186 protein-coding genes and 3 pseudogenes are annotated in these 191,600 nt (G+C 73.0%); 93 read left to right on the top strand and 96 right to left on the bottom strand.

All coding sequences use genetic code 11. From position 1 onward, the window contains the following. The coding region (locus L2C96_RS06280; RefSeq protein WP_504903304.1) for a ferritin family protein at nt 1-688 on the bottom strand (688 nt) is incomplete at its 3' end. Nucleotides 689-873: 185 nt separating this feature from the next. On the opposite strand from L2C96_RS06280, the gene L2C96_RS06275 reads away from it, so the two are divergent. Next, nucleotides 874-2,655: a sigma-54-dependent Fis family transcriptional regulator gene (locus tag L2C96_RS06275; protein ID WP_020419344.1), complete on the top strand. Its 1,782-nt coding sequence runs from the start codon at nt 874-876 to the stop codon at nt 2,653-2,655. On the opposite strand, the gene L2C96_RS06270 is transcribed toward L2C96_RS06275, so the two are convergent. From L2C96_RS06270 to L2C96_RS06250, 5 genes are all read right to left on the bottom strand, one after another. Further along, nucleotides 2,616-3,173 carry a hypothetical protein gene (locus L2C96_RS06270; RefSeq protein ID WP_237335519.1) on the bottom strand — a complete coding sequence of 186 codons (558 nt, stop codon included), beginning with the start codon at nt 3,171-3,173 and terminating at the stop codon, nt 2,616-2,618. The genes L2C96_RS06275 and L2C96_RS06270 overlap by 40 nt on opposite strands. Then, nucleotides 3,161-6,613, bottom strand: a complete 3,453-nt coding sequence (locus L2C96_RS06265) for an indolepyruvate ferredoxin oxidoreductase family protein (protein WP_237335518.1) — start codon at nt 6,611-6,613, stop codon at nt 3,161-3,163. Before L2C96_RS06265 ends, L2C96_RS06270 begins: the two co-directional genes overlap by 13 nt. 106 nt (nt 6,614-6,719) lie before the next feature. Further along, entirely contained in the window at nt 6,720-8,087 is a 1,368-nt protein-coding gene (locus tag L2C96_RS06260; protein WP_237335517.1) for an MFS transporter, read from the bottom strand. 23 nt (nt 8,088-8,110) lie between these two features. Further along, nucleotides 8,111-8,887: an SDR family NAD(P)-dependent oxidoreductase gene (locus L2C96_RS06255; RefSeq protein WP_237335516.1), complete on the bottom strand. Its 777-nt coding sequence runs from the start codon at nt 8,885-8,887 to the stop codon at nt 8,111-8,113. Further along, complete coding sequence (locus tag L2C96_RS06250) at nt 8,884-10,347, bottom strand: aldehyde dehydrogenase family protein (protein WP_237335515.1); 1,464 nt, start codon at nt 10,345-10,347, stop codon at nt 8,884-8,886. The genes L2C96_RS06255 and L2C96_RS06250 overlap by 4 nt, the downstream gene beginning before the upstream one ends. Before the next feature lie 318 nt (nt 10,348-10,665). Between L2C96_RS06250 and L2C96_RS06245 the strand changes: the two genes are divergently transcribed. The 6 genes from L2C96_RS06245 to L2C96_RS06220 all read left to right on the top strand — a co-directional run bounded on the left by L2C96_RS06245 (nt 10,666) and on the right by L2C96_RS06220 (nt 18,599). Beyond that, complete coding sequence (locus L2C96_RS06245) at nt 10,666-11,310, top strand: GntR family transcriptional regulator (protein WP_020419338.1); 645 nt, start codon at nt 10,666-10,668, stop codon at nt 11,308-11,310. A 43-nt stretch (nt 11,311-11,353) separates the two neighbouring features. Then, a complete protein-coding gene (locus L2C96_RS06240; protein WP_237335514.1) occupies nt 11,354-13,456 on the top strand; it encodes a hydantoinase/oxoprolinase family protein in 2,103 nt (700 codons plus the stop codon). 19 nt (nt 13,457-13,475) lie between these two features. Further along, nucleotides 13,476-15,626: a hydantoinase B/oxoprolinase family protein gene (locus tag L2C96_RS06235; RefSeq protein WP_237335513.1), complete on the top strand. Its 2,151-nt coding sequence runs from the start codon at nt 13,476-13,478 to the stop codon at nt 15,624-15,626. Between the two features lie 29 nt (nt 15,627-15,655). Further along, nucleotides 15,656-16,783 (top strand): 3-isopropylmalate dehydrogenase, encoded by a 1,128-nt coding sequence (locus L2C96_RS06230; RefSeq protein ID WP_237335512.1) that lies wholly within the window; start codon nt 15,656-15,658, stop codon nt 16,781-16,783. A gap of 93 nt (nt 16,784-16,876) precedes the next feature. Further along, complete coding sequence (locus tag L2C96_RS45005; protein WP_237335511.1) at nt 16,877-17,647, top strand: FadR/GntR family transcriptional regulator; 771 nt, start codon at nt 16,877-16,879, stop codon at nt 17,645-17,647. A 91-nt stretch (nt 17,648-17,738) separates the two neighbouring features. Next, complete coding sequence (locus L2C96_RS06220) at nt 17,739-18,599, top strand: polysaccharide deacetylase family protein (protein WP_237335510.1); 861 nt, start codon at nt 17,739-17,741, stop codon at nt 18,597-18,599. Nucleotides 18,600-18,647: 48 nt separating this feature from the next. Here L2C96_RS06220 and L2C96_RS06215 read toward each other — a convergent pair whose 3' ends face one another. Continuing rightward, nucleotides 18,648-20,084 (bottom strand): MFS transporter, encoded by a 1,437-nt coding sequence (locus L2C96_RS06215; RefSeq protein WP_237335509.1) that lies wholly within the window; start codon nt 20,082-20,084, stop codon nt 18,648-18,650. Between the two features lie 105 nt (nt 20,085-20,189). Between L2C96_RS06215 and L2C96_RS06210 the strand changes: the two genes are divergently transcribed. Next, complete coding sequence (locus tag L2C96_RS06210; RefSeq protein WP_020419331.1) at nt 20,190-20,516, top strand: ArsR/SmtB family transcription factor; 327 nt, start codon at nt 20,190-20,192, stop codon at nt 20,514-20,516. After that, complete coding sequence (locus L2C96_RS06205) at nt 20,516-20,920, top strand: GNAT family N-acetyltransferase (protein WP_237335508.1); 405 nt, start codon at nt 20,516-20,518, stop codon at nt 20,918-20,920. The genes L2C96_RS06210 and L2C96_RS06205 overlap by 1 nt, the downstream gene beginning before the upstream one ends. Before the next feature lie 112 nt (nt 20,921-21,032). Here L2C96_RS06205 and L2C96_RS06200 read toward each other — a convergent pair whose 3' ends face one another. The 3 genes from L2C96_RS06200 to L2C96_RS06190 form a co-directional block, all read right to left on the bottom strand. After that, entirely contained in the window at nt 21,033-22,379 is a 1,347-nt protein-coding gene (locus L2C96_RS06200; RefSeq protein ID WP_237335507.1) for an MFS transporter, read from the bottom strand. Nucleotides 22,380-22,419: 40 nt separating this feature from the next. Next, on the bottom strand, nt 22,420-23,886 hold the full coding sequence (locus L2C96_RS06195) for an NAD-dependent succinate-semialdehyde dehydrogenase (protein WP_237335506.1): 1,467 nt from the start codon (nt 23,884-23,886) through the stop codon (nt 22,420-22,422). 110 nt (nt 23,887-23,996) lie between these two features. Continuing rightward, nucleotides 23,997-24,833 (bottom strand): IclR family transcriptional regulator, encoded by an 837-nt coding sequence (locus L2C96_RS06190; RefSeq protein WP_237335505.1) that lies wholly within the window; start codon nt 24,831-24,833, stop codon nt 23,997-23,999. A gap of 155 nt (nt 24,834-24,988) precedes the next feature. Here L2C96_RS06190 and fae point away from each other — a divergent pair, with 155 nt between their 5' ends. The 5 genes from fae to L2C96_RS06165 are packed head-to-tail and all read left to right on the top strand — an operon-like array spanning nt 24,989 to nt 30,249. After that, nucleotides 24,989-25,549 (top strand): formaldehyde-activating enzyme, encoded by a 561-nt coding sequence (fae, locus tag L2C96_RS06185; RefSeq protein ID WP_020419326.1) that lies wholly within the window; start codon nt 24,989-24,991, stop codon nt 25,547-25,549. Continuing rightward, complete coding sequence (locus tag L2C96_RS06180; protein ID WP_237335504.1) at nt 25,546-26,658, top strand: mandelate racemase/muconate lactonizing enzyme family protein; 1,113 nt, start codon at nt 25,546-25,548, stop codon at nt 26,656-26,658. The genes fae and L2C96_RS06180 overlap by 4 nt, the downstream gene beginning before the upstream one ends. After that, the gene (locus L2C96_RS06175; protein ID WP_237335503.1) at nt 26,655-28,157 is read left to right on the top strand and encodes an aldehyde dehydrogenase; all 1,503 of its coding nucleotides are present in this window, start codon (nt 26,655-26,657) and stop codon (nt 28,155-28,157) included. The genes L2C96_RS06180 and L2C96_RS06175 overlap by 4 nt, the downstream gene beginning before the upstream one ends. 41 nt (nt 28,158-28,198) lie before the next feature. Then, nucleotides 28,199-29,110 (top strand): NAD(P)-dependent oxidoreductase, encoded by a 912-nt coding sequence (locus L2C96_RS06170; RefSeq protein ID WP_237335502.1) that lies wholly within the window; start codon nt 28,199-28,201, stop codon nt 29,108-29,110. Then, on the top strand, nt 29,107-30,249 hold the full coding sequence (locus L2C96_RS06165; protein ID WP_237335501.1) for an iron-containing alcohol dehydrogenase family protein: 1,143 nt from the start codon (nt 29,107-29,109) through the stop codon (nt 30,247-30,249). The genes L2C96_RS06170 and L2C96_RS06165 overlap by 4 nt, the downstream gene beginning before the upstream one ends. Before the next feature lie 17 nt (nt 30,250-30,266). Here the strand turns inward: L2C96_RS06165 and L2C96_RS06160 are convergent, their stop codons facing one another. From L2C96_RS06160 to L2C96_RS06150, 3 genes are all read right to left on the bottom strand, one after another. Continuing rightward, complete coding sequence (locus L2C96_RS06160; RefSeq protein ID WP_237335500.1) at nt 30,267-30,536, bottom strand: hypothetical protein; 270 nt, start codon at nt 30,534-30,536, stop codon at nt 30,267-30,269. Further along, complete coding sequence (locus L2C96_RS06155; protein WP_237335499.1) at nt 30,537-31,064, bottom strand: hypothetical protein; 528 nt, start codon at nt 31,062-31,064, stop codon at nt 30,537-30,539. It lies immediately after the preceding gene. Between the two features lie 87 nt (nt 31,065-31,151). Then, nucleotides 31,152-31,727, bottom strand: coding sequence for a YceI family protein (locus L2C96_RS06150; RefSeq protein WP_237335498.1), 576 nt, complete (start codon nt 31,725-31,727; stop codon nt 31,152-31,154). A gap of 59 nt (nt 31,728-31,786) precedes the next feature. On the opposite strand from L2C96_RS06150, the gene L2C96_RS06145 reads away from it, so the two are divergent. Further along, on the top strand, nt 31,787-32,248 hold the full coding sequence (locus L2C96_RS06145) for a MarR family winged helix-turn-helix transcriptional regulator (RefSeq protein WP_237335497.1): 462 nt from the start codon (nt 31,787-31,789) through the stop codon (nt 32,246-32,248). Nucleotides 32,249-32,254: 6 nt separating this feature from the next. Here the strand turns inward: L2C96_RS06145 and L2C96_RS06140 are convergent, their stop codons facing one another. After that, nucleotides 32,255-33,166 (bottom strand): alpha/beta hydrolase, encoded by a 912-nt coding sequence (locus L2C96_RS06140; RefSeq protein WP_237335496.1) that lies wholly within the window; start codon nt 33,164-33,166, stop codon nt 32,255-32,257. A 101-nt stretch (nt 33,167-33,267) separates the two neighbouring features. Between L2C96_RS06140 and L2C96_RS06135 the strand changes: the two genes are divergently transcribed. Further along, nucleotides 33,268-34,122: a helix-turn-helix transcriptional regulator gene (locus L2C96_RS06135; RefSeq protein WP_237335495.1), complete on the top strand. Its 855-nt coding sequence runs from the start codon at nt 33,268-33,270 to the stop codon at nt 34,120-34,122. 59 nt (nt 34,123-34,181) lie between these two features. Continuing rightward, nucleotides 34,182-34,472 carry a hypothetical protein gene (locus L2C96_RS06130; RefSeq protein ID WP_237335494.1) on the top strand — a complete coding sequence of 97 codons (291 nt, stop codon included), beginning with the start codon at nt 34,182-34,184 and terminating at the stop codon, nt 34,470-34,472. Here L2C96_RS06130 and L2C96_RS06125 read toward each other — a convergent pair whose 3' ends face one another. Then, nucleotides 34,473-35,426 carry an alpha/beta hydrolase fold domain-containing protein gene (locus L2C96_RS06125; RefSeq protein WP_237335493.1) on the bottom strand — a complete coding sequence of 318 codons (954 nt, stop codon included), beginning with the start codon at nt 35,424-35,426 and terminating at the stop codon, nt 34,473-34,475. Between the two features lie 261 nt (nt 35,427-35,687). On the opposite strand from L2C96_RS06125, the gene L2C96_RS06120 reads away from it, so the two are divergent. Continuing rightward, a complete protein-coding gene (locus L2C96_RS06120) occupies nt 35,688-36,920 on the top strand; it encodes an MFS transporter (protein ID WP_237335492.1) in 1,233 nt (410 codons plus the stop codon). On the opposite strand, the gene L2C96_RS06115 is transcribed toward L2C96_RS06120, so the two are convergent. Continuing rightward, nucleotides 36,893-37,750 (bottom strand): SDR family NAD(P)-dependent oxidoreductase, encoded by an 858-nt coding sequence (locus L2C96_RS06115; RefSeq protein WP_237335491.1) that lies wholly within the window; start codon nt 37,748-37,750, stop codon nt 36,893-36,895. The two genes, L2C96_RS06120 and L2C96_RS06115, sit on opposite strands and share 28 nt — an antisense overlap. Nucleotides 37,751-37,810: 60 nt before the next feature. Here L2C96_RS06115 and L2C96_RS06110 point away from each other — a divergent pair, with 60 nt between their 5' ends. The 4 genes from L2C96_RS06110 to L2C96_RS06095 all read left to right on the top strand — a co-directional run bounded on the left by L2C96_RS06110 (nt 37,811) and on the right by L2C96_RS06095 (nt 42,444). Then, nucleotides 37,811-38,461, top strand: coding sequence for a TetR/AcrR family transcriptional regulator (locus tag L2C96_RS06110; RefSeq protein ID WP_237335490.1), 651 nt, complete (start codon nt 37,811-37,813; stop codon nt 38,459-38,461). A 416-nt stretch (nt 38,462-38,877) separates the two neighbouring features. After that, entirely contained in the window at nt 38,878-39,621 is a 744-nt protein-coding gene (locus L2C96_RS06105) for a hypothetical protein (protein WP_237335489.1), read from the top strand. A 25-nt stretch (nt 39,622-39,646) separates the two neighbouring features. Next, nucleotides 39,647-41,773 (top strand): non-ribosomal peptide synthetase, encoded by a 2,127-nt coding sequence (locus tag L2C96_RS06100; protein WP_237335488.1) that lies wholly within the window; start codon nt 39,647-39,649, stop codon nt 41,771-41,773. Between the two features lie 209 nt (nt 41,774-41,982). Further along, nucleotides 41,983-42,444, top strand: coding sequence for a DUF6130 family protein (locus tag L2C96_RS06095; protein WP_237335487.1), 462 nt, complete (start codon nt 41,983-41,985; stop codon nt 42,442-42,444). Between the two features lie 9 nt (nt 42,445-42,453). Here L2C96_RS06095 and L2C96_RS06090 read toward each other — a convergent pair whose 3' ends face one another. Continuing rightward, complete coding sequence (locus L2C96_RS06090; RefSeq protein WP_237335486.1) at nt 42,454-42,996, bottom strand: TetR/AcrR family transcriptional regulator; 543 nt, start codon at nt 42,994-42,996, stop codon at nt 42,454-42,456. Nucleotides 42,997-43,163: 167 nt separating this feature from the next. On the opposite strand from L2C96_RS06090, the gene L2C96_RS45000 reads away from it, so the two are divergent. After that, entirely contained in the window at nt 43,164-43,904 is a 741-nt protein-coding gene (locus L2C96_RS45000) for a response regulator transcription factor (RefSeq protein WP_237335485.1), read from the top strand. Between the two features lie 17 nt (nt 43,905-43,921). Here the strand turns inward: L2C96_RS45000 and L2C96_RS06080 are convergent, their stop codons facing one another. From L2C96_RS06080 to L2C96_RS06070, 3 genes are read right to left on the bottom strand one after another with little or no spacing between them, the layout of a single operon-like run. After that, nucleotides 43,922-44,683, bottom strand: coding sequence for an alpha/beta fold hydrolase (locus tag L2C96_RS06080; protein WP_237335484.1), 762 nt, complete (start codon nt 44,681-44,683; stop codon nt 43,922-43,924). Beyond that, nucleotides 44,670-44,897 carry a hypothetical protein gene (locus L2C96_RS06075; protein ID WP_237335483.1) on the bottom strand — a complete coding sequence of 76 codons (228 nt, stop codon included), beginning with the start codon at nt 44,895-44,897 and terminating at the stop codon, nt 44,670-44,672. The genes L2C96_RS06080 and L2C96_RS06075 overlap by 14 nt, the downstream gene beginning before the upstream one ends. Before the next feature lie 10 nt (nt 44,898-44,907). Continuing rightward, entirely contained in the window at nt 44,908-45,072 is a 165-nt protein-coding gene (locus L2C96_RS06070; protein WP_237335482.1) for a hypothetical protein, read from the bottom strand. 350 nt (nt 45,073-45,422) lie between these two features. Between L2C96_RS06070 and L2C96_RS06065 the strand changes: the two are divergent. Together L2C96_RS06065 and L2C96_RS06060 are read left to right on the top strand one after the other, a co-directional pair. Beyond that, nucleotides 45,423-45,962, top strand: a pseudogene (locus L2C96_RS06065) (ATP-binding cassette domain-containing protein); the annotation flags it as partial. Continuing rightward, nucleotides 45,962-47,557: an ABC-F family ATP-binding cassette domain-containing protein gene (locus L2C96_RS06060; protein WP_237335481.1), complete on the top strand. Its 1,596-nt coding sequence runs from the start codon at nt 45,962-45,964 to the stop codon at nt 47,555-47,557. The pseudogene L2C96_RS06065 and the gene L2C96_RS06060, both read left to right, overlap by 1 nt. Before the next feature lie 19 nt (nt 47,558-47,576). Here the strand turns inward: L2C96_RS06060 and L2C96_RS06055 are convergent, their stop codons facing one another. The 3 genes from L2C96_RS06055 to L2C96_RS06045 form a co-directional block, all read right to left on the bottom strand. Next, a complete protein-coding gene (locus L2C96_RS06055) occupies nt 47,577-50,108 on the bottom strand; it encodes an AfsR/SARP family transcriptional regulator (RefSeq protein ID WP_237335480.1) in 2,532 nt (843 codons plus the stop codon). A 72-nt stretch (nt 50,109-50,180) separates the two neighbouring features. Next, entirely contained in the window at nt 50,181-50,789 is a 609-nt protein-coding gene (locus L2C96_RS44995) for a hypothetical protein (RefSeq protein WP_308191135.1), read from the bottom strand. After that, complete coding sequence (locus tag L2C96_RS06045; protein ID WP_237335479.1) at nt 50,786-51,163, bottom strand: hypothetical protein; 378 nt, start codon at nt 51,161-51,163, stop codon at nt 50,786-50,788. Before L2C96_RS06045 ends, L2C96_RS44995 begins: the two co-directional genes overlap by 4 nt. A gap of 215 nt (nt 51,164-51,378) precedes the next feature. Here L2C96_RS06045 and L2C96_RS06040 point away from each other — a divergent pair, with 215 nt between their 5' ends. The 5 genes from L2C96_RS06040 (at nt 51,379) to L2C96_RS06020 (ending at nt 56,563) form a co-directional block, all read left to right on the top strand. Beyond that, nucleotides 51,379-52,137, top strand: a complete 759-nt coding sequence (locus L2C96_RS06040) for an AfsR/SARP family transcriptional regulator (protein WP_237335478.1) — start codon at nt 51,379-51,381, stop codon at nt 52,135-52,137. 102 nt (nt 52,138-52,239) lie between these two features. Then, nucleotides 52,240-52,671, top strand: coding sequence for an organic hydroperoxide resistance protein (locus L2C96_RS06035; RefSeq protein ID WP_020419298.1), 432 nt, complete (start codon nt 52,240-52,242; stop codon nt 52,669-52,671). An 84-nt stretch (nt 52,672-52,755) separates the two neighbouring features. Continuing rightward, entirely contained in the window at nt 52,756-53,529 is a 774-nt protein-coding gene (locus L2C96_RS06030) for an alpha/beta hydrolase (RefSeq protein ID WP_237335477.1), read from the top strand. 221 nt (nt 53,530-53,750) lie between these two features. Next, complete coding sequence (locus L2C96_RS06025) at nt 53,751-55,211, top strand: aldehyde dehydrogenase (RefSeq protein ID WP_237335476.1); 1,461 nt, start codon at nt 53,751-53,753, stop codon at nt 55,209-55,211. Continuing rightward, nucleotides 55,208-56,563, top strand: coding sequence for an MDR family MFS transporter (locus L2C96_RS06020; RefSeq protein ID WP_237335475.1), 1,356 nt, complete (start codon nt 55,208-55,210; stop codon nt 56,561-56,563). Before L2C96_RS06025 ends, L2C96_RS06020 begins: the two co-directional genes overlap by 4 nt. Before the next feature lie 322 nt (nt 56,564-56,885). Here L2C96_RS06020 and L2C96_RS06015 read toward each other — a convergent pair whose 3' ends face one another. The 3 genes from L2C96_RS06015 to L2C96_RS06005 form a co-directional block, all read right to left on the bottom strand. Then, on the bottom strand, nt 56,886-57,923 hold the full coding sequence (locus tag L2C96_RS06015; protein WP_237335474.1) for an alpha/beta fold hydrolase: 1,038 nt from the start codon (nt 57,921-57,923) through the stop codon (nt 56,886-56,888). 96 nt (nt 57,924-58,019) lie between these two features. Continuing rightward, on the bottom strand, nt 58,020-60,731 hold the full coding sequence (locus tag L2C96_RS06010) for an ATP-binding protein (RefSeq protein WP_237335473.1): 2,712 nt from the start codon (nt 60,729-60,731) through the stop codon (nt 58,020-58,022). 140 nt (nt 60,732-60,871) lie between these two features. Next, nucleotides 60,872-62,035, bottom strand: a complete 1,164-nt coding sequence (locus L2C96_RS06005; protein ID WP_237335472.1) for an acyl-CoA dehydrogenase family protein — start codon at nt 62,033-62,035, stop codon at nt 60,872-60,874. Between the two features lie 95 nt (nt 62,036-62,130). Between L2C96_RS06005 and L2C96_RS06000 the strand changes: the two genes are divergently transcribed. Continuing rightward, nucleotides 62,131-62,562 (top strand): cupin domain-containing protein, encoded by a 432-nt coding sequence (locus L2C96_RS06000; RefSeq protein WP_237335471.1) that lies wholly within the window; start codon nt 62,131-62,133, stop codon nt 62,560-62,562. A gap of 74 nt (nt 62,563-62,636) precedes the next feature. After that, nucleotides 62,637-64,259 (top strand): tannase/feruloyl esterase family alpha/beta hydrolase, encoded by a 1,623-nt coding sequence (locus tag L2C96_RS05995; protein WP_237335470.1) that lies wholly within the window; start codon nt 62,637-62,639, stop codon nt 64,257-64,259. A gap of 108 nt (nt 64,260-64,367) precedes the next feature. On the opposite strand, the gene L2C96_RS05990 is transcribed toward L2C96_RS05995, so the two are convergent. The 3 genes from L2C96_RS05990 to L2C96_RS05980 are packed head-to-tail and all read right to left on the bottom strand — an operon-like array spanning nt 64,368 to nt 66,829. After that, on the bottom strand, nt 64,368-65,258 hold the full coding sequence (locus L2C96_RS05990) for a ketopantoate reductase family protein (protein WP_237335469.1): 891 nt from the start codon (nt 65,256-65,258) through the stop codon (nt 64,368-64,370). Nucleotides 65,259-65,265: 7 nt separating this feature from the next. Beyond that, complete coding sequence (locus tag L2C96_RS05985; RefSeq protein WP_237335468.1) at nt 65,266-65,856, bottom strand: flavoprotein; 591 nt, start codon at nt 65,854-65,856, stop codon at nt 65,266-65,268. A gap of 40 nt (nt 65,857-65,896) precedes the next feature. Next, the gene (locus L2C96_RS05980) at nt 65,897-66,829 is read right to left on the bottom strand and encodes an AraC family transcriptional regulator (RefSeq protein ID WP_237335467.1); all 933 of its coding nucleotides are present in this window, start codon (nt 66,827-66,829) and stop codon (nt 65,897-65,899) included. 51 nt (nt 66,830-66,880) lie between these two features. On the opposite strand from L2C96_RS05980, the gene L2C96_RS05975 reads away from it, so the two are divergent. From L2C96_RS05975 to L2C96_RS05940, 8 genes and pseudogenes are all read left to right on the top strand, one after another. Continuing rightward, entirely contained in the window at nt 66,881-67,912 is a 1,032-nt protein-coding gene (locus L2C96_RS05975) for a M28 family peptidase (protein ID WP_237335522.1), read from the top strand. After that, the gene (locus tag L2C96_RS05970; protein ID WP_237335466.1) at nt 67,909-68,598 is read left to right on the top strand and encodes an alpha/beta hydrolase; all 690 of its coding nucleotides are present in this window, start codon (nt 67,909-67,911) and stop codon (nt 68,596-68,598) included. Before L2C96_RS05975 ends, L2C96_RS05970 begins: the two co-directional genes overlap by 4 nt. Before the next feature lie 10 nt (nt 68,599-68,608). Continuing rightward, the gene (gene cseB, locus L2C96_RS05965; RefSeq protein ID WP_237335465.1) at nt 68,609-69,283 is read left to right on the top strand and encodes a two-component system response regulator CseB; all 675 of its coding nucleotides are present in this window, start codon (nt 68,609-68,611) and stop codon (nt 69,281-69,283) included. Next, nucleotides 69,280-70,509 carry an ATP-binding protein gene (locus tag L2C96_RS05960; protein ID WP_237335464.1) on the top strand — a complete coding sequence of 410 codons (1,230 nt, stop codon included), beginning with the start codon at nt 69,280-69,282 and terminating at the stop codon, nt 70,507-70,509. The genes cseB and L2C96_RS05960 overlap by 4 nt, the downstream gene beginning before the upstream one ends. A 69-nt stretch (nt 70,510-70,578) precedes the next feature. Continuing rightward, nucleotides 70,579-71,487, top strand: coding sequence for a D-alanyl-D-alanine carboxypeptidase family protein (locus L2C96_RS05955; protein ID WP_237335463.1), 909 nt, complete (start codon nt 70,579-70,581; stop codon nt 71,485-71,487). A 119-nt stretch (nt 71,488-71,606) separates the two neighbouring features. Further along, the gene (locus L2C96_RS05950; RefSeq protein WP_237335462.1) at nt 71,607-72,257 is read left to right on the top strand and encodes a hypothetical protein; all 651 of its coding nucleotides are present in this window, start codon (nt 71,607-71,609) and stop codon (nt 72,255-72,257) included. 247 nt (nt 72,258-72,504) lie between these two features. Next, a pseudogene (locus tag L2C96_RS05945) lies at nt 72,505-72,774 on the top strand (cytochrome P450); the annotation flags it as partial. Between the two features lie 51 nt (nt 72,775-72,825). Further along, the gene (locus L2C96_RS05940; RefSeq protein ID WP_237335461.1) at nt 72,826-73,929 is read left to right on the top strand and encodes an aldo/keto reductase; all 1,104 of its coding nucleotides are present in this window, start codon (nt 72,826-72,828) and stop codon (nt 73,927-73,929) included. 10 nt (nt 73,930-73,939) lie between these two features. Here L2C96_RS05940 and L2C96_RS05935 read toward each other — a convergent pair whose 3' ends face one another. After that, on the bottom strand, nt 73,940-74,533 hold the full coding sequence (locus tag L2C96_RS05935; RefSeq protein WP_237335460.1) for a TetR/AcrR family transcriptional regulator: 594 nt from the start codon (nt 74,531-74,533) through the stop codon (nt 73,940-73,942). Between the two features lie 209 nt (nt 74,534-74,742). On the opposite strand from L2C96_RS05935, the gene L2C96_RS05930 reads away from it, so the two are divergent. The 3 genes from L2C96_RS05930 to L2C96_RS05920 all read left to right on the top strand — a co-directional run bounded on the left by L2C96_RS05930 (nt 74,743) and on the right by L2C96_RS05920 (nt 79,638). After that, nucleotides 74,743-76,260 (top strand): M1 family metallopeptidase, encoded by a 1,518-nt coding sequence (locus tag L2C96_RS05930; RefSeq protein ID WP_237335459.1) that lies wholly within the window; start codon nt 74,743-74,745, stop codon nt 76,258-76,260. Nucleotides 76,261-76,262: 2 nt separating this feature from the next. Continuing rightward, on the top strand, nt 76,263-77,723 hold the full coding sequence (locus L2C96_RS05925; protein WP_237335521.1) for an alpha/beta fold hydrolase: 1,461 nt from the start codon (nt 76,263-76,265) through the stop codon (nt 77,721-77,723). Nucleotides 77,724-78,264: 541 nt separating this feature from the next. Next, on the top strand, nt 78,265-79,638 hold the full coding sequence (locus L2C96_RS05920) for an FAD-binding oxidoreductase (RefSeq protein WP_237335458.1): 1,374 nt from the start codon (nt 78,265-78,267) through the stop codon (nt 79,636-79,638). 95 nt (nt 79,639-79,733) lie between these two features. Here the strand turns inward: L2C96_RS05920 and L2C96_RS05915 are convergent, their stop codons facing one another. Next, nucleotides 79,734-80,681, bottom strand: a complete 948-nt coding sequence (locus tag L2C96_RS05915) for an AraC family transcriptional regulator (protein ID WP_237335457.1) — start codon at nt 80,679-80,681, stop codon at nt 79,734-79,736. Between the two features lie 81 nt (nt 80,682-80,762). On the opposite strand from L2C96_RS05915, the gene L2C96_RS05910 reads away from it, so the two are divergent. Further along, complete coding sequence (locus L2C96_RS05910) at nt 80,763-81,194, top strand: nitroreductase family deazaflavin-dependent oxidoreductase (protein WP_237335456.1); 432 nt, start codon at nt 80,763-80,765, stop codon at nt 81,192-81,194. A 330-nt stretch (nt 81,195-81,524) separates the two neighbouring features. Here L2C96_RS05910 and L2C96_RS05905 read toward each other — a convergent pair whose 3' ends face one another. The 3 genes from L2C96_RS05905 to L2C96_RS05895 are packed head-to-tail and all read right to left on the bottom strand — an operon-like array spanning nt 81,525 to nt 83,932. Further along, nucleotides 81,525-82,163 (bottom strand): IMPACT family protein, encoded by a 639-nt coding sequence (locus tag L2C96_RS05905; RefSeq protein WP_237335455.1) that lies wholly within the window; start codon nt 82,161-82,163, stop codon nt 81,525-81,527. 9 nt (nt 82,164-82,172) lie between these two features. After that, on the bottom strand, nt 82,173-83,279 hold the full coding sequence (locus L2C96_RS05900) for a sensor histidine kinase (protein WP_237335454.1): 1,107 nt from the start codon (nt 83,277-83,279) through the stop codon (nt 82,173-82,175). Further along, a complete protein-coding gene (locus tag L2C96_RS05895; protein WP_237335453.1) occupies nt 83,276-83,932 on the bottom strand; it encodes a response regulator transcription factor in 657 nt (218 codons plus the stop codon). Before L2C96_RS05895 ends, L2C96_RS05900 begins: the two co-directional genes overlap by 4 nt. A gap of 121 nt (nt 83,933-84,053) precedes the next feature. Here L2C96_RS05895 and L2C96_RS05890 point away from each other — a divergent pair, with 121 nt between their 5' ends. From L2C96_RS05890 to L2C96_RS05870, 5 genes are all read left to right on the top strand, one after another. Next, on the top strand, nt 84,054-84,830 hold the full coding sequence (locus tag L2C96_RS05890; RefSeq protein ID WP_020419269.1) for a cyclase family protein: 777 nt from the start codon (nt 84,054-84,056) through the stop codon (nt 84,828-84,830). Further along, the gene (locus L2C96_RS05885; RefSeq protein WP_237335452.1) at nt 84,827-86,455 is read left to right on the top strand and encodes a thiamine pyrophosphate-binding protein; all 1,629 of its coding nucleotides are present in this window, start codon (nt 84,827-84,829) and stop codon (nt 86,453-86,455) included. The genes L2C96_RS05890 and L2C96_RS05885 overlap by 4 nt, the downstream gene beginning before the upstream one ends. 96 nt (nt 86,456-86,551) lie before the next feature. Then, nucleotides 86,552-87,217, top strand: coding sequence for a DUF4097 family beta strand repeat-containing protein (locus L2C96_RS05880; RefSeq protein WP_237335451.1), 666 nt, complete (start codon nt 86,552-86,554; stop codon nt 87,215-87,217). A 242-nt stretch (nt 87,218-87,459) separates the two neighbouring features. Next, nucleotides 87,460-88,464: a TerC/Alx family metal homeostasis membrane protein gene (locus L2C96_RS05875; protein ID WP_237335450.1), complete on the top strand. Its 1,005-nt coding sequence runs from the start codon at nt 87,460-87,462 to the stop codon at nt 88,462-88,464. Between the two features lie 122 nt (nt 88,465-88,586). After that, nucleotides 88,587-88,967: a nuclear transport factor 2 family protein gene (locus L2C96_RS05870; RefSeq protein WP_237335449.1), complete on the top strand. Its 381-nt coding sequence runs from the start codon at nt 88,587-88,589 to the stop codon at nt 88,965-88,967. On the opposite strand, the gene L2C96_RS05865 is transcribed toward L2C96_RS05870, so the two are convergent. Genes L2C96_RS05865 through L2C96_RS05845 form a run of 5 tightly spaced genes read right to left on the bottom strand, consistent with a single transcriptional unit; the run spans nt 88,952 to nt 93,573 of the window. Next, nucleotides 88,952-89,698 (bottom strand): HpcH/HpaI aldolase family protein, encoded by a 747-nt coding sequence (locus L2C96_RS05865; protein ID WP_237335448.1) that lies wholly within the window; start codon nt 89,696-89,698, stop codon nt 88,952-88,954. The two genes, L2C96_RS05870 and L2C96_RS05865, sit on opposite strands and share 16 nt — an antisense overlap. Beyond that, nucleotides 89,695-90,459 (bottom strand): SDR family NAD(P)-dependent oxidoreductase, encoded by a 765-nt coding sequence (locus L2C96_RS05860; protein WP_237335447.1) that lies wholly within the window; start codon nt 90,457-90,459, stop codon nt 89,695-89,697. The genes L2C96_RS05865 and L2C96_RS05860 overlap by 4 nt, the downstream gene beginning before the upstream one ends. Further along, nucleotides 90,444-91,745, bottom strand: a complete 1,302-nt coding sequence (hisD, locus tag L2C96_RS05855) for a histidinol dehydrogenase (RefSeq protein ID WP_237335446.1) — start codon at nt 91,743-91,745, stop codon at nt 90,444-90,446. The genes L2C96_RS05860 and hisD (L2C96_RS05855) overlap by 16 nt, the downstream gene beginning before the upstream one ends. Then, nucleotides 91,730-92,434 carry an alpha/beta fold hydrolase gene (locus tag L2C96_RS05850; RefSeq protein ID WP_157358611.1) on the bottom strand — a complete coding sequence of 235 codons (705 nt, stop codon included), beginning with the start codon at nt 92,432-92,434 and terminating at the stop codon, nt 91,730-91,732. Before L2C96_RS05850 ends, hisD (L2C96_RS05855) begins: the two co-directional genes overlap by 16 nt. After that, nucleotides 92,431-93,573: a cupin domain-containing protein gene (locus tag L2C96_RS05845; protein ID WP_020419259.1), complete on the bottom strand. Its 1,143-nt coding sequence runs from the start codon at nt 93,571-93,573 to the stop codon at nt 92,431-92,433. The genes L2C96_RS05850 and L2C96_RS05845 overlap by 4 nt, the downstream gene beginning before the upstream one ends. A gap of 118 nt (nt 93,574-93,691) precedes the next feature. On the opposite strand from L2C96_RS05845, the gene L2C96_RS05840 reads away from it, so the two are divergent. Next, entirely contained in the window at nt 93,692-94,687 is a 996-nt protein-coding gene (locus tag L2C96_RS05840) for a LacI family DNA-binding transcriptional regulator (protein ID WP_020419258.1), read from the top strand. Nucleotides 94,688-94,690: 3 nt separating this feature from the next. Here L2C96_RS05840 and L2C96_RS05835 read toward each other — a convergent pair whose 3' ends face one another. Together L2C96_RS05835 and hisD (L2C96_RS05830) are read right to left on the bottom strand one after the other, a co-directional pair. Then, nucleotides 94,691-95,554, bottom strand: coding sequence for a carbon-nitrogen hydrolase family protein (locus L2C96_RS05835; RefSeq protein WP_237335445.1), 864 nt, complete (start codon nt 95,552-95,554; stop codon nt 94,691-94,693). Further along, nucleotides 95,554-96,882: a histidinol dehydrogenase gene (hisD, locus tag L2C96_RS05830; RefSeq protein WP_237335444.1), complete on the bottom strand. Its 1,329-nt coding sequence runs from the start codon at nt 96,880-96,882 to the stop codon at nt 95,554-95,556. The genes L2C96_RS05835 and hisD (L2C96_RS05830) overlap by 1 nt, the downstream gene beginning before the upstream one ends. Nucleotides 96,883-96,954: 72 nt before the next feature. Between hisD (L2C96_RS05830) and L2C96_RS05825 the strand changes: the two genes are divergently transcribed. Beyond that, complete coding sequence (locus L2C96_RS05825; RefSeq protein ID WP_237335443.1) at nt 96,955-97,908, top strand: LysR family transcriptional regulator; 954 nt, start codon at nt 96,955-96,957, stop codon at nt 97,906-97,908. Between the two features lie 6 nt (nt 97,909-97,914). Here L2C96_RS05825 and L2C96_RS05820 read toward each other — a convergent pair whose 3' ends face one another. Continuing rightward, nucleotides 97,915-99,252 (bottom strand): MFS transporter, encoded by a 1,338-nt coding sequence (locus tag L2C96_RS05820; protein WP_020419254.1) that lies wholly within the window; start codon nt 99,250-99,252, stop codon nt 97,915-97,917. A gap of 175 nt (nt 99,253-99,427) precedes the next feature. Here L2C96_RS05820 and L2C96_RS05815 point away from each other — a divergent pair, with 175 nt between their 5' ends. The 3 genes from L2C96_RS05815 (at nt 99,428) to L2C96_RS05805 (ending at nt 102,274) form a co-directional block, all read left to right on the top strand. Further along, a complete protein-coding gene (locus L2C96_RS05815) occupies nt 99,428-100,420 on the top strand; it encodes a nuclear transport factor 2 family protein (protein WP_237335442.1) in 993 nt (330 codons plus the stop codon). 86 nt (nt 100,421-100,506) lie between these two features. Further along, nucleotides 100,507-100,944, top strand: coding sequence for a DUF4383 domain-containing protein (locus L2C96_RS05810; protein ID WP_027936054.1), 438 nt, complete (start codon nt 100,507-100,509; stop codon nt 100,942-100,944). A 178-nt stretch (nt 100,945-101,122) separates the two neighbouring features. Beyond that, nucleotides 101,123-102,274, top strand: a complete 1,152-nt coding sequence (locus L2C96_RS05805; protein WP_237335441.1) for a metallophosphoesterase — start codon at nt 101,123-101,125, stop codon at nt 102,272-102,274. Between the two features lie 7 nt (nt 102,275-102,281). Here L2C96_RS05805 and L2C96_RS44350 read toward each other — a convergent pair whose 3' ends face one another. From L2C96_RS44350 to L2C96_RS05790, 4 genes and pseudogenes are all read right to left on the bottom strand, one after another. Next, entirely contained in the window at nt 102,282-102,404 is a 123-nt protein-coding gene (locus tag L2C96_RS44350; protein WP_272882067.1) for a hypothetical protein, read from the bottom strand. 127 nt (nt 102,405-102,531) lie between these two features. Then, a pseudogene (locus tag L2C96_RS45300) lies at nt 102,532-102,849 on the bottom strand (DUF1963 domain-containing protein); the annotation flags it as partial. A 33-nt stretch (nt 102,850-102,882) separates the two neighbouring features. After that, complete coding sequence (locus tag L2C96_RS05795) at nt 102,883-103,563, bottom strand: NADPH-dependent F420 reductase (protein ID WP_237335439.1); 681 nt, start codon at nt 103,561-103,563, stop codon at nt 102,883-102,885. Then, nucleotides 103,560-104,597, bottom strand: a complete 1,038-nt coding sequence (locus tag L2C96_RS05790; protein WP_237335438.1) for an LLM class flavin-dependent oxidoreductase — start codon at nt 104,595-104,597, stop codon at nt 103,560-103,562. The genes L2C96_RS05795 and L2C96_RS05790 overlap by 4 nt, the downstream gene beginning before the upstream one ends. A 96-nt stretch (nt 104,598-104,693) precedes the next feature. Here L2C96_RS05790 and L2C96_RS05785 point away from each other — a divergent pair, with 96 nt between their 5' ends. Together L2C96_RS05785 and L2C96_RS05780 are read left to right on the top strand one after the other, a co-directional pair. Next, entirely contained in the window at nt 104,694-105,179 is a 486-nt protein-coding gene (locus L2C96_RS05785; protein WP_237335437.1) for a MarR family winged helix-turn-helix transcriptional regulator, read from the top strand. 71 nt (nt 105,180-105,250) lie between these two features. Continuing rightward, on the top strand, nt 105,251-106,348 hold the full coding sequence (locus tag L2C96_RS05780; RefSeq protein ID WP_237335436.1) for an FAD-dependent monooxygenase: 1,098 nt from the start codon (nt 105,251-105,253) through the stop codon (nt 106,346-106,348). Nucleotides 106,349-106,376: 28 nt separating this feature from the next. Here the strand turns inward: L2C96_RS05780 and L2C96_RS05775 are convergent, their stop codons facing one another. Then, nucleotides 106,377-107,201 carry a thioesterase family protein gene (locus tag L2C96_RS05775; RefSeq protein WP_237335435.1) on the bottom strand — a complete coding sequence of 275 codons (825 nt, stop codon included), beginning with the start codon at nt 107,199-107,201 and terminating at the stop codon, nt 106,377-106,379. A gap of 79 nt (nt 107,202-107,280) precedes the next feature. Next, nucleotides 107,281-107,493, bottom strand: a complete 213-nt coding sequence (locus L2C96_RS05770; RefSeq protein WP_020419244.1) for a hypothetical protein — start codon at nt 107,491-107,493, stop codon at nt 107,281-107,283. A gap of 179 nt (nt 107,494-107,672) precedes the next feature. Here L2C96_RS05770 and cmtR point away from each other — a divergent pair, with 179 nt between their 5' ends. Together cmtR and L2C96_RS05760 are read left to right on the top strand one after the other, a co-directional pair. Further along, nucleotides 107,673-108,005, top strand: a complete 333-nt coding sequence (gene cmtR / locus L2C96_RS05765; protein WP_020419243.1) for a Cd(II)/Pb(II)-sensing metalloregulatory transcriptional regulator CmtR — start codon at nt 107,673-107,675, stop codon at nt 108,003-108,005. After that, nucleotides 108,002-108,634: a cation efflux transmembrane domain-containing protein gene (locus tag L2C96_RS05760; protein WP_237335434.1), complete on the top strand. Its 633-nt coding sequence runs from the start codon at nt 108,002-108,004 to the stop codon at nt 108,632-108,634. Before cmtR ends, L2C96_RS05760 begins: the two co-directional genes overlap by 4 nt. A gap of 1 nt (nt 108,635) precedes the next feature. Here L2C96_RS05760 and L2C96_RS05755 read toward each other — a convergent pair whose 3' ends face one another. Beyond that, nucleotides 108,636-110,147 carry a PucR family transcriptional regulator gene (locus L2C96_RS05755; protein WP_237335433.1) on the bottom strand — a complete coding sequence of 504 codons (1,512 nt, stop codon included), beginning with the start codon at nt 110,145-110,147 and terminating at the stop codon, nt 108,636-108,638. A gap of 106 nt (nt 110,148-110,253) precedes the next feature. Here L2C96_RS05755 and L2C96_RS05750 point away from each other — a divergent pair, with 106 nt between their 5' ends. Together L2C96_RS05750 and L2C96_RS05745 are read left to right on the top strand one after the other, a co-directional pair. Next, nucleotides 110,254-111,507, top strand: a complete 1,254-nt coding sequence (locus tag L2C96_RS05750) for an NAD(P)/FAD-dependent oxidoreductase (protein WP_237335432.1) — start codon at nt 110,254-110,256, stop codon at nt 111,505-111,507. A gap of 3 nt (nt 111,508-111,510) precedes the next feature. Further along, a complete protein-coding gene (locus tag L2C96_RS05745) occupies nt 111,511-112,104 on the top strand; it encodes a GreA/GreB family elongation factor (protein ID WP_308191134.1) in 594 nt (197 codons plus the stop codon). Between the two features lie 46 nt (nt 112,105-112,150). Here L2C96_RS05745 and L2C96_RS05740 read toward each other — a convergent pair whose 3' ends face one another. The 4 genes from L2C96_RS05740 to L2C96_RS05725 all read right to left on the bottom strand — a co-directional run bounded on the left by L2C96_RS05740 (nt 112,151) and on the right by L2C96_RS05725 (nt 115,297). Further along, on the bottom strand, nt 112,151-112,852 hold the full coding sequence (locus L2C96_RS05740) for an SRPBCC family protein (RefSeq protein ID WP_237335431.1): 702 nt from the start codon (nt 112,850-112,852) through the stop codon (nt 112,151-112,153). After that, nucleotides 112,842-113,447 (bottom strand): ArsR/SmtB family transcription factor, encoded by a 606-nt coding sequence (locus L2C96_RS05735; RefSeq protein WP_027936051.1) that lies wholly within the window; start codon nt 113,445-113,447, stop codon nt 112,842-112,844. Before L2C96_RS05735 ends, L2C96_RS05740 begins: the two co-directional genes overlap by 11 nt. Nucleotides 113,448-113,519: 72 nt before the next feature. Then, a complete protein-coding gene (locus L2C96_RS05730) occupies nt 113,520-114,725 on the bottom strand; it encodes an MFS transporter (protein ID WP_237335430.1) in 1,206 nt (401 codons plus the stop codon). Then, complete coding sequence (locus tag L2C96_RS05725; RefSeq protein ID WP_237335429.1) at nt 114,722-115,297, bottom strand: NADPH-dependent FMN reductase; 576 nt, start codon at nt 115,295-115,297, stop codon at nt 114,722-114,724. The genes L2C96_RS05730 and L2C96_RS05725 overlap by 4 nt, the downstream gene beginning before the upstream one ends. A 106-nt stretch (nt 115,298-115,403) precedes the next feature. Between L2C96_RS05725 and L2C96_RS05720 the strand changes: the two genes are divergently transcribed. Continuing rightward, nucleotides 115,404-118,622: an AfsR/SARP family transcriptional regulator gene (locus L2C96_RS05720; protein WP_237335428.1), complete on the top strand. Its 3,219-nt coding sequence runs from the start codon at nt 115,404-115,406 to the stop codon at nt 118,620-118,622. Here L2C96_RS05720 and L2C96_RS05715 read toward each other — a convergent pair. The 3 genes from L2C96_RS05715 to L2C96_RS05705 all read right to left on the bottom strand — a co-directional run bounded on the left by L2C96_RS05715 (nt 118,604) and on the right by L2C96_RS05705 (nt 121,050). Beyond that, entirely contained in the window at nt 118,604-119,179 is a 576-nt protein-coding gene (locus tag L2C96_RS05715; RefSeq protein ID WP_020420913.1) for a dihydrofolate reductase family protein, read from the bottom strand. The genes L2C96_RS05720 and L2C96_RS05715 overlap by 19 nt on opposite strands. Nucleotides 119,180-119,317: 138 nt before the next feature. Continuing rightward, on the bottom strand, nt 119,318-120,178 hold the full coding sequence (locus tag L2C96_RS05710) for an NAD(P)-dependent oxidoreductase (protein WP_237335427.1): 861 nt from the start codon (nt 120,176-120,178) through the stop codon (nt 119,318-119,320). Further along, the gene (locus L2C96_RS05705) at nt 120,175-121,050 is read right to left on the bottom strand and encodes an NAD(P)-dependent oxidoreductase (protein ID WP_237335426.1); all 876 of its coding nucleotides are present in this window, start codon (nt 121,048-121,050) and stop codon (nt 120,175-120,177) included. The genes L2C96_RS05710 and L2C96_RS05705 overlap by 4 nt, the downstream gene beginning before the upstream one ends. A gap of 74 nt (nt 121,051-121,124) precedes the next feature. On the opposite strand from L2C96_RS05705, the gene L2C96_RS05700 reads away from it, so the two are divergent. After that, nucleotides 121,125-124,316: an AfsR/SARP family transcriptional regulator gene (locus L2C96_RS05700; protein WP_237335425.1), complete on the top strand. Its 3,192-nt coding sequence runs from the start codon at nt 121,125-121,127 to the stop codon at nt 124,314-124,316. Between the two features lie 542 nt (nt 124,317-124,858). Here L2C96_RS05700 and L2C96_RS05695 read toward each other — a convergent pair. Genes L2C96_RS05695 through L2C96_RS05685 form a run of 3 tightly spaced genes read right to left on the bottom strand, consistent with a single transcriptional unit; the run spans nt 124,859 to nt 126,436 of the window. Then, the gene (locus tag L2C96_RS05695) at nt 124,859-125,392 is read right to left on the bottom strand and encodes a class IV adenylate cyclase (protein WP_237335424.1); all 534 of its coding nucleotides are present in this window, start codon (nt 125,390-125,392) and stop codon (nt 124,859-124,861) included. 43 nt (nt 125,393-125,435) lie between these two features. Continuing rightward, nucleotides 125,436-125,819 (bottom strand): PPOX class F420-dependent oxidoreductase, encoded by a 384-nt coding sequence (locus L2C96_RS05690; protein ID WP_237335423.1) that lies wholly within the window; start codon nt 125,817-125,819, stop codon nt 125,436-125,438. Nucleotides 125,820-125,848: 29 nt separating this feature from the next. Further along, entirely contained in the window at nt 125,849-126,436 is a 588-nt protein-coding gene (locus tag L2C96_RS05685; protein WP_235716236.1) for a TetR/AcrR family transcriptional regulator, read from the bottom strand. An 87-nt stretch (nt 126,437-126,523) separates the two neighbouring features. Between L2C96_RS05685 and L2C96_RS05680 the strand changes: the two genes are divergently transcribed. From L2C96_RS05680 to L2C96_RS44340, 6 genes are all read left to right on the top strand, one after another. Next, nucleotides 126,524-127,906 (top strand): MFS transporter, encoded by a 1,383-nt coding sequence (locus L2C96_RS05680; RefSeq protein WP_237335422.1) that lies wholly within the window; start codon nt 126,524-126,526, stop codon nt 127,904-127,906. Nucleotides 127,907-127,951: 45 nt separating this feature from the next. Further along, nucleotides 127,952-129,016 carry a pentapeptide repeat-containing protein gene (locus tag L2C96_RS44990; protein WP_237335421.1) on the top strand — a complete coding sequence of 355 codons (1,065 nt, stop codon included), beginning with the start codon at nt 127,952-127,954 and terminating at the stop codon, nt 129,014-129,016. A gap of 71 nt (nt 129,017-129,087) precedes the next feature. After that, nucleotides 129,088-129,945, top strand: a complete 858-nt coding sequence (locus L2C96_RS05670; protein ID WP_020420905.1) for an SMP-30/gluconolactonase/LRE family protein — start codon at nt 129,088-129,090, stop codon at nt 129,943-129,945. 59 nt (nt 129,946-130,004) lie between these two features. Continuing rightward, on the top strand, nt 130,005-130,439 hold the full coding sequence (locus L2C96_RS05665) for an OsmC family peroxiredoxin (protein WP_237335420.1): 435 nt from the start codon (nt 130,005-130,007) through the stop codon (nt 130,437-130,439). Nucleotides 130,440-130,535: 96 nt separating this feature from the next. Further along, nucleotides 130,536-131,516: a zinc-binding dehydrogenase gene (locus L2C96_RS05660; protein WP_237335419.1), complete on the top strand. Its 981-nt coding sequence runs from the start codon at nt 130,536-130,538 to the stop codon at nt 131,514-131,516. A gap of 144 nt (nt 131,517-131,660) precedes the next feature. Beyond that, on the top strand, nt 131,661-131,945 hold the full coding sequence (locus L2C96_RS44340) for a zinc-binding dehydrogenase (protein WP_308191133.1): 285 nt from the start codon (nt 131,661-131,663) through the stop codon (nt 131,943-131,945). Here the strand turns inward: L2C96_RS44340 and L2C96_RS05655 are convergent. From L2C96_RS05655 to L2C96_RS05620, 8 genes are all read right to left on the bottom strand, one after another. Beyond that, nucleotides 131,926-132,270: a cupin domain-containing protein gene (locus L2C96_RS05655; RefSeq protein ID WP_237335418.1), complete on the bottom strand. Its 345-nt coding sequence runs from the start codon at nt 132,268-132,270 to the stop codon at nt 131,926-131,928. The genes L2C96_RS44340 and L2C96_RS05655 overlap by 20 nt on opposite strands. 54 nt (nt 132,271-132,324) lie before the next feature. After that, on the bottom strand, nt 132,325-132,711 hold the full coding sequence (locus tag L2C96_RS05650; RefSeq protein ID WP_237335417.1) for a DoxX family protein: 387 nt from the start codon (nt 132,709-132,711) through the stop codon (nt 132,325-132,327). Between the two features lie 76 nt (nt 132,712-132,787). Then, nucleotides 132,788-133,753, bottom strand: coding sequence for a hypothetical protein (locus L2C96_RS05645; protein ID WP_237335416.1), 966 nt, complete (start codon nt 133,751-133,753; stop codon nt 132,788-132,790). A gap of 25 nt (nt 133,754-133,778) precedes the next feature. Next, nucleotides 133,779-135,947 carry a xanthine dehydrogenase family protein molybdopterin-binding subunit gene (locus L2C96_RS05640; protein ID WP_237335415.1) on the bottom strand — a complete coding sequence of 723 codons (2,169 nt, stop codon included), beginning with the start codon at nt 135,945-135,947 and terminating at the stop codon, nt 133,779-133,781. After that, nucleotides 135,944-136,942, bottom strand: a complete 999-nt coding sequence (locus L2C96_RS44985) for an FAD binding domain-containing protein (RefSeq protein ID WP_237335414.1) — start codon at nt 136,940-136,942, stop codon at nt 135,944-135,946. Before L2C96_RS44985 ends, L2C96_RS05640 begins: the two co-directional genes overlap by 4 nt. 4 nt (nt 136,943-136,946) lie before the next feature. Beyond that, nucleotides 136,947-137,435: a (2Fe-2S)-binding protein gene (locus L2C96_RS05630; RefSeq protein ID WP_020420896.1), complete on the bottom strand. Its 489-nt coding sequence runs from the start codon at nt 137,433-137,435 to the stop codon at nt 136,947-136,949. A 63-nt stretch (nt 137,436-137,498) separates the two neighbouring features. Then, complete coding sequence (locus L2C96_RS05625) at nt 137,499-138,371, bottom strand: helix-turn-helix domain-containing protein (RefSeq protein ID WP_237335413.1); 873 nt, start codon at nt 138,369-138,371, stop codon at nt 137,499-137,501. Between the two features lies 1 nt (nt 138,372). After that, a complete protein-coding gene (locus L2C96_RS05620; RefSeq protein WP_237335412.1) occupies nt 138,373-138,972 on the bottom strand; it encodes a DUF1345 domain-containing protein in 600 nt (199 codons plus the stop codon). A gap of 80 nt (nt 138,973-139,052) precedes the next feature. Between L2C96_RS05620 and L2C96_RS05615 the strand changes: the two genes are divergently transcribed. The 4 genes from L2C96_RS05615 to L2C96_RS05600 all read left to right on the top strand — a co-directional run bounded on the left by L2C96_RS05615 (nt 139,053) and on the right by L2C96_RS05600 (nt 141,841). Continuing rightward, nucleotides 139,053-139,907 (top strand): helix-turn-helix domain-containing protein, encoded by an 855-nt coding sequence (locus L2C96_RS05615; protein WP_020420893.1) that lies wholly within the window; start codon nt 139,053-139,055, stop codon nt 139,905-139,907. Continuing rightward, entirely contained in the window at nt 139,894-140,943 is a 1,050-nt protein-coding gene (locus L2C96_RS05610; protein ID WP_237335411.1) for a PAS domain-containing sensor histidine kinase, read from the top strand. Before L2C96_RS05615 ends, L2C96_RS05610 begins: the two co-directional genes overlap by 14 nt. A gap of 67 nt (nt 140,944-141,010) precedes the next feature. Then, nucleotides 141,011-141,334, top strand: coding sequence for a histidine kinase (locus L2C96_RS05605; RefSeq protein ID WP_237335410.1), 324 nt, complete (start codon nt 141,011-141,013; stop codon nt 141,332-141,334). 141 nt (nt 141,335-141,475) lie between these two features. Next, nucleotides 141,476-141,841, top strand: a complete 366-nt coding sequence (locus tag L2C96_RS05600; RefSeq protein WP_237335409.1) for a response regulator transcription factor — start codon at nt 141,476-141,478, stop codon at nt 141,839-141,841. On the opposite strand, the gene L2C96_RS05595 is transcribed toward L2C96_RS05600, so the two are convergent. Both L2C96_RS05595 and L2C96_RS05590 read right to left on the bottom strand, forming a co-directional pair. Continuing rightward, the gene (locus L2C96_RS05595; protein WP_020420889.1) at nt 141,822-142,478 is read right to left on the bottom strand and encodes a response regulator transcription factor; all 657 of its coding nucleotides are present in this window, start codon (nt 142,476-142,478) and stop codon (nt 141,822-141,824) included. The genes L2C96_RS05600 and L2C96_RS05595 overlap by 20 nt on opposite strands. Nucleotides 142,479-142,503: 25 nt before the next feature. Further along, nucleotides 142,504-143,013 carry a Dps family protein gene (locus L2C96_RS05590; protein ID WP_020420888.1) on the bottom strand — a complete coding sequence of 170 codons (510 nt, stop codon included), beginning with the start codon at nt 143,011-143,013 and terminating at the stop codon, nt 142,504-142,506. A 225-nt stretch (nt 143,014-143,238) separates the two neighbouring features. On the opposite strand from L2C96_RS05590, the gene nicT reads away from it, so the two are divergent. From nicT to L2C96_RS05550, 8 genes are all read left to right on the top strand, one after another. After that, the gene (gene nicT / locus L2C96_RS05585; RefSeq protein ID WP_237335408.1) at nt 143,239-144,315 is read left to right on the top strand and encodes a Nickel transporter NicT; all 1,077 of its coding nucleotides are present in this window, start codon (nt 143,239-143,241) and stop codon (nt 144,313-144,315) included. 40 nt (nt 144,316-144,355) lie between these two features. Then, a complete protein-coding gene (locus L2C96_RS05580; RefSeq protein WP_237335407.1) occupies nt 144,356-145,375 on the top strand; it encodes a DUF4331 family protein in 1,020 nt (339 codons plus the stop codon). A 27-nt stretch (nt 145,376-145,402) separates the two neighbouring features. Next, nucleotides 145,403-146,236: an alpha/beta fold hydrolase gene (locus L2C96_RS05575; protein WP_237335406.1), complete on the top strand. Its 834-nt coding sequence runs from the start codon at nt 145,403-145,405 to the stop codon at nt 146,234-146,236. Nucleotides 146,237-146,296: 60 nt separating this feature from the next. After that, on the top strand, nt 146,297-146,785 hold the full coding sequence (locus L2C96_RS05570; protein WP_237335405.1) for a flavin reductase family protein: 489 nt from the start codon (nt 146,297-146,299) through the stop codon (nt 146,783-146,785). Nucleotides 146,786-146,852: 67 nt separating this feature from the next. After that, nucleotides 146,853-147,431 (top strand): dihydrofolate reductase family protein, encoded by a 579-nt coding sequence (locus tag L2C96_RS05565; protein WP_237335404.1) that lies wholly within the window; start codon nt 146,853-146,855, stop codon nt 147,429-147,431. A gap of 25 nt (nt 147,432-147,456) precedes the next feature. Next, nucleotides 147,457-148,023 (top strand): dihydrofolate reductase family protein, encoded by a 567-nt coding sequence (locus L2C96_RS05560; protein ID WP_237335403.1) that lies wholly within the window; start codon nt 147,457-147,459, stop codon nt 148,021-148,023. A gap of 204 nt (nt 148,024-148,227) precedes the next feature. Beyond that, a complete protein-coding gene (locus tag L2C96_RS05555) occupies nt 148,228-148,506 on the top strand; it encodes a hypothetical protein (protein WP_237335402.1) in 279 nt (92 codons plus the stop codon). Between the two features lie 109 nt (nt 148,507-148,615). Further along, nucleotides 148,616-148,804 carry a hypothetical protein gene (locus L2C96_RS05550; protein ID WP_157358708.1) on the top strand — a complete coding sequence of 63 codons (189 nt, stop codon included), beginning with the start codon at nt 148,616-148,618 and terminating at the stop codon, nt 148,802-148,804. Here L2C96_RS05550 and L2C96_RS05545 read toward each other — a convergent pair. Further along, nucleotides 148,801-149,280, bottom strand: coding sequence for an Lrp/AsnC family transcriptional regulator (locus L2C96_RS05545; RefSeq protein WP_237335401.1), 480 nt, complete (start codon nt 149,278-149,280; stop codon nt 148,801-148,803). The two genes, L2C96_RS05550 and L2C96_RS05545, sit on opposite strands and share 4 nt — an antisense overlap. Before the next feature lie 131 nt (nt 149,281-149,411). Here L2C96_RS05545 and L2C96_RS05540 point away from each other — a divergent pair, with 131 nt between their 5' ends. Beyond that, nucleotides 149,412-151,715: a thiamine pyrophosphate-binding protein gene (locus tag L2C96_RS05540; RefSeq protein WP_237335400.1), complete on the top strand. Its 2,304-nt coding sequence runs from the start codon at nt 149,412-149,414 to the stop codon at nt 151,713-151,715. On the opposite strand, the gene L2C96_RS05535 is transcribed toward L2C96_RS05540, so the two are convergent. Both L2C96_RS05535 and L2C96_RS05530 read right to left on the bottom strand, forming a co-directional pair. Continuing rightward, on the bottom strand, nt 151,716-152,318 hold the full coding sequence (locus L2C96_RS05535; RefSeq protein ID WP_020420877.1) for a maleylpyruvate isomerase family mycothiol-dependent enzyme: 603 nt from the start codon (nt 152,316-152,318) through the stop codon (nt 151,716-151,718). Nucleotides 152,319-152,482: 164 nt separating this feature from the next. Beyond that, a complete protein-coding gene (locus L2C96_RS05530) occupies nt 152,483-152,851 on the bottom strand; it encodes an SRPBCC family protein (RefSeq protein WP_308191136.1) in 369 nt (122 codons plus the stop codon). Between the two features lie 210 nt (nt 152,852-153,061). On the opposite strand from L2C96_RS05530, the gene L2C96_RS05525 reads away from it, so the two are divergent. Together L2C96_RS05525 and L2C96_RS05520 are read left to right on the top strand one after the other, a co-directional pair. Further along, nucleotides 153,062-153,244, top strand: coding sequence for a hypothetical protein (locus L2C96_RS05525; RefSeq protein WP_237335398.1), 183 nt, complete (start codon nt 153,062-153,064; stop codon nt 153,242-153,244). A 55-nt stretch (nt 153,245-153,299) separates the two neighbouring features. Beyond that, nucleotides 153,300-154,160 carry an RNA polymerase sigma-70 factor gene (locus L2C96_RS05520; RefSeq protein WP_020420875.1) on the top strand — a complete coding sequence of 287 codons (861 nt, stop codon included), beginning with the start codon at nt 153,300-153,302 and terminating at the stop codon, nt 154,158-154,160. 2 nt (nt 154,161-154,162) lie between these two features. Here the strand turns inward: L2C96_RS05520 and L2C96_RS05515 are convergent, their stop codons facing one another. Beyond that, nucleotides 154,163-154,816: a type 1 periplasmic-binding domain-containing protein gene (locus L2C96_RS05515; RefSeq protein WP_027936268.1), complete on the bottom strand. Its 654-nt coding sequence runs from the start codon at nt 154,814-154,816 to the stop codon at nt 154,163-154,165. 140 nt (nt 154,817-154,956) lie between these two features. Here L2C96_RS05515 and L2C96_RS05510 point away from each other — a divergent pair, with 140 nt between their 5' ends. The 3 genes from L2C96_RS05510 (at nt 154,957) to L2C96_RS05500 (ending at nt 158,856) form a co-directional block, all read left to right on the top strand. Then, nucleotides 154,957-156,156: a HupE/UreJ family protein gene (locus L2C96_RS05510; RefSeq protein WP_020420873.1), complete on the top strand. Its 1,200-nt coding sequence runs from the start codon at nt 154,957-154,959 to the stop codon at nt 156,154-156,156. A gap of 121 nt (nt 156,157-156,277) precedes the next feature. Further along, complete coding sequence (locus L2C96_RS05505; RefSeq protein ID WP_237335397.1) at nt 156,278-157,834, top strand: purple acid phosphatase family protein; 1,557 nt, start codon at nt 156,278-156,280, stop codon at nt 157,832-157,834. Nucleotides 157,835-157,893: 59 nt separating this feature from the next. Further along, nucleotides 157,894-158,856, top strand: a complete 963-nt coding sequence (locus tag L2C96_RS05500) for a WxL protein peptidoglycan domain-containing protein (protein WP_237335396.1) — start codon at nt 157,894-157,896, stop codon at nt 158,854-158,856. A gap of 7 nt (nt 158,857-158,863) precedes the next feature. On the opposite strand, the gene L2C96_RS05495 is transcribed toward L2C96_RS05500, so the two are convergent. Next, entirely contained in the window at nt 158,864-159,775 is a 912-nt protein-coding gene (locus tag L2C96_RS05495) for an NADP-dependent oxidoreductase (RefSeq protein WP_237335395.1), read from the bottom strand. Nucleotides 159,776-159,864: 89 nt separating this feature from the next. Here L2C96_RS05495 and L2C96_RS05490 point away from each other — a divergent pair, with 89 nt between their 5' ends. Beyond that, nucleotides 159,865-160,356 (top strand): MarR family winged helix-turn-helix transcriptional regulator, encoded by a 492-nt coding sequence (locus tag L2C96_RS05490; RefSeq protein ID WP_020420869.1) that lies wholly within the window; start codon nt 159,865-159,867, stop codon nt 160,354-160,356. Nucleotides 160,357-160,360: 4 nt separating this feature from the next. On the opposite strand, the gene L2C96_RS05485 is transcribed toward L2C96_RS05490, so the two are convergent. Then, nucleotides 160,361-161,569 carry a YncE family protein gene (locus tag L2C96_RS05485; RefSeq protein WP_237335394.1) on the bottom strand — a complete coding sequence of 403 codons (1,209 nt, stop codon included), beginning with the start codon at nt 161,567-161,569 and terminating at the stop codon, nt 160,361-160,363. A 143-nt stretch (nt 161,570-161,712) separates the two neighbouring features. Here L2C96_RS05485 and L2C96_RS05480 point away from each other — a divergent pair, with 143 nt between their 5' ends. Further along, nucleotides 161,713-162,465: an NPP1 family protein gene (locus L2C96_RS05480; RefSeq protein ID WP_237335393.1), complete on the top strand. Its 753-nt coding sequence runs from the start codon at nt 161,713-161,715 to the stop codon at nt 162,463-162,465. Nucleotides 162,466-163,121: 656 nt separating this feature from the next. Here L2C96_RS05480 and L2C96_RS05475 read toward each other — a convergent pair. The 19 genes from L2C96_RS05475 to L2C96_RS05375 form a co-directional block, all read right to left on the bottom strand. Next, entirely contained in the window at nt 163,122-163,964 is an 843-nt protein-coding gene (locus L2C96_RS05475) for a phosphatidylinositol-specific phospholipase C/glycerophosphodiester phosphodiesterase family protein (RefSeq protein ID WP_237335392.1), read from the bottom strand. Between the two features lie 105 nt (nt 163,965-164,069). Further along, nucleotides 164,070-165,626 (bottom strand): penicillin-binding transpeptidase domain-containing protein, encoded by a 1,557-nt coding sequence (locus L2C96_RS05470; protein ID WP_237335391.1) that lies wholly within the window; start codon nt 165,624-165,626, stop codon nt 164,070-164,072. Nucleotides 165,627-165,764: 138 nt separating this feature from the next. Next, complete coding sequence (locus L2C96_RS05465; RefSeq protein ID WP_020420864.1) at nt 165,765-167,402, bottom strand: ABC-F family ATP-binding cassette domain-containing protein; 1,638 nt, start codon at nt 167,400-167,402, stop codon at nt 165,765-165,767. Nucleotides 167,403-167,864: 462 nt separating this feature from the next. Further along, entirely contained in the window at nt 167,865-168,785 is a 921-nt protein-coding gene (locus L2C96_RS05450) for an alpha/beta hydrolase (protein ID WP_308191132.1), read from the bottom strand. 358 nt (nt 168,786-169,143) lie between these two features. Next, entirely contained in the window at nt 169,144-170,040 is an 897-nt protein-coding gene (locus tag L2C96_RS05445) for a short-chain dehydrogenase/reductase (RefSeq protein ID WP_237335390.1), read from the bottom strand. Next, the gene (locus L2C96_RS05440; RefSeq protein ID WP_237335389.1) at nt 170,037-171,434 is read right to left on the bottom strand and encodes an aldehyde dehydrogenase family protein; all 1,398 of its coding nucleotides are present in this window, start codon (nt 171,432-171,434) and stop codon (nt 170,037-170,039) included. The genes L2C96_RS05445 and L2C96_RS05440 overlap by 4 nt, the downstream gene beginning before the upstream one ends. Nucleotides 171,435-171,442: 8 nt before the next feature. Beyond that, on the bottom strand, nt 171,443-172,432 hold the full coding sequence (locus L2C96_RS05435; RefSeq protein ID WP_237335388.1) for a PDR/VanB family oxidoreductase: 990 nt from the start codon (nt 172,430-172,432) through the stop codon (nt 171,443-171,445). Beyond that, nucleotides 172,429-173,331 carry a metal-dependent hydrolase gene (locus tag L2C96_RS05430; RefSeq protein WP_237335387.1) on the bottom strand — a complete coding sequence of 301 codons (903 nt, stop codon included), beginning with the start codon at nt 173,329-173,331 and terminating at the stop codon, nt 172,429-172,431. The genes L2C96_RS05435 and L2C96_RS05430 overlap by 4 nt, the downstream gene beginning before the upstream one ends. Next, nucleotides 173,331-174,785, bottom strand: a complete 1,455-nt coding sequence (locus L2C96_RS05425; RefSeq protein WP_237335386.1) for a flavin-containing monooxygenase — start codon at nt 174,783-174,785, stop codon at nt 173,331-173,333. Before L2C96_RS05425 ends, L2C96_RS05430 begins: the two co-directional genes overlap by 1 nt. 717 nt (nt 174,786-175,502) lie before the next feature. After that, nucleotides 175,503-176,138 (bottom strand): TetR/AcrR family transcriptional regulator, encoded by a 636-nt coding sequence (locus L2C96_RS05420; protein ID WP_020420854.1) that lies wholly within the window; start codon nt 176,136-176,138, stop codon nt 175,503-175,505. Nucleotides 176,139-176,321: 183 nt separating this feature from the next. After that, the gene (locus tag L2C96_RS05415) at nt 176,322-177,200 is read right to left on the bottom strand and encodes an SMP-30/gluconolactonase/LRE family protein (RefSeq protein ID WP_237335385.1); all 879 of its coding nucleotides are present in this window, start codon (nt 177,198-177,200) and stop codon (nt 176,322-176,324) included. Then, nucleotides 177,200-178,345 carry a galactonate dehydratase gene (gene dgoD, locus L2C96_RS05410; protein WP_020420852.1) on the bottom strand — a complete coding sequence of 382 codons (1,146 nt, stop codon included), beginning with the start codon at nt 178,343-178,345 and terminating at the stop codon, nt 177,200-177,202. Before dgoD ends, L2C96_RS05415 begins: the two co-directional genes overlap by 1 nt. Next, nucleotides 178,342-179,043, bottom strand: a complete 702-nt coding sequence (locus L2C96_RS05405; RefSeq protein WP_020420851.1) for a FadR/GntR family transcriptional regulator — start codon at nt 179,041-179,043, stop codon at nt 178,342-178,344. The genes dgoD and L2C96_RS05405 overlap by 4 nt, the downstream gene beginning before the upstream one ends. Nucleotides 179,044-179,056: 13 nt before the next feature. Continuing rightward, nucleotides 179,057-179,797 (bottom strand): SDR family NAD(P)-dependent oxidoreductase, encoded by a 741-nt coding sequence (locus L2C96_RS05400; protein WP_237335384.1) that lies wholly within the window; start codon nt 179,795-179,797, stop codon nt 179,057-179,059. Then, nucleotides 179,797-180,690 carry a DUF4380 domain-containing protein gene (locus L2C96_RS05395; protein WP_237335383.1) on the bottom strand — a complete coding sequence of 298 codons (894 nt, stop codon included), beginning with the start codon at nt 180,688-180,690 and terminating at the stop codon, nt 179,797-179,799. The genes L2C96_RS05400 and L2C96_RS05395 overlap by 1 nt, the downstream gene beginning before the upstream one ends. Further along, nucleotides 180,687-181,715 carry a zinc-dependent alcohol dehydrogenase family protein gene (locus L2C96_RS05390; protein ID WP_237335382.1) on the bottom strand — a complete coding sequence of 343 codons (1,029 nt, stop codon included), beginning with the start codon at nt 181,713-181,715 and terminating at the stop codon, nt 180,687-180,689. Before L2C96_RS05390 ends, L2C96_RS05395 begins: the two co-directional genes overlap by 4 nt. After that, nucleotides 181,715-182,719, bottom strand: a complete 1,005-nt coding sequence (locus L2C96_RS05385) for an ABC transporter permease (RefSeq protein WP_237335381.1) — start codon at nt 182,717-182,719, stop codon at nt 181,715-181,717. The genes L2C96_RS05390 and L2C96_RS05385 overlap by 1 nt, the downstream gene beginning before the upstream one ends. 16 nt (nt 182,720-182,735) lie before the next feature. Next, nucleotides 182,736-184,229 (bottom strand): sugar ABC transporter ATP-binding protein, encoded by a 1,494-nt coding sequence (locus L2C96_RS05380; RefSeq protein WP_237335380.1) that lies wholly within the window; start codon nt 184,227-184,229, stop codon nt 182,736-182,738. Nucleotides 184,230-184,264: 35 nt separating this feature from the next. Next, on the bottom strand, nt 184,265-185,257 hold the full coding sequence (locus L2C96_RS05375; protein WP_020420845.1) for a substrate-binding domain-containing protein: 993 nt from the start codon (nt 185,255-185,257) through the stop codon (nt 184,265-184,267). A gap of 197 nt (nt 185,258-185,454) precedes the next feature. Between L2C96_RS05375 and L2C96_RS05370 the strand changes: the two genes are divergently transcribed. From L2C96_RS05370 to L2C96_RS05355, 4 genes are all read left to right on the top strand, one after another. Then, the gene (locus tag L2C96_RS05370; protein WP_237335520.1) at nt 185,455-186,426 is read left to right on the top strand and encodes a helix-turn-helix transcriptional regulator; all 972 of its coding nucleotides are present in this window, start codon (nt 185,455-185,457) and stop codon (nt 186,424-186,426) included. 94 nt (nt 186,427-186,520) lie between these two features. Beyond that, nucleotides 186,521-186,847 carry a hypothetical protein gene (locus L2C96_RS05365; RefSeq protein WP_020420843.1) on the top strand — a complete coding sequence of 109 codons (327 nt, stop codon included), beginning with the start codon at nt 186,521-186,523 and terminating at the stop codon, nt 186,845-186,847. A gap of 5 nt (nt 186,848-186,852) precedes the next feature. Beyond that, complete coding sequence (locus L2C96_RS05360; RefSeq protein WP_237335379.1) at nt 186,853-187,857, top strand: hypothetical protein; 1,005 nt, start codon at nt 186,853-186,855, stop codon at nt 187,855-187,857. Between the two features lie 148 nt (nt 187,858-188,005). Then, complete coding sequence (locus tag L2C96_RS05355; RefSeq protein WP_237335378.1) at nt 188,006-188,320, top strand: hypothetical protein; 315 nt, start codon at nt 188,006-188,008, stop codon at nt 188,318-188,320. 317 nt (nt 188,321-188,637) lie between these two features. On the opposite strand, the gene L2C96_RS05350 is transcribed toward L2C96_RS05355, so the two are convergent. Further along, nucleotides 188,638-189,222: a TetR/AcrR family transcriptional regulator gene (locus tag L2C96_RS05350; RefSeq protein ID WP_237335377.1), complete on the bottom strand. Its 585-nt coding sequence runs from the start codon at nt 189,220-189,222 to the stop codon at nt 188,638-188,640. Nucleotides 189,223-189,311: 89 nt separating this feature from the next. On the opposite strand from L2C96_RS05350, the gene L2C96_RS05345 reads away from it, so the two are divergent. Continuing rightward, nucleotides 189,312-190,514, top strand: coding sequence for a cytochrome P450 (locus L2C96_RS05345; protein ID WP_237335376.1), 1,203 nt, complete (start codon nt 189,312-189,314; stop codon nt 190,512-190,514). Between the two features lie 99 nt (nt 190,515-190,613). On the opposite strand, the gene L2C96_RS05340 is transcribed toward L2C96_RS05345, so the two are convergent. Beyond that, a complete protein-coding gene (locus L2C96_RS05340) occupies nt 190,614-191,408 on the bottom strand; it encodes an alpha/beta hydrolase family protein (RefSeq protein WP_237335375.1) in 795 nt (264 codons plus the stop codon). Nucleotides 191,409-191,600: the final 192 nt, after the last annotated feature.

Genomic DNA, 191,600 nt, shown 5'->3' with positions numbered 1-191,600 from the left:
TGTGCCGGGACTCGTCGGACTGCACCGAGTGGAAGACGGTCGGCAGCAGGTAGTCCCCGTTGGCGGCGGCCTCGTCGGGCATCGCGACGAACAGCGTGTTGGTGAACGCGGTCTCGGCCACCACGGTCAGGTAGATGTTGGCCGCGGTGATCGCGTCACCGGTGATGAACCCCTCGCCGAACTGGCGGCCGATGGTGCCCGCGTAGTTGTTCGCGAACGCCTTTTCGGTGATGTCGAACCCCGCCGGGTCGATGTAGTTGTTCATGTACAGCTTCTTGAGGTTCATCTGGATCGTGGAGTGGCGAACCTCGTCGATCATCTGCACCGCGAGTCCGTTGTGGATCTCCGGGTTCGGCACCGCGTCGATGGCCATCGGCATCGCCCGCGCCGCGGAGATCTCCGGGAACGGGATGATGGACAGGAACAGCTTCTGCCACTCCAGCCAGCGCTGCTGCACCTGCCGGAACATGTTGCCGCGGATCGCGCCGTCCATCGCGCCGAAGACGCGGTTGTCCTTCTCCTCCTCCATCGGGAAGTAGGACCGCATGATCTGCTTGAGCGGGTCCTTCTTGGGGGCCTTCTCGAACGTGTAGTCCGTGCCGAACCGGGTCGCCGGTGTGGCGAAGGTGGGCTCCCAGGACAGCTCGGTGATCTTGTTGTGCGCCTTGGTGAGACTCTGCCTGCTCAATTCAGCCTCCTCGGGCCGGGTCTCGCGGCCCGGCAGTCGTCACTGACGGGGGAGAGTGTGTTGCGCTTCGCAGGTGAGTTCTGTCTCAATGTGAGACCGAGACACTGCACGATCTCCGCCACGATGAGTTGTCGTGGGTGGAGTCAGCCCGGTGACCACAGCATTCGACGTCAAAGGAGACGGTGGTGACGAGGCCAGGACACCAGTCGGAATCGCAGGTCAGCGCGGCCCGGGAGAAGTTCCTGTCCCGGCCGGTGCCCGAACTGGCGGGCGTGCGGGAGATCATTTCGGCGTCGTGGCGGCGCGCGCTGGAGCACCGGATCGACGCCGACGAGCCCGATCCGATCTTCGTCGCCGACCGTGACGAGGACAGCCTCCTGCTGCGCAGCGCCAAACCGATCCTGGACAACCTGACGTCCGAACTGTCCGATCACCCGGTCGCCATCCTGCTCACCGACGCCGACGGACTCGTGGTGAGCCGCTCCAGCCCGGACCGCGCGCTGCACTCCGGTTTGGACCGGATCTGCCTCGCCCCCGGTTTCAGTTACGCGGAGGAGTCGATCGGGACGAACGGGATCGGCACGACACTCGAATGCCAGCAACCCGTGCTCGTGTCCGGCTTCGAACACTTCAACAGCCGCCTGGCGACCTTCGAATGCGCCGGCGCGCCGATCCACCACCCGATCCGCGGTCACCTGGTCGGAGTACTCGATCTCACGTCGTGGACCGGCACGCCCGGCCCGCTGCTGCTGACCCTCGCCCGCACGACCGCGAAGCGGATCGAGGAAGCGATGCTCGCCGGTGCGGGGGCCCGTGAGCTGGCGCTGTTCCGCGAGTACCTGGCTTCCTGCCGGCGTGGCTCGGGCGCCATCCTGGCCGTCAACGAGGACGTGGTGATGGTGAACAACCACGCCCAGGACCTGTACGACGCGGCGGACCGGGCGGCGCTGATCACCCACACGGCCGATGTCGCCGGATCGCCCACCCCGGCCACGGTCCTGGCCGACCTGCCCTCCGGTGTGGTCGCCCGCCTGGAGTACCGCCCGGTGCACCACGGTTCGACGCTGGTCGGCGGGTTGTTCCGGGTGAAGAACCAGGCCGTGCCCCGGCGCGCCTCCGGTCCCGCCGACGTGCGGCTGCCCGGGCTGGCCGGGTGCAGCCCGGTGTGGCGGCAGGCGTGTTCCGCGGCGGAGGCGAGCATCACCGGCGGGAACTGGCTGGTGCTGACCGGCGAGGGCGGGACGGGCAAGACGGCCCTCGCGCAGGCCGTGGCCCGCCGTCACGCGCCGGGCCGCCAGGTCGTGCTGGACTGCGCTCCGGTGGGCAACTACGAGGCGTGGGCGCACGCCCTCGCCGACGAGGCCGGCTGCGGCAACTCACCGGCGGTGATCCTGCGCCACGCCGACACGCTGACCGAGGAGGGGATGCGGCGGCTCACCGAGTTGTTCACCACCTGGCAGGCCGCTCCGCCGGACGAGGCGCCGGCCTGGGTGGCGGTCACGGTGGGTGAGGATCCGCGCGGAACGGAGATCCACAACTGGCTGATGCCGTTCTTCGCGCACACCGTCGAGGTGCCGCCGCTGCGGCACCGGATCGAGGACGTGCGCCACCTCGTGCCCGCCCTGCTGGCCCGCCACGCCGGCAACCGCGATCTGGAGGTGTCGGACGCGTGCCTGCGGCAGCTGATGCGGCTGCCGTGGACCGGCAACGTCCGGCAACTCGACGATGTCCTGGCCCAGGTCTCCCGGCGGCGCCGCGCCGGCGTGATCGAGGTGGACGACCTGCCCGCGGAGTGCCGGACCGTCACCCGGCGCCAGCTGACCCGCCTGGAGGTCTTGGAGCGCGACGCGATCGTGCGCAGCCTCGCGGCGAACAACGGGAACAAGGAACGCGCGGCCGCCGACCTGGGCATGTCCCGGGCGACGATCTACCGCAAGATCCGGGCGTTCAGCATCGTGCCCGGCTGACCGGCGCGCCCGTGCTCCCCGGGGCGCCGCAGCGTCCGGGTGCGCACGGGTGCGGAGAGCACGACGTCGCGGACGGGGAAGTCGCCTAGGGCGGTCACGAGTTCGGCCACCCGGTCCGGCTCGGCGGCCAGGAACAGCGTGCAGCGGCCGTGGCCTGCCTCGACGATCTCGGCCGACATCGCCTGCGCGACGGTGACGACCTCCGGCAGCCGGTGAGCAGGCGCGTCGATCACCACGAACGCGGCGCGCCGGGCGTGCGACTCCTCGTCGGGCAGGTGGACGACCTTGAGCACGTCCGGCGAGCGGTGCAGGTACTTCACCGCCCGGCGCACCTCCGCATCGTCCCCGGCCGCCAGCTCGACCGTCATGCGGCGGCGGCCGCCCGCCGGGGCGCCGACGTCCAGGGTGAGCACGTCGAACCGCCGGGCGGTCAGGATCGAGGTGACCCGGGCGATCGCGTAGGGCGTCTCGATGACGTCCAGCCGCAGCACCGCCGAGCACGGGGCTACCGGTCGCACACCGCTCCCTCCGGCAGGCGGGCCAGGAGGTCACGCGCGCGGGCCCGGAACTTCGCCACGTTGGCGAGCTTGATGTCCTCGTAGCCGCGCACCAGGTCGGGCAGCGCGACGATCTCGCACACCGCGTCCAGCGTCGCCGGGGTCAGGCGGGTCAGCGCGTCCCGCACCAGGGCCTGGTACTCGCCGGCGAGCTGCCGCTCGGTCCTGCGCACCGCGGCGTAGCCGAACACGTCGAACGGCGTGTGCCGCAGCTTCCGCGCCGCGCGGAGGCCGCGGAAGGCCACCTCGGCGGTGCGCCCGCGCAGGCGGATCTTCCGCTTCATCCCCAGTGCGCGCAGCACCGGCGGGTGCAGCATCACCGACACCTTGGCGTCCGGGCCGAACTCGGCCTCCCGCCGCGCCTTCTCCGCCGGGTCGAGGTGGAGGCGGGCGACCTCGTACTCGTCCTTGTACGCCAGGAGCTTGTGCAGACCACGCGCGTAGGCGAGCCCGACTCGCTCAGCGGCGGTGTCGCCGGCGCGGGCCTGCGCGATGTCCATGACGCGGTGCACCTCCTCGGCGTACGCGCGGGCGAAAGCCTCGTTCTGGTAGCCGGTGAGATCGGCGATCCGGGTGGCGAGCGCCGCTTCGAACCCGGCATCCGCCGGCTCCGCACTGGCGCCCGCCGCGGCGAACACCGCCTCCGGGTCGACGACCGCCGCGCGTCCCCAGCGGAACGCGGCGAGGGTCTTGTCCACGGCCGCGCCGTTGAGCCGGATGGCCTGCTCGATCGCGGCCGCGGCGACGGGGATGCAGCCGTGCTGGTAGGCGGCGCCGACGAGCAGCATGTTCGCGGGCATGTGGTCGGCGAACAGCGATTCGGACAGGCGTTGCGCGTCCAGGTGCAGGTTCGCCTCCGGCGTGGTGGCCTCGGCGACGCGCGCGAGCAGGTCGTCGACGCTGCCCGGCACGGCGACGCGGTTGGTCACCATCGCCGCGGTCGGCACCACGGAGGTGTTCAGGACCGCGATGGTGCGGCCGCCGCGCGCCGTCGCCAACGTGGACTCCTCTGCGGCACCGAGCAGGTCGAAGCCGATCAGGACGTCCACTGTGGAGCGTGACGCGCGCAGCGAGCCGCGCACCGGTTGCTTGCCGATCCGGACGTCCGAGGTGACCGGCCCGCCCTTCTGCGCGAGACCGGTCTGCTCCAGCCCGGCGGCGAACTTGCCGTCCAGGTGCGCGGCCATCTGCAGGATCTGCGACACGGTCACCACGCCGGTGCCGCCGATTCCGGGCATCCGCAGCAGCGTCTCGGTGCCGGTGACCTTCGGCTCCGGCTCGGCGAGCGCCACGGGCGGTTCCCCGGGCAGCGCGCGGCGTTGCGCGCTCGGCTCGACGAGCAGGAAGGACGGGCAGTCGCCCTTCAGGCAGGAGAAGTCGGAGTTGCAGGAGGCCTGGTGGATGCGGGTCTTGCGGCCGAACTCGGTGTCCACGGGTTGCACCGACAGGCAGGTGGAGACGTCGCCGCAGTCACCACAGCCCTCGCAGACCCGCTCGTTGATCACGACCTTTTCCGCGGGTGTGGGCAGCTTGCCGCGCTTGCGCAGCCGTCGTTCCTCCGCCGCGCACTGGTCGTCGTGGATGAGCACGGTGACGCCGTCGACGGCGGCCAGTTCGGCTTCGGCTTCGGCGAAGTCGTCGCGGTGGCGGACGGACGCGATCGGGTCCAGCGCCACGCCGCGGTACTTGCCGGGGTCGTCGGTGGTGACCACGATGCGCCGCACGCCCTCGGTGGCCAGCAGCCGGGTGAGCTCGGGAACGGACAGCCGCCCGATGACCTGCTGGCCGCCGGTCATCGCGACGGCGTCGTTGTAGAGCAGCTTGTAGGTCATGGTGACACCACCGGCGACCGCGGCGCGGATTGCCAGCGAGCCCGAGTGGTGGAAGGTGCCGTCGCCGAGGTTCTGCACGAAGTGCCGGTCGCCGGTGAACGGCGCCAGCCCGATCCACTGGGCGCCCTCCCCGCCCATCTGGGTCAGCCCGATCTGCCTGCCGCGGCCCGCGCCGTCGAGGGTGATCATGACGTGGCACCCGATGCCGGCGCCGACGAGCGTGTCGTCGGCGGCGCGGGTGGAAGTGTTGTGCGGGCAGCCCGAGCAGAAGTACGGCGTGCGCTTTCCGGCGGCCAGGGGCACGCCGATGCGCGCGGGCCGCCGGGGCCGGATCGCGGCGAGGTGGGTGACCGCGGCGCGCGGCAGCCGGTCCGGGCCGATCACCGCCGTGATGCGGGCGGCCACGGCCTGGGCGACCTCTTCCGCGCCGAGCTGTCCCCGCGCGGTCAGCAACGGCCGCCCGGTCTCGTCCCGCCGTCCCACGACGTTCGGCGCGCCCGGCCGCCGGTACAGCGCCTCCTTCAGGTGGCCTTCCAGGAAGGGCACCTTGTCCTCCACGACGAGCACCTCGTCCAGGCCTTCGGTCAGCCGGGCCAGCTCCTGGTCGTCGAGGGGGAACGGCATGGCGAGCCGGATCAGCCGGAGCCCGAGCGCGTCCAGCGCCGCTTCGTCCAGCCCGAGGTCGTCGAGCGCGCGCTGCAGGACGGCGAACCCGGTGCCGGAGGCGAGAATCCCCAGGCGGGCGGAAGCGGCGGTGAACACCACCCGGTTGAGCCGGGCGTCGCGGGCGTAGGCGCGGGCGAGGTCCAGGCGTCGGGTGAGCATGTCGAATTCGGCGTCCAGCGCCGCCGGGCCGAGGAGGGTCGGCAGCGGGCCGCGCTCGCGGCGGGCCGGCTCGGGGATGCCGGCCCGCAGGTCGGCCACGTCCACGGTCGCCGAGGCGTCGGCGATGTCGGCCACGATCTTCAGCCCGGTCCACAACCCGCTGGCGCGGGACAGCGCGACCGCGTGCAGCCCGAACTCGACGATCTCGGCCACCGAGCCGGGTGCGAGCAGCGGCATGGACAGGCTCTGCATCATCGGCTCGCACGAACTCGGCACCGTCGAGGACTTGCTCGCCGGGTCGTCGCCGATCCAGGCGACCGCCCCGCCGAGCGGCGCGGTGCCCGAGATGTTGCCGTGCCGGATCGCGTCGGCGGCCCGGTCCAGGCCGGGGTTCTTGCCGTACCAGAACCCGGTGACCCCCTCGTGCTGCCGCCCGGGCAGCTGGTCGAGCAGCTGCGTGCCGGCGACGGCGGTCGCGGCGAGCTCTTCGTTGACGCCCGGCCGGAACACCACGCCAGCCGGGTCGAGGAACCGCGCGGCCCTGCCCATCTCCAGGTCCACCCCGCCCAGCGGCGAACCCTGGTAGCCGGAGACGAACACGCGGGTGGACAGCCCGCGGGCGGTGTCCAGGCGGCGCTGTTCGAGCGTCAGGCGCACCAGGGCCTGGATCCCGGACAGCAGGACCCGCCCGCGCTCGGCGGTGTACTTGTCGTCGAGGGACACGGTGGTGGTCTGGGTGGTCACTGGGCTCTCCGTCAACCGGTCGGGGTGGCGAGGGGTCAGGCCGGTCGGCGCGGCCCGCGACCGCTCGTGGCAGTCGCGGGCCGCGCCGACCGGTGGTAGGGGTTGGTCAGGTGTTCGCGGACGGTTGCGTGGCGGGGGCGCCCGCGGCCACACCGGAACGCCTGCGGATCCGGCGCCCGACTCCGGCCATCGCGACCGCGGCGCCAGTCAGGAAGACCGCGGTCACCAGCACCGCGGCGCTGCTGTGGCCCTGTCCCGGGCCGTCGCCCTTGATCAGCGCCACCATGTAGGGCGAGACGAATCCGGCGAGGTTGCCGACCGCGGTGATGAACGCGATGCCGGTGGCCGTCGCCGGGCCGCTGAGCAGGTACGGCGCGTGCGCCCAGAACACCGGCAGCGTGGAGATGCAGCCGATCGCGGCGAGCGTGAACCCGGTCAGCGCCAGCAGCGGGGATCCGGTGAGGCTCAGCGCGCCGAGCACGAGCCCGGCGACCCCGGCCAGCGCGGGCACCACGTAGTGGCGGGTGCGTTCCCCGGTGCGGTCGGAATTGCGCGCCAGCAACCACATCGCGAGCGCGGCGAACACGTACGGGATCGCGGTGAGCCACCCGATCTGCCCGGTGCTGAACGACCCCATCTGCCGGACGATGGTCGGCAGGAAGAACGCCATCGCGTACAGCGGGATGATCATCGCGAAGAACGCGAACGACATGCCGAGCACACCCCGGTCGCGCACCGCCGCACGCAGCGAGCCGGCGCGGTGCCCACCCGCCGAGTTGGCCTTGTCCTCCCGCTCCAGCTCCGCGACCAGCCACGCGCGCTGCCGCACGCTGAGCCACGTCGCCTGCGCGGGCTTGTCCGTCAGGTACCGCACCACGACGAACGCCATGACCAGGCACGGGAAACCCTCGGCCAGGAACATGAACTGCCAGCCGGTCAGGCCCCACGGCGTGAACCCCATGAGCCAGGTCGACAGCGGCGCGCCGATGACCGTCGACACCGGCACGGCGATGTAGAAGACGCTGATCAGCCGCGCCCGCCGCACCGCGGGCACCCACTGGCTGAGGTAGAGGATCACGCCGGGCACCAGGCCGGCCTCGGCGACGCCGAGGAGGAACCGCAGCGCGTAGAAGCTCCACTCGTCGCGGACCAGGAACATCGCCATCGACACCAGGCCCCAGGTGAACATGATGCGGGCGATCCAGTACCGGGCGCCGACGCGGTAGAGGATCATGTTGCTGGGCACTTCGAAGAGCACGTAGCCGACGAAGAACAAGCCAGCGCCGAGGCCGAAAGCCGTTTCGCTCAAGGCGATGTCCGGCTGCATCTTCAGCTTCGCGATGGAGATGTTGGTGCGGTCGAGGTAGTTGAGGACGTAGACGAAGAACAGCAGAACGCCGAGCCGCCACGTGACCTTGCGCAGGGTGGTCCGCGCGAGCTCGTCGTGGTCGGCAACGCCGGTGTTGCCGGACATGGGTTCTCCCGGGGGGTCAGGGGTCAGGCCGGTGGGGTGAAACGTCCGTCCACGGCCGTCCAGCCACCGTCGACCATGACGGTCGATCCGGTGACGTAGGCGGCCGCGTCGGAGGCCAGGAACACGACGGCTCCGGCCAGTTCGCCGGGCTGGGACCAGCGGCCGAGCGCACTTTTGGTGGCGTAGGCCCGGTACCAGCCGGGGTCGTTCTTGATCTGGTCGGTCAGCGGCGTTTCCACCACGCCGGGGGCGATCGCGTTGACGCGGACGCCGGCTTCGCCGAATTCGGCGGCCGCGGTCTTGACCAGCTGGATCGCGCCGGCCTTGGTGGCCGCGTACACCGACTGGCCGGGTTCGACGACGAACCCGCGCACCGAGGAGAAGACCACGATGCTGCCGCGGCCGCGCTCCACCATCCCCCGGCCGAACGCCTGCAGCACGGTGAAGGTCGCTTTCAGGTTGAGCGCGACGACGCGGTCGAACTCCTCGGGCGCGTAGTCGAGAATGCGCTTGCGCACGTTGGTCGCCGCGGTGAGGACCACGACGTCGAGGTCCCCGAGTTCGGCGGCGGCCCGGTGCACGGCCGCCGCGTCGGTGATGTCGAGTTCGAGCGCTTCGCCGCCGGTGTCGGCCGCGGTCGCCTTCGCGGTGAGCGGGTCCTTGTCGGCGCAGATCACCTCGGCGCCGTGGGCCGCGAGCGCGAGCGCGGCCTCGCGGCCGATCCCGCCGGCCCCGACCAGCAGCGCGCGCTTGCCGTCGAGCCGGAACAGCGTGGTGTAGTCGGTCATGGTCTCGCTCATTCCGGCCTGATCACGGCCATGCGGGTGACGGTCAGTTCTTCGATCGCGAAGCGCGGTCCCTCCCGGCCGATGCCGGAGTCCTTCACGCCGCCGTAGGGCATGATGTCGGACCGGAAGCCGGGCACCTCGTTGATCACCACTCCCCCGACCTCGAGTTCCTCGATGGCGGCGAACGCGGTGGCGAGCGAGCGGGTGAACACGCTGGCGTGCAGGCCGTAGCGCGACCGGTTGACCAGGTCCAGCGCCGCCGGGAGGCCGGGCACGGACCGGATCGCCACGACGGGGGCGAAGATCTCCTCGCACCACGCGTCGGCGGTTTCCGGCACGTCGAGCAGGAGGGTCGGCTCGACGGTGCGGTCGATCACCCGGCCGCCGTGCAGGACCTTCGCCCCGGCCTGCTCGGCCTGCTCGATCCAGTCGAGGGTGCGCCGCGTCGCCGCCTCGTTGATCAGCGGCGCCACCCGGGTCCGCGGGTCGCGCGGATCGCCGACCGTCAGCTCGCCCATGCGGGGGGTGAGCTTGCCGACGAACTCCTCGCGCACCGGCTCGCACACGATCACGCGTTGCACGGCGATGCAGGCCTGGCCGTTGAAGTAGTAGCCGCCGCGCAGCACGGCGTCGGCGGCCTTGTCGAGGTCGGCGTCGGTGTCGACCACCAGCGCCGCGTTGGAGCCCAGTTCCAGCAGGACCTTCCGCGGCGCGGCGTCGCGTGCGATCCGGTGCCCGACGGCGGCGGAACCGGTGAACGACACCGCCGCCACGCGCGGATCGGTCACCAGCGTGTGCCCGACCTCGGCGTCGCCGGTGATGACCTGCACGATCTCCGGCGGCGCCCCGTGCCGGGCGGCCGCCTGCCGGACCTGGTCCGCCAGCCACAGCGCGGTCAGCGGCGTGGCGGGGGCGGGCTTGCAGATCACCGGGCAGCCCGCGGCGATGGACGGCGCGATCTTGTGACTGGCGAGCAGGAGCGGGCCGTTGAACCCGGCGATGCCGACGACCAGGCCGATCGGGCGGCGGGTCCAGAACCCGATCATCCCCGCGCCGGAGGGCTGCAGGTCCAGCGGCACGGTTTCGCCGTGGATGCGGGCGACCTCCTCGGCGGCGGCCGACCAGGTGAAGACCGTGCGGGCGAACTCCACCTCGCAGTCGCCGCGGGTCTTGCCGGTCTCGGCGATGAGCAGGTCGACCAGCTCCGCCTCGTGCGCCCGGAGCGCGGCCTCCACGTCGAGCAGGATCGCGCGGCGGACCGCCGAGGTGAGCTTGCCGGCCGGTTTCACGGCGGCCGCACCCGCGTCGAGGGCGGCGCGGGCGTCGCCGACCGATCCGACCGGCGCGTGCGCGACCACCGATCCGTCGTAGGGGAACACCACCGGCGCGGTTCCGGCGCCGGTGACCCACCCGGGGCCGACCGGCAGTCCGGACGGGAACTCGGGCAGCGCGAAGCCCGCATGCGAACTCATCGGAAATTCTCCTCTGGACGTCGTCGTCCCAGGTCTTGCCAGCCAGGTCGGCAACACCGGCGATCGACTGCTGGTCGGACCAGCTCGTGATGCCACGAGCATGAACCAGCGCCGGTCGGCGAGTCAAGTTGTCACGAAAAAAGGCGCTCTGAGCTGCGGTTACTCACACGAACCGGGTGAATGTCGATGCCCCGGGGTTGACGAGGCTGCGTGCGTGGGCCAGTCTGACGGCGCTGTATCCAGCCGTCGAGCAAGGAAGGTCGGCGAGCGTTGGCCAGACGAGAGGACCGGGCGGGAGCGCCATCGCGCATCCCGCTCGTGGACGAAACGGCCGCGATCATCCGGGAGCGGATCTACACCCACCGCTACCCGACCGGGTCGTGGCTGAGGCAGGAACACCTGTCCGCCGAACTGGGTGTCAGCCGCACCCCGCTGCGCGAGGCGCTGCGCGTCCTGGAGCAGGAGGGCCTGGTCAAGGTCACCGCCGGGCAGGGCGCCCAGGTCATCACCGGTGACCTGGACACGCTGCTGGACGCCTACCAGCTGCGCGCGGTGGTGGACGGTCTCGCCGCCCGGCTGGCCGCGGAGAACAACCGGGGCGGTGGCCTGATCCGCCAGCTCCGCCGGGCCATCGAGGTGCAGCGCGCGGCGGTGGACCCGTGGGCGCCGCGCGACTACACCGACTCCAATGTGGACTTCCACGAGCACGTCATCCACCTGTCCGGCAACGACTTCGTGATCGGCCAGCTGCCGATCCTGCGGATGACCGCGCAGGTGTTCGCGCCGGTCGCGCTGGTGCGGCCGGAGAGCGCGATCCGCGCGATCGCCGAGCACACCGCCATCGCCGACGCCATCGAGGCCGGCGACGGCCAGGCGGCCGAGCGGCTCGCGCGTGCCCACATCGAAGCCACGATCACCGAACTCGAGCAGAAGAAGACATCGGCGGCCGAGGACGCGTCCTGACCCCGACGGTCCCCGTCAGCGCACAAAGGAGTGAAACGCCGGGATGCCCAGCTACTACGTGGCCTCCGACATCGGAGGCACCTTCACCGACACCGTCGTGATCGACTCGGACGGCGCCGTCGGCCGCTACAAGTCCTCGACGGTGCCCGACAACCCGGCGCAGGGCGTGCTCGACACCCTCGTGCTCGCGGCCGACGAACGCGGTGTCCCGCTGGAACAGCTGCTGGCCGACGTCGAGGTGTTCGCCCACGGCACCACCGTCGCCACCAACGCGATGCTGGAGGGCCGCAGCCGCAGGGTCGGGCTCATCCAGACCCGCGGGTTCGGCGACACGCTCACGATCATGCGCGGCTTCAAGGCCACCGGCCTGGAGGAAGACGACATCAAGCGCTTCCGCACGCTGGTCAAGCAGCCTGCCGCGGTGCCGCGCCGCCTCATCGCCGAGGTCACCGAGCGCATCGACTACGCCGGCCGCGTCGTCTGCCCGCTCGACGAGGACGACGTGCGCCGCGCGGCGCGCCGCCTCCAGGAGGCGGGCGCCGAGGTGTTCGCGGTGTCCCTGCTGTGGTCGTTCGCCAACGACGTGCACGAGAAGCGCGTCGCGGAGATCATCGCCGAGGAGGCGCCCGGCGCGTCGGTCACCCTGTCCTCGGAGTTCCTGCCCCGCATCGGCGAGTACGAGCGCACGCTGACCACCGCCGTCAACGCGAGCCTGCGCCCGGTGCTGAAGACCTCGCTGGACTCGTTCGAGAACACCCTGGCCAAGGCGGGCCTGAAGACGGGTCCGCTGCTCATGCAGTCCAACGGCGGGCTGGCGACCTTCGCCGAAGTCGAGAAGCGGGCCGCGGCCACCGTCATGTCCGGCCCGGTCGGCGGGGTGGTCGCCTCGCAGTTCGCGGGCGCGCGCAACGGGTACCGCAACATCGTCACCACCGACATGGGCGGCACGAGCTTCGACGTCGGGCTGGTCCTCGACGGGCGGCCGGTCATGTCGAACACGACGCTCATCGGCCGCGACGAACTCGCCCTGCCGTCGGTGGCGGTGCGCGCGATCGGCGCGGGGGCGGGCTCGATCGCCTCGGTCCGCAACGGCGTCCTGCAGGTCGGCCCGGAGTCGGCAGGCGCGCGCCCAGGCCCGGCGTGCTACGGCCGGGGCGGCACCCGTCCCACGGTGGCCGACGCCGACCTGGTGCTGGGCTACCTGAACCCGGACAACTTCCTCGGCGGCAGGCTCACCCTGGACGTGGACAAGGCCCGCGCCGCGATCGACGAGCACGTGGCCAAGCCCGCGGGTCTGACGATCGAGCAGGCCGCGGAGGGCATCAAGACCATTGTGGACGCCCGGATGGCCGACCTGGTCCGCCAGGTCACCGTCGAGCAGGGCTACGACCCGGCCGACTTCGCCGTGTTCGCCTACGGCGGCGCCGGTCCCCTGCACGCCTTCTCCTACGGCGCCGAGCTCGGCTGCCCGCAGATCGTCGTGCCGCTCACCGCGTCGGTGCACTCCGCCTTCGGCATCGGCTGCTCCGACCTGACCATGGTCGAGGAGCTGTCCAAGCCGCTGCAGACACCGCCGGGCACCACCGACCACGCCACCGCGCTGGCGCCGGACGAGCTCAACGCCACGTTCGACGAGCTGGCCGCCCGCGCCCGGCGCGACCTGATCGCCGCGGGCGCGGCCGAGGACTCGATCACGTTCGCGAAGTTCGTGGAGATCCGGTTCCGCGCCCAGATCCACGTGCTCACCGTGCCGGTCGAGGCGGACCGGATCACCCCGGCCGACGTGAACGCCATGGTGGAGCGGTTCGTCGAGATCTACGAGGGCCGCTTCGGCAAAGGTGCTGCGTTCCTCGAAGGCGGGGTGGAGATCACCACGTTCCGGGTGGTCGCCACCAGTCCCGTCCCGCGCGCCGAGTTCGACACCGGCGCACTCGGCAAGGCGGGCGGCGCCGAACCAGGCACGCGCCGCGTGTTCTCCGGCGGCCAGTGGCGCGACGCCGCGGTCTACCGCGCCGAGCACCTGCACGACGGGCTGCGCATCGAGGGCCTCGCCATCGTCGAACTCCGCGACACCACCGTGGTGATCGGGCCAGGGCAGGACGCCGAGGTCGACCGCTTCGGCGACATCATCATCCAGAACCGCTGACCGGGAAGGAGAACAACGCATGACCACCACCGTCGACCCGGTCACCTACGAGGTCATCCGGCACAAGCTCTGGTCCATCAACTCCGAGGGCGGCACCACCGTCGAGCACGTGTCGGGCTCCCCCGTCGTGCACGCCACCGACTACAACTTCGGCATCTACACCGCCGCCGGTGAGATGGCGATCATCGGCACCTACCTGCTCACCCCCATCTACACCGGGGCGATGGCGATCGAGGTGTTCCTGGACCGCTACGACGACATCGAGCCCGGGGACGTCTTCATCATCAACGACCCGTACCTGGCCGCGATGCACCAGAACGACGTGCAGTTCTGCAAGCCGGTGTTCCGCGACGGCGAGATCGTGGCGTGGCTGGGCTGCATGGCCCACCAGGTCGACCTCGGCGGCATGGACCCGGGCAGCTGGTGCACCACCGCCACCGACGTGTTCCAGGAGGGCATCCGCATCCCGCCGGGCCGGATCGTGCGCAAGGACGTGCTGAACCAGGAGCTGTGGGACACCATCGTCCTCAACTCCCGCATGCACGACACCGTCGCCAACGACTTCCGCGCGTTCCTGGCCGGGTTGCGCGTGGCCGAGCAGCGGTTCCACGAGCTGTGTGACCGCTACGGAGCCGACGCCGTGCGCGCCACGATGGAGAAGACGCTCGACAACTCCGAGGCCGACCTGCGGGCCCTGCTCCGGGAGCTGCCGGACGGCGTGTACGAGCACACGTCCTATTTGGACCGTCCGGACGGCGAGGGCATCGAGCTGCTGCAGGTGCCGTGCCGCCTGGAGAAGACCGGTGACCGGCTGGTGTTCGACTTCTCCGCCGCGAGCCCGCAGTCGCCGGCCTACGGTATGACCACGCGCGGCGGCCTGCTCGGCGCGGTCGCGACCCTGATGCTGATCACCTTCGGGTCCGACATCCCGTGGAACCACGGCCTGATGCGGCCGGTCGAGGTGACCGCGCCGGACGGGTTGTGCGTCACGGCGGTCGAACCGATGCCGGTCTCCGGCGGCGCGGCGGGCGCGAACTGGACCGCGACCTGCTCCGCCGGTGGCGCGATCGCGAAGATGCTGTCGTTCTCGGAGAAGTACGAGGGTTACGCGTTCGGCCCGTCCGACGGGTCCTGGCAGCTCAACCAGTTCGGCGGCGTCGACCAGCACGGCGAGCCGTTCGCCTCGATGTACATGGACTCGCTGCTGTGGGGCGGCCCGGCGTTCTCCTTCCGCGACGGCGTGGACGCCGGTGGCGCGATGGTCATCCTCTCCGGCGGCGCGACCGACGTGGAGCAGCAGGAGATGCGCCACCCGCTGCTGTACCTGTGGCGTCGCATGGTGCCGGACTCGGGTGGCGCCGGGACTTTCCGCGGTGGCAACGGGATCCAGTTCGCGCTGACCCCGATCGACACGCACGAGGTCACCGGGGTGCTCGGCACGCACGGTGTCGCGCTGCCGAACCGGACCGGCCTGTTCGGCGGGCTGCCCGGGTCCTGCGCGCGCTTCGAGCGGGTGACCGGCGCGGGCGCGCTGGACCGCCTCGGCAGCGGCGCCCCCGTCGTCGCGCTGACCGACCTCGACGGCGACCACCAGGTGCTGCCCGGTGTCGCGCCGGCCGCCCGGATCGCGTTCGGCGACGTCTTCGAGTGCACTGTGCAGAACGGCGGCGGCTACGGCGATCCGCTGCTGCGTGACCCGGCGAAGGTCGCCGCCGACGTGGAATCCGGCGCGGTGACCGTCGAATCCGCCGCCCGCCTCTACGGGGTGGAACTGCGGGACGGCGAGGTCGACCAGGCGGCCACCGACGCGCGGCGGGCCGAAATCCGGGAGTCCCGTCGCAGCCGGATGGCCGCACCGCGCACCGAACCGGTGGCCGCGCCGGGCGAGCCCACCGGCATCTGGGGCGCGGCGCTCGTGACGCACCGGACCGCCGACGGGCTGATCGGGTCGTGCCGCCACTGCGGACAGGTGCTCGGCGACCTGACCGGCGGGTGGGAGTCGATCGCGGGCCGGGTCGTGCTCGGCGCCGACGACCTCGGCGCCCGCGTCGAGGTCCACGACGACCTCGCGGCCGTCGCCTACGTCTGCCCGCACTGCGTCACGGCGCTGTGGGTGGACGTCGAGCCGGCCGGCGGCAAGACCTGGCGCGACTTCGCCCTGCACGACTGATCCCCCACGTCAAGGAGAAACCGCTGCACATGCGCACCCACCACCTGGCCGTCATCGGCGGCGACGGCATCGGGCCCGACGTCACCGCGGCCGCGCTCGCCGGTGTCCGGGCCGCCGCCGACCGGTACGGCTTCGCGATCGAGACCACCGAGTTCGACCTCGGCGCCGAGGCCTACCTGCGCTCCGGCGTCGCGCTTGGCGAGGAGTCGATCGAGGCGCTCCGCGGGCACGACGCCGTCCTGCTCGGCGCGGTCGGCGACCCCCGCGTCACACCGGGCGTCCTCGAACGCGGACTGATCGTCGGGTTGCGGGTCGCGTTCGCCCAGTCGGTCAACATCCGGCCGGTGCGCCTCTACCCGGGTGTCGACAGCCCGGTCGCCGGTGTCTCGCCGGACAACTGCGACCTGGTGATCATCCGGGAGAACACCGAGGGCCTCTACACCGGCGGCGGCTCGATCTCGCACGCGGGCACGCCGAACGCGGTGGCGATCCAGAACTCGATCACCACGGTCCCGGCCACGACCGAGACGGTGGAGTTCGCGTTCCGGCTCGCCTCCGCGCGGCGCAAGCGGCTGACGTTGTGCCACAAGAAGAACATCCTGGTGCACGCCGGGCAGCTGTGGCAGGACGTGGTGGACGAGGTCGCCACCCGGTACCCGGACGTCGAGCACGACTACGTCCATGCCGACGCGATGTGCCTGCACCTGCCGATGGATCCGGGCCGGTTCGACGTGGTGGTCACCGACAACCTGTTCGGCGACATCCTCAGCGACCTCGGCGCCACCATCCAGGGCGGGCTCGGGCTCGCCGCCAGCGCCAACCACAACCCGCGTGGCACCGCGCCGAGCATGTACGAGCCGGTGCACGGCTCGGCGCCGGACATCGCGGGCAAGGGCTGGGCCAACCCGGCCGCGGCGGCGTTGTCGGCGGCGCTGTGCCTGGCCGGTCTCGGCGAGCGGGACGGCGCGCTGGCGCTGGAGGCCGCCGCGGCGTCCGTGCTGGCGGAGTTGCCCGCGCTGGCCGGGCCCGGCATGGGCGGGGACACCGCCGAGATCGGGCGCCGCATCGCCGACCGGGTCACCGACGTGGACCCGGCGAAGATCGGCGACCCGGAGCGCTCCCTGATGACCGGCCTGGCCCGGCTCGCTCCCCGGTGACGGCCGGCGTGCTGCCCCGCTGACCGGGCACGCTCCCACCTCCCGGCCGGTATCCTCGGGGAATCCGCAGCGCACCGGCCGGGAGGGGTGAGGGTGGCCAGCCAGACCAGCGCGACCAACGGGCGGCTCTTCCAGCGCGTCGTCGACTACGTGCAGAACGCGATCGCCTCCGGGGAGCTCAAGCCGGGTGATCGCCTGCCGAGCGAGCGGGAACTGGTCGAGCAGTTCGGGATCGGCCGCGCCTCGGTGCGGGAGGCGCTGCGGGTGCTGGAGAACATGGACCTGGTCAAGTCCCAGCCGCGGGACCCGCGCGGGCCGTTGATCCTGCCGTTGTCGGTCGAACCGGTGCGGCGTTCGATCGCGATGCTCACCTCGGGCGGCGCGCTGGGGCTCGCCGAGCTCGTCCAGTTCCGGATGATCGCCGACGCCTCCGCGAACCTGCTCGCGGCCGCCCGCCGCACCGACGAGCAACTGCTCGCGCTGGAGCGGAACATGGCGCGGATGCGGGCGTGCATGAGCCGCGGCTACGCCGAGTTCAGCCAGGCCGACCTGGAGTTCCACGAGCTCATCGCCGAGGCCGGCGGCAACCGGCTGGTGCAGGTCTACGGCGACGTGACCCGCGAGGCGATCCTCAAGCTGATCCAGCAGACGATCCTCGACGCCGACGACCAGACGGCGCTCATGCTGCAGTCCATCCGCCACCACCGGGCGGTGTTCGCGGCCATCTCCGACCGCGACGGACTGCTGGCGTCCCGGCTGGCGCGCGAGACCCTGTACGCCTACTACGCCGACCACGTCTCCCCCGCGGACCGCGAGATCATGGCGACGCTGGTCCGCGAATGCGGCGGCCGTCTGCCCTCCTGATCCCGGCCGGCAGCGCCCGATGCCGGAAGCGAGCACGATCACATCCCGCGGCTTGACCCTTCCACTAGTGGCAACGTTGCACCCTGGCCGCATGAGCCTGGAACTCTTCGACTACCAGCCGATCACCGAGCGGGAGCCGATCGCCTGGCCGGACGGGGCCCGCCTCGCGATCTACGTCGGTCTCAACATCGAGCACTTCCACGTCGACAAGCCGTCCACCAGCATCTGGGCGTCCACGAACACGCTGGTGCCCGACGCGCTCAACTACGGGTGGCGCGACTACGGCCTGCGCGTCGGCATCTGGCGGGTCATCGACATCCTGGACCGGCACGGGATCCGCGCGTCGGCGCTGCTCAACTCCGAGGTCGCGCAGCACTACCCCCAGGTGATCGAGGCAGGCCGGGCCCGCGACTGGGCGTGGCTCGTGCACGGTCAGACCAACTCGCGCCTGCACGCGAACCTCGGCGCGGACGAGGAACGCGAGATCCTCACCGACGCGGTCACCACCATCGAAAAGGCGACCGGGCAGCGGCCGAAGGGCTGGATGGGCCCCGGCCTCACCGAAACCTTCGACACGCCACGGCTGCTCGCCGAACTCGGCCTGAGCTACGTGCTCGACTGGACCAACGACGACCAGCCGTACCGGCTGAACGTGCCCGGCATGCTGAGCGTGCCCTACACCGTCGAGGTCAACGACCTGCTGATGTTCATCACCCGGGGGTTCACCGGCCCCGAGGTGCTGCAGATCGTCAAGGACCAGTTCGACCAGCTCTACGCCGACTCCGCGAGCGGCGGCCGCGTCATGGCGCTCCCGCTGCACCCGTTCGTCATCGGCCAACCGTTCCGCGCCCGCTACCTCGACGAGGCGCTGGCCTACATCGCGAGCCACGACGACGTCTGGCTCACCACCAGCGACGAGATCGCCGAGCACTACGCCCGCACGACCGCCTGAGTCGCCGGGAACCCGGGCAGGGCGGCGGCCCCGCCCTGCCCAGGTCGCTCACGGCGCGGCGACCGGTTCGGCCAGGGGCGCGGCGGGTTTGCGCGCCAGCGCGAGGCTGACCAGCAGCCCGAGCACCATCCCCGCGGCGGTCAGCAGCACGACCAGGAACTCGCCGTCCGCGGTGGCGGCACGCAGGGCCTCGCCGGTCTTGCCGTCGGTGCCGATGTCCGCGAGCGCGGTGAACACCGCGAGGCCGATCGCGTTGCCGATGTTCAGCGCCGTGGACGCGATGCCGTTCGCGACGCCCTGTTCGGCCGCCGCGGTGCCGGTGGCGGCGGCGATCCACATCGCCGTCCACACGACGCCCTGGCCGACGCCGGACACCACCAGCCCGGGCACCAGCAGCCCGTACCCGGCGCCGGCGTCGAACCCGATCGCCATCACCGCCGTGCCCACCACGCCGACCGCGAAGCCACCGACGAGCGTGGTGCGCAGGCCGATCCGCGTGGTCAGCCGCTCGCCGAGCTGGGTGCCGGTCGCGATCGCCAGCGACGGGACCAGGAACGCGAGCCCGGTCTGCAGCGCGCTGTAGCCGTGCACGCTCTGCATCAGGACGGTCAGGAAGTACGGCAGCACCCCGAACGTGGCCATGTAGATGAACGTGACGCTCATGCCGATGGTCAGGCTGCGGTTGCCGAACAACCGGAACGGCATGAGCGGGTCCGCGCTGCGCCGTTCGATCACCGCGAACGCCACCAGCAGCACCGCGGACAGCGCGAACGCGCCGAGCACCAGCCCGCTGCCCCAGCCCTGCTCGGGGCCCTGCACCAGCGCGAACACGAGCAGCGTCGCGCCCCCGGTGACGGTCAGCGAACCGGGCAGGTCGAAGCGCCCGCTCGGCCCGCCGGCCGGGTCGCGCGGGATCACCGCGAGCGCGGCCAGCGCCACGAGACCGGCCAGCGGCACGTTGACGTAGAAGACGGCGGGCCAGCCGAAGTTCTCGGTCAGCACGCCCCCGAGCAGCGCGCCGATGGTCAGCCCGCTGGCACCCGCGCCACCCCACACGGCCAGTGCGCGGTTGCGTTGCGACCCCTCGCGGAACAACGTGTTGATCAGCGACAGGGTGGACGGCAGCAGCAGCGCGCCGCCGATCCCCTGCACCGCGCGGGCGACGATGATCGTGGCTGGGGTCGGCGCCAGCCCGCCGGCCAGCGACGAGACCGCGTAGAGGGCCAGTGCCAGCACGAAGACGCGGCGGCGCCCGAGCAGGTCGGCGGCCCGGCCGCCGAACAGCAGGAACCCGCCGGCGAACACGACGTAGGCGCTCACCACCAGCTGCTGAGTCTGACCGGGAAAGCCCAGCTCGGCGCCGATTTCGGGCAGGGCGACGAACACGATGTTGAGGTCCAGCGAGTAGATCAGCTGCGCGAGCGCGAGCAGGGCCAGCACCCAGCCCAGCCGCGGCCCGGCGGCCGGTCTCGGAAGAGCGGACATGCGGAAGCACACCTTCCAGATTCGAAAGTACGATCGTACGCATAATTACGTACAGTCGGGCCCGCGAGCAAGAGGATTGTTCGACTTTTGCGGTACGGTAGTACGGTGAAGTACCGTCATCCGGAGCGCGACCAGATCCGCGTCGACGAGGTGCTGTCCGCGCTGGGCCACCCGGTGCGGCTGGCCGCCGTGCGCGTGCTGGCCGGCGGCGGCGAGCACAACTGCACCAGTGTCCTGACCGAAATCGGCGTCCCGGCCAAGTCGACGATGACCCACCACTGGCGGGTGCTGCGGGACAGCGGCGTGATCATCCAGGAGCCGTCCGGGCGGGAGAACCTGCTGACCCTGCGCCGCGACGACCTGGACGCGCGCTACCCGGGCCTGCTGGACGCCGTCCTCGCCGGAGCCCGCACCGACGAGGCGGGGTCCTGATGGACTACGCGGTGCGGGCCGAGACGCCCGCGGTCGAGCTGTACCAGCGCCTGCGCGTCGGCGCCGGGCTGAGTCCGAAGTCGACGGTGGCGGCGACGGCGGGCCTGGCCGGATCGTGGTTCGCGGTCGTCGCCTACCACGGTGACCGTCCGATCGGGATGGGCCGCGTCATCGGCGACGGTGGCACCGCATTCCAGATCGTCGACATGTGCGTACTGCCCGAGCACCAGGGGCGGGGCGTCGGCAAGAAGATCATGGCGGCGCTGGTGGACCACCTGCGCGAGCGGGCGCCGCGCACGGCCTACGTCTCGCTCATCGCCGACGGCGACGCTCGGCACCTCTACGCCAAGTACGGCTTCGAGGAGACGGCGCCGGCATCGGTCGGGATGGCGCTGCGGCTCTGACCGCGCCGGCGCCGCCCCTGGCGAGCGGCATGTTCTCGCGCGGCAGGGGCGCCGCCGAGGTGATCGGCGGCGCCCCGCGCCGGGCACTGCAACCCGAGAGGCGTGAGCGCGCCTACCGGTTGCTCGCCTCGGTCGCCGCGCGTGCGGCGTGGCTCAGTTCGAGCCCGGCGGTCTCCGGGGCGAGGAAGTGCGACAGCAGGCCGCCCGCGGCGAGCACTCCCGCGCCGATCAGCATCGTGGGGCCCACGCCGAGGTGGGTGAGCGTCACCGGGAGCAGGAAGGTGCCGATCGCGGCTCCGACCCGGCTCATCGCGGTCGCGAACCCGACCCCGGTCGTGCGGATCGCGGTCGGGAACACCTCCAGCGGGTACACCGCCGTCAGCGCGCTGGACGCCGCGTTCAGGAACGCGAACACGAGGAAGCACACGACGACCACGGCGATCGGCGCGGTGGGCCAGAACCCGATCAGCGCCAGCGCCGCCGCCGTGATCCAGAACGGCGGGATCAGCAGCTTGCGGCGGCCGATGCGCTCGACCAGCAGGCACCCCGCGGTCACACCCAGGACCGCGAGCGCGTTGCTGGCCAGCGAACCGGCGAGCGCGTCGCCGAGGCCGAGTGCCTCCAGCACCTGCGGGGAGAACGTGCCGATGGCGAAGTACGGCAGCACCAGCGCCGCCCAGAACGTGCTCGCGAACACGGTGCTGCGCAGGTGCCGCCGGGTGAACAGCAGGCGCAGGCTGTTGCGCCGCTCGCCGTCGGCCAGTTCGGTGTCCACGTCGACGTCCATGCCGTAACGGCGGATCAGCTCCTCGGCCTCGGCGCGCCTGCCCTTGCTCAGCAGCCACCGCGCGGATTCCGGGATGCCGCCGCGCAGCGCCACGCACACCAGCGCGATCAGCGTGCTGCTGCCCAGCGTCCAGCGCCAGCCGTCGTCCACATCGGACAGGGCGTAGCCGACCGCGAAGGCCAGCATGAACCCGACGTACCAGCTGACCTCGAGACTGGCCAGCAGCCGCCCGCGGTTGTGCCGTGGCGCGTACTCCGACAGCAGGGGCGCGCCGATCGCGTACTCGCCGCCGATCGCGATGCCCATCACCAGCCGGATGACGAACAGCTGCCACGCGTTGTCCACGAAGAACTGCGCGATCGAGCCGATCAGGAAGATCATCATGTCGGTGAGGAACACGATCCGCCTGCCGAAGCGGTCGGCGAACCAGCCGAACAGCGGCCCGCCGACGAAGATGCCGACCAGCGCCGACGCGCCGATCAGCCCGGCGGTCCAGTCCGACATGTGCATCTCGGCGACGATCGCGGGCATCGCGGCCCCGATCCCGCCGAGGATGTAGCCGTCGATGCCCTGGCCCACCTGCGTGGCGAGCATCAGTTTCGTGCGCAGTCGCCGCCGGCCGCGCTCGTCGGTGACGGAGCCGCCGGTGTCGGTATCGGGCAACGCTGCCATGATCCGTCCTGTTCTCGTGGGGGATGGGGGAAATGCGGGGCTAGGCCGGCCAGTCCACGGCCAGGTACCTGGTCTCCAGGAAGGCGTCGATCCCCTCGCGGCCGCCCTCGCGGCCGAGCCCGGACTGCTTCACGCCACCGAACGGCGCGGCCGGGTCGGAGATCAGGCCCCGGTTGACGCCGACCATCCCGGTCTCCAGTCGGTCGGCGATCCGCAGGGCACGGCCCAGGTCAGCCGAGTAGACGTAGGCGGCGAGACCGTGCACGGTGTCGTTGGCGCGGGCGAGCAGGCCGGCCTCGCCGGTGAAAGTGGTGATCGGGGCGACCGGGCCGAACACCTCGGTGCGCATGATCTCCGCGTCGTCCGGCACGCCGGCCAGCACGGTCGCGGGGTGGTACCACCCGGGCCCGTCCGGCCGCGGGCCCTGCGCCGCGATCGTGGCGCCACGGGCGACGGCGTCGGCGACCAGACCGGCGATCTTGTCCACCGCGGCCTGGTTGATCATCGGCCCGAGGCCGACCCCGTCGTCGAGCCCGGGTCCGATCGGCACCGCCGCCATCGCCTCGCCGAGCTTGGCGGTGAACTCCTCGGCGACATCGGCGTGCACGTAGAACCGGTTGGCGGCGATGCACACCTCGCCGCCGCCGCGCATCTTGGCGTCCATCGCGCCGCGCACGGCGGCGTCCACGTCGGCGTCGGCGCACACGATGAACGGGGCGTTCCCGCCGAGCTCCATCGTGACGTTGACGACGTTGTCGGCGGCCTGCCGGAGCAGGACCCGGCCGGTGGCGGTGGATCCGGTGAACGAGAACTTCCGCACCCGCTCGTCGCGCAGCCACACGCCGGCGACGTCGGCGGCCCGGTCGGTGGGCAGCACGTTGCAAACCCCGGCGGGCAGTCCGGCTTCGGCGAGCAACCCGGCGATCGCCAGCGCGGTGAGCGGCGTTTCCGGCGCGGGTTTGAGCACGACCGAGCAGCCCGCGGCCAGCGCGGGCGCGATCTTGCGCGTGGCCATCGCGGCCGGGAAGTTCCACGGGGTCACGAACGCCGCGACCCCGGCCGCCTGCTTGCGCACAACGTGCCGGAATCCGCCGCCGGGCGCGTCGGCGAACCCGGACCCGATCCGGACCGCCTCCTCGGCGAACCAGCGGAAGAACTCCGCGGCGTAGGAGACCTCGGCGAGCGCGTCCCGGTAGGCCTTGCCGTTCTCCAGGGTGATCAACCGGGCGAGCGCCGGGGCGTGCTCGTGCATCGCGGCGAAGGCGGCGTGCAGCACCTCGGACCGCCGCCGCGGCGCGACCTCCCGCCACCGCTCGAACCCGTCCTGCGCCACGCCCAGCGCGGCCCGGGCGTCCTCGGCGGAGGCCGCCGACACCTCGCGCACCGGCTCGGTGGTGGCCGGGTCGAAGACCGGGAAGGTGCGGCCGCCGGCCGCGGACCGCCAGTGCCCGCCGACGAACAGGTCGCCCTCCCCCGCCGCGGTCTTGGCGATCGCGTCGATGTCCATTCTGTTCTCCTCACACCCTGACCTGGCGCGAGGCAACGTATGAGCCGGACGTGTTGCGGGGCAAGAGATCCCGGTGTTTCGCAACCTGAGTTGCGGTGAGGACAACCGCCTCAGGTGAAGCGCCGGGACGCGGGCGGGACGGGGCGCATCCGCCAGCCCAGTTGCTCCGAGACCGCCCCGGCCGCCCGTGCCGTGATCCGGCCGGCCTCGTCCAGCCGCGCGCCGAACCGGTCCTTGGGCGCGGAGACGTTGAGCGCCGCGACCACACGGCCGCGGAAGTCCCGCACCGGCGCGGAAACCCCGACGAGGTCCTCTTCGAACTCCTCGCGGACGGCGGCGTAGCCGTCGCGCTTGCCCCGCTGGATCCGCGACCACAGGTCGGGCAGCGTGCGCACCTCGGACCGCGGGCACCCGTCGCCGAGGTCGGCCCGCAGTCCGAACCGGACATACAGATCGTCCGGTGTGGCGTCCTGCAACAGGACCCGGCCCGCGGACGTGCACGGCGCGGGCACGCCCCGGCCTTCCCAGCCCTGCACGCGGAAGGAGTGCCCGGACACCGACAGCAGGGTGAGCACCTGGTTGTCGCGGAGCACGCACAGGTGGACGGTCTCCTCCAGCTCGCCGGACAGCGAGCGCATGGCCGGTTCCGCGGCGCGCAGCAGCCGGTCTTCGACCGTGCGCGCGACCAGGGAGAACAGCCGCCAGCCCAGCCGGTACTCCAGGGTGTCCGGGTCGCGCTCGACGATGCCCTCCTCGGCGAGCGCCTTCAGCGCACGGGACACCTGGCTCTTCTCGCGGCCGACCAGGTGCGCCAGGCGGACCACGCCCAGACCGCCGGCGTGCTGGGCCTCCTCCGACGCCAGCGCCTCCAGCAGATCGATGTCCCGGCGCAGGCCGTGGCCCTGGTTGCGCGCACCCGCGGCGGCGCGCCGACCGTCCGAACTCACGGCCGTAGCGTAAACCAGGGGTAACGGCGCTGCTCAGGACCGCGGTTGCCGCCATCGCAACCGACGTTGCGATCGGCCGGAACTCCTTGCCGCGCCCTCCCCCGGCTCCTTACCGTTCGGCTGCGTCAACACCATCCGCCACTTCTGGAGATTCCATGACTTTCGCGCCTGCAGCGCTGGTCGGCGAGTCGTTCGTCGGCACGGGGGTCAACGCCGCGCACACCAACATCGTGGTGGGGCGCAAGGGCGGCCCCGTGGAGACCGCCTGGGCGACCGCGCTGGCCACCCCGAGCGCCGGGCACGTGCCGTTCGTGACCGTCGTGCGGCCCGGTGTGCCGGTCAAGCCGCTGACGTTGTTCGTCACCAAGGCGGCCGCGTCCGGCGACCTGCACGAACGGGCCACCTGGGGCTCGGCCCAGGCCGGGCTGGCGCAGGGCGTCGCGGACGCGGTCGAGCACGGGCTGATCCCCGCCGCCGAGGCGGACGACCTGCTGATCATCGCCGCGATCTGGGTCAACCCCGGCGTGGCCGACCTCGACGAGTCCTTCCGCAACCAGCGGGCGGCCGCGTTCGGCGCGATCCGCGCCGCGGTGGCAGGCACGCCGACCGTCGATGAGGTCCGGGCGGCGGCGCGGGCCGGCGCGGCCAACCCGTTCTACGAGCCGGGTGCCACCGTGCTCGCCGAGTCCGCGCCCGCCCCGGAGGCCGCCCGATGAAGATCACCGACATCACCCTCGACCGGCTGCGGCTCGAGCTCGACCCGCCGCTGCGCGCCGCGTGGGATCCCGAGCCGCGGCGGCACTTCGACGCCACGATCGTCCGGGTCCACACCGACGAGGGGATCACCGGCATCGGCTCGGGCGACACCATGGACGGGTTCGAGGCGTTCCAGGACCTGTTCCTGGGTGCCGACCCGCTCGACATCGTCCGGCACGTGAAGGCCATCGAGACCGCCAACTTCCACGGCGGCCACTACTGGCCGCTGGAGGTCGCGCTCTGGGACATCATCGGCAAGACCGCGGGCCTGCCGGTGGCCGCGCTGTTCGGCAACGCGGCCCGGTCCCTGCCCGCCTACGCCTCCAGTGCCGAACTCAAATCGCCGGAGGAGCGGGTGGAGACCGCGCTGCGGGCTCGCGCGGCCGGGTTCCGGGCGCTCAAGATCCGCATCGATCGCGACCGGGTGGCCGAGGGCATCGCCGCGGTGGAGGCGGTGCGCACCGAGCTCGGCCCGGACTTCGAGATCATGGTCGACCTCAACCAGTCCTGGCGCATGGCCGGGGACACCGCGGACGCCTCGGACCTGGTCAAGACGCGGCGGATCGTGCGCAGGCTGGCGGAGCTGGACGTGTTCTGGGTGGAGGAACCGCTGCCCTACGCCGATCTGGAGGGCTTCCGGGTGCTGCGGGCGGACAACCCGGGGGTGCGGATCGCCGCGGGTGAGATGCACCATTCGGTGCCGGAGTTGTTGCGGTACCTGGAACACGACGTGCTGGACGTCTACCAGATGGACGTCGTGCTGGCGGTGGGCATGCACCGCGCCCGCACCCTCGCCGAGCTGGCGCGGCTCAAGCACCGGCAGTTCACGCCGCACAGCTGGACCAACGGCATCGGCGTGCTGGCGAACCTGCACGTCGCCGCCGGGGTCGGGGGCGGCCCGTACTTCGAGTTCCCGTTCGACCCGCCGGGCTGGACGCCGGAGCGGCGCGACTTCATGCTCGCCGAACCGGTGATGATCAACGCGGCGGGTGAGCTGGAAGTCCCGCAGGCGCCGGGGCTCGGCGCCGACCTCGACGAGGACGCCGTGCGGCGGTGGAGGATCCGATGACCGTGCAGCGGGACCACGCGGCGTGGCTGGCCGCCGCCGAGCGGATCACCTTCGAGACCCGGCCGTTCATCGACGGCGCCTTCACCGACGCCCTGTCCGGCGAGGTGTTCACCTCGACCTCGCCGCGCGACGGCAGGGTCCTCACCGAGGTCCAGGCCGGCGGCGCGGAGGACGTCGACCGTGCGGTGCGCGCGGCGCGGGCCGCCTTCGACGACGGCCGGTGGCGCGACCTGCCGCCCAAGGACCGCAAGCGGATCATGCTGCGGTGGGCGGAGTCCATCACCGCGCACGCCGAGGAGCTCGCCCTGCTCGACACGCTCGAGATGGGCAAACCGGTGACCGAGGCCCTGCGGGTCGACGTGGCCAAGACCGCGGAGACCATCGCCTGGTACGCCGAGACGATCGACAAGACCTACGGCGAGGTCGCGCCGGCGCCCGGCGACGCGCTGGCGTTCATCACCCGCGAGCCGCTGGGCGTGATCGGCGCGGTCGTGCCGTGGAACTACGCCCTGCTGATCGCCTCCTGGAAGCTCGGGCCGGCGCTGGCGACCGGGAACTCGGTGGTGCTCAAACCGGCCGAGCAGACGTCGCTGGCCGCCCTGCTGCTGGCGCGGCTCGGGCACGAGGCCGGCCTGCCCGCCGGGGTGCTCAACGTCGTGCCGGGACGGGGTGAGGTCGCCGGACAGGCGCTCGGCAGGCACCCGGACGTGGACAAGATCGCCTTCACCGGTTCGGCCGAGGTCGCGCGGCGCTTCCAGGTGTACGCCGGGGAGTCCAACGGCAAGCAGGTCGCCGTCGAAGCGGGTGGCAAGTCGCCGCAGCTGGTGCTGCCGGACGCCGACATCCCGGCCGCCGCGTCCGCCGTGGCGTGGGGCATCTTCTACAACGCGGGCCAGACCTGCAACGCCGGGTCCCGCCTCATCGTGCACAGCGCGGTGAAGGACCGGCTGCTGGCGGAGATCGTCAAGATCACGCGGGAGACCTTCCGGGTGGGCGACCCGCTGGACCCGGCCACCGTGATGGGACCGATCGTGGACGAGACGCAGCTGCGGCGCGTCCTCGGCCACCTGGACACCGCCAGGGCCGAAGGTGCCGCGACGGTGCTCGGCGGGCAGCGGATCCTCGACGGGACCGGCGGCACCTTCCTCGAACCGACCATTGTGGACGGTGTGTCGAACGACATGACCATCGCCCGCGAGGAGGTGTTCGGCCCGGTGCTGTCGGTGATCACCTTCGACGGCGACGCCGAAGAGGGTGCCCGGCTGGCGAACGACACCGACTTCGGCCTGGTCGCCTCGGTGTGGACCCGGGACGTGACCACCGCGCACCGCGTGGCGCGGCGCCTGCGGGCAGGCACGGTCTGGATCAACACCTTCGACGCCAGCGACGTGATCACCCCCTTCGGCGGTTTCAAGGCGACCGGGGCGGGCCGGGACAAGTCCCTGCACGCGCTCGACGCCTACTCCGCGCTCAAGACCACCTGGGTCGACCTGTCCTGACGGTCGGCTCTTCGGACAGCTTCCGGATTGCGAGAACAACCATGCGAGTCGGTTTCATCGGACTGGGCAACATGGGCAGGCACATGGCCCGCCACCTGATCAACGCCGGTCACCAGGTCACCGTGCACGACGCCCGCCCCGAAGCGGCGGCCGAGCACCTGGCACTGGGCGCGACCTGGGCCGGCAGCCCCGCCGAGTGCGCGGCGGGCGTCGAGGTCCTGATCACCATGCTGCCCACCCCGCGCATCGTCGAGGACGTCCTGTTGCGGGGCGGCGCGGCCGCCGCGCTCGACCCGGGCGCGCTGTGGGTCGACATGTCCACCTCCACCCCGGCGGCCGCCGAGCGCGTCGCCCAGGAGGTGCTCGACTCCCGCGGCGTGCACCGGCTGGACGCGCCGGTCAGCGGGATGGCGCGCGGCGCGGAAGCGGGAACCCTGCAGATCTTCGCCGGCGGGGACGCCACCCAGTTCCAGCGTGCCATGCCGCTGTTCACCGCGATGGGCGACCCCGCCCGGATCCTGCACATCGGCGCCGCCGGATCCGGCTACACCGCCAAGCTCATGATCAACCTGCTGTGGTTCTGCCACGTCGTGGCCACCTCGGAGGTGCTGGCGATGGGCGTGAAGGCCGGTGTGGACCTCGGCGTGCTGCGTGCGTCGCTGCTGGCGAGCCCGGCCGCGTCGAACTTCCTGGAACGCGACATCGAGTCGGTGCTGGCCGACGGCGACTACGACGACTCGTTCGCGATGGCGCTGGCCTGCAAGGACCTCGGCCTGGCCGTCGACCTCGGCCGCGAGCTGGGCGTGTCCACCGAGGTGTCCGCGCTCGTCGAGCAGATCTACCGGCGGGCCAAGGCGCAGTTCGGCGACCTGGCAGGCGAGATGAGCCCGGTGCGGCTGTACGAGGGGCTGGCCGGCCGTCCGTTCCGCCTGACTCCGGCGGGTGCGCTGTGACCGCGGGGCGCCTGACGATCGAACCCGCCTGCCGCGTCGAGTTCGGCGCCGGCGCGGTGGACGACCTGCCGCGGTTCGTGACCGAGCTGGGGCACCAGCGCGCCCTGGTGGTCACCGACCGCGGGCTGCAGGCCGCGGGCATCGCGCCGCGGGTCGGCAAGATCCTGCACGCCGCCGGGATCGAGCACGAGATCCACGACGACATCAGCGCCAACCCGTCGACGGCGGAGATCGATCGCGGGGCCGCCCGTGCCCGGGCGTTCGGCCGGGCGGTGCTGATCGCGCTGGGCGGCGGTTCGCCGCTGGACGCGGCCAAGGGCATCGCGCTGCTGGCCGGCAACCCGGACGCCGCCGCGGCCGACGCCGACCGGCTGTGGGACGCCGCGGACGGGCTGCCGGTGATCGCGGTGCCCACCACCTCGGGCACCGGTGCGGAGACCAACGGGTTCGGCGTCATCGAGGACACCTGCGCCAAACGCAAGGTCTACATCGGACACCCGTCGGTGCGGCCGCGGATCGCGGTCCTGGACCCGGAGCTGACCCTCGGGCTGCCGTCCCTGGTCACCGCCGCGACCGGGGTCGACGCGCTCGTCCACGGCATCGAGTCGCTGGCCTCCCGCGGGGCGAACCCGATGTCGGCCGCGTTCGCCCGGCACGCGGTGACGTTGATCGGGCAGTGGCTGCCGGTGGCCCACCGGGACGGCTCCGATCTGGAGGCCAGGGCCCAGCTGATGTTCGGCGCCCACCTGGCCGGGCAGGCGCTGACGTTGTCCGGGCTGGGCCTGGTGCACGGGATCGGACACGCGATCACCGCCCGCACCGGCACCCCGCATGGGGTCGCGCTGGCCGCCGTGCTGGAAGAGGTGATCGCGTTCAACGCCCCGGCCGCGGCCGCGGCGCACGAACAGGCGGCGCGGGCGCTGGGCGCGTTCGAGGGCGACGGGACGGCCGCGACCATCGCCGCGGTGCGTGAGCTCTCCGGCCCGCTCGACGTGAAGAAGCCCTTGCGGCAGCTCGGCGTCGAGCGGAACCTGCTGCCGGAGCTGGCCCGCGCCGCGGTGGCGGACCCGGTCACCCGGAACAACCCGCGCACCCCGTCCGAAACCGAAGTGCGCGAGCTGCTCGCCGAGGTGTACTGAGGATCCGGGCCGGGCGGTCAACCGTCCGGCCCGGACCGCCGACGGGTCACGATCTTCCCCAGGGGCACCACGACCGACAGGATGGCACCCGCGCCGAGAGCGATCAGGAACACCGACTCGACGACGGTGTTCCCGCGTCGCACGCCCTGCGCGTCTTCGCCGTGCAGCGCGGCCAGGAGATCGACCCCGGCGAGGGTCAGCCAGATGACGGCCACTCCCGCCGCGACGGCTCCCAGCCCCACGACCGCCGCGGCCGCGAGCACCGCCTTGTCCCGCCGGTGCATCACTCAGCGCAGGCGTGGCGCCACGGCGCGGGCGATCCGGTCGGCGAGTTCTCGCGCTCCGGGGAAGAAGGCGTTCACGACCACCTTCCGCCCGTCGTTGCGCTTGACGACGCAGCGCCAGTCGATGCCGATGCGGTGGCCGAGCTTGCCGGGCTGCCAGTTCCCCCGCGCGTCGACCACCGCGACGTCGCTCCACGGGAACTCCGTCCGGTCCCCGGCGTTGCGGTGGTGGACGAAACCGCCGGCGTGCAGGTTGATCCGTTCGCCGCGGTGCCGCAGCCCCTGGACGAGCCGTCGCAGCCCGTAGGGCAGGAACAGCACGCTGAGCCCGAAACACGCGCTGCCGATCCAGACCGGCGCCGTCATCGATGTCTCGGCCGGCGTGTTGCCGTAGAGGTATTCGTCGAGCTTCACCATGAGCAGGCCGAGCGGGACGAGGCCGGCGGTCGCGACCAGGCACAGCACCGCCTGCCGCAGCCGGCGGGCGTTGTCGCTGGGGTAGGACTGCACGAGTGGGCCGAGATCTGCCATGCCGTCCACGCTAAGGACTCCGGACCGCCCTTCGGCCCGGGTGGCCGGAAGCTGCCGGGGCGCCGCGCCCGCCCCGGCGGTCCGTGGTCAGCCGGCGTGGATCAGTTCGATCTCCAGCTCCAGGTCGATCTCCTTGGACACCAGCAGTCCGCCCTTGGCCAGCGGCATGTTCCAGGTCAGCCCCCAGTCTTCCCGGTCGATGCGGCCCCGGGCGGAGAACACCGCGCGGTGGTTGTCCCACGGGTCCTGGGCGTAGCCGAGGTAGTCCACGGTCAGGGTGACCGGCCTGGTCACGCCCTTGATCGTCAGCTCGCCGGTCATCGAGCCACCGGTACCCGCCCACCGCACCTCGGCGGAGGTGAAGGTGGCCGTGGGGTGCGCGGCCACGTCGAAGAAGTCGGCCGATCTGAGGTGGTCGTCGCGGGCCTGGTCCCCGCTGTGCACCGAGGCCATGTCGATGGTCACCGAAACCTTGCTGTCCGCCGGGTTCTCGGCGATCTCCACCACGCCGTCCACGCCGGTGAACCGTCCGCGCACCTTCGTCAGCATGAAGTGCCGTCCGACGAAGGCGACCTCGGCGTGCCCCGGGTCGATCCGCCACGTGCCGGCGGCAGGCAGCTCCACCTCGCCCAGCCTGCGGGTGGGCGTCGTTGATCCGGTCATCGCGAGTTCCTCCTTGGTAGTAGATGCGTGCGCACGCACACATTTACTATCCTTACCCCATGAGCGCGTCCGACGACAAGGGCCTGGTTGCCTGGCGAGCGATGCTGCTGGCGTACAACGCCGCGCTGCGGGCCATCGACTCCGACCTGACCAGGTCCGGCACCATTCCCCTCACCTGGTACGACGTCCTGCTGGAACTGAACGCGGGCCCGGGGCGGCGGCTGCGCATGAACGACCTGGCCGAACGGGTCGTGCTCAGCCGGACCCGCGTCAGCCGCCTGGTGGACGAGATGGTGGGCGCCGGGCTGGTCGAGAAGATCCGCGACGAAGAGGACCGGCGGGTGGTGTGGGCCGCCATGACCCGGTCCGGCGAACGCGCCTTCCGCACCACCGCGCCGCAGTACCTGCGCGGCATCGAGGAGCACTTCTCCCGGCACCTGACGGCCGAGGAGAAGCGGGTCATGGCGGCCGCGCTGACGAAGGTCCGCGACGCCCACGCCGGGGTGCGGGCGTCGCGGTGACCGCCGTCAGGCCAGGTGCGTCCGGTAGAAGCTGGTCAGCTTCTCGACCGCCGCGGTGACGTGCGGCTCCCGGTCGTACAGGTCGACGTGCGTGGCGCCCTCGATCCAGTGCAGTTCCTTCGGCCCGCGCGCCTCCTGGAAGGCCTCCACCGCCATCCACGACGTCACCGCCTCGCGGCCGGCGATCAGCAGCAGCGGGCGCGGCGCGATGAGGCTCACGAAGCGGAACGCGTCGAACAGGGCCAGCCGGTCCACGCTGATCCACGGCAGCAGCTTCGCCGAGCGCGGGTGCTGCGCGCGGTCCGTGCAGTAGTACTCGAACCCCTCCACCCCGTGCTTGCCGCCCAGCTCGCGGGCCTGCTCGACGGTGTCCGGGAAGAGCTGGAAGGTCTGCACGCCCTCGCCGCGCGCCTCGGCGGTGCGGGCGGCGGCCGCCGCGTCGAGCATGCCCTGGAACACGGCCGGGTCCTGGGTGCCGTCGGCGCCGAGGCGGAACTGGCGGGCGACGTCGACGGGGCTGACGGTGCCGACGGCCTTGACGCGGTGGTCCCCCGCGGCCGCGGCCATCGAGTAGCCACCCGAGGCGCAGATGCCCAGCGTTCCGATCCGCTCGGGGTCGACCTCGGGCCGGGTGGTGAGGTAGGAGACCGCGGCCTTGAAGTCCTCGACGCGCTGCGCCGGGTCCTCCAGGCCACGCGGCTCGCCCTCGCTCGCGCCCTGGTAGGCGGCGTCGTAGGCGAGGGCGACGAAGCCCTGCTCGGCCATTCGCCGCGCGTACAGGCCGGAGGTCTGCTCCTTGACGCTGGTGCCGGGGTGGCCGACCACGAGCGCGGGCCACGGGCCGGTTCCGGTGTCCGGGGTGTACAGGTCGGCGGCGAGCTGGAGTCCGTTGCTGGGGAAGGTGACGTTCGTTCTCATGCATCCCAGATTCGCCCGCGCCGAAGGCCCGTACCAGGGAAGGAACTGCCTATGCAACCCAGTACCAGGCACGTCGTCCCCGCGATGTGGACACTGGAGTCATGGAGACCAACGAGCTGGGCGAGTTCCTGCGCGCCCGCCGCGCCGCACTCGACCCGGCCCGCGCGGGCTTCCCCGACGACGGCAGGCTGCGCCGCGTGCCGGGCCTGCGCCGTGAGGAGCTGGCGCAGCTCGCGCACATCAGCGTCGACTACATCGTCCGGCTCGAACAGGGCCGCACGCGGCGGGTGTCCCGCCCGGTCCTCGACGCCATCGCCGACGCGCTGCAGCTCGCCCCGGACGAGCGGGACTACCTGTTCACCGTCGCCGAGGTCGCGCCGGCCACGCCCGCCCGGCAACCGGGCAGGCCCAAGGTCGACCGGCAGCTGCGGCAGCTGCTCGACGGCATGCGCGACGTCCCGGCCATGATCCTCAACCGGCGCATGGACGTGCTGGCCTGGAACCGCGGCGCGGCCGCGCTCCTGACCGACTTCGGCGCGCTGCCCGCCGCCGAGCGAAACCTGATCCGGCTCACCTTCCTCGACGACGCCTACCGCGCCCTGTACGCGGACTGGCCGCGCGCGGCCCGCGAATGCGTCGCCGTCCTGCGCATGGAAGCCGGCCGCAACCCCGGTGACAAGGCACTGGCCGCGCTGATCGGCGAGCTCAGCGTCCGCGACCCGGACTTCCGCACCTGGTGGGCCAGCCACCAGGTGCGCGGGCCGCGGCAGCTGGTGAAGACCTACCTGCACCCGGTCGCCGGCCCGATCACGCTCGACGTGCAGCAGTTCTCCGTCGACACCCAGCCGGACCAGCAACTCGTCGCCTACACCGCCGAGCCCGGCTCGCCGTCGCAGGAGGCGCTGGACTTCCTGCTCGCCATGAGCCCGGCCGTGGCCGAGACGGCGGGCTCGTAGCACCGCCGTGCTCGGTGCCCTTCCCGGCCCGCCGCCGGTCCGCGATCCAGGCTCGGGCCATGCGGATCGGTATCGCCCTGCCCAACCAGGTCCGCGACGTCGACGTGTCCGGCGGGCGGCTCACCGTCGGCGTCGGCGGGTTCAGCCCGGTCCCGATGAAGCGGATGGCCCACTGGGGCGCCGCGGGCGCGGACTACGCGCAGCTCACATCGTCCACTGTGGCCACTTCGCCCGGCGCGATCACCGACGCCGTCACAGCGTTCGGCGACCTGGGCGCCACCGACCTCGTCCTCATCCCGGCCACCGACAACCTGGACGAAGTCAAGCGCGCCGTCGACGCCGCGTTGTGATCAGCGGCTGAGCAACCGCTCCAGCCACGACTCCCGCGCGGCCACGCACGCCCTGGCCACCGCCGAGCCGGGGGCGATGTCGTAGAAGCCGTGGAAGGCCCCGCCCCACACGTGCAGCTCGGCTTCGCCCCCGGCGGCCCAGATGGCGCTCGCGAACGCCACCGCCTCGTCGCGGAAGACCTCGACCGCACCGGCGTCGACGAACGTCGGCGGCAGCCCGCTGAGGTCCGTGGCGCGCGCCGGGGCCGCGTAGGGCGACACGTCGGCGGTGCCACGCCGCTCGCCCAGGACCATCGTCCACGCGGTCAGGTTGCTGGTCCGGTCCCACACCCCGACGCCGTCGTACTCGCGCGCGGACACGGTCTCGCCGCGGTCGTCGATCATGGGGCACTGCAGCAGCTGACCGGACAACGCCGGGCCGCCCCGGTCGCGCGCCAGCAGGGTCGTCCCCGCGGCCAGCCCACCCCCGCCGCTGCCGCCGAAAATGACCAGCCGCGCCGGGTCGAACCCGAGCTCGTCCGCGTGCCCGGCCATCCAGCGCAGAGCGGCGTAGCAGTCCTCGACCGGCACCGGGTGCGGGTGCTCCGGCGCGCGCCGGTACTCGACGGTGACGGACACCGCGTCGTACTTCATCGCCCAGTCGATCAACGGGTGCACGGACGCGAACCGGTCCCCCATGACCATCCCGCCGCCGTGGATGTGGAAGATCCCCGGCCCCCGCTCGCGGTGGTCCTCGCGCGCGATGACCGAGACCGTGATCTCCGCGCCGCGGTACCCGGGGATCGTGTGGTCGGTCCAGGTGACCGGGCGGCCGCCGATCTGCTCCTCGATCGCCGGGAACGGCAGGGCGCGGAAGTGGTCCAGACGATCCGCCGTCATGCCGACCGGCACCCGGCCCGCCAGAGCGGGCAGCAGCGCGGCGAGTTCGGGGTCCAACGGGAGTTTCTTCGTCATCCGGCGCATTCCACCACAAGGTGATCGACATCCGCGGCCGGCGGTGCCTGATCAGGCACGGCGTCGCTCCTCTTGATGCCCGTCGCCGCCGCGCCGGGCCCGGAAATCCTTAGCCTGACAGGGTTCCTCGTCACCGACGGCGAAGGGAGGGACGATGATCGGCAGCTGGCCCCCCGACTACTGATCCCGATGATCGGCCGGCGCCCCGGGCCCGTGCGGCCCGGGGCGCGTTCTTCCCGAAACGAGGAGTGCCGCCAGCCGATGCCCCTGGCCAATCGCGAGTTCCGTCTGTTGTGGACCGGCCAGACCACCAGCATGGTCGGCAGCGCGATCACCACGACCGCCTTGCCGCTGGCCGCGGTGGTCACCCTCGGTGCGACGACCTTCGAGACCGGTCTGCTGACGGCGGCCGCGTGGCTGCCCTGGATGCTGATCGGCCTGCCCGCGGGCGCGTGGATCGACCGGCTGCCCAAGCGGCCGGTGATGCTGGCCTGCGACGTGGTCGCCTTCGTCGTGTTCGGCACCGTTCCGCTCCTGGCCGCGCTCGGTGCGCTGACCGTGCCGTACCTGATCGCGGCCGCGCTGGTCGGCGGGTTCACCAAGGTGTTCTTCTCTGTCGCCTACCGCGCGTTCCTGCCTGCCGTGGCGAGCCGGGAAGACCTGATCGGCGCCAACGCGAAGCTGCAGGCCGGATCCGCCGCGGCCGACACCAGCGGCCCGGGGCTGGCCGGCCTGCTCGCCCAGATCTCCGGGCCGGTGAGCGGAATCCTCGTCGACGCCGCCACGTTCGCAGTCTCCGCGCTGTGCCTGCGGGCGATCCGGGTGCGGGAAACCGCCGCGCCCGCCGCGCGACCGTCCCTGCGGGCTCAGATCGGCGAAGGGCTGCGCTTCGTCGCGCGCGACCGCTACCTGCGCACCCTGATGCTCTTCGGGGCCGCCTCGAACGTCGCGCTCACCGTCTACGCCTCGCTGGAGATCGTGTTCCTCTCCCGCACGCTGGGCACCGCGCCGGGCCTGGTGGGCCTGGTCCTCGCGCTCGCGGCGGCGGGTGGCCTGGCCGGCGCCGCCGCGGCCGGACGGCTGAGCACCCGCTTCGGCACGGCGCGCACTTTCCTGCTCGGCCAAGGGTTCGCGGCGGCGATGATGCTGGTCGGCACGTTCAGCCTGCCGGGGTGGGGGCTGGTGCTGTTCGTGCTCGGGCAGTCCGGGCTGGCCGCCGGTCTCGCGGCGTCGCAGGTGCTGGCCACGGCGTTCCGGCAGTCATACTGCCCACCGGAGCTGCTCGGGCGGGTCGCCTCCAGCGCGATGGTGGTCAACTACGGCACCATCCCGCTGGCCGCCCTCCTCGGCGGAGCACTGGGCGAGGCGATCGGCGTCCGCGAAGCGCTGTGGGCCGCCGCCGGGCTGCTGATCGCCGCGCTCCCGGTCCTCGCGCCGCTGCGCCGTCTGCGGGACCTCCCCGCACGTCAGTCGACCGGCAGCTCGACGGGGTAGGCGCGGCCGAAGTCGGCGGAGGCGCTGACTTCCTGCCAGGTCGCGGCCTCCTCCAGCTGGGCGCGCGAGTAGTTCTGCGCCATCTCGACCGCGAGCGCGCCGAGGAGCAGGTGGGACGGGAGGTTTTCGCGCTTGACGACGCGGACCAGGATCTCCGCGGCGCGTTGCGGATCGCCCGCGGCGGAACCCATCTGTTCGAAGTTGCGCACCAGTTCGCCGACCGTCGCGCTGTACTCCGCCGGGATGTCGGCGATCTCCATCGACGAACCCGCCCAGTCGGTGGCGAAACCGGCCGGTTCGACCACCAGGTAACGGATTCCCAGCGGCGCCGTCTCGGCCTCCAGAACGCGGGTGAAGCCGTCGACCGCGAACTTCGCCGCCTGGTAGGAACCCAGGCCCGGCGTACCGCCGACCCGGCCGCCGATCGAGGAGAACTGCACCATCGTGCCCGCCCCTTGCGCCTTGAGCACGGGCAGCGCGGCAGTCGACACGTTGTAGACGCCCCAGAAGTTCGTCTCGAACTGCCGACGGAAGTCCTCTTCGTCCGCGGTCTCCACGGGCGCGACGTTCGCGTACCCGGCGTTGTTGACCACCACGTCGAGCCGCCCGAACCGCGCGACCGCGGCCTCCACAGCGGCGACCGCGGCGGCGCGGTCGGTGACGTCGAGGGCGACCGGCAACACCGCGTCGCCGTACCTCCGCACGAGGGCGTCGAGCTGTTCCGGCTTGCGCGCCGTCGCGACGACCTGATCGCCGGCCTCCAGTGCCGCTTCGGTGAGGGCTCGCCCGAAGCCGCGGGACGAGCCGGTGATGAACCACGTTTGAGTCATACCCCTAGTAAAACCCTGTTGCGTTAATTGCGCAACCCGGTTGTGCTAAAGTTTCGAGTCATGGGTCACACTCCGCAACGGGCCCGCAGCGCGGAGGCGAAGCACCAGCGGGAGCGGGACATCCTCGACGCGGCCCGTGCGCTGGGCAGCGAGCGCACCGTCCGCGCGGTCACGCTCACCGACATCGCCGCCGAGGTGGGCATGCACAAGTCCGCGATGCTGCGTTACTTCGAGACGCGGGAGCAGATCTTCCTGACCCTCACCGCCGAAAGCTGGCAGGAGTGGACGGCCGCCGTGTGCGCGGAGCTGCGGCCGCTCGAATCCGCGACGCCGGCGGAGCTCGCATCCGCTCTCGCCCGGTCGCTCGTGGCGCGGCCGCTGTTCTGCGACCTGCTCGCCCACGCCCCGATGAACCTGGAACGCAACGTCTCCCTCGACACGGTCGTCGCGTTCAAGAGAAGCGTCCTGCGCGACGTGGCCTCGGTGGCCGGCGAACTGCGGCGCCTGCTCGCCCTCCCCGAACCGGCCGCCGCCGACGCCGTCGCGACCGCGACAGCCATGGCGGGTGCGCTGTGGCAGATGGCCGCGCCCGGCACCGCGCTGCGCACGCTGTACGAAACGCACCCCGAACTGACCCACGCCCTGGTCGACGTGGAACCCCGCCTGACCGCGATCCTCACCGCCCTGCTGACCGGCATGTCCGGCGAGTAGGCGCCGAGGGGCGAAGGCACGCATCTCCCCTTGCGGACCGGCGCGGCTCGACACATGATCCCCCGAGGCGGCCTGCTGTCACGCGCCCTCGCAACTTCCTCGGCGGCGGAACCGGCAGCCCGCTCCACCCGACGTAACCAACCTGAAGGGACACTCCCCACTCGATTTCGACAGTGCGGACCTCGGCACGGTGGCAGCCGTTCCAAGCTAGTGCCAGCCTCCTCAGCGCTGAGGCCGGTCCCGGTGGCGGCCACCTCGACCGCGATCCCGCCGCCGCCGCGCCGGGCGGTCATCGGCTCCAGCCACTCCGGCACGGACACGCTCACCCGCGGCACATCCGCGGCCAGTTCCTCACCGCAGCCGTGGTCCTGTCCGCCGTCCATGGCGTGTATACCGCCCTGTGGTGGCATCGGCGCATGAGTGCAGCGCGCTACAGCCGCCGGGTCGTCGCCGATGACTGGTTGCGGCTGGCCAGCGATCCGGCGTGGCCGATCTACATCCAGATCGTCGTCGAGGGCACGGCTCTGCCGGACCGGACGGCGCTCGCCGCGGCGGTCGGCGTCGCGGCGGAGGCGTGCCCGGGGGCGCGGCTGACGCGCCGCGGGCACCGCTGGACCGACACCGGTCGCGCGCCCGAGGTCCGCGAGCTCGACGGGGACACCTTCGACCGGGAGACGCTGACCGGGCTGCCCGCGCTGTACCGGCCGCTCGCCGGCGACCGCGGCGGCCCCACCTGCGAGGTCGTGGTGCTGACCGGCACGCGGCCGGCCCTGGTCTTCCGCGCCCACCACGCCGTGATGGACGCGCAGGGCCTGCTGACGTTCGCCCGCGCGGTCTTCCGGGCCCTGCGCGGCGAAACCCCGGAGACGGCCGCGGACGAACTGGACGCCGTCGAGCTGCTGCGCCGCGCCGGAACCGGGCCACGCAAGACGATCCCGCAGAACTCCCAGCCACCGTTGCGTGCGGCCGGACCGCCCGAACAACGCCGTCCCGCGTTCCTGCGGCGCACCGTCGACGGGCGCCCGTCGGCCGTGACTGCGAAGATCGCGCACGCGCTCGCCCCCGGTGCACCGGGGGCGACCTCGACGTCTCGGTCACCGTCGACCTGCGCCGCCACGTGCCGGAGGCCTGGACCACGGCGAGCCTGGCCTACGCGCTGAGCCTGCCGGTCCGCGCGGACGACACATGGCGCGACGTGCAACAGCGGATGCTGGAAGCCTGGCCGCGCGCGACGAGCTGCGGGAAACCCCGCCGCTGCCGGTGATCCGGATGCTCGGCGCGCTGCCCGCGCCGGTGACCCGGGCGCTGTACCGCGGCATCGACGCCCGGTTCGGCCAGGGCAAGGCGTACGCCGGGTTCCAGATGTCGCACCTGGGGCGGCTCGACCTCGCGGACTTCGGCGGCGCCGGGTTCACCGCGCGCACGATCTACTCGCTGCCGACCTGGGGCATCTGCATGATCCCGATGGTCACGGTCGTGGAAACCGGTGCGCGCACGGAGGTCGTGCTGTGCGGCGACGACGCCCACACCGCGCCGGCCCGTCGTTTCCTCGACGCGATCGGCGACGCGCTGGTGCCACCCGAGGCGGTCCTGCGTGGTCGCGACACCTCACCGGAGGTGTACCTGGTTCCCCGGTTCGCCGAGGTGGCCACGGCCTCGCCGGACCGCGTGGCGCTGAGCGAGCCCGGGCGTGAGGTCACCTATGCCGAGCTGTTCGGGCTCGCCGGGGGCGTCGCGCGGCAGCTCACGGATCGGCGCATCGGACGCGGCGACCTGGTGGGAGTGGTGGCGGAACGGTCGGTCGCGGGCGTCGCCGCGCTCCTGGGCGTGCTCATGGCCGGGGCGGCCTACCTGCCGCTCGACCCCGGCGATCCGGACGAGCGGCTGCGCGGGATCCTCGGCGACGCGGGCGTGCGGGTGCTGCTGGCGCCGCGGCCCCACGACCAGCGGCCTCTCGGCTGTGCCACCGTGGTTCTCGACGACGTGCGGCCGGCCCCGGCGACGCCCGCCGCGGTCACGGGCGAGGACCTCGCCTACGTGATCTACACCTCCGGGACGTCCGGCGAGCCGAAGGGCGTCGAGGTCACGCACCGCAACCTGGCGGCCTACCTGGGTTTCGCGCTCCAGGAGTACGAAGTGGACAGCGCGACCTGTTTCCCGCTGTTCACCTCGCTCGCGTTCGACCTCGCCGTGACCACGCTGCTGCCGCTGCTCGCGGGTGGCCGGGTCGTGCTGGTTCCGGAGGCGCCCAACCACGTCAACCTGGAGCGCGTGCTGACCGGGAGCGGGGTCACCGCGCTCAAGATCACGCCCTCGCACCTCGATCTGTTCCACCGCCTCGGGATCCGCCCGTCGGGCATCCGGCTCGCGGTCGTCGGTGGCGAGGCGCTGACCGGGTCGCTGGCTGCGATCGCGCGGGAGCTGTTCGGACCGGACTGCCGGATCGTCAACGAGTACGGGCCCACCGAGGCGACCGTCGGGTGTGTCGTGCACACCTACGACCCGGCGGCCGACACCGGCGCTACCGTCCCGATCGGACGGCCCGCGGGCACCACGTCGGTGCACCTGCTGGACGACCAGGGCGCCCACGTGGCCGCGGGTGAGACGGGTGAGATCCACCTGGCGGGCGCGCAGGTGGCCCGCGGCTACCGGGGGCGTCCCGGCTGGTCCTTCACCCGGCTCGCGGACGGCACCCGTGTCTACCGCACCGGCGACCTGGCGCGGCGGCTGCCCAATGGTGAGCTGGAGTGCCTGGGCCGGGCGGACGCGCAGCTGAAGATCCTCGGTCACCGCGTGGAGCCGGCGGAGATCGAGCACGCGCTGGCACCGCATCCGGCGGTCGAGCGCGCGGTGGTGGTCGCGCGCGGTCAGGTTCTGCACGCCTACCTGAGCGCTTCGGCCGAGGTGTCCGAAAAGGACCTTGCGGCGCACGCCGCGGAGGTGCTGCCGCCCTACGCGGTGCCGGTGTCGTTCGTGGTGCTGGAGGAGTTCCCGCGCACCGCGAACGGCAAGGTGGACCTGCGTGCGCTGCCCGGGCCCTCCCCCGTCGCGGCGGCCGTCGGCGAGCCCGTCGACGAGGTTCTGGCGGCCGTGCTGGACATCTGGGCGCGGACGCTCGGCCTGCCCGCGGGCACGATCGCCGCGGACAGCGACTTCCACCGGCTGGGTGGCACGTCGGTCGACCTGCTGGCGATGATCGCGGCGGTGGACCGGGAGCTGCCCGGCGTGGCGCTGGCGGACCACCTGGCGGCGATCGTCGCAGCTCCGACACCGGCGACGGTGGCCGATCTGGTGCGTGACGCACAAGGGTGACCCCTGCGGCGGCGGCCCCGGTGGCTGCTTCCGGTGCGCGCACCCCGCGGCGCAGATGCCGCTGCCCCGGTGCGTGACGCACAGCGGTGACCTCGCGCGGCGGCGGCCCGTTGCTTCCGATGCAGGCCATGCCGGTCCGGCGCGTGACGTACAGCGGTGACGTCGCGCGACGGGCGCGACGGCGGTGGCCGGTTGCTTACGTTCGGTGCATGATCCGTGCAGTTCTCGTCACCACCGTCGCCGCCGTCGCCGCCGTTCTCCTGACCGCCTGTTCGGCGGGCACCCCGCCGCCCTCGCCGGTGGCGGCCGTGGATCCGAGCTGGTCGCCCGCGCCGGTCGTGCCGCTCGCGTCGCAGCCGCCGCCCGCGCTCGTCGTGGACCAGCCGTTGCCGGACCAGCTCGCGAAGGGGCTGGTGGTCATCCGCTACCGCGCGGAGAACCTGCGGATCGTGCCGGTGTACGGGCCGAACGCGCTCGACGTTTCGCCGCGGATCGGGCACATCCACGTCACGGTCGACGACGCGCCGTGGCACTGGGCCGACGCGAGCGGCGAGCCGCTGATCATCCAGGGCCTGCCGGCCGGTCCGCACCGCGTGTGGATCGGCCTGGCCGACCCGACGCACATGATCCTGGACAGCAAGACCCTGGACTTCGTCATCCCCGCGCGGTGAGCGCCGGCGTCAGCTCGCCCCGAAACCCCGCAGGAACGTCTCGACGAGAACGTCGGCAGCCTGGGCGTCGCTGAGGCCGGGCAGTTCCCGGGTGGCGAGGTGCAACAGCTGCCCGAGCACGCGGCCCGCCCAGGCGGCGGGCAGGCCGGGCCGCAAGAAGCCTTCGTCGGTGGCCCGCTGGAGGAACAGCTCGATCTCGTCGACCGAACGCTGGCGCCGCGCCCAGATCTCCGGGTCCGAGCGCATCCGGCTGACTTCGGTCGGCCACTTGCGGTTCACGCCGACGATCAGCTCGACGTAGCGGTGCAGGGCCACCGGCACCGGCGCCTCCCGCAGCCGGGCGGCCTCGGTCGCCTGCTCGATCGCGTCGAGGCGGGCCTCGTACACCGCCGTCAGCAGTTCTTCCCGGCCGGCGAAACGCCGGTAGACGGTGCGGCGGTCGACGCCGGCCTCCGCCGCGATCGCGGCGATGCTGGTGCCGGGGTCGTCGGCGAGCATGCGGGCACCCGTGGTCAGCACGAGCTCGAGGTTGCGCGCGGCGTCGGCTCTCACGTCCCCAACATACTCTCGGTGTCGCACTCGGGACGGGGTACCGCTACAGCGCTGAGGCGTTCCAGGTGGGTTTCGGCCCTTCGACCGGTCGTCGTCGTTCTGTCGGCGAGTTGTAGGCGTCGCGGTGGTCGACTGGAGTGGAAGGGCCAGGACGAGGAGGGGCACCTGTGAGCGTCGACGTGCGCACCGAACCGGAGGGATCGGAGCTGGTTGTCGGGCTGTTGCCGCGCGAGGACCCGGCCACCGGCCGGGACGCCTCCCGTGACGCGCGGCGCACCGAGGCAGTGACCGCCTGCGTGTTCGCCGACGACCTGCTGGACGGCGAGTCGATGCTGATGCCGCTCAACGCCGCGCCCGACGTGCGGGTGCTCCCCGCGGGCAGGCACACCGAGGCCGACGTCGTGGTGGTGGTCGCGGCCTCGGTCACCGGGACGCTGCTGGACTCGATGGAGGAGATCTCCGCGCGGGCGGAGAACCCGCGCCAGCGGATGGTGCTGGTGTCGGGCCCCCTGCGCGGGCCGCAACTGGCACGGGTCGTGGGGTGCGGCGTGGTGAGCATCCTGCCGCGGGCCGGCATCACCCCGCGAGTGATGCTTCGGGCCGTGCTCGCGAGCGGCACCGGCGGGGCGGTCGTCCCCGAGGCCGTGACGCGCTGGTTGCTCGACGAGGCACGCGCCTTCCAGCAGACGATCCTCGCCGGGCAGGGGCTGAACACGGGCGGCCTGACCGACCGGGAGGTCGACGTGCTCCGGCTGCTCGCCGAGGGGCACGACACCGGTCACGTGGCCGCTGAGCTGAACTTCTCGGAGCGCACGATCAAGAAGATCATCCAGAACCTGACCGGACGGTTCGGCCTGCGCAACCGCACCCACGCGGTGACCTACGCGTTGCGCGCCGGCGCCATCTGACCCGGCACAACAGTGTCCTATTCGGACAGTGTCGCCACGATTCTCGCCACCGCGACGGGCTGTCCTATGTGGGGGAAGTGCCCGCTTCCCGGCAGAACGGTGAACCGCGCGTCCGGTAGGACGGACGTCAGCCACGTGGCATAACCGGGGTTCACCGGCGAGCGGCTGACGTGGTGGAATGCGCTTTCCCCGGCGCCCAGGGCAAGCAGCTGCCGGATCCGGTTCTCCCGCAGCTCGTCCGCCGGGACCTCCAGGATCTCGCGCCAGTAACCGAGGAGCAGGTCCTGCAGTGGCGTGGACCGCAGCAGGTCGCGCCGCTGCGGGGCGAGCTCGTCGACGCCCATCCCGGCGAGCAGTTTGTTCCACACGCTCAGGTACTCCGGCCCGCGCAGCACGGGCTCGGCCGAGCGCAGCATCTCGCCGAAGGGGCCGGCCAGGAGCGGCTGGTCGATGTCCAGCACGGCCCGCGCCGGGTACTTCGCCGCGTACACCGCGGCGACGACGGCCCCGACGGAATGGCCCACCAGCACCGGCCTGCGCAGGCCGGCGGCGGTGACCGCGCCGTGCAGGACGTCGGCGACCTCGGCCGGGTCGTAGGACTCCCGCCGGGGCGACGCGCCGTGCCCGGGCAGGTCGAGCGCCACCACCCGGCGGCCGCGCAGCGCGCGGACCAACGGCCCCCACATGGCGCGGTCGAAGGTCAGGCCGTGCAGCAGGACGACGGGCGGGCGGCCGTCGTCCGTGCCGGTGACGTCCCCGTCCAGTTCACCGAGTCGCATGGGTTTCCTTCCACAGTCCCTCGTCGAGGAGGTCCGCCAGCGCCTGGGCGCAGCCGTCGAGCAGCTTGGTCCCCTTGTCCGCGGACGCCGAGCGCGCGTCACCGGCGACGCCCGAGGTGGTGATCTCGTCGAAGGGCACGGCGTCCTGCGCGGCCAGGCCACGCAGGTCCGCCGCCGTCAGGTGGTTCCAGCGAACCTCGGTGTCAGGAAGCATGCACCGGACGCTAGGCCGCGCCGGCCCGCCCCGCGCCCGTCATCCGACGCCGACCCTGTACGTCACCACGCTCGAACAGCGGCGTCAGCACCGCGGCGATTGCGAGGTTCAGCACGAACGCGGTCAGTGCGATGTAGACCGCTGTCTGGCAGGCGGTGGTCGTGCCGTAGGCCATGCCGTCGGCCCGGGTGCGGGCCTACGACTTCACCTTCGGCTAGCGCCGGGCACGGTCACCCGACCGGTGATCGCCGAGGCTGGTATGGTGGATGGGCAAGGGAACCGTTCTGAGGAGACTCGACGTGGCAGGTGAAGACGACATCTCCGGGTGATCCCCCGGAGTGAGCAAGGCCCCCCACGCTTCAGTTCGAAGCAGTGCCGTGGTGGCCATGTCGTCGTCCACCCGTATCCGCGGTCCGCTGGTCCGCGCCACTCCCTTTTCGAGGTCTCGTTCCCATGTCCGAATCCCGTATCGTCGTGTCCGGTCTGTCCTTTTCCTGGCCGGATGACACCCCCGTCTTCGACCAGCTGTCGTTCAGCGTTCCCGACGGGCGCACCGGTCTCGTCGCCCCGAACGGGGCAGGCAAGTCCACCCTGCTGCGCATGATCACCGGTGATCTCGACCCGGACGGCGGCGAGATCAAGCGCGCCGACGGCCGGATCGCCTACCTGTCCCAGCGCCTGGACCTGCTCGACGACACGCGCACGGTCGCGGAGAACCTGGCGGCGTTCGCGCCCGCGATGCTGCCCGCGCAGCGGATGAACCTGCTGGCGCGCTTCCTGTTCCGCGGCGACCGGGCGCACCTGCCCGTTTCCGTCCTGTCCGGCGGGGAACGGTTGCGCGCGACGCTGGCGTGCATCCTGTTCGCCGAACCCGCGCCACAACTGCTCTTGCTGGACGAGCCGACGAACAACCTGGACCTGGTCAGCGCGGGGCAGCTGGAGAGCGCGCTCAATGCCTACCAGGGCGCGTTCGTGGTGGTGAGCCACGACGAGCGGTTCCTGGGTGAGATCCGCATCGACCGACGGCTGCGGCTCGACGGCGGCAAGCTGGCCGAGTCCCGCTGATGTCGGCGGCTCTCGTCGCGCACGACCTCGTGCGCGTCCTCGGTGACCGCCGGGTGCTGGACGGGGTGTCGCTCACCGCGGCGCCCGGGCACCGGATCGGGTTGATCGGGGAGAACGGTGCGGGCAAGTCGACGTTGCTGCGCGTGCTGGCCGGGGTGGACCGGCCGGACCGCGGCAGCGTCGAGCACCCGGCGGATCTCGGTTACCTGCACCAGGAAATGCCGTTCGACCCGGCGGCGACGGTGGCGGACGTGGTCGACGACGCGCTCGCGGGCGCGCGCGAGGACCTGGCGGAACTGGAGCGGCTCGGCGCGCTGCTCGCCGAGGACGAGGGACTGTTCGACTCCTACTCCGAGCGGCTGGCGCTCGCCGAGCTGCACGACGCGTGGGACGCCGACCGGCGCGCGAAGATGGTCCTCGACGGGCTGGGGTTGGGCGGAGTCGCGCCGGAGAGGCGGCTCGGTGAGCTGTCCGGCGGGCAGCGGGGACGGCTCGCGCTGGCCGCGCTGCTGGTGCGGCGGCCGTCGGCGGTGCTGCTGGACGAGCCGACGAACCACCTCGACGACGGCGCGGCGGCGTTCCTCGAAGAGCAGGTGCGCGGCCTGCCCGGCACGGTCGTGGTGGCCAGCCACGACCGTGCGCTCCTGGACGCGGTGTGCACGGACATCGTCGACCTCGACCCGGCAGTCGGCGGGCCGGTGCGGTTCGGCGGGAACTACACCGGTTACCTGGCGCAGAAGCGGGCGGACCGGGAGCGGTGGGAGCGGCGTCACGCCGAGGAGCAGGAGGAGATCGCGGCGCTGCGGGATTCGCCGGGCGTGACCACGCACCGGGTCGCGCCGAACCGGGCGCCGCGGGACAGCGAGAAGATGGGCTACGGGCACCGGGCGGGACGGGTGCAGAACTCGATCTCGCGCCGGGTCCGCAACGCCGCGCGACGACTGGCGGAGCTGGAACGCACGCAGGTACACGCTCCCCCGCCGCCGCTGCGGTTCCGCCCGGACGCGCTGGCCGGGGAGGCGCCGGAAGAGGTCCTGGTGTCGCTGCGGGACGTGCACGTGCCCGGGCGGCTCACGGTGGAGCACCTGGACATCGGTGCCACCGCACGGCTCCTGGTGACCGGCCCGAACGGGGCGGGCAAGTCGACGCTGCTGCACGTGCTGGCCGGGCGGCTGGAAGTGCCCGGCGTGCGGCGGCTGCCGGAGCTGCGGGTCGGGTTGCTGAGCCAGGACACCGAGTTCGCCGTGCCTTCGCGAACGGCACGCGAGACCTATGCAGCGGCAGTGGGCACCGAGGCAGTGCCGCTGGAATCGCTGGGGCTGCTGGGGAAGTGGGACGTCGACAAGCCGGTCGGCGAGCTGTCGGTGGGCCAGCGGCGACGGCTGGCGCTGGCGATCCTGGTCGCGAACCCGCCGCAGCTGCTCCTGCTGGACGAGCCGACGAACCACCTCTCCCCCGCCCTGTGCGACGAACTGGAGGACGCACTGGGCCCCGGCCCGGGCGCGATCGTGGTGGCCGCGCACGACCGCCGCCTGCGCGAACACTGGCAGGGCGTCGAGGTGCGGGTCCACAACGGACGGATCGATCCGGGTTAGGCGCGTCGTGCGCGGCGCCTCAGCGTCCTTCCCGGCGGAAGAGGTCCGGGCGCCGCGGCGCCCAGAGTTCGTCCTCCAGGTGGCGGTCCTGCCAGGACGACGGCGGGTCGGCGATCCAGTCGTGGCCGAAGATCGCGTACGGGTAGCTCGACCCGGCGCAGTTCACCTCGTAGTGGTCCAGGTAGTCCATCAACGGCGCCCACAACTGCCGGTTCGCGATGACCAGGTAGGAGGCCGCCAGGCCCGCCTCGTGCACCCAGCCCCGCATCATCCTGGCCAGGAACACGTCGGTGATCGGGTTCGGCTTGGACTCGAACGCCGGGCAGATCAGGTGCCGGGCGATGCCGAAGTGCGCCCCGGGCGGCAGGTTCCGCCGCGCGACGTCGTGCCAGACGTCCGCGATCACCGGGTCGGCGTCCAGCTCCTCGGGCGCCGGCTCGCGCACGGTCAGCCAGCTCATGAAGGCACGCAACCGGCCGCTGTGGACGCAGCGCAGGACATGGAAGCCGCCGGGCTGGCGGTTCAGCCAGAACCGGACCGACGACGCGGTGAACTCGCCGTAGGTTTCGTGCGCGAGCGCGACCAGCTCGTCGTGGTCGGCCGGGGTGACCCCGGTGGCCCGCACGTCCGGCTCCCCCGTCGCCGACACGTACCGGTTCGTCACGCCGCCGCGGCGCCGGAGGTGGCTGATGGTCCGCAGGACCGCCGCGCTCGCCCGCGGATCGGTGGAGTCCCGGAGCAGCGTGTTCATCGTGTAGTCGCGGATCCGCCGGTGCATCCGCTCGTAGCCCACCGGGTCCCGCCACCGCAGGTGGGCCTCCAGCGCTTCGCGGAGCACCCCGTTGATGTCCAGGCCGTGCCCGGGCGTCTCGACGTAGGGCTGCACGCGCAGCCAGTCGAACAGCTCCGCGGCGTCCCCGCCGGGCACGGCGACGCGCAGGAGGTCCTCGGTGGTGTACCGGGCGTGCGCGCACACGTGCAGCGCCCACCGGTGCTGCGGCGACGGCACCGCACCGATCAGGGTGTCGAGCACGGTGTCGACCACGAACCGCACGGCCTCGCGGCGCGACGGCTGCCCGGTCGCCGACATGCTGCGGCCGACCTCGGCGGCCAGCGACAGCACGAACGGGTTGCCTGCCGCGAAGTCCACGATGGACGGCACGAACCCGGGATCGACGCCGCGTGCCTCGACCAGCGCCGCCGACTCCGCGGCGCTGAGGGCTTCCAGCTGCCGGGCCACGATCGAACCGGACCACCCCGGGTCGGTGATCCAGCAGACGCTGGGCCCGAGCCGGCTCGCCACGACGACGATCGAGTCGGCGGGCAGCGTGCGGAGGTATTCGTCGCGCAGCCACGGTTCGAGTTCGCCGTGCCGTTCGAAGGAGTCGACGAGCACCACGGGCCCGTCGGACGCCGTGGTCAGCCCTTCGGCCAGCTGGTCAAGGCGTTCCCGCAGCTCCGCGGTGCTGACGTCGTGCAGGTGCCACACCGTCCGGCCGGCGGCCGCGGCGTCGTCGGCGTAGCGGCGCAGCAGGGTCGACTTGCCGACGCCCGCGTGACCGCACACGAAGAACACCACGAGGCCGTCGCCGCGCCTGCGGCCGAGCATCGCGGCGAAGGCGGCGCGCTCGGCGTCCCGGCCGACGAACCGGGATCCGACAGCGCGGTCCAGTGCCGCACCGGCCGGGCGGGCCGCCGGCTCCCCGGTCACCGGCGCCACGGCCCGTGGCCGCGGGGCGGGCACGAACTCGTCCTCGGCGTCGGTGTCGGCGCGCAGGATCTTCTCGTGGATGGCCCGCAGGCGCGGCCCCGGGCTGACGCCGAGCTCCTTGCCGAGCAGGTCGTAGACCATCCGGTAGACCTCCAGCGCCTCGGCGCGGCGGCCGCTGCGGTAGAGGGCCAGCAGGTAGATCTCGTACAGCGGCTCCTCCAGCCGGTTCAGCTGGATGAGCAGCGGCACCTCGGCCACCACCTCGGCGTGTTCGCCCATCTCCAGGCGCAGCTGCAGCAGCTCCTGGGTGGCGATGAGCTTCAGCCGCTCCAGTCGGGAGCGTTCCCGCTCGGCGGCCTCGCCCGGCACCCCGGCCAGCGCGGTGCCCGTCCACAGGTCGAGCGCCTCGCGCAGGTGCTTGGCCGCACCCGGCACGTCCCCGTTCGCACGTTCCTGCCGGGCGGTCTCGACCAGCCGCGTGAACTCGTCCGCGTCGAGCGCGAACAGCGACGGGTCGAGCATGTAGCCGCCGGACTGCGAGCGGATCGCCGAGCCGAGGCCGTGCTCGGAGAGCACGCGCCGGATGCGCGAGATGTAGGTGCGGATGACGGCCTCACCGGTGGCCGGGGCGCGATCGCCCCACAGGCCGTCGATGAGCTCGCCGATCCGGACGAAGCTGCCACTGCGCGACAACAGCAGCATCAGCACGGCCTGCTGTTGGGGCGCGCCCAGTTCCAGCTCGGCGTCGCCGCAGCGGAGGCCGGGCGGTCCGAGGATGGTGAAACGGCATGGGGTCGAGACCACGTTCTGCTGTCCAATCACGGCTGCCCGGCGGTGCATACCCGGAAAGTAGGTCTGCCGGGACGGCCCTCGCGAGCGTCACGTGACGCTGTGCTTGTACGTCACCGCTGGTCAGTACAACCAGCGGTGTCCCGCGACCACCTCGTCGGGCGAGCGCTGCGCCGCCCACGCGGCGTCGGATTCCCGCACGGCGCGGAACGCGTCGGCGAGTTCCGCGCCGAGGACCGCGGAGATCCGCGCGTTGCCGGCCAGCGCGGCGAGCTGCTCGTCCACAGTGGAGGGCAGGAGCCCGATGCCCGCGGCCGCGCGCTCGGCGTCGGTCCAGGTGCCGGGGTCCTGCTGGACGGGGTCCGGCGGGGTCAGGCGGTCCTCGACGCCCGCGATCCCGGCGGCGATGACGACCGCCAGCGCGAGGTAGGGGTTGGCCGAGGCGTCCGACGGCTTGAGTTCGAACGGCAGGTCGCGCGCGCCGCCGCCGCGGGACTGACCGTGCGCGCGGGCTACGAAATCGAGTTCCAGCTCACCGCGGCCGACGCCGGTGAGTTCCGCCCTGTGCACGACGGGCCCTCCTACGGCCCGCTCCGCACCCTGGCCGTCGACGGGTCCGCCGAGCAGCTGCTGCGCGAACCTCGACCACAACGGCATCGGCGTGCACCAGTCCCACGGCGAATACGGGCCGGGGCAGTTCGAGCTCAGCATCACCGCGCAGGACCCGCTCACCGCCGCCGACCACCAGCTAGCACGCCGCGCGGGTCGTAGGGCCAGTCCGAGCCGTCGGCGGCGACCAGGCGGCCCGGCGCCCAGGCGAAGCCGGACTGACCGGACAAGCGGACGATGCGGTCTGCTTCGGGCACGAGCCGGACGTCACCCGGCGGCGTGCCGAGTCCTTTGTGGCCGAACGTAATCGCGTCGTGCGAGTCGAAGACCGCGAACAGGGGTGTGACGCCGATCCCGGCGCGCACGGCGGACGGCAGCCCGCGTGGCGGCACGGTCCGCGACCTGGTGATGCCGTTGTTGTCGGCCCAGGCGACGGTGATCCCGACGACGCCCTGATCCGCGAGCTCCGCCACAGTGGCCCGCACGTCCTTGCTCACCGAGTACCCTTTCGTTCACAGCGCTTCCGTTGCCGGCGCACCATTCCTAGAGCAGTGGTGCAGACAACGCGTAGACGTCGTGTCTACGAAGCGAAGTGCGCGGGTTCCCGCGACGCCGGCACGGCGCCTCTGACACAGTGGAGGCAGGGCCGGTCGCAGGAGCCCAGGCTCGACTTCACAATCTCGCGCGTCGCGGAAGGGCGGGGGAACCAATCATGGCCGGGGTGAGTTTCGGGTTGCTGGGCCCGATCAGGGTGTGGCACGACGGTCATCAGCTGGACGCCGGATCCCCGCAGCAGCGCGGGGTCCTCGCCCTGTTGCTGCTCGGCGAGGGGCGGCAGGTCACGCTCGAGGAGATCGTGGGCGCGTTGTGGGGGCCGGAGGCGCCGCGCAGCGCGGTCGTCACGACGCGCACCTACATCTCGCGCCTGCGCCGGCTGTTGACCGGCGCCGCGGGCGGGGGCACGTCGGCGGAGATCCGGTCCGCCGGCCGCGGGTACCAGCTGCTCGTCGACCCGGCCGCGGTCGACGTGACGGTGTTCCGCCAGACCACGGCCGAAGCGCGTGACGCACGGGACCGGGGTGAGGACGCCGAGGCGGCGCGGCTGCTGCGCGGGGCGCTGGCGTTGTGGCGCGGGCCCGCGCTCGACGGGCTGGGCGGCTCGTTCTTCGAGGGCCGCCGCACGTGGCTGGAGCAGCTGCGGGCGTCGGCGATGGAGGAGCGCTGGGCGCTGGACATCGGCCAGGGCGACTGCGCGCAGGCGATCGCCGAGCTGACGCTGGCCACGAGCGGCGAGCCCTACCGGGAACGGTTGTGGGAGCTGCTGATGTGGGCGCTGGACAGCGAAGGCCGGCGGGACGAGGCGTTGTCGGCGTATGAGCGGATCGCCCGGCTGCTCGACGACGACCTGGGACTGGAGCCCGGCCCCGGACTGCGGCGGATGCACGCGCGGATCAGCGCGGCACTGGTCTGATCCGGGGATGACGTACACCGGTGACGTCGTGCGACGGTCGCCGCGACGGTTCCGGCGTTCGTAACGTGGTCGGCACACACCACGGAACGCAAAGGAAAGCCGATGTCTGAGATCACCTACACCGCGGTCGCCTCCTCCACCGCGGAGGGCCGCAACGGGGGTCACGCCAGGTCCGACGACGGGCAGCTGGACGTCACGCTCGGCGTGCCCAAGGCGCTCGGCGGCGCGGGCAACGGCACCAACCCGGAGCAGCTGTTCGCCGCCGGGTGGGCGTCCTGCTTCATCGGCGCGGTGCGCCGGGTCGCCACCGCGAAGAAGATCCACCCGAGCGACCTCGCCGTCGTCGCGGAGATCACCCTGCACCACGACACCGAGGCCAACGACTTCAAGCTGAGCGCGGCGCTGCACCTGGAGGCCTCCGGCGTCGACCAGGCCACCGCCGACGAGCTGGTCCAGGGCGCGCACCAGCTGTGCCCGTACTCGAAGGCCACGCGCGGCAACATCGAGGTCACCCTCGACGCCACCGTCGCCTGACCTCTCCCCCTACCTCGAGCCCGCCCCCGCTGTCCCCGGTGGCGGGCTCGAGCCCGTTTTGTCCACAGTGAACGGAGCTCGTCGATGAAGATCTTCCCAGCGGTGGCCGCGGTGCTCGCCGCGTCCGTGCTGGCCGCCTGCGGAGCGGAGGCCGACACGACGCCTCCCCCGGGCCCGAAGCCGACCGTCGTGCTGGTGCACGGCGCGTTCGAGGACGCGTCGTCCTGGGCGCAGGTGACGCGGAAGCTGCAGTCCGAGAACTACCCGGTGGTCGCGCCGGCCGTGCCGCTGCGCGGCGTCGCCGCGGACACCGCCGCCCTGCAGGGTGTGCTGGGCGCCATCAAGGGCCCGAAGATCCTCGTCGGGCACTCCTACGGCGGTCTGCTGATCAGCGAGCTGGCCTCCGCGCCGGACGTGCGCGCCCTGGTGTACGTGGCCGCGTTCATCCCGCAGGCCGGTGAGACGGCGGGGCGGCTGAACTCGCAGTTCCCCGGCACGCTGATCGGCCCGGCCACGACGCACACCGTGGACAGCCCGGACGGCCCCGAGCTGTACGTCAACACCGACAGCTTCGCGGCGCTGTTCGCCGGTGGGCTGCCGGCCGCCGACGCGGCGGTGTCCGCCGCCGGGCAGCGGCCGATCCTGGCCGCGGCCTTCGACGAGAAGGTCGCCACCACCGCGCCGGGGAACGTGCGCAAGTTCGCGATCGTGGCGACGCGCGACCAGGCGATCCCGCCCGCCGCGGAGCGGTTCGAGGCCGAGCGTGCGGGCGCGGCGATCACCGAGGTGGACTCGCCGCACGCGGTCCCGGCGGCGAACCCGCAGGCCGTCGTCGACGTGATCCACCAGGCGAGCTGACCTGCCCGCCGTGACGGGTTCCAGGCTGCAGGATCACCAGCGCCGGCGACGAATGGGCACCGCGCGGCGGCGGGCCGGGCTCGGGCACACCGCGCACCCGGGCAGCCGGAACGCCGAAGGCGCTTCCGCTGAAGTGTGACCCTCCGGACAGAAATCGCCTCATCACTGTGGCAATTAAGTGCTACAGTGATGAGGCAGTTGAAATTCGGAGGGAGCACCCAGTGATCATCAACGAGCAGCTCTTCATCGGCGGCGAGTGGACCACCCCGAGCAGCCCGGAGCTGCTGGACATCCGGTCCCCGCACGACCAGTCGCTGCTGGGCCGCGTCGCGCAGGCGCAGCCCGCGGACGTCGACCGGGCCGTCGCCGCCGCGCGGAAGGCCTTCGACGAGGGGCCGTGGCCGCACACCTCGCCCGCGGAGCGGATCGCCGTCATCCGCAGGCTGAACAAGCTCCGCGAGGAGCGCGCCGACGAGATCGCGGCGCTGATTTCGGCCGAGAACGGTTCGGCCCTGTGGTTCACCAAGGCCGGCCAGCCCGGTCTGACGCGCCAGGCGAACGCCTACCTGAAGGCGGCGGAGGAGTTCGGCTGGGAGGAGACCCTCGCACCCTCCGACCCCACCGCGCCGTTCCGCTCGGTCGTGCGCCGCGAGGCGGTCGGTGTGGTCGCCGCGATCATCCCGTGGAACTCGCCGTTCTCCTCGGCGATGGCGAAGATCCTGCCCGCGCTGCTGGCCGGGAACACGGTCGTGCTCAAGGTGTCGCCGGAGAACACACTGAGCATGAACCTGCTCGCGGACCTGCTGGCGCAGACCGGCCTGCCGGAGGGCGTGATCAGCGTGCTGCCCGCGGACCGCGAGACCAGCGAGCACCTGGTCAAGCACGCGGACGTGGACAAGATCGCCTTCACCGGCTCGACCCGCGCCGGGCGCCGCATCGCGTCGCTGGCCGGTGAGCAGCTCAAGCGCGTCAGCCTGGAGCTGGGCGGCAAGTCGGCCATGATCATCCTGCCGGACGCCGACGTCGACGCCGCGATCCAGGGTGTGAAGTTCTCCTCCCTGCTGAACAACGCCGAGTCGTGCATCGCCCAGACCCGCATCCTCGCGCCGCGTGCCCGCTACGAGGAGGTGGTGGCCGGGCTGAAGGAGCTCGTCGAGTCGCTCGGTGTCGGCGACCCGGCTCAGGACACCACGTTCATCGGCCCGATGGTGCGGCGCGACCAGCAGCAGCGCGTCCTCGGCTACATCCGGACCGGCATCGAGGAGGGCGCCCGGCTCGTCACCGGCGGCCCGGAAGTCCCGGCGGGGCTGGAAAACGGCTTCTACGTGACGCCGACGCTGTTCGCCGACGTGGACAACTCGATGCGCATCGCGCAGGAGGAGATCTTCGGCCCGGTCCTGGTCGTCATCGCCTACGACGACGAGGACGACGCGGTCCGCATCGCCAACGACTCCGAATACGGCCTGTCCGGCGGCGTGTGGTCGGCCGATCCCGCGCACGCGCTGGCGGTCGCGCGCCGCGTCCGCACCGGCATGATCACCGTCAACGGCGCGCCCATCGGGTTCGACGGGCCGTTCGGCGGGTTCAAGGCCAGTGGGCTGGGCCGCGAGTACGGCGCGGTCGGGCTCGGCACCTACACCGAGTACAAGACGGTCACGATCCCGGTGCAGGCGCAACGATGACGACCGTCGACATCCCCGCCAGACCCGCCGTGCGACCGGCGGTGACAGCCCTCGTCCTGGCTGTCCTGCTGGCCTCACTGGACCAGACCATCGTCTCGACCGCGTTGCCCCGGATCGCCGAGGACCTCGGCGGGTTCCGCGACATCGCGTGGGTGACCGCGTCCTACCTGCTCGCCTCGACCGCGGCCACCCCGTTGTGGGGCAAGCTCGGCGACATGCTGGGGCGCAAACGCCTCTATCTCGTCGCCACCACGGCGTTCCTGGTCGCGTCCGCGTTGTGCGGGCTGGCGCAGGACCTGCCGCAGCTCGTCGCCGCGCGTGCCCTGCAGGGACTGGCCGGCGGCGGGATGATCGTCCTGACGTTCGCGCTCGTCGGCGACATCGTCGCGCCGGCGGAACGCGGGCGGTACCAGGGCCGGTTCGGCTCGGTGTACGGCGTGGCGAGCATCGCCGGGCCGCTGCTGGGCGGGCTGTTCACCGACGAGCTGTCGTGGCGGTGGGCGTTCCTGATCAACGTGCCAGTGGGGCTGGTGGCGGTGGCGATCGCCGCGCGGTACCTGCCGGCGGCGGCGCGCCGCCCGGCCGCCCGGATCGACTACCTGGGCGCGGGTCTGCTGGCCGCGGCGGCGACCGCGCTGATCCTGATCACCTCGTTCGGCGAGCGGTGGGGCTGGGCGTCCCCGGGCGTCCTGGGGCTCGCGGCGGCGGCGGTCGGGTTGATCGCGCTGGTGATCCCGGTCGAACGACGGGCCGCGGCGCCGGTGCTGCCGCTGTCGATGCTCACCTCGCGGACCGTCGTGATCGCCTCGGTGGTCGGGTTCGTCGCCAACGTCGCGATGTTCAGCGTGCTGGTCTACCTGCCGACGTACCTGCAGGTGGTGGACGGAGTGTCGGCCACGCTGTCCGGGGTGCACATGCTGCCGCTGGTGATCGGGCTGGTGGTGAGCCAGTCGCTGGCCGGCCGGTGGATCGCGAACCCGGCGCGCGTGCGGGTGGTGCTGGTGGCCGGGATGGTGCTCAACGTCGCCGGCCTGGTGCTGCTGAGCACTCTGGCGCCGGGCACGTCGCAGGTCGTCCTGGTGCTGTACTTCCTGGTGACCGGTGTCGGCATCGGGATGGTGCCGATGGTCGCGCTGACGGCGGCGCAGAACGCGGTCCCGGCGGCGGACATCGGCGCGGCGAGCGCGGTGGTGACCTTCGCCCGGTCGATCGGCGCGGCGTTCGGGGTGGCGGTGTTCGGGACGCTGCTGGGTGATGATGTGGCGGGGAACATCGGTGGGGCGTTCCTGTGGATCACGCCGCTGGTGGTGCTGGGGACGCTTCTCGCGTTTCTTCTTCCGAAGCGGAGCTGACTTTTTCGCGCAAAGGCGCCCGGCTTTCGGTTGGGCGCCTTTCGCTACGCGGGTTTCTCGGGCGCCGGGCTCGCAGGCTCGCACCGGGTGAAGCCCGCCCCGATTTCTCATTCTTTCAACGGCCGAGCAGGGGTTGTCAAGGCTGGAAAGAGTACCTTGACAACCCCTGATCGGCCGCCGAACTGGGCTGGGGATCGGGGGTGGGGAGGGGCCTGGGCGGGCTGCTGAGGGCGTTGCGTTGGCGGCCGGCGGTGGGTTCGCGGGAAAGAGAAAAGCCCGGGGCACGCGCCCCGGGCGGCTGTCCTCAGTGGACCGTCCAGCCCTAGAAGTGGTCCGCGTCCACGATCGCTCGCGTGAACGGTTGCGGCGCCTCCTGCGGTGCGTTGTGCCCGATGCCGGCGAACACGCGGTGGTCGTACTTGCCCGTGAACTTGCTCCGGTACGCCATGCCGTCCGCCGCGGCGCCGTCGAAGTCGCTGCCGATCGTGATCGTGGGGACCGTGATCGCCGGTGCGGTCTGCAGCTTCTGCTCGTAGACGTCGTACTGCGGCTCGCCCGGGGCCAGACTGAGCCGCCACCGGTAGTTGTGCACCACGATCGCCACGTGGTCCGGGTTCTCGAACGCCGCCGCGCTGCGGTCGAACGTCGCGTCGTCGAAGTTCCACGCCGGGGACGCGTTCTTCCAGATCAGCTTGTTGAAGTCGTGGCGGTTCTCCGTGTAGCCCAGCACCCCGCGCTCGGTCGCGAAGTAGTACTGGTACCACCAGCCCAGCTCGGCCGCGGGCGGCAGCGGCTGCTGGTTCGCCGCCAGGTTCGTGATCAGGTAGCCGCTCACCGCGACCAGCGCCTTGACCCGCTCCGGCCATAGCGCGGCGATGATCGCGGCCGTGCGTGAACCCCAGTCGTAGCCGCCGAAGACCGCCTTGTCGATCTTGAGCGCGTCCAGCAGGGCGATGACGTCGAGCGCGATCGCCGACTGCTGCCCGTTGCGCACGGTCTGCGCCGAAAGGAACGTGGTGCTGCCGTACCCGCGCAGGAACGGCACGATCACCCGGTAGCCCTGGGCGGCCAGCAGCGGCACGACGTCGACGTAGCTGTACGGGTCGTAGGGCCAGCCGTGCAGCAGCACCACCGGCTGCCCGGTCGCCGGCCCGAACTCGAAGTAACCCATGTCCAGCACCCCGGCGGTGACCTGCTTGACCGGGCCGAGCGAGGTGTGCTCGCCGGAGCCCGTCCGCAGGTCCGCGCCCGGCGCCGGAGCGGGAGCCGCGGCCGGCGCCCCCTTCGGCGAGCACGCGGCCAGCGAAGCCGCCGCCGCGCCCGCCGCGATCGTCTGCCCGAACAGTCTCCTGCTGATCATCTCGAAACTCTCCCATGCGAGGTACCCGTTGACGTCGACGACGCTAGGCACCGCGCGCGGGGGTCCGCGCCCGTCGGATGACGCTGCGCGTGTACGTCATCCCAGGTTTTCCAGGATCCCGGCCAGGTCGGCGCGAGAGCTCACCCCCAGTTTCGGGAAGATCCGGTGCAGGTGGGTGCCGACCGTGCGGTGCGACAGGTACAGCCGCTGCCCGATCTCCCGGTTGGTCAGCCCCTGCGCGGCCAGCTCGGCGATGCTCAGCTCGTGCGGTGTCAGCTTCTCCCGCGCGTCCGGGCCCCGGTTCGGGCTCGACTCCCCCGCGCTGCGCAACTCCCGCCGCGCCCGCTCACCCCACGCGGTCATCCCGAGCGCGTCGAACGTCTCCCGCGCGGTCCGCAGGTGCGTCCGCGACTCCACCACCCGCCGCTGCCGCCGCAACCACTCCCCGAACGCCAGGTGCACCCGCCCGCGCTCGGCCGGCCACCCGGTCAGATCCGCCCGCAACGCCTCCAGGAACAGCTCCTCGGCGTCGTCGGTGGAGGCCAGCACCGCCCGCGCGTACCGCAGTCCGATGTGGAGCGCCGGGGACGAGGTGGTCTTCCCGAGCGGTTCCATCACCGCCAGGATGTCCCGCATCGTGTCGCTCTGTCCGGATCGGACCGCGGCCTCGGTCAGCTCGGCGAGGAAGTACGCCCGCAACGCCAGCTGGTAGGCCGGATCGGTCGGGTCGAGCACGCGGCGCAGGTCGGCGAACGCGTCTTCGTAGCGGCCCTCGCTCAGCGCGGTGAGCCCGCGGGCGAGCTGGACGGTCGCCAGCACCGGCCGGGCGCCCGCGGCGAGCCCGGCCCGCTCGGCCTCGTCGGCCAGCGCGGTGGCCTGCTCGTGCTCGCCCCGCAGCGCGGCGATCTCGGCCTGCACCGCTGTGGCCAGGCCGAACATGAACGGCTGCTGCGTCTCCTTGGCGAGCTGGGCGGCCTCGGCGGCGATCGGCACCGCGGTGGCCAGATCGCCGAGCCGGGTGCGGCTCCACGCCTGCACGGCCAGCGCCCGCGGCAGCAGCCCGAGCAGCCCCTGGGCCCGCAGCCCCGGCGCGGCCGCCGCGGAGAACCGCGCGGCCAGGTCGAACGCCCCGACCTGCAGGGACGCGCTGCCCAGGTAGCGGTCGACCGCGGAGTTCGCCCCCGCCGAGCCGGCGAGGGTGCGCAGCCCGTCGAGCACGGTCTCGCCGCGCTCGAAAGGTGCGACGTAGGCGGCGATCGCGACCTGGCGTGGATCGTCGGCGGGCAGCGGCAGCCGGTCCGACACGGCCAGCAGCTCGCGCCGGGTCTCCGGACCGGGTTCGGACCAGAAACAGCGCATCGCGGTGCTCCACAGGATCCGCACCGCGGCTTCGGTGTGCCCGTCGCCGGCGACCTGCGCGGCCAGCTCGCCGAGGTCCGCGACGCGCGTGATGTCCTCGCGCACCCCGTCCTCGAACGCGCTGAGCAGCCACGCCGCGGCGACCTGCTGGCGCGGGGTGAGTTCCAGGGTCTGCGCCTCGCGGACCAGCCGGTCGACCGTCTCGCGCCGGCCGCAGTCACCTGCCAGCTCCGCGGCGCGCAGCAGGCGGACCGCGCGCCGGTCCGGCCGCTCGGACAACCGGGCGGCCTGTTCGAGCGCGGCGATCGCGGCCGTGGCCGCGCCGCGGCGGCGGGCCCGTTCGGCGACGTCGTCCAGTTCCCCGGCCACCGCCTCGTCGGCGCTCGTGGTCGCGGCGGCCTGGTGCCAGGCCCGCCGGTCCGGGTGCGCGACCAGTGTCGCCGCGAGCGCCAGGTGCGCTTGCCTGCGCTCGGCGAGCGTCGCGGCCGCCGGGATGGCCGACCGCATCAGCGGGTGCCGGAACGTCACCGCCCCCACCGCGACGTCGACGAGGCCGGCGGCCACCGCCGGGGTCAGCACGTCGACCTCGACGGTGTCCTGCAGGACGAGCCCGGTGGCGGACAGCGTTTCGGCGACCGAGTCGCTCTGCCCGAGCGCCGCGACCAGCAGCGCGGTGCGGGCCGGGGCGGGCAGGTCGGCGACCCGGGCGGTGAAGGCCCGTTCCAGGCGGTCGCTGAGCGGCAGCACGGGATCGAGCACGCCCGCTTCGGCCACGGCGGCGGGCAGTTCGGCCAGCGCGAGCGGGTTGCCCGCCGCGTGGGCGAGCACCTGCTCCCGCGCCGGCGGGTCCAGGTCCGGGGCGACCGAGTCGAGCAGGCCCACGGCGTCTTCGTCGGACAGCCGCTCGACCGGCATCGGGGTCAGCCCGGCGTCCTGCAGCGGTGAGCGGTCGCCGTCGCGCAGGGTCGCAATCAGGGCGACCGGCTCGGCGTCGATCCGGCGGGCCACGAAAGCCAGCAGGTCGACGCTCGCGCGGTCGAGCCAGTGCACGTCCTCGGCGACGAGCAGCAGCGGCCGGTCCGCGGCCTCCTCGGCCAGCAGGGTCAGCGCCGCCAGGCCGACCAGGTAGGTGCTGGGCTCGTCCCCGTCCGCGAGGCCGAGCGCGGTCCGCAACGCGGCCTTCTGCGGCGCGGGCAGCGCGTCGATCCCGGCCCGCACCGGGTAGAGCAGCTGGTGCAGGCCCGCGTAGGCGAGGTTCTGCTCGGCCTCCACCCCGGTGGCGGTCAGCACGCGCACCCCGGCGACCGACGCGGCGGCGGCTGCTTCCGCGACGAGCGCGGACTTCCCGATGCCGGCTTCCCCGGTCAGCAGGAAACCCGTGCACTCCCCCGGGCCGTCCACGAGCTCGCGCAGTCTTTTGAGCTCGGTTTCCCGTCCGAACAACCCCATCCCGCCGCACCCCTGCCCTCGATGTCCCGACGGCGACGATACCGAAATCGGTGCGCTCGGCCCGGCTCAACCGGTTCGTCCAGGCAGCGACCCGCCACGCGGTGGTGGCTGCCCAAGGAGCGGGAAATCCCCCGGCGCCATCAGAACAGCGGCAGCCCGTGGTCCAGGCCCAGCCGCACCCGGCCCGAGCCGCCGAAGAACTCCGGCGCCTGGTTGACGTGCTGCAACGCGACCATCCCGTCCCGGTGCAGCCGTTCCAGCCGGTTGCCCAGGTAGAGCGAGGTCGAGCTGCCCAGCTCGTACACCGCGACGAGGGCCTCCCGCGCGACGGCGGCGGCGTGGGCCATCGCCGAGTGCAGGTCGGCGTGCAGGTCCAGCGTGACCGGCGCGCCGCGGCCTGCGGTGTCGTCGATCCGCCTGGTCACGTCGAACAGGAACAACCGAGCGGCGCGCACCGCGGTCTCGTGGCGGGCCAGCAGCTCCTGCACGCGCGGCTGCTCGGCGAGCAGGCCGCCGAACGCGGTGGTCTTGCCCGGGGCGAGCGCGACCAGTTCGTCGATCGCCTGCTGGACCGTGCCCAGCGCGATCGCGGTGCAGCCGGCGAAGACCAGCAGGACCGGGTTGATGCGGTAGATGGGCCGGTCCAGGCGCAGCGGCGTGTCGATGTTCGCGGTGAGCTCGGCGGGAACGAACGCGTCCTCGACGACGACACCGTGGCTGCCGGTCGCGCGCATCCCGCTGACGTTCCAGGTGTGCTCGATCTTCAGCTGGTCCCGCGAGATGTGGAAGAGCCGCACGTCGGGTTTGCCCGCTTCGGTCATCGCGGGCTGCTCACCGTCCATCACGACGCCGAGCGGAACGAACCACTCGGCGTGGTCGACGCCGCTGACGATGCGCCACCGGCCGGACAGCCGGTAACCGCCCTCGACCGCGACGGCGGTGCCCGGCTGGCCCGCGTTGGCGAACACCGGCTCGCCGCCGCCGGTCCAGATCTTCGCGGCGCCCGCCTCGCTCAGCATCGCGGCGGTGAAGCCGAAGTTGGCGTTCCAGACGACCCACGCGGTGGCGGGGTCGATCCGGGCGAAGTGCTCGTACACGGCCAGCGCGGTGGTGACCGGGACTTCCAGCCCGCCGTACGCGGCGGGGGTGAGCAGGCTGAAGGCGCCCGACGCGCGCAGTTCCGCGACGAGGTGGTCCGGCAGGTGGCCGAGCTTCTCGGCCTCGTCCCGGGCGGCTTCGATCGCGCCCCGCAGCAGGGTGGGCAGGGCGAGTGCCCGGGTCTCCCCGGAAGTGTTGTCCGACATGGCCGCCATGGTGCCGCCGCGGTGTGTACGCGTGATCGACGCACGTCGACACCGCGTACAGCCGCTGTTCACAGCGCCGCCCTAACTTCGGCCGCATGATCAAGAAAACCGCACTCGTCGTGACCGCAGCCGCCGGACTGGCGCTGACCGTCCTGCCCGGCACGGCCGACGCCACCCCCGGCCAAGGCGTCTCGGCCGTCACGATCTTCGACCACGTCATCGGGAACACCGACTACGTGCTGAAGGAGATCACCCTCGCGCCGGGCGGCAGCACCGGCTGGCACTACCACCCCGGCCAGGTCACCGGTTATGTCAAGCAGGGTGTGCTGAGCCACAACGACTCCAGCTGCGCCGGCGACGGCGTCTACCACGCAGGGCAGATCGTCTCCGAGGAGAGCGGACCCGGATACGTCCACATCGGACGCAACCTGGGCAGCACGCCGGTCGTGCTCGACGTGCTCTACCAGAGCCCCGCCGGTCAGCCGCTCGCCGTCGACATGCCCAACCCCGGCTGTTCCTTCGAGTGACCTCCGTCCGCGGAACGTCCATCGATCGTCAACTTCCGGTTCCTAGGGTCGGGCCCGGAAGGAAGGTGCCAGAAATGCCAGAAAAACGAAGAGCCAGACGCCTGACCGGGCTACTGGCGGCGGCCATGCCGCTGGCCGCGCTGATCCCCCTCGCCGCGAGCGCGTCGACCCAGCTCGCGCCCGCGCAGGCCGCCACCCCGGCGTGCACGGCGGTGCCGGTCACCGCGCCGGAGGGCGCGAAGATCGAGTCGGTGCAGGCGGAACACCACGACGGCGGGACCGTCTCGTTCCCCGCCACCCCGCTGGCCCCGGCCGCCGAGATCACCGGGGTGCCGGCGTACTGCCAGATCACCGTGACGGTCACCCACACCGGCAGCGACCACGTCAAGATCGCGGTCGCGCTGCCGGAGACCGGCTGGACCGGCCGCCTGCAGGGCGTCGGCGGCAGCGCCTACGCCGCGGGCAACTTCGGCCCGCCGCTGGTGCAGGCCGTGAAGGACGGCTACGCGGGCGTGACCACCGACGCCGGGGTGCGCAGCGAGCTCGACACCAGCTGGGTGGTCACCGCGGACGGCACGGTCGACCAGGCCCTGCTGACCGACTTCGCGTCCCGCTCGGTGCACGAGTCGGCCCTGATCGGCAAGGACGTCGTGCGCGAGCACTACCAGCGCGGCGTGTCGTACGCGTACTGGAACGGCTGCTCGACCGGTGGCCGTCAGGGCTACGAAGAGGCCCAGAAGTACGCGAACGACTTCGACGGCATCCTCGCCAACGCGCCCGCGGTGAACTGGACGCAGTTCGCGGTGGCGACCCTGTGGCCGCAGACCGTGATGAACAACGACCACCACTTCGTCAGCAACTGCGTGCTCGGCGCGTTCCAGCAGGCCGCGATCCAGGCGTGCGATCCCCGCGACGGGGTCACCAACGGCATCATCGACCGGCCGGACGAGTGCAGCTACGACCCGCGCTCGCTCGTCGGCAAGAAGGTGCTCTGCGACGGCCAGGAGGTCACCGTGACCACCGCCGACGCGGACGTCATGCGCAAGATCTGGAACGGCCCGACCGACGAACGCGGACGGTCGTTGTGGTCCGGGCTGCCCAAGGGCGCGGACTACACGTGGCTGGCGGGCACCGCGCCCGGTCCCGGCGGGCAGCTGACCGCGCCCGGGTTCCCGGTGGCCGTGCAGTGGGTGCAGGCCTTCCTGGAGAAGCAGCCGGGCTTCGACACGTCGAAGCTGACCTACGCCCAGTACCGCAACCTGTTCCGGCAGTCGGTGCGGGAGTACGACCGGGTCATCGGCACTTCCGACCCGGACCTGTCGGACTTCCGCCGCTCGGGTGGCAAGCTGATCACGTTCGTCGGGACCGCTGACCAGCTGATCCCGCCGGGCGGCACGCTCGCCTACCGCTCGCAGGTCGAGCAGCGGATGGGCGGCGCGGAGAAGGTGAACGACTTCTACCGCCTGTTCCTCGCCCCGGGTGTGCAGCACTGCGGTGGTGGCGCGGGCGCGCAGCCGGTGAACGCGCTCGGCGCGCTGGTCGACTGGGTCGAGCACGGCAAGGCCCCGGCCACGCTGGCCGCGACCACGCTGGACGGTTCGGCGTCGCGGGACCTGTGCCCGTTGCCGCAGGTGTCGCGCTACCAGGGCTACGGTGACCCGGCGCTCGCGTCGAGCTACCGCTGCACGAGGTTCTGAACAGTCGCGTGAAGAACGCCGTCTGCGCCGGGTTTCTCCGGTGCGGACGGCGTTTTCGCGTTCTCAGTGCGGCAGATCGCGCGAGGGGAGCATCGCGCTCCCCACACTTCAGCTCGGCAGGCCACGCAACAGGCGCAGGACCGTGGTGGTCACCGGCGCCGGCACCCGATACTCACCGGCCAGGGTCACGACCGGGCCGAGCAGGCCGTCGTGCTCCAGCGGGCGTCCGGCCTGGCGGTCCTGCAGCATCGAGGTGGTCATGCCGGGGTCCATCCCGCTGATCCACTCGACGATCTCCCTGGCCCGCGCGCCCGTCAGGCCCACCCCGGCCGCCCTGGCGACCGCGGCGGTCTCGGCCGCCAGGTCCATCGCGATGGCACGCAGCGCCGGGTCGCCCAGCATCTCCATGCGCCGCCCGGTCAGCGCGGTGAGCGAGTTGGTCACCACGTTGATGATCAGCTTCTCCCACGACGCGAGCCGGAGGTCGGGGCTGGTCTCGACGATGAGACCGGAACCGTCGTAGAGCCGGGCCACCGCGCGGCCGCCGCCGTCGTCGGGCACCACGATCCCGCGTCCGGTGGTCCGGCTGCGGGTGTGGCCCGGCCCGACGAGCTCGCAGTTGAGCCACGCCAGCGCGGGGACCACCGTCGCGGCGGTCAGCGGGCCCACCCGCTCCCGCTGGTCGATGCCGTTCTGCGCGACGAGGACGCCGCCGTCGGCGGGCAGTTTCGCGAGCCAGTCCGCGGCCGAGGGCGTGGCCCCGATCTTCACGGCCAGCACGGCCCAGCGCACTGGGGGCAGGTCGCCGGGCGTGGCCACCCACTTCACCGGCTCCTCGCGGCTGCCGGTCTCGTCGGTCACCACGAGGCGGTCCACTTCGGACCGTCCGCAGACGATCACGGGGTGTCCCGCGCGGGCCAGGTGGTGGCCCAGGAACGTGCCGAGCGCGCCCGCGCCGATCAGCGCGACGGGCTCGGTCGGGTTGATGGTCGTCACCATGCCGACATTAGACGCGTTCTGTTGACGGCATGTGAACGGACAACCGGTCCCGCACGATCTCGGCGAACCGCGGCGGCGGTGGCGGCGCGGGGCTTTCCACGAACGCGCCGGCGGCGACGTCGTAGCGGGGCGCCGGGACCGGGTCGACGACGACGTGTCCGTCCTGTCGCAACTGTCCCACATTCCGCTGCACTGCCCGGTTTGCCCACATTTCCGCGGACATCGCGGGGAAGAACACGACGGGCGCGGTGGCGGCGGTGATCGCCGCGGTCAGGAGGCTGGGCGCGGCGCCCGTCGCGGCGGCGGACAGCACGTTGGCGGTCGCCGGCAGCACCACCATCAGGTCGTGGCCGGCCGCGAGGGTCTGGTGGTTGTCCCGCGCCCACGTCGTCCGGTCGCCCGCGGTGACGACCTTGTCGGCGAACAACGCGATCGTCGACGCCGGGATGAACTCCGCGGCGGTGTGGGTCATCAGGACCGTGACGCTCCCGGGAAACGAGCCGCGCAACGCGGAGATGTACATCGGCAGCAGGGCGACGGCGGCGGAACCGCTGGCGCCGATCAGCAGGCGCGCGCTGGGGGAAGGGTTCTCGGACATGGGTCCAGTGTGGGCGGTGGCGGCCGGGGCGGGCTGACGATCAGTGCCCGGTTCCGTGACGTCGCATGCCACGGCGGTACTCGCCCGGGGTGACTCCGGTCAGCGCCTTGAACGCGCGGTGCAGCTGGGCCGCGCCGGCGAACCCGGACGCGCCCGCCACGACGTCGAGCGGCCAGGACGGCTTGGCGCGCAACAGCTCCTGGGCGCGGGTGACGCGGAGCCGGCGCAGCTGCGCGCCGAACGACTCGCTGCCCGCCAGCGCGCGGAACAGGGTGCGCCGGGAGACCCCGCACGCCGCCGCCACCGTCTCGGCGTCGAGCCCGGGATCGCCGGCGTGCAGCCGCAGGAATCGCTGGATCCGTTCCCGAACGAACTCCGCGTTGCCGTCCAAATCGGACCCCGCGGCCCAGCCGAGCGCGGTGCCGACCAGGCCCAGCGCATGCGGCACGAGGTCGCGCGCCTCGGGCGCGGCGAGGTCGCCGAGCCCGGAGAGGAACGTCGTCACGACCCCGGCCGGCCCCTCCCCCGGCAGCGCCACCGCGGTGGACGCGCGCAGGTCGCGCCGGGCCAGCTGGGCCTGCGGGATGCGGATCACCAGCTGCGTGAAGGCGCCGGTGAACTCCATCGCGTAGGGCTCGGTGCTGTCGACGAACAGCAGCGAGCCCGGGTCCAGCACGGCGGCGCGGCCGTGCTGGGTCACCAGGCCGCGCCCGGTGAGCTGGATGTTGGCGAGCAGGTACCCGTCGTCCTCGCCCGCGATGAGCGCGCGGTCCCGGCGCACGCTCTGCGGCTGGGCGGCCAGCCGGGACACGCCGATCCCGCCGAGGTCGGTGTGGCTGACGGTGCCGGTGAACCCCTCGTCGGCCAGCGGGTCGACGCGGACCCGGACGAAGGTGGCGCACACGAGGTCGCGCCAGTACCCGGTGGCTTCGCGCGGCTCGACGTCCGAAGTGGACCACGTGACCTGCCGCACAGCCGCTCCCCCGGGGTTTCGACACCACGACGGTACGCCCGCGCCGTGTACATGGCGTATACGCGGCACGTCGACCGGACGTCGGCGGCGGCCGGTCAGGCTGGCGAGGTGAAACTGGACGTGAGCGTCGCGCGGCTGACCGCCGACGTGGCGGCGCTGGCCACGGAGCCGCGTGGTTCCGTCCACGCGCCCGCCGCGATGGACCGCGCCCGCCGCTACGTCGAGGACGAGCTGCGTGCCGCCGGCTGGTCCGTGCGCCGCGACCCGTTCACGGTGCGCTGGCGGTTCGGGGTCAGCGACCGGCCGGGCGCACGCGCGATGCCGCTGAAGGTGCGCCTGCACCGCAGGCTGAGCGGGACCAACCTCATCGCGCGCCTGCCCGGCGCGACCGGCCCGGCGCTGGTCGTCGCCGCGCACCTGGACACCGTGCAGGGCAGTCCGGGCGCGGACGACAACGCCTCCGGGGTCGCCGCCGCGCTGGAGGTCGCGCGGCTGGTGCGCGCGGCCGACGAGCACGCGCCCGTGACGCTGGTCTTCCCCGACATGGAGGAACTCGGGCTGATCGGCGCGAAGGTCGCCGCGCGACGGCTGACCGGCGTGCGGGCGGTGGTGTGCCTGGAGTCGGTCGGCTACTACTCCGACGTGCCGGGCAGCCAGCGCCTGCCCGGCGGGATGGCGCTGGCCTTTCCCACGGCGGCGGGCGAGGTGCGTTCCCGCGGCCTTCGCTGTGACTTCGCGGCCGTGATCCACCGGCGCTCCTCCGCCGCGCTCGCGCGGGCCTGGCAGACCGCGGCCGCGGCACACGGGCTGCGGTCGGTGCTGCTGCGCGACCCGCGTCCGGACGGCCCGGCCGGCGTGGCACTGGGGGTGCTCGTCCCGGTTCTCAACCACCTCGGCCGCAGCGACCACGCTGCGTTCTGGAACCGCTCGGTGCCGTCGCTGATGGTCACCGACACCGCGAACTTCCGCAACGCCCACTACCACCGTGCCACCGACCGTCCGGACACAGTGGACTACGCCCGTCTCGCCGCGGTGGCCGCGGCGACCGCCCGGATTTGCCTTGAAGAAAGAAGGACGACATGACCGACGGAACACGGAACCTGGTGCTCGTGCACGGGGCTTGGCACGGCCCGTGGTGCTGGGAACTGTTCGTGCCCGAGCTGGAGAGCCGCGGGTGGGCGGTGTCCGCCGTGGACCTGCCGAGCACGTGGGGCGACCCGGCGGCCGGGATGCGCGACGACGCGCGGGCGGTGCGGGACCACCTGGCGGCGATCGACGGCCCGGTGACCGTGCTCGCGCACTCCTACGGCGGCGTCCCGGCCACCGAGGCCGCGGGCCCTGCCGTCGAACGGATCATCTACCTCGCGGCGCACATGCTGGCGGAGGGCGAGTCCGTGATCACGCCGCTGGGCGGGCCGTGGTTCCCGGCGGACGCGGACTTCGCACCGGGCCCCGACCCGGAGCAGGCCCTCTACCCCGACGTCCCGGACGACTGGACCCGCAAGGCCGTGGGACTGTTGCGCCCGCAGAGCGCGAAGGCGTTCACCGAGGAGCTGACCCGGGCGTCGTGGCGGACGATCCCGTCGGCCCTGGTCGTCTGCGACGACGACCTGAGCCTGCCCGGGCTGTTCGTCGACCGGGCCATCGCTCAAGGCATGGCGGACGTGGTGCGGCACCTGCCCGGCGGCCACTCCCCGTTCCTGTCCCGGCCCGCCGAACTGGCTGAACTGGTCGGCGAGGTGACGGCGGCACTGCCAGTCGTGGGGTAACTTGGCGGCGATGTCTGCTCCGGTCTCGGTTCTGCTCGTCGAGGACGACGAGGTCATCCGCAGGGCGCTCACGCTGGCGCTGTCGCGCTACGGCTACGCGGTGACCACCGCCGCGGACGGGCTGACCGGGCTGGAGGTGTTCCGCCGGGAATCACCCGGGCTGGTGCTGCTCGACGTCATGCTGCCGGGCCTGGACGGCATCGGCCTGTGCCGCCGGCTGCGCGAGACCAGCACGGTGCCGATCCTGATGATGTCCGCCCGCGGGGACTCCCTCGACGTGGTGTCCGGTTTGGAAGCCGGGGCCGACGACTACGTGACCAAGCCGGTCGACACCGCGGTGCTGGTCGCCCGTATCCGCTCGGTCCTGCGCCGGGCCGGCTACGAGGCGCCCGGCCCGGCCGGGGTGCTCACGGTCGGCGACCTCACCGTCGACACCGGCGCGCTGGAGGTCACCGTGGCCGGGGAGCCGGTCGCGCTGTCGGCGACCGAGCTGCGGCTGCTGCTGGAGTTCGCCGCGAACGCCGGCCTGGTGCTGGACCGGCCCACCCTGCTGCGCAAGGTCTGGGACTACGGGTGGGACGGCGACAGCCGGGTCGTCGACCTCACCGTGCAGCGGCTACGCCGCAAGATCGGGGCCGGGCGGATCGAGACCGTCCGCGGCTTCGGCTACAAGATGCGCCCGTGACCGCGCTGAAAGCCCTGCTGAACTGGCGGTCGCTGCGGTGGCAGATCGCCGGGCTGGCGGCCGCCGCGGCGAGCGTGGTCGCCCTCGTGCTCGGCGTGCTGGTGCACCAGAGCGCGACGGCTCGGGCCGAGACGTCGGGCCGCTCGCGTGCGGTGACCGCGTTGCAGGCCCTCACGGACACCTACCTGGCCACCGGGCAGCTGCCCGGCTATGCCGAGGACGCGCCCCCTGACCTGCGGGAGCTCGCGCTGGCCACCCCGGACGAGGCCGTGACCTGGTACGACACGACCAGGCCCGCGGTGCCGTGGATGTGGGCGGCTCGGGACGCACGCGGCGACGTGCTCGCCGTCCGCGTCGACATGGGCACCGACGTGCGCAACGTCGCGGCGCAGGACCGGTTCGTGGTGAAGACCGCGCTGGTGACGGTCGCCGTGGTGATCGTGGCCGCCGCCCTGCTCAGCGAGCTGGTCAACCGGCGGCTGCGGCGCGTCGCGGGCACCGCCCGGACCATCGCGGGCGGGGACCTCGACGCCCGCATCAACGCCCGCGGCGGGGACGAAGTCGCCGACATCGGGGCCGCGGTCGACACGATGGCGGCCGCGCTGCAGAACCGCCTGGTCAGCGAGCAGCGGTTCACCGCCGACGTCGCGCACGAGCTGCGCACACCGCTGACCGGTCTGGTCACCGCGGCCGAGCTGCTGCCCGACGGCGAGGCGACCGACCTGGTGCGCGACCGCGTGCGGGTGCTGCGCGGGCTGGTGGAGGACCTGCTGGAGATCTCCCGCCTCGACGCCGGGGCCGAGCGCGCCGAGCTGACCGCGGTGCCGCTGGGCGAACTGGTGGAGCAGACCGTCGCCCGCAGCGGGCTGACCGCGCGCGTCGAGGTCGCCACGACGCGGGTGGTGTGGACGGATCCGCGGCGGGCGGAACGGATCGTCGCGAACCTGGTGACGAACGCGGTCCGGCACGGCGCCGCCCCGGTGGAGGTCACGGTCGCCGGCACGGCGGTGAGCGTGCGCGACCACGGCCCCGGCTTCCCTGCCGCCCTACTGGCCGAGGGGCCGCAACGGTTCCGCACCGGGACGGCCGCGCGTGGCCGGGGCCACGGGCTGGGCCTGACGATCGCCCTGGGGCAGGCGCGGGTGATCGGCGCGACGCTGGACTTCGGCGCCGCACCCGGCGGTGGTGCGCTGGCGACGGTGCGGTTTCCGGTGATGCCGGACTGATACCCGGCCGCGCGGTGGCTGATGCACGGTTCCGCCGGTCCGGACACCTTCTGCGTCCACTGTGGGCACATGCGGGTTCTCGGGAAGTGGTGGGCGGCGGCCGTGGTCGCGGCCGTGGTCGCGGTGGTGGCCGGAGTCGTCGTCGTGCTGCGGGTGCACGACGACCCGTCGACGGCGTTCCAGCTGCGGGACGGGGTGGCGTGGCCGGCGGAAGGCCAGGCCGCCGTCGAGGTCGAAGGCGTGGGCAGCCTGGGGGTGTCCGGGGAGCAGACGCCGGTGCCGATCGCCAGTGTCGCCAAGGTGATGACCGCCTACGTGGTGTTGCGCGACCACCCGCTGGCGCCCGGTGACAGCGGTCCGGACATCGTCGTCGACCGGCAGGCGGAGGCCGAAGCCGGCAACGACGGCGAGTCGACGGTGTGGGTGGGCGCGGGCACGGAAGTGTCCGAACGGGACCTGCTGTCGCTGATGCTGGTGCCGTCCGGCAACAACATCGCGCGGCTGCTGGCCCGCTGGGACGCCGGGAGCGAGCAGGCGTTCGTGGCGAAGATGAACCGCGCCGCCGCCGAGCTGGGCATGGCGGACACCACCTACACCGGCGCCAGCGGGGTGGAGGACTCGACCACGAGCACGGCCGCCGACCAGCTCCGGTTGCTGCGGGAGGTCATGCGGGACGAGGTGTTCCGGGCGATCGTCGCGCAGCCGAGCGTCGTGGTGCGGGGTGTGCCGGGCCGCTACGCGAACACGAACACGTTGCTGGGCAAGCACGGCGTGGTCGGGGTGAAGACCGGGTCGAGCACGGCGGCCGGGGGCGCGTTGATGTGGGCGGCGCGGGCGCCAGGGGTGCCGGGGTTGATCCTCGGGGTGGTGCTGGGCCAGGGCGTCGGCGGGCCGCCCGCGGCGGGGCTCGCGACGGCGCTGGCGACGTGTGAACCGCTCGTCGAAGGCGTGCAGGAGGTGCTGGCGCGCGACAGCTGATCCGTTGCCCCATCGGGCGAGTGTTGCTGCACCAGCGCTTCGCCACCACGTGCCGCGCGCCGGAGGTGGCTAGTTTCGGTGATGTGGAAGCGAGCGGGCGCGTTGCCGAGAAGAACCGCATGTACGACGAACTGCTCGCCGTGCACACCGTTCTGCGGCGGGCGGCCGCGCTGACCGCCGCCGCGATGTCCCGGCTGGCCACGGGCGAACCGGTCGACGTCGAAACCCTCGTGCGTGTCACGCACTGGCAGCACGAGTTCCTGCGGCGGCACCGGCGCCACGCGGAGGTGCGGTTTTGGCCGGTGCTGCGCGACCTGTTCCCCGGTGTGGCGCTGAATTCGCTGCGGACGAGCCGGACGGCGCTGGACGCGCAGCTGAGCAGGCTCGTGCAGGCCACCGACGACCTCGAACACGCCCTGATGTTCCCCGCGCCGCACCGCCTGGCCGCGGCGGTGGGCATCGCCGCCGCGCTGGGCGAGCCGGCCGCGGCGCGGACGCGGGACCTGCTGACCGCGCACCTCGACCACGAGGAACTCACGCTGTGGGAGGTGTTCCCGCGGATTCCGGCGTACACGATCGAGACACTGCGCCGGGCCGTCGCCGACCTGCCACCGCGGTCGGCGCCCGAGCTGGTGCTCGGCCTGCTGAGCGACCCCCGCCCCGCGCCCGGCGCCGCGGCCGTGCTCGACCACCTGCCCGCGGCGATGCGGCCGGCCCGCCCCGCGATGGCCGAGCGCTACGAGCAGACCAAGCGGGACCTGGCACTGTGACCCGTCCACGGCGCGTCAACCATTCGTCAACGCAGGCGCCCTAGCGTGGCGGAGCACGGTCCCCCCAGGCCGGACACGTCTCGCCACCGAGCCCTTGTGGCGAGACACCCACCGGGCCGGAGAACCCCGACGGCGGTCATGGGATTCTCCGGCCCGGTTTTCCTTTGCCGAACGGGAAGAACACGTGAACGCCCCAGAACGGCCGGCTCACCGCCACCGCGACGAACTCGCTGCACGACGCCGGGAGGTTTCGGCCGGGCATGCCGATTGGGACGGGGCGCGCTTCGACGACCCGGACCGGCTCGACCTCACCCGCCGCGCCGGGCACGTCGCCTTCGGGCGCGGCATCCACCACTGCCTGGGCGCGCTGCCGGCCCGGCTGGAAGGACAGGTCGCGCTCGGCAAGCTGGTCACCCGCTTCCCGGACCTGCGCCTCGACGCGGCCCCGGACGAGCTGACCCGGCGGTTCAGCCTGCTCATGCGCGGTCTGGAGACGCTTCCCGTCCGGCTCGGCTGACGCCCCAGTTCTGTACTTGCGGGTCCATTTTTGCGTCCCCATCCTGGGCTCATGTCACTGGATCAGTACTTCCTCCTCGGCCGGTCGGGCCTGCGCGTCAGCCGGCTGTCGCTCGGAACCATGAACTTCGGCAAGGACGGTTTCCACGCCCCCTACGGCAAGACCGAAGAGGAGGCCCGCCCGATCTTCCGGCGCTACCTGGAGGCGGGCGGCAACTTCGTCGACACCGCCGACTTCTACACCGCGGGCGAGAGCGAGCGGATCCTCGGCAGGCTCATCGCCGAAGCCGGGGCCCGCGACCGGCTCGTGCTCGTCAGCAAGTTCACCAACAGCGTCGACCCGGGCGACCCGAACGCGGGCGGCAACGGGCGCAAGCACATGATCCGGGCGGTGGAGGCCTCGCTGCGCCGCCTCGGCACCGACTACCTCGACCTGTACCTGCTGCACACCTGGGACCGCATCACCCCGGTCGAGGAGGTGCTGCGCACGTTCGACGACCTGACCCGGGCCGGCAAGATCCGGTACGCCGGCCTGTCCGACGTGCCGGCCTGGTACGCCGCCCGCGCGCAGTCGCTCGCCGAGGCGAACTCGCTGGTGCCGCTGATCAACCTGCAGCTGCCGTACTCGCTCGTCGACCGGACGATCGAGACCGAGCACGTGCCCGCGGGGCAGGAACTCGGGATGGGCGTCACGGTGTGGAGCCCGCTCGCGTCCGGGTTCCTGACCGGCAAGTACCGCCGGTCCGACCAGGGCCTGGCCGGCGAGGGCAGGCTCAGCGGCGCGGGCGGCTCCGGTCTGCAATGGACGGACGCGCAGTGGAACGTGCTGGGGCCGCTGGAAACCGTGGCGGAGAAGCTGGGCGTGTCGATGGCTCAGGTGGCGCTCAACTGGGCGGCGACGCAGCCCGGCATCGCGTCGGCCATCGTCGGGGCGAGCAGCGCGGCGCAGCTCGACGCGTCGCTGGCGGCGCTCGACTTCGAGATCCCGGCGGAGCTGCGGGCCGACCTTGACGCGGCCAGCGCGGTGCCGCCGGGCAAGCCGTACGTGATGTTCACGCCGCAGTACCAGTCGTGGATCGTCAACCCGGGCACGAAGGTGGCGGACAAGCCGGCCGGGTACCGGCCGGACGTCCGCAACTGGGTTCCGGCGGACTGACGCGCCGCGCTCAGGCGGACACCGGCAGGCGCAGGTAATCCAGGCACAGGTCCAAAGCGGACTCCAGGTGCGCGGCGGACCCGGTGGACATCAGGATCGTCACCCCGCCCTGGATGGCCGCGATCAGCGCGGCGGCGGCCCGGTCCGAGTCGATGTCGCGGCTGATCCGGCCGCTGTCGCGCATCGCGGTGATGCCCTGGCGGACCTCGTGCTGCCACTGCTCCAGCAACTGCCGCGTCACGGCCTGCGCGCCGGGGGTCTTCGGGCCGACCTCGGTGATCAGCACGCCGAGCGGGCAGTGGACGCCTTGGCGTCGGTAGCGCTCGACCACCACGTCCCGCCACCGGTGCCACGCCTCCCACGTGGTGAGCTGCCCGAGGTAGGGCTGCTGGTCCTCCAGCACGCGGCCGGCTTCCCACTGTGCCACCGCCAGCAGCAGCTGGTCCTTGCCGTCCGGGAAGTAGTGGAACATCTGGCTCTTGCCGGTGCCGCTGCGCCGCCCGATGTCCTCCAGCGTCGCCGCGGCCACGCCGTGCTCGCGGATCTCCGCCGCGGCGGCCTCGATGATCCGCTGCCGCGTGGCGGCGCCCTTCTTGGTCAGCACCGAACCTCCCGGAGGTGGAAACGCACCTGCGGGTCCAGTATCCCCTCCCGGGTGCCGCGGCCGTGGGAGGACCGGACGGGCACCGCACAGCGCCCGAACGGGCCGTCGGCCACCCGGCCAGGTGATGCCCGGCCGATCGGCCGATGTGGCGGGGCCGCACCTGGTTGTCTGATGGGCAGCGATCACCGGAAGCGGAAGGGAAGTCGAGCATGCGAGGCAGGACGTGGGCCGCGGCGGCGGTGCTGGTGGGGGTGGCGCTCAGCCCGGTCACCGCGGACGCCGCGACCGGCACGCCGGGGGCGACCAGTGCGGGGGAACGGCTGATCCCGACGCTGGGCAACGGCGGTTACGACGCCACGGGTTACGACGTGAGCTTCGACTACGACCCGGCCGTCACCACCATGCGGTCGTCGGTGGTGATGACGGCGCTCGCGACGCAGAACCTGTCGTCGTTCAGCCTCGACTCGGTCGGGCAGCGGATCGAATCGGTGACCGTGAACGGCGTCCCGGCCACGTTCACCGTCGACCCGGCGCACGAGAAGCTCCTGGTCACCCCGGCGAAGACGCTGCGCGAGGGCCGGACGTTCGAGGTCCGCGTCGGCTACACCGCCGACCGCGCGCAGAAGCCGGTCCCGCCCTACTACGACTGGCCCGCCGACGTCCCCTTCACCTGGGAGAGCTGGGCCGGCACCGACTCCGGGTTCGCCCTGATGGGCCAGCCGGACCGGGCGCACCTGTTCTTCCCGTGCAACGACATCCCACGCGACAAGGCCCGGTTCACCTTCCGCGTCACCGTGCCGCGGGACCGCCAGGTCGCGGCCAACGGCACCCTGCGCTCGCTCAGCACCCACGACGACCGTTCGTCCTATGTGTACGGCACGGCGACGGACATCCCGACGAACGTGGTGCAGGTCGCCGTCGGCAAGTTCACCGCGATCGAGCAGACCGGGCCGCACGGGCTGCCGATCGTCAGCCACGTCCCGTCGACGATGGGCGGCTTCCGCGTCCCGCCGCAGGCGACCGAGCAGTACGGGATCACCGACGCCAACGTCCTCCCGCGGATCACCGAAGCCGCGCGGCGCACGCCGGAGCAGGTGCGGTGGCTGGAGGACACGCTGGGCCTGCCGTTCCCGTTCGAGAAGTACGGCGTGCTCGGCGTGGTCGGCCCGTACGACGGCGTGGCGCTGGAGACGGCCACCCTGTCGACGTTCTCGGCGCCGGCACTGGCGCTGCCGCCGGAGCTGCAGTCGGAGACCATGGTGCACGAGCTGGCGCACCAGTACTTCGGCGACGCGGTGTCCCCGGCGTCGTGGGACGACATGTGGCTCAACGAGGGCCACGCGATGTACTACCAGAACGTCTTCGGCGCCTCGCAGGGCTACCGGAACCTGGCCGACACGATGCGTGAGCTGTACCAGCAGGACCAGTCCATCCGCGACCAGTCGGGCCCGCCGGCGCGTCTGACGAGCCCGGGCGGCATCCTGCTGGACACCGACCTGCCCGGCGCGCTCACGTTGTTCGCACTGCAGGAGACCGTGGGCCAGCCGACGTTCGAGCGCATCGAGCGCGCGTTCTACCTGGAGCACCGGGGCGGCTCGGCGACGACGGCGGACTACATCGCGACGGCGAACCGGGTGGCCGGCCAGGACCTCACCCCGCTGCTGACGGAGTGGCTGTACGGCGCCAAGACACCCGTGATGCCCGGGCACCCGGATTGGCGGCCGTGACCATGCGCCGGTTCGTCACCCTTGCCCTGACCGCCGTGCTGGCCGTGTCCGCCGTTCCGGCGCAGGCCGATCCGCTGCGTGCCGTCGAGACCCAGCCGGTCGCGTGGGCGCCGTGCGCGGACCTGCCCTTGGAGTGCGCGACCATCGCGGTGCCGCTGGACTACGCGCATCCGGGCGGCCGTCGCATCAGCATCGCGATCAGCCGGCACCGGGCGACCGATCCGGCGCACCTCCGCGGGGTGCTGCTGACCAATCCGGGCGGGCCGGGCCTGTCCGGGCTGGCCTTCCCGCTCAGCTACGCGGACCAGGACCTCGCGCGGGTCTACGACATCATCGGCATGGATCCCCGTGGTGTCGGGGAATCGACCCCGCTGCGCTGCCTGCAGCCGCCGTTCCCGGCGCTGGACCGGCCGACCCGGCCCACGGACGCCGACATCGTGAAGATGGCCGACTTCGCGCGGCGCACCGAGCAGGGTTGCCAGCAGATCAGTGGCCCGCTGCGGCCCTACATGAACACGCCGAACACGGCGCGGGACATGGACGTCGTGCGGGCGGCGCTCGGCGAAGCCAAGCTGAACTACCTCGGCGTGTCCTACGGAACCACGCTCGGCGCGGTGTACGGCACGCTCTTCCCCGGTCACCTGGACCGCAGCGTGCTCGACTCGGCCCTGCACCCGACCGCGCCGTGGCACGACCAGGGCTACGCCGCCGCGGCCGCGCGCCGGTCCAATCTGGACGACTGGGCCGCGTGGACGGCCTCGCGGGACAGCGAGTTCCGGCTGGGCTCGACACCACGCGAAGTCGAGGAGAACGTCGAGGCGCTCGCGGCCGTGCTGGAGACCCGGTCCGCCGGCGCCTACCACACCGTCGCGGACCTGGACAGCAGCGCCGAGACGGGCTCCGAGTTCGTGCCCGTGGACGCGACCCGCTACCCCGGGGAGTGGGCGGAGCTGGCCCGGTCGATTCGTGCCGCGCTGGACTCCCCCGGCCCGGTGCGCACCTCGTCCCCGACGGCCGGCTCGGCCGAAGTGGTGGACAACGCCCACGACACGGTGATCTGCGACTGGCGGTGGCCGGCCGACTTGGCGGTGTACGAGCGGGACCTGCGCTACTACCGCGAGGCCATGCCCTACGGCGCGACGGCTTCGGTCGCGGGTGAGCTCGCGCCCGGCCCGTGCGCCTACCGCTCGTTCCCGCGCACGCAATACCTGCCGAAGCCGGTCCGCGCCGGTTACCCGGCGGGCCTGGTGGTGCAGGGGCAGCGGGACACCACCACGCCGTACGTCAACGGTGTCGCGATGGCCGCCGCGTTGCACGAGCCGCTGGTCACCGTCGCCGACGGCGTGCACGGCCAGTTCGGGCTGAACCCGTGCGTGAACGCGATCATCAACCGCTACCTGGTCGACGGCGTCCTCCCCGCGCCGGGCGCGAGCTGCCCCGCGGCGGGCGCGACTACCAGGTGACGGCGCTCCGCGCGTCATCGCCGACGGTGCGGCCGCCTTCGGCGGCAGGCTCGACCCGCGCGGACACGGACCGCTAAGCGCTGCCGGACGAGCACGCGGCGGTGCTGGCAAACGCGGACGAGCCGACGTACGCCATGGGTTCCTTCCTGATGTTGTCCTCGCTCCACGGTGTCGAGGGCGAGCTGATCGAGGCCTTCCGCGCCGGCAGCGCGTGTGCCCGCCAGTTCGACGCCGCGTCTTCCGCCCCGGCTACGCGGCCGCTCTCCTCACCGCCTGGCTGCCCGCGCTGGACGGGGTTGTCGCCAAGCTCGACCACGCGACGGTGGCCGACGAACCCTCGATCCACGCCGCCTGGCCGGCGAAGCCGGGCTGTCCCGGTGGAAGTGCGTCGCCGAAACTCCGGTGAGCCGCGTCTACGAGGCGAGGCGGTAGCGCCACGGGTCCGAACCCGTGCCCGTAAGGGAACGCCGCCGCGATCCGCGGAACGGCCACCCTGCCGAGCGCGTGTCCATTGTGGAAACGCCTACGAACAGGGGAACTCATGACGCAGCCGAACACCGCGGAACTCGCCCGCGCCGTACAGGGGGCGGTGCTCCGGCCCGGCGATCCCGGGTACGCGGAGGAATGCGCCGGCTTCAACCCGATCCACCCGCTGACCCCGGCGATCGTCGTCGCCGCGGAGAGCGTCGACGACGTCCGCCACGCCGTGCGGTTCGCCCGCGACAACTCGATGCCGGTCGCGGTGAAGGCGACCGGGCACCAGGTCGTGGACCCGGCGGCGGAAGCGCTGCTCATCACGACCCGCCGGCTCGACGAGGTGAGCGTGGCGGGCCGGGTCGCCCGCGCCGGCGGCGGGGCGCGCTGGCAGCAGGTGCTGGATGAGGCGGCCAAGTCCGGGCTGGCGCCGATCGCCGGGTCGGCGCCCTCGGTCGGCGTGGTCGGCTACTCGCTGGGCGGCGGGCTGAGCCCGGTGCTGGGGCGGAAGTACGGCTACGCGGCCGACCACGTGCGCCGCATCGAGATCGTCACCGCCGACGGCGAGTTCCGCGTGGCGTCGGCGGACTCCGAGCCCGAGCTGTTCTGGGCGCTGCGCGGCGGCATCGGCAACTTCGGGGTCGTCACGGCGATCGAGTTCGACCTGTTCCCGCACCCCCGCTTCTACGGCGGCGCCTTGTACTTCCCCGGCGCCGACACCGAAGCGGTGCTGCGCGCGTGGCGGGAGTGGGTGCCGACGCTGCCGGAGGAGGCCACCACCTCGGTGATGGTCCAGCGCCTGCCTCCGATGCCGGAGCTGCCGGAACCGCTGCGCGGCGCCTTCGTGGTGCACCTGCGGTTCGCCCACCTCGGCGAGGCGGCGGAGGCGGAACGGCTGCTGGCGCCGATGCGCGCCGCGGCCCCGGCCGTGCTGGACCTGATCGGCGAGAAGCCGTTCACCTCGATCGCCGAGATCCACCTCGACCCGACCGACCCGATCCCGCACTTCTCCGGGGGCGCGTCGCTGGGTGAGCTGAGCACCGCCACGGTCGGGAAGCTCGTGGAACTGACCGGCCCGGATTCGGACTGTCCCCTGCTGGGCGTGGAACTGCGCGCGCTCGGCGGCGCCTTCGACCGCGAGCCGGCGGTGCCGAACGCCGTGCCGAGCCGGGGTGTGCCGTTCGCCCTGTACGCGCTGGGCGTCGGCGGCCCGGACGCCATGCCGACGATGGGGGCCTACTTCGACCGGATCGTGGACGGCCTGCGCCCCTGGACCACCGCCCGGCGCACCCCGACGTTCCTCGTCGAGCGCGACGCGACGCCCGCCGGCGTCCGCGCCGCCTACGGCGACGCCGTGCACGACCGCCTGGCCGCGGTGAAGCGCGCCTACGACCCGGCGAACACGTTCCGCTTCAACCACAACATCCAGCCGGCAGGCTGATCCGCGCCGGCGGTGGGCCGTCACGCGCGGCCCACCGCCGGGCACCCGCGCCGACCTCCGGTAGCTGCCTGGCGCGTGATCCACCCTCGGCCGCGTCAGCCTGCCCCCGAAGGAACCGCCTTCCACACCCGCGCCGACCTCCGATAACCGCCCGGCGCGTGACCGCGATCCCGCCGGAAGGCCCGGCTGAACGCGTACACCGAGGTGTAGCCCACCGCGCGGGCGACGGCCTCCAGCGCGTCGTCGGTGTCCCGGAGCCGGACCGCCGCGAGATCCATCCTCAGCCGCGTCAGGTAGCTCCCGAAGGACTCGCCGGCGACCGTGCGGAACCGGCGGGCGAGCGTGGTCCGCGACACCGCCAGCTCGGCCGCGAGCAGGTCGATCGTCCACCCCCGCGCCGGATCCTCGTGGAGCTTTGCGATCGCCGCGCCGACCAGCGGGTCGCACAGCACGCCGAGCCAGGACCCGCGTGCCCCGGCCGGGTTCCGCGCCACCCACACCCGCAGCAACTGCACCAGCAGGATGTCGACCAGCCTGCTGAGCACGACCGCGGTGGCGAGCTGGGGACGCGCGAGCTCCCTGGCCAGCAGGCGGACGGTGTCGTCGAGGCAGCTGCCGCCGTTGTCCGCCCGGATGTGCACCACCTCCGGGAGCGAGGCGAGCACCTGGGTGGACACCGCCGGGTCGTACTCGTAGGAGGCGCTCAGGATGTGGGTCTGGACCTCGCCGGTGCCGAAGCGCAGCACGCCGCCGTCGGCCCTGGCCCGTTCCGCGGCGTCGCAGTCGCACGTGTCCGCCGGGGCGTCCGGCGCGCTGGTCAGGGTGTGCTCGGTCCCGGTCGGCAGCAGCACGACGTCCCCCGGCATCAGCTGCGCGGGCGGGCGGCCGGGCACGCCCAGCCAGGCGGTGCCCGCCGTGACGGCGTAGAACCCGGCGCCGCCGATCCGGCTCCACGAGATGCCCCACGTGCCACCGGCGGCGATGCGCGCGCCGAGGACGCCGCGGACTCCCGCGACTTCGAGCGCGTCAGCCAGCACGTCCATGCGCTCAACAGTAGCAGCGGATGACACGATCGGATATGAATCTGGCTCTTTCGAGCATCGATCGGGTCGCCGCGCACGCTTATGATCGACGTCGTGACCGACATCGACTTCGACGCGATGAACCGCGACGTCATCGCCCAGTTCCGCGCCAACGGCGGCAAGGCCGGCGGCATCTTCGAGGGCAGCCCGCTGGTCCTGGTGCACCACGTGGGGGCGAAATCCGGCATCGAGCGGATCGCCCCGCTGGTCTACTACCGCGAGGGCGACCGGATCTTCGTCTTCGCCAGCAAGGGCGGCGCCGACGAGAACCCCGCCTGGTACCACAACCTGATGGCGAACCCGAAGACGACGATCGAGCTCGGCGACGAGACCTTCCCCGTGATCGCCCGCGTACTGGAGGGCCCCGAGCGGGACGAGATCTACGCGAAGCAGTCCGCCGTGCAACCCCAGTTCGCCGACTACCAGCGCAAGACCAGCCGGGTCATCCCGGTGATCGAGCTGGTGCGGGTCTGATCCGTCAGGGGACGTAGAGGTCCAGGTCCCCCGGGTGAGAAGGTGCGTCGTGGCGGTGCTCGAAGACGTTCGCGCCTGGGCTCGGAGCTCGAGCGCTCCTACCCGGTCTACGTGCGCGGTCGACTGAAGTTCCGGGTCGGGCCGATCCTCTACGTCGCGTTCTCCGCCAATGAGACGGTAATTGAGTTCGCGTTCCCGAAGGAGGAGCGCGCCGCGCTGGAACCGGCCGAGGCCCGCGAACTCCTCGTGGACGCGTGCGCGTGGTGGTTCCGAAGAAGGTCTCTCGCGCCTACGACCCCGCCCATCACGGTGTGGTGCGGGTCTGACGCGTCAGGGGAGGTAGAGGTACCTCGTCCCCGCGTCGAGGGCCTCGGCCTCGCCACCCGTCCGCTCCGCGAGCCACGCGCCGAACGCGTCCCGGTCGGCCTCGGTGACCGCGACCGTCAGCGTGACGTCCGCGCCGTAGTCGATGTCCTGCAGCCGGTACGGCGAGTTGCGCAGGTCGTGTTCGAGGCGGCCGGCGACGTCGTGCGGCACGGCGACCAGCAGTTCGCGGTGCCGCACCCGGCGCAGCGTCCCGACGGCGTCCAGGGTTTCCGCCAGCGCGCCGGAGTAGGCGCGGACCAGGCCGCCCGCGCCGAGCTTGACCCCGCCGAACCACCGCGACACCACGGCGACGACGTCGGTCAGGTTGCGGCGCGCGAGCACCTCGAGCATCGGGACGCCCGCGGTGCCGGCGGGCTCGCCGTCGTCGTTGCTGCGGACGGTCATCTCACCGGTCTCCGGATCGCCGATCCGCAACGCCGTGCAGTGGTGGTTCGCGCCGGGCCCGGCCTTGCGCACCCGGGCGATCACCGCCGCGGCGGCCGCCACGTCATCGACCCGCGCGACGGTGCACACGAACCGGGACCGCTTGATCTCGACCTCGTGCTCCCCGTCGCGGGCGATCACACCGACCTCACCGTGCACCAGCCGATGCTATGCGGCGGGCAGCCGCACGGTGACGTCCAGCCCGCCGCCGGGGTTGGCGGCAGCCGTGAGCGTGCCGTCGTGGGCGAGCACCACGGCACGCACGATGGACAGGCCCAGCCCGGCTCCGCCGCGGCTGTTCTCACCACGCACGAACGGCTCCAGCAGGCGTTCCACGCGCTGGGCCGGCACGACGGCGCCGGTGTTGACCACACGCAGCACCACGCCGTCGGCACCGGCCCGGGTGGACACCGCCAGTGAGCCGCCCGGGTGGTTGTGGCGAACCGCGTTGCCGATCAGGTTGGCCACCATCCGCTCCAGCAGCACCGGCTCGCCACACAGCCAAGCGGGGTCCAAATCCCGCTCCACCTCGATGTCCTGAGCGGACAGTCCACTCGCGACACCGGCCAGCGACTCGGCGGCGAGCGCGGACAGGTCGAGCCGGCGGCGGTCGCCCGCGCCGGCCTGGCTGCGCGCCAGCGCCAGCAGCCCGTCGAGCGTGCGGCGGCTGTTCTCGGCCGCGTCCCGCACGTCCGCGGCCATCGTCAGCAATTCGGCGCGCGTGGGTTCGCCGTCGAGCGTCACGTCGACCGCCGTGCGGATCGTCGTCAGCGGGGTGCGCAGCTCGTGCGCGGCGTTCGCGCTGAACAGCCGCTGGCTCTCCAGCGCCCGGTCGCGGTCGGCCATCCCCCGCTGGATCCGGTCCAGCATTCCGTTGATCGTCTCGGCGAGCGCGGCCAGCTCGTCCCGCGGCGGGCGCACCGGCACCCGGTGCGACAGGTTCTCCGCGGACAGCCGCCGCGCGGTGGCCGAGATCGTGCGGATGGGCCGCAGCACCCGGCCGGCCACGAGCCAGGCGACCAGCGCGGCCACCGCGGTGACGGCCGCCAGCGCGATCCACCCCTGCCCCAGCAGCGTCGCGAGGGTGTCCTCGCGCACCTCGCGGGCGAGCACCTCCACGTCCAGGGGCGGCGGGCCCGATCCGGTGATCTGCACCAGGACCGCGCGCCGCCGCGTCAGCAGGTAGGTGACCACGGTCAGGACCGCGCCCGCGACCAGCACCAGCGCGGTGTAGACCAGGGTCAGCCTGCTGCGGGCGGACAGCCGCGCCGTCACGGCCGCAGCCGGTAGCCCGCGCCGGTGACGGTCTCGATCAGGGGCGGTTCGCCGAGCTTGCGGCGCAGGGTGCCGACGGTGATCCGCACCGCGTTGGTGAACGGGTCGGCGTGCTCGTCCCACACCTTGTCCAGCAGGGTCTCCGCGCTGACCACGGCGCCGTCGGCGGCCAGCAGCTGTTCGAGCACGCCGAACTCCTTGGGGGCCAGCGACAGCAGCCGCCCGCCACGTTCCGCGGTGCGCCGGCCCGGGTCGAGGGTCACGTCACCGGCACGCAGCACCGGCGGCCGGGCGGGGGCGCTGCGCCGGGCCAGCGCGTGCACGCGGGCGACGAGCTCGGTGAACGCGAACGGTTTACCGAGGTAGTCGTCCGCACCGAGGAAGAGCCCGTCGACCCGGTCGCTGACCGAGCCGGACGCGGTCAGCATGAGGATGCGCGCGCCACCGCGATCGGCGAGGCGGCGGCAGACCGTGTCGCCGTGCACGACCGGCAGGTCCCGGTCCAGCACCACGACGTCGTAGGGCGTGAGCTCGCACTTCTCCAGCGCGGTGCGCCCGTCCCCGGCGAGGTCGACGGCGAAGCCCTGCTTGCGCAGACCGGTGACGATGTAGCCGGCCAGGGGCTGTTCGTCCTCCACCAAGAGCACCCGCATGGCGCGAGTATCGCGGGCGGGACCTATGGATTCCGTATGGGACCGTTGCGCGGGTGGCTAGTCTCGTTCCGAGCGCGGGCCGCGCACGACCGCCGGAGCGCCACGATCCGAGGAGGTTCCGATGCCCGTCCTGGCCGATCTGCTGTCCGCGCTGCGGAGCAGCCGCGTCGAGGTCGTCGACCTGACCGCGCCGCTGTCGGAGAGCACGCCGGTGCTGCAGCTGCCGCCGCCCTTCGCCAACACCACCGGCTTCCGGCTGGAGGAGATCAGCCGCTACGACGACCGCGGCCCGCGCTGGTACTGGAACGACATCCACACCGGCGAGCACGTCGGCACGCACGTCGACGCGCCCAACCACTGGCTGTCCGGCAAGGACGGCCCCAGCGTCGACCAGATCCCGCTGCGCACGCTCATCGGGCCGGCCGCCGTGCTGGACATGTCGGCGCGGGTCGACGACGATCCCGACTTCCTGCTGGGCATCGACGACGTCCGGGACTGGGAACGCGAGCACGGGCCGCTGCCCGAGGGCGGCTGGCTGCTCTACCGGACCGGGTGGGACGCACGCTCCGGCGACCAGGACAGCTTCCTCAACGTCAGCGACGGCGCCTCGCACACCCCGGGCGTGTCGCCGGAGTGCGCGCAGTGGCTCGCCGAGGAAGCCCCGATCGCGGGGTTCGGCGTGGAGACCGTGGGCACCGACGCCGGCCGCGCCGCCGAGCTGGAGCCGATCTTCCCCTGCCACGACCGCCTGCTCGGCGCGGGCAAGTGCGGGCTGACCCAGCTGCGCAACCTCGCGCAGCTGCCGCCGACCGGCGCCCTGCTGGTGGTCTCGCCGCTGCCGATCGTCGGCGGGTCGGGCAGCCCGGCGCGCGTGTACGCGCTCGTGGAGCGGGCGTGATCGTCGCCGAGGCGGTCGGGCGGGTCCTGGCGGAGCTGGGCGCCGGTCCGGTGTTCGGCGTGGTGGGCAGCGGCAACTTCCACGTCACCAACGCGTTGCGGGCGGCCGGGGTCGCCTTCCACGCCACCCGCCACGAGGGCGGCGCGGCCACCGCCGCCGACGCGTGCGCGCGGATGAGCGGCCGGGTCGCGCTCGTGTCGACCCACCAGGGCTGCGGGCTGACCAACGCGGTCACCGGCATCGGCGAAGCGGCCAAGAGCCGCACCCCGCTGATCGTCCTCACCGCCGAGTCGCCCGCCGCCGATCCGCTCAACAACTTCCGCATCGACCAGGACGGGCTCGCCCGGGCGGTCGGCGCGGTCGCCGAGCGTGTGCACAGCCCGGAGACCGCGGTGGCCGACACGGTGCGCGCGTACCGGACCGCGCTGCACGAGCGCCGCACCGTAGTGCTGAACCTGCCGCTGGACGTGCAGGCCGAGCCCGCGCCGACGCTGGAAGCCATCGAGCCGGTGCCCGCCCCTCCCGCGCCGGAGCCCGATGCCGCCGCGGTGGCCGAGCTGGCCGAGCTGCTCGCCGCCGCGGAGCGGCCGGTGTTCATCGCCGGCCGGGGTGGCCGGGGCGCGGCCGCGGAGATCCGGGCGCTGGCCGACGCGTGCGGCGCGCTGCTCGCGACGTCCGCGGTGGCGCACGGCCTGTTCCACGGCGACCCGTGGGCGCTGGGCATCTCCGGCGGGTTCGCCTCCCCGCTGACCGCGGAGCTCGTCCGCGACGCCGATCTCGTCATCGGCTGGGGCTGCGCGCTCAACCGGTGGACCACCCGCCACGGCAAGCTGATCGGCCCCGGCGCCCGCCTCGCGCAGGTCGACCTGGAGGCGAGCGCGATCGGCGCGCACCGGCCGGTCGACCTCGGCGTGGTGGGCGACGCGGCGGTGACCGCCCGCGCGGTGCTCGCCGAGCTGGGTGACCGGAGAAAAGCCGGCTACCGCTCCCCCGCGCTGCGCGACCGGATCGCCGCGCGGGCCCGCTGGTCGGCGGCCGACTACCGCGACGAGTCGACCGCGGACCTGATCGACCCGCGCACGCTGTCCGCGGAGCTGGACCGGATCCTGCCCGCCGAGCGCGTGGTGTCGGTGGACTCGGGCAACTTCATGGGCTACCCCAGCGCGTTCCTGGACGTGCCGGACGAGTTCGGGTTCTGCTTCACCCAGGCCTTCCAGTCCATCGGGCTGGGGCTGGCCACCGCGATCGGCGCGGCGATCGCCCAGCCCGGACGGCTGCCCATCGCCGCCCTCGGCGACGGCGGTTTCCACATGGCGGCCCAGGAGCTCGACACGGCCGTGCGGCTGGGCCTGCCGCTGCTGGTGGTCGTCTACAACGACGCCGCCTACGGCGCGGAGGTGCACCACTTCACCGGCGACCACGCGACCGTCCGGTTCCCGCCGACCGACATCGCCGCGATCGGGCGCGGGTTCGGCTGCGCCGGGGTCACCGTCCGCACCGTCGCCGACCTGCGGCAGGTCTCCGCGTGGCTGGCCGGCCCGCGGGAGAAACCGCTGGTCGTGGACGCGAAGATCATCGACGACGGCGGGTCGTGGTGGCTGGCGGAGGCCTTCCACGGCCACTGACGTCCCGTGTCAGCGGCCGCGTCAGCGCGGTGGCGGTCCGGTGTCAGTGCAGCGGGCGATGGTGTTCCCATCAAGCCGCTCAGCAAGGAGAGACCGATGCAGAACTTCGCCACCACCGCCCCGATCGCCGCCGTCCTGACCGTCCCCGCCGGGCGCATCCACCTGGCCGCCGCGGACCGCGCCGACACGACCGTCGAGGTCGCCCCGGCCGACCCCGGCAAGAGCCGCGACGTGCAGCTGGCCGAACAGACCACCGTCACCTACGCCGACGGTGTGCTGCGGGTCGAGGCGCCGGAGCCCGGCAACCGGGTCTTCGGCCCGTCCGGTTCGGTGGCGGTCACCGTGCACCTACCCGCCGGCTCCCGCGTCGACGTCACCAGCAGCGCAGCCGAGCTCCGCGCCACCGGCCGCTTCGGCGACGTCACGGTGGACGGCGCCTACCGCGACATCCACCTCGACGAGGCCGCGACGCTGCGGCTCACCGCGACCGACGGTGACGTGGAGGTCGGCCGGGTCGGCGGCGCCACGAAGATCACCACCGCCCGCGGCGACATCCGCCTCACCGAGGCCGTCAGCGGCACCGTCGTGCTGCGCACGCAGGCGGGCGACATCACCGTCGGCGCGGCGGCCGGTGTCTCGGCCACCCTGGACGCCGGCACCGGCCACGGCCGGATCAGCAACGCGCTGAAGAACAACGGCAACCCGGAGCTGACCATCCGCGCCACCACCTCGCAGGGCGACATCGCCGCCCACAGCCTCTGACCGGGAAGGGCCGGTGCCACTGGGGCGCCGGCCCCGTTCAGTCCCATGTGGACGGTTCGGCCGGTTACCGCGTCCGGGTGACCCCCTTTACAGGGTGTCCGATTTGTCCGATACTCGGTCCCGAGGGGAGTACTTCCCAAGGTCCCTGACCGGTCAGTACGGACACCCGGCGTGTCCCCGGCAGGGCGCCCGCGATGCGGGTGAAGGAGACCTCGAACGCTGACGGTGTTCGAGGAGGCCCCATGTCGCACCAGTCCGCGGTCGCCGCTGCCGCGCCCGCGTCGTCGATCGGCAGCCCGTGGTTGTGGGTGATCAGCATCGCGGTGCTGCTGGCCCTGCTGGCGGCCGATTTCCTCGTGACGCGGCGGCCGCACGAGGTGTCGCTGCGTGAGGCCGCCGGGTGGTCGGTGTTCTACCTGACCCTGCCGCTGGTGTTCGCCTTCTGGTTGTGGACCGCGTTCGGCGGCGCGCAGGCGCTGGAGTTCGCCACCGGGTTCGTCGTCGAGAAATCGCTTTCCGTCGACAACCTGTTCGTGTTCATGCTGCTGCTGGCGGCGTTCGCCGTGCCCGTCGAGGTACAGCAACGGGTGCTGCTCTACGGCATCGTCGGTGCGCTGGTGCTGCGTGGCATCTTCATCGCCGCGGGCGCCGCGCTGTTGCAGGCAGGCACCTGGGCGTTCCTGGTGTTCGGCCTGATCCTGTTCGCCTCGGCGGTGAAGATCCTGCACGAGGCCCTCAGCGGACCGGAAACGGATCCCGACGTGTCGCGGATGCGCTCGGTCCGGCTGCTGCGCAGGCTGATGCCGGTCACCGACGACTACCGCGGGACGCGGCTGGTGGTCCGCGAGCGTGGACGGCGGGCGCTGACCCCGCTGACGCTCGTGGTGGTGGCCGTCTTCGCCACCGACGTGGTGTTCGCCGTCGACTCGGTGCCCGCGGTCTACGGCATCACCGAGGACCCGTACCTCGTCTTCACCACCAACGCGTTCGCCCTGCTCGGCCTGCGTGCGCTGTACTTCGTGCTGCACACCGCGCTGGCCAAGCTCACCCACCTCAACCACGGGCTCGCCGTCATCCTGGCGTTCATCGGGGTCAAGCTGGTGCTGCACTGGGCGCACGAGGTGTGGCCCGCGGTGCCGACCATCCCCACCCCGGTCTCGCTGCTGGTCATCGTGCTGATCCTGGCGACCGTGACGGTGACCAGCCTGCGGTCCGGCAAGCGCGCCGCCGAGCGGAGCCCGTCATGACCGGCCTGCTGGTCGACGCGGCCCTGATCACGCTGCTCGTCCTCGCCGCGATCGTCACGGTCCTGGTGCTGCTGGACGCGCGGCCGCCGCGCTGAGCCGCCGTCCGGTGCCACACTCACCGGATGGACGAGCGACGAGTGCGGTCCTGGGTCGACGGCTACGAGCGCGCGTGGCGGTCACCGGGCACCGGCGCCCTGGCGGAACTGTTCACCGAGGACGCGACCTACCAGCAGTCCCCGTACCGCGAACCGGTGCGGGGACTGCCGGCCATCGCCGCGATGTGGGAGGCCGAGCGGACCGGCCCCGACGAGGACTTCCGGATGACCAGCGAACCGGTTGCCCTCGACGGGGACACCGCCGTCGTGCGGGTCGAGGTGACCTACGGCGAACCCACGCGACAGCAGTACCGGGACCTGTGGATCATCCGCTTCGCCGGGGACGGCCGGTGCCGGGCGTTCGAGGAGTGGCCGTTCTGGCCGGAGAAGTCCTACCGCCCGGACTGACCGGCCAGGTCGCGCAGCGTGTGGAGCAGCACGTGCGCCAGGTTGTAGATCACCGCGCCCGGCGGGGCCGCCGCGGCCTGCGCCGTGCCGCCCACGATGCTCACCATCGGCTTGCCCGCCCGCTCCGCCGCGTTCGCGACCTCCGCCATCGCCTGACGGACGCGGGGTTCGGCGGCACCACCGGTCAGGCCCATCGCCACCGACAGGTCCGCGGGACCCACCAGCACCGCGTCGACGCCCGGCACGTCCAGGATCTCCGGCGCCGCCGCGCACGCCTCCGGCGTCTCGATCATCGGCACGACCAGCGTGGTCTCCGCGGAGCGCGACAGGTGCTCGGCGATGTCCCGGGCGCCGAACCGGCCTGCCCTGCTGTAGGTCGCGAAGCCGCGCTCGCCGAGCGGCGGGTAGTGCGCGGCCGCGACGACCGCCCTGGCCTGCTCCGCGGTGTCGACGTGCGGCACGATCACGCCATCCGCGCCCAGGTCGAGGACGCGCAGGACGAGCGCGGGCTCGGCCGCCCCGGCCCGGACCAGCACGCCCAGCCCGTGCGCCTGGGCCGCGACGACGTGCTGCTGCAGCGGCACCAGGTCGGCGGGCCCGTGTTCGCAGTCGAGCACGACGAAGTCGAGCCCGGCGACGCCGGCCATCTCGACGAGCGTTTCCGACGGCAGCCGCAGCAGGCCGCCGAGCAGCCGCTCCCCCGCCGCCAGGCGTTGTTTCAGCGTCCTCACCGCGCCACCATCCCTGCCGACAGGTCGATGTCCGCCGCACACAGCCCCGGCATCCGCAACATCGCCAGCACCCCGGCCGCCACCTCCGCCTCCGTCACCATCCGGCCCAACGCCGACCGCCCCACAAAAGCCCGCTCCGCCTCCTCGCAACTCACGCCGGTGCGCTCGGCCTCCAGCCGGAAGTTGCGTTCCATGCGCGGCCCGGCCACCGGCCCCGGCGACAGCGAGTTCACCGCCACCCCGTGCGGCCCGACCTCGCCCGCGAGCGTGGCCGTCAGCCCGATCACCGCCATCTTCGACGCGCAGTACGGGGTGCGCCGCAGCAACGGCCGCTTCCCGCTCACCGACGCGATGTTCACGACGTCCCCCGCCCCGCGCGCGACCATCGGCGGCAGGAACGCCCGGCACACCAGGTACACGCCGCGGACGTTGACCGCGAACACCTCGTCCCACTCGTCCGGCTCGACCTCGGTCAGCGGCTTGACCGGCCCCGCGACGCCGGCGTTGTTGACGAGCACCGAGATCTCCTCGTCCGCCAGCTCCGCGGCGAGCGCGGCGACCGAGCCGGGGTCGGCCACGTCGCACACCGCCGCCCGTCCCGGCCCGGGCAGGGCGGCCACCGTCTCGTCCAAACTGGACCGCCGCCGCCCGGTCACCACGACCCGCGCGCCGGCCTCCGACAGCGCCACGGCGATCGCCCGGCCGAGGCCGTTGCCGCCGCCGGTGACCAGCGCGGTGCGCCCGCTCAGGCCGGGTTCCACGCCAGCTCCCCCCGCCGGAACCCGGCCGCGCGCACGTCGCCGGACCGCGCGTGGCCCTCGAACAGCTCGACCCGCGCCGCCCGGCCGCACACCTCGCCCAGCCGCTCGCTCGACTCGCTGCTGGTGACCTCCTGGTAGGTCACGGTCTTGAGGTACTTGCCGACCCACAGCCCGCCGGTGTACCTGGCCGCGCCGCGCGTCGGCAGGACGTGGTTCGTGCCGATCACCTTGTCCCCGAAGGACACGCAGGTGCCCGGGCCGAGGAACAACGCGCCGTAGTTCCGCATCTTCTCCAGCGCCTGCCGCGGCTGCGCGGTGAGCACCTGGACGTGCTCGGACGCGTAGGTGTCGGCCAGCGCGAACGCCTCGTCGGCCGAGTCGACCACGTGGATCTCGCCGTGGTCGCGCCACGCCGGTTCGGCGAAGTCGCGGGTGGGCATGCCGGGCAGCAGCGCCTCGACGTGGTCGAGCACCTCCCGCGCGAGGTCCGCCGAGGTGGTGATCAGCACCGCGGGCGAGTCCGGCCCGTGCTCGGCCTGCGACAGCAGGTCCACCGCGACGACGAACGGGTCGGCGGTGTGGTCGGCGACGACCAGCACCTCGGTCGGCCCGGCGAACAGGTCGATGCCGACCTCGCCGAACAGCTGCCGCTTGGCCTCCGCGACGTAGGCGTTCCCGGGGCCGGCGATCAGGTCGACGCGCCCGATGGTCTCGGTGCCGACGGCCAGCGCGGCCACCGCCTGCACCCCGCCGAGCAGGTAGATCTCGTCGGCGCCCGCCAGGTGCATGGCGGCGACGGTGGCGTCGGGCACCTCGCCGCGGATCGGCGGCGTGCACGCGGCCACCCGCGGCACCCCGGCGACCTTCGCGGTCACGATGGTCATGTGCGCGGACGCGGTGAGCGGGTACCGGCCGCCGGGGACGTACGCGCCCGCCGCGGCGACCGGCACGTGCTTCTGTCCCAAGTGGACCCCGGGCAGGGTCTCGACCTCGAACTCGCGGATCGAGTCCCGCTGGTGCCGGGCGAAGGTGCGCACCTGGTCCTGCACGAACCGGATGTCGTCCAGCACCTGGGCCGGAACGCGGGCGACGATCTCCTCGATCCGCTCCGGGGAGAGCCGGAACGACTCCGGCGACCACGAGTCGAACTTCGCCGAGTACTCCCGGACCGCGGCGTCGCCGCGGTCCCGGATGTCGGCGATGATCCCGCGGACGCGGTCGGCGACGTCGTCCCGCTGGGCGGCGACCTGCTCGGCGGGGACGGCGGATTTCAGGACCTTGGGCATCGGAACTCCTTCGGTAGGCCGCGCAGCCAGTCGCGCAGCAGGGTGGTCGTGGTGTCCGGGGCTTCGAGCGTCAGCAGGTGCCCGGCCCCGGGGATGACGTGGCAGGTGGCGTCCCGCGCGTGCGCGGCGATCTTGTGGTGGAAGGCAGGCGGGCAGAGCGCGTCGCGTTCGCCGCACAGCACCAGGACCGGGCAGGACAGCGTCGCGATCGCGGCGTGGGCGTCGCGCCGGGTGGCTTGCGCGGCGAGCTGGGACCGGAACACGGCGGGCCCGACGCGACCGGCCATGCCGAGAAACCGTTGACGCAGCACGGGATCCGGCTCGGCGAACATGGTCGGCAGGATCCGGGCGACGGCCGCCTCGAACCCGCCGTCGGCGGTGAGCCGGTCGAGCTCCGCCCAGCCCGCCAGCTGCTCCCGCCGCGGCGCGCCCGCGTTGGTCGCCATGGCGCAGAACCCGGCCAGCCGCCCTGGCGCGCGCCGGGCGACCTCGAACCCGGCGATCGCGCCCAGGCTCAGCCCGGCGAGCACGAACGGGCCGTCGACCGCGGCGAGGATCTGCTCGGCCATGCCGCCGATGTCCGGCGCGGTGATCTCCGCGTGCACGACCGGCGACGGCACGTCGACATCGGCCCACAGGTCCGCGTCGCACAGCATGCCGGGTACGAGCACCACCGGCGGCGCCGTCACCGCCCGGCCGGCCGCGGCAGCAGGTGGTAGGGCGCGAGGTAGCCATTGTGGTCCACGCCCACCCCGGCGTCGGCGGCCGCCTTGACGACCTCGTCGTCCCACTCCAGGCGCACGCGCCCGTCCCCGCTGTTGACGACGAGCAGGCTGGCCGTCGAGTCGGACACGTTGCGGATGCTGCGCCACGCCCCGCGCGGCACGGACAGCATGTCCCACGGGCCCAGCCGCACGCTCACCTCGTCGTGCCGGTTGAGCGTCACCTCCCACTCGCCGTCCTTCACCATCAGGACCTGCGTCTCGTCGTGGCGGTGCAGCAGCACGCCCTCGCCCGGCTCCGCCCGCAGCCATGCCACGTTGTGCCCGTGCGGCTGGTAGACGCGTGGTTCCTGGTCGCGGTCCTCGGTCATGCCGAACCCGATCACCGCGGCCAGTTCGGCGCGCCCGCCGGGCAGGACGCTGCCCAGCAGAGCCCGCGAGGACCACCGCAGGTCGCCGGCGGTGGCCACCCGCCGGCGCATCCGGCCGGCGTCGTAGGAGGGCAGTGCGGCGATGTCCTCGGCGGCCATCGGCCGGACCAGCTCGGCCGGGTCGGGCACCTCGTCGCCGGCGACGGTGTCGACGAGCCGGTTGTCCGCGGTCAGGTACAGGCCGTGGCCCTCGGCCTCGCGCAGCACCGACGGACCCCAGATGATGCCGCCGGTGTCGTCGTGGCCGAGCACGGTGAACAGCCAGCCGTCGTCGGGGCCGATGTTGGTGAACCCGCGGAAGATCCACGTCGGGATCGAGGCGATGTCGCCCTCGCGGAGCACCAGTTCGCCCTCGTCGCCGTCGGCGCCCCAGCGGAGCAGGAACTCGCCGCGGAAGCACAGGAACACCTCGGCCGTGAAGTGCAGGTGCAGGTTGTTGGTGATGCCGTGCGGCATCGCCGCGGCGCCGATGTTGAACCCGTGCGGCTCGCGCAGGTTCACCACCTGGTTCGGGTTCTGCGTCACCCCCGGGCCGATCATCGAGTAGTTCTCCTTGCGGTCCGAACCCGGGGTCCGGCAGTCGATGAACGCCTGGTTGCAGGACACGAAATCGGCCCGCCGGATCGTCCGGCGCCGCAGCTCCTCCGCCGTGACCCGCCCCTCGCCGTTGACCATGACACCCTCCGCAACGTCGTTGTTAATACGTATGCATGCCATCATCCCCGCGGTTGCCTGTCAAGGGGTCGATTCGGCTAGGATGCGTATGCACAGGGCCGGACCGGGGAGGGCGCCGATGTCGATCACGAGTCATGACGTGGCCCGGCTCGCCGGGGTCTCCCAGCCGACGGTCTCGCGGGCGCTGCGCGGCGACCACCGGGTCTCCGCGGCCACCCGGGAACGGGTGCGCGAAGCGGCCGAAGCGCTCGGGTACGTGCCAAGCGAGGCGGGCCGGAGCCTGTCCACGCGCTCGACCCGCCGCATCGGCGTGGTCGTCACCGACCTGACCAACCCCTTCTACCCGCACCTGATCGGCCCCCTGCACGACACGCTCGAACGGCACGGCTACCGGATGATGCTGTTCACCGAGCGCAGCGAAACCGCGCTGGAGACCGAGCGGCTGCTGGACCGCTCCATCGACGGCGTCGTGCTCACCACGGCGGTCATCGGCTCCGCCCTGCCCGCCGAGCTGACCCGGCGCGGGCTGCCGTTCGTGTTCCTCAACCGGGAGACCGGCAACGACAAGGCCGACGCCGCGGTGGTGGACAACGAGGCGGGCGGGCGGCTCGTCGCAGAGGAGATCGTGCGGCTCGGCCACACCGACGTCGCCCTGATCGGCGGGCCCGCAGAGACCACCACCGGGCGGGACCGCGAACTGGGGTTCCGGGTGGGCCTGTCGGAGGCCGGGGTCGGCCTGCCGCGGCACCGCGTGCGGCGCGGGCCGTTCGACTACGGCACCGGCTACCAGGGCCTGCTCGACCTGATGGCCGGGGACTCCCGTCCCAGCGCGGTCTTCTGCGGCAACGACGTGATCGCGATCGGCGCGATGAACGCCGCGCGCCGCCTGGGGATCGACGTGCCCGGCGACCTGACCGTCATCGGGTTCGACGACCTGCCGATGGCGTCCTGGGAGACGTTCGACCTCACCACGGTCCGCCACGACCTCGACGGGATGGCCCAGGCGGCCGCGGACCTGCTGGTCGAACGCATCTCCGGCAGCGCGGAGGAGGCGCCGCGCCGCGTGACGTTCGCCCCGGAGCTGGTGCCGCGGGGGACGCACGCGGCGCGGTGACCCTCACGCCTCCGTGGTCCGCCGCTGTTCCGCCGCGGCCCAGGCCGCCGGGGTGAGCGCGCCGCCGTAGAGCGGCATCGGGATCGGCTCGTCGCCCTCCCGCAGCTGGTCCCACACGCGGGTGACGCCGAAGCTGCCGTGCCGCCGCACGGCGGTCACCGCGTCCAGGTCGACCACGGCGGTGAGCACCCCGGCGGCCGCGCCGGGCAACTCGGCGAGCACCTGCCCCTCCGGCCCGGCCAGCACCGAGTGCCCGAGACCGGTCGGGCCGGCCGCGTTGACGCTCGCGACGAACACCTGGTTGACGATCGCGTTGGCGCGGGCGAGCACGATCTCCTGGGCCCGGTCGGCGGTGTCGGTGCGCACCACGTTGAGCACCAGCTCCGCGCCCAGCCACGCCAGGTGCCGGGTGACCTCGGGGAACCAGGCGTCGTAGCAGACGGACAGCCCGACGCGGCCGACGCCCGGGATGGCGAACACGACGAACTCCCGGCCCGGCCGGAACGGCTCGTGCGGGCGCCACGGGAACACCTTGCGGTAGGCGGCGGCCAGCTCACCCTCCGGCGAATACACCACCGCCGTGTCGTAGACGTGCCCGTCGTCCCCGAGCTCGGCGACGCTGCCCGGGCACAGCCACACGCCGAGGTCCCCGGCCAGCTCGGCGAAGCACCGGTGCCGTGGCCCGGTCAGTGGTTCCACGCTGTCCACTGTGTCCAATTCGGACTCGCCCGTGACGTGCAGTTCCGGGTAGGCCAGCAGCCGGGTGCCCGGGAACCGCCGCATCGTGGCCGTGGCGTGCGCGGCGAGCCCGTCGAGATCGGTGCGACCCGGCACCTGGGCGAGCGCGAGGGTGAGCGGCCGTCCCATCAGGCCTCCTGCAATGCCAGCCGCTGCGTGCGCAGGGTGGCGGTGGCGCGGTGGGCCGCCATGCCCTCCGAAGCGGAGATCACCTCGACGGCGCCGGCGAGCGCGGGCGTGGCCTCGCGGGCGACCCGCTGGTAGGTCAGCGGGCGGAGGAACCGGGACACCGACAACCCGGCGCCGTGCCGGGCGCCGCCCGCGGTGGGCAGCACGTGGTTGGTCCCGGCCATGCCCTTGTCGGAGTAGGCGACGGTGCTCCACGGCCCGAGGAACAGCGAGCCGTAGGCGGTCAGGTGCTCGTGGTACCAGTCGTCGTCGGCGGTCTGGATCTCCAGATGTTCCGGCGCGAGGTCGTCCATCAGCGCCGCCGCGGTCTCCCGGTCGGCGGCTACGGTGATCGAACCGTGGTCGCGCCAGGCCGGGCCCGCGATCGGCGCGGTGGCCAGCGTCGCGAGCTGGCGGTCGATCTCGGCGGTCACCTGGGCGGCGAGGTCGGCGTTCGTCGTGATCAGCGCCGCGGGCGAGTCCGGGCCGTGCTCGGCCTGGCCGAGCAGGTCGGCGGCGACGAGCTCGGGATCGGCGGTCTCGTCGGCGATCACGGCCACTTCGGACGGTCCGGCGAGCAGGTCGATCGCGACCGTGCCGAACAGCTGGCGCTTCGCCTCGGCCACGAACGCGTTGCCCGCGCCGACGAGCATGTCTGCCGGCGCGTCCCCGACGAGCCCGTAGGCCATCGAGGCGAGCGCCTGCACCCCGCCCAGCAGGAAGACCCGGTCCACACCGGACACGTACGCGGCGTAGAGCACGGCGGGGTTGGGGCCGCCGTCCGGCTGCGGCGGGGTGCACGCGACGACCGACGGGACCCCGGCGGCCTTGGCGACGTTGACGGTCATGAACGCGCTCGCGGTCAGCGGGAACCGGCCCGCCGGGAGGTAGGCGCCGACGCGCTGCACCGGAACGTAGCGGTACCCGGCGACCAGGCCCGGTTCGAGCTCGACCTCCAGATCCTTCAGCGCGTCCCGGGACGCCTTGGCGAACGCCGCGGTGCGGGCGGCGCCGAGTTCGATGGCCGCGCGCAGGTCGCCGGGCAGCGCGTCGCCGCTGCGGCGCATCTCCTCGCGGGAGATCTCCAGCGGCCTGCCGTCGTAGCCGTCGAGTTCGGCGGCGTAACGGGTGACGGCGTCGAGTCCCTCGGCGCGGATCCGGTCGAGCATGCGGGTCACGGTGTCGATGACGCCCGCGTCGCGCTGAGCCGGGGCGCCCCCGGCCGCGGGCTCCTTGACGACGGTGAACCGGCCGGCGAAGCGGCGCTGGGTGGCTTCGGTGAAGTACATACCCGGAAAGCTAGTTCCACACCGGACACAGGACCACCTTGTCTTCCGTTGGGACACCTATAGGATTTCCTTGTGACTCTGACGCAGCTGCGCGCACTCGTCGCGGCGGCCGAACTCGGCTCGTTCACGGCGGCAGGCGCCGCGCTCGGCTACACCCAGGCGGCGATCTCGGAATTGGTGCGCAGGCTGGAGGAGGAGTGCGGGCTGCAGCTCTTCCACCGCGGCGGGCGTCGGCTGACGCTCACACCCGCGGGCGCGCAATTGCTGCCGCACGCGCAGCAGACGGTGAGCGCGGCGCGCAACGCCGAGGACACGGTGAAGGCGGTGCGCGGGCTGACCGGCGGCGTGGCCTCGTTCGGCCTGTTCCGCAATGCCGACTTCTACCTGCTGGCCGAGCTCGGCGAGCGGTTCGCCGCCGCGCACCCGGACGTGCGGGTCCGGCTGGTCGGGGTCAACGCCGCGCTCGTCGCCGAGGCGGTCGCGGCCGGGGACCTGGAGGCGGGCATCGTCGTCCTGCCGGTCACCCCGGCCGGGCTGGAGATCACGCCGCTCGCCCGCGACGAGGTGCTCTACGTGTCGGCGGATCCCGACCACGTCGCGGCACCGGTGGACATCGAGACGATGGCGCGGCGGCGGCTCGTCCTCTACGACGCGCACGTGGGGCAGGCCGACCCGGACCGGCTGCAGCTGACCGAGCGGGCCCAGGTCGCCGGGGTGCGGATCGAGCCGTTCATCGAGGTCGAGCAAGCCCAGGCGGCACTGCACCTGGTCGCCCGCGGGCTCGGCGACACGTTCCTGTCCCGCGCGGTGGCCGAACGGCTCGTGCGCACCGAGGGCCTGCGCCTGCACACCACGACCTTCGACCCGCCGCTGCACAACACGTTCGCCCTCGTCCGGCGGGAGCACAGCAGGCTCTCCCCCGCCACCGAAGAACTCGCCCGGCTCGCGGTGGACCTGCTGATGCGCAACGACATGCTCGAACACCGGCGGCCCCTCCCGGCACGGGAGGAGGCGCCGGTGTCCTGAGTGGACTCAACGGGCGAACTTGTCCGCGGCGAGCTCGCTGCGGTAGGTCTCCGTCATGAAGAAGGTGATCACCACCAGCGCCAGCACCGCGGCCACCGCGAGGTAGACCCACACGGCGTAGATCGTGCCGAACGTCGACACCAGCAGCGTCGCGACGAACGGCGTGATGCCCATGAAGATCGAGAACGAGCTGTTGTAGGCGATCGAGCTGGCGCTGAACCGGGTGCGGGTCGCGAACAGCTCCGCCGCGCACACCGTGACGATGCCGGTCAGGAAGAACTCCGGGATGATGTAGATCAGCTGGCTCACCACCGCGGCGCCGAACGTGCCGTGCTGGCCCACCCAGAACGCCAGCGGCACCAGCACGATGCACGCCACCGCGCCGGTGATCAGCATCGGCTTGCGCCCGATCCGGTCGGAGATCGCGCCGGCGACGGGCAGCAGCGGGATCAGCACGGCGACCGAGATCATGTTGGACAGCCACGCGGCCGACTTGGACAGCCCGAGCGTGTCGGACAGGTACTCCGGGTAGAAGGTGACCCAGGTGTAGGACAGGATCGCCAGCATGATCGAAGCGCCGCAGAACACCAGGATCGGCCGCCACTGGGAGCGCAGGGCCTCGCGGAACGGCGCCGCGACGACGTTGGTGCCGTGCTCGGTCGCGGCGACGAACTCCGGCGTCTCCTCGATCCGGCTGCGCAGCCAGACCCCGATCAGGCACAGCGGCAGCACCGCCAGGAACGGGATCCGCCAGCCCCAGCTGTGCAGCGCCTCGTCGGTGAACACCGCGCTCATCAGCGCGGCCACCCCGGCTCCGGCGAGGATGCCCAGGAAGCAGCTGTTGGAGGCGAACGAGGTGTAGAACCCGCGGCGGCGTGGCTCGGCCCACTCGACCACGAAGGCGACGGCGCCGACGTACTCGCCGCCGGCCACCATGCCCTGCACGACGCGCAGCAGCAACAGGATCAGCGGCGCGGCCAGCCCGATCTGCCCGTAGGTGGGCAGCACGCCGATCGCGGCCGTGGAGATGCCCATGAACACCACGGTCCACAGCAGGACCTTCTTGCGCCCGAACCGGTCGCCCCACCTGCCGAGCAGGGTCCCGCCGAGCGGGCGGACCAGGCAGGCGATCGCGATCACCGCGTACGCACTGAGCACGCTCGCGGTGTGGTCGCTCGCCGGGAAGAACGACGAGGCGAGGACGGGTGCCATGTAGCCGTACAACCCGTAGTCGAACTGTTCGACGAAGTTGCCGATGCTGCCGGCGATGATCGTGCGCCGGATCGTCTTCCGACGTCCGGGCGCGTCCGTGGACGCGGCTGTGGTCGGCGCGACGGTGGACATGACACCTCCATTGTGCCACAACGGCTGAGCCGTTTGCATACGTATGGACTGCAACATAGGTGGGCGAAGCGAAGCGGTCAAGACGCAGATCACAGCCGCTTGTTCGCTCTTGCCGACGATCATGCATACGGATACAGTCGGCGTGCCCCGGCCCAGCCACGGAAAGGACGACGCCATGCCCCTCGATCCGGTCGCCTACCAGCCCTACGAGGACCCGGACGACTTCATCCGCGAGGTGACCGACCGGATCTGGGTCCAGCGCGACATCTCCTACATCACCGACAACTACGAGCCGGACTCGATCGTCCACGGTGGCCTCGGCACGGTCGTCGGCAGGGACGGCGTGATCGAAGGCAGCCTGATGCGGATCGCGCAGGTGCCGCAGCACGTGGGCCAGGCCGAGGACGTGGTGTGGGAGGCCCGCGGCGACGACGCGTTCCTCAGCTCGCACCTCGTCTTCTCCGCGGACACGCACATCGTGAACGGCGTCGAGGTGCCGATCCGCAAGCGCACCATCGCCAACTGCCTCTACCGGCGCGGGCGGATGGTCGAGGAATGGGTAGTGCGGGACGACCTCGCCGACTGCCTGCAGCTCGGGCTGGACCCGGCCGAGGTCGCGCGCGGCTTGCGGTTCCGCGGGTACGAGGGCTCGATGACCAAGCCGGCGCCGGCGGACGTCCTGACCGCGGGCGACAGCGGCCCGCGCCCGGACGACCACCGGCCCGAGTGCGAGATGGTGCTGGAGTTCATCGAGGAGGTGTGGAACGCGCGGCGGCTGCACAAGGTCACCGACTTCATGCCGCGCGACCTGTTCCTGCACACGATCGGCGACCGGACGGTCCTGCGCCCCGACGGGTACCAGCGGGAGCTGCTCACCCAGATCGCGCCGTTCCCCGACGCGCGGTTCGAGGTGCGCGACATCCAGACCAACTACGCGGAGCGCTACGCCGGGCTGCGCATCGCCGTGCTGTGGGTGATGCAAGGGTCCTACCGGGGCGTGCCGGAGTTCGGGCCGCTCACCGGCCAGCCGGTGGACCTGCTCGGGGTGTCGCAGTTCCTGGTTCAGGGCGGGCGCATCACCCGCGAGATCCGCGTGTTCGACCAGATCGCGCTGCGGGCGCAGATCAACAGCCACGAGAGCTCGTTCACGGACACGAACATCTACTGACGCGCCGCGCCCCGGCACCCATCCGGACCACGGGGCGCGACGAATGGCTGGCGACCGATCCGATCCAGCCAGACGAGGTGAGCACCATGTCCCGATCCACCACTGCGTCCAAGACCAGCCCCGTGCGCGTCGCGGCGGGAGCCGTGGGGGCGGTGTTCCTCCTGGTCGGAGTGCTCGGCTTCGTCCCAGGCATCACCACCGGCTACGACGACCTGACCTTCGCCGGGCACCACTCCAGGGCGATGCTGCTCGGCGTGTTCTCGGTGTCGGTCCTGCACAACGCCGTGCACCTGCTGTTCGGGGTCGCCGGCCTGGCGATGTCGCGCAGCGCCGGTGCCGCCCGCGCCTACCTGGTCGGCGGCGGCGCGATCTACCTGGTCCTGTGGCTGTACGGGCTGGTCGTGGAAGAGGCGAGCGCGGCCAACTTCGTCCCGGTCAACAACGCGGACAACTGGCTGCACCTGGTCCTCGGCGTCGCAATGATCGTGCTCGGCGTCGTCACCACCCGAGGCCGCGGCGCTTGAGTCGGCGTAAAGCCGCACCCTTGATGGCCCGCCGCGGCCGGGCACGCGGTCCCGGAGGGCTGCTCCCCTGGCGCACCGGCGCGGACCACGCCGATACGGTTGACCCGTTCGTGTCCGTCCCAGCCGCCTGGAGCACGTCCTGACCGCCATCCTCTTCGGCCTCGTCGTCCTCGCCGCGATGCTCGTGCTGCACGGCTACCTGTGGTTCCGGCTGGTCCGCGCCACCACCGTCGCCGGGCGGGCGCGGCGGCGGCTGACCGTGCCCACCGTCGTCCTCGCCGTGCTGCCCGCGGCCGCCGTGATCGGGCGCCGCGTGCTGCCCTGGTCCGCGCAGGTTCCGCTGGACTGGGTCGCCTACAGCTGGCTCGGCCTGGCGCTCTACGCGTTCCTGGCGTTGCTGGTGCTCGAACCGGTGCGCTGGCTGCTGAACCGGCGGCGGCGCGCGATGCCCGCCGCGTCCGGCCCCGGTGCCGTGGAGGCGCCGCCGGACCCGTCGCGGCGGCTGTTCCTGGCCCGCTCGCTGGCGCTCACCGCCGGGGCTGTCGCGGTCGGCACCGCGGGCACCGGGGCCGTGCTGGCCAACTCCGCGCCCGTGGTGCGCCGGGTGCCCATCGCGATCGCCGGCCTCGACCCCGCGCTGGAGGGCTACCGCATCGTCACCTTCTCCGACGGGCACCTGTCCACCACCTACGGCGGCGGCCGGTTCGAGCGCCTGGTCGAGACGGTCAACGCCCAGCGGCCGGACGCCGTGGCCATCGTGGGCGACCTGGTCGACGGCGAGCTGCACGAGCTGCGCGAGGACGTCGCCCCGCTGGCCGACCTGGTCAGCGGGCAGGGCGTCTACTTCGTCACGGGCAACCACGAGTACTTCGTCGACACCGAGGCCTGGCTGCGGCACCTGCCGACCCTCGGGGTGGACGTGCTGCGCAACGAACGTGTCCCGCTCGGCCGCGGGGGCGTGACCTTCGACCTGGCCGGCATCGACGACCGCACCGCCGCGCGCTCCGGACTGCCCGGCCACGGCGCGAACCTCGACGCCGCGCTCGACGGCCGGGACGACAACGTCCCGCTCGTGCTGCTGGCCCACCAGCCGGTGCAGGTCGAACAGGCCCGCGCGGCCGGCGTGGACCTGCAACTGTCCGGCCACACCCACGGCGGGCAGCTCTGGCCCTTCGACTACGCCATCCGGCTGGACCAGCCGGCGGTCGAAGGCCTCTCCCGCCACGGCGACACGCAGCTCTACGTAACGGCCGGCGCGGGCTATTGGGGCCCGCCGATGCGCATCGGGGCGCGCCCGGAGGTCACGGTCATCGAGCTGACCCGCGGCTGAGCCCGGCCTACGCGCACTGCAGCACGAGCCAGCTCCGGTCCCACGCCCGCGCGAGCAGGTCCTCGTGCCTGACCCAGTAGAACGAGCGGCGGATGACCGGCTTCTCGTCGATGAACGTGCGCCTGGTCATGTGGCCGCAGTGGAACCGGCGAAAAGCGCCCGTTCGCGGGCAGGTCCGACGGCGCCTGCCGGGTCGCCACCTCGGCGTCGCCGGGTGTGAACAGGACCGTCGCCGAGTCCCGGTGCGCCGGGTCGAAACCCCAGGGCTGATGGATCGCGTCGTAGAAGAAGGACAGCAAGCCGTCGGCCGGCAGGATGCCTTCCGCGTCGTACGGGGCCATCTCGGACAGGTCCAGCTGGGCGACGAAGCTGAGTGGCGTGTGGCCGGCACGCGGCCACGGCGTCGCGGGAGGCAGTTCGGGATCGCCGCCGAGCCGGGTGCGGTGCGGACCTCGGGCGGGCAGCAGCCGGACACTCGGCAGGGAAGCCGCTACGAGCTCATCGGCGAACTCGCCCAGACCGGCCGCCCGGACTTTGCGCCGGTGCGTTTCCCGTAGCTCCGCGAAGTCTGGCACCGCGCCAGTTTCGCACGTAGGGCCCAACCGGGGTCACCCGTCGAGCCCACGCGCCTTCGCGACCTGCCGTCCCCGTTCGGAGTCCGGGAAATGGCCGAGGATCGCGCGGAGTTCGGTGGCGGTGACGTTGGCTCCGAAGGCTTCCGAGCCCGGTTCGAGGCGCACGCCCTCGGCGAGCGGGCCGGCGGTGACCGGGTCGAAGCCGAGCGCGTCGACCAGTTCCGCCACCGCCGCGACGTCTGCCGGGTCGTCGCCGGCGATGGCGATCGCCTTGCGGTCCGCGGTTCCGGTGGGGCGGGCGCCGTCCTCCAGGTCGTGGTAACCCATGTGGTTGAAGGCCTTCACGACGCGAGCACCGGCCACAAAGGACTGCACTGTCTCGCTCGACGAGGTGCGCGGGTCGTCGAGGTCGTCGCGGATGCCGTCGACCTCCCACCAGTAGTTCATGGCATCCACGACCACCTTGCCCGCCAGCGCCGCGGCGGGAATCTCACGGTACTTTCCCAGCGGCAGCGCCAAGATCACGAAATCGGCCTCGGCAGCCGCCTCCGCCGCAGTGGTCGCGATCGCGCCCGGCGTGAGGACGTCGACGGTCAGCGCGATCTTCTCCGGAGCGCCCGAGCCGGCGATGAGCACGCGGTACCCGGCCGCGAGCGCGAGCCGCGCCAGCACCGTGCCCACCTTGCCTGCGCCGAGGATGCCGATGGTGGTCATTCCGCCTCCGACAGGATGTCGCGCACCATCGGAATCACCTTGGTGCCGTACAGCTCCACCGCCCGCAGGCGCGCGCTCGCCGGCTGCGAACCGCTGCTGTAGATCATGTCGAACCGGCCCACGCCCAGGTCCGTCACCGCGCGGGCGATCTTGCGGGCGACCGTCTCCGGCGATCCGATGTAGAGCGAGCCGTGCTCGATCTCGGCGTCGTACTCCTCGCGGCGGATCGGCGGCCAGCCGCGCTGACGCCCGATCCGGTCGCGGATCACCCGGTACCGCGGCCAGAACACCTCGCGGGCCTGCTCGTCGGTGTCGGCGACGAACCCCGGCGAGTGCATGCCGACCGGGTGCGCGGTCGTGCCGAACTCCCCCGCCGCCCTGCGGTACAGGTCCAGGTACGGCGCGAACCGCTTCGGCGGGCCGCCGATGATCGCGAGCATCAGCGGCAGGTCGTAGTGCGCGGTGCGGACCACCGACTGCGGCGAGCCGCCCACCCCGACCCACGTCGTCAGGCGCCCCGACTCCGTCTTCGGGTAGACGTCGGCGTCCTCCAGCGCCGGGCGCAGCGTGCCGCTCCAGGTCACCGGCTTCTCGTCCAGCAGCCGCGCGAACAGCTCGATCTTCTCCTCGAACAGCTTGTCGTAGTCGGCCAGGTCGTAACCGAACAGCGGGAACGACTCGGTGAACGAACCCCGGCCGAGGATCACCTCGGCGCGCCCGTTCGACAGCGCGTCGACCGTGGCGAAGCGCTGGAACACGCGCACCGGGTCGTCGGAACTGAGCACGGTCACACCGGAGGACAGGTGGATCCGCGACGTGCGGGTGGCGATGCCGGCCAGCACCGTCTCCGGCGAAGAAATCGAGTACTCCGGGCGGTGGTGCTCGCCGAGCGCGATCACGTCCACGCCGATCTCGTCGGCCAGCACGGCCTCGTCCACGACCTGCCGGATCGCCTGGGCATGCGACAGCGGACGGCCGTCGTCGTCCTCGGGCACGTCGCCGAACGTGTCGAGCCCGAACACCAGATCAGACATCAGAAGGCTCCTCCGTGAGCGCCAAGTAATTGACACGTCAATCTGTCATCACCCGTCATACGCCGGTATGATTGACATGTCAATCAGGAGGTCGGAATGAGTCCAGCACGACGGCACCGGGTCCTGCCCACCACCGGCGAGTTGCGGGTGTGGCGCGGGTTCATCGAGACCGCGGAGGCGCTGCGCGGCGAACTCGGCTCGCGGCTGCAGAGTGAGGCGGGCCTGTCCTCCGGCGACTACACGGTCCTGCTCGCGCTGAGCGAGGCGGACGGGCAGCGGCTGCGGTCCTCACAGCTGGCCGACGGCGTCGGCTGGGAACGCAGCCGGCTGTCGCACCACCTCGGCCGCATGGAACGGCGCGGCCTGATCCGGCGGGAGCACTGCGCCACCGACAGCCGGGGAGCCGAGGTCGTCCTCACCGCCGAGGGCGCGGCCGCCTTCCGCGCCGCCACGGTCCCCCACCTGACCGCGGTGCGCGAACTCTTCGTCGACGCGCTGAGCCCCGACCAACTCGCCGCGGCGGGCGAGATCGCAGCGGCACTGGGCGAGCGCCTCACCGCCCGTCGCGGGCGTCGCCCGTGACCGCCTGGTAGTCCCGGTCCCAGGCAAGAACGGTCCTGCCACGGCGCGGGCCGCCGACGTTGACTGGGGGCATGCGCACCACTGATCACGCAGCGGCCGTCGTCGTCGGGGGGTCGCTCGCCGGCCTGATGGCCGCCCTGGGCCTGGCCAAGTTCGGCATCACGGTGACGGTCCTCGAACGCTCCGGCCCGCAGCCCCGCAGCGGCGCGGCCCTGGGCGGCGCCGAGAGCAACCTGCACCGGCTCCTCGGCCCGGACGGCCTCGCCGGCCCCGAGGCCACCGCCGCCGCCCTGGACGGCTCGCGCCTCCACCTGCAGAGCTGGGCACAGGCGCACGACCTGCTGCGCCGCGCCGCCGAGGCGGACCCGCACATCGACCTCGTCCACGGCGCCCGCGTCGTCGAGGCCGGCCAGGACGCGACCTCGGCGTGGGCGCGCACCGCGGACGGCGCGATCCACCGCGGCGATCTCGTGGTGGGCGCCGATGGGCACCGCAGCGTGGTCCGCCGCGCCGTCGCCCCCGAGCGCCCCGACGCGACCTTCGCCGGGTACGTCATCTGGCTCGGCATCGCCGAGGAAACGGAACTCGACCTGGAAGCCTGGCCGCCCGGCATGGACATCTTCGACGCAGGCACCGACTGCCTCCTCGGCTACCCGCTGGCCGAGTCCGCGCCGCCCGGCCGCCGTCGCCTGGGCTGGGCCTGGTTCGACCCGCGCCGCAACGACCTGCTGCGTGCCACCGGGTGCGTCGACGGCGACGTGGTCCAGCACTCGCTACGGCCGGCGGACCTGCCGGCGAGCCTGATCGCCGAACTCGACGCCGAGGCCGCGCAGTGGCCGGCGGCGTGGCGGGAAGCGGTGCGCGCCTGCCTGCGCCGCGGCGGGGTCACCGGCACCCCGGTCGCCGAGTACGTCCCGGACCGGCTCGTGCGCGGCCGGATCGCGCTGGTCGGCGACGCCGCGCACGTGTCCACCCCGATGACCGGCCGCGGGTTCGGGGTCGCGCTCACCGACGCCGAAGTGCTCGCCGACGAGGTCGCCAAGGCCGTGGCCGAAGCCCGCGCCGACGCGATCCCGGCCGCCCTGCGCAGCTACCAGGAACGCTCGCTGGGACGGGCGCGTGAACTGGTCGAGTCCGGACAACGGTTCAGCCGCTCGTTCGCCGGCTGAGCAGTGCGCATCGGCTGAAGAGGGCGCCTCAGGCGGGCGGGTCGAGGCGGATGCCGGCCAGCTGGGTGGCCTGGGCGACCAGGCGGCCGCGGCTGTCCCACACCAGGCACACCTCGTCGACGCGGTTGCCCTCGATCAGCTGCGCCTTGTGCAGCACCCGCACCGGCCCGGGGGCGGGCAGCGCACGCACGTAGGCAGTCAGCTCCAGCGTCGGCACCCAACCGGTGAGCGCGATGTCCAGCGTCGCGGGCGGGAAGGCGTCCACGGCGTAGAGCAGGGACAGCGGATCGAAGTCCGCGCCGCCGGGCAGGCCCAGCCAGCCACGCAGCACCCCGGCCCCGCTAGGGGCGCCCCGGCCGAAGCCGAGGTCCTCGGGCTGGATGCGCAGGTCGACCTGGTCCATGATGACCGGACCCGGACCACCCCCGGCCGGGCCGGTGACCGGCACGCAGTCGGCGTACTCGCGCCCCTCCGGCTCCGGCATGCCCTCGCTCCAGTACGGCTTCGACTCCGCGTCCAGCGCACCGAGCGTGAACATCGCCTCCACACACGGCGTGCCACCCTGGGTCAGGCGGGCCCGCACCTGGCTCGCCGAACGGCCGGTCCGCAGCACCTCCACACCCAGCTCCACCGGACCCGGCTCCGGCGCACGCAGGTAGTGCGCACTGGCCGCGAGCACGTCGCGGTGCGCCCCCGAGTAGGTCGCCGCGCGACCGAGCATCGCCAGGAGGTAGCCGCCGTTGGGCTTGCCGCCGATGGTCCACTCGGGGTGGGCGGCGGCGGTGAAGCGCCCCGGGGCGACCTCCTCGACGCGGCTGACGTCGGCGAAAGTGGTGGTGGCTTGGTCGGTCACGCTCGGTTCCTTCGGTGCTGGTGCGTTGGCTACCCGCAGCCTCGCACACACCGCCCGCGTGCCGGCAACGTCACGCCCGTCACGCGGCCGGGCCGTGCCGGGTGGCCAGGCCCGCCTCGACGAGCTGCTCCATCACCCGCCACACCTCGTCGGCGTCCAGACCGGTGAGGCTCGCCAGGTCGTCGACGGGGTACGGCCCGGCCCCGTGGCGGGCGACGACCTCCAGGATCGCCTCGACGACCTCCAGGTCGTGGTCGGCCGGGCTGGGGTGCGGTTCCGGTTCCTGCGTCACCCCACCAGCCTGATCCGCTCCCGGCTCGGCGACCACGGCCGTTGGACCCGGTACCTGACGGGACTTTGGTCAACGCCGCATCGCGGGGCCGCCCCGGCCGAGACCTTTGTAGACGGTCCTAAGTGGTCTCGATGACCCGGCGCTTCCAATAGGTCAGCGATCGCTGTACTGTTGTCCCCATGCTGACCTGTGAGACCCGCGGCGCGGCGCTGGCCCGGCTGGGCCGGGCGCTCGCCGACCCCACGCGGTGCCGCATCCTCGTGGCCCTGCTGGACGGCGTCCACTACCCCGGCCGGCTGGCCGGCCAGCTGAACCTGTCCCGCTCCAACGTGTCCAACCACCTGGCCTGCCTCCGCGGCTGTGGCCTGGTCGTCGCCACCTACGAGGGGCGGCAGGTGCGCTACGAGCTGGCCGATCCGCACCTGAAGAAGGCGCTTGGCGAGCTGGTGCACGTCGTGCTGGCGGTGGATCCCGGCGAGCCCTGCCTGAACTCCGCGGGCGCCACCGGATGAGCGAGCACGCCGACCACTGCTGCGCCCCCGCGCCGACCGGGCGGCGGGCTGTGCTGTCCCGCCGGGTGCGGCTGCTCGTCGCGGCCACGATCACCTACAACGTCGTCGAAGCCGTGGTCGCGATCTCCGCGGGCACGGTCGCCTCGTCGACGGCGCTGATCGGCTTCGGCCTGGACTCGGTGATCGAGGTCGCCTCGGCCGCCGCCGTGGCCTGGCAGTTCTCCGGCGCCGACCCGGAGGCCCGCGAGCGGACGGCGCTGAAGGTGATCGCGGTGTCGTTCTTCGCGCTGGCCGCCTACGTCACCGTCGAGTCGGTGCGCAGCCTGCTCGGCGCGGAACCGGCCGCGCACTCGACCGTCGGGATCGCGCTGGCCGCGGTGTCGCTCGTCGTCATGCCGTTCCTGTCCTACGCCCAGCGCCGCGCGGGCCGCGAGCTCGGCTCCGCCAGCGCCGTCGCCGACTCCAAGCAGACCCTGTTGTGCACGTACCTGTCCGGCGTGCTGCTGGCAGGCCTGCTGCTCAACTCGCTGCTCGGCTGGTGGTGGGCCGATCCGGTGGTGGCGCTGGTGATCGCCGCGGTCGCGGTGAAGGAAGGCCGCGAAGCCTGGCGCGGCGAGCACTGCTGCTGAACTACTCGTGCACGGCCATGGCGATCAGCATCGCCAGGCGCTGCGCCGGATCGTCCAGGTCCAGCCCCGGCACCGCCGCCGTGACGCGGCGCAAACGGTTGCGCACCGTGTTCTGGTGGACGCCCAGCACCGCGGCGGCGCGGCCGAGGTCGCCCTGCGCCTCCAGCCAGGCGCGCAACGTCGGCAGCAGCTCGGGCGCCTCGTGCCCGGCCAGCCGCGCCACCGGACCGCGGGCGGGAATGCGACCGGTCGCCGCGGCCGACCGCAGGCGTTGCAGCAGCACCTGGTGCCAGGATTCGTCGTAGCAGACGGCTTCCCCGCTGCCGAGCCGGTCGTGCAGGGTCAGGCACTCGTCGGACTCCCGGCGCCCGGACGGCAGCTCCGCGACCTCGCACTCCCCGGACACGCCCGCGACGATCCGCAGGTGCGCGGGCAGGCCGGCGACCAGCTGCCGCACCCAGTGGAACGCGGGCGCGGGATCGGCGGCGGGCAGCACGGTGTAGACGGTGTTGCCGAACAACGTGCTGCGCCCGACCCGTGACCACCCGAACCCGGTGGTGGCGCGCTCGAACGCCAGCAGCAGCCCGGCGTTGCGTTCGGCCTCGGTGTGCGCCCGCACCGCGACGACCCGCAGCCCGGACGCGGGCAGGCCCAGTTTCCGGACGACCGCGTCCGCGTCCGGGTCGCCTTCGAGGAGCTGGATGACCAGCTCGGACTCCACCTGCCGTTCGAGGTCCGCGCTGACCCGCCACCGCAGCAGGTGCAGCGCCACCGTGCGCGCCCCGTCGACGAGGATGCTCGCGCGCGCCGCGTCCAGCGGGGCGGTGCACGACACCCACAACGATCCCAGCAGCTCCCGGCCCGCGCGGACCGCGACGACCGAGCGGCCGTGCAGGCCGTGCTCGGGCGCGGCAGGCACGAACAACGGCTCGTCGGACCGCGCGAGGTGGGTGAACACGCCCTGCCGTTCGAACAGGGCCCGCACCCGGTCCGGCACGCGGCGGCCCAGGATCGTGTCCTGCCGCACCGGGTCGGCTTCGCGCTGCTCGCTGGAGTAGGCCATCACCCTGGACAGCTGGTCCTCGATGGTGACCGGCCCGCCGACCGCGGCGGCGATCGTGTCGGCCAGCGCGGACAGGTCGGCCGGGCCGCGGCCGGACTCGGTCTCCCGCCCCTCCAGCACCAGCCCGTAGACCACGCCGGCGACCTGGCTCCAGGACACGCTCGGCTCGACCACGAGCACGGCGATCCCGTCCGCGTCGCGCAGCAGGTCCGGCGCCGGGTCCTCGGTGGTCCGCACGACCAGCACGACCGCCCTGGCCTGCCGCGCGAGCCGGATCGCCTCGGCCACCGTCGGCACGCCGACGGCGAGGAAGATGTCGCCGACCGGGGACTCCTGCCGCACCGGGTCGTGCAGCGCGACGCTGCGCAGCCCGGCTTCGCGGTCGGCGGATCCGCACAGACGGGCGCCGTAGCTGCCGAGGATCGTGATCAGACGGTCGAGCTTGACCATGTGCCCACCCTACAAGTACAACCCGGCAAATTGTGCGATCCGGACATCCGATGGCTTCCGCGGGCGGGCGATGCTCGGGGGGAGGCGAAAGTCAGGGAGGTTGCCGGTGGACGAGAGCGCTCAGGGACCACGCTCCGCCGTCGTGGTCGGCGCGGGGATCGTCGGGCTGTCGACGGCGTGGTTCCTGCAGGAACACGGGGTGCGGGTGACCGTGCTGGACCGCACGGGCGTCGCGGCCGGCGCGTCCCGGGGCAACGCGGGCTGGCTCTCGCCCGGGCTGGCGATCCCGCTCAACGAACCGGGGGTGCGGCGCACCGGGCTCGCCTCGCTCGTCCGGCGGGACGCGCCGCTGCACGTGCCGCCGTCCGCCGACCCGGCGCTGTGGTCGTTCCTGCTGCGGTTCGCCGCGCACTGCACCTGGCCGGCGTGGCGCCGGGTGGTGGCCGCCAACCTGGCGCTGAACGACGACTGCCTGGACGCCTTCGACACCCTCGTTCGCGGCGGCGTGGCGGCGGAGACCGTCGAGGCCCCGATCACCGCGGTGTTCGAATCCGCAGGCGCGGCCGCGGGACTGCTGGCCGAGCTGCGGCGCTTCACCGCGGCCGGGGCCCGCGCCGACCACACCGGCCTGACCGCGGCGCAGGTCCGCGCGCGACTGCCGCAACTGTCCGGCCACGCGGGCGCCGGGATCGACCTGCCCGGCCAGCGCTACGTCGACCCGGGCCGGTTCGTCCGGGCGCTCGCGGACTCGGTGCGCCACCGCGGCGGCACCATCCGCGCCGGGTTCGACGTGCGGTCGATCCGCTCGCACCGGCACGCGGTGACGGTCGTGTCCCGCGACAACGTGAGCTTCTCGGCCAACGTCGCCGTCCTCGCGACGGGAGCGTGGATCAGCCGCCTTGCCGGGAAACTCGGCGTGCGCGTGCCGGTGCGGGCCGGGCGCGGCTACTCCTTCACGGTGCCCACCGAGACGCCGCTGGCGCAACCGGTGTACCTGCCCACGGTGCGCGTCGCGTGCACGCCCTACCGCGGCGCGATGCGCGTGGCCGGGACGATGGAGTTCCGCGGCCCCGACGACCCGCCCGACGAGCGGCGCGTGGAGGCCATCGTGCGGTCCGCGGCGCCGTTCTTCGAGGGCGTGCGGTGGGCCGAGCGCAGCGACACGTGGGTGGGCCCGCGGCCGGTCAGCAGCGACGGGCTCCCGCTCATCGGCGCCACCGCCGAGCCGGGCGTGTACGTCGCGGGCGGGCACGGCATGTGGGGTCTCACGCAGGGGCCGGTCACCGGGAAGCTGCTCGCCGAACAGGTCGTCACCGGCAAGCAGCCGGAGTCCCTGCGGCCGTTCGACCCGCTGCGGTGAGCCATGGGAACCACCGAGGACCTGGAGTTCCTGCGCGCGGAGAACGCGCTGCTGCGTGTGGAACGGGACATCCTGCTGCGCGTCGCGGCCGGTTTCGCCGACGACGCCAACGCCACGCTGCTCCGGCGGCGCACCGCCGCCCGGCCGAACGAAGGAGGTAACGCGATGGACACCGTGTGGCTGACCGAGGAGGCGTACGCGCGCCTGAGCGCAGAACTGTCCGCGTTGCGCGGCCCGGAGGACGACGATCCGGAAGACCGGGAAATGGCTCTGCGGCAGCGAAAGGCGCGCACACGTGAGCTGGAGGACCTGCTGCGCCGCGCCGTGGTCGGCCAGACGCCGCCCGACGACGGCGTCGCCGAACCGGGCATGGTGCTGACGGTCCGGTTCGACGACGACCCCGAGCCGGAGACCTTCCTGCTCGGCGTGCGCGACGGCGCGGGCGACGACCTGGAGGTGTACTCCCCCGGCTCGCCGCTGGGCCGCGCCCTGACCGGCGCCCGCCAGGGCGAGACCCGCACCTACACGGTGCCGAGCGGCGCGACGGTGCGGGTGACGCTGCTCCGCGCGGTGCCCTACGGCAGGCACTCGGCCTGAGCGCGTCAGACCGGGTGCCGGTCACCGCTGCGGGTGCGGCGCGGCGTCAGAGTGGAGCCCCATCGCCGACGGTCGCGGCGAGCCAGCGTTGCCAGGAGCCGGCGCGGTCCTGCGGATCGCCGGTTTCGCCGTAGTGGTGGTCGCTGACCGCGATCGGCAGGCCGACCGCGGAGCGCTCGTGGAAGCGGACCAGCGCGTCGGGCGTGCGCAGGCCGACGAACTTCGCGGTCGCGTAGTCCACCTCGCCCTTCAGCGACGGACCGCCGGGCAGGTCGATCTTGACCGGGGAGCCGAGCCGCGCCGTGCCGAGCGCGCGCAGCAGCCGGTCCCAGCCGCCGGCCGCGGGGGCCTCGGCCTCCGCGTAGGTGGCGGGGCGGCCGCGGAAGTGCCGCAGGTACTCGCCGAGTGTGAACAGGTACATGTCCCAGCCGCTGCTGGTCATGCCCTCGTACTCGTCGTCCCAGTCGTCGCCGAGGACGCCACTGTGGACGAACCGGAGCACGCTGGTGCCGCCGTCCCTGCCCTCGATCAGGTACTGGAAGGCCTGCGTGCTGCCGTCCGGGGCCTCCGGGGTGCGGACGAACAGCCGGTGCGGCGGGCTCCACTCGGCGACCTGGGCGCTGTCCGGGTCGATCTCCATCGGCATGAACCAGGCCGCCATGCCCGGTCCGGTGGCGATCGCCTGCCACACCTCCTCGGGTGACGCCGGCAGTTCGATCTCCTTGGGCAGTTCGAATTCACGCCCCATCGTTCGCCTCCTCGGTACGGGTCATCGCGGGATGGATCGCCAGCACGAGCCGGTGCCTGCGCCCCCGGGCGGCGGTTTCGTCGTGGTACTTGGCCACCAGTCCCGCGACCGCGTCGGACAACTCCTGGGTGAACGCGGCCCGGTCCGCCGCGCTGGCGAAGCGGACCTCGCCGTCGAGTGCGAAGGTCGCGACCCGCTTGCCCGCCTTCGCCCCGGCGCCGATCAACGCCCCGACGTCCTGCACGAGGCGGGCGGCCACGGCGAGCAGCCAGCGGGCGGAGAGCCGGTCCGGCGCGCGGCCCGGGTCCGGCGCCACCGGCCCGGTGGCCGACGGCGAGATCACGTACGCCTCGGCAGTCGCGCGCAGCACACGCTCGGTCATGTTGCCCTTGCGGCGCTCCTCGACCAGACCGACCAAGCCGTGCTTTTCCAGGTCGCGCAGGTAGTAGTTCACCTTTTGCCTGGTGAGCCCGACCTTCGCGGCGAGCGATGACGCGGACCCGGGTTCGGCGAGCTCGTGCAGCAGCCGCGCCCGCACCGGTTCCAGCGCCGCGGCGGCCACGGAGGGCTCGTCTATCACTGCGACGTCCATCATGCCGCCGAGCGTGGCACCGACAAGTTTCTTTGTCAAGACGACCGATGTTGTCGGTTCGGCGACAGGCGTGTCCTAAGCGGACATCAGCGCGGTGATCGCCGGGCCGAAGGCGGCGCCGAGGAGGTAGCAGAGGTTGAGCAGACCGACCGCCGTCGGCCGGTGCTCCTCGGCGACCGCGCCGACGTAGACCGCGAACACCCCCTGCCCGGAGGCCGCCGCCAGCGACCCGGCCGCCATGCCCGCCAGCAGCACCGGCGTCGCCCCGGCGAAGGGGACCACCACCGTCGCCGCGGTGGCCGCGCCGATCAGCAGCGCGGTCACCACGCCGGGGCGCATCCGGCCGGACGCCGCCACCACCAGCCAGGACAACGCGCCGCCGAGCAGGTAGGGCGCCACCATCACGGTGCCGATCTGCGCGGGCGTCCAGCCGGTGTGCCGGGCCAGCAGCGTGGGTGCGGCGTACAGGATGCCGAAGTTGACCACGGCGAGCGCCAGCCCCACCCCGCACAGGCCGAGGAACCGGGGCGAGCGGGCCAGCGCCGCGGGCAGGAAACCGTCCGGCCGGGCCCGCAGGCGCACGATCAGCAGCAGCACGGTGACCACGGCGGCGACCGCGGCGGGCGCAGGCCAGTGCGGGACGGCCACCAGGGCGGTGACCAGCGCGGTCACCAGCGCCGCGCCCGGCACGTCGAACCGGGAGCCCGGCGGCTCCGGCGGCATCGCGCGCCTCGCGGCGGCAGGCACCGCGAGCAGGCTGACCACCGGCAGCGCGAGCGTGGCGCGCCAGGACGCCAGATCGGCGACGACCTGACCGGCGAGCGGGCTGACCGAGCCCACCACGGCGAGCGAGGCGGTGACGATCCCCATGCGCCGCGCCGAATCGGCGAGGTTCATCGCCGTCACCGTCAGCCCGGCGCAGCCCAGCGCCTGCGCCGCGCTCCCCACGACCAGCAACGGCAGCGCCGGCCCGGCCACCACGATCAGCGCGCCCGCGGCCACGAGCAGCCCGCACACCGCGAGGACGGCGCGGACGCCCCGGCGGGCCAGCAGCCCGGCCATCAGCGGCGTGCCCACCGCGACGCCCCAGCCGAAGGCCGTCACCAGCCAGGTCGCCGCGGGAATCCCGACGCCGAGATCACCGGCCACCTCCCCGAGGACGAGGGCCGGTCCCGCGATGCCCAGCGACAGCGGCCCGGCCAGCAGCGCCAGCCACGGCGCGCCCACCCGGCCCGCCCGGGCCGGCGACACCGCCGCGGCCCGGTCCGGCGAGGTCGTCACGACCGGCCCGCCCCGGTCAGCGCCCCGCGCGCGGCGGCGGCGAGGTCGTCGAGCAGCGCGGCCAGCGTGGCGCGCAGGTCCGCATCGCGCAGCGCGCCGTCCGGGTCGAACGCGTTGTCCGCGCGGGGCACGCACAGCCGGCGCTCCACCACCTGCGCCCCGATGGCGGACAGCACCTGCCGCAGCTCCGCCTGGGACCACTCGGCGCCGTAGTCGCTCGGGCTCACGCCCGCCACGGCCACCGGCTTGCCCACCAGCACGCCCTCGCCATACGGGCGGGACGCCCAGTCCAGCGCGTTCTTCAACTGCCCGGGCAGGCTGCTGTTGTACTCCGGGGTGGCGATCAACAGGGCGTCGGCGCCGGCGATCGCCTCGCGCAGGGCCAGCACCCCCGGCCCCGGCTCCGCCTCGTGGTCCTCGTTGAACGGCTGCACGTCCGCCAGCCCCGTCCACAGGTCCAGTTCCGCGCCCGGCGGCGTCCGCAGCCCGCGCAGCAGGGTGGTGCTGTGGGAGGCGGCGCGCAGGCTGCCGGAGATGCCGAGCACGCGGACCGGGTTCGCGTCGTGAGTCATCAGGTGCTCCCTCGTCGGGTGGTCGCTCTCGATCCCGACTCTGCGCGGCCGCGCTTACCGTGACCTTTTCGTCCGCTTACGGTCGCCGCGCCCGTAGGCTGGCGGCGTGCGGTTCGGGGTGCTGGGTCCGCTGGAGGTGCGGACCGCCGAGGGGGAGGCCGTCGTCGTCCCGGGGGCCAAGGTCCGGGCGCTGCTGTCCGACCTGCTCATCCACGCCGGCGAGCCGGTCCCCGCGCACCGGCTGATCGAGGACCTGTGGGAGCTGGACCCGCCCCGCGATCCCGCGGCCGCCCTGCAGGTCAAGGTCTCGCAGCTGCGCAGCGCGCTGGAGCGGGCCGCGCCCGGCGCCAGGGAACTCGTGGTGTCCCGGCCCGCCGGTTACCTGCTCGACGTGGAGCCGGACGCGGTCGACGCGAACCGGTTCACGAACCTGGTCACAGCGGCACGGGCGGCGGAGTCACCCGCGGACCGCGCTGCCCTGCTCGGCGAAGCGTTGTCGTTGTGGCGCGGGGACGCCTTCGCCGACTTCGCCGGCGCGCACTTCGCCGTCCCGGCGATCACCCGGCTGCACGACCTGCGGCTGACCGCGCTCGAAGACCGGATCGAGGCGCGGCTCGCGCTCGGCGAGCACGACCTGGTCGCGGGCGAGCTGGGCGACCTCATCGCCGCGCACCCGCTGCGCGAGCGACTGCACGGGTTGCGGATGCGCGCGCTCTACCAGGCCGGCAGGCAGGCGGAGGCGCTGGAGGCCTACGACCGGCTGCGGGCCCGTCTCGTCGAGGAGCTCGGGCTGGAACCCGGCGCGGAGCTCGCCCGGTTGCACCAGGCCATCCTGCGGCGGGACCCCGCGCTGGAGGCCGCGCGGCCCGTGCGCCGGCCCGTCACCAACCTCCCCGAACCGGTCACCGACCTGATCGGCAGGGCCGAGGCCATCGACGCGGTGTCGGCCCTGCTGGCCGCGGACCGGGTGGTCACGCTGACCGGACCGGGCGGGGTCGGCAAGACGCAGCTCGCCCTGGCCGCGGCGCGCGAGTCGGCGAACCGGTTCCCGGACGGCACGTGGCTGGTCGAACTCGCCGGGTTCGCGCGGTCCGGCGACCGGGACCCGGACGCCGCGATCGCGGACCTCGTCACCTCGGCACTGGGCATCCGGGACGACGCGGCGCTGGTCCTCCCGCCCGCCGCCGGGCACACGCCGCCACTGCGACGGCTCGCGGAAGCGTTGCGGCACAAGCGGTTGCTGCTCGTGCTGGACAACTGCGAGCACCTGATCGCACCGGTGGCGCGGGTGGCCGAGGCGCTGGTGCGCGCCTCCCCCGGCCTCGTCGTCCTGGCGACCAGCCGCGAACCGCTGGGCGTCACCGGGGAACGGCTCTGGCCGGTGCCACCCCTGGACCTGCCCGGCCCGGCGGACGCGGACCCGGCCCGGGTGGCGGAATCCAGCGCAGTGCGGTTGTTCGTCGCCCGCGCGGCCGCGTCCGCCCCTGGGTTCGCGCTCCGCGCCGACAACCAGCGCGCCGTCGCGGCGATCTGCCGCACGCTGGACGGGCTCCCGCTGGCCATCGAACTCGCCGCCACCCGGGTGCGGGCGCTGGGCGTGCACGATCTGGCCCTGCGACTGGAGGACCGCTTCCGCGTCCTCACCGCGGGCAGGCGGACGGCCCCGGCCCGGCAGCGGACGCTGCGCGCGATGATGGACTGGAGCTGGGACCTGCTGTCGGCCGCCGAACGCGCGGTCCTGTCGCGGCTGGCCGTGCACGCCGACGGCTGCACGCTCGCGGCCGCCGAGCACGTGTGCGCGGGCGAGCCGGCGGGCGACGTGCTGGAGGTGCTCGCCGGCCTGGTCGACCGGTCGCTGGTCGTGGCCGACACGACCGGGGACACGCGCTACCGCCTGCTGGAAACCGTCGCCGCCTACGGCCGGGAACGGCTTCAGGAGTCGGGCGAGGCGGCGCTGATCCGCCAGCGGCACGCCGGGTACTACGCCGGGTTCGCCGAACAGGCCGCCGACCGGTTGCGCGGCCACGACCAGCGGACATGGCTGGAACGGATGGACGCCGAGTCGGCGAACCTGCGGGCCGCGCTCGCCACCGCCGTCGGGCAGGACGACGCCGCCACGGCGTTGCGCCTGGTCAACGCCGCGGCCTGGTACTGGTTCCTGCGCGGCAAGCACCAGGAGGCGCACCGGTGGATCACCCGCGCGCTGGCCGTGCCGGGGGACGCGCCGGGCGGCGCCAGGGCGGAGGCGACGGCGTGGCAGGCGGCGATGGGGTTCCTCACCGGCAGGCACACCGACCCGATGCGGGACAGCGCCGAAGTGCTCGCCAAAGCAGGCGACGCGGCGGCACTGGCCAGGGCGCGGTGGTTGTTCGGGTTCGTCGGGCGCAGCGGTGCCCCGGACGCCGCCGCGGCGCTGATCGACCGCGCCGGCGCGGCCTTCCGGGAGCTCGGCGACCGCTGGGGTCTGGCCGCGACGCTGTGGGCCCGCGCGGACCAGGCGATGCTGCGGGGCGACCTGGACGCGGCCGCGCGCGACGGCGCTGAGGCCGCGGCGTTGTTCGCCGACCTGGGTGACCGGTGGGGCCAGGTGCAGACGGCGAGCCTCCTCGGCGTGCTGGCCGAGATCGGCGGCGACCACGAACGGTCCGCGCGGCTGCACCGGGAAGCGCTGCGCAAGGCGGAGGAACTGGGGTTGTGGCCGGTGGCGTCCCACGAGCTGTCCCGCCTCGGGCGGCTGGCCCTGCTCGGCTCCGACCACGCCGCCGCGGAGGACCTGTCCAGCCGGGCCCTGCGGCTGGCCACGGAGCACGCCTACGAACCGGGGATCAACCTGGCGCGGGGCGGGCTCGGGATGTCTGCCCGCCGCCGGGGCCTGCTCGACGTCGCCGAGGAGCACCTGCGGAACGTGCTCGCGTGGGAGCGCCGCATCAACTACCGGGTCGGCATCGCGTTCGCCCTCGCGGAACTGGGGTTCGCCGCCGAGCAGCGCGGCGACGCGGAAGCGGCGTGGTCACTGCACCGCGAAGGGCTGGACGCGGCGCGCGCGACCGGCGACCCCCGCGCGGTGGCGATCGCGTTGGAAGGTCTGGCCGGGGCGCACGTGCTGGCCGGCGAACCGGACCGGGCGGCCTGCCTGCTCGGCGTGGCCGCCGCGGCCAGGGAGTCGGCGGGCGCGCCGCTGCCGGCGGCCGAACGGTTCGACGTGGACCGCATCACCGCCGCGGCGCGCCGGCTCCTCGGCGAAGCCGCCTTCGCCGAGGAGTTCGACCGCGGCAGGCGCATCCCGCCGTCCGACCTGCCGCTGGATCAGCGGACCACGTCGTAGACCAGCTTCTGGATGCCGTTCGAGTAGGACTCGCTCTCCAGCAGCTTCAGGCCCTGCTTGTCCTTGTCGGTGTCGCTGAACAGCCGCTTGCCCGCGCCGAGCAGGACCGGGAACACCAGCAGGTGGTACCGGTCGATCAGGCCGGCGTCGGAGAGGTTGCGGTTGAGCGTGGCGCTGCCGTGGACGGTGATCGGCCCGCCCTCGGTCTCCTTCAGCGCCGCCACGTCGTCCAGCGACCGCAGGATGGTGATCTCGCCCCAGTTCGTGACGAGTTCCTCCTCCTTCAGCGTGGTCGACACGACGTACTTCGGCATCGCGTTGTAGCGGGGGAACTCCTCGGTCATCCCCGGCCACACCGGGGAGAACGCCTGGTAGCTGACGCGGCCCAGCAGCATCGCGGCGGCCTCGTCCTGCTCGCGGGCCTTGATCTCGTAGGCCGCCGCGTCGAACTCGATGCCCTGGAAGGTCCAGCCGGAGTTCCGGTAGCCCGGCTCGCCGCCGGGGGCTTCGACGACGCCGTCGAGCGAGACGAACGCGGTGGTGATCAGGGTGCGCATGGAGGACTCCTTCGGTTCATCCGGCGGTGCTTTCGTCAGTGCATCGATCGAGCATCGCCGGAATCGACACCTTCCGCGAAGTTTTTTCCGGCGGCCGGGCTGTGCGGTGCTCGTGCCGGGCACGAGCACCGCACCGGCTCACCGCTTGGCGACGACCTCCCACAGGCTGGTCCAGTTGTCGCCGCCGTGGCCCGCGGCGATCGCGCGGTCGTAGTGCGACTTGACCGCCTCGGGCAGGGCGAGGTCCACGCCCGCGTCCCGGCACGCCTGCAGGATGTGCTCCGCGGTCGCGCCCATCATCGTGGCCGTGCTCAGGTCGCCGGGATAGGCGCGCGCTCCGATCTGGGCCACCGTCTCGTCCAGGTACGCCGCCGCCAGGCCCGAGACCTCCCGGGCGAAGGGCACCAGCCGCTCCGGCTCGGCGCCTTCGGCCGCCAGCAGCGCGAAGGCCTGCAGGTAGGCCGACAGCGAGGTGAGGAAGACCGTCAGCTCCGCCTGGTAGAACAGCTGCGCCAGGCCGTGGTCCTCTCCCAGGTACTCGGGCCTGCCGAGGTGCCGCAGCACCGGCTCGTGCTTGGTGAAGACGTCCTGGGGTCCGCTGTAGAACACGTACGAGGCCTCGGCTCCGACGAGCGGCGCCGGGACCATGATCCCGCCGGCCACCAGCGTCGCGCCGCGCTCGGCGAGCCAGGCCGCGGCTTCGCGGGTGCGCTGCGGGGTGTCCGAGCTGAGGTTGACCACGACGCGCCCGGTCAGCGCCTCGCCGGCGTCGCCGAGCACGTCGTACATCGCCTGGTAGTCGGTGAGGCTGAGGATCACCAGCTCGGCGGCCCGCACCGCCTCGGCGGGGCTGGCCGCGAGGACGGCGCCGCGTGCGACGACGTCGTCGGCGCGGCTCTTCGTGCGGTTCCAGACGGTGACTGCGGTGCCGTGGTCGAGCAGCACCCGCACCATGGCCTGTCCCATGGGGCCCAGGCCGATCAGGGTCGCGTTGGTCATGCGTTGTCCTTCCTGAGGTCGTCGATGATTCCGGTGAGGTCCTCGTGGCCGTGCCCGTCGGCGGCCCGCTGCCGCATGAGCCTGCCGAGCGGGGCGAGCAGTTCGGAGCTGACGCCCTGCTCGTCGGCGGTGCGGTGGAGGTTGTCGAAGCTTGCGGCCTGCATGCCGAGGTTGGAGACGACGCCGGTGGCGTAGTCGCGGCTGTCGAACTGCTTCGCGGCGGCCTCCGCCCAGCCGCCCATGGCCTGCAGCCAGCGGGTGAGCAGCGGCGCGAAGTCGGTCGCGGGCGCGCCGTCGGAAGTGGCGAGCGCGAGGGACTGCAGGACGCCCGCGATCATCCCGTACATGCCGGTGAGCAGCGCGATGTCGGTCAGCGCGGCGCGGCCGACGTCCTCGCCGAGGTAGACGCTCTCGCCGAAGACGTCCAGGGCCGGGCGGGCGCGGTCGAACGCCGCGCGGGATCCGCTGTAGAGCACGAACGCTGCCGGGGTGCCGATCATCGGCGGCACGGCCATGATGCCGCCGTCGAGGTAGTCGGTGCCCTGGCAGGCGGCCCATTCGGCGAACTCGCGAGCCTGCCCGGGGGTGCCGTTGGTGAGGTTGACGAGGGTGCGGCCCTGCAGGTGCCCGGCGCCGAGCACGTCGCGGACGGAGTCGTAGTCGAGCAGGCAGGCGACGACGACCGGGCTCGCGGCGACGGCCTCGGCGGGGCTGGCGGCCCGTGCGGCGCCGCGGGCCACGAGGGCGTCGGCCTTCGCCGCGGTCCGGTTCCACACGGTCACCGGGTGGCCCGCCGACAGCAGCGCTCCGGCGAGCGCGGTGCCCATGGCGCCGAGGCCGAGCACCGTGATGGATGGCTTGTCAGTGGTCATGTCGTGAAGGTGCCGGAGCGCTCGCACGGTTCGCGCACGGTTTTCTGTCGGTGCCCGTCGCTACTGTCGGTGGCGTGAGGTTTTCAGTGCTGGGTCCGCTCGCCGTGCAGGCGGCCGACGGCGCCGCGGTGGCGGTGCCGGAGGCGAAGGTGCGCGCGCTGCTGGCCGACCTGCTGGTGCACGAGGGCAGGCCGGTCCCGGTGTCGCGCCTGGCCGGCGACCTGTGGGGCGAGCGGCTGCCGGGCAACCCGGCCAACACGTTGCAGACGAAGATCTCGCAGCTGCGCCGCGCGCTCGAGGCGGCCGAGCCGGGCGCTCGCGCGCTCGTGGTGCGGCAGCCGCCGGGTTACGCGTTGCGGGTGCCGGAGGACGCGGTGGACGCCGGGCGGTTCCGGGCGCTGGTGGGGCGCGCGAAGGCAGGGCGGGATCCGGCGCGGACGGCCGCGCTGCTGCGGGAAGCGCTGGCGCTGTGGCGGGGGCAGGCGCTGGCGGACTTCGCGGAGGAGCCGTTCGCCGCCGGGTACGCACAGCGGCTGGAGGAGGAGCGGCTGGCGGCGGTCGAGGAGCTGGCGCAGGCCCGGCTGGCGCTCGGCGAGCACGCGGAGCTGGCGGGCGAGCTGGGCGATCTCGTGGCGGAGCACCCGTTGCGGGAACGGTTGCGCGCGTTGCACATGCGGGCGCTGTACCGATCGGGGCGGCAGAGCGAGGCGCTCGCCTCCTACACGGCGTTGCGGGAGCGGCTGGCCGATGAGCTCGGCCTGGAGCCGGGGCCGGAGCTGGTGCGGTTGCAGCAGGCGATCCTGCGCCAGGACCCGGCGCTGGATCCGGCGCCGGCTCCGGAGCCGGGTCCGCGGTCGAACCTGCCGGTGCCGCTGACGGACCTGGTCGGCCGGGAGGCGGCGGTGCGCGAGGTCCGGCAGGCGCTGGAGCACGCGCGGCTGGTCACGTTGACCGGGCCTGGCGGGGTCGGCAAGACGCGACTCGCGCTGGAGGTGGCCGGCGGGGTCGCGGTGCCGGACGGGGTGTGGCTGGTGGAGCTCGCCGGGCTGGGTGAGCACGGTCCGGCGCGCCCGGCCGAGGCGGTCGCGGCGGTGCTCGGGGTGCGGGACGACGCGGGCGATCTGACGGCGCGGCTGGCGGACGCGGTGCGGGACCGGCGGTTGCTGCTGGTGCTGGACAACTGCGAGCACCTGGTCGAACCGGTCGCCGCGCTGGCGGCCCGGCTGCTCGCCGCGGCGCCGGGGCTGCGGATCCTCGCCACGAGCCGGGAACCGCTCGGGCTCACCGGCGAGACACTGTGGACGGTGCCGCCGCTGGGCATCCCCGCCGCCGGTCACGCCGACCGGGAGCGGCCGGCCGCGGAGGTGCTGCCGTCGGTGCGGGAGTTCAGCGCGGTGCGGCTGTTCGTCGCGCGGGCCGCCGCCGCGGCGCCGGGATTCGCGCTCACCGAAGGGAACGTACACGCGGTCGCCGGGATCTGCCGCACGCTCGACGGGTTGCCGCTGGCGCTGGAACTCGCCGCCACGCGGGTGCGGGCGCTCGGCGTGCACGAGCTGCTCGCGCGGCTGGGCGACCGGTTCCGGTTGCTGGCCACCGGCGCCCGGGACGCGCCGGCGCGCCAGCGCACGCTGCGCGCGATGATCGACTGGAGCTGGGAGCTGCTGTCCACTTCGGAGCGTGAGGTGCTGCGGCGGCTCGCGGTGCACGCCGAAGGGTGCGGGCTGGAGGCGGCCGAGGAGGTGTGCGGGGGCGAGCCGGGCACGGTGCTCGACGTGCTGGGGCGGCTGGTCGACCGGTCGCTGGTGGTGTGCGAGCACGGCGAGCTGGGCCCGCGGTACCGGCTGCTGGAGTCGGTGCGCGCGTACAGCCTGGAGCGGCTGGCCGAAGCGGGCGAGGCCGAGCCGGTCCGGTCACGGCACGCGCGGCACTACACGGCGCTCGCGGAACGCGCGGACCCGTTGCTGCGCCGCACCGGCCAGTGCCACTGGCTGGAGACGCTGGACGCGGAGTCGGCGAACCTGCGGGCGGCGCTCGACACGCTGGTCCGCCAGGGGGCCGCGGACGAGGCGCTGCGGTTGGTGACGAGCCTGGCGTGGTACTGGTTCCTGCGCGGACGGCTGGGCGAGGCGCTGCGCTCGTTGCGGACGGCGTTGGCGGTGCCCGGCGAGGTGGCGCCCGGCCGCCGGGTCGCGGCGCGGGCCTGGCTGGCGGGGCTCGGCGTGCTGGCCGGCGGGCGCTTCGACCCGGCGGTGGCCGAGGAGGCCGCGACGATCCCAGAGGTGGCGGTGCGGTCGCGGGCGCTGTGGTTCCTGGGGTACGTGCTGGGGACGGTCGCGGATCTGGCCGGGGCGTCGAAGCTGACCGGCGCGGCGCTCGACGGGTTCGCGTCGCTGGGCGACCGGTGGGGCACGGCGGCGGGGCTCGCCGAGTCGGCCAGTCAGCTGATCGCGCGCGGCGACCTGGCCGGTGCCCACGCGGCCGCGGAGGAGAGCGCCGCGATCTTCGCCGAGGTGGGCGACCGGTGGGGCCAGGTGCAGGCGTCGTTCGCGCTGGGCACGCTGGCCGAGTTCGAGGGCCGCTACGCCGACGCCGAGCGGTTGCACACCGAGAGCCTGCGGCGGGCCGAGCAGCTGGGGTTGTGGCCGGAGGTGTCCTACCAGCTGTCGTGGCTGGGCCGGACCGCGTTGCTCGCGGGGGATTTCGCCGAGGCGCGGCGCCTGCACGAGCGGGCGGAGCGGGTGGCGGTGGAAAGCGGTTTCACACCGGGCGAGATGTACGCGCGGACGGGACTCGCGCTGGGCGCCCGCCGGGAGGGCGCGCTGGACGAGGCGGAGCGGCAGTTGCGCGTGCTGCTGGACTGGCACGGGCTGGTCGAGAACGAGCCGGGCAACACCCTGGTGTGCGCCGAACTGGGCTTCGTGGCCGAACTCCGCGGCGACGCCGACGGCGCGTTCACCTGGCACCGCCGAGCACTGACCATCGCCCGGCGCGGTTCGGACCCGCGGGCGGTCGCGCTGGCGCTGGAAGGCCTCGCCGGAGCCCACGCCCTGACCGGAGCCCACACGCTGGCCGCGCGCCTGCTGGGCGCCGCGGACCACGCCCGCCGCTCCGTGGGAACCCCGCTCCCCCAAGCCGAACGCGGCGACGTCGACCGCATCGAGGCCAAGGCCCGAACAGCCCTCGGCGAGGAACCCTACGCGGCGGAGCACGCCCTCGGCGCCGGCCTGGCGCTGGACGACCTGATCACGGAAGGCCAGCCCGCGTGAGCACCCGCCACCACCCCACGACGCAACGGTCGCGGGAAGCCGGTCGCGGCCGTGGCGCGGTGGGGCGACGGCCGCGGACACCGGTCGTACGGCCGCCGCGTCGTTGGAGGGCGACGGCCCCGGAAAGCCAGCTGCGTGGCTGGCTGGTGGAGGGCTGGGTGGCGTGCCGGTGCGGCTCCCTCCCGGAGGGCGCGGTGGGGCTCCCTCTCGGAGGGCGCGGTGGGGCGGTGGCAGTACCGGATGGGAGAGGCAAGCGCTTGCGGCCCGCCCCCCAAGCCGCCTTCCCCAGCCAGCCGCACCTATCTCCCACGCCACCTCCCGGGCCGGCCGCGCCAAACAACCCGCCTCCGCGAGCCGGTCGCGCCGCCAAGCAACCCGCCTTCCCTAGCCAACCGCACCCGCCACCCAACCCACCTACCCGAGCCCGCCGCACCCACTACCCGACCACCCTCCCCAGCCAGCCGTGCTCAGCCGCCCCGGCAAGCACCTGCCACCAACCGAACCACGCCGGCCGCCCGGAGCCGGCCCCGCGCCAACGCCCCTCAGAAGCGGAGCCGCGGGATCGATGCCAGGTCGATCCCGTAACGCGCGTACACCTTGATCGTGTTCTCGCCCGTCAACCGGTCCTCCGGGAAGCCGAGCAAGCCCGCGACCCGCACGACCTCGGCCACCGTGGCGGCTTCGATCTCCAGGTAGGGCGGGATGAGCGGCCACTCGTCGATCTCCAGCCGCGCGCCGTCCAGGGTGAAGCTCGTGCGGCGGTTCTCCTGGTAGGACTTCGGCGTGAAGCCGAGGAGGCCGAGCAACTCCTGAGCGCCCGCGAAGTCGCCGACCGTCACCTCGGCCTCGTGTGTGCCGTCGATGGCGTCGCTGCGGATTTCCTTGACGCACAATGTCGTCTCGGCGCCGGTGTCGCGCAACCGGATCCACTTCGACCGGTGCCCCGGCGTCACGTCGTAAACGTAACGCCGCATCAGCCGCGTCCCTCCGATCCGCTCCCCGCCCGCACGCAGGATGCGCGCCGCGACGCGCGCGGGGTCGATGTCGAGGACCTTGGCTTCGTGCTCGATCGGCACTGGTCTCCCTTCGCCGGTGGCGGTCGAGCCTAGCGGCCGTTGATCACCCCACCGATCGGCTCGCCCGGGGACCGTCCAGCCCCCACGAGATGATCCGCGCCGGGCTGATCCGGATGATCTCCCGCGAGAAGTACGGCACCGGCGGCTCCTGATCGGTCAGCGCCACCGCGCTGCCACGGATCTCGATGCCCCGCGGCACCCACGGGTCCACCGTCGCCAGGTCGTCCACCACGAACGACACCGTGCTGCCCCGCTGGACGTTGCGGAACTTCTTCGACGCGCCCAGCGCGTGCCCGCCAATGACGATCACGCCGTCGACGACGAAGAAGTTCACCGGGTTGTTCTGCACCTGCCCGCCCGGCGACACCGTGGCGAGCCTGCCGAGGGGCTGGGACTTCAGGTAACTCAGTTCTGCTTCCGTGAACACGGGCGCGATTCTGCGGGTTGACGCGAACGTCAATGCAAGTCCGGCGGCGCCAGCAATGACCGGACCGTCGCGCTCACCACAGCGGGCGCGTCGGCCGCGCTCAACCGTCCGGCGCGGTTCTCCTCGGCGGCCCCGTTGAGGACGTAGTGCACGACGTTGACCAGCCACGTGACCGGCAGGTCCGTCCGGAACACGCCCTGCCGCCGGCCCCGCCGGACGAGGTCCTCCACCCGGTTGGCCGCGTCGCCGTGCAGTTCGCGGATGCGCGCTGCCGGCAGGAGCCCTTCGGCGGCCTGCAGCAGCTTCGTCGACTCGGCCACGAGCGACCAGCTGGGCGCGATCAGCCGCGCCAGGGCGTCCCGCGCGTCGCCGTCGAGGTCGACCGCGGACAGGACCTCCTCGCCGGCCCGGATGGCGTCGGCGAGCGCCGCCTCGACCAGCGCCGCGCGATTGGGGAAGTGCCCGTACAACGTCATCCGCCCCACCCCGGCGGCCTTCACGATGTCGTCGATGCTCGCGTCCGGATCCCGGCTGAGCACCTCCCTGGCGGCGGTGACGATGCGGGCGATGCTGCGCTCGGCGTCGGCGCGCCGGCGCGGTCGTGCGGAAGTGCTCACCACCGAAGTCTATCTCGTACGGGAATGTACGAGTTAGCATGGCGGTTGTAAGTCGTACTTCGTCGTACGAGTTAACCGGAGATGATCATGTCGGATTCGTTCGCAAGACCCGGTGCGCACCCGCTGCGGTGGCGCATCCTCGGCTTCCTCGGGGTCGCCCAGCTGATGCTGATCCTCGACGTCACGGTGGTGGCGATCGCGCTGCCGCACATCGAGACCGACCTCGGCATGAGCCGCGAGGCGATGACCTGGGTGGTCAGCGCGTACACGCTCACCTTCGGCGGGCTGCTGCTGCTCGGCGGCAGGCTCGCCGATCTCGCCGGCGCCAAGCGGATCGCGCTCGCCGGGCTGGTGGTCTTCACGCTGGCTTCGCTGGTGACCGGGCTGGCCGGGTCGTCCGCCGTGCTGCTGGGCGGCCGGATCGCGCAGGGCGTCGGCGCGGCGCTGTTGTCGCCATCGGCGTTGTCGCTGGTCGTGGGGCTCTTCGAGGGCGACGAGCGGAACAAGGCGCTGGGTGTGTGGTCGGCGCTGGGCGGCGGTGGCGCGGCCCTCGGCGTGCTGCTGGGCGGGCTGCTCACCGCGGGGCCGGGCTGGCCGTGGGTGTTCTGGGTCAACGTGCCGATCGGGCTCGTCATCGTCGCCGCGCTGGCGCGGATGCTGCCGCGCACCGCGCCGGTGGTCCCGGGCGCGCGGCTGGACGTGCTGGGCGCGCTGCTCGTCACCGCCTCGTCCGGGGCGCTGGTGTACGCCCTGATCAACGCCGGGGACCAGGGCTGGCTGACCGCGACGACCGGGTGGCTGGTGCTGGCGGCCGCGGTCGGGTACGTGGCGTTCGTGGCGTGGCAGCGCCGGGCGAAGGCGCCGCTGATGGACGTGCGGCTGCTGGCGCGCCGCCCGGTGGCGACGGGCACGTTCCTCATCCTGATGGCGACGGCGCTGACGGTCGCGGTGTTCTTCCTCGGGACGTTCTACTTCCAGCAGGAGCGCGGGTTCAACGCGCTGGTGACCGGGTTGCTGTTCCTGCCGGTGGCGCTGCTGACGATGGCCGCGGCCAATCTCACCGGGCGGGTCATCGGGCGGTTCGGCGCGCGCCCGCTCGCGGTGGCCGGGCTGCTGGTCGCCGCGATCGGCCTGGTGGTGCCCGCGCTCGTCATTAACGCCGTGGTGGTGGCGATCAGCATCGCGGTCGCGGGCGCCGGCACCGGGGTGCTCTTCGTGGTGGCGTCGGCGACGGCACTGGGGCAGGTCGCACCGCACGAGGCCGGGATCGCGTCGGGGATCGTGAGCACGTTCCACGAGTTCGGGGCTTCGCTGGGGGCCGCGGTGGTGTCGAGCGTCGCGGCGGCGAGCCTGGTCGCGGAGACGCTCGCCGGGTTCCGCGGCGGGTTCCTGGTGTTCGCCGTGACGGCCGCGGTGGCCGCGATCGCCGCGGGCGCGCTGTCGCCGGGCCGCCCGTCGGTGAAGGTCTGACGACCCGGCCGGTTACGCCGGGCGGTGGCGTGGCGACTACCGCACGTGGACGAAGATCTCGCGCGTGACGCGCTGCGGGGCCGGGAGCGCGACCTCCGGACCCGGCGCCGCGCCCGCCGCACGGCGCTGGCTCTGGTCGTGCTGGCGGCCGCCGCCCTCGGCTGGCAGCTGGCTCCGGCGGCGACGTCGTGGTGGCCGTTCCTCACCGAGTGGTGGCCGCTGGTGGCGGCCGTCGTGGCGCTGGTAGCCGCCGGGGTGCTGTGGTCGCGGAGCCGGCAGCGCCCCACGACCACCGGTGCCGGCGCGGCCGAGCGCTGGTCCCGCATCGGCGGGATGGTCACCACGGTGACCGCGGTCGGCGCGCTGGTGTTCACCGCGATCTCGCTGCAGGCCACCCGCGACCAGATCGAGGTGGCCCGGCAGGGGCAGATCACCGACCGCTACACCCGCGCCGTCGACCAGCTGGGCGCCGAGGGCGCCGCGAACCTGCACCGGCGGCTCGGCGGGATCTACGCGCTGGAGCGGATCGCGGTCGACTCGCCGCGGGACCAGGCGACCATGGTCGAGGTCCTGTCCGCGTTCCTGCGCTCCACCAGCCCGCGCGTCCGGGGCGAGCCGTGCCCGCCGACACCGGCGGACGTGGCGGCCGCCTTCGCGGTGCTGACCCGCCGCGACGTCACCCGGGATCCCGGGCCGGCGGTGATCGACCTGCGCGAGCTGTGCCTGCGCGAGGTGCGGGCGGTGGACGGCGACCTGAGCGGGATGTCGCTGATCGGCTCCGACCTCAGCGGGGCCAATCTGAGCGGGGCGCGTCTCGGGCTGACCGCGCTGTCCGATGCCACGCTTGTCGGCGCGTCGCTGTACCGCGCGGATCTCACGGCCGGTTTCGTCTTCGCCACGAACGCCGACTTCACCGGCGCCCGGTTCGACAGCGCCAAGCTGGGCAGCGCGGATTTCTCCGGATCGACCTTCACCGGCGCGGATTTCGAGTACGCGGACCTGGGCCGTTCCGACTTCTCCGGCGCCGACCTCACCGGCGCCGAGCACACCGCCCAGACCAAGGCCGACGGGGCGGTGAAGGACCCGGCCACGCGCAACGCGTGGTGGTGAGGTGTCGATCCGGCCTGCCGCCGTTCGTGTAGCCGGTGAACGGGTTCCCTCGACCGTGAGGAGCGGACACGATGAGCGACGTTCTGCTGACCGGGTTGAAGATCGGCGAGTCGGCGCGCTGGCACGAGCACCGGCTCTGGCTGGCGAACTGGGGGACGCGGCAGGTGCTGGCCGTCGACTTGGACGGCAACGCCGAGGTGATGGCCACCGCGCCGACGACGTTGCCGTTCTCGATCGACTGGCTGCCGGACGGGCGGTTGCTGGTGGTCGCCGGGCCGGAGGGCCGCCTGCTGCGTCAAGAGGCGGACGGGTCGCTGACCGACCACGCCGACCTGACCGGCCTGGGCGCCGGCCTCAACGAGATCGTCGTCACCGGCCGGGGCGACATCTACGTCAACGGCGGCACGGACTTTCACCCGGGCGCGGGAGAAGCGCCCGGGTTCGTCGCCCTGATCAGGGCGGACGGCTCGGTGCGGCGGGTCGCGGACGGGCTGGCGTTCCCCAACGGCATGGCGGTGACGCCGGACGAGGGGACGCTGATCGTCTCGGAGTCGTTCGCAGGCAGGCTCACCGCGTTCGACATCCGCCCCGACGGCACCCTCACCGGGCGGCGGGTGTGGGCCCCGCTGCCCGGGGACGGCATCGTCCTCGACGCCGAGGGGGCCGTGTGGACGCCGGGCTGGACCGAGCGGGGACCGGCCTGCCTGCGGGTCGCCGAGGGCGGCGAGGTGCTCGCCACCGTCCCACTGGACCGGGCCGGGTTCGCGTGCACCCTGGGCGGCGAGGACGGCCGGACGTTGTTCACGCTCGCGGCGGACTGGCGCATGGCGGACGGGTTCGAGGACAATCTGGAGCGTCTGCTGACCGGGCCGGAGACAGGTCAGGTGTGCACGGCGCGCGCTCCAGCCGCCCACGCCGGCCACCCGTGACCGCCTTGGCCGCGCCGCGGCCCCGCCCGTGCGCAGCGCACGACCGGAGGAGGTCCGCCATGACCGATCGTCAAGCCACCACCACCTGGACCGGCGACCTGCCGAGCGGGTCCGGGGAGACCAGTCTCGACACGTCGGAGCTGACCACGTTCGCGGTCTCGTGGCCGGCACGTGCCGAGGAAGCCGGCGGCAAGACCAGTCCCGAGGAGCTGATCGCGGCCGCGCACTCCTCGTGCTACTGCATGCAGCTGTCCGGTCTGCTCGGGCGCGCGGGCACCCCGCCGGCGAAGATCCGGACCACCGCGACGGTGTCGTTCGGCCCGAAGTCCGGTGGCGGGTACGAGATCAAGGGCATCGCGCTCGCGGTCCGCGCGACGGTGCCGGGCGCGAGCCCGGACGACTTCCGCAAGATCGCCGAGGACGCCAAGGAAACGTGCCCGGTCTCGGCCGCGCTGACGGGCACCACCATCACCCTCGACGCGGAACTCGAGTGACGGCGGTTCACGATCTGAAAAAGCCGTGCTGTGACCCGGTTCGCCATCGTTGGAGGCGCGCGCCGGACCGCTGTTAGCTTCGCGGACGTGACAACGATGACCGCAGTGGTGCACGGGAACGCGACGGGACTCACGGGTGTGCGGGTGGCGGAGGTGCCCGCGCCGCGGCCGGGACCGGGCGAGGTCGTGGTCGCTGTCCGCGCGGCCGGTCTCAACCACCGCGACCTGTTCCTCGTCGACGGGCGCGGGGCCGATGACGCTCCGGTCGTGCTGGGTTCGGACGGCGCCGGAGTGGTCGCCGCGGCCGGGCCGGGCGCGGAGGTGGCTCCCGGGACCGAGGTCGTCGTCAACCCCTCGCTGGACTGGGACGAGCCCGGCGACGTGCCGGAGGTCCCCGCCATTCTCGGCGTGCCCACCGACGGCACGTTCGCCGAGTACGTCGTGGTGCCGGCGAAGAACGTGGCCCCCAAACCGGCGCACCTCGGCTGGACCGAAGCGGCGGCCCTTCCGCTCGCGGCACTGACGGCGTACCGGGCGCTGTTCACGCGCGGCGGGCTGCGCCCGGGCGAGCACGTGCTGCTGCCCGGGATCGGCAGCGGGGTGGCGACCTTCGCGCTGGCCATGGCCAAGGCGGCCGGCGCCACCGTCAGCGTGACCTCGCGCAGCCCGGAGAAGTGCCGCCGGGCGCTCGAACTGGGGGCCGACCGGGCGATCGGCAGCGCCGAGGACTGGCGCGGCGCGCTGGGGAAGCCGGTGGACCTCGTCATCGACAGCGTCGGCTCGGCCACGTTCGGCCGGTGCCTGTCGGTGCTGCGCCCGGGCGGGCGGCTGGTGTCGCTCGGCGCGACGACGGGCGCGGCCGTCACCCTGTCGCTGCGCGAGATGTTCTTCCGGCAGATCAGCCTGCTGGGCACGTCGATGGGCAGCGCGCGGGAGTTCGGGCGGATGCTCGACCTGGTGACCGAGCACCGGATCCGGCCGGTCGTCCACCGCACGTTCCCACTGGAGGACGGCCCACGCGCGCTGGCCGAACTCGCGTCGGGCGACCAGTTCGGCAAGCTCGTGCTGACCCCGTGACCATGGCCGGTGGTGAACGCGGCGAGCACCGGATCCGGCCGGTCGTCCACCGAACGTTCCCACTGCAGGACGGCCCACGCGCGCTGGCCGAACTCCCGGCAGGCGACCTTCGGCAAGCCAAGGCTGACCGCGTGACCACGGCCGGTGGTGAACGCGGCCGAGCACCAGATCCGGCCGGTGATCCACCGCACCTTCCCACCGGACGACGGCCCACGCACACTGACCGAACTCCCGGCAGGCGACCTTCGGCAAGCCAAGGCTGACCGCGTGACCGCGGCCGGTGGTGAACGCGGCGAGCACCGGATCCGGCCGGTCGTCCACCGAACGTTCCCACTGCAGGACGGCCCACGCGCGCTGGCCGAACTCGCGTCGGGCGACCAGTTCGGCAAGCTCGTGCTGACCGTGCCCCCTACTCCAGCCACTCGGTGACGAAACGCGGAGCGGCGTGGATGTGCACGGCCTCGTAGCCGCCGGGCCGGGTGGTGAACTTGTGCGTCGTCCCGGCCGGGACGACGAGCACCTGACCGGCCCTGGCGGCGACCTCGTCGGCCCCGATGGTGAACACCGCGCTGCCGCGGCGGATCACGAACGTCTCCGCGTACGGGTGCCGGTGCAGGCGCGGGCCCGCACCGGCTTCCGACGTCGATTCCAGGATGATGGAGATCCCCGCCCCGCCGGGGAGTTCTTCGAAGTTCTCGGTCCAGTTTTCGCCGTCCGGTCGGCCGTCGCGGCGGTCGATGACGCTCGCTGGCATCCCATCCTCCTGTCCTCGAAACCCGGCCCGCACGGTACGCGAAAAGCGGCCCGCTCACCCCGCGAACGGCGCGATCCCGAAGCGGCCCCACGCGATGAACACCGCGACCACGAGGTAGATCAGGTTCAGGCCGGCGAACCGCGCGCCGCCTTCGTAGCGGAGGTGCGTGATCATCGCGCCGATCATCAGCTCGGCCCAGCACACCGCGGTCACCGGCACCAGCACCGGCGCGATCCCGGTCACCGCGGGCAGCACCAGCCCGATCGCGGCCAGGATCTCCAGCACGCCGAGCGTCCGCACGAACGCGGGCGCGGCGTCCCCCGTCCACTCCCCGCCGTGCGCCGCGGCCAGCTTTTCCACCGGCAGGAACGACTTGGTGAAGCCCCCGGTGAGGGCGACCGCGGCGAGCACCCCGGCGGCGATCCACAGGGCGACGTTCATGGGATTTCCCTTCCGTGCACAACAGTTCGCCCTGAAGACACCGCTCATCTGAAAGCCGTGACACCCGGTGATCGGATCACGCGCGGCCGGGCCAGCGGCGCCACACCGCGACGTGCAGGATGACGGCCAGGCTCAGCGCGTTCAGCAGCGCGTGCGTGACCCAGCCGTCCACTTCGGACTCCGGGACGCCGGCCACGCGGGCGAGCGGCGGGAGCAGCCACGACAGCGACACCGCCAGCACGGCCACGATCGTCAGCGCCAGGCTCCGCCCGGGCAGTGGACCGAGCCGCACCGCGGGCCACGCCTCGAACTGCATCGAGACCACCAGGACCGACGCGACCACCGCCGCGGCGATCGCCGTGACGCGGCCCGGTTCCGCGATCAGGCAGCTCGCCGAACCGCACACCACCACGGCCGCGTTCGCGGTCACCAGCCGCACGGCGCGCCGCCGGATGCGGGCGAACGGCCACCCGCGCAGGGCGACGTAGAAGACCATCTGCCACGCGCCGAGCGCGGTGAACCACGCCCCGTACGCCTCCCCCGGCACGGCCCCGGACCGGACGAGCAGCAGGTACGCCACCGCCCCTGCCGCCCAGCACCCGGCCAGCGCGGCGAGGCCGGAGCGGATCCGCCCGGCCCCGGCGAGCGGCCACCGTTCGCAGACCAGCGTCAGCTGCAGCATGACGGTGAAGATCCCGCCGGCCAGCGGCAACGGGTTCGCCGCGCCCGCGACCGCCCGCCCGAGCAGGCTCAGCACCAGCCCGCCCGCCACGACCAGCAGCGTGTCGTAGAGCCCGGACCACCCCGGACGCGCAAGACTGCCGGGCCAGTCGTCCCACCAGAAGGCGATCATCGCCACCAGCGGCAATGCGAAGGCCACGGCGGGTCCGAGCAGCGCGGCCGATTGCGCCGGGCCGCCCGCGCCGGCCGCCAGGAACCCGGCGACCGGCAGCACGAACAGCAGCCCGGCCAGCCCGCGCCGGGGCTGGGCCCGTCTCGCGTCGGCCAGGGCGGCCGGGCTCAGCGCGTCCGGGGCGCTCACCGCCGGCCGGGACACCACGGCCACGTCAGAGGACGTGCTCGAGCCGGATGGGCAGCCGCCGGGGACGGCGGCCCGTCGCGTGGTGCACCGCGTTCGCGATGGCCGCGGCCACCCCGACCATCGCGACCTCGCCCAGCCCCTTCACCCCGGCGGAGTTGAACAGCGGGTCCGGCTCGTCGATGAAGGACACGTCGATGTCGTGCACGTCGGCGTTCACCGGCACCGGGTACTCCTCCAGCGTGGTGTTGAGGAAGCCGCCGAAGCGGTCGTCCACCTCGCTCTCCTCCCGCAGCGCCGCGCCAATGCCCCACACCACGGCGCCCCGCACCTGGCTGGCCGCCGTGACCGGGCTCGCCACCCGGCCGCAGTCCGCGACGCTGACCACCCGCGGCACGCGGATCCGCCGCGTCCCCGCCTCGACCCGCACCTCGACGAAGTGCGCGATCCAGCTGAACGAGCTGAACTCCCCGAACTCCGGGCCCGCGATCGCGACCAGCCCGGCCCGGGACCGCTCCAGCATCTCCGGCGCCTGCGAGGTCACCTCGACCTCCACCGCGTCCCGCCCGGTCGCCGCGACCGCCGCCGCGACGTCCACGTCCCCGGACGCCGGGACGTCCAGGTGCTTGCGCAGCTCCGCCAGTCCACTCTGGACGGCGGGTAGCGCCGTCGCGGTGCCCCACGAACCAGCGGTCAGGTGCTGGGGCGCCACCCGGGTGTCCCCGACCAGCACCACCACGTCGGCGGCGGGCACCCCGAGGTCGCGCGCCACGGTCAGCGCGATCGCCGACCGGATGCCCTGCCCCATCTCGTGCCCGTCGACGCTCACCGTCACCCGCCCGTCCGCGCTCGCCGACAGGTGCGCGACCGCGGGCGCGACGTTGCACGGGTAGGCCCCCGCCGCCACACCCCAGCCGATCGACGACCCGTCCGGGGCGACCATCGACCCGGGCTCCGGGTTCCGGTCCGCCCAGCCGAACCGCTGCGCGCCCCGCCGCAGGCATTCGGCCAGGTAGCGGCTGGAGAACGGGTGCCCGCTCACCGGGTCGACCGCCGTGTCGTTGGCCAGCCGCAGCGCCACCGGGTCCTGCCCGGTGGCGTAGGCGAGCTCGTCCACGGCGGACTCGAACGCGAACGTCGCGGGGCTCTCGAACGGCGCGCGCATGTACCCGGGGGTCTGCACGTCGGTCTGCACCAGCCGCTGCCTGCCGCGAAAGGCCGGCACGCCGTACAGCCGCGAGGTGACCTCCGTGGCCGTGCACGGGAACAGGTCGTGCCGCGAGGTCTGCTGGTCGACCTCGTGCACCGCGGCCAGCAACTTGCCGGAGGTGTCGGCGCCCAGCCGCACGGTGTGCCGGGACGCGGGCCGGAAGCTGGCCGCGTGGAACGTCTGCGGCCGCGGCAGCACCAGCTTGACCGGGCGGCCGAGGCGGCGCGCGACGACGGCCAGCGGGCCCAGGTGCGGCTGCAGCGAGTTCTTCTGCCCGAACCCGCCGCCGACGTAGGGCGAGCGGATCTCGACGTTCGCCGCGTCGATGCCCAGCTGCCGGGCCAGGCCGTGGCGCAGCGCGCCCGCGTTCTGGGTGCCCTCGTGCACGATCACGCGGTCGCCGTGCCATTCCACGACGCTGCTGATCAGCTCCATCGGCACCTGGTGCTGCGGGGCGTGCTCGTAGGTGCCCTCCACCCGCACCGGGCTGGCGGCGAAGGCGGCGTCCGCGTCGCCCACCTTGACGTCGGCCAGGAACGGCAGCGGGATGGCCTCCTCCTGGACGACGGTGTTCGCGCCGTCGGCGTCGAGCCCGACCGCGAACGGCTCCACCTCGTACTCGCCCGTCACCAGTTCGGCGGCCTCGGTGGCCGCGACGAGCGTGTCCGCGACCACCAGCGCGATCGGCTGGCCGCGGTAGGCCACCCGGTCACCGAGCAGCGGCTGGAAGCTCTGGAACCCGTGCCCGCCGCCCATGACGAAGCTGCCTTCGCCCAGCTCACCGGGTTCGAACCGGGTCACCACCAGGCGCACGCCCGGAACGGCTTCGGCAGCGGAGGTATCGATCGAGACGATCCGGCCCTTGCCGATCCGGGCGGTCGCGAACATCGCGTACGCCACACCCTCGGGCACCCGGTCGGCGCCGTAGGCGGTCCGGCCGGTCACCTTGTCGCGGGCGTCGACCCGGCGGTTGTCGATGGCGGTCATCTGCTGGCTCGCTCTCCGGCAATGCGCACCGCGTCAGCGACCGTGCGGATGCCCAGTTCTACTCGGAACCCGTTGTAGGTGCCGGGGCGGGCGCCCTCGAAGGCGATCTCCCCGGCCCGGCGGGCGTTCTCGGGTGTCAGCGCCCGGCCGGACAGGAACGACTCGGCCTCGGCCGCTCGCCACGGCCGCGTGGCGACGCCGCCCAGGGCGATGCGGCACTCCCCCACCACGTCTCCGTCGAGGGTCACCGCGACGGCGGCCGAGGCGAGCGCGAACGCGTAGGACTCCCGGTCCCGGATCTTGTGGTAGGTCGACCCGCGGCCGGCCGCGCTCACCGGCACGCGGATGCGCACGATCAGCTCGTCCGCGGCGAGCGTGTGCTCGCGGGTGGGGTCGTCGCCCGGTTCGAGGTGCAGGTCGGCGAGCGGCACCTGGCGCTCGCCACCCGGGCCGAGCACGTCCACGACGGCGTCGAACGCGAGCAGCGCGATCGCCCAGTCGCCGGGGTAGGTCGCGATGCACGACTCCGAACCGCCGAGCAAGGCGTGCGCGCGGTCGTGGCCGCCGATGGCGGCGCAGCCGCTGCCCGGGTTCCGCTTGTTGCACGGGAAGTCCGGGCCGCCGCGGAAGTAGGCGCAGCGGGTGCGCTGCAACAGGTTGCCACCCACCGTGGCCATGTTGCGCAGCTGCTGCGACGCCGCGCGCCACAGCGACTCCGACAGCGCCGGGTAGTCCGCGCGGATCACGGGGTGGTCGGCGACGTCGGCCATCCGGGCGCCCGCGCCGAAGGACAGCTCGTCCGGTCCGGTACCGACGGCGTCGAAACCGGGCAGGCGGTGCACGTCGACGACCGCGAGCGGCGCCTCGATGCCCAGCTTCATCAGGTCGTAGAGGGTGGTGCCGCCGGCGAGGATCTTCGTGCCCGGCTGCGCCGACCGCAGCGCGTCGACGGCGGCGTCCACGCTATCCGGCACGAGGTAGCTGAAGGCTCGCACGACGTCACGCCCCGTTCCGCGCGGCGGCCTCGCGGACCGCGGCGACGATGCCGGCGTAGGCGCCGCAGCGGCAGATGTTGCCGCTGAGGTACTCGCGGATCTGGTCGTCGTCGCCGGCGTGGCCCTCGGCGATGCAGGCCAGGCCGGACATGATCTGGCCGGGCGTGCAGTAGCCGCACTGCAGGGCGTCGTGGTCGATGAAGGCCTGCTGCAGCGGGTGCAGCCCGCCGTCCGGTCCGGCGACGCCCTCGATGGTCGTCACCTCCTGCCCCGCGACCTGGACGGCCGGGGTCAGGCACGACACCACCCGGCGGCCGTCGACGTGCACCGTGCACGCGCCGCAGTGGCCCTGGTCGCAGCCCTTCTTCGTGCCGGTGCGGACGAGCCGCTCGCGCAGCACGTCGAGGAGCGATTCACGGGGATCCACCTGGAGGCGGACGGACTGTCCGTTGAGGACGCAGGACAGCTCCACCGTCGGGTCGTTAGTGGCCATGCCCGCCACGCTAAGTTCCCCGGCGGGCGCGCGCCTTCCCCTACTTGCTGCGCGGCAGGACGTTTATTGCTGCTGGTCCCGGAACGCGGTGGGCGACACCCCGGTCTCCCGCCGGAACGCGATCGCCAGCCGGGACGGCGAAGTGAACCCGCACAGGTGCGCGATGTCACTGACCGGCAGGTCGGTCCGCCCGAGGTACCGCCGTGCGCGGTCGATCCGGACCGTGTTCAAGAACCGGTACGGGGTGGTACCGGTCGCGGCCTTGAAGACCCGCAGGAAGTGGAACGGGCTCAACTCCACCGCGGCCGCCATCTCGGCGAGCGTCAGCGGCAGGTGGTGGTTGTCCTGGATGAACGAGACGGCCTGCCGCACCCGGATGTCCTCGGCGCGCACCGGAGCCGGTTCCGGGGCCGAGGCGTGCCGGGTGAGCAGGTGCGCGGCGATGAACGCGGCCGCCGTCTCCGCGTACAGCTCGTCCGCCCCGGCGAGCGCGGCGTCGCCGAGCCCGGTGAGCACGGCCGCGAGCACCGGATCGTCGGCGGCGAGTGCGTCCGGCCGGCTCACCCGCGACGCGCCACGTCCGAAGAGCTCGGCGGCGGTCCGTTCGAGCAGTCCGGCCGGCAGGTAGACGTTGATGCTCGTCGTGGGCGCGCCGCGCCAGCGCAGGTGCGCCTCCTGGTGCGGCGCGGTCAGCCCGATCCGGCCGGGCCCGTATTCGGCGCTGTGCCAGCGCGCGCCCGCCCTCGACTCGATGGTCTTGGTGCCCGAGGTGATCAGCACGAGGGTCTGCTCGGCGGTGGCAGGCAGCAGGACCTCCTCGGCGACCGGGTCGTTGGCGTAGGACCGGATCAGCAGAGAGCGCCAGCCGTTGTCCCGCCAGCTGCACAACCGCAGGTTGGCGACCGAATCCAGGTCGAAGGCCAGTGCGCCGAACACGTCAACTCCCGGTGATCACGCCGATCGCGACTCCGAGCGTCGCGGTGTTGTAGAGGAAACTCAGCACCCCGTGCGAGAGTACCCGCGACCGCGCCGCCGTCGTACGGGTTTCGACGTCGGACACCGCGAACGTGGTGCCCACGGTGAACGCGAAGTACGCGAAGTCGGCGAACAGGGGTGTCTCGGTGTCCGGGAAGGCGAACTGCCGTTCCGGCAGCGCCCGGTAGTAGGCGTGCGCGTACCGCTCGGCGTATCCGAAGTGGAGGATCGCCCAGGCGAGCAGCACGGCGGGCACGCCGAACACCCTGGCGATCAGGTCGTCGCCGGTGCCCAGCACGATGGTCAGGCCGCAGGTGATGCCGACCACGCTGGTGAACACCGTGAAGAACAGGCCGCCACGCCCGCCGAGCAGGCTGCGCCGCCAGTCCGGACCCGCGGACTTGCGCGCCACGCGCCGGATCCGGACGCCCAGGTACACGGCCGCCAGCAGGTCCCACCACATCACGAACACCGGGTCGTCGAACACGAACACGAGCACGCCGAGGGCGAGCAACGCGAACTCGATGAGGCGCGACACCGCGAACGAGGCCTTCTTCAGCACGAGAGCGGGAGGGTAATCGACGCGCTGGGTAGGAGTGCCACTCCTACCGCCCGCGGGCCCGGTGCGCTTACCCTCGATCCGTGGAGGACGACAACCGGCTCGGCCAGTTCATCAGGGCTCGCCGCAACGTGGTCACCCCGGCCGATCTCGGTCTCGCCGACTCGGGTCGCCGCCGCGGTGGCCTGCGCCGCGAGGAGGTGGCGACGCTGGCCGGGATCAGCACGGACTACCTGGCCCGGCTCGAACAGGGCCGCGAGCGCAACCCGTCCGACCACGTCCTGCAGTCGCTGGCCGCGGTGCTGGGCCTGGACCAGGAGGCGGTGGAGCACCTGTACCGGCTCGCGCGGCCCCGGCCGCGGCGGCGCCGCTTCCGCCAGGTGGACCCGGATCTGCGCCGGCTGATGGACACCTGGACGCACTCCCCGGCCATGGTCGTGGGCCCGTTGCTGGACGTGCTCGCCGCGAACCCGCTCGGCCAGGCGCTGTACGCGCCGGCCGGGCCGGAGCCGAACCTCGGCCGCTTCTGCTTCCTCGACCCGGCGGCGCGCGAGTTCTACCGCGACTGGGACTCGGTGGCCGCCAAGGGTGTCGCGGCGCTGCGGGTGGCAGCCGGTGAGGACCCGGACGACCAGCGGCTGACCGACCTGGTCGGCGAGCTGACGGTGAAGAGCCCGGAGTTCGTGCGGCTGTGGTCCCGGCACGACGTGCGCGAGAAGAAGCACGAGCCGATGCGGATCCGGCACCCGCAGGTGGGCGAGCTGGACCTGAGCTACCACTCGTTCACCGTGAACAGCGCGCCCGGCCAGCAGCTCAAGGTCTTCCAGGCGCAGCCGGGCAGCGCGACCGAGGAGCGGCTCGCGCTGCTGGGCTCGCTGCGGACCACCGAGACCGCCGACGGCGACCGGGCACGCGGGCGTGGCCATGAGGTCGGTTGACGCGCTGCTGCCGCTGATCCTCGACAGCGTGCCGCAACCGGTCTGGGTGGTGGACGCCGAGGGCCTGATCATGTTCGCCAACCAGGCCGCGCTGGACGCGCTCGGCTACGACGACGTGTCGGAGCTGCGCGGCCGGCCGAGCCACGAAACGGTGCACTACAAGCGCGTGACGGGCGAGCCGTACCCGGCGGCGGAGTGCCCGATGCTGCGGCCCCGGCTGACCGGCGAGACCGCGCACGGCGACAACGACTGGTTCGTGCGGCGGGACGGGTCGATGTTCCCGATCGCGTGGTGGTCGGCGCCGCTGCGACTGGACGACGGGCCCGGCCTGGTCTACGCCTTCACCGACCTCACCGAGCGGCACGCGACCGAGCGGATGATCCGGGAACGCGACGCGGCGCAGGTGCGCGCGGTGGAGTCCAGGGCGGCGCAGCGGCGGATCGTGGAAACCACGACCGAGGTGCGCCGCCAGATGGCGCGCGACCTGCACGACGGTGTGCAGCAACGGCTCGTGGCCCTCCTCATCGGACTCCAGCTGGCGCGGGAGGAGCTGCCGCCCGGTGTCGGCGAACTGGTCGACGAAGCGGTCGGCCAGGCGCAGGCCGCCATCGACGACCTGCGGGACCTCGTCGCCGGCATCCACCCCGCGATCCTGACCTCGCGCGGGCTGCTGCCCGCGGTCGAGGCGCTCGCGGCGCGCACCCCGCTGCCGGTGGTGATCACCGGCAACCTCCCCCGGCGGCTGCCGCCGACGATCGAGGTCAACGCCTACTTCGTGGTGTCCGAGGCGATCACCAACGCGGTCAAGCACGCCGGCGCCACCGGGATCACGGTCGACCTGCGCTGCGACGGAGCGACGCTGATCCTCGACGTCAGCGACGACGGCGCGGGCGGCGCGAACCTCGACGGCACGGGCAGCGGCCTGATCGGGCTCGCCGACCGCGTCACGGCGCTGGACGGCGACTTCGCCCTGTCCTCGCCGCCGGGGAGCGGCACCTCGCTGCGGGCCACCATCCCGCTCACCGGCGGGACATAAGCAGCGGTTATGAGCTGATAGGACTCGCCCGCTACCCGGCCGCCCCGCCACGGCGGAGGCTTGGGACATGCAGCTGACGGAGACGACCGCAGTCCACAGTGGAGCAGCACGACCACGGGTGCCGGATCGCGCGGCACAGCGCCGGATCGCCGACTCTCGCCTGCGGCTGGCCGGTGAGCTGCGCGAGCGCGTGCAGGCCCGGCTGGTCAACGTCCTCATCGCACTGGAGCTGACCAGCGAGTGCGAGCCGCCGGGTCAAGCGGAACTCATCGACGAAGCCGTGGAACAGGCGCGCACGGCGATCGCCGAACTCCGCGACCTGGTCGCGGACCTGCGTCCCGCCGTGCTGGCCGGGCGCGGTCTGCCCGCGGCGGTCGAGGCCCACATCTGATTCTTCGTCGCCGAGGCGCTGGAGATCAGCGTCAGGGCACGTGCTGGACCGGCAGCGTACCGCCCGGTGCCCGGATCCCGGTTCCATGATCGTGGGGTTTTCCCCATTGCGTGTGAAGCCGTGGCGGACGAGGCTTGCGGTATGGGATTCACGGTGCTGGTGGTCGACGACGACGCGGCCTTCCGCCGCGTCGCCGGCCGTCTGCTGGCCGTGCGCGGGTTCGAGGTGGTCGACGCCGCCGCCGACGGCAGCGAGGCCATGGCCGCGATCCGCGCGCACCGCCCCGGCGGCGTGCTGCTGGACGTGAACCTGCCCGACACCGACGGCCTCACCCTCGCGCGGGAGATCCACCGGGAACCCGAGCCGCCCGCGGTGGTCCTGACCTCCACCGACCACCACGGCTACCCGGAGCAGACCCTCACCGGCGCCGGGGTGCGGGCGTTCGTGCCCAAGGACCAGCTGGTCGGAACCGACCTGGCCGCGCTGTTCACTGCCCCAGGTACCTGAGCACGGCGAGCACGCGGCGGTGCCCGGAGGCGGCGTCGGTCAGGCCCAGTTTGCTGAAGATCCCGGTGACGTGCCGCTCGACCGCGGGCACGGTGACGACGAGTTTGGCGGCGATCCCGGAGTTCGAGTGGCCTTCGGCCATCAGCGCGAGCACCTCGCGTTCGCGCTGGGTGAGGCCGTCCAGCGGGCTGTCGACCCGTTTGCGGCCCACCAGGCGGGCGATCACGTCCGGGTCGAGGGCCGAGCCGCCGTCGGCGACCCGGCGGACCGCATCGACGAGCAGCTCGGGGCTGGCCACCTTCTCCTTGAGCAGGTAGCCGACGCCCTCGGCGCGATCACCGACCAGGTCGATGGCGTAGGTGTCGTCGAGGAACTGCGACAACACGATCACGCCGATGCCCGGTTCGCTCGCGCGGATCTCGATCGCGGCGCGCAGGCCGGCCTCGTCGAACTGCGGCGGCATGCGGATGTCGGTGATCACCACGTCCGGCTTGTGCCGCCGGGCTTCGTGCACGAGCTCGGTGGCCGTGCCGACCGCGGCGAGGACCGTGCAGCCCGCGCGTTCGAGCATCCGCACGATGCCTTCGCGCACCAGCGCCTGGTCCTCGCCCACGACGACCGTGATGTCCGTCCTCACTTGCCGAGCATATAACGGATTCCGGTCAGCGCCGCGGTTCCCGCCCCGCCGCGCCGAGCATCCACGCGTGCTTCTCCAGCGTTTCCACGACGCTGTGCAGCAGGTCGGTGGTGACCGGGTCCTCGGCGTCGACCGAACCCCGCACCACACGGATCGTCGACGCGACGCCGTGCAGCCGGTTCGTGATCGCCTCGATCACCTCCGCGGTGGACCGCTCGCCCCCGGGGAAGGCCGCCAGCGTCGTGGTGGCGGCCACCGTGCCGGACCGGCCGTCCGGCACGCCGTGCAGGGCGCGCAGCCGTTCGGCCACCAGATCGCTCGCTTCCCGCGCCGCCGCGGTGATGTCGTCCAGCTCCAGGTGCAGGCTGCGGAAGCCGGGGCCGACCACGTTCCAGTGCGCCTGCTTGGCCTGCAGGTGCAGTTCGACGAGGTCGGCCAGCACCAGCTGGAGGTCGCGGGCCAGCGCCGGCGAGGCGGTGAAGCCGACGGCTCCCGCGGCGGGGATCCGCCGGGTCTTCTCGGTGGTTTGGGTCATGACTACCTCCGGTTCGCGCGGGCGTCGTGCCCGTCTCCTCCTCAGCGTCACCGCGGCGGCCGGGGCGCGCCATGGCGTGCTCCCGAGAACCGGATCGGGCCGGCACCGGTGCGGTGTGGGGAAAACCCCACACCGCGTTGTGGAGGCGGCGTCATGGCTCCGGCGGCCGCGGGCGAGCAGGCTCGAAGTCATCGAGTCCGAAGTGGATCGGCCGGAGGGAAGAGCATGACGACCACGCTGACCCGGGTCTCCCGGCAACCGTTGTCGCGGCGGGAGTGGGGCCGCGCCGGCGGGATGGCCGCCGTGATCGCCGCGCTGCACGTGCTGGGCTGGGGCACCCTGCTCCTGGTCGCGCACGGTCACGCCGGGGCGCCCGCACTCGGGCTCGGGGTCGGCGTCACGGCCTACACGCTGGGCATGCGGCACGCCTTCGACGCCGACCACATCTCGGCGATCGACAACACGACCCGCAAGCTGATGCAGGAGGGCCGCCGCCCGCTGTCGGTCGGGTTCTTCTTCGCGCTGGGCCATTCCACGGTCGTGTTCGGGCTCGCGCTGCTGCTGTCGCTGGGCGTGCGGACCATCGCCGGGCCGCTGCGGGACGACGGCTCCGCGCTGCACCGCTACACGTCGCTGATCGGGACGTCGGTGTCGGGCTCGTTCCTGGTCCTGATCGCCGCGGTGAACGCGGTGATCCTGGCCGGCATCCTGAAGGTGCTGCGCGGACTGCGGTCCGGCGAGTTCGACGAGGCGGCGCTGGAGCACGAGCTGGCGCACCGCGGGCTGCTGAACCGGCTGCTGGGGCGGTTCACCCGGGCCATCGGGAAGCCGTGGCACATGTACCCGCTGGGGGTGCTGTTCGGGCTCGGGTTCGACACCGCGACCGAGGTCGCGCTGCTCGTCCTCGCGGGCAGCGCCACCGTCGCCGGGCTGCCCTGGTACGCCATCCTGTGCCTGCCGGTCCTGTTCGCCGCCGGCATGACCCTGTTCGACACGATCGACGGGTCGTTCATGAACCTCGCCTACGGCTGGGCGTTCGCCAGCCCGGTGCGCCGGATCTACTACAACCTCACGGTCACCGGGCTGTCCGTCGCGGTGGCCGTGTTGATCGGCGCCGCCGAACTGCTGTCCGTGCTGTCCGGGCAGTTCGGCTGGTCGGGCGGGTTCTGGTCGTGGAACGCCGGCCTCGACCTCAACACACTCGGGTTCGCCGTCGCGGGCCTGTTCGCCGTCACCTGGCTGGTGGCGGCCCTGATCTGGCGGTACGGCCGCATCGAGCAGCGCTGGTCGCCGCGCGCCTGACCACCACCGTCAACCCGCAAGTCCACAAAGGAGAGAAACCATGTCGCACCACCTCGATTCGCCGATCGCCCGTCAGGACGTCCGCCTCGACATCACCGACCTGTACGTGTTCCGGGGCGAAACCGGCACCGTGTTCGTCATCAACGTGTGCCACTCGATCGCCGGCGACATCCCCGTGCCCGGTTACCACCCGGAGGGGATGTACGAGTTCAAGGTCGACACGAACGGTGACGTCGTGGAGGACCTGACGTACCGGTTCGTGTTCGGCGAGCGGGACGAGCAGGGCAGCCAGACCTGGGTGCTGCGGCGGATCACCGGCGCCGCGGCCACCGACCCGTTCGCGCCGGGCGAGGTCGTGGCGGAGGGGGTGACCGGCGAGACGGTCACCGGCGCGGGCGGGCTGCGCGTGTGGACCGGCAAGGCGGGCGACCCGTTCTGGATCGAGCCGGACGTGCTGCACGCGGTGGGTCACGCGTTCCAGGACGGCACGACGGTCGACCTCGGCGACTGGACCGAGGCGCGGGCGGCCAACCTGTTCGCCGGGCACACGGTGTACTCGATCGTGCTGGAGGTGCCGGACGCCGAGCTGGGCGCGGGCCGCGTCGGGGTGTGGGCGGTGTCCACTCTGGCCACCGACGCCGGCGGCTGGCGCTCGATCAACCGCGTCGGGCTGCCGATGATCCACCCGCTGTTCACGCAGTACAACGAGGACCTGGGCGACCGGCTCAACGCCGGCGTGCCCGCGGACGACTACGCCACCTACGGCGACCTGGTCGGCAAGGAGATCGCCGGGGTCGTCGCGGCGTACGGCACGGCCGAGGACCCGCAGGCCTACGGGGAGAAGCTGGCGCACCGGTTCTTCCCGAACGTCCTGCCCTACACGGTGGGCACGCCGGCGTCGTTCGGCTTCGCGGAGTGGAACGGCCGCGCGCTGACGGACAACGCGCCTGACGTCATGTTCTCCACGGCCGCCAACACCCCGATCCGCCTCGGCATCGGCCGCGAATCGGTCACCAGCAAGCCCACCGCCGGGTTCCCGTACGTGCCCCCGGTGGCCTGAAAATCCTGACACAGGAAGGAAAACACCATGTCGAAGATCACCGTCGGCCGTGAGAACTCCGAGGACATCGAGATCCACTACGAGGACCACGGCACCGGCACGCCCGTGGTGCTGATCCACGGCTACCCGCTCAACGGGCACTCGTGGGAGAAGCAGGAGCGGGTGCTGCTGGCCGCCGGGTACCGGGTCATCACCTACGACCGCCGTGGTTTCGGCCAGTCCAGCCAGCCCACCGTCGGCTACGACTACGACACCTTCGCCGCGGACCTGAAGACGCTGCTGGACCACCTGGAACTCGACGACGTGGTGCTGGTCGGCTTCTCGATGGGCACCGGCGAGGTCACCCGTTACCTCGGGACCTACGGCTCGGACCGGGTGCGCAAGGCCGTGCTCATGGGCGCGATCCCGCCGTACCTGCTCAAGACCGACGACAACCCCGAGGGTGTCGACAAGTCGGTGTTCGAGGACATCAAGGCGGCGGTCGTCAAGGACCGGCCCGCCTACTTCAAGGACTTCCTCGACAACTTCTACAACGTCGACACCTACGCCGGCACCCGCATCAGCGAGCAGGCGTGGCAGAACAGCTTCAACGTGGCGGTCGCCGCCTCGGCGCACGCCGCCTACGCCTGCGTCGACACCTGGCTGACCGACTTCCGCGACGACCTGCCCAAGATCGACGTCCCGGTGCTGCTCATCCACGGCGACGCCGACCGGATCCTGCCGTACGAGGCCACCGCGGCGCGGCTGCCGGGTCTCGTCAAGGACCTCGAGTTCGTCACCGTGCCCGGCGGGCCGCACAACATCGCCTGGACCCACCCGGACGAGGTCAACACCGCGCTGCTGGAGTTCCTCGGCCGCTGAGGTTCCGGGTGGCGGGTGCGCGGTGCCCCTCGGCTGCCACGGCTCGGGTAGAACTGAGCCGTGGCAGCTGAGGGGTTCGAGACGGTCGTCGGCGCGCTGGACTACCCGATGTTCGTCGTGACGACCACCGACGGGCGGCGGCGCGCGGGGTGCCTGGCCGGGTTCGCCGCGCAGTGCAGCATCGATCCGCCGCGGTTCATGGTGTGGCTGTCGAAGAAGAACCACACCTTCGAGGTCGCCGCGGACGCGTCGACGGTGGTCGTGCACCGGCTCGACACGTCGGTGCCCGGGCTGGCCGAGCTGTTCGGCAGCCACACCGGCTTCGACACCGACAAGTTCACGCGCTGCGCCTGGCGCCCCGGCCCGGGCGGGGTCCCCGTGCTCGACGACTGCGCCGGCTGGTTCGCGGGCGAGATCCTGTCCCGGCACGACACCGGCGACCACGTCGGCCTGCTGCTGCGCCCGGTCGAGGGCACCACCGCGACCGGGCTCGGCCCGCAGCTCGGGTTCCAGTCGGTGCGCGACCTCTCCCCCGGCAACGAGGCGTAGCGGGCTGTCGAAAACCGGCGCCGCCGTCCGACGTGGTGGTGAGACACCCGAGCGGAAGGACGGTCCGATGGCACTGACCCGGCTGTACATGGCGATGTCGCTGGACGGCTACATCGCGGGCCCCGACGATCGCCCCGGACAAGAACTGGGCCGCGGCGGCGGGCGGTTGTTCAACTGGCTGGACCGGCGTGAGTCGCCCGGCCCGGACGGCCAGGTGTTCGCCGAAGCGATGGCCACCAGGGCGGTGATCACCGGGCGGCGGACGTTCGAGCTGGCAGGGCGCTGGCAGGGCGACCACCACGACGGCGTGCCGATCCACGTGCTGACCCACCACCCCGACGACGAGCCGCCCGGGAGCGCCCGCTACTACACCGAGGTGGCGGCCTGCGTGGCCGACGCCCGCGCCGCGGCGGGCGAGGAGGCGATCCTGGTGCACGGCGCGGGCGCGGCCCAGGCGCTGCTGGCCGCCGGTGAGCTCGACGAACTGGAGATCCACCTGGTCCCGGTCCTGCTCGGCGCGGGCCGCCGCCTGTTCGATGGCCACGCCGCCGAACTACGACTGACCCGCCGGCTGGACGGGCACGACGCGACCCACCTGCGGTACCGGGTTGTCGAATCCGAGCACGCTCGTCCGACGCAGGAGTGACAACATCCACGGAAGGGGCAGTTCCATGGCACTCGTCATCTCCGACATGTCGGTTTCGCTCGACGGTTACGTCACCGGGCCGAACGACAGCCGCGACAACCCGTTCGGCGACGGCGCCGGCACGCTGCACGACTGGCTGTTCGACGCGGCCACCGACGACGACAGGGCGTTGCTGCGACAGGCGATCGACGTCACCGGCGCGGTGGTGATGGGCCGAAAGTCGTTCGACAAGTGCGTCGACATCTGGGGCGAGGGCGGCCCGCTGCCCGGCGTCCCGTGTTTCGTCGTCACCCACCGCGAGCCGCCCGAGCGGTACCCGTCGGGGTACACGTTCAGCGACGGGGTGGCTGCCGCGATCGGTTCGGCGCAGGAGGCCGCCGGGGACAAGTTCGTCGGACTGCACGGCGCGACCGTGCTGCAGCAGGCGCTCCCGCTCGGGCTGGTGGACGAGATCCACGTGCACGTGGTCCCGCTCCTGATCGGCGGCGGCACGCGGCTCTTCGACACCCTGCCGTCGGCGGTCGAGCTGGAACGCACCGACGTGCTCGTCACACCGGCCGCGACACACCTGCGGTTCCGGGTGACCCGGTAGCACCCGTCGTCGGCACCCCGGGCCGGGGTGTCGGCGATCGGGCCGGTGTCGTGTTAATCTTGCGCCGTGCAGCGCCTGACGTCCCAGCGACTCGTAGCCCGGCGCGCCGGCTGAACCCAGGTCGCCGGCGCGCAGTGTCGGCGATCGCTTTTTCGGGACCTGGCCCGGATCCGTCCGGTTTCTCGATCTTCCTGGAGATCCGCCATGTCCGTCAGCACGTTCCACACCCCGGCCCCGCGTTCGACGATGCTCGTCCGGCGCCGCATCGCCACCTACTTCACCGGCGGCGCCACGCAGGTCCCCGCCCTGATCGGCGCCCTGTCCCAGCAGGGCCGCCCGGTGCACGAACTGTCGGTCGACATCCGCGAGGGCGTCCGGGAGAGCAGCATGGTCTGCGCGGTCCTGCTGCCGGGGGACGAGATCGACCACCTGCTGGCCCGCCTGCGCGACCTGCCCGCGGTGGTTTCCGCCGAGCTGGCATGACGTCGCCGGGGCACGTAGCTCAACGGCGCTCGCCGCGGTTCCCGCCGAACCGGAGTGACACACCCCCTCGCACCCTGCCGCCGCGGCTGGCCCAGGCCCGGGAGGGCACGTGACTCGACGACGCTCCTACACGGCCGCCGCGGCAGGCGCGGTGGTCCTGGTCGTCTGCGTCGTGGTCGGGTTCCGCATCTACCCGAGCGCCCCGTGGTTCCTGCCCGTCGCCGGCAGCGCGGTGTTCGGCTTCGTGCTGGGCGTGCTTCTGCGCATCCGCCGCGAGCGCGGCCGCCCGGGCCGCTAACTCGGCCCCGCCGCCTGGTGGAGCAGCGGCTTGATCCGGTAGTCGACCAGCTGGCGCATCACCAAGGCCGTGTTGGTGCGCTCCACGCCGGGGATGGCGAGGATCAGCCCGGCGATCCGGTACAGGTCGTCGGCGTCGCGCGCCACCACGTGCACCATCAGGTCGACCGGCCCGGAGATTCCCTGCACCTCCAGCACCTCGGGCACCCCGGCGAGCGCGGCGGCCACCTCGTCCAGCAGCCGTTGCGTCACCTGCGCCGTGATGAACGCGGTCAGCGGGTACCCGAGCGCGGCCGGTGAGATCCGCCGTTCGAACGAGTCCAGCGAGCCGGCCTCCAGGCGCGCTATCCGGGTTTGCGCGGTGTTGCGGGAGATCCCGGCCCGGTCGGCGATCGCGAGCGTGGTCGCGCGCGGGTGCTCGGCCAGTTCCAGCAGGATCCGGGCGTCCACCGCGTCGACGAAGCCGTCCTGGGGCATTGTGCTCGCCTCTCCCTCGCACACCAGCTCCGGCGCTGGGCAGATTGCTCAATTTCCAGCCGGGGTGTTGAGCAACAGTTCAGCAGGTTGGTTCACTGTGAGCAACCTGCACCCGGATCGAGGACGGCCCGATGAGCACCCCCACCACGACCACACCCGCCACCGACGTGCTGCGCGCGGTCGAGGACCGGGTGCTGTGGCTGTCCAGCGCGATCATCCACCACGCCAACCGCGTGCGCCCGAACCCGTCGGGGCTCAAGGTCGGCGGCCACCAGGCGTCGTCGGCGTCGATGGTCTCCATCATGACCGCACTGTGGTTCAACCACCTCCGCCCGGCGGACCGCGTCTCGGTCAAGCCGCACGCCTCGCCGGTGCTGCACGCGATCAACCACCTGCTCGGCGAGCTGGACGCGTCCTACCTGCCGCGGCTGCGCGAGTTCGGCGGGCTGCAGAGCTACCCCAGCCGCACCAAGGACCCCGACCCGGCCGACTACTCGACCGGCTCGGTCGGCATCGGCGCCACCGCCCCGATCTGGGGCGCCGTCTCCCGGCGCTACGTCGACACCAAGTTCGGCGGCGCGGGCACCGGCCGCCAGTACTCGCTCGTCGGCGACGCCGAACTGGACGAAGGCGCGGTGTGGGAGGCCGTTCTCGACCCGGGCGTGGCCGAGCTCGGCGAGATCGTCTGGATCGTCGACCTCAACCGCCAGTCCCTGGACCGCGTCGTGCCCAACATCGCCGCCGACAAGCTGCAGGGCATGTTCGCCGCCGCGGGCTGGCAGGTCATCGTCCTCAAGTACGGCCGCCTGCTGGAAGAACTGTTCACCCGCCCCGGCGGCGCGGAACTGCGGCAGCGCATCGACGCCATGCCCAACCCGGAGTACCAGCGCCTGCTGCGCTGCGACGCCGCCGAACTGCGCCGCCGGCTGCCCGGTGACAGCCCCGCCATCGCGGCCCTGCTCGACGACCTCGACGACACCACCCTCACTAACGCGATCGCCAACCTCGGCGGCCACGACCTCACCGCCCTCGACCAGGCCTTCGCCGCGATCGACGACACCCGCCCGACGGTCGTCTTCGCCTACACGATCAAGGGTCACGGCCTGGCCACCAAGGGCCACCCGCAGAACCACTCCGCCCTGCTCACCGACGCCCAGATGCGGGAACTCGCCGAGCGGCTGGGCACCGACCTCGACGACCCCTGGCGCCCCTTCGCCGACGGCAGCCCCGAACAGGAGCTCTGCCGGGCCACCGCGAAACGCTTGCGCCGCCCGGAAATCCCGGCCGCGGCTCCGCCGCCGGTGCCGTCGGACTTCGGCCGCACCCCCACCGGCACCGCGACCACCCAGGCCGCGCTGGGCCGCGCCCTGCTCGACCTCACCCGCGAAGCCCCGGACACCGCGCGCCGCGTCGTCACGGTCAGCCCCGACGTCAGCTCCACCACCAACCTCGGCGGCTGGGTCAACAAGGTCGGCGTCTGGTCCGTCCAGGAACGACCGGACTGGTTCGCCGACGACAGCGAAACCATCCTGCACTGGCGGGAACGGCCGACCGGCCAGCACATCGAACTGGGCATCGCCGAGACCAACCTCGTCGGCCTGCTCGGCGAGCTCGGCGCCACCTGGAGCCGCTGGGGCCAGCCGCTGCTGCCCATCGGCGTGCTCTACGACCCGTTCGTCGAGCGCGCGCTCGAACCGTGGTCCTACGGCATCTACGCCGGCGGCCAGTCCATCCTCATCGGCACCCCGTCCGGCGTGACCCTCGCCCCCGAGGGCGGCGCGCACCAGTCCATCAAGACCCCGTCGATCGGACTGGAACAGCCCGGCTGCCTCTCCTACGAACCCGCGTTCGCGATCGACGCCGAGTGGACGCTGCTCGCGGCGATGGCCCAGCTCGGCAAGCCCGGCGGCAGCTCGGCCTACCTGCGGCTGTCCACCCGCCCGGTCGACCAGACCCTCGCCGACGTGCCGTCGGACCCGGCCGCCCGCGAACGGCGCCGCCGCCAGGTCGTCGCCGGCGCGTATCCGCTGCGCCGCGCGGAGGGCGCGGCCGTCACCATCGCCGTGATGGGCGCGCTCGTGCCCGAGGCCCTCGACGCCGCGGCCCGGCTCGACCAGATCGGCGTCCCGGCCGACGTCGTGTGCGTGACCAGCCCCGACCTGCTCCACCGCGCGGTCCGGGCCCGGCAGGGCCACGAACGGGCCGACACCTGGATCCTGGACGCCGCCTTCCCCGCCGACCGCGCCGCTCCCCTGGTGACCGTCCTGGATGGACATCCGCACACGCTGGCGTTCCTCGCCACGATCAACCGCGTCCGGACGACGGCGCTCGGCGTGACGGGCTTCGGCCAGTCCGGCTCGCTCGAAGACGTCTACCGGCACCACGGCCTGGACAGCGACAGCATCGTCCGCGCCGCGCTCGACGTCACCGGCTGACTACCGCAGGCCGGTGAGGTGCGCCCGCGCGGCAGGGCGCCCGGCGAACAGCAGCATGATCGCCCACGCCGGGCCGCTCACCTCGGGGCCGTCGCCCGCCGACCAGCCGGTGTCGGTGGCCCGGTAGTGGCGCCCGCCGAAGTGCCGGCGCGCGTGGAACATGCGCGGCTTGTCCCACAGCCGCTGCGCGACGTGCGCGGCGGCGTCCGGCGGCACGGCGAGTGACCGGCCCAGCGGCAACGCGATGTCCAGGCCGTGGACGAGGATGTCGATCAGCACCTCCTCCAGGCCGATGCCGGGCGGGATGCGGCGGAACCCGGCCAGGTCCCGGATCTCCGCCACCAGCTCCGGCGCGGGCTTGCGGTAGGCGCAGGCGGCGTCGTGGATCGCGCGGTCGATGTTGCCGCGCGCCCGGATCGCCCCGGCGAGCGCGTCCCGCAACCGGATCCGGTACTGGCTGGCCAGGTGCGCCGCGACGTCCCGCACCGTCCACCCCTCGCACAGCGACGGGTGGGCCCATTCGTCGTCGGTCAGGTCGTCCAGCAGGTCCGCGATCGCCACGCGCTGGGTGTCGACGGCCCGCCACAGGTCGGCGTCGTCCATGCTCCTAGGTCGCGGCGAGCGGGCCCGCCGTTAGAGCGGGACCTGCCGCCGTCCACGGCGAGCGTCGCGAGGAAGATCACCGAGCGGATGGGGCGTCCCGGGACTGAGGACGCGGGGCGCCCCGAGCCGGCGGGTCCTGCTTCAGGCGTTCGCCAGGTAGGCGGTCAGGCCGTCCAGCAGCATGGTGTGCTGCGCTGCTCGGCCTGGCCGCGGTCCTCAGCCCGGCCGAAGGTCTGGGAGAGGGTGATCTCGGTGCGGTCGCCGTCCGCGGCGAACTCCACGACCATGAGCGACTGCTCGTCGCGGCCGGGCACGTCCATCCCGATGACCAGCCGCTTGCCCGGTTCGACCTCGGCGTAGGACCCGGTCAGCGGGACGCGGGTGCCGCCGGGGATGACCATGACCGATCTCCACGCCCCGCCTGGCCGCACGTCCAGGTCGACCTCCTCGGCGCCGGCCCACTTGCCGTAGTTCTCCGACACCGTCCAGGCGTCCCAGACCTTGCTGACCGGGGCGTCGAGCGTGCGAGTGATGCTGTAGTCGACGGTGCTCAGTCAAGATTCATTACCAACAGAGTGTGCGATGACCGAACGGGAGCCGGACATGGGGATGCTGATCGGACGACTGAGCCGCAGGCTGCGGGAGGAGCTGTTCCACCGCCTCGGCGAGCAGGGCCACCCCAGGTGAACCCGGGACGGCACGGTGCTGGCCGTGCTGACCGGCGACGCCGCGCGAAGCTCGTCATGCTGAGCGAGACCGGGCCGAGCGAGACGGGGCTGGACGAGACCGGGCTGGACGAGATTGCCAAGGCGCACGCCATCCTCGCCGTCATCGAGGACCGGCACCGCCGCGAGCTGGGCGACGACACCTACCGCGTCTTCAAGTCCGCGCTGAGGGCCATCGCCGACGGCCGGCGGGAGCGGTGATGTCACATCCGGACGGCCGCCGGTGTCTGGATGGGCAACGACCAGAGGAGGAACGTTGACCGACCCGTTCGTCACCCACCGCAGCCTGCTGTTCACCGTGGCCTACGAGATGCTCGGCTCCGCCGCCGACGCCGAGGACGTCGTGCAGGAGACCTGGCTGCGCTGGGCCGACGTGGACCAGGCGGAGGTGCGGGACCCGCGGGCCTACCTGGTCCGCGTGGTGACGCGGCAGGCGCTGAACCGGCTCCGCTCGGTGTACCGGCGGCGCGAGGACTACATCGGCGAGTGGCTGCCCGAACCGCTGCTCACCACCCCCGACGTGGCCGAGGACGTGGAGCTCGCGGAGAACGTGTCGATCGCGATGCTCACCGTCCTGGAGACGCTGGGGCCGGCCGAGCGGGCGGTGTTCGTGCTGCACGACGTGTTCGACGTGCCCTACGGCGAGATCGCCGAGGCGCTCGGCAAGAGCACCGCCGCGGTGCGGCAGATCGCGCACCGCGCCCGCGAGCACGTCGCCGCCCGGCGGCCGCGCATGCAGGTCGACCGGGCGCAGCAGGAGGCGGCCGTGGAGCGCTTCCTCGCCGCCGTGTCCAACGGCGACGTGCAGGGCCTGGTCGACGTGCTCGCCCCGGACGTGGTCGTGATCTCCGACGGCGGCGGCGTGGTGCCCGCCGCGCGCAAGCCGGTCGTCGGCGCCGAGCGGGTCGCGACGCTGCTCGCGCGCGCCGCCGAGCTCACCGGCTTCACCGCGAGCGCGACCTGGGTCAACGGCATGCCGGGCGTCCGGCTCGACGTGGCTGGCGCCGCCGCCGCGCTGAGCCTCGTCGTCGAGGACGGCCGGATCACCCGCATCTACGGCATCAACAACCCGCACAAGCTGGGCTGGCTGGACAAGGTGGCCGAGCTGCGGCGGTGACCCTACGGGAGCCGGACGACGATGCCCGTCAGGTGGTTGAGGACGCTCGCCACGCCGGCCCGGACCGCGGCGGCGGCCCGGGCGGGCGTGAACGACGCCGCGTCGAAGGAGGAGGACATGTCCAGGCCTTCGCCGCGGAAGGAGGCGCCGGGCCAGTTCGCCGCCGTCACGTTCTCCGTCGGCTCGGCCAGTTCCGCGCCGAGCACCAGGAACTGCTGGTCCAGGTGGCTGGCGGTGACCAGCGCGAGCGGGTCGACCAGCGCGTTGCCCGCCGCGATGATCAGGTCCGGCTTCAGGTCCATCGCCCGGCTGATGCCCGGGACGTAGTCGTCCGGCCCGGTGGCCGTGACCGTCTTCAGGCTGACCTCTTCCGCCTCCGCCCACGCGGTCACGGCGTCGGTGAGCGTCTTCGTCGGCGCGTCGTCCCCCGCGGTGAGCAGGACGACGCGGTAACCGGGCGCCGGGTGCACGCCGTCCCACGAGCCGGGGCTCGGGGTGATCGTCGCCTCCGGGGTGGGCGGCGCGGTCACGAAGCCGGGCGCGAGTGTCCCGACCGGACCAGGCGCCGCGTGTGGTCCGGACCAGTCGTCGGCCGGGCCGCACCCGGTCAGCAGCACGGCGATCGCGGCGAGCACACCGGCAGCGGGAACGCGCACGGGAATCTTCCTCCACGGGGACAGGGGATGTCCCATTCCTACCCGGTCAGCGGCGGCGCGGCGGCTGTCGTCGGGATCCGTCCGCCGCCTGTTCGCCCGGCAGCCGTCGGCCGTTCACCTCCGGCGAGCAGTGTGCGGACATGTCCCGCCCCCTCAGACGCGCCGCTTTCGCTGTCGCCGCCGCGGCCGTGGCTCTCGTCCTGACCGCCGCGCCGGCCGCCGCGCACGGGTTCACCTCGACCGTCTACGCCGGACTCACCTCGCCCGGACCCGGGCACGTCCGCGTCGAACTGGGACTGGAGTACGACCTGCTGGTCGTCTCCGCCGCCGACTACGAGGACGACGATCCGCTGTTCCACCAGGGCACCGCGGCGTTCGAGGCCCGTGATCCCGTCGCGCAGGCCGCCGCACTGGACGCGCACGCCGGCACTGTCCTGAAGTACGTGGCGGAGCGCTTCGCCGTGACCGCGCAGGGCAGCGCCTGCACCCCGGTGCAGGACGGCGGATTCACCATGGAGGAACGGGAAGGCGTCCCGTACGCCCGTCTCGTCCTGGATGTCCGGTGTCCGATTTCGACGGTGCACGAGGTCCGCAGTGGACTGTTCCCCGACGGCGAAGGCTACGTCCGCGACACCAAGACCATCGTGACCTACGACCTGGACCTGGCCTCGGGCAGCGCCGCGCTGGACGCGGCGCACCCGTCGTTCTCCACCGAACAGTCCGGGGCGCAGCGGTTCTGGGAGTTCTTCCGGCTGGGCGCCGAGCACCTGCTCACCGGGATCGACCACATCCTGTTCCTGCTGGCGCTGATCGCCGGTTCCCGCCGCCCGCGCGAGATCGTGCTGGCGGCCACCACGTTCACGCTCGCCCACTCGATCACCTTCATCCTCGCCGCGCTCGGGGCAGTCCGGGTGCCGGACGCGTTCGTCGAACCGGTGATCGCGTTGTCGATCGCGATCGTCGCCGCCTGGCCGCTGTGGCGGTGGTGGCGGCGCGGCGCGGACGCGATCGATCTGGAGGCGTCCGGCCGCTTCGCGCTGGACCGCACCGGGTGGGCGCGCCTCGGGGTGACGTTCTGCTTCGGACTCGTGCACGGACTCGGTTTCGCCGGCGCGCTGGGCATCGAGCAGGCGTGGTCGTGGTCGCTGCTGTGGTCGCTGCTGGTGTTCAACGTCGGCATCGAGGTGGTGCAGCTGGCGATCATCGCGATCGCCTTCCCGTTGCTGGCGCTGCTGCGCCGCCGCTCGCCGGTCGTCGGCCGCTGGGCCACCGGCGCGATCGCCGCGGGCGTGACGGTGATGGGGCTTTTGTGGTTCGCCGAGCGGATTTCCGGTCTGTGACCTCACGTTCTTCGAGGACCGGACACCGGTGCGACCGGTTCCGTTCACCTGCGCCACACGGACGCGGACGACGCTCCAGTCGATCTTCCCAACCCCGTCGAATCCGAAACGGACGGAACTGATGAAAAACTCCAGATCGGGCGATCGGCGTCGCGTGGCCCGCGGCGCCGCCGCGGCGGTCCTCGGCGTCACGGTGGTGTTCGGCAGCAGTCTGGTCACCACGGCCGGCGCCGCCGAAACCGCCAAGCCGGCCGGGATCGTCCTGGGCGTCGGCGCCACCGAGTCGCAGCGCGTCGTGAGCTGGTACACCTCGGCGAACACCGCCCAGGTCGTGCAGGTCGCCCCGGCGTCCAAGGTGCGCAACGGGCAATTCCCCCGCAACGCCACCACGTTCCCCGCCACCGTCGCCGCGAACACGGTCAACGGCGGCTACAACGGGCACGCCACCATCAACGGCCTGAAGCAGAACACCGAGTACGCCTACCGCGTCGGCACCGAGGGCGGCTGGTCGCCCGTCTACACGTTCCGCACGCAGAAGTTCAAGGGCGACTTCGACTTCCTGTTCTTCGGCGACCCGCAGATCGGCTCGTCCGGCGACACCGCCCGCGACGGCGCGGGCTGGGCGGACACGCTGAACGTGGCGCTGACCGCGAACCCGGACGCCGAGCTGCTGGTCTCCGGCGGCGACCAGGTCGAGTCGGCGAACAACGAGACGCAGTGGGACGCGTTCCTCGCCTCCGACAGGCTGCGCCAGTACCCGTGGGCGGCCACGATCGGCAACCACGACGTCGGCGGCAAGGCCTACGAGCAGCACTTCTGGACCCCGAACACGGACCGCTCCGCGCCGTTCTACAACGGTGACGCCGCGGCGCGCTCCGGCGGCGACTACTGGTACATCTACAAGGACGTGCTGTTCGTCGACCTGAACAGCAACGCCTACGCCGCCGGTTCGGACGAGGCGCACATCGGCTACGTCACCGACGTGATCCACGAGCACGGCCAGGACGCCAAGCACATCGTGCTCGTCTACCACCACTCGATCTACTCGCCCGCCGACCACGCCAACGACACGGACAACCAGCAGCGCCGCAAGGACTTCCCCACCGCGTTCTCCAACCTCGGGGTCGACCTGGTCCTGCAGGGCCACGACCACAGCTACTCGCGCAGCTACGAGATCAAGAACGGGCAGAAGGCGAACCCGGCCGAGCAGCCCGGCGCCACGCAGGTGGTCCAGGGCCCGGGCGGCGTCATCTACGTGACGGCGAACTCGGCGTCCGGCTCGAAGTACTACGACCTGACCGCGCCGGACACCAGCAAGGACCCGGACTACGGTCCGGACCCGCTGAACCCGGACCACCACTGGGCCAACTCGGTGGAGAACCAGGAGCACGTCCGCACCTACGTGAAGGTCCAGGTGCGCGACGACAAGCTCGTGGTCGAGAACGTGCGCAGCGGCACCTGTGCGGCGCCGAACGCCGCGGTGGAGCTGGGCCGGGTGTCGTGGTGCGGGCCGGACAGCGGCGCGACGCCCGCGCGGCCGGTCGGCTCGCTCGTCGACAAGGTGGTCATCCACACCACCGGCGACCGGGGTCACGGCCACGGCGGTAAGCCTGGCCGTCCCGACTGGGTCGGCCAGGAGCCGAGGGACGGCAAGGCCACCGTCACCGCGCTGAGCTGAGTTTTCCACCGGGCGGGCGTCCCCCCGGGGCGCCCGCCCTCTCCGGTTAGGACTGTCCCATGCTGACTCTTCGAGCGGCCGCCGCGGCGGCGGCCGCGTTGTTCGCCGTGCTGACGGGCGCGGTGCCCGCCGCCGCGCAGGACGACGTGCCCTGGTCGGTGGCGACGGCCGACGGCGAGTTCGGCTCGGACCGGGTGAACTACAACTACACCCTGGACCCGGGCGAACAGCTCACGGACGGCCTGGTCGTCACCAACAACGGCAGTGCGCCGCTCGAACTGGCCGTCTACGCCGCCGACGCGTTCACCACCGCGCAGGGCAAGCTGGACCTCCTCACCCGGGACACCGCGTCGACGGGTGTCGGCGCGTGGGTGTCCCCGGCGACCGGCAGCGTGACCGTCCAACCGGGACAGTCGAGCGAGGTGTCGTTCACGCTGGCGGTGCCCGCCGGAGCGACGCCGGGCGACCGGATGGGCGGCATCGTGACGTCGCTGGTCCAGGACGGTGTGGAGCGGCGGGTGGGCATCCGGATCCGGCTGCGCGTCGGGGGCGCGCTGGCGCCCGGTGTCTCGGCCGAGGACGTCCGCGTGGACTACTCGGGTGGCGACGCGGTGCTGACGTACACGGTGCACAACACCGGGAACGCGATCGTCGCGGTGCGGCAGTCGGCCTCGGTGTCGGGGCCGTTCGGCAGCTGGTCCCGCGCGGCGGATCCGGTCGCCGACACGCCGTCCCTGCTGCCCGGGGAGAAGTGGCCGGTCTCGGTTCCGGTGCACGGGGTGGTGCCCGCGGTGTGGTTGGCCGGGAGCGTCACGCTCACCCCGCTGCTGACCGACGCGGCCGGTTCGACGGCGGTGCTGCCCGCCGTGGCGGCCACCGGGAACGGGTGGGCAGTGCCGTGGGTGCCGCTGGTGATCGTCCTGTGTGGACTGGTGGTGGTCGTGTTCCTGGTCCGGCGCCGGACCAGGAACCGCAAGGGGGCTCCCCGGGAGGAGCCCGCCGACCCGGTGCCCACCGCCTGACCGCCGGTCAGGGCACGAGCACCGTCTTGCCGGCGAGCTTCCCGGCGCCGGCCGCCTCGTGGACCGCGGGCAGTTCGGCGAGCGGGCGGCGGTCGGCGACGTGGATGCGCAGCCGCCCGGCGTCGACCTCCTCCGCGAGGTGCCGGAGCTGCGCGGCGTCGCTGCGGACGAACACACGCTCGGCGCGCACGCCGCGGGCCTCGTCGGGTTCCGGCGGCGTCGCGCTGGTCACCACGATCCCGCCCGCGCGCACCAGCGCGGTCAGCTCGGGCGGGGTCTCCGGCGCCAGGTTCAGCACCACGTCGACCGGCTCCCGCACCTCGCCGAACGCCTCGCGGCCGACGACCTGCGCCGCGCCGTTGGACCGTAGCCGATCGGCGTGCTCGTCGCGGGCGGTGGCGATGACCGTCGCCCCGGCCTGGGCCGCCAGCTGCACCGCGTAACCGCCGACGGCGCCGCCCGCGCCGTGCACCAGCACGCGCTGTCCCGGCCGCACCTGGCCGAGCTCGAACAGCCCCTGCCACGCGGTGAGGCCCACCACCGGAAGCGCCGCGGCGTCGGCCAGCGGAACGGACTCCGGCGCGGCCGCCAGCACCTCGGCCGGGGCCAGCACGTACTCGGCCGCCGCGCCGCCGTCGACGATCGGCAGGAACCCGATCACCGCGTCGCCGGGCCGGAAGCCGGTCACGCCGTCGCCGGTCTCCTCGACGGTCCCGGCCACGTCCACGCCCGGGATGTGGGGCAGGCGCACCGGGAAGACCTCCTGCAGCACACCGGCGCGGACCAGGGCGTCCACACCGTTGAAGCTGGTGCCCGCGACCCGCACCAGCACCTGGCCCGGCCCTGGCTGGGGCCGCTCGGCCTCCTCGTGGCGCAGGACGTCCGGGCCGCCGTACTCGCTGTACCGCACTGCTCTCATGATCACTCCTCGATTCGACATTTGCTCCGAATTCGAAGCACATCCCGACCATAGCTCGCTTCGAAGTCGAAGCAAGTAGAATTCCGGGCGTGAGCCACGACGCACTCGACTCGGAGCAGCTGGACGCGTACTTCGCGCTGATGGAGGTCAGCAGCCTCCTGCAGCACGCGGTGGAGCAGCAGCTGCGCGCGAGCGGGCCGCTGAGCTGGGTGCAGTTCCAGATCCTCGCCCGGCTCGCGAACTCCCCCGGCGGCAGCCAGCGGATGACCGACCTGGCCGACGGGGTCGTCTACAGCCGCAGCGGCCTGACCTACCAGGCCGGGCTGCTGGACAAGGCCGGGCTGGTCACGCGCCGCCAGTCCGAGGACGACGAGCGCAGCGTGACGGTGACGATCACCGACGCCGGCCGGGACATGGTGAACCGCGTCCTGCCCGGCCACGTCGACGTGGTGCGCACGATGCTGTTCGAGGGGCTGTCCCGGCGGGACCTCACCACCCTGAGCGGCATCCTGAGCGGGGTGCGCGAGCGGATGCGCGCCGCTCCGCCGCGCTCGGCCACCGCGCGCCGCAAGAAGACCTGACCGGTCAGACCCCGGTCCAGCCAGCCGGGAGGTGAGCCAGCCGCACCCGCTGCGGGTGGTCGCCCACCGGCACGGACGTGATCTTCTGCCCGGTCGCGAAGTCGATCGCGGTCACCTGGTCGGTCCCGCTCTCGGAGATGACGCACGCGGCGCCGTCGCCGCTGACCGTGGCCCAGTACGGCTTGCTCGCCGTCACCAGCGGGCCCTCCCGCAGGGTGGCGCGGTCGACCACCGTCGCGTAGTCGTCCATCGTGCCCGCCACGCACAGCTTCGTGCCCGCGGGGTTCATCGACAGGCCGTGGTGGCGCGAGTCGTTGACGAACGTGGTGCGGTCGTCGCTGGTCGCCGGGTTCTTCGGCAGCGTCTTCACGCGGGTGATCCGGTCGCCGGGCACGTCGTACTCGAAGAAGCCGTTGAAGAACGACACCTGGAAGTAGAGCACCGACTCGTCCGGGCTGAACGCGACCGGGCGCACGGCGTCGGAGTTGTCGGCCCCGAAGGCGTCCAGCCGCGGCCGCATGTCGATGATCCGCACCTGCCGGAACGTGGTGGCGTCGACCACGGTGATGCGGCGATCGCCCTTCAGCGGGTCCAGGAACGGCGCGTCGAGGTCGTTGTTGACCTCCCCGATGGACATGTTCCACAGGTAGCGGCCGTCGGCGGAGAAAACGTTTTCGTGCGGCTTGTCGCCGGTGGCGAACGAGCCCAGTTCCGCGCCGGTGCGGATGTCCAGCACGTGCACCCGGTTGCTGGTGGACGCCGACACCGCGACCCGCAGCCCGTCCGGCGAGACGGCCATGTGGTCGGCGCGGAAACCGGAGACCGGGAAGCGCCAGTTGATCGCGCCGGTGCCGGTGTCGATCGAGACCACGTCGGCGAAACTGGGGCGGGACACCACGATCGCGGAGCCGTCGGGGGTGGAGTACATGTCGTCGACGAACTGGTCGTGCCCCTCGCCCACGGTCTCGCGGATGCCCAGGAAGAACGCGAGCCGGACCGGGTTGAGGTAGATCTCGCGCAGCCGCTCGTCCTTGTCCGGGACGACGTCGATCCGGCCGATGCGGTGGAAGTCCCCGGTCGAGGCGAGGACGTCGGCCGTGCCCTCCCAGTTGTTGCCGACGAGCAGGACCTCCTGCAGGGCCGGCTCGGCGGTGGCGGCCGTGGGCGCGGCGGCGAGCATGAGGGCACCGAGCAGGAACGCGCGAGCACGCATGGTCTTCCTCCGTTGGAAGCGGCTACCTACTGGAGAGTAGCGCAACTCGGGAGCGGTCCGTAAGCACTTGTTCACGCGCGGGACCACCGGCTGTGGATCGATCCCGGTACTTTCCCACGAGATCGCCGAGGGAAAGGTCAGTCATGCGCGCGAGAAGAGCCGCTGTCGTCACCGTGATCGCGACCCTGTTCACCGTCCTGCTGCCCGCCGCCGCGTGGGCCGAGCCGCCGAAAGCGCTTCCCGCGAGCTACGCCGCCGAGGACGGCAAGTGGCAGCCCGCGTTCGACTACGACGGCGACGGCTGCTACCCGACGCCCGCCATCGGCCCGGACGGCACGCTCAACCCGGGGCTCAACAACTCCGGCGCCCTGAACGGCAACTGCCACGACCAGTCCGATTTGGACAACACGAACTCGTACTCGCGGTCGAAGTGCAACAACGGCTGGTGCGCCTACGTCTACGACCTGTACTTCGAGAAGGACCAGGCGGTGCCGGGCATCGACTGCTGCGGGCACCGGCACGACATCGAGCACGTGGTGGTCTGGGTGCAGGGCGGCCAGGCGGAGTACGTGTCGGTGTCGGCGCACGGCGAGTACTCCACCTACCCGCGCGCGCAGGTCGGCTGGGACGGCACGCACGCGAAGGTCGTCTACCACAAGGACGGCGCGAGCACGCACTGCTTCCGCCTCGCGGGGATGACCGAGACGCCGGAAAACCACTACGGCACGTGGCAGTACCCGGACCTGGTGAGCTGGGACAACTACCCGGCGGGCATCCGCGACCGGTTGATGGGTGCGGACTTCGGATCCGCGAGCTTCGCGATCAAGGACAGCGCGTTCGCGAGCAACCTGACGAAGGCCAAGCCGGCGGGGATTCCGTTCGATCCGGCTGCGTAGGACTGGTTGACGGACAGCGAGTTCCGGACGGTTGGTGAGGGCGGCTCGCACCGCCCTCACCAACCGGATCAAGCCGCCCGGCGCTCGGCCGGGTCGTTGGCCAGCAGGAAATCCCGCGGCCGGGCCGTGCGACCCCGCCGCCGCTGGCGGCGGGCCGGAGCCCAGCCGACTCGGGTTCAACCGTCCGTTCCGCCGCAGGCCGGGTGGGTTATTCATCCCAGCGCCGGCGGCCCTGCCCCCGAAACCAAGCCGCCGCCCGCGCCCAGCCACCACCTTCCCGTGGTGAAACGGCTCAAGCCGCCTGACGCTCGGCCGGGCCACCGGGACCGGGCCGATCGGCCGAGCCGCGGTGCGGGGCGAGGTCGCCGAGCCGCCGGGAGGACCGGGGGATTCGGCCGGGCCGCGCGACCCCGCCGCCCCTGACGGCGGGCCGGAGCCCAGCCGACTCGGGTTCAACCGTCCGGCCCACCGGCAGTTCGTTTCCCACCCACCGATGGTGACGGGCCACCCCGCCCCCACCCACCTGAAGATCCGGCGGCCGGCCAGTCCATGCACCGCAGCGCCGGCGGCGGCCCGTCCGCCGAAACCAAGCCGCCGCCCGCGCCCAGCCACCACCGTCCGTGGTGAAACGGCTCAAGCCGCCCTCACCAACCGGATCAAGCCACCCGGCGCTCGGCTGGGTCGTTGGCCAGCAGGAACTCCCGCAGCCCGGCCAGGTCGTCCGTGTTGATGTGGTCCACCCCGGCCGCCAGCAGCTCCCGCCACACCGCCTCCCGCGCGGCGCCCGGCGTGTCGGGCGTCGCCCAGAAGCGGATCCGGTAGCCGGCCTCGTGCGCCTGCGCGACGATCCCCTGCAGCTTCGCCCGCTCGGCCGCCGGCATCGGGCCCACGCCCTGCCACGTGAAGGCGTTGCTCCAGTTGTCACTCACCAGCGGCATGAAACCGGCCGGCGTGCCGGTGCCCAGGTCGGCCAGCCGTCCGTCGTAGCCCGCCAGCCTGCTGCGCTGCGCCAGCATGTCCGCGCGCGGCCGGTTGCCGCTGATGACCACCTCGACCGCGCCGCTGCGCTCGTGCCCGTTGGTCCACCGCGTGAGCATGAACCGGAACTCGCGCAGCGCCGCGTCCACGGCCTGGTACGTCGACGGGCCGTCGCTCTTGATGTCGATCAGCAGCTGGAACGACCCGCGCCACCGCGGGTAGACCCGGCCGCCGCCCGCGTGCACCCGCTGGGCGAGCGGCTTCAGGTACAGGCTGGTCAGGGTGCGCCCGGGCCGCGCGTCGACGAGGTCGTGCGCCACCCGCAGTTCGTCGTCCACCAGCCACACGTCGGCCTCGACCGAGGTGAAGCCGTGGTCGAGAGCATCCGCCAGCGGGCGGTCGTGCTCGTAGTCGTTGTGGGCGTGGGCGTGTTCGAGCGGCTGCACCCGCGGCGCCGCCGTCGCAGGCAGCGCACCGCCCGCCACGACCACGGCGAAGATCAGCAACAGCAGTCGTTTCATCGGTTTCCCTTCTCCGGCACCGACACTGTCTAGCCACCGCCGGTGGATGGGGCCGGTCGCCAGGGTGAACGGGGCGCGAAGCGGATCTTTCGGGCCGCACGGCGGTCAGGGCAGCCGGTTCAGGAAGGCCGCGGACAGCGCGACGGCGGGCTTCGACGAGTTGGTCGCGAGGGTCAGCGCCGAGAACGCGACGTCCCCCCGGTAGCCCACGAACCAGCCGTTCGCCTGGCTGCCGTCGCCGTACTGCGCCGTGCCCGTCTTGCCGTGCACGGTTCCGCTCGCCCGCAGGCCGGTCGCGGTGCCGCCGGTGACGACCTCCCGCATCATCGTCCGCAGCTCGGCGATCACGTTCCGGGACGGCGCGGTGTAACCCTCGTTGACCGTCGTGGGGCGGTCGCGAACCAGTTGCGGCGTCACGGGTTCGCCCGCCGCGACGGTCGCCGCCATCAACGCCAGTCCGAACGGGCTGGCCTGCACCGAGCCCTGGCCGATCGCCGACTCGACCTGATCGGCCGAGCCGGTCGCGGGAACCACCTTGCCCGCCTCGGTGGTGATGCCCGGGATGGTGAAGTCGGCGTTCAGGCCCAGCCGTCCGGCCGCCTCGGCCAGCCCGTCCGCGGGCAGCCGCGAAGCCAGCTGCGCGAAGGTCGTGTTGCACGAGTGCGCGAACGCCGAGTGCAACGGCAGCGAGGGAAAGGCGAACAGGTCCTCGTTGGGAATGGTCCGCTGCCCGATCCGGACAGTCGCCGGGCACGGCAGTTGCTCGTCCGCGCTAGTGAGTCCCCGTTCCAGCGCCGCGGTCACGGTGGCGATCTTGAACGTGGATCCCGGGGCGTACAGGCCGGTCAGCGGGTTGCCGTCGGTGACCTGCGCGTTCTGCGCCACGGCCAGGATGTCCCCGGTGGACGGCTGGATCACGACCAGCATCGCGGGCCCCGGCGCACCGTCCACCGCCGCCTGCGCCGCCCGCTGAACGGTGCGGCTCAGCGTGGTTCTCATCGGCGCTGCGGGCGGCTGCCCGGCGCGGTGGAGCACTTCTTCCCGGCCCTGCCGGTCGACGCGCGACACGGTCCAGGCAGTGCTGTCGATCGCGAGCAGTCGCCCGAGCCCGGGCAGGATCAACGGCGCGAGCGACGGTTCGACGGCCTCCGGGCCGCTCGTGCCCCACCGCAGCAACGGCTCGCCGTCCCGGTCCACGAGGGCGACCCCGGCGGCCGCGGAGCGCGTGACCAGCCGGTCGCCCTCGCCGAGCTCGGGGTGGATCGCCGCCGGGGTGAAGTGCACGCGTGGCGCGTCGTCACCCGGGACGACGGTCAGCGCGGTGTCGTAGGTCCACACCCGGCCCTGACCCAGTGTCCACTCGACACGGACGCGCGCGGTGTCGCCGCTGACGTCCTGGAGCGTCGCCGTCACCGCGGAGGCCCCGAGACCCGACCGGGACGCGGCGAGCACCGTGCCGGCGCCACGGGGATCGTCGGTCAGCGCACCGGCCTGCCGGTCGTCGCCTGCCGACCACGCGCGCAGGTACTGCCCGACCGCCGCCGCGACACCGTCCCCGGCGGGTGCGCCGCCCGGGCGGCCACGCAGCACCACGATCGCTGCCGTGACGATCGCGATCACCGCGAGCACGCCGCAGGTCAGCAGCCACTTCTTCGTTCTCATGGCGCCACCCCAGCACCGAAGTGGTACGCCTGTCCAAGACCACGCCACCCGTTCGGCGATACGTGAACCGATATCGCCGCAGCGTGCGCCCCATGCCCGGGCGCGTCACCTCGTCGCGGGGGCGGAGAAAGTCACGGCTCAGAGCTCGGTGACCTTGCCGTCCACGACCTCCAGCCGCCGGGTCACGTGGACCGCCTCCAGCATGCGCCGGTCGTGGGTCACCAGCAGCAGCGTGCCCCGGTAGCTGTCCAAAGCGGACTCCAGCTGCTCGATGGCGGGCAGGTCGAGGTGGTTGGTCGGCTCGTCCAGTACCAGCAGGTTCACCCCGCGCGCCTGCAGCAGCGCGAGCGCCGCGCGGGTGCGCTCGCCCGGGGACAGCGTCGCCGCGGGGCGGAGCACGTGCGCGGCCGCCAGGCCGAACTTCGCGAGCAGCGTCCGGACGTCGGCGTCGGCGAGGGACGGGACCTCCCGCGCGAACGCCTCGGCCAGCGGCAGGTCGCCGAGGAACAGCCGGCGCGCCTGGTCGACCTCGCCGACCTCCACCCCGGACCCCAGCGACGCCGACCCGGCGTCGAGCGGAACCCGCCCGAGCAGCGCGGCCAGCAGCGTCGACTTGCCTGCCCCGTTCGCACCGGTGATCGCCACCCGGTCGGCCCAGTCGATCTGCAGGTCCACCGGCCCGAGGGTGAACGCGTCCCGCCGCACCACGGCTCCCCGCAGCGTCGCCACGACCGCGCCGGCCCGCGGAGCCGCGGCGATCTCCATCCGCAGCTCCCACTCCTTGCGCGGCTCCTCGACGGCCTCCAGCCGTTCGATCATCCGGTCGGTCTGGCGGGCCTTCGCGGCCTGCTTCTCGGTGGCCTCCGCGCGGAACTTGCGGCCGGCCTTGTCGTTGTCCGCGGCCTTGCGGCGGGCGTTGCGGACGCCCTTCTCCATCCAGGCCCGCTGCGTGCGCGCCCGCTCCTCCAGCGAAGCGCGCGTCGCCGCGTACTCCTCGTAGTTCTCGCGCGCGTGCCGCCGCGCCACGGCGCGCTCCTCCAGGTACGACTCGTACCCGCCGCCGTAGAGCCGCACCTGCTGCTGCGGCAGGTCCAGCTCCAGCACCTGGTCGACGGTGCGGGCGAGGAACTCCCGGTCGTGGCTGACCAGCACGGTCGCCGCGCGCAGCCCGGTGACGAACCGCTCGAGCCGCGCCAGGCCGTCCAGGTCGAGGTCGTTGGTCGGCTCGTCGAGCAGGAACACGTCGTAGCGGCTGAGCAGCAGCGACGCGAGCCCGGCGCGGGCGGCCTGCCCGCCGGACAGCGACGTCATCGGCTGGTCGAGGTCCACCGACAGGCCCAGCTCGACCGCGACCTCCTCGGCGCGGTGGTCGAGGTCCGCGCCGCCCAGCGCCAGCCACCGGTCGAGGGCGACGGCGTAGCGGTCGTCGGCTCCGTCGGCGCCCGCGGTCAGCGCCTCGGTGGCCGCGTCCAGCTCCGCCTGCGCCGCCGCGACCGAGGTGCGCCGAGCCAGGAACTCGCGCACCGACTCGCCCGGCCTGCGTTCCGGTTCCTGCGGCAGGTACCCGACGGTCGCCGCGGGCGGGGTGAGCCGGACCTCGCCCGCCTCGGGCTTGTCGACCCCGGCGAGGATCCGCAGCAGCGTGGACTTGCCCGCGCCGTTGACGCCGACCAGCCCGACGACGTCACCGGGCGCCACCACCAGGTCGAGACCGGAGAAGAGGGTGCGGTGCCCGTGGCCCGCGGTCAGGTCCTTTGCCTGGAGGGTCGCACTCACCGGGCAACCCTAACTTCCGGGCCAGGTCAGGTGGTCCGGCAGGTCGGTGCGGACGCGCCCGGGGAGGTCGGCGTCCGGGCTGGTGAGGATCTCCGCGATGAGCCGGGTGAGCGCGACCGACACCGGGGCGACCGTGGTGGCCAGTTCACGCGCCAGCTCGTGCGCGCGGCCGGCGAGCCGGTCGCGAATTCGCCATGCCCACCGGCCTCGGCAGGAACCAGGTCGAGGCGCCCTCCGGGACGATGCCGCGGCGGGTGAAGACGAACCCGAACCGCGCGTCGCGGTGGCGAGCCGGCAGTCGACGAGTCCTTCGTGGAGCCCCTGAGCCGGTGCGTGATCGCGATCTGCGCAATGAACAAGCCGGTCATCGCCGCCGTCCAGGGCGCGGCCGTCGGCGTGGGCGCCACGATCCTGCTGCCCCCGCCATAGTGACGGTGTAGCCGTTGCGCGCGGCGGGCCGGTTCAGGGTGGTGGTCGCGACCTTGTCGCGGACGGCGTACCCGACGGCGGTGTAGGGCATGGGGATCTGCTCCGGGTAGTGAGGAAACTGGTGATCGCCGCCAGTGCGGCGGCGGACTCGGGGAGGGCGCGGGCGAGCGGGAACGCGTGGCCCTGTCCCGGCCAGACGCGGAGTTCGCAGGGCACGCCGGCGTCACGCAACCGCCGCGCGACGAGGTGGCTGTCGGCGGCGAGCAGGTCCCGCTCCCCGGCGACGACGAGCGTGGGTGGCAGCCCGCGCAGGTCGGCCCGCGCCGCCGACGGTTCCGGCCCGGTGCCGCAGAGCCGGACGACCCGGTCGACGCGGGCGGTCGACAGCAGCGCGTCGGCGGGGCCCGGGCGAGCCGGCCCGAGTTCGGCCCACGGCGAGATCACCGCGAGACCGTCCGGCACGGGAAGACCTTCGTCGCGGGCGCGCAGCGCGACGGAGATCGCGAGCCCACCGCCGGCGGAGTCACCCGCGAAGACGACCGGGGTGCTGGTGTGCTCGATCAGCCAGCGGTAGGCGGACAGGCCGTCGCCGATCGCGTCGCTGATGCGGTGTTCAGGGGCCAGGCGGTAGTCGACGGACAGGACGGGCATCCGCAGGCCGGCCACGAAGGGACGCCAGGCGCGCGCGGAGCCGGCGATGAAGCCACCGCCGTGGAAGTAGAGCACCGTGACGGCGGCCGGTTCGGCGGGGCACACGAACTCGGCGCCGCACGCGGGAAGTTCGATTCGGCGCCAGGTGGTGCCGGCCGGGAGGCGGCCAGTGCCCGCGACCGCGCGGTCGATGGCCCAGCGCGCGCCCCGGAGAGTGAGCGGGGTGATCGGCGCGCGGGCGATCAGGGGCCGGATGGTGCGGGACGTGGCCTGCGCCAGCAGCCGGGACTGCCACGAGCTCATGCGGCCCTCACCGGCCCGCGCGGAGAGGTGGCGCCATCGCCCGCACTGGGAGGCGGCGGTGCCAGCGCGTCGCACGGCCACCGTCCGCACGCGGCGGCATCATCACCCGCGCCGCCACGCGGCGGCGACGGCACGCGGCGGCGAGAGTCGGCAGCACCCCCACGCGCGCACCACCCGCGGCCGGCCCGAAACTCCCGGCGCGATCGCGCAGTGAAGTGGAATGTCGGCCGCGAGCCCGCGGTCCGGTGAACAACCGACCGGGCCGCGCCGCACGGAACGCGCCGCCGCGCGTTGCTGCGCGGCGCTCGCCGCCATCGCGCGGTGCCCCTGCCGCCGCCGATGCCCCGGCCACCGGCCATCACCCCGCCTTCCCCCGCTCCTCCAGCTCGCGGATCAGCGCCTGCGTCGTCCGGTCGGCGGCTAGGTAGGCGTCCGCGGCCACGTTCACCACCCCGCGCAGCAGCGCCCACGGCTGCCACGCCGCCGGCGCGAGCGTGCGCCCCGCGCGGCGGGCGATCGCGTCGGCCAGCACGGTGGCCGCCTCCGTCGCCGTGATGCGGCGGCGCAGCGGCCGCGGCAGGCGTTTCTCCAGCGCCTGCCCGAGCGGGTCGTCGTCGAGGGTGGTGCGCGCCAGTTGCGTGTCGACGACCCCGAAGTAGGCGACCCCGGCCGTCACGCCGTGCCCGGCCAGCTCCAGCCGCAACGCGCGGCCCAGCTGTTCGGCCGCCGCCTTGCTCACCATGTACGCCGCGCCGCCAGGGCCGGGCACGAAAGCCGCCGCCGAGGACACCACCACCACGTGCCCCCGCCGGGCGATCAGGTGGTCCAGCGCGGGCCGCACGGTGTTGAACGCACCGGTGACGTTTACCGCAAGCAGCCGGTCGAACTCGCCCGGCTCGATCTGCCGCAGCGTCGCGGGCGGCGGGGTGACCCCGGCGTTGGCGACGACCACGTCCAGCCCGCCCGCGCGGCCGGCCAGACCCCGCACCGCCTCCGCGATCCCGTCGCGGTCGCGCACGTCGGCGACCGCGGTGAGCACCCGGTCCCCCAGTTCCTCCGCGGCCGCCTCCAGCGCGGCGCCGTCGCGGTCGACGAGCGCCACCACCGCGCCCCGCGCGTGCAGGACCCGCGCGAGCGCCCGCCCGATGCCGGCCCCGCCGCCGGTGATCAGCACCGTCCGTCCCGCGACGCGGTAGGTCCGCCCGCCGGGGAGCGGCAATCCGAGGTCGCGCAGTGTCGCTAGCACCACGGTCACCGCCACCCGTGCCGGACCGCGATCAGCACCCGCACCAGCGTGTCCGCCCACGGCGGCCGGCGGAACGACGTCAACGGCACCGGTGACGGGAACCGCTGCGCGGTGGTCGCGCGCGGGTAGGCGAACTCACGCAGCCCGTCCGCGCCGTGCACCCGCCCGAAGCCGGACGCCCCGGTGCCGCCCAGCGGCAGCGCGGGCACGGTCGCGTGCGCGACGAAGGCGTTGACCGACACGGCGCCGGACCGGATCCGCCGCGCGATCGCCTCGCCGTTGCGGCGGGAGAAGACCGTCGCGCCGAGCCCGTACCGGCTGCGGTTGGTGAGTTCGACCGCTTCGTCCATGTCGGCGACCGCGGTCACGGTCAGAGTGGGCCCGAACGTCTCCTCGGTGACCGCGGCGCTGTCCTCGGGCACGCCGGTGAGGATCGTCGGCTCGACGAACCGGCCCCGCACGGCGTCCGGCCCGCCCAGCACCGCACGGCCGCCGCGGTCCAGCGCGTCGCGGATGTGGCTGTCGATGACCTCCACCTGGCCGGGCATGGTGACCGGCCCGATGTGCTCGCCGGCCCGCACCCCACGCGCCAGAGCGACGACCTTCTCCAGGAACGCGTCATGCACGTCCCGGTGGACGTACACCCGCTCGACCGCCAGGCAGGTCTGACCGGCGTTGGACATGCCGCCCCACACCGCGGCGTCCGCGGCCGCGTCCAAATCGGCGTCGGCGTCCACGAGCAGGGCGTCCTTGCCGCCGCACTCCATCAGCACCGGCGTGACCGACTCGGCGCAGGCGGCCATGACCCGGCGGCCGGTCGCGGTGGAGCCGGTGAAGCCGATCTTGTCCACACCGGACCGGCACAACGCGGCGCCGGTTCGGCCGTCGCCGGTGACGACCCCCAGCACCGACGCGTCGCCGAACGCCTCGCCCAGCCAGCGGCCGACCTCGGGCGTGTACTCGCTGGGCTTGAACACCACCGTGTTGCCCGCGGCGAGCGCGGCCGCGATCGAGCCCAGCGGCGTGAAGACCGGGTAGTTCCACGGCCCGATCACACCGACCACGCCGTAGGGCCGGTACTCGACCACGCACTTGTGGTTGGCGGTGAGCGCGCCGGGCCGCACCGTGCGCGGGCCGAGCACGGCCTCGGCATTGCGTTCGGCCCACGCCAGGTGCTCCAGCGCCATCGCGATCTCCAGCATCGCGTCCGGCAGCGGTTTGCCCATCTCGCGGTGGATCAGCCCGGCCAGCTCGGTCGCGCCCCGGGCGATGGCCCGCCGCCAGGCTCGCAAGCGCCGGGACCGCCCGGTGAAGCCGAGCTCGGCCCAGCCCGGCGCGGCCGCCCGCGCTGCCTGCACGGCGGCCGTGACGCCGGTGGTCACGTCGTGGTCGACGACAGTCATGACACTCCTCAGAGATCGAGAACGAGACGGCCGGTGGCGCGGGAGACGCAGACGAGCATCGCGTCGTCGCGTTCGGAGGGGGTGAGCAGACGGTCGCGGTGATCGACCTCGCCGTCGAGCACGCGGACCTTGCAGGTGCCGCAGAACCCCTGACGGCACGAGTACGGCACGTCCAGCACTCGGCCGATCGCGGCGAGAGCGCTTTCTTCCGCACTCACCTCCACCGTCTTCCCACTGCGGCGCAGGTGGACCTCGAACGGCCTCCCGCCCTCCACCACCGGCGGGCTGAACCGCTCGGTGTGCAGGGACGCCGTGGGGTTGATCGCGCGCAGGATCCGCTGCGCCCCGGCCATCAACGGCGGCGGACCACACAGGTAGACCGCGGCCCCCGGCTCGGCGAGGGAGAGGATCTCCCGCAGGTCGGGCGGACCGCACTCGTCGTCGGGGCGGACCTCGGCGTCGTCCAGTTCGGACAGGAACGGCATGGTCGCCCTTGACCGTCCCAAGTAGACAAGGCGACCGCGGCGGGCACGGACCATCGGCAGGATCGGCGTGATGCCGATGCCCGCGGCGACGAACAGGTAGGACGGCGCGTTCCCGACCAGGGAAAACGCATTGCGCGGCCCGCGCACCCGGAGCCGGTCGCCTTCTCGCAGGTCGTGCATCTCCCGCGAGCCCGCACCGAGACGCCGCACGGCGATGCGGTAAGTCGCTTCGGCCGGATCGCCGCACAACGAATACGCGCGCTGGAGCCCCGACGGCAGGAACACGTCCAGGTGCGCGCCCGGCAGCCACGCCGGCAGGTCGTCGCCCGCCAACGTCAGGCTGACGACGTCCTCGGCCTCCTGCCGCACTCGCTGGACCACGACGTCGAGGTCGTAACCGGTGCGGCGCACCGGATTCGGCCGCGACAGCAGCGGCGCGACCGGCCCGGCGGCGAACACCCGCCGGTACGCGCCGCTGGCCACCGCGGCCAGGCGCATGCCCGCGGTGGTCATGCGGCGTTGGCGGCCGGCGACTGGGCCAGGTAGCGGACGGCCTTGTCCATGCTGCCCATCTGCGACGGGTGGAAGCTGGGCCGCAGGTACTTCGGGATCTCGGTGAGGAAGATCGACAGCTTGGGCGTCACGCCGCGGCGGGTGGCGCTGATCAGTTCGCGCCACCACGGCCCGCCCTTGTCCTGGGTGGGATCGGCGTTGTAGAGGTAGCGGCCGGTGCCGACGAACAGCACGGCGAGGGTGAAGCTGGCGATCAACGCGGTGCGCACGCGGCGGGCGTAGCCGCCGTCGACGTGCATGAAGGCGTCGAAGGCGACGTTGCGGTGCTCGACCTCCTCCGCGCCGTGCCAGCGGATCAGGTCCAGCATGACCGGGTGCATGCCGGCGCGCTCCAGGTGGTCGGCGCCGAGCAGCCACTCCCCCACCACCGCCGTGTAGTGCTCCATCGCGGCGAACAGGCCGAGCCGCTCGCACAGCCACGCGTGCTTCGCCTTGCCGGACAGGCCGTGGTCGCCGAGGACCCGGTCGACGAGCCAGTCCATCTTGCGGGCGACCGGTTCGACGGGCAGGCCGAGCTCGGCGAGGTGGCCCCGGGCGCCTTCGTGGGACGAGGCGTGCACGGCTTCCTGCCCGACGAAACCGGTGACCTCCTCGCGCAGCCGCGGGTCGTCGATCAGCGGCAGCGCCTCGGCCAGTGCCGCCGACATGGCGCGCTCGCCCTCGGGGAGCACCAGGTGCATCACGTTGATCAGGTGCGTGGCCATGGGCTCGCCGGGAATGTAGTGCAGGGGCACGTCGTCCCAGGAAAAGTGCACGTCGCGCGCGGCGATCGCGTAGGCCTCCTCCGTGTAGCGCCGGGCGCCGCGGGGGTCGATGCGGGGTTTGCCGATGCGGAACATCACGCCGTCCTCTCCAGGTGGTAGTCGGCGAGGTCAACCCGCCGGGTGGTGGCGCGGAAGGTGCGGTTGAAGCCGGGGAAGAAGGTGAAGTTGCGGCCCGCGGAGTCGAGGTAGTAGCTGCGGCAGCCGCCGGTGTTCCACACGGAGTTGCGCAGGCCATGGTCGACGCGCCGCACGTAGTCCTGCTGCGCGGTCGCCTTCACCTCCAGTGTGGACAGTCCTCTTCGGTCCATTTCGCGCAGGCAGTCGAGGATGTAGGCGACCTGGGCTTCGATCGTGACGACCTGGGAGGTGTAGACGACCGAGTTCGGCCCGAGCAGCAGGAAGAAGTTGGGAAAGCCGGCGACCGTGGTGCCCAGGTAGGCGCGCGGGCTGCCGTTCCAGACCTCGGCCAGGGTGCGGCCGTCCCGGCCGCGCAGCCTGCCGAAGCCGGGGTGGTCGGTCATGCGGAAACCGGTGCCGAAGACGATGGTGTCGGCCGGGTGCTCGGCGCCGTCGCCGGTGACGATGCCGCGTTCGGTCACCTCCCTGATCGGCTCGGTGACGACGTCGGTGTTGGGCTGGGCCAGCGCCGGGTAGTAGGCGTTGGAGAAGGTGGGGCGCTTGCAGCCGAACGCGTAGGACGGGGTGAGCTTGGCGCGCAGCCGCGGGTCACGGACCTGGCGGCGCAGGTGGGCGCGGGCGACGGCCTCCATGCCCTTGAGCAGCAGCGGCTGGTGCACTAGGCCCGGCACGAGGGCTTCCTGCACCAGGTCGAACCCGGTGCGGGCGAGGCTCAGCGCGCCGGGGACCTGGCCGAGGAGGCGGCGCGGCAGACCGGCGACCGGGCGGTCCGGGTGGGGCATGATCCAGGCCGGGGTGCGCTGGAAGACGGTGAGGCGCGCGACCCGCGGCTGCAGCTGCGGGATGATCTGCACGGCGGAGGCACCGGTGCCGACGACCGCGACGCGCCGGCCGTCGAGGTTCTGGTCGTGGTCCCAAGTGGACGTGTGGAAGGTGGTGCCCCGGAAGCGGTTCAGGCCCGGCAGGTCCGGCACCGCGGGTTCGCTGAAGGGGCCGATCGCGCCGACGAGCACCTGCGCTTCCCAGGCACCCCGGTCGGTGGTGATGTGCCAGGCTCCGTCCCGCCAGCTCGCTTCGCGGACCTCGTGGCGCAGGCGGAGATGGGACGTGATGCCGAAGTCTTCGGCGCAGCGGCGCAGGTAGTCGCGGATCTCCGGCTGGTACGGGTAGAGGCGGCTCCAGCGCGGGTTCGGCGCGAACGAGAACGAGTACAGGATGGACGGGATGTCGCACTGCGCGCCCGGGTAGGTGTTGGCGTGCCAGGTGCCGCCCACGTCGGCGGCACGTTCGAGGACGACGAAGTCGTCGATGCCGGCGCGCTTGAGGCCGATCGCGGTGCCCAGCCCCCCGAACCCGGCGCCGATGATCGCCACCCGGACCCGCTCACGCATGGAAGCCTCCTCGCTGCCTGGTACTCCGCCGACGGTAAAAGAGACATCGGGTGATGTCAACATCAGGTGATGTCAACTTGGGGAGGAGTGTCGGGGGGCTCGCGGGGTGGTGCAGGTCGAGCGGAATGCGGGCGGATGCGCCTGCGGGGGGCAGGCCAGGCGGAGTGGGCCCGCGGGGGCGGGGGCCCGGCCAGGCGGCGCGCGCCGGCGAGGTGGCATGAGCCGGGCGGATGCGCCTGTGTGGGGCAGGCCAGGCGGCGCGCGCCTGCGGGGTGCCATAAGCCGGGCGGATGCGCCGGTGTGCGGGGCAGGTCAGGCGGCGCGCGCCGGCGAGGTGGCATGAGCCGGGCGGATGCGCCTGCGTGGGGCAGGTCAGGCGGCGCGCGCCCGCGGGGCGGCGGCCAGCTCAGGCGGCGCGCGCGGCGAGGTGCCATGAGCCGGGCGCATGCGCCGGTGCGCGGGGCAGGTCAGGCGGCGCGCGCCGGCGAGGTGGCATGAGCCGGGCGGATGCGCCTGTGTAGGGCAGGCCAGGCGGCGCGCGCCCGCGGGCGGCGGCCAGGTCAGGCGGCGCGCGCCCGCGGGGCGCCATAAGCCGGGCGGATGCGCCTGCGTAGGGCAGGCCAGGCGGCGCGCGCCCGCGGGGCGGCGGCCAGCTCAAGCGGCGCGCGCGCGGCGAGGTGCCATAAGCCGGGCGGATGCGCCGGTGTGCGGGGCAGGTCAGGCGGAGTGCGCCCGCGCCAGGTGCTCGATCACCTGCACCGCGTGGGCGACGAACCGCTCCCGGGACACGTCCAGCCGCCCGGCGAGCCAGCCCTGGAACAGGTAGGCCAGCGCACCGAAAACCGCCTGGGCGTTGAGGTCCACGTCGCGGTCGTCGGCGTTCTCGCCGGCCAGCGCGGGGCTGCGCAGGGCCTGCGCGATGGTGGCGGTGAACTCGCCGACCAGCTCGCCGCCGCGGGTGGACAGCTCCGGCGCGGCCAGCGACTCGACGAAGAGGATGCGCCCGCGCCGCGGGTCGCCGGTGACGAAGGCGGTGAACTCGGCGACGGCGTGGCGGACCATGGCGGCGGTGTCGTCCGGGGCCTCCGCGAGCGCGGCGAGCAACACCTCACGCGCCTGCCCGGCAACGTCCTCCAGCACGGCGACCAGCAGGTCCTCGCGCCGGGCGAAGCTCTCGTAGAAGTAGCGCTCGGTCAGCTTCGCGGCGCGGCAGACGCCGCGCATGGTCACCGCGGCGGCGCCGTCGGTGCCCATGATGTCGAAGGCCGCCGAGACGAGCCGCTCCCGCCGGCGGGCCTGCCGCTCATCGGCGTCGACACCCCGCCAGGGACGACCCGCGGATCCGGCAACCATGCAGCCATCCTGTCACGCGCGCTCACGCGGCCGGGGCAGCCCACACCCGGCCCTCCCCAGCAGCGGCGCACCCGGCTCCCACGCGAGCCGGACAGGCAGCCGCCGCAGGTCCAGCACTGCCCCGTCCGCCCCCGTTGACGGCGCCGGACGTGCCGATTCGCCGTGGGAGGCGACCGCACCCACTCAGTCGTCCAGCGAACGGACGTCCTCGGGCGTAATGGTCTTGCCCAGCCGAACCGTGGGCAAGCCGGGCCGCACACGGGCCGCACACGCGGGCGCCGCCGTCACAGAACACGGCGTCGCCAGCACCGCGCCGTCCAGTGGACCCGGCGCGGCCAGCCCGTGCGTCGCCGACGTGACTATCAGCCGGCCACCCGCCAGGCAGACACTCGTCGGCTGGACGGCCGGTACCGGGAGCACCCGGTCGACCGTCCCGTCCGGCGCGAAACGCACCACGCGGGACGCTCCCCAGATCGCCGACCACACGTAGCCCTCCGCGTCGACCGTCATCCCGTCCGGGCTGCCCTCCTCGACGCGCGCGAACAGCTCACCGGGGCCGAGCTCCCCCGCCTCGGACACCTCGTACCGGTGGATCACCCCGGCCGCGCTGTCCGCCAGGTACATCGTGTCGCCGGCGAACGCCGGGCCGTTCGGCACGGTCAGGCCCTCGAGCACCGTGCGCACCGAACCGTCCGGATCGACCCGGAACAGCCGTCCCGCCCCCGGCCGCGCGTCCCACGCCATCGCGCCCGCCCAGAAGCGCCCCGACGCGTCCGCCACGCCGTCGTTCATCCGCATCGACGCATCAACCGGCCGGGCCAGCCACCGCACCCCGCCGTCCAGCACCGCCATCCCCCGCCCGGCCGCGGCGATCCACCCGCCGCCGGCCAGTGGCGCCACCGCGCCCAGCGGCTCGTCCAGGGACACCAGCACCTCGCCGGTGTCCACCGACAGCAACCGTCCACTGAGGATGTCCGTCATCACCAGACCACCGGACACCGAACGCAAACCCTCACCGAGCTCGAACCGCTCGGCCGACAACACCATCCACTTCGGACTCATCACCACTCCGCGAACGATCCGTCGGGGTGCCGCCACACCGGCGGCCGCCACCGGTGACCCACGGCATCGGCCTTGCGCACCGCGTCCTCGTCGATCTCGACCCCGAGCCCCGGCGCGTCCCACCGGCGGATCGCGCCGTCGTGGAACGCGAACGGCCGCACGTCGGCGAGGTAGTCCAGCGGCTCGGCCCCGGCGTTGTAGTGGATGCCGATGCTCTGCTCCTGGATCAGGAAGTTCGGCGTGGCGAACGCGACCTGCAGGCTCGCCGCCAGCGACAGCGGCCCGAGCGGGCAGTGCGGGGCGATCAGCGCGTCGAAGGTCTCCGCCAGCGAGGCGATCCGCCGCACCTCCGAAATCCCGCCCGCGTGCGACAGATCCGGCTGCACCACCGCGACACCCGCCTGCAGCACCGGCAGGAACTCCGACCGCGAGTACAACCGCTCCCCGCACGCGACCGGCACCGCGCTCGCCGACACCACGTCGCCGAGCCGGTGCGCGTACTCCGGCAGCACCGGCTCCTCGACGAACAACGGGTGCAACGGCGCCAGCTCCGGAATCACGCGCCGCGCCGCCGCGACCCCGAACCGGCCGTGGAAGTCGACCGCCACGTCCCGGGAATCGCCCAGCACCTCGCGCACCGCCGCCAGCCGCGACACCACCTCGTCGACCTCGGCCCGGTTCGGCATCCGCCCGATCCGCCCGGACGCGTTCATCTTCACCGCGGTCAGCCCGGCCTCGGCCTGCGCCGCGGCGGCCTCGGCGACCGCGGACGGCTCGTCGCCGCCGATCCAGCCGTATACCCGCACCTCGTCCCGCACCGCGCCGCCCAGCAGCTGGTGCACCGGCACCCCGAGCGACTTGCCGAGGATGTCCCACAGCGCCTGGTCGATCCCGGCCACCGCGCTCGACAACACCGGCCCGCCGCGGTAGAACGCGGCCTTGGTCATCACCTGCCACAGGTCCTCGACGCGGCGCGGGTCCCGGCCCAGCAGCAGGTCGGACAACTCGTCGACGGCCGCCCGCACGGTTTCCGCACGCCCCTCCACGACGGGCTCGCCCCAGCCGACGAGACCGTCGTCGGTGGCCACGCGGCAGAACAGCCAGCGCGGCGGCACCAGGAACGTCTCCACCGAAACGATCTTCACGCGTCCTTCTCCCCGATGATCCCGGCGACGTCGGAGGACGCCTTGTCCAGCAACGCGCTCACTGCGGCCGCGGCCTCCTCCGGCGCGCCCCGGCGCACGGCGTCCACGACCACCGCGTGGCTCGGCTCCGGGTCGTCGTCGTGCGCCTCGTGCACGAGCGCGTCGCGCAACCGCAGCGCGGGCTCGATGAACACGTCCATCCGGGACAGCATTTCGTTGTGCGTGGCCCGCAGCAGCGCGCGGTGCCAGCGCAGGTCCGCGGCGACCTGGGCGGCCGGGCCGACCGCCGTGCGCATGTCCGCCAGCGCCGCGTCCAGCTCGGCGAGGTCGTCCTCGTCGCGCCGCAGCGCCGCCATCGACGCCGCCGCCGGCTCGACCACGGCCCGCACCTCCGCCAGGTCGCGCAGCACGGCCGCGGTGTCGCCGGCTTCGCTGCGCCACCGGATCACGTCGCTGTCCAGCAGGTTCCAGTGCACCCGCGCCCGCACCGACGTCCCCCGCTTCTGGCGCGCCTCGACCAGTCCCTTGGCCGCCAGCACCTTCAGCGCTTCGCGCAGCACGGTCATGCTGACGTCGAGGTCGCGCCCCAGCTCGGCGAGGTCGATCACGGCGCCTTCGGCGATCTCCCCGGCGACGATGCGCGCGCCGAGCGTGGCCACGGTCTGCCCGTGCACGCCCCGGCCGCTGTAGGCGGTCATCCCCCGTACCTCCTCACGAAGACCTCTTGTAGACGCTCCAGCCGCCGTCGACGGTCAGCGCAGCGCCGGTGACGAACGAGGCGTCGTCACCGGCCAGGAACGCTATCGCCGCCGCGACTTCCTCCGGAGTGCCCAACCTTTTCACGGCGGTTTCCTCGGCACTGCGCCGCCGGTCGTCCTCGCCGATGCCGTCCCACGCCGCGGTCAGGACCGGTCCGGGCAGCACACAGTTGACCCGCAGGACGGTGCCGTACTCGACGGCGAGCTGGCGCGCGAGCCCGGTCAGCGCGGCCTTGGTCGCCGCGTACGCGGGCCGCCCTGGCAGGCCGACCAGCGCGTGCACCGACGAGGTCAGCACCACCGCGCCGCGGGCCTCCCGCGACAGGTCGTCCACGCAGGCGCGGAACCCGAGGAACGTGCCGGTGAGGTTGACCGACAACTGCCGCTCCCAGGACGCCAGCGTGGTTTCGTGCGCCGGCCGCACGTCGACGGTGTAGGCGTTGCTGACCAGCACGTCGACCGGCCCCAGCTCGGCCCGGCAGCGTTCCAGCGCGGCGGCCCAGTCCGCCTCGGAGCTGACGTCGCAGGTCTGGGCGAGCGCCCGGCCGCCGGCGTCGGTGATCCGCCGGGCGACGTCCGTGGCGTCGGCGACGTCGAGCAGCGCCACCGCCGCGCCGTCGGCGGCGAGCCGGATCGCGGTCGCCGCTCCGATTCCCTGCGCGGCGCCCGTGACCACCGCGACCTTTCCCCGCATCACTCCCCCTCGATCGTGCAGTCGATCGTCAACGTCGTCACCTCGCCGGGCGCGAGCGTGGTCAGCGGGCCGAGCACCTCGCACTCGACGATCCGCGCCGGCGGGTCCAGGTCGCCGAGCGCGGCCAGCGGCCGCGGCTGCGGGCACTCCAGCCACACCTCGGCGCGGGACCCGCGGTCCGGGTACTCGGCGTCCTCGTCCACCGCGAACGTCTGCGTCCAGGTCAGGCCGTCCGCGGTGTGCGTGATCCGCCCGGTGGCGGCCGGGAAACCGAGCTTGCCGACCACGTCCTGGACGGGCACCCGCACCCCGCCGGGCACCTCGTGCCACTCCGGGAAAGCGGTTCCCGCGAGCAGCTCGGTGACCTCGGCCGGGCCGTCCACGCGCACCTCGCCCGGCCCCAGTTGCGTCACGTTCCACAGCGCCCACCGCACCGTGCGCGCGCTGGTGTTGCGGGCGGTGAGCGTCATCCGGTAGCCGCTGCCGCCGCCCAGCTCGAAGCGCCGGGTCAGCCGCAGGCCGGTGCGCGGGTCGTCGCCGCTGGTCAGGGTGACCACGGCGCTGTCCGCGGTCTGCTCGGCCGTCACCTCGTAGCACCCGGAGTCGAGCACCGGGTCGGGCGGCCCGGCCCACTGGTCCGCCCGCTCCCAGCCCTGCGGCGCCGGCCAGGTCTTGTCGCCGCCGTAGTTCACCCAGTCGCCGAGGCTGCCCCCGTGCGGCTGGTGCTCCTGGCGGAGCTCCAGCCGGTCGGTGAGCAGCTTCTCGTTGCGCCACAGCACTTCGCGCCCGTCCGGAGTGGACAGGGACAGCAGCCGCCCGCCGAGCGCTGGCACCAGGCCGAGGCGCACCAGGCCGTTGTCCAGCCAGAGCACCTCGCCGTCGCGGTCGATCATGGCAGCAGGACCACCTTGCCCGCGCTGGCGCCCGCGGCCAGCGCGTAGGCCTTGTCGGCTTCATCGAGCGGGAACCGGTCGCTGACGACCCGTTCCGGCCGCAGGCCCCAGCGCGCGAGGTTGACGGCCAGCTCGCTCATCGCGGGCACCGACGTGACCCAGGAGGCGTAGAGCGTCAACTGCTTGTGCAGCAACGCGTCGGAGACCTCCGTCTCCAGCGTGCCGCCCTCGCCGACGAGCGACACCCGGCCCCACTCCGCCGCACCGGCGATCGCGGTGGCACGGCCGGCACGCGAGCCCGAGCAGTCGATCGTGGTGGCGAAGACCGGCGCGACCTCCGCGTCCGGGGTCACCACCTCGTCGAACACGTCCAGTCCGGCGGCCCACTCCCGCCGCTGCGGGGACGGCTCCACGCCGACGATCCGGCGCGCGCCCATGCCCTTGCCGATCATGCCTGCCGCGAGCCCGACCGGGCCGAGACCGACGACGAGCAGGTCGCCGTCGCCGTTGACGCGGATGCGCCGCAGACCCTCGTAGGCGGTGCCGAAGCCGCAGGCGATCAGCGCACCGTCCACGTAGGACAGCTCGTCGGGCAGCGGCACGCAGGTCGACTCCTCGGCCAGCACGTAGTGGGCGTGCCCGCCGTCGCGCTGCCACCCGTAGGCCTGGCGCTGCGGGCCGGTGCAGCTGATCAGGTAACCGCGGCGGCAGTTGTCGCACACCCCGCACCCGGCGATGTGGTAGACGATCACCCGGTCGTCCACGCCGAACCGGCGGCAGCCGGGACCCGCGGCGACGATCCGGCCGGACGGCTCGTGACCGGCGACGACGCCGCGGTAGGCGGGGCCGTCGACGCCGCGGTGGCCCTTGTGCTCGTGGTAGATGTAGCCGATGTCGGATCCGCAGATCCCGGACGCGCCGACCTCGACCAGCACCTGGCCGTGGCCCGGCTCCGGCACCGGCAGGTCACGCAGCACCGCCGTGGAGTTCCCGGGCAGGTAGACGCCCGTCATCTGGTCGCTCACTAGCTCTCCCTCGTCGCCCGCGCCCGCTTGGTGATGATCACGTTCACCAGCACGGCCACCACGATGATCACGCCCCGCACCACGTTCTGCAGGAACGAGTCCACCCCGAGCAGCACCAGCCCGTTGCCGATGACGGTGATGAACACGACGCCCAGCAGCGTGCCGAGCATCGATCCGCGTCCGCCCGCGAGCGCGGTGCCGCCGATGACGACCGCGGCGATGACGTCGAACTCCAGCCCGGAGGCCGCGCCGCCGTTGCCGGAGCCGAGCCGCGCGGCCAGCAGGATCCCGGTGATCGCCGAGAGCAGGCCGGTGGTCGCGAACAGCAGGATGCGGATCTTCGCGAGGTTGATGCCCGCCATCCGCGCCGCGGGCGCGTTGCCGCCCACCGCGTAGACCGAGCGGCCGTAGGCGGTGTAGCGGGCGACGTAGGCGAAGACGAAGAACAGCACCACCATGATGATCGCCGGGGTCGGGATGCCCAGGACCGAGCCGCCGAGGACGGTCATCAGCCCGCTGTCGGGCAGCACGACCGGCAGCGCGTCGGTGAGGTAGAGACCGAGGCCGCCCAGGGCGCTCCACACGCCGAGGGTGGCGATGAACGACGGCACGTCGAACCGGGCACGCAGCCAGCCGGCCAGCGCGCCCCAGGCGAGACCGGCGAGCAGGGTCAGCAGGATGCCGCCTGCGACGCCGAGGCCCCATTCCGCCGCGCCCTTGGCCACCAGCACCGAGGAGAACGCGACGGCCGGGCCGATGCTGATGTCGATCTCGCCCGCGATGATCACCAGGGTCACGCCCCAGGCGGCGATGCCGACGGTGGCGGCGTCGCGGAGCATGCCGAGCTGGTTGTCCAGGCTGAGGAACCCGGCGGCGCTGCTGCCGAGCGCGACGTAGAGCACGACGATCGCGGCGATCAGGCCGATCTCGTTGAGCGAGCGCCCGCCGAACCGGCGGCCCGCCCGGCTGCGACGCTGCTCGGCCGGGGAGTCGATAACGGTCATGGTCTTCCCTTGTTTCTCAGGCCGCCATCGCGGCGGAGAGCACGGAATCGGTGGTCAGGCCCGCGCCGGTCAGCTCGCCGGCGACGCGCCCGGCACGCAGCGCGAGCACCCGGTCGCACACCAGGGGCAGCTCCTCGAGCTCGCCGGAGACGAACACGACGGCGGCCCCGGCGTCGGCGACCTCCCGCACCAGGCGGTAGATCTCGGCCTTGGCATGCACGTCCACGCCGCGGGTCGGCTCGTCGAGCAGCAGGATGCGGCTGCCCGCGTGCAGCCAGCGGCCGATCACGGCCTTCTGCTGGTTGCCGCCGCTGAGGTTGACGATCGGGGTCTCCGGCGCCGCGGTGGCGATGGACAGCCGCTCGATGAGCCGCCGCGCCGCCCGCCGGACGCGCGCCGGCCGGATGGCCGGCCCGGACTTCACGGTGCCGAACTCCGACATCACGAGGTTCTCGTCGACGCCGAGCAGCGGGACGACACCCTCGTCCTTGCGGTCCTCCGGGGTCATGCCGACGCCGAGGCGCTTCATCACCGCCGGGGTCGGGCGGGTGACGTCCCGGCCGTCGACGGCGATGGTGCCCGCCGCGGCCGGGGTGAACCCGGCGATGGCGCGCAGCACCTCGGTGCGGCCGGAGCCGAGCAGCCCGCCGAGCCCGAGGATCTCGCCGGGGTGCACGTCGAACGAGACGTCGAGGACCTTGGGCGGCACCGACAGGCCGCGCACCGACAGCGCCGGCACGCCGGTCCGATCGACCTCGCGCGCGGGCGGTCGTTGCGCGGCCGTCGCGGAGTCGCCGAGCATGAGCTGGACGATCCGGTCGGTGCCGGTGCCGGTCGCGTCGACCGTGTCCACGACCCGCCCGTCGCGCATCACGGTCGCGCTGTGGGCGATGCGGCGGATCTCTTCGAGCCGGTGGCTGACGTAGAGCACGGCCACGCCCTCGGCGGCGATGCGGGTGACGGTGTCGAGCACGATGTCGACCTCGCCCGCGGCGAGCGCGCTCGTGGGCTCGTCGAGGATCAGCAGCCGCGGCTGTTCCCGCACCGCGCGGCCGATCTCCACGAGCTGCCGGTGCGCCAGCGACAGCTCGCCGACCGGCGCGGCCGGGTCGATGTCCAGCCCGAGCCTGCCGAACACCGCCCGCGCGCCGGCGCGCATCGTGGCGTAGTCGACCGCGCCGCCGCGTCGCGGCCAGCGGCCCAGGTAGAGGTTCTCCGCGACGCTGAGCTCGGCGACCAGGCTCAGTTCCTGGTGCACGGTGCTGACGCCGAGCTCGGCCGCGCGGCGCACGCCGCCGTCGCCGAGCCGCTCGCCCGCGACGGTGACGGTGCCCGCGTCCGCCCGCTCCACCCCGGACAGCACGCGGATGAGCGTCGACTTGCCCGCGCCGTTGCGGCCGAGCAGGGCGCGGATCTCGCCCTCGCGGATGGTCATGGCGGCGTCGGTGAGCGCCTGCACGCCGGGGTAGTGCTTGGTGACGCCGTCGACCTCGATGACGTTGGCAGCCACGGCTTCTCCTTCGCTCTGCGGTCTGGTGTGGACGGTCACGGGACACCGTCCGGGTGCGCGCTCAGCCAGGCGCGGCCGTCTTCGGGCGAGGCGTAGAGGTCGATCGGCGCCGGCACGACCGTGTACTCGGTCAGCTCGCCGCGCCGCACCTGGTCGGCGGCCTTCGCGGCGAGCTTGCCGACCGCGATGCCGGAGATGTCGACGACTCCCTTGAGGACGGTGTTCGCGGCCAGCGCCTGCGCCGCCTCGGTCGACATGTCGCTGCCGAACACGACGGTCTGGCCGACCTTGCCGCGGGCCTGCACGGCGCGGACCGCGCCCATGGTGGCGCCGCCGGCCTCGCCGTAGAACGCGTCCACGTCGGGGTGCGCGGTGAGGATCCGCTCGGCCACGTCGACCGCGTCGTCGATCGTCGCGCCCTCCTGGTTCGCCACGATCGCGGCGGCCGGGAGCTTGGCCTTGAGCGCCTGCTCGAAGCCCAGCCTGCGCTGGACGCAGACCTCGACGAACTCGCAGTTGACGACGGCGATCTTCGGCGCGGTCTTGCCCGCGGCGAGGAAGTGGTCGGCCGCCTGGTCGCCGAGCAGGGCGCCGAAACGCACCGGATCGCCCAGCACGTACGCCGAGACGTACTTGCGGGCGCTCTCGTCGGCGATGCAGGTGTTGTAGCAGATGACGGGGATGCCGCTGGCGTGCGCGAGGCGGATCGCAGGCACCGAAGCGGTCGCCGACGCCGGGGACAGGATGAGCGCGTCCACCTTCGCGGCGCTCACCTGGTCGACGAACGTGCTCTCCTTCGACGCGTCGCCCTGCGCGTTGAGTTGCAGCAGCTGTGGCACGCGGCCGAGGGCCTCGGCCTCCTGCTGCATGCCGGCCCGCACGCCGGCGTAGTAGCCCTGCGCGTCCATGTAGACGACGCCGAACCGGCCGTTCTCGCCCACCTTGCCCGCGCAGGCGGTGACCAGGCCGAGCGCCGCCACGACGAGCAACGCCAGCCCGGCGCGGCCGAGACGCCTCGTTGCGCCCATGTCTCTCCTTCGTTGACCCGGGTGCCGGCTTGTCGCGGACCCGCTCGCTTGCGGGACGAGTCTCGCTTGCCAGGGGTGGGCGCGTCAAGATTAATTATTAATTAATGCTCTCGCGGTGGGTGCCCACTGCGCGCACCGGACGGGCGGCCGGGTGATGATGTCCCCGTTTCCGGGCGTCAGGAGGAACCGTGGTGGCGATGGTGCTGGCTGGGTTGGTGTCGGAGGCGGCCGCGGAGGCGTACGAACGCCTGCACGCCGCGGGCGAGATCCCGGCCGGGCCCGGGGCCGGCCGGTTCGACCTCGACGACCCCGCCGGCCGGGAGCTGCTCGACGCCGGCCTCGTCACGATGGCCGGCGCGGGCGACCACCGGTATGTGCGCGTGGTGCACCCGGTGATCGCGCTGCGCCGCTTGATCGACCGGCAGCACCGGCACCTGGCGGCGCTGCAGGCGGGCCTGGCGGAGTCGTGGGAGCGGTTCGCCGACCTGGTCGCGCCGACCACCGGCCTGTCGCAGGACGCGCTCGACGGCGAGGACGTCCAGGCGGTCCGCGATCCCGCCGAGATGGCCCGGCTGGCGGCCGGGCTCTACCGCTCCCCGCGCCGCCTTCTCCGCGCCACCTTCAACGCCAGGTCCGGCCACAACCCGACCACCGAGGGCCTGCTCCTGCCGCCGCCCGACGCCATCGCGGCCGGGGTGGAGTTCCGCATGCTCTACGACACCGAGCACGCCTCGGACGAGTGGGGCTCGCACAGCATCGAGGAGTCCGTCCGCGCCGGTGAGCAGGCCCGCATCCGGCGGTCGGTGCCGGTGAAGATGATGCACGTCGACGACCACGTCGCGCTGGTCACCATCGACCGTACGGGCGCCGACGGCGCGCTGCTGATCCGCTCCCCCGCCCTGCTCGGGCTCCTCGCCGAGTGGTTCGACGCGCTCTGGCACGCGCCGGACACCACGGCCATCGGCGAGGCGGCCCCGGCCGAGCTCACCCCCGCCCGCCACAAGGTTCTGCACCTGCTGGCGGCCGGCCTCACCGACGAGGCGATCGCCCGCCAGACCGGCACCGCGGTGCGGACGGTCCGCCGCCACGTCGGCGCGATCCTGGAGGTCCTGCAGGTCGACAGCCGGTTCGCCGCCGGAGTGGCCGCCGTCCGCCGCGGCTGGTTGTGACCGCAACCGGACATTGTCCGGAATGGACCTGTACGGCCGTCCGGTCCGCGCGGCACACTCGCCCGATCGCGGGGAGCGTGGAGGGGAGGCTGCGTTGAGCAACGGCTACGAGGTCGACCTGAGCAGTCTGGAGGCGGCGGGCAAGGCCCTCACCGAGGCGGGCGGATGGGCGCAGGACGTCGCGGGACGGGTGCACAAGTGCCGGGCGAACGTCCAGTTCACCGACGGGTCCACGTTGGACGACCTGTTGCGCGGTGACACCGAGAACCTGCCGCTGCGCAAGCTCGAAGGGGTCATCGCGCGGATGACCGACCTCGTCGAGCGCCGCCAGGTGCACGTCAAGGACGAACTGGAGTACGCGGGACAGGCCATGTTGAAGATCAAGGCGCTGTACGCCCGCGCCGACGGCCAGGAGGGCTGACCGGCTTGAGCGCGTACGAGGAGTACCGGGAGCAGCTGTTCGCCGAGTTCCTGCGACTGGCCGGGGTCATCGAGGACTGCGCGAAGATCCTGCTCCAGCAGTCGCCGCCGCCGGTGATCGAGGGGGTGGGCACCCAGACCGAGGAATACGTCCGGAACCTGTCGATCGACGCGGCGAAGAAGAAGGACGTGGTCTGGGAGGCCTACTCCCTGCTCGGCGAACTGCACGGTTACCAGGGCGGCGCGGCCGCGGCCGCCGACGATGCGCGCCGGGAACTGGCCGCGGCGAACGTGACCGTCGACGACGTGGACGAGAAGTTCACCACCGCGACCGGCAACCTGGCCGAGTGGACCGGGTCGGCCGCCCGCGCGGTGACGAGCAGGCTCAACGACCTCAAGGCGTTCGTCGGGAACCAGTCCGCCTATGCGGCATACCTGGACAAGGTGCTCGAGCAGTACGCGCTGCTGGTGCGCACCGGTGAGGACAACGCCGAGAAGTTCGCCGCGAACATCACCAAGGCCCTCGCCGACGCGCAGAAGGACCGCACGACCGCGAAGGTCGAGTTCGCGCTGAACATGTTCTACAGCACCGCCGGGCTGATCTCCGCCGCCAAGTCCGGGGACGTGGTGGGCGGGGTCGAGAACGTGGCGAAGGTCGTCGGCGAGATCAAGCAGCTGACGAAGACCTGGGAGGAGACCGACCCGCAGCGCATCATGGCCCAGTTCCGGGCCGACGTGCGCGCGGCGCGGAACAACCTGGCCGAGGCCGGCGACCGGCTCGCCGGCCACTTCACCGCGATGCTCGAGGACATGGCCAAGGAGAACGGCAGGGTCTTCTTCAAGGACCCGAAACTCGGCCTGGACGTCACGAGCCCGAACTTCAAGCCGGCGCAGTTCCGGCTCAAGGAGGCCGCGAACTGGGACGAGTTCGCGCGCGCCGTGGAGAAGCTGCCCAAGGACCCGCCGGCACCCGCCCGCGGCCCGATCGCGCAGCGGCTGGAGACCGGGTAGCCGCGGTGAGTGCCGTGGTGGTCCGGCGCCGGAGTGCGGAAGCGCCGCGTCCTGCCGGCGATCGCCCGCGGTGAGCGCTTTCTCCAAGTTCCGCCTCGCCGGTTCGCGGGCCTGATCGCGGACTGATCGGGGCAGTACACTCCCGCGGGTGCGGGCGATCATCGGCGGTCTCGTTCTCGTGGCGGCGCTGTGCGCCGGCTTGGCGGTGTGGGCGGCGACCTCGGAGGTCTCGGCGGCCGGGATCACCTGCGGTACGGCGCTGCACGAACCCGACCAGCACGCGGATGCCGCCCCGGACGGGACGTACGACCAGTACTTCCCCGGTTCACGCCCAGCGCTGAGCACGGTGTGCGACAGCGGCCGGACAGTGCGGCAGTTGACGGCGGTCGCGGGCGCAGCGGGCGCCCTCCTGTTCGGCGGCGCAGCGCTGGCGACGGCCATCCGCAGGCGGGGAACCACGTAGCCGCAGCCGGCAGTCGCACCGATCACCCGACCACCGGCAGGCCCGAGCGAACAGCACAGCGCGCCCGGCCACCACACCACCGCCCAAGCCCCAGCGAGCAGCACAGCGCGCTCGGTCGCCACACCCACCGGCCCAGCCCAAGCGAACAACACACCGCCCCGCCACCGCAGCCGCCGCGTGGCCCGAGCGACCAACACACCGCCCCCGGCCACACAGCCACCGGCGCAGCCCGAGCGAACAGCACAGCGCCCCGGCCACCACACCCACCGCCCCCGCCCAAGCGAACACCCCCGCCACCACAGCGACGGGCGAGTGGGTCAGCGGCTCACCGAACCCGCCGCCACCAGGTGCGGCCAGATCTCCTCGGCGATGCCCTCCGGCGTGCCGGGGCAGCCGCGGCGCAGCCAGTCCATCACGGTCCCCAGCAGGGCGCCCGCGAGCAGCGCCGCCGCCGGATCGTGGGGGATCTCCGCCGGGTCGTCGGCGTGGGTGGGGGCTGCGGTGCCGGCCAGGTGCACGTGGATGGCGATCGCGAGGCGCTGGTGCAGGTGGTTGATCACCCGGGCGCTGCCGGCGAGCAACGCGCCGTACAGCCGCGCGTGCTCCGCCACGTGCGCGAAGATCCTGGCCAGCGCGTCGATCGGCGCCGGGTCCTCGTTGGGCAGCAGCACGTGCGCGGCCGCGACCAGCTCGTCGAACATGTCCGTGCACGCGGCCGCCGCGAGGTCGTGCACGTCGGTGTAGTGCTCGTAGAACGTGGAGCGGTTGACGTCCGCCCGCTTGGTCAGGTCGGACACCGAGATCTGACCCAGGTCGCGCTCGGCGATCAGCTCCAGCAGCGCGGCCTCGAGCGCGGACCGTGACCGGCGGCTACGGCGATCGGGTACTTGCGGGGCGGACACCGGATCAGTCTAATGGTCTCCGACAGGTGTTGGAAAAACACCACATGTCGGAATGATTCGGGCGAAGTTCACCCGTCGAGGAGTTGGTGATGACCACCGCGGAACCCCGGAGCTACCCGTTCAGTGAGCCGGAGCGGCTGGACATGGAGCCGTTGTTCGCGAACCTGCGCGCGAACGAGCCGCTCACCCGGGTCCGGCTGCCCTACGGCGAACCGGGCTGGCTGGCCACCCGCTACGAAGACGTGAAGGTCGTGCTCGGCGATCCGCGGTTCAGCCGCGCGGCGAGCCTCCAGCACGACGAACCCCGCATGCGGCCGCAGCCGTCGCAGCCCGGCGGCATCCTCAGCATGGACCCGCCGGACCACAGCCGCCTGCGCCGGCTGGTCCAGAAGGCCTTCACGGTGCGGCGCATCGAGCAGTTGCGGCCGCGGGTGCAGGAGATCGCCGACGGGCTGGTCGACGCGATGCTCGACGAGGGCCCGCCCGCCGACCTGGTCGAGGCGTTCGCGCTGCCGGTGCCGGTGACCGTCATCTGCGAGCTGCTCGGCGTGCCCTACGAGGACCGCGTGGACTTCCGCCACTGGTCCGACGCGTTCCTGTCCACCACGAAGTTCACGCCCGAGGAGGTGGCGGACTGCACCGGCAGGATGCACGCCTACCTGGAGGGCCTCATCGCGCAGCGGCGCGCAGAACCGCGGGACGACCTGCTCAGCGGGCTGGTCGCCGCGCGGGACAACGAGGATCGACTGTCCGAAGAGGAACTGGTGATGCTCGCGACGGCGTTGCTGGTCGCCGGGCACGAGACCACCGCGTCGCAGATCCCCAACTTCGTCTACACGCTGCTGACGCACCCCGACCAGCTGGCCGTGCTGCGCGCCGACCTGAGCCTGGTGCCGAAGGCGGTCGAGGAGCTGATGCGGTTCGTGCCGCTGGGGCTCGGCGCCGGCATCGCCCGGTACGCGACGGAGGACATCGAGCTGGGCGGGGTGCTGGTGCGCGCGGGCGAGGCCGTGCTGCCCGCGCTGGCGTCGGCGAACCGGGACGAACGCGTCTTCGCCGAGCCCGACGAGCTCGACCTGCGCCGCCAGGACACCTCGCACATCGGCTTCGGCCACGGCGTGCACCACTGCCTGGGCGCGCCCCTGGCCCGCATGGAGCTGCAGGTCGCGCTCGACACGCTGCTTCGCAGGCTGCCCGGCCTGCGCTTCGCCGACGGCGAGGCGGGCATCGACTGGAAGGCGGGCCTGTCCACCCGAGGCCCCGAGCGGATGCTGCTGGCCTGGGACCACTGACCGGGGCGCCCACCCAGGTGTCGGGCCGACAACTCCGCTCCGGGCGCCCGGCAGGCCGAGCGGTCCGCCGCGGCGCTGGCGGGCAGGGGCCGCGGCCTCTCAGTCGGCGAGCTGCCGGGTGAACCAGTCTGCCAGCACCTCGTCGACGGCCTTCGTCGTCGGGAGCTGCGGCGCCGGCTCCAGGCCCGGTTCCTCGGCCAGTGGGTGCGCCAGCTCCGGCACGTCGACCAGCTCCGCGTCCGCCAGCCGGGCGACCAGAGCGGCGGCGTCCGCGCGCAGGTCCGGGTGGTCCCGCTCGCCGCTCACCAGCAGCAGCGGCACCGGCGCCAGCTCGCCGGCCCGCGCGACGAAGTCGAACGCGTCCGCCACCCGGTGCGCCTCCTCCGTCCACTCGTACGGGCGCCCGGCGAGGCCGTCGGTCAGCGGGACCACCGACCGCAACCGCACGGCGGGGTTCACCAGCGCGGCCGAGCGGATGGGGACCTGTTGCGCCGCAAGGACTTCGAGCGCCACCGCGCCGCCCAGCGAAGCGCCGAGCACGCTGACCGGGCCGTCGTCGACCGGCAGCTGCGCGCGAAGGTCCTTCAGCGCGGCCGGGAATTCCCCGGCGGCCTGCCGGACGAACGGCGCCAGGAAAGCCAGCAACGCGTCCCGCCGGGCGAGTTCGATCGCCGCGTCCAGGCGGCCGTCCACCATCCGCGCGCCGCACATCGGCATGGCCAGGTGGACCCGCCACGCCGGCACCCCGCGCATCGGCAACGCGGCCGCGAACGCCGCGTCGGTCCGGGGCGCGTCCAGCATGTGCCAGGTCACGACCAACGGCGCGCGGCCACCGCCGGTTGGTGGCAACGCCGTGTACGGGACACCAGCGGCGGTGCCGGTCAAGGTTTCCATGTCCGGCCACGCTAGACGTGACGACACGGCTGGTGAAATCCCTTTCGCTGCGGGCGAACCAATCGAGCGTCGCCCCCACCGGCCCGGCGCCGCTAGGCAGCTCACGCCACCGGTCGCGGACTCTCCGCCGCTGCGGGCGAAAGCTCCCGCACCAACACGATCGCCCTCGCGAGCGTCGCCAACCGGGCGCCC

This window comes from Amycolatopsis tucumanensis (genome assembly GCF_021654135.1).
Classification (GTDB): Bacteria; Actinomycetota; Actinomycetes; order Mycobacteriales; family Pseudonocardiaceae; genus Amycolatopsis_E; species Amycolatopsis_E tucumanensis.
This window is presented reverse-complemented; position numbering and strand designations above follow the sequence as displayed.

What these genes read in the sequence shown, in the direction of transcription:
- L2C96_RS05440 (WP_237335389.1), bottom strand. Translation starts at nt 171,434, where the DNA reads ATGACTGTCGTCGACCACGACGTGACCACCGGCGTCACGGCCGCCGTG.
- L2C96_RS05375 (WP_020420845.1), bottom strand. Translation starts at nt 185,257, where the DNA reads ATGGGCGCAACGAGGCGTCTCGGCCGCGCCGGGCTGGCGTTGCTCGTC.
- L2C96_RS06170 (WP_237335502.1), top strand. Translation starts at nt 28,199, where the DNA reads ATGCGAGTCGGTTTCATCGGACTGGGCAACATGGGCAGGCACATGGCC.
- L2C96_RS05495 (WP_237335395.1), bottom strand. Translation starts at nt 159,775, where the DNA reads ATGAGAGCAGTGCGGTACAGCGAGTACGGCGGCCCGGACGTCCTGCGC.
- L2C96_RS05605 (WP_237335410.1), top strand. Translation starts at nt 141,011, where the DNA reads ATGCAGCTGACGGAGACGACCGCAGTCCACAGTGGAGCAGCACGACCA.
- L2C96_RS05475 (WP_237335392.1), bottom strand. Translation starts at nt 163,964, where the DNA reads ATGAAACGACTGCTGTTGCTGATCTTCGCCGTGGTCGTGGCGGGCGGT.
- L2C96_RS06215 (WP_237335509.1), bottom strand. Translation starts at nt 20,084, where the DNA reads ATGTCCGCTCTTCCGAGACCGGCCGCCGGGCCGCGGCTGGGCTGGGTG.
- L2C96_RS05435 (WP_237335388.1), bottom strand. Translation starts at nt 172,432, where the DNA reads ATGACCACCGCGGGCATGCGCCTGGCCGCGGTGGCCAGCGGCGCGTAC.
- L2C96_RS05400 (WP_237335384.1), bottom strand. Translation starts at nt 179,797, where the DNA reads ATGCGGGGAAAGGTCGCGGTGGTCACGGGCGCCGCGCAGGGAATCGGA.
- L2C96_RS05580 (WP_237335407.1), top strand. Translation starts at nt 144,356, where the DNA reads ATGTCGCACCACCTCGATTCGCCGATCGCCCGTCAGGACGTCCGCCTC.
- nicT (WP_237335408.1), top strand. Translation starts at nt 143,239, where the DNA reads ATGACGACCACGCTGACCCGGGTCTCCCGGCAACCGTTGTCGCGGCGG.
- L2C96_RS05715 (WP_020420913.1), bottom strand. Translation starts at nt 119,179, where the DNA reads ATGCGCACCCTGATCACCACCGCGTTCGTCTCGCTCGACGGCGTCGTC.
- hisD (WP_237335444.1), bottom strand. Translation starts at nt 96,882, where the DNA reads ATGTACTTCACCGAAGCCACCCAGCGCCGCTTCGCCGGCCGGTTCACC.
- L2C96_RS05535 (WP_020420877.1), bottom strand. Translation starts at nt 152,318, where the DNA reads ATGGACGACGCCGACCTGTGGCGGGCCGTCGACACCCAGCGCGTGGCG.
- L2C96_RS05760 (WP_237335434.1), top strand. Translation starts at nt 108,002, where the DNA reads ATGAGCGAGCACGCCGACCACTGCTGCGCCCCCGCGCCGACCGGGCGG.
- L2C96_RS05785 (WP_237335437.1), top strand. Translation starts at nt 104,694, where the DNA reads ATGAGTCCAGCACGACGGCACCGGGTCCTGCCCACCACCGGCGAGTTG.
- L2C96_RS05630 (WP_020420896.1), bottom strand. Translation starts at nt 137,435, where the DNA reads ATGGCCACTAACGACCCGACGGTGGAGCTGTCCTGCGTCCTCAACGGA.
- L2C96_RS05805 (WP_237335441.1), top strand. Translation starts at nt 101,123, where the DNA reads ATGCTCGTGCTGCACGGCTACCTGTGGTTCCGGCTGGTCCGCGCCACC.
- L2C96_RS05540 (WP_237335400.1), top strand. Translation starts at nt 149,412, where the DNA reads ATGAGCACCCCCACCACGACCACACCCGCCACCGACGTGCTGCGCGCG.
- L2C96_RS06070 (WP_237335482.1), bottom strand. Translation starts at nt 45,072, where the DNA reads ATGGCCTACGGCACGACCACCGCCTGCCAGACAGCGGTCTACATCGCA.
- L2C96_RS05525 (WP_237335398.1), top strand. Translation starts at nt 153,062, where the DNA reads ATGCTGAGCGAGACCGGGCCGAGCGAGACGGGGCTGGACGAGACCGGG.
- L2C96_RS06115 (WP_237335491.1), bottom strand. Translation starts at nt 37,750, where the DNA reads ATGACTCAAACGTGGTTCATCACCGGCTCGTCCCGCGGCTTCGGGCGA.
- L2C96_RS05340 (WP_237335375.1), bottom strand. Translation starts at nt 191,408, where the DNA reads ATGGAAACCTTGACCGGCACCGCCGCTGGTGTCCCGTACACGGCGTTG.
- L2C96_RS06175 (WP_237335503.1), top strand. Translation starts at nt 26,655, where the DNA reads ATGACCGTGCAGCGGGACCACGCGGCGTGGCTGGCCGCCGCCGAGCGG.
- L2C96_RS05930 (WP_237335459.1), top strand. Translation starts at nt 74,743, where the DNA reads ATGCGAGGCAGGACGTGGGCCGCGGCGGCGGTGCTGGTGGGGGTGGCG.
- L2C96_RS05845 (WP_020419259.1), bottom strand. Translation starts at nt 93,573, where the DNA reads ATGGTCAACGGCGAGGGGCGGGTCACGGCGGAGGAGCTGCGGCGCCGG.
- L2C96_RS05915 (WP_237335457.1), bottom strand. Translation starts at nt 80,681, where the DNA reads ATGGACGTGCTGGCTGACGCGCTCGAAGTCGCGGGAGTCCGCGGCGTC.
- L2C96_RS06120 (WP_237335492.1), top strand. Translation starts at nt 35,688, where the DNA reads ATGCCCCTGGCCAATCGCGAGTTCCGTCTGTTGTGGACCGGCCAGACC.
- L2C96_RS05710 (WP_237335427.1), bottom strand. Translation starts at nt 120,178, where the DNA reads ATGACCAACGCGACCCTGATCGGCCTGGGCCCCATGGGACAGGCCATG.
- L2C96_RS05920 (WP_237335458.1), top strand. Translation starts at nt 78,265, where the DNA reads ATGACGCAGCCGAACACCGCGGAACTCGCCCGCGCCGTACAGGGGGCG.
- L2C96_RS05590 (WP_020420888.1), bottom strand. Translation starts at nt 143,013, where the DNA reads ATGACCCAAACCACCGAGAAGACCCGGCGGATCCCCGCCGCGGGAGCC.
- L2C96_RS06105 (WP_237335489.1), top strand. Translation starts at nt 38,878, where the DNA reads ATGAGTGCAGCGCGCTACAGCCGCCGGGTCGTCGCCGATGACTGGTTG.
- L2C96_RS06195 (WP_237335506.1), bottom strand. Translation starts at nt 23,886, where the DNA reads ATGGACATCGACGCGATCGCCAAGACCGCGGCGGGGGAGGGCGACCTG.
- L2C96_RS44350 (WP_272882067.1), bottom strand. Translation starts at nt 102,404, where the DNA reads ATGACCAGGCGCACGTTCATCGACGAGAAGCCGGTCATCCGCCGCTCG.
- fae (WP_020419326.1), top strand. Translation starts at nt 24,989, where the DNA reads ATGACTTTCGCGCCTGCAGCGCTGGTCGGCGAGTCGTTCGTCGGCACG.
- L2C96_RS05425 (WP_237335386.1), bottom strand. Translation starts at nt 174,785, where the DNA reads ATGCGTGAGCGGGTCCGGGTGGCGATCATCGGCGCCGGGTTCGGGGGG.
- L2C96_RS05975 (WP_237335522.1), top strand. Translation starts at nt 66,881, where the DNA reads ATGGCGTATACGCGGCACGTCGACCGGACGTCGGCGGCGGCCGGTCAG.
- L2C96_RS05970 (WP_237335466.1), top strand. Translation starts at nt 67,909, where the DNA reads ATGACCGACGGAACACGGAACCTGGTGCTCGTGCACGGGGCTTGGCAC.
- L2C96_RS06125 (WP_237335493.1), bottom strand. Translation starts at nt 35,426, where the DNA reads ATGACGAAGAAACTCCCGTTGGACCCCGAACTCGCCGCGCTGCTGCCC.
- L2C96_RS06250 (WP_237335515.1), bottom strand. Translation starts at nt 10,347, where the DNA reads ATGAGTTCGCATGCGGGCTTCGCGCTGCCCGAGTTCCCGTCCGGACTG.
- L2C96_RS05890 (WP_020419269.1), top strand. Translation starts at nt 84,054, where the DNA reads ATGCCCGTCCTGGCCGATCTGCTGTCCGCGCTGCGGAGCAGCCGCGTC.
- L2C96_RS05740 (WP_237335431.1), bottom strand. Translation starts at nt 112,852, where the DNA reads ATGGGGCGTGAATTCGAACTGCCCAAGGAGATCGAACTGCCGGCGTCA.
- L2C96_RS05955 (WP_237335463.1), top strand. Translation starts at nt 70,579, where the DNA reads ATGCGGGTTCTCGGGAAGTGGTGGGCGGCGGCCGTGGTCGCGGCCGTG.
- L2C96_RS05835 (WP_237335445.1), bottom strand. Translation starts at nt 95,554, where the DNA reads ATGGGACGGCCGCTCACCCTCGCGCTCGCCCAGGTGCCGGGTCGCACC.
- L2C96_RS05600 (WP_237335409.1), top strand. Translation starts at nt 141,476, where the DNA reads ATGGGATTCACGGTGCTGGTGGTCGACGACGACGCGGCCTTCCGCCGC.
- L2C96_RS06035 (WP_020419298.1), top strand. Translation starts at nt 52,240, where the DNA reads ATGTCTGAGATCACCTACACCGCGGTCGCCTCCTCCACCGCGGAGGGC.
- L2C96_RS05655 (WP_237335418.1), bottom strand. Translation starts at nt 132,270, where the DNA reads ATGCCAGCGAGCGTCATCGACCGCCGCGACGGCCGACCGGACGGCGAA.
- L2C96_RS06015 (WP_237335474.1), bottom strand. Translation starts at nt 57,923, where the DNA reads ATGATCAGCAGGAGACTGTTCGGGCAGACGATCGCGGCGGGCGCGGCG.
- L2C96_RS06235 (WP_237335513.1), top strand. Translation starts at nt 13,476, where the DNA reads ATGACCACCACCGTCGACCCGGTCACCTACGAGGTCATCCGGCACAAG.
- L2C96_RS05555 (WP_237335402.1), top strand. Translation starts at nt 148,228, where the DNA reads ATGTCCGTCAGCACGTTCCACACCCCGGCCCCGCGTTCGACGATGCTC.
- L2C96_RS05680 (WP_237335422.1), top strand. Translation starts at nt 126,524, where the DNA reads ATGTCGGATTCGTTCGCAAGACCCGGTGCGCACCCGCTGCGGTGGCGC.
- L2C96_RS06255 (WP_237335516.1), bottom strand. Translation starts at nt 8,887, where the DNA reads ATGAGCGAGACCATGACCGACTACACCACGCTGTTCCGGCTCGACGGC.
- L2C96_RS05450 (WP_308191132.1), bottom strand. Translation starts at nt 168,785, where the DNA reads ATGAGCTCGTGGCAGTCCCGGCTGCTGGCGCAGGCCACGTCCCGCACC.
- L2C96_RS05925 (WP_237335521.1), top strand. Translation starts at nt 76,263, where the DNA reads ATGCGCCGGTTCGTCACCCTTGCCCTGACCGCCGTGCTGGCCGTGTCC.
- L2C96_RS06230 (WP_237335512.1), top strand. Translation starts at nt 15,656, where the DNA reads ATGCGCACCCACCACCTGGCCGTCATCGGCGGCGACGGCATCGGGCCC.
- L2C96_RS05840 (WP_020419258.1), top strand. Translation starts at nt 93,692, where the DNA reads ATGTCGATCACGAGTCATGACGTGGCCCGGCTCGCCGGGGTCTCCCAG.
- L2C96_RS05560 (WP_237335403.1), top strand. Translation starts at nt 147,457, where the DNA reads ATGGCACTCGTCATCTCCGACATGTCGGTTTCGCTCGACGGTTACGTC.
- L2C96_RS05575 (WP_237335406.1), top strand. Translation starts at nt 145,403, where the DNA reads ATGTCGAAGATCACCGTCGGCCGTGAGAACTCCGAGGACATCGAGATC.
- L2C96_RS05705 (WP_237335426.1), bottom strand. Translation starts at nt 121,050, where the DNA reads ATGACCACTGACAAGCCATCCATCACGGTGCTCGGCCTCGGCGCCATG.
- L2C96_RS05820 (WP_020419254.1), bottom strand. Translation starts at nt 99,252, where the DNA reads ATGTCCACCGTCGCGCCGACCACAGCCGCGTCCACGGACGCGCCCGGA.
- L2C96_RS06055 (WP_237335480.1), bottom strand. Translation starts at nt 50,108, where the DNA reads ATGCACCGCCGGGCAGCCGTGATTGGACAGCAGAACGTGGTCTCGACC.
- cmtR (WP_020419243.1), top strand. Translation starts at nt 107,673, where the DNA reads ATGCTGACCTGTGAGACCCGCGGCGCGGCGCTGGCCCGGCTGGGCCGG.
- L2C96_RS06100 (WP_237335488.1), top strand. Translation starts at nt 39,647, where the DNA reads ATGGCGCGACGTGCAACAGCGGATGCTGGAAGCCTGGCCGCGCGCGAC.
- L2C96_RS06140 (WP_237335496.1), bottom strand. Translation starts at nt 33,166, where the DNA reads ATGAGAACGAACGTCACCTTCCCCAGCAACGGACTCCAGCTCGCCGCC.
- L2C96_RS05370 (WP_237335520.1), top strand. Translation starts at nt 185,455, where the DNA reads ATGGTGCTGGCTGGGTTGGTGTCGGAGGCGGCCGCGGAGGCGTACGAA.
- L2C96_RS05995 (WP_237335470.1), top strand. Translation starts at nt 62,637, where the DNA reads ATGCCAGAAAAACGAAGAGCCAGACGCCTGACCGGGCTACTGGCGGCG.
- L2C96_RS06110 (WP_237335490.1), top strand. Translation starts at nt 37,811, where the DNA reads ATGGGTCACACTCCGCAACGGGCCCGCAGCGCGGAGGCGAAGCACCAG.
- L2C96_RS05895 (WP_237335453.1), bottom strand. Translation starts at nt 83,932, where the DNA reads ATGCGGGTGCTCTTGGTGGAGGACGAACAGCCCCTGGCCGGCTACATC.
- L2C96_RS05545 (WP_237335401.1), bottom strand. Translation starts at nt 149,280, where the DNA reads ATGCCCCAGGACGGCTTCGTCGACGCGGTGGACGCCCGGATCCTGCTG.
- L2C96_RS05665 (WP_237335420.1), top strand. Translation starts at nt 130,005, where the DNA reads ATGACCGATCGTCAAGCCACCACCACCTGGACCGGCGACCTGCCGAGC.
- L2C96_RS05875 (WP_237335450.1), top strand. Translation starts at nt 87,460, where the DNA reads ATGTCGCACCAGTCCGCGGTCGCCGCTGCCGCGCCCGCGTCGTCGATC.
- L2C96_RS06030 (WP_237335477.1), top strand. Translation starts at nt 52,756, where the DNA reads ATGAAGATCTTCCCAGCGGTGGCCGCGGTGCTCGCCGCGTCCGTGCTG.
- L2C96_RS05395 (WP_237335383.1), bottom strand. Translation starts at nt 180,690, where the DNA reads ATGATCGACCGCGACGGCGAGGTGCTCTGGCTGGACAACGGCCTGGTG.
- L2C96_RS05415 (WP_237335385.1), bottom strand. Translation starts at nt 177,200, where the DNA reads ATGAGTCCGAAGTGGATGGTGTTGTCGGCCGAGCGGTTCGAGCTCGGT.
- L2C96_RS06240 (WP_237335514.1), top strand. Translation starts at nt 11,354, where the DNA reads ATGCCCAGCTACTACGTGGCCTCCGACATCGGAGGCACCTTCACCGAC.
- L2C96_RS05910 (WP_237335456.1), top strand. Translation starts at nt 80,763, where the DNA reads ATGATCGACGTCGTGACCGACATCGACTTCGACGCGATGAACCGCGAC.
- L2C96_RS06260 (WP_237335517.1), bottom strand. Translation starts at nt 8,087, where the DNA reads ATGTCCGGCAACACCGGCGTTGCCGACCACGACGAGCTCGCGCGGACC.
- L2C96_RS05650 (WP_237335417.1), bottom strand. Translation starts at nt 132,711, where the DNA reads ATGAACGTCGCCCTGTGGATCGCCGCCGGGGTGCTCGCCGCGGTCGCC.
- L2C96_RS05610 (WP_237335411.1), top strand. Translation starts at nt 139,894, where the DNA reads ATGAGGTCGGTTGACGCGCTGCTGCCGCTGATCCTCGACAGCGTGCCG.
- L2C96_RS06020 (WP_237335475.1), top strand. Translation starts at nt 55,208, where the DNA reads ATGACGACCGTCGACATCCCCGCCAGACCCGCCGTGCGACCGGCGGTG.
- L2C96_RS05940 (WP_237335461.1), top strand. Translation starts at nt 72,826, where the DNA reads ATGTCACTGGATCAGTACTTCCTCCTCGGCCGGTCGGGCCTGCGCGTC.
- L2C96_RS06130 (WP_237335494.1), top strand. Translation starts at nt 34,182, where the DNA reads ATGCGGATCGGTATCGCCCTGCCCAACCAGGTCCGCGACGTCGACGTG.
- L2C96_RS05780 (WP_237335436.1), top strand. Translation starts at nt 105,251, where the DNA reads ATGCGCACCACTGATCACGCAGCGGCCGTCGTCGTCGGGGGGTCGCTC.
- L2C96_RS05480 (WP_237335393.1), top strand. Translation starts at nt 161,713, where the DNA reads ATGCGCGCGAGAAGAGCCGCTGTCGTCACCGTGATCGCGACCCTGTTC.
- L2C96_RS06150 (WP_237335498.1), bottom strand. Translation starts at nt 31,727, where the DNA reads ATGACCGGATCAACGACGCCCACCCGCAGGCTGGGCGAGGTGGAGCTG.
- L2C96_RS05990 (WP_237335469.1), bottom strand. Translation starts at nt 65,258, where the DNA reads ATGGTGACGACCATCAACCCGACCGAGCCCGTCGCGCTGATCGGCGCG.
- L2C96_RS05510 (WP_020420873.1), top strand. Translation starts at nt 154,957, where the DNA reads ATGTCCCGCCCCCTCAGACGCGCCGCTTTCGCTGTCGCCGCCGCGGCC.
- L2C96_RS05405 (WP_020420851.1), bottom strand. Translation starts at nt 179,043, where the DNA reads ATGACCGCCTACAGCGGCCGGGGCGTGCACGGGCAGACCGTGGCCACG.
- L2C96_RS05735 (WP_027936051.1), bottom strand. Translation starts at nt 113,447, where the DNA reads ATGATGGACGTCGCAGTGATAGACGAGCCCTCCGTGGCCGCCGCGGCG.
- L2C96_RS05810 (WP_027936054.1), top strand. Translation starts at nt 100,507, where the DNA reads ATGTCCCGATCCACCACTGCGTCCAAGACCAGCCCCGTGCGCGTCGCG.
- L2C96_RS06080 (WP_237335484.1), bottom strand. Translation starts at nt 44,683, where the DNA reads ATGCGACTCGGTGAACTGGACGGGGACGTCACCGGCACGGACGACGGC.
- L2C96_RS06000 (WP_237335471.1), top strand. Translation starts at nt 62,131, where the DNA reads ATGATCAAGAAAACCGCACTCGTCGTGACCGCAGCCGCCGGACTGGCG.
- L2C96_RS05985 (WP_237335468.1), bottom strand. Translation starts at nt 65,856, where the DNA reads ATGTCCGAGAACCCTTCCCCCAGCGCGCGCCTGCTGATCGGCGCCAGC.
- L2C96_RS05870 (WP_237335449.1), top strand. Translation starts at nt 88,587, where the DNA reads ATGGACGAGCGACGAGTGCGGTCCTGGGTCGACGGCTACGAGCGCGCG.
- L2C96_RS05420 (WP_020420854.1), bottom strand. Translation starts at nt 176,138, where the DNA reads ATGGTTGCCGGATCCGCGGGTCGTCCCTGGCGGGGTGTCGACGCCGAT.
- L2C96_RS05755 (WP_237335433.1), bottom strand. Translation starts at nt 110,147, where the DNA reads ATGGTCAAGCTCGACCGTCTGATCACGATCCTCGGCAGCTACGGCGCC.
- L2C96_RS06205 (WP_237335508.1), top strand. Translation starts at nt 20,516, where the DNA reads ATGGACTACGCGGTGCGGGCCGAGACGCCCGCGGTCGAGCTGTACCAG.
- L2C96_RS06040 (WP_237335478.1), top strand. Translation starts at nt 51,379, where the DNA reads ATGGCCGGGGTGAGTTTCGGGTTGCTGGGCCCGATCAGGGTGTGGCAC.
- L2C96_RS06075 (WP_237335483.1), bottom strand. Translation starts at nt 44,897, where the DNA reads ATGCTTCCTGACACCGAGGTTCGCTGGAACCACCTGACGGCGGCGGAC.
- L2C96_RS05795 (WP_237335439.1), bottom strand. Translation starts at nt 103,563, where the DNA reads ATGACCACCATCGGCATCCTCGGCGCAGGCAAGGTGGGCACGGTGCTG.
- L2C96_RS06095 (WP_237335487.1), top strand. Translation starts at nt 41,983, where the DNA reads ATGATCCGTGCAGTTCTCGTCACCACCGTCGCCGCCGTCGCCGCCGTT.
- L2C96_RS06005 (WP_237335472.1), bottom strand. Translation starts at nt 62,035, where the DNA reads ATGTCGGACAACACTTCCGGGGAGACCCGGGCACTCGCCCTGCCCACC.
- L2C96_RS06145 (WP_237335497.1), top strand. Translation starts at nt 31,787, where the DNA reads ATGAGCGCGTCCGACGACAAGGGCCTGGTTGCCTGGCGAGCGATGCTG.
- L2C96_RS05640 (WP_237335415.1), bottom strand. Translation starts at nt 135,947, where the DNA reads ATGACCGCCATCGACAACCGCCGGGTCGACGCCCGCGACAAGGTGACC.
- L2C96_RS05880 (WP_237335451.1), top strand. Translation starts at nt 86,552, where the DNA reads ATGCAGAACTTCGCCACCACCGCCCCGATCGCCGCCGTCCTGACCGTC.
- L2C96_RS05485 (WP_237335394.1), bottom strand. Translation starts at nt 161,569, where the DNA reads ATGCGTGCTCGCGCGTTCCTGCTCGGTGCCCTCATGCTCGCCGCCGCG.
- L2C96_RS05660 (WP_237335419.1), top strand. Translation starts at nt 130,536, where the DNA reads ATGACCGCAGTGGTGCACGGGAACGCGACGGGACTCACGGGTGTGCGG.
- L2C96_RS06180 (WP_237335504.1), top strand. Translation starts at nt 25,546, where the DNA reads ATGAAGATCACCGACATCACCCTCGACCGGCTGCGGCTCGAGCTCGAC.
- L2C96_RS06200 (WP_237335507.1), bottom strand. Translation starts at nt 22,379, where the DNA reads ATGGCAGCGTTGCCCGATACCGACACCGGCGGCTCCGTCACCGACGAG.
- L2C96_RS05345 (WP_237335376.1), top strand. Translation starts at nt 189,312, where the DNA reads ATGACCACCGCGGAACCCCGGAGCTACCCGTTCAGTGAGCCGGAGCGG.
- L2C96_RS06155 (WP_237335499.1), bottom strand. Translation starts at nt 31,064, where the DNA reads ATGGCAGATCTCGGCCCACTCGTGCAGTCCTACCCCAGCGACAACGCC.
- L2C96_RS05790 (WP_237335438.1), bottom strand. Translation starts at nt 104,597, where the DNA reads ATGTCTGATCTGGTGTTCGGGCTCGACACGTTCGGCGACGTGCCCGAG.
- L2C96_RS06220 (WP_237335510.1), top strand. Translation starts at nt 17,739, where the DNA reads ATGAGCCTGGAACTCTTCGACTACCAGCCGATCACCGAGCGGGAGCCG.
- L2C96_RS05725 (WP_237335429.1), bottom strand. Translation starts at nt 115,297, where the DNA reads ATGACTCACGACGCGAACCCGGTCCGCGTGCTCGGCATCTCCGGCAGC.
- L2C96_RS05950 (WP_237335462.1), top strand. Translation starts at nt 71,607, where the DNA reads ATGTACGACGAACTGCTCGCCGTGCACACCGTTCTGCGGCGGGCGGCC.
- L2C96_RS05565 (WP_237335404.1), top strand. Translation starts at nt 146,853, where the DNA reads ATGGCACTGACCCGGCTGTACATGGCGATGTCGCTGGACGGCTACATC.
- L2C96_RS05815 (WP_237335442.1), top strand. Translation starts at nt 99,428, where the DNA reads ATGCCCCTCGATCCGGTCGCCTACCAGCCCTACGAGGACCCGGACGAC.
- cseB (WP_237335465.1), top strand. Translation starts at nt 68,609, where the DNA reads ATGTCTGCTCCGGTCTCGGTTCTGCTCGTCGAGGACGACGAGGTCATC.
- L2C96_RS05505 (WP_237335397.1), top strand. Translation starts at nt 156,278, where the DNA reads ATGAAAAACTCCAGATCGGGCGATCGGCGTCGCGTGGCCCGCGGCGCC.
- L2C96_RS05500 (WP_237335396.1), top strand. Translation starts at nt 157,894, where the DNA reads ATGCTGACTCTTCGAGCGGCCGCCGCGGCGGCGGCCGCGTTGTTCGCC.
- L2C96_RS06060 (WP_237335481.1), top strand. Translation starts at nt 45,962, where the DNA reads ATGTCGGCGGCTCTCGTCGCGCACGACCTCGTGCGCGTCCTCGGTGAC.
- hisD (WP_237335446.1), bottom strand. Translation starts at nt 91,745, where the DNA reads ATGCCCAAGGTCCTGAAATCCGCCGTCCCCGCCGAGCAGGTCGCCGCC.
- L2C96_RS05745 (WP_308191134.1), top strand. Translation starts at nt 111,511, where the DNA reads ATGGGAACCACCGAGGACCTGGAGTTCCTGCGCGCGGAGAACGCGCTG.
- L2C96_RS05670 (WP_020420905.1), top strand. Translation starts at nt 129,088, where the DNA reads ATGAGCGACGTTCTGCTGACCGGGTTGAAGATCGGCGAGTCGGCGCGC.
- L2C96_RS06010 (WP_237335473.1), bottom strand. Translation starts at nt 60,731, where the DNA reads ATGGGGTTGTTCGGACGGGAAACCGAGCTCAAAAGACTGCGCGAGCTC.
- L2C96_RS05470 (WP_237335391.1), bottom strand. Translation starts at nt 165,626, where the DNA reads ATGAGAACGAAGAAGTGGCTGCTGACCTGCGGCGTGCTCGCGGTGATC.
- L2C96_RS05430 (WP_237335387.1), bottom strand. Translation starts at nt 173,331, where the DNA reads ATGTTCCGCATCGGCAAACCCCGCATCGACCCCCGCGGCGCCCGGCGC.
- L2C96_RS05385 (WP_237335381.1), bottom strand. Translation starts at nt 182,719, where the DNA reads ATGACCGTTATCGACTCCCCGGCCGAGCAGCGTCGCAGCCGGGCGGGC.
- L2C96_RS06135 (WP_237335495.1), top strand. Translation starts at nt 33,268, where the DNA reads ATGGAGACCAACGAGCTGGGCGAGTTCCTGCGCGCCCGCCGCGCCGCA.